The sequence below is a fragment of the Superficieibacter sp. HKU1 genome, from assembly GCF_029319185.1.
In the GTDB taxonomy this organism is placed as follows: Bacteria; Pseudomonadota; Gammaproteobacteria; order Enterobacterales; family Enterobacteriaceae; genus Superficieibacter.
On sequence record NZ_CP119754.1, the window covers coordinates 3,512,466 to 3,743,151 of the forward strand.

Genomic DNA, 230,686 nt, shown 5'->3' on the forward strand with positions numbered 1-230,686 from the left:
GATCACATTCCCTCGCGTGGAGGGCGGCGGGCATAAATCCCCTGACAGGCTATGGTATAGTGGGAAAAAGATCGGATAGCCGATGGCGAAGATGATGAAAAAGAAAGAAAAAATCACCATGAACGATATCGCTCGCGAGGCGGGCGTCTCGCAGGCGACGGTGTCTTTGATCCTCAATAATTCACAAAGCATTAAGCTCAGCGAGGAAACCCGTCAGCGGGTGATCGGCACTGCGCAAAAGCTGGGGTACAAAAAGATCCCGCCACCGCATCAGATGGAGGGACAGGAGGAGATCGCGATCCTGGTTAACGCCATGCCGGGCTACGATCCCTTTGTCGACGCGTTTAATCAGGCCCGGGATGCCGCATGGCGCAACAACGCTCTGCTGACCCTTTACGACTACGGTGATGATGGCGAACTGGCTATCCATATTATCCGTCAGCTTGAACAGCGGCGCTGCGCCGGGATTATCCTTGCGTCACCTGTTACCCGCGCGATTGATTTCTCACCGTTTGACAACTGCACCCGCATCCCGCTGGTGCTGCTAAACGTTTACGATCGAAACTACCCGATGGTGCCGACGTTTTTGCCGAACGATTATGCCAACGCCTTACAGATCGCCCGGCATCTGATTGCCCAGGGCGCGCGGCGCATTGCCCATATTACCGGCGATCGCTGGATGGACGCGTCGCAACATCGTCTGGAAGGGTATAAGGCGGCGCTGGCGCAGGCAGAAATCGAGTTCGATCCTTCGCTTATCATCAGCACCAACTGGCAGCTTAATGAAGCCCGGTGCGCTACCCGCCAGCTGATGCAGGGTTCAACGCCGCCAGACGCCATCTTTTGCGCCAGCGACTGGCTCGCGCTGGGCTGCTACCAGGCGCTGGCCGAATTGCAGATCGATGTTCCTCAGCAGGTCATGGTGGCGGGCTATGACGATCAGCGCTACACCGGTCAGCTCACGCCTGCATTAACCAGCGTTCAGCTTCCCTACGCCGAGCTGGGACGGCTCGCCGTGGAATATCTTTGTGAGGGAGAAGATGCTGCCACCCAGGTCACGATGACCGGAAAACTGAGGGTACGTCAGTCGACCCAGCGTTAGCTATATTCATTATTATTCGTCAGGAAATATCCTCAGTTTCCTGACCGGATATTTCCCAAAGATTGCATATTTATCACACATATATTTCAATTTAGGTTAAGGTTAATAGTACGAAGCGCAATCGTCAGAATCATCCGATTCAGGACGCCCTTCTGCTGTGGCTTTAAAAAAATATCAACTTTATTCGATTCCCGCTCAGCCCTTATATCATGGGAAATGCCGCCGATCCTGGTGCGGCAATATTCGTGCCAACCGGCAGTGTGAGGGTTGCCACAGATTCTCAGTGTGCTAGGGTATACCGCGGTGATTATTTCTTACAGGTAGCAAATCGACAAAAGCAAATAACGGGAATCTTTTTATTGCATGGCAATTAAATTAGAAGTTAAGAATCTATATAAAGTATTTGGCGAGCATCCACAGCGCGCGTTCAAATATATCGAGAAAGGACTTTCGAAAGAGCAAATTCTGGAAAAAACAGGGCTATCGCTTGGCGTTAAAGACGCGAGTCTGGCCATTGAAGAAGGCGAGATATTTGTCATCATGGGATTATCCGGCTCGGGTAAATCCACAATGGTACGCCTTCTCAATCGCCTGATTGAACCCACCCGTGGACAGGTGCTGATTGACGGCGTCGATATCGCCAAAATCTCAGATGCTGAACTCCGCGAGGTGCGCAGGAAGAAAATTGCGATGGTGTTCCAGTCATTTGCGCTGATGCCACATATGACCGTGCTGGACAATACCGCGTTTGGTATGGAGCTGGCGGGCGTTTCTGCGCAGGAGCGACAGGAAAAAGCGCTGGATGCGCTGCGTCAGGTCGGTCTGGAAAATTACGCTCACGGCTACCCGGATGAACTCTCCGGCGGTATGCGTCAGCGTGTCGGTCTGGCCCGCGCCTTAGCCATCAATCCTGATATTCTGTTAATGGACGAAGCGTTCTCCGCTCTCGATCCGTTAATTCGTACCGAAATGCAGGATGAGCTGGTGAAATTGCAGGCGAAGCATCAGCGTACCGTGGTCTTTATTTCTCACGATCTCGATGAAGCAATGCGCATCGGCGACCGCATTGCCATTATGCAAAATGGTGAAGTGGTTCAGGTCGGTACGCCGGATGAAATTCTTAATAATCCAGCGAACGATTATGTGCGCACCTTCTTCCGCGGCGTGGATATTAGTCAGGTCTTCAGTGCCAAAGATATTGCTCGTCGCAGTCCGGTAGGATTGATTCGTAAAACGCCGGGCTTCGGTCCACGTTCAGCGCTTAAATTATTACAGGATGAAGATCGCGAATACGGCTATGTGATTGAACGCGGCAATAAATATGTTGGCATTGTCTCCATCGATTCCCTGAAAGCGGCGCTCAGCCAGCAGCAGGGCATTGAGGCGGCGTTAATCGATTCCCCGCTTGCGGTGGAGGCGCAAACGCCGCTCAGCGAACTGCTTTCCCACGTGGGCCAGGCACCCTGTGCCGTGCCGGTAGTGGATGAAGAGCAGCAATACCTTGGCATCATTTCAAAACGGATGTTGCTACAGTCTTTAGATCGCGAGGGGGCTACCAATGGCTGATCAAAATAACCCGTGGGATACCGCACCTGCCGCTGATAACGCAGCACAATCCGCTGATGCCTGGGGCGCGCCCGCTGCGCCCGCCGACGGTGGTGGAAGCGCCGACTGGCTTAACAGCGCGCCCGCGCCAGCACCAGAACATTTCAACATCATGGATCCGTTCCATAAGACGCTGATCCCACTCGATAGCTGGGTGACGCAGGGGATCGACTGGGTGGTGACCCATTTCCGTCCGGTATTCCAGGGCATTCGCGTGCCGGTGGATTATATCCTCAACGGTTTTCAGCAGCTGCTGCTGGGAATGCCTGCGCCGGTGGCGATTATCGTCTTTACCCTGATTGCCTGGCAGATTTCCGGCCTCGGCATGGGGGTTGCGACGCTGATCTCCCTGATTGCAATTGGCGCCATTGGCGCCTGGTCGCAGGCCATGATCACCCTGGCGCTGGTGCTTACCGCGCTGCTGTTCTGCGTGATACTGGGACTGCCGCTGGGGATCTGGCTGGCGCGAAGTCCGCGCGCGGCGAAAATTATCCGTCCGCTGCTGGATGCGATGCAAACCACGCCTGCGTTCGTTTATCTGGTGCCTATCGTCATGCTGTTCGGAATTGGTAACGTGCCGGGCGTAGTGGTCACCATTATCTTCGCCCTGCCGCCGATTGTGCGCCTGACGATCCTGGGTATTAACCAGGTGCCGGCGGATCTCATTGAGGCATCGCGCTCCTTTGGTGCCAGCCCGCGTCAGATGCTGTTTAAAGTGCAGCTCCCGCTGGCAATGCCCACCATTATGGCAGGCGTGAACCAGACGCTGATGCTGGCCCTCTCCATGGTGGTTATTGCCTCGATGATCGCCGTAGGCGGTCTGGGTCAGATGGTACTGCGCGGCATTGGCCGTCTCGATATGGGTCTGGCGACCGTTGGCGGCGTGGGGATCGTGATCCTCGCCATCATTCTTGACCGCCTTACTCAGGCCGTTGGTCGCGATTCCCGCAGCCGTGGTAACCGCCGCTGGTACGCGACTGGCCCGCTGGGATTAGTGACTCGTCCCTTCATCAAATAATCACCCTTGCCCGGCGGCGTAACGTCTGCCGGGCCTGCCCGACCTCACTCAATTAAAAAGGAACAACGATGCGACATAGCACGATTTTAGCCACTGCCCTGGCCACTCTTGTTTCCACCAGCACCTTTGCAGCCGATTTGCCGGGTAAAGGCGTAACCGTTCAGCCGGTACAGAGCACCATTTCTGAAGAATCCTTCCAGACGCTGCTGGTCAGCCGCGCGCTGGAGAAGCTGGGCTACACCGTGAATAAGCCGAGCGAAGTTGACTATAACGTGGGCTATACCTCTATTGCCTCCGGTGATGCGACCTTTACCGCCGTTAACTGGCAGCCGCTGCACGATGATATGTATGCCGCCGCCGGTGGCGACAAAAAATTCTACCGTGAAGGCGTATTTGTGACCGGCGCGGCGCAGGGATATCTGATCGATAAAAAAACCGCCGAGCAGTATAAGATCACCAATCTCGCCCAGCTGAAAGATCCGAAGATTGCCAAAATCTTTGATACCAACGGCGACGGCAAAGCGGACATGATGGGCTGCTCGCCAGGCTGGGGCTGTGAAGCGGTTATCAACCACCAGAATAAAGCGTTCGATCTGGAAAAAACGGTTGATGTCAGCCACGGTAACTACTCGGCGATGATGGCGGATACCATCACCCGCTTTAAAGAAGGTAAGCCGATCCTGTATTACACCTGGACGCCGTACTGGGTAAGCGACGTGATGAAACCGGGTAAAGATGTGGTCTGGTTACAGGTGCCGTTCTCTTCGCTGCCGGGCGAGCAGAAAGATATCGATACCAAACTGCCGAACGGCGCGAACTATGGTTTCCCGGTGAATACCATGCATATCGTCGCCAACAAAGCCTGGGCAGAGAAAAATCCGGCGGCGGCGAAACTGTTCTCGCTGATGAAACTGCCGCTGGCGGATATCAACGCGCAGAACGCGATGATGCACGAGGGTAAAGCGTCCGAGGCCGATGTTCAGGGCCACGTTGACGGCTGGATCAAAGCCCACCAGCAGCAGTTCGACGGCTGGGTGAAAGACGCGCTGGCCGCACAGAAGTAATCGCTCTGATATCCCCTCCTCCACGGGAGGGGATCGCCCCAACCGCACAATCCAACACGCGCTCCCTCCCCGTTAGCATCAATCATTCGTTATTATGGGTACAACGTAAATAACCATCACTGATAACAATGAACAAATCTACTCAGGCGCTGAGCCCAACGCTTATCGTGCTTATGTCCGTCGCCACCGGCCTTGCCGTGGCCAGCAACTATTATCCGCAACCGCTGCTTGATACCATCGCCAGAGCGTTTTCCCTGACGCCCGGCCAGGCCGGATTTATCGTCACGGTGGCTCAATTAGGCTATGCCGCAGGTCTGCTGTTCCTGGTCCCACTGGGCGATATGTTTGAACGGCGCAAACTGATTGTCTCCATGACGTTACTTTCGGCGATGGGGTTGTTGATCACCGCCAGCAGTCAGTCGCTCGCGGTCATGCTCCTCGGCACCGCGCTGACCGGCCTGTTTTCGGTCGTGGCGCAGATCCTCGTTCCGCTGGCCGCCACCCTCGCCACTCCGGAAAAGCGCGGTAAAGTGGTGGGGACCATTATGAGCGGACTGCTGCTTGGCATTCTGCTGGCGCGAACGGCAGCGGGACTCCTCGCCAGCCTCGGCGGCTGGCGTACCGTTTACTGGGTGGCCGCAGTATTAATGGCATTGATGGCGCTGATTTTGTGGCGCGGCCTCCCCAGCGTCAAACAGGAAAACCATCTTAGTTATCCGCAGATCCTCGGCTCGGTATTTACGCTTTTCTTACGCAACAAACTGTTGCGTACCCGCGCGATCCTCGGCTGTCTGACCTTTGCTAACTTCAGCATTCTGTGGACCTCAATGGCTTTTCTGCTCGCCTCTCCACCGTTTAACTATCCGGAAAGCGTGATTGGTCTGTTTGGTCTGGCAGGTGCCGCAGGCGCGCTGGGCGCACGTCCTGCGGGTGGGCTGGCGGACAGAGGTAAAGCCCATCTGACCACCACCGTCGGCCTGCTGCTGTTGCTGCTGTCGTGGATAGCCATCTGGTTCGGTCACGCTTCCGTACTCGCATTAATTATCGGTATTCTGGTGCTCGACCTCACCGTGCAGGGCGTGCATATCACTAACCAGACGGTGATTTACCGCGTGCAGCCCGATGCGCGTAATCGGCTGACTGCAGGCTACATGACCAGCTACTTTATCGGCGGCGCGGCGGGTTCGCTGATTTCCGCCGCTGCGTGGCAACACGCGGGCTGGGCGGGCGTCTGCGGGGCGGGCGCGATTATCGCGGTACTGAATTTATTGGCCTGGTGGCGCGGTTCAGCTCACTAAACCTGTCCGGCGGTGGGATGTTAACCCATCCCGCCGTCTGGTATGGTGTTATAACCTGTTAATTCACGTGATTATCACCCCGGTTATAAATCAAGCAAACTATGGCAAGCCCCGCTCACACTTCCGCTCGTTTTCCGCTTAATCAGGCGACCCTGTTTGAGGGGATCAAAGACAGTCTGCCCATCGTAATCAGTTATATTTTTCTAACGCTCCTGAGCGCAGCAGCCTACGGATTCGCCTGGAAATGGTGGGTGAATATATAATTGGCAAATATTAATTTAGGTAATTAATGGATTTACTTTATTTGTCACCGTCGTTATTATATCGGCTGAAACTAATGAGGTCATGCCCAAATGGATAGTTCGTTTACGCCCATTGAACAAATGCTAAAATTCCGTGCCAGTCGCTATGAGGAGTTTCCCTTCAAGGAAGTGCTTCTGACTCGCCTGTGTATGCATATGCAGGGCAAATTGCTCGAAAATCGCAATAAGATGTTGAAAGCACAGGGGATCAACGAGACGTTATTTATGGCGCTCATCACGCTTGAGTCTCAGGAAGATCACAGTATTCAGCCTTCAGAACTCAGCTGTGCGTTAGGATCATCGCGTACTAATGCTACCCGTATTGCCGATGAGCTGGAAAAACGTGGCTGGATCGAACGTCGTGAGAGCGATAACGATCGCCGTTGCCTGCATCTGCAACTGACTGAGAAAGGCCATCAATTCTTACGTGAAGTCCTTCCCCCTCAGCATCAGTGCCTGAACAAACTCTGGTCAGCACTGAATACCACTGAACAAGAACAGCTTGAGCAGATCACGCGTAAGCTTCTGACCCGTCTCGATCAGATGGACGAAGAAGGCGCAATCCTCGAGGCGTTGCGCTAACGTTTCGTGTCGCTCGCATATCCTGATTAAAAAGAAATTGACAGGCCAGCAGGCTAAAACTGCTGGCCTTTCTGACAAACTGGTCGGCATAAGCCGATGTGAAATAATAAGATCGTGGAGAATAACATGAGCGAAAATGCGGCGATCCCAACCCCGCAGCAACCGGTTAAAAAGAAGGGTAAGCGCAGACGCCTCCTTCTGCTGTTAACCCTGCTCTTTATTATTATTGCCGTGGCATGGGGAATTTACTGGTTTTTAGTCCTGCGTCATTTTGAAGAGACGGACGATGCTTACGTCGCAGGGAATCAGGTGCAAATCATGGCGCAGGTGTCGGGCAGCGTGACGAAAGTCTGGGCTGATAACACTGACTACGTGCAAAAAGGGGATGTGCTGGTCACGCTTGATGAGACCGATGCGCAGCAGGCGTTTGAAAAAGCGCAGACCGAACTCGCCTCCAGCGTGCGCCAGACTCGCCAGCAAATGATTAACAGCAAGCAGCTTCAGGCGAATATCAACGTGCAGAAAACGGCGCTCTCCCAGGCGCAAACCGACCTTAACCGCCGCGTGCCGCTCGGCTCCGCCAACCTGATTGGCCGGGAAGAGTTGCAACATGCGCGCGATGCCGTTGCCAGCGCCCAGGCGCAGCTTGACGTGGCGATTCAGCAGTACAATGCCAATCAGGCGATGATCCTCGGCACCCGCCTTGAAGATCAGCCAGCGGTGAAGCAGGCCGCGACCGAAGTGCGTAATGCCTGGCTTGCGTTGCAACGTACCAAAATCGTCAGCCCCCTGACCGGCTACGTTTCCCGCCGCTCGGTTCAGCCTGGCGCGCAGATTAGCCCAACCACGCCGCTGATGGCCGTGGTTCCCGCCACTAATCTGTGGGTAGACGCTAACTTTAAAGAAACCCAGCTTGCGCATATGCGTATTGGCCAGTCGGTGACCGTCGTCAGCGATGTCTATGGCGACGATATTAAATACACCGGTAAAGTGGTGGGCCTTGATATGGGCACCGGCAGCGCCTTCTCGCTGCTGCCTGCACAGAACGCCACCGGTAACTGGATCAAAGTGGTTCAGCGTCTGCCCGTGCGTATTGAACTGGATCAGAAGCAGCTTTCTGACCATCCGCTGCGTATTGGTCTGTCTACGCTGGTAACCGTCGATACGACCAATCGCGACGGGCAAATGCTGGCGAATCAGGCGCGTAAAAATCCGGCATACGAAAGTAACGCCCGCGAAATCAGCCTTGAACCTGTTAACAAACTCATTAATGACATTGTGCAGGCTAACGCAGGGTAATTTAAGGTGAGCGTAATGCAACAGCAAAAACCGCTGGAGGGCGCGCAACTGGTCATTATGACCATCGCGCTGTCGCTGGCGACCTTCATGCAGGTGCTGGACTCAACCATTGCTAACGTTGCGATCCCCACTATCGCCGGGAACCTTGGCTCGTCACTGAGCCAGGGAACGTGGGTAATTACCTCCTTCGGCGTGGCGAATGCGATCTCCATTCCGATCACCGGCTGGCTGGCAAAACGTGTCGGGGAAGTAAAACTGTTCCTGTGGTCAACGGTGGCGTTTGCGATTGCCTCCTGGGCCTGCGGCGTGTCCAGCAGCCTGACGATGCTGATTTTCTTCCGCGTCATTCAGGGGATTGTGGCCGGACCGCTGATCCCGCTGTCGCAAAGTCTGCTGCTGAGTAACTACCCGCCCGCCAAACGCTCTATTGCGCTGGCGCTGTGGTCGATGACGGTGATCGTCGCACCGATTTGCGGGCCGATCCTCGGCGGTTATATCAGCGACAACTACCACTGGGGCTGGATCTTCTTCATCAACGTGCCGATCGGCATTGTGGTGGTGCTGCTGACCCTGCAATCGCTGCGCGGACGCGAGACCCGCACCGAGCAACGGCGAATTGACGGCGTCGGGCTGGGGCTACTGGTGCTCGGGATTGGCAGTCTGCAAATCATGCTCGACCGGGGTAAAGAGCTGGACTGGTTCGCGTCCAGCGAAATCATCGTGCTGACGGTGGTCGCCGTGGTGTCGATTGCCTTCCTGATTGTCTGGGAGTTGACCGACGATAACCCGATTGTCGATCTGTCGTTATTTAAGTCGCGCAACTTTACCATCGGCTGCCTGTGTATCAGCCTGGCCTATATGCTCTACTTCGGCGCGATTGTCCTGTTGCCGCAGCTACTGCAGGAGGTCTATGGCTATACCGCTACCTGGGCCGGTCTGGCGTCGGCTCCCGTCGGCGTGATCCCGGTGCTCCTGTCGCCGATTATCGGCCGCTTTGCACATAAACTGGATATGCGCCGTCTGGTGACGTTCAGCTTTATTATGTATGCGGTCTGCTTCTACTGGCGCGCGTATACCTTCGAACCCGGCATGGATTTCGGTGCCTCGGCGTGGCCGCAATTTATCCAGGGCTTTGCCGTCGCCTGCTTCTTTATGCCGCTGACCACGATTACGCTTTCCGGCCTGCCGCCGGAGCGCCTGGCCGCCGCGTCGAGTCTGTCAAACTTTACGCGAACCCTGGCCGGGTCGATTGGCACCTCAATCACCACCACTTTGTGGACCAACCGCGAATCGTTGCATCATGCGCAGCTCACGGAATCGGTTAATCCGTATAATCCCGAGGCCCAGCAGATGTACGATCAGCTTCAGGGTCTGGGGATGACGCAGCAGCAGGCGTCCGGCTGGCTGGCGCAGCAAATTACCAATCAGGGGTTAATCATTTCCGCCAACGAGATTTTCTGGATTTCGGCAGGAATATTTATTCTTCTGCTCGGGCTGGTCTGGTTTGCCAAGCCGCCGTTTGGCGCAGGCGGTGGTGGGGGTGGTGCCCACTAGACAGAATGGGATCTGCGGATCCCATTTTTTTTGCAATCACTTTTTAACCCGCGTATTATCTCTCCGCCCCGCTTTTTCCGTTCACTTTTCAACCGGTGCTGAGCCTTCCGCTCGGTCGTTTTTCCACTGATTGCCCTCCCGCCTGGCCCGATTAACCGCCATGCCGGGGATCGCCACGCTGATTTTCCTCGCGCTGTCAGCTCAACTAAAAAACCGAATAATGGATTATCATGAATACCCAACGAAAATACGGGAGAACCTGGCATTATCCTTTCTCCCCCGGCACCACCAGCGACGATCGCATTAACGCTCACTACTGGCAGGATCTACAGGCGATCGCTTCTCTGGTGCACACCGAAAAACTGGACGGCGAGAATAATTGCCTCAATCGTCACGGCGTTTTCGCCCGTTCGCACGCCGCACCCACAGACTCCGCCTGGACGCATAAAATTCGCCAGCGCTGGCAGTTGCTGAAGCACGATCTGGGCGATCTGGAACTGTTTGGCGAAAATCTGTATGCCGTACATTCCATTGAATATCGCCAGCTTGAACAGGATTTTTACCTGTTTGCCGTGCGCTGCAATGAAACATGGTTGAGCTGGGAAGAGGTGAAGTTCTACGCCGCGCTGTTTGATTTTCCCTGCGTACCGGAAATCACCATTGACCCGCCCGGGAACAGTGAGCCCGCATGGCGGCAACGCTTTCTGGCGCAGACCGACAGTCGTGGCGCATTCGCGCCGTTTGATGTCCATACCGGCCAGCCCTGCACCATGGAAGGGATTGTCAGCCGCAACGCTGACGCCTTCCCGGTGGCGGATTTTGCCCACAACGTTTTTAAATACGTGCGGAAAAACCATGTCAAAACTGACCAGCACTGGAAACGCCACTGGCGGCGTGCGCGAATGGCATGGGAATTTCAGTCAGGAGAAAAAGCATGATCTGGACAATGAGCCAGACGCAAAGCTGGCCTGAGCTTCGCCAACAATTTAGTTGGGTGGACGAGATGCACGACGTGCCGCAGGACGCGCATCATCATGCGGAAGGCAATGTTGGCATTCATACGCAAATGGTGCTTGATGCGCTACGTGCGCAAGCGGGGTATCAGGCGCTGGATTCCCAGCAGCAGGCGCTGTTATGGGCCGCTGCGCTGCTGCACGATGTTGAAAAACGCAGCACCACGCGTATTGATGAAGAGGGACGCATCTCCTCTCCTGGTCACGCGCGCAAAGGAGAACTGACCGCCAGAGAAATTCTCTTTCGTGATATTCCCACGCCTTTTGCGCTGCGTGAACAGATTGCCTCGCTGGTACGCCTGCATGGCCTTCCGCTATGGCTGCTTGAGCGCCCTGCCCCCGAACGGCTACTGCTTAGCGCGGCGATGCGGGTTGATACCCGGCTGCTGGCGATGCTGGCCCGCGCCGATGTCGAAGGCCGGGAGTGCGCTGATAAAAAAGCGATTCTGGACCGCATCGCGTTATTTGAACTGTTTTGTCAGGAGCAGCAGTGCTGGGGTCAGGAACGTCCATTCCCCTCACCCGCAAGCCGCTGGCACTACCTGACTCACCCGGAGAGCATGCCGGGTTTCGAGCCGTGGATTGAGCAGCCTTTTGAGGTGATTTTACTTAGTGCCCTACCGGGGATGGGCAAAGATCGCTATATCGCGGCGCACTGCCACGGGATGCCGGTCATCAGCCTCGATGATATTCGCCGTCGCCTCGGCGTAACGCCGGAAAACCGGGCGGCAACGGGGCGTATCGTACAGCAGGCAAAAGAAGAGGCCCGGGTATTGCTGCGGCAAAAAACACCGTTCGTCTGGAATGCCACTAACATCACCCGCCAGCTACGCACGCAGTTAGTCTCGCTTTTTACCGCCTATGGCGCAGAGGTCAACATTGTCTATCTGGAAGTGCCGTACCAGCAGTGGAAGGAGCAGAACAGGAACCGGCAGCATGCGGTGCCGGAGGCGGTCTTACAACGGATGCTAAAGAAGCTGGAGTTGCCGCAGCCCGATGAGGCGCAGCACGTCGAGTATCGGGTTACCGATCCGTAAAACAAGGCGGGCAGAGATATCCCTGCCCGATGGCCACTAGATATGCAGTTCCTGCAATTTCTCTTTCGGCAGTTTTAACTCTTCGTTACTGTTCACGCGCACATCATGATCGAGGATGTGACGTGCAATCTCCTGCGCTTCCGCCAGGGAGTGCATGTGATACGTACCGCACTGGTAGACGTTCAGCTCAGGGATCTGCTTCTGATCCTGAACTTTTAATACGTCGGCCATTGCCGCTTTCCACGCATCGGCAACGCGCTGCTCATCAGGCGTACCAATCAGGCTCATGTAGAAGCCGGTACGGCAGCCCATTGGCGAAATGTCGATGATCTCAACACCGTTGCCGTTCAGGTGATCGCGCATAAAGCCTGCAAACAGGTGCTCCAGCGTATGAATCCCTTTTTCCGGCATCACTTCTTTGTTCGGAATGCAGAAACGCAGGTCAAACACGGTAATGGCGTCGCCATGCGGCGTGTTCATGGTTTTTGCCACGCGGACCGCAGGCGCTTCCATCCGGGTATGGTCAACAGTAAAGCTATCTAATAGCGGCATTCTATTTCCTCTAGGCTATCTTTATGTCTTTAAATTCAGCTGGTTACAATGAACTCACTGCTCTGAATTTCTCATCACGGTGGATAGCGTAATTTTTTTTAAATTAAAATGAACTCTTTAGAGCCGGGCGAGTCTGAATATATGAAAGACGCGCATTTGTTATCATCATCCCTGATTTCAGAGATGTAAATTTTGGCCACAGTGATGTGGCCTTTTTCTTTTGGATCAGGCATGCCTAGCCAGTACCGCTTCAAAGGATTCAGTATCAGCAGCTTCAGCCTCACGCTGACGTTCCCATGAGGCCTGGCCCTCGGCAATAAAATCATCTTCGCTCAGGATTTCCAGCGACTCTTCCCGAAGGGCGGTACGGTATTCTGCTGCCAGTTGCTTACCCGTCCCGCCAATCCCCTGCTCTTTCATCATGCGCAGAATACGGGCCGAGAAGGTGAGTTCCGGATTATCGAAACAGGCGACCAGTTCATCACAAACTTTCTGATACGCGTCAGACCCTTCAATGCTGTCCAGCGTTTGCGCGACGCGGCGCAGGTCGCGGAACAGATCTTTGCCAACCTGCACCAGCGGGAACTGGGCGCTTTCGCAGCCGATCCCCAGCGTGAGGCCCGGTTTACGCCCTTCAAGGATCACCCGATTCCAGTTGGTACGCGTACACAGCAGCTCATCGCTGCTCATTTCCGGCGCATCTGCCAGCGCGCACCAGACCATAAACAGATCGAGGAAACGTACCTGCTGCTCGTCCACGCCAATCGGCGAGAACGGATTGATATCCAGCGAGCGCACTTCAATATATTCTATACCGCCGCGCAGCAGCGCATCCGACGGCGTTTCTCCGCTACGGGTAACGCGTTTCGGACGGATTGGCGCATACAGCTCATTTTCAATCTGCAAAATATTGCTGTTGATTTGCAGATACTTACCGTCTTTTTGCAGCCCCATTTTGGCATACTCTTCAGAAGGCGTTTTAATCGCCCGCTTCAAGCCTGCCACATAGGTCTGCAAATCGTTAAACGTAATTCCGAGATTGCTTTGCGATTTATTGGTATAGCCAAGATCGCTCAGGCGCAGCGAGGTCGCCCAAGGCAGATAGCACATGCCGCTTTCGGTTTTTTCAAACGGCAGCGTCGTGGGTTTGCCCTGCAAGAAAGAGGAACAGATGGCAGGCGATGCACCAAATAAATAGGGGATCACCCAGCCAAAACGATAGTAGTTGCGAATCGAACGGAAGTAGCCCGCTGAGATTTGCTCTTTACCGCTTTCAGCGTCCGCTACGCCACATTTTGCCTGCCAGAAAGCCATCGGCAGGGAGAAGTTGTAGTGCACGCCGGAGATGGTCTGCATCAGCGCGCCATAGCGATTTTTCAAGCCTTCACGATAAAGCGTTTTCAACCGCCCCATGTTTGAGGTGCCGTACTGGGCAAGCTCGATATCCTGACCATTTTCAATGTAGCACGGCATGCTCAGCGGCCACATCCGCTCCTCGCCAATCTGACGGGCTGTATAGCGATGGACGTCGCGCATAAAGCTCAGCATATGCCGGATATCGCCGTCTACGGGCGTAATAAACTCCAGTAAGGCTTCAGCGAAGTCCGTGGTGATCCATTGATGCGTGAAGGCCGACCCTAAGGCTTCGGGGTGTCCGGTCGTTGCCAGCGTACCGTCTTCATTTACGCGCAGCGTTTCCCGCTCAAGTCCGCGTTGAATGCCTTTTATTGCCTGTGGATTTTTTTCCAGCCAGGCCAGCGCCTGTGATACGTCCGGGATCAAATTGACCTCCCGCCTGTCGAATTCATTGTAATAATCATAGTAGTGCTACCATGCCATGCCTGCGGAAACAAACGCCCAAGAATAACGTTAGTTACCCCTTCAGCGCTATTAGCCATTGTTGCTATTCAAAATAAAAGTCAGGAGTACTTACAACAGCCGAACATCTACTGCGTCCATTCCTGCCATCCGCGCCGCCTGAAGGCCAAAATCAGCATCTTCAAAAACAACGCATTTTTCCGGAGCAACGCCCATACGTTCAGCGCATAAAAGGAAGGTATCCGGAGCGGGTTTGTGATGCTTAACGTGATCGGCAGCCACCACCGCCAAAAAATAGCGGCGGAGGTTCAGATGCGCCAGCAATGCTTCAGCAATGGCGCTTTCGCTGCCGGTGCCCACCGCCATAGGGCGACGTCCGTGCCACGCTTTCACCACGTCAATCAGCGGCAGCGGCTGCACGGTATCCAGCAGCATCGCTTTTACCGCCTCGGTTTTTTCCCGCGCCAGCTGATGAGGATCGAGATCGGCCTGATTGAGTTCGATTATCGCCTGCGCAATACGCCAGGTAGGGGAGCCATTTAGCGCTACCATCGCCGCCATATCAAAACGCAGGCCGTAGCCGCCAAGGACATCATCCCATGCTTTACGGTGTGTCGGTTCGGTATCGAGGATGGTGCCATCCATATCGAAAATCAAACCCTCATAACGCTCGTACATCGTGTTCTCACCAACCAAATGACAGGGTAATACTGTAGCGTACCTGGCGTTTTTTGTCGCTGACGACAGAATGAGGAATTATCAGGATGGGGGGAGACTGTAAACAGGGAGAGATATGGTGCATCCGGGAGGATTCGAACCTCCGACCGCTCGGTTCGTAGCCGAGTACTCTATCCAGCTGAGCTACGGATGCATCGGGATTACTAATTTACTGCTGATACCCTGTACCACGTAAACGCCGTACCAGGTAAGAAGATGGTGCATCCGGGAGGATTCGAACCTCCGACCGCTCGGTTCGTAGCCGAGTACTCTATCCAGCTGAGCTACGGATGCATCGGGATTACTAATTTACTGCTGATACCCTGTACCACGTAAACGCCGTACCAGGTAAGAAGATGGTGCATCCGGGAGGATTCGAACCTCCGACCGCTCGGTTCGTAGCCGAGTACTCTATCCAGCTGAGCTACGGATGCATCGGAATTACTATTTTACTACAAGACTCAATGTCACTCATCATGCCGCAACACTGATGAAGATGGTGCATCCGGGAGGATTCGAACCTCCGACCGCTCGGTTCGTAGCCGAGTACTCTATCCAGCTGAGCTACGGATGCAAATGGCGGTGAGGCGGGGATTCGAACCCCGGATGCAGCTTTTGACCGCATACTCCCTTAGCAGGGGAGCGCCTTCAGCCTCTCGGCCACCTCACCACACGCCTCTTACGAGTGCTTCGAAGAACTTGTTTCTGCTCATCGTCGCTGCGTGGCGCACATATTACTTTCTGGGACTTATAAGTCAAACAATTTTTCCCAAGGTTTTATCGTTTGCACACTTCACACTCAATTAGCCTGCAAAAACGGCAAAGAGAGTGATTTTTCGACGGAAAATTCTGCGGACATAAGCGGTTTACGCCTCATTAAGCGCGACAGAAAAAGAGGATATTCAGAGGGAAGAGATGAAAAAAGAGAAGGAAACCGAAGCGAGAGGGATCCGCGCCTCACTGTACAGCAAGGCGCGAAAACGTTAGTAACTGGACTGCTGGGATTTTTCAGCCTGAATACGCTGATAGATCTCTTCACGGTGAACAGAAACTTCTTTCGGGGCGTTTACGCCAATGCGTACCTGGTTGCCCTTCACCCCTAAAACTGTCACGGTGACCTCATCCCCAATCATGAGGGTTTCACCAACTCGGCGAGTCAGAATCAGCATTCTTTGCTCCTTGAAAGATTATAAGAGTCGGGTCTCTCTGTATCCCGGCATTATCCGTCATATAACGCCAAAAAGTAAGCGATGACAAACACGTAAAGTGTAAGCAGTCACGGCATCACAATCTGTTAAACGTAAGTTTAGCCGATATACAAAACTTCAACCTGACTTTATCGTTATAAAACCATCCCGATAAAGGTCACAGGCACGACGTTAGTACCCGATCCAGAAGCCAGACCAACCCGGCTGCTGAAATTCATTGTATTCTCATCGTACTGCAAACTATTCGGTCTGGATAGTAGTAGTACAGTTGCAGAGCGCCCTTCTCGCGGAAAACGACGCTCGCAACTGCTTATAGTTATTACAGTTTTTTACTTACCCAGCTTTTTACGCTGGCTAATGCGCCGGGTAAAGCTGCAGCGTCAGTACCGCCAGCCTGCGCCATATCCGGACGCCCGCCGCCTTTACCGCCGACTTGTTGAGCAACCATACCCACCAGTTCCCCTGCTTTTACGCGATCGGTGACATCTTTTGATACACCTGCAATCAGAGAAACCTTACCTTCCGCGACGGTTGCCAGAACCACAATTGTCGATCCCAGCTGGTTTTTTAGATCGTCAACCATCGTTCGTAGCATCTTCGGTTCAACGCCAGTCAGTTCACTGACCAGCAGCTTAACACCGTTGATATCTTCCGCTTTGCTGGAAAGACTTGCGCTTTCCTGAGCCGCAGCCTGCGCTTTAAGCTGCTGCAGCTCTTTTTCCAGCTGACGCGACCGCTCCAGCACTGAACGGACTTTGTCACTCAGATTATGACTGTCGCTTTTCAGGAGCTGAGCGATATCGCTCAGTTGGTCGCTTTCCGCGTGCAGTGCCGCAATGGCACCGTCACCCGTCACGGCTTCAATACGACGTACGCCTGCCGCCGTGCCGGATTCCGACACAATACGGAACAGACCAATATCACCGGTACGGCTGGCATGGGTACCGCCACACAGTTCGGTGGAGAAGTCGCCCATGCTCAGCACGCGCACGCGCTCATCGTATTTTTCACCGAACAGCGCCATCGCACCTTTCTCGCGCGCAGCGTCCAGATCCATGATGTTCGTTTCGATCGGCAAATTGCGGCGGATCTGCGCATTCACCAGATCTTCCACCGCCCGGATTTCCGCCGGTTTCATGGCTTCGAAATGCGAGAAGTCGAAGCGCAGCACTTTATCGTTTACCAGCGACCCCTTCTGTGCAACATGGGTCCCCAGTACCTGACGTAATGCCGCATGCATCAGGTGAGTGGCCGAGTGGTTACGGCGAATACGCGCGCGACGTTCTTCATCAACGTCAGCCTGTACGGCGTCGCCCACTTTCAGCGAACCGGTCGTCAGTTTGCCGAGGTGACCAATCGCCTGGCCATACTTCTGCGTATCGTCCACCGCAAAGCTAAAGCCTGCGCCTTTGATTTCGCCTTTATCGCCCACCTGACCGCCGGATTCGCCGTAGAACGGCGTCTCGTCAAGCACGACAACGGCCTGCTGGCCGGCGCTTATCGCGTCAACCGCTTTACCATCAACGAACAGCGCGGTCACGTTGCCGTTCAGTTCGAGGTGGTCGTAACCTTTAAATTCAGACGTCCCGTCAACGCGGATCATCGCATTGTAGTCCGCGCCGAAGCCGCTGGATTCACGCGCGCGGCGGCGCTGCGCTTCCATTGCTGCTTCAAAGCCCTCTTCATCGACTTTGATATTGCGCTCGCGGCAAACGTCCGCCGTCAGGTCAACCGGGAAACCGTAGGTGTCGTACAGGCGGAAGGCCGTTTCACCGTCCAGCGTATCGCCGGTCAGTTTTGTCAGCTCTTCATCGAGCAGCGCCAGGCCACGCTCAAGCGTACGGGCAAACTGCTCTTCTTCGGTTTTCAGCACCTGCTCGACCTGAGCCTGCTGGCGTTTTAATTCTTCACCGGCAGCGCCCATGACCTCAATCAGCGGCCCTACCAGCTTGTAGAAGAAGGTGTCTTTCGCGCCAAGCATATTGCCGTGGCGAATAGCACGGCGAATGATACGACGCAGCACATAGCCACGGTTTTCATTCGACGGGATCACGCCATCGGCAATCAGGAAGGCGCAGGAGCGGATGTGGTCGGCAATCACGCGCAGCGATTTGTTGCTCAGATCGGTAGCACCGGTGACGTTCGCCACCGCATCAATCAGCGTGCGGAACAGGTCAATTTCATAGTTGGAATTAACATGCTGCAGAACCGCAGTAATACGCTCCAGTCCCATCCCGGTATCAACGGAGGGTTTCGGCAGCGGCTCCATCGTGCCGTCAGCCTGGCGATTGAACTGCATGAAGACGATATTCCAGATCTCAATATAGCGATCGCCATCTTCTTCCGGGCTTCCCGGAGGGCCACCCCAGATATGGTCGCCGTGATCGTAGAAAATTTCGGTGCACGGACCACAAGGACCGGTATCGCCCATCTGCCAGAAGTTATCAGAGGCATACGGCGCGCCTTTGTTGTCGCCGATGCGAATAATGCGCTCAGCCGGGATGCCGACTTCTTTTTCCCAGATGGCATAGGCTTCGTCGTCGGTTTCATAGACGGTTACCCACAGACGCTCTTTCGGCAGGGCAAACCAGTTTTCTCCGGTCAGCAGTTCCCACGCATATTGAATAGCGTCGTGTTTGAAATAGTCACCGAAGCTGAAGTTACCCAGCATTTCGAAGAACGTATGGTGGCGCGCAGTGTAACCGACGTTTTCCAGGTCGTTATGTTTACCGCCCGCACGCACGCAACGCTGAGACGTTGTGGCACGAGAGTAGTTACGTTTGTCGAGCCCAAGGAAAACATCCTTGAACTGGTTCATCCCGGCGTTGGTAAACAGCAGCGTCGGGTCGTTGTGAGGGACAAGGGAGCTGCTGGCAACTACCTGATGTCCCTTACCGTGGAAAAAGTCGAGAAACGCCTGACGGATCTCAGCGGTGCTCTTGCTCATAATTATCCTGAAATCAAGCTAACGAATATCGTAGCCAGCGAGCGCCCTGATGCATATCAACGCCCGCTGCCGAAAAAAGTGGGAATAAGATAAGTTTTCTTGACGGGGAAGTAAAATCCCCGATGCGGTCAATCGGAAAAATTTCGCCAGATATCCTGAATATCTTCCATAAGGTAGCCGCGATAGAGCAAAAAGCGCTGGATTTTCACTTTTTGCGCGAACTCAACAGGCAGCGGTTCACCATATTTTCGCACCGCCTGCTCTTTGGCAAGCGCGGCCCACTCAATATCACATTCCCGCATCGCCTTTTCGCCGACCTCGCGGGGAATGCCTTTTTGATTCAGCTCCTGGCGAATGCGCGCCGGACCATACCCTTTACGGCTGCGGCTGGCGATAAACTGCTGCACGAAACGGCTGTCATCAAGATAGTGATTTTCAATGCACCATGCGATGACGCGATCAAAATCTTCCGGCGCAGCGTCTTGCGCTTCAATGCCCTGCTTAGTGACGACAGGCGCGGCCAGCTTACGGCGCAGCTCCTGCTCGCTGTGGTCGCGCATGGCCAGGATGCGAATCGCACGGTCAAGGAGTCGCGAATACGCAGAGCGGCGTGGGGTATTCTCTGTCATAGCAAAACCTGCAAGCGTTGAAATAGCAAAAGGGCCGCATTAAGCAGCCCTTTAGTGACTAACATCTGTCGATGTTACCTGATTTTCTGGAGGATGCCATTCACGCGCCTCCCCCAGTGGTTACCGAAAGATTAAAAATCTTCTTTCGCTTCCGCCGCGTTTTCGTCGTTAGGATCAACCACAAAGTCCGGCTTGTCGTTCGGATTGCTGAGCAGCTGCTCACGCACTTTCTTCTCGATCTCTTTCGCCGCAGCCGGGTTCTCTTTCAGCCAGGTAATCGCATTGGCTTTACCCTGGCCGATTTTGTCGCCGTTGTAGCTATACCATGCGCCCGCTTTCTCGATCAGCTTCTCTTTCACGCCGAGGTCAACCAGCTCGCCGTGGAAGTTAATGCCTTCACCGTAAAGGATCTGGAATTCAGCCTGTTTGAACGGCGCAGCGATTTTGTTTTTCACCACTTTAACGCGGGTTTCGCTACCGACGACGTTCTCACCCTCTTTCACCGCACCGATACGGCGGATATCCAGACGCACGGAGGCGTAGAATTTCAGCGCGTTACCGCCGGTGGTGGTTTCCGGGTTACCGAACATCACACCGATTTTCATACGGATCTGGTTGATGAAGATCAGCAGGGTATTAGACTGCTTCAGGTTACCGGCCAGTTTACGCATCGCCTGGCTCATCATACGTGCCGCAAGGCCCATATGAGAGTCGCCGATTTCGCCTTCGATTTCCGCTTTCGGCGTCAGGGCCGCGACGGAGTCGACGACGATAACGTCGACTGCACCGGAACGCGCCAGCGCGTCACAGATTTCCAGCGCCTGCTCACCGGTATCCGGCTGAGAGCACAGCAGGTTGTCGATATCTACGCCCAGTTTACGCGCGTAAACCGGATCGAGCGCGTGTTCTGCGTCGATGAACGCACAGGTTTTGCCTTCGCGCTGAGCGGCGGCAACAACCTGCAGGGTCAGGGTAGTTTTACCTGAGGATTCCGGCCCGTAAATTTCTACGATACGGCCCATCGGCAAACCGCCTGCACCCAGCGCGATATCCAGCGAAAGCGAGCCAGTAGGGATGGTTTCCACATCCATGGAACGGTCTTCACCCAGGCGCATGATGGAGCCTTTGCCAAATTGTTTTTCAATCTGGCCCAGTGCTGCCGCCAACGCTTTCTGTTTGTTTTCGTCGATAGCCATTATTACTCCTTTCATGCCGGGTGAAGCTGGTTTACACCACTCCGGGGATTACTGTTCTGTTGCGCTAATTATACTGTATAGCTATACAGTATCAAGTGTTTTGTAGAAAATTTTGCCACAGGGTTTGCAGGGCATACGCCGTGGCCTGACGCCGCACCGCCTCACGGTCGCCAGCGAAACATTCACAGCGGGTAATGCCTTCTCCGCGGGCGCTGGCGAAGCCAAACCAGACTGTGCCGACCGGCTTGGTGTCGCTGCCGCCGTCCGGTCCGGCAATGCCGCTGACTGAGACGGCGTAATCGGCACGCGCCGCGCGCAGTGCGCCAATCGCCATCTCAACCACCACGGGTTCGCTCACCGCGCCGTGATGTTCAAGTGTGGCACTTTTTACGCCAATCATTTGCGATTTCGCTTCATTACTGTAGGTGACAAAGCCGCGTTCAAACCAGGCGGAACTGCCCGCGATATCGGTAATGACTTTCGCCACCCAGCCGCCGGTGCAGGATTCCGCCGTCGTCATGGTTGCGCCACGCGCCTTAAGTGCCTGCCCTACCCGCTCACTTAATTGTCGTAATTCACCCTCGGTCATAGGTGCCTCGCGATGCCGAAAAGAATGGACAACAAGATAGCACTTTCCAGCAGGAGATGGGGGCGACGAGTTGATTTTACGAGGAAGATTCAGAAAAAAGGCCAGCCGGGGCTGACCTTCAACGCTTTATTTCATGCTGTTGACGATGGTCTCAACATTATGACGCATCGCTTTCGCATAGGTATCCGCCACGCCGCCGGGTGCGGACAGGGCTTCCGGATAAAGCTCACCGCCCGGCTGCGCGCCGGTGGCGCTGGCAATCTGCCGGACCAGGCGCGGATCGAGCTGATTTTCCATAAACCAGACTTTCACGCCGTCGGCTTTGATCTGCTTAATCATCTGCGCAATCTGCGCCGCACTCGGCTCGCTTTCCGAGGACAGTCCCTGCGGCGCGACGAAGGTCACGCCATAGGCGCGGCCAAAATAGCCGAAGGCGTCGTGGCTGGTGAGCACTTTACGCTTCGCCTGTGGGATAGCGCTGAACTGCGTTTTGGCCCAGCTATCCAGCTGTTGCAGCTGGGTTATGTAGCGGCTGCCCGACGCTTTCAGATCGGCGGCATCTTCTGGATCGGCTTTCTCCAGCGCAGCCAGAATGTTTTGCGCATAATGCGCGCCGTTGGCAATATCATTCCACGCATGCGGATCGGTCACGGTTTTTCCGTCCTCCTCCAGAGTATGCGTTTTGATACCGTCCGAGGCGACAACCAGCGTGCCGTGAAAACCGGAGGCTTTAACCATCCGGTCAAGCCAGCCTTCCAGCCCAAGACCGTTAACCACTACCACGTCGGCTTTGCTCAGCATTGCGCTATCCTGCGGCGACGGTTCAAAGGTATGCGGATCGCCATCCGGTCCTACCAGCGTTCTCACGTTAACGCGATCGCCCCCGACTTGCTGAGTAATATCGCCAAGTATCGAAAAACTGGTAACCACATTCAGCGTTTTCGCCATTGCGTTCTGCGCCATGACGCTAAGCGCCAGTGCAATAATGACCCCTGTACGTTTCATCTTTTCCCCTTGCTATTAAAAAAAGGCGCGAAGGCTGCCTGCCAGCCCGCTGCGTCTGCCAAATAAAACGGATATAAAAAAGAGGGCGCTGGCGGTCAGCACGATGGACGGTCCGGCGGGCAGATTGGCTCCCCAGGACAGACTTAATCCCAGCCAGGCGCTGACAGTGCCGATGGCACCGGCGAGCAGTAACAGACCGGGTAAAGTATTCGCCCAGCAGCGCGCGGCAACCGCGGGTAGCATCATGACGCCTACCGCCATCAGCGTGCCGAGCACCTGAAAACCGGCGACCAAATTCAACACCAGCAGCGCCAGAAACAGACCGTGCAGCAGCGAGGGCAGCCAGCGCACATTAACCTGTAGCCAGGCGCTGTCGAACGCTTCACTCACCAGGCCACGATAAAACAGCGCCAGGCAAAGCAGCGTCACGCCGCTAACGCCGGCGACGAAAATGGCCGAATCGGTATCAACCGCCAGAATCGAGCCGAACAGCAAATGCAGCAGATCGACGCTGGAGCCGCGCAGCGAAACCAGCGTCACCCCCAGCGCCAGCGATCCCAGATAGAAGCCGGCAAAACTGGCGTCCTCTTTAAGCAGCGTGCGGCGACTCACCCATCCGGCGATCAACGCGACCGCGATCCCGGCAATAAACCCGCCGATACTCATCGCCAGAAGCGACATGCCGTTCAGCAGATAGCCCACCGCCACGCCCGGCAAAATCGCATGGGAAAGCGCATCGCCCATCAGGCTCATCCGCCGCAGTAATAAAAAGACGCCCAGCGCCGTGGTGCTCATTGAGAGCGCCAGACAGACCACCAGCGCGCGCCGCATGAAACCAAATTCAATAAAAGGCTGAAAAAAGAGATGCCAGATCATGCAAACGCCGCTCCCTGCGTGCTGCCCCAGTACGCCTGTTCAGCTTTAAGATGGAGGGTTTCAGGGAAATAATCGCTAACGCGCTGGCTGTCGTGCAACACCGCCAGCAGCGTCTGCCCCTGGCGGTTCATTTCTGTCATCAGCGCCATCAGTACCCGCCGGGTTGCTTCATCAACGCCGGTAAAAGATTCGTCAAGCATCACCAGCGGCGCCTGCTGGAGCAGGACGCGGGCAAACAACATACGCTGAAACTGCCCGCCGGAGAGTTGATCGATGGTGACACGAGCCATCGACGAAAGCCCAACGCGTTCCAGCGCGGCCGCAACGCGCATCCGCACGCCGCGATCCAGCGCTTTCAGCAAGGAAATACGCGGCCAGGCACCCATGCTCACCACATCCTGTACGGTCAGGGGAAACTGCGATTCCAGCGCATGACGTTGCGCCAGCCAGCCAATCGTCGGCCGCCCGGCCATCCAGCGTAGCGTGCCGCTGACGGGAGGGATAAAGCCCGCCAGGGTTTTCAACAGCGTCGATTTACCACAGCCGTTAACGCCGACGATGGCGGTCATACTGCCGGTTTCAATTATGCCGCTTAACGAAGGAGTAATAGCCTGACGATGATAACCGGCGACAAGATGGTCGAGCTCGATCATGGCAGCGCCACCGCCCAGCCAACCGCCAGCCACAGTATCAACAACAACAATGCGGCGAACAGCAGACGCGTTACGCCGGAAAGGGAAAAAAGGGTAAAAGGGATCATGCAACACCTCGATACGTTATAACGTAACAATAATGAGTCAGGAGAAGAATGTAAATCGGCTTTTAAAGCAGGAATGCGTCGAAATGTTTCAGAAAAAAAGAGGAAGGCGCTCGTTCGCAGGAAAGATACTAAGCGTTCAGACTTCTCACTTCCCCCCGGCCCTCAGAGAGAGGATTGGGGGGAAGCATAACCTTATCTCACGCGGGCCAGCGCCACCGCTTCACCCAGCTGCCAGACGGCCATCGCATAGTTGGTACTATGGTTGTAGCGGGTGATGGTGTAGAAGTTAGGGAAGCCATACCAGTACTGATAGCTGGTGCCAATATCCAGCCGCAGCAGGCTGGCCTGCTGGTGATTGCCCAGCGGCTGTAACGGCGTCAGCCCGGCAGCAGCAAGCTGCGACACGCTGTATTTGGTATTGAATCCGCTTTCCAGCCCCACGGCCTGACCGCTGGCCTGCACCGCAACCAGGTCGCCCTGCACCCAGCCATGCTCTTTGAAATAGTTAGCGACGCTGCCAATCGCGTCTTCCGGATCCCACAGATTAATTCGTCCATCGCCATTGAAATCAACGGCATACTGTTTATATGAGGACGGCATGAACTGGCCGTATCCCATCGCGCCAGCAAAGGACCCCTGCAAATCCAGCGGATCGTCCTGCTCGTCGCGCGCCATCAGCAGGAAGGTTTCCAGCTCGCCGGAGAAGTATTCGGCGCGGCGCGGATAGTTGAAGGAGAGGGTTGCCAGCGCGTCAAGAATGCGCGTTTTGCCCATCACCCGGCCCCAGCGCGTCTCCACACCGATAATACCGACGATAATTTCCGGCGGCACGCCGTAGACCTGCCACGCGCGGTTCAGCGCATCCTGATACTGATTCCAGAATACAACGCCATTTTGCACGTTGTCCGGGGTGATGAACTGTTGACGATAGCGTAGCCATGCGCCGTTCGGCCCGCTCGGCAACGTCGAGGTGGTCGGTGCCTGGCGGTCCATCAGGCGCAGCACATTATCTTTACGCTTCGCCTGCGACAGGATCTCCTGCAACTGCTGTTTATTAAAGCCATGCTTGCTCACCATCTTATCGATGAACTGCTCCGCCGCCGGGTTATTGGCGAAGTCGCCGCTCAGCATCATGACATTATGCTGCGGTTCCAGCAGGAAACCGCCGGAGGGAGCCACCGTCTCAGGAGGTGCGGCGGGCGTTTTCGGTTTGCTGCTGCAGGCAGCGAGCAAAGCCACTAACGGAAGTAGAGCCAGATAACGACGCTTAAGCATGGGAAGTCCATTCAACAATAATTTTCAGCAAAGGCAAGTATGGTAAAACATCCGCCAGCTCTCAAGGAAGCGGTAGCCTGCGGAGACATAAAAAATATCGTCGCCCTCTCCCTTTTTTCTTTCATCACCCCCTCGCTACTTTCACCTTAAACTTTCAAACTAAAATATTTATCTTTCATTTTGCGATCAAATTAACACTTTTATATCTTTCGATCTGATTAGAATGGACCACCATTTAGCAAGACCGTAGCCCTACAGGAGAAAGAGAACAATGATTGACGCCATTACCCATGGTGCAGAGTGGTTTATCGGACTGTTTCAGAAAGGTGGTGAAGTGTTTACCGGGATGGTAACGGGTATTTTGCCTCTGCTGATTAGTCTGCTGGTAATCATGAATGCGCTGATCAATTTCATCGGCCAGCACCGTATTGAACGCTTCGCCGAACGCTGCGCCGGTAACCCGGTTTCACGCTATCTGCTGCTGCCCTGCATCGGAACCTTTGTGTTTTGTAACCCGATGACCCTGAGCCTCGGGCGTTTTATGCCGGAAAAATACAAGCCGAGCTATTACGCCGCCGCTTCCTATAGCTGCCATTCCATGAACGGTTTATTTCCACACATCAATCCCGGCGAACTGTTTGTTTACCTCGGCATCGCCAACGGCCTGACCACGCTGGGTCTGCCGCTCGGTCCGCTTGCCGTCAGCTATTTGCTGGTCGGGCTGGTGACTAACTTCTTCCGCGGCTGGGTAACCGACCTGACCACTGCGATTTTCGAGAAAAAAATGGGCATCCAACTTGAGCAAAACGTGCGTTTGTCTGGAGCGACATCATGAAGCGTATCCGTATAGAAAAAGGCGCGGGCGGCTGGGGCGGCCCGCTGGAGCTGGACGCCACGCCGGGGAAGAAAATCGTCTACATCACCGCCGGTACGCGTCCCGCCATTATCGACAAGCTCTCGGAGATGACCGGCTGGCAGGCGGTCGACGGCTTTAAAGAGGGTGAGCCGCCGGAGGCCGATATCGGCGTGGCGATCATCGATTGCGGCGGCACCCTGCGCTGCGGGCTGTATCCGAAACGGCGGATCCCGACGATCAATATTCACTCCACCGGTAAATCCGGTCCGATGGCGCAGTACATTCTGGAAGATATCTATGTCTCGGGCGTACGGGAGGAAAATATTACCCGGGCAGACCAGGCCGCGCCTGCCGCCGCGGGACGCGATTACGACAGCAGTAAAAAAATCACCGAACAGAGCGATGGTCTGCTGGCAAAAGTCGGTATGGGTATGGGTTCTGCTGTTGCCGTTCTGTTCCAGGCGGGCCGTGAAACTATTGATACGGTACTGAAAACCATCCTGCCGTTTATGGCCTTCGTCTCGGCGCTGATCGGCATCATTATGGCCTCCGGGCTGGGCGACTGGATTGCGCACGGTCTGGCCCCGCTCGCCAGCAACCCGCTGGGACTGGTAACGCTGGCGCTGATCTGTTCTTTTCCGCTGCTCTCGCCGTTCCTGGGGCCAGGAGCGGTTATCGCTCAGGTTATCGGCGTACTGATCGGCGTGCAGATTGGACAGGGGCACATTCCGCCGTATCTGGCGCTCCCTGCCCTGTTTGCGATTAACGCCCAGGCGTCGTGCGACTTTATTCCGGTGGGGCTGTCGCTGGCCGAAGCGCGTCAGGACACGGTGCGCGTCGGCGTGCCGTCGGTACTGGTCAGCCGTTTTCTTACCGGTGCACCGACTGTCCTGATTGCCTGGTTCGTTTCCGGATTTATCTACCACTAAGGGGCCTGAAGATGACCGTTATTTACCAGACTACCATTACCCAAATTGGCCAGTGCGCCGCTGATGCGCTCACCGATCGCATGCTTATCACCTTTCGTGAGGGCGCACCTGCCGACATCGTGGAGTTCTGTTTTATCCACTGCCACGGCGAGCTGACCGGCGCGCTTAAGCCTGGCGCCCGGTTCGAGCTGGGCGATCTGCACTATGCCGTCACTGCGGTAGGCGAGGTTGCCGAACAGAATTTACGTGAGCTTGGGCATATCACCCTGCGTTTTGACGGTGAGCATGAAGCGGAATATCCCGGCACCGTTCACGTTGCAGGTCCCGTGCCAGAGGCAATTGCCCCCGGCTGTATTTTGAAATTTGTCGCTTAAGGTGTGAGGAGAAAAGTATGAGTCAGGTTGCCGTTGTCATTGGCGGAGGACAGACCCTGGGGGCGTTCCTGAGCCGTGGGCTTGCCGCAGAAGGCTACCGCGTCGCGGTGGTGGATATTCAGAGTGATAAAGCGGCCACGGTCGCCCGGGAAATCAATGCCGAATTTGGCGAAGGAATGGCGTACGGTTTCGGCGCGGACGCCACCAGCGAGCACAGCGTACTGGCGCTGGCGCGCGGCGTGGATGAAATCTTTGGCCGCGCCGACCTGCTGGTTTACAGCGCGGGGATTGCCAAAGCCGCGTTTATCAGCGATTTCGCGCTGGGCGATTTTGACCGCTCATTGCAGGTCAATCTGGTGGGCTACTTCCTTTGCGCCCGTGAATTCTCCCGCCTGATGATCCGCGACGGCATTCAGGGACGGATTATTCAGATTAACTCGAAATCAGGCAAAGTGGGCAGCAAGCACAATTCTGGCTATAGCGCGGCAAAATTCGGCGGCGTCGGGCTGACGCAATCGCTGGCGCTGGATCTGGCGGAGTATGGCATTACCGTCCACTCGCTGATGCTCGGCAACCTGTTGAAGTCACCGATGTTTCAGTCTCTGCTTCCGCAGTACGCCACCAAGCTGGGCATTAAGGCAGACGAGGTCGAGCAGTATTACATCGACAAAGTGCCGCTGAAGCGCGGTTGTGATTATCAGGATGTGCTGAATATGCTGCTGTTTTACGCCAGCCCGAAAGCGTCCTATTGTACCGGGCAGTCGATTAACGTTACCGGTGGTCAGGTGATGTTTTAAAACCGCGCCACGATGCCCGGTGGCGCGGCGCTTACCGGGCCTACAGATTATCGTAAGCGATTGCGTTTTGAACCTTTGTAGGCCGGGCAAGCGCAGCGCCGCCCGGCATGGCTTACCCCCAAGGCCGAAGGCGTTTCATTCGGCCTACCACAAAAGAGGAGTTAACCATGGTTGCCGCCCTGATCACCGTCGCCATCATCGCCTGGCTCAGCCAGCTGGCCCTCGGCGGCTGGCAAATCTGGCGTTTTAACCGCGCCTTCGACAGGCTCTGCCAGCAGGGTCGCGTCGGCGTCGGGCGCTCCGGTGGCCGCTTTAAACCCAGAGTCGTTATCGCCATCGCGCTTAATGAAGACGATCAAGTTTGCGGCTCCCTGATCATGCGCGGCCTCACCGTTTTCGCCCGTCCGGGCAAAATTGCCGCGCTTGAGGGCAAATATCTCCGGCAATTAAAGCCTGATGTGATCTTTCCACAAGATCCGCTCTGTCAGAATGCACTATCATTGGCGCTTAAACTGAAACATGGGTAATTTCGTTGTGAACGCTAATAGCTTGCGAAATTATCACTTCGCAACTTAATTCGGGTATCCACGCCTATGAAACCACGTCAGCGCCAGGCCGCTATCCTTGAACATCTGCAAAAGCAGGGAAAATGCTCGGTGGAGGAACTGGCACAGCACTTTGACACCACCGGCACGACGATCCGCAAAGATCTGGTGATGCTGGAAAATGCGGGAACCGTCATTCGCACCTATGGCGGCGTCGTGCTGAATAAAGATGAAGCCGATCCGCCTATCGATCACAAGACGCTGATCAACACGCATAAAAAAGCGCTGATCGCCGAAAGCGCGGTAACGTTTATCCACGATGGCGACTCCATCATTCTGGACGCGGGCAGTACCGTATTGCAGATGGTACCGCTGCTGAGCCGTTTTAATAACATTACGGTGATGACGAACAGCCTGCATATCGTCAATGCGCTGTCGGAGCTGGATAATGAGCAGACCATCCTGATGCCCGGCGGCACCTTTCGCAAAAAATCCGCCTCTTTTCACGGCCAGCTCGCCGAGAACGCCTTCCAGCATTTCAGTTTTGATAAGCTCTTTATGGGCACCGACGGCATCGATCTGAACGCGGGCGTGACGACGTTTAACGAAGTCTTTAGCGTCAGTAACGCCATGTGCGCCGCCGCGCGTGAAATTATCCTGATGGCGGATTCATCAAAATTTGGCCGCAAAAGCCCTAACATCGTCTGTGGTCTGGAGCGGGTTAATAAACTGATCACCGACGCGGGGATTACCCCGGCGTTTCGTCAGGCGCTGGAAGAAAAAGGCATTGAAGTCATTATTACCGGAGAAGAGCATGAGTGAGTTTCTGTTGGACGCGGGCCGTCAGACGTTACAGCTGGAGCTACAGGAAGCCAGCCGCCTCGCCGACCGGCTGGGCGATAATTTTATTCGCGCCGCCAATACCATTATCCACTGCGGCGGAAAAGTGATTGTCTCCGGAATGGGCAAGTCGGGACATATTGGTAAAAAAATCGCCGCGACGCTTGCCAGCACCGGCACCCCGGCGTTTTTCGTCCATCCGGCGGAGGCGCTGCACGGCGACCTGGGCATGATCGAAAGCCGCGACGTGCTGCTGTTTATCTCCTATTCCGGCAGCGCCAAAGAGCTGGATCTGATTATCCCGCGCTTGCAGGAAAAGGCGGTGACGCTGCTGGCGATGACCGGCAAATCCCGCTCGCCGCTGGCGCTGGCAGCCTCGGCGGTGCTGGATATTTCCGTCGAACGCGAAGCCTGCCCGATGCATCTTGCGCCCACCTCCAGCACGGTCAATACCCTGATGATGGGCGATGCGCTGGCGATGGCGGTGATGCAGGCTCGCGGTTTTAATGAGGAAGATTTTGCCCGTTCGCATCCGGCGGGCGCGCTGGGCGCACGGTTGCTGAATAAGGTTCACCATTTGATGCGCCGCGACGCGGCTATCCCGCATGTAAAACTGACCACCAGCGTGATGGACGCGATGATGGAACTCAGCCGCACCGGGCTTGGGCTGGTGGCGGTCTGCGACGACGACGCACGGGTACAGGGCGTGTTTACCGACGGCGATCTGCGCCGCTGGCTGGTAGGCGGCGGCGCGTTAACCGCTGACGTTGGCGGGGCGATGACCCGGGGCGGCATTACGCTTCAGGCCGACAGCCGCGCCGTTGATGCTAAAGAGATCCTGATGAAGCGCAAAATTACTGCCGCGCCGGTGGTGGACGCTCAGGGTAAACTCACTGGCGCGATTAACCTGCAGGATTTCTACCAGGCCGGTATCCTCTAGGATTTTAACCCCAGACGTTTCGCCAGCCGGTGCAGGTTGGCGACGTCCGTTTCCAGCAGCCTGGCGCTGGCCGCCCAGTTACCCTCGCTTTGCCCCAGCGCGCGGGTAATCAACTCCCGCTGAAAGCGTTCGGTCGCGTCGCGCAGATTGGCGCCCGCGGTCGGGGGCTGAACGCTGGCGGCGGCGGGCGCGGCGGGTTCATCATGCAGCGCAAAATGCTGCGCCTCCAGCACGACCTCTTCATCCGTTGTTGCGGCCCGCGCCAGCACCACCGCCCGGTGGATGGCGTGCTCCAGTTCGCGCACGTTGCCCGGCCAGCCGTAGCTCAGCAGATGCGCCCGCGCGCCGGGGCTTAACACGACCCGCGACAGCCCAAGCCGGGCGCGGCACTGCTCGCAAAAATAGCCCGCCAGCAGGATGACATCCTCCCCTCTTTCGCGTAGCGGCGGCACCGAAAGCGGAAACACGCTCAGCCGATGAAACAGGTCGGCGCGAAAACGTCCGGCCAGCACCTCTTCGCGCAGATCGCGGTTGGTCGCTGCCAGCACGCGCACGTCGACCCGCAGGCTGCGATCGTCTCCGACCCGCTGAATATCGCCATACTGCAATACGCGAAGCAGCTTGGCCTGTAACGCCAGCGACAGCTCGCCTATTTCATCAAGGAACAGCGTGCCGTTATCCGCCATCTCAAATTTACCGCTGCGGTTGCTAATCGCGCCGGTAAACGCCCCCTTAACATGCCCGAATAGCTCGCTCTCCGCCACGCTCTCCGGCAGCGCTGCGCAGTTAAGGTAGACCAGCGGACTGGCCCCGCGCGGCGATCCTTCGTGGATGGCTTTCGCCACCAGCTCTTTACCCGTACCGGTTTCTCCGCCGATCAGCACATTGAGGTCCGAGGCCGCGACGATGGCGATCTCTTTTTTCAGCTGCGTCATATTGTCCGACAGGCCGATCATCTCCTGCCCCGCCGTCTGCCCGTAACCGCGCGTCTCGCCCGGCAACACGTTCTGGCTTTCAAGCTGGGCAATCAGGAGCGCATTATTCAGCGCGCCCGCCACCAGCGCGGCGATCAGCCGCAGTTCTTCATCGCTGAAATTATCAAAGCGGTCGGCGGACATGCCGTCGAGGGTCAGCGCGCCGATCAGATTTTGCCCGGCGAACAGCGGCAGTCCGACGCAGGCGTGTACCTTCAGACTCTCCTGACCGGGGATCAGACCGTCGTAAGGGTCGGGCAAATCGCTGTCTGCCGGGAACCGCACCACGTCACCCGCGCGGGCAATCGCTTCCAGACGCGGATGCCCGGCCAGCGCAAACCGCCGCCCAAGCACATCCTGCGCCAGCCCGTCGATCGCCAGCGGAATAAACTGGTGCGCCTCATAGCGCAGCAGCGCCGAAGCATCGCAGCCCAGCGCCTGTCGCAGCGTGGCGATCAGTCGCGCAAAACGATCCTGATGGCCGATATCGCGCTGCAATTCAATGGCGATCTTCGCCAGTACTTCAACCGAAAAGCCCATCCCACCTCATTGTCTTTTTGACTATTCGCTTTGTCATATTGACCGTCATGATGATAGTCATTTTGACATCACCAATACAAGCGTTAATTATATTATCCAATATAAACATGCGCTTAAAAACTGGCACGCTTATTGATTATAGCTATACATCTTTGATCAATATTCAGCTTACGATAGAGGTTATGATGGCTATTCTGGTAAAAAATAATATTCAGTGGGTGGGGCAACGTGACTGGGAAGTACGTGATTTTCACGGCACCGAATATAAAACGCTGCGCGGCAGCAGCTACAACAGTTATCTGATCCAGGAAGGAAAAAACGTTCTGATCGATACCGTCGATCACAAATTCAGCCGCGAGTTCGTGCAGAACCTGCGCACGAAGATCGATCTGGCGAAAATCGATTACATCGTGATTAACCACGCGGAAGAAGATCACGCCGGTGCGCTGACCGAACTGATGTCTAATATTCCGCATACCCCGATTTACTGTACCGCCAACGCGATTGACTCCATTAACGGCCACCATCATCACCCGGAGTGGAACTTCAACGTGGTGAAAACCGGTGATGCGCTGGATATCGGCAACGGCAAGCAGCTGATCTTCGTTGAAACGCCGATGCTGCACTGGCCGGACAGCATGATGACCTATATGACCGGCGACGCGGTGCTGTTCAGCAACGACGCCTTTGGCCAGCACTACTGCGACGAACGCCTGTTTAATGATGAAGTCGATCAGACCGAGCTGTTCGAACAGTGCCAGCGCTACTACGCCAACATCCTGACGCCGTTCAGCCGTCTGGTGACGCCAAAAATTACTGAAATCCTCGGCTTTAACCTGCCGGTCGATATGATTGCCACCTCGCACGGCGTGGTGTGGCGCGATAATCCGACGCAAATCGTTGAGCTGTACCTAAAATGGGCGGCGGATTATCAGGAAGATCGGATCACCATTTTCTACGACACCATGTCGAACAACACCCGCATGATGGCGGATGCCATCGCCCAGGGTATCAACGAAGTGGACCCGAACGTGGCGGTGAAAATCTTTAACGTTGCCCGCAGCGATAAAAACGAGATCCTGACCAACGTCTTCCGCTCAAAAGGCGTGCTGGTGGGGACCTCCACGATGAACAACGTGATGATGCCGAAAATAGCCGGGCTGGTCGAAGAGATCACCGGGCTGCGTTTTCGCAACAAACGCGCCAGCGCTTTCGGCTCTCACGGCTGGAGCGGCGGCGCGGTGGATCGCCTCTCCACCCGTTTGCAGGATGCCGGTCTGGAAATGTCGCTGAGCCTGAAAGCCAAATGGCGTCCGGACCTTGACGCGCTGGAGGTGTGCCGTCAGCACGGTCGCGATATCGCCCGCCAGTGGGCGCTCGCTCCGCTGCCGGAAGCCAGACCGGCGATGGCTCCGCCGCAGGAGACGTGCGCCAGCGCCGCTACCGACCTGGGTCCGTGCATGCAGTGCAGCGTATGCCAGTGGATTTACGATCCGCAAACCGGCGAACCGATGCAGAACGTCGCGCCAGGCACGCCCTGGAGTGACGTGCCGGAGGATTTCCTGTGCCCGGAATGCTCATTGGGTAAAGATGTCTTTGACGCACTGGCGACGGAGGCGGTATGAACCACGGCATAGTGATTATCGGCTCGGGCTTTGCGGCCCGTCAGCTGGTGAAAAATATCCGCAAGCAGGACACCAGCGTACCGTTAACGCTGATCGCGGCGGACAGCATGGACGAGTACAACAAACCGGATCTCAGCCATGTGATCAGCCGGGGTCTGCATGCCGATGAACTGACGCTGCAAACGGCAGGCGAGTTTGCCGAACAGTACGACCTGCGCCTGTTTCCGCATACCCGCGTTACCGATATCGACGCGGCCAATCGCCGGGTGTTGAGTCAGGATCGCCAGTGGCAGTACGACAAGCTGGTGCTGGCGACCGGGGCGGCGGCCTTCGTGCCGCCGGTGCCCGGCCATGAACTGATGCTGACGCTCAATAGCCAGCAGGAGTACCGCGCGGCACAAACCACGCTGCGCGACGCAAAACGGGTGCTGATCGTCGGCAGCGGACTGATCGGCACCGAGCTGGCAATGGATTTTTGCCGCGCGGGCAAGGCGGTGACGCTGATTGACAGCGCCGCCAGCATTCTGGCCTCGCTGATGCCGCCGGAAGTCAGCAGCCGCCTGCAACATCGTTTGACGGAAAGCGATGTGCATCTGCTGCTGAAGTCGCAGCTGGTCTCGCTGGAACAAACGACCAGCGGCATTCGCGCCACCCTCGACCGCCAGCGGGTGATTGAGGTGGATGCGGTGGTTGCCGCGACGGGCCTGCGCCCGGAAACCACTCTCGCACGGCGCGCTGGCATGGCGGTCAACCGCGGGATCGTGGTCAACAGTTCGCTGCAAACCAACGACGCCACGATCTTTGCGCTGGGAGACTGCGCGGAGATTAACGGCATGGTGCTGCCCTTCCTGCAACCCATTATGCTAAGCGCCATGTGCCTGGCGAAGACCCTGATCGCCACGGGCGGCGAGCTGAAGCTTCCGGCGATGCTGGTGAAGGTGAAGACACCGGATCTGCCGCTGCATCTGGCGGGAGAAACCCGGCGTGAGGATTTGCGCTGGCAAATCGCTGTCGATGCGCAGGGGATGGTGGCAAAAGGTATGGATGCGGATGAGCGGCTGCGCGCGTTTGTGGTTAGCGAAGATCGGATGAAAGAGGCGTTTGCCTTGCTCAAAGCGCTGGCCGCATGAGGCATTTTCCCCGCGTTGCAGACTGACCGGAGCGCGGATGCCGGATGGCGGCTGCGCCTTATCCGGCCTACAAACTGCCCCAGCGATGCCGACCGGAAACTTACCGTGCAAGCTGAAACCGCAGGCCTGATAAGCGCAGCGCCATCAGGCATTCCGGCTCAGGCGCCACCGTTGTTTACATCAACCGTGCCGCGGCAACCAGCGCCTGCCCCAGCGCAATACCGCCGTCGCCGGCCGGAAACTGCTGCGGAAAAAGCAGATCAAAGTCAGCGAGATAAAAACCCAGCCGCTTACGCAACAGACGGTTATGCAGCACGCCGCCGCTGAATACCAGCGTGGAAATCCCCCGCCTTTGCGCCTGCTCGCGCATCAGCGAGGCAAACCCCGCAGCCAGCGCGTCGTGAAACGCCCAGGCGCGTTCGGCGGGCGTGGCCTGCCAGTTAAGCCACTGACGCCAGAAGGTAGCTAAATCGAGCCGATTTTCAGTCACAGGCATTGTGACCGGATGCTGAACCGCATCACAGGTCGCGGCCAGCGCCTCCAGCATGCAGGCCGCCTCCCCTTCGTAGCTTAATGCTGTCGATACCTTGCTCAATGAATTCGACGTGCCGCCCGTCCGCAAAGTCTCGCCATCGGACAACGCCGTTACCTCTCCCAGCGCTGCGGCCACTGCATCAAACAGTCGTCCACACGAAGAGGCCAGCGGCGCGTTAAGCCCGCGCGCAATGGCTCTCGCCAGCAGCGGCCAGTTCTGCGCCCGTACCCCCGCCGTTTCCGGATAACGCTCCCACTCCGGAACAAACGCCAGGCACTGCGCCAGCAGATTACGCCACGGCTGACGTGCCGCCAGATCGCCGCCGGGCAGCGCGACGGCAGGCAAACCGCCGAGATGCTCACATTCCCGATAATTTACCCGCAGGCATTCGCCGCCCCATAATGCACCGTTCTCGCCCATGCCGATGCCGTCCAGCGCCAGCGCTATCACATCGCCGCCGTCCAGCGGCCAGCGGTGCTCGGCCAGACAAGCGGCACTATGGGCGTGGTGATGAAGCACCGTTTGATGAGGAAGATCGTGTGCGGCAGCCCACTGCGAAGAGTGATAGCCCGGATGCGCGTCGGCAACCACCGCCTGCGGGGTGAAATCATAGATGGCCTGCATCAGCTGTAGCGACTGCCGCCACTGCGCCTCAACGCCTTCATCCGTGAGGTCGCCAAAATGCTGGCTGAGCACCGCCTGTTCACCACGCACCAGGCAGAAGGTATTTTTAAGATCCGCGCCGAGGCAAAGCAGCGGCGGAACGTCGTGAAAACCCGGCGGTAACGTCAGCGCATCCGGGACGTAACCGCGCGAACGGCGCAGCATCTCCCCGCTCTGGCGCATTACCGAGTCGTCCATCCGCTGCACGATGTCGCGGTTATGCAGTAAAAACCCGTCGGCGATATCCGCTAGATCCGTCAGTGCCTGCGCATTGCTCAGCGCAGGCGGTTTGCCGCTGACGTTTCCGGATGTCATCACCAGCGGGCGGCCCAGCGCCTGCATTAACAGATGCTGGACCGGGTTAGCAGGCAGCATCACGCCCACTTCAGCAAGCCCCGGCGCGATCCCCTCGCACAGGCCGCTCACGCTGTTTTTCTTCATCAGCACAATCGGGGCGGCGGGAGTATGCAGTAGCCGGCTTGCTTCATCAGGTAAGTGGGGTGTATCGGCAATCATCACCGCCAGCGGTTTGGCCGGGCGATGTTTGCGGGCGCGCAGGGTGGCGATGGCGCGGGCGTTGCCCGCATCGCAGGCCAGGTGAAATCCTCCTGTACCTTTGATCGCCACGATACCGCCCGTCTGAAGCTGTTTAATCGCCGCCTGTAGCGCCGCCTCGCGATGCAGCGTTTCGCCTTTGACGCACCACGACAGCCAGGGACCGCACTCTGCGCACGCCACCGGTTGCGCATGAAAGCGACGATCGTTAGGGTTGCGGTACTCCGCCTCGCACTGTGGGCACAGGGGAAAATTCGCCATTACCGTGAAAGGACGATCGTAGGGCATGGCGTGAATAATGGTGAAACGCGGTCCGCAGTGGGTGCAGTTAATAAACGGATAGCGGTAGCGGCGCTCTCGCGGATCGTTCATTTCCGCCAGACACGCCGGACAGGTGGCGGCATCGGGAACAATCTGCGTGCTCATGCTCCCCGCCGCGCTTTGGCGAATAGTAAAATCTACCGGTATAACGTCCCAATGCATTGCCAGGATGTCGGTCCGATCAATACGCGCCAGCGGCGGGCAGTTCTGGTTGAGCTGCGCAAGAAACGCGTCGGCGCTCCCCAACAGCCGCACCACCACGCCAGCGCCGTCATTGCAGACGTCGCCTTTTAGCTGTAGCCGCTGCGCGACCTGCCAGACAAAGGGGCGGAAACCCACCCCCTGGACTTTACCGCGCACCCGGATTTGCACGCCGCTGTGACTCATCGCGCTATGGTTACTCCGTTATTGCTTCGCACAGCCGCCCTTTCATGTTGCTGTAGGTGGTCTGCACGTACTCTTCCGCCTGCCGCTGATCGGCAATCGCCGTCACTTTTACCGCGCAATACTTGGTTTCCGGCGTTTTGGAGATGGGATCCAGATTATCCTGCGTCAGTTCGTTACAGGCACCAATCCACCACTGGTAGGTCATATAGACGCTGCCCTGGTTGATACGCTCGCTGACGCTGGCGCGGGTGATCACTTTACCACGACGGGATTCGACCCACACCAGCTGTCCATCCCGCACGCCCAGCTGTTCTGCGTTAAGCGGATTGATTTGCACAAAACCCGGCTCGTCAGCCAGCGTTTGCAGGGCGGCGCAGTTGCCGGTCATCGAGCGGCAGGAGTAGTGCCCCACTTCACGCACGGTACACAATACCAGCGGATACGCCTCGTCAGGGCGTTCGGCAGGCGCGCGCCACGGGGCAGCAAACAGATGCCCTTTACCGTCCGGCGTGGAGAATTTATTACCTTCATACAGATACGGCGTACCGGGGTGATCCAGCGTTGGACACGGCCACTGAACGTGCCCCATGTCGCCCATTTTTTCATACGTCACGCCGTAGAACAGCGGGCACAGCTCGCGCATTTCGTCCCAGATTTGCTGGTTATTGTCGTAATGCATCGGGTAGCCCATTTCGCTGGCCAGCAGGCTGACAATTTCCCAGTCGCGCTTGACGTTATACTTCGGCTCAATGGCTTTTTCGAAACGCTGGAAGCCGCGATCGGCGCAGGTAAAGACCCCGCCGTGCTCGCCCCACGAGGTCGCGGGCAGCAGCACATCGGCCTGCTCGGCGGTTTTGGTCATAAAGATATCCTGCACCACCACAAAGTCGAGCGCCTCGAAGCCTTTACGCACTAACCCTAAATCAGCTTCGGTCTGAAGCGGATCTTCCCCCATGATGTAGTAAGCTTTGATCTTGCCTTCCAGCGCCAGATGCGGCACCTCGGTGATCCGCACCCCGACCTTATCATCCATTTGATTAACGTCGATGCCCCAGGCGTTGGCGAATTTCGCCCGCACCGCGGGATCGACCACATCCTGATAGCCGGGGAACTGATTGGGTAGCACGCCCATATCGCACGCGCCCTGCACGTTATTCTGCCCGCGGACCGGACCCACGCCGACTTTTTCACGCCCTAAATTGCCGGTCATTAACGCCAGGCTGGACAACCCTTTCACCACATCCACCGCCTGACCAAACTGCGTTACGCCCATCCCCCACATAATAGTGGCGGACGGCGCGGCGGCGTAAGTGCGCATCGCCTGACGGATCTGCTGCGCTGACACGCCGGTCAGATGCTCTACCGCTTCCGGCGCGTAATCCTGCACCTGCTCGCGGTACGCGTCCAGTCCGGTGGTATGACGCGCCACGTATTCTTTATCGTAGAGTTCTTCTTCCAGCAGCACGTAGGCAAACGCATTGACCAGCGCCATATTGCAGCCGTTGTTAATTTGCAGATATTGATCGGCGATGCGCGCGGTTTCAATACGCCGCGGATCGCAAACGATAATTTTGGCCCCGTTCTGTTTGGCTTTTATCACCCGGCGAGCAACGATCGGATGCGAATCGGCGCAGTTGTAGCCGAAAACCAGCAGACAGCGCGAGTTTTCGATATCGCCAATGGAGTTGCTCATGGCACCGTTACCGAGCGTCTCCTGCAATCCGGCGACCGACGGCCCGTGGCACACGCGGGCACAGCAGTCGACATTATTGGTATGCAGCACGCCACGGGCGAATTTCTGCATCACATAGTTGGTTTCGTTTCCGGTGCCGCGCGATGACCCGGTGGTCATAATGGCGCGCGGACCGTATTTTTGCCTGATATCGCTCAACCGTTTCGCGGTATAGCGAATGGCTTCATCCCAGCTTACTGGCGTAAATTTGCCGCCCTTTTCATAGCGGATCATCGGCTGCTTCAGGCGTGGCGTCAGTAGTTTCGTATCGTTCAGAAAATCCCAACCGTAATAGCCCTTCAGACAAAGTTCATGTTGGTTCGTTTTACCGTCCGCCGCTTCCGCGCGGATAATACGATTATTTTTAACAACCAGCTTCAGTTTGCAGCCAGCGCCGCAGTAAGGACATACGCTCGTAATTTTTTTCATCAGTAACAGACCTGTTAAAAGTGAAACGATTGGGATTTAAAATATCAGGGAGGATGCAGTATCCAGCGCCGTGCGACGACGTTTTTCCGCGCTTAACTGCTCAAGTTTATTGCGGTCAACGCAGACCAGCGCGTGCGTTGGGCAGGCAGCCATACAGGCCGGGCCTTCTTCACGATGGTGGCAAAGATCGCATTTGTTGGCCTCGGCTTTCTCCGCGCGCACGTTCAGCGCACTGCCGCTGTTACGCACCACCGGTCGCAAAACCACTTCCATCGCGCCATAAGGGCAGGCGACAACGCAGGTTTTACAGCCGATGCAGCGCTCCTGCATCACGTGAACGAAGCCCTTGTCCCGGCTAATTGCGCCGTTCGGGCAGACGTTGGCACAGGGCGCATCCTCGCACTGGCGGCACAGGGTGGCCGTGGAAACATTGACCCCTTTAATAACGTGAATACGCGGCAGGAAATTTTGCGGCGTCAGGGCCGCCCAATCCTGATCCTGCTGATGGGATACCACGCAGGCGACTTCGCAGGTGCGACAACCAATGCATTTGCTCGCGTCAGCAATGATGAAACGGTTCATCAAACTCTCCAGTAATGGCTGATAACGCGCTGGAGAATGCATAATTCGCGCCAATTATTAAAACATTGATTTTTATATGTATTTAATTAAGAAGCCGCGTTTGGGCGCTGTCATCGACACAAGTGACGATGACAGCTGACGAGCATCAGGCCCCTGGAGCGGGTACGAGAGAGTCGCGCACGATAAGCTCGCCGGGAAAAGTTTGCTGATAATTAAACTCGCCGCCGTCGAGCATAAAAATCAGGCGGCTGATGGTTTCTTTAATCATCTCCGTCACCGGAATTTTGACGCTGGACAGGGAGGGAATAAGATACGGCGCAAACGCGGTATCATCGAAACCCAGTACCGACACCTGCTCCGGCACGCGGACGCCCTGCTGGTGCAGCTGCTTAATCGCGCCGGTTGCCATATCGTCATTACTGGCAACCAGCGCGGAAAACGGCACCTGGCGTGCAAGCAGCGTTTCCACCCCCGCAGCGCCGGTCGCAGGCGTCCATTTACCTTCGACAATCAGCGCGTTACGAATAGCAATCCCGTTCTGACTGAGCGCCTCTTTATAGCCGGCAAGACGTTCAGTGCCGGTCGGCGAATCCAGCGAACCGGTGATAAACGCGATATCACGGTGGCCGAGCGCAATGATATGGGAGACGGCGTGAAAACTTGACGCTTTTTGATCGGACCAGACGCAATGGCTACGGTGACGGCGCAGGCGGCGGTTAATCACCATAATCGGCTGGCTATGGCTCTGAATAATGTCATCCATCTCATCCACGCTCAGAAAACGTGGATAGATAATAATCGCATCGCAGCGCAGGTCGAGCAGGTACTGAATCGCCTCGCGCTCCTCGTCGGCGCTGTGTTTACCGTCGGCAAGGATTAACCGGCGTCCCTTATCTTCGGTCATTCGCGCGGCGTGAAACAGCAGTTCGCTAAAATAGACGCCGTGATACAGCGTATTGGTCACCACCAGTCCGATGGTCTGCGTGGATTTGGTTGCCAGGCTGCGCGCCAGTAAATTAGGCCGGTAGCCGCTCTCTTTAATGGCCTGGAAAACGCGATCTTTGGTCTCCTGGCTGACATAGCCGTTGCCTGTCAGCACGCGTGAAACCGTCGCTTTCGACACCCCTGCCCGCTTCGCCACTTCCAGCATCGTCGCCATATCGCCCGTCCCTTTTTATAAGATGTGCCGAGTGTACTTCACCCACTGTAAATTTACAGCGATGGCCAGTGAGCGTCATGCAACTCAAAGCGATCTACATCACAATTCTATAACATAAAAAAATTAGATCTTGCCTGAGAAATGCAAACTCATCACCCTGATGTGGAACCGGTTTCCTATACAAAATTTAATCACTCTTCAACGGCGTTTATGCCGTTTAATGAAAAACAGGACAGAGATCCGATGGCTAAGAACTATGCGCCACTGGCCCGCTCGGTGGTCTCCGCGCTGGGCGGAGCAGATAACATTGCGGCAGTCACCCACTGCATGACGCGCCTGCGTTTTGTAGTCAAAGACGAGACACAAATTGATAGCGCCACCCTGAAAAGTATCAGCGGCGTCCTTGGCGTGGTACGTAACGACAATCAGTGTCAGGTGATTATCGGCAACACCGTGTCGCAGGCGTATCGCGAAGTGGTCAGCCTGCTGCCGCAAAATATGCAGCCGATGGAACCGGTGGGGAAACCGCCGCTAACGCTGCGGCGCATCGGCGCGGGGATCCTCGACGCGCTGATCGGCACCATGTCGCCGCTGATCCCGGCGATCATCGGCGGTTCAATGGTCAAACTGCTGGCGATGATCCTTGAGATGACCGGCGTGCTGACAAAAGGCTCGCCGACGTTAACCATCCTGACGGTCATTGGCGACGGCGCATTCTTCTTCCTGCCGTTGATGGTGGCAGCGTCGGCGGCGGTGAAATTCAAAACCAATATGTCGCTGGCGATTGCTATCGCGGGCGTGCTGGTGCACCCGAGCTTTATCGACCTGATGGCAAAAGCCGCGCAGGGGGAACACGTGGAGTTCGCGCTGATCCCGGTGACGGCGGTGAAATACACCTACACGGTGATCCCGGCGCTGGTAATGACCTGGTGCCTGTCGTATATCGAACGCTGGGTAGATCGCATTACCCCGGCGGTGACCAAAAACTTCCTTAAACCGATGCTGATCGTGCTGATTGCCGCGCCGCTGGCGATCCTGCTTATCGGCCCGATCGGTATCTGGATCGGCAGCGCGATTTCCGCGCTGGTGTACACGGTTCACGATTATCTCGGCTGGCTGTCGGTGGCGATCATGGGCGCGCTGTGGCCGTTACTGGTAATGACCGGGATGCACCGCGTCTTTACGCCGACCATTATTCAGACCATTGCCGAAACCGGGAAAGAAGGCATGGTGATGCCGTCAGAAATTGGTGCCAATCTTTCGCTGGGCGGTTCTTCGCTGGCCGTTGCCTGGAAAACCAAAAATCCGGAACTGCGGCAGACGGCGCTGGCCGCGGCGGCATCGGCGATTATGGCGGGCATCTCGGAACCCGCGCTGTACGGCGTGGCGATCCGCCTGAAACGCCCGCTGATTGCCAGCCTGATCAGCGGCTTTATCTGCGGCGCGGTGGCGGGTATCGCCGGGCTGGCCAGTCATTCGATGGCCGCGCCGGGGCTATTTACCAGCGTACAATTTTTCGATCCCGCCAGGCCAATGACAATCTTCTGGGTATTCGGCGTGATGGCGCTGGCAGTGGTACTCTCTTTTATTCTGACCCTGGTGCTGGGCTTCGACGATATTCCGGTCGAAGAAGAGGATCGCCAGAAAGCAGCATCTGAAAAAAATCACATTCACAACATGGATACTGAGCGAGGTAATGCATGACATCTCCCTTCCCACACGATTTTTTATGGGGCGGCGCAATGGCCGCCAACCAGTCTGAAGGCGCGTATCTGGAGGGCGGTAAAGGGTTAACCACCGTCGATATGATCCCGCACGGCAAGAACCGCCTGCCCGTTAAGCTCGGGCAGGAGAAGCGCTTTACCCTGCGCGAGGATGAATATTATCCGAGCCATCAGGCGATTGATTTTTATCACCGCTATAAAGAGGACATCGCGCTGATGGCGGAGATGGGCTTTACCGTCTTCCGCACTTCGATTGCCTGGAGCCGTCTCTACCCTAATGGCGACGAACCGATGCCGAATAAAGAAGGTATTGCCTTTTACCGCGCGGTTTTTGAGGAGTGCAAAAAGTACGGCATTGAACCGCTGGTGACGCTGTGCCATTTCGACGTGCCGATGCATCTGGTGACGGAATACGGATCCTGGCGCAACCGCAAGATGGTCGACTTCTTTGCCCGCTATGCGCGCACCTGTTTTGAAGCCTTTAACGGGCTGGTGAAATACTGGCTGACCTTTAATGAAATCAACATCATGCTGCACAGCCCCTTCTCCGGTGCCGGGCTGGTGTTTGAAGAGGGCGATAATCAGGAGCAGGTGAAATATCAGGCCGCCCATCACGAGCTGGTGGCGAGCGCGCTGGCGACCAAAATCGCCCATGAAATTAATCCGCACAACCAGGTCGGCTGCATGCTGGCGGGCGGTAATTTCTATCCCTACTCCTGCAAGCCGGAAGATGTGTGGATGGCGCTGGAAAAAGACCGGGAAAATCTGTTCTTTATCGACGTGCAGGCGCGCGGTGCTTATCCCGCCTATGCGGCCCGCGTATTCCGGGAGAAAGGGATTGCGATTGTCAAAGAGGTGGGCGACGACGAGATCCTGAAAAACACCGTGGATTTTGTCTCCTTCAGCTATTATGCCTCGCGCTGCGCGTCGGCGGAGATGAACGCGCAGAACACTAATGCGGCAAATATCGTCAAATCGCTGCGCAATCCGCATATTCAGGTGAGCGAATGGGGATGGGGCATCGATCCGCTCGGCCTGCGCATCACCATGAATATGATGTATGACCGTTACCAGAAACCGCTTTTTTTAGTCGAAAACGGCCTTGGCGCGCACGATAAAATCAATGCCGAGGGCGAGATCGAAGATGATTACCGCATCAGCTACCTGCGCGAACACATCCGCGCAATGGGCGAGGCCATTGCAGACGGCGTACCGGTTATCGGCTACACCACCTGGGGCTGTATCGACCTGGTAGCGGCCTCCACCGGCGAAATGAGCAAACGTTACGGCTTCGTTTATGTCGACCGCGACGACGCGGGTCACGGCACGCTGGATCGCAAACGCAAGAAATCGTTCTGGTGGTATAAGAAAGTGATTGCCAGCAACGGGGCGGATTTGGATTGATGGCGTTGCCCGGTGGCGCAATGCTGCCGGGCAGGAAACCCATAGCGGCGTTGTAATGCCGGATGGCGGCTTCGCCTTATCCGGCCTACAAATGATTACATCGACCGTAGGCCCGGTAAGCGCAGCGCCACCGGGCATTATACCGCCGACTCAGAGCTGGGCGAAACCACCCTCACCCTGCCAGTCGGCCAACCGGGCATAAACGGTTTCTACCGCGTCCTTGATCGGCTGGGTCATCGGGTAATAAAACCCAACAATATCCGGCTGAATGCCGAGAAAAATCACCTCGCCCACATCCTCTTTCAGCTGATCGATCAGATAGTTGAGCGGCATATTGTGGGTGGTCATCATAAACATTTCGGCGATGTCGTCCGGGTCGATAATGCGGATTTCACCAGGGTTGAGCCCCATGTCGGTGGCATCGACAATCAGCAGGCGTTGCGGGCGCAGTTCGCGGATGGCGACAATATCATTTTCCGGCGCGCTGCCGCCGTCGATAACAACCCAGTCGCCCTGCGGATTAGCGGCACACATTTCCGCCAGCAGCGGCCCCGCGCCGTCGTCGCCCATCATACTGTTGCCGACACACAATAAAACGTCAGTCACGATGTCTCCTCACCATCAGATAGATGGCGCTTTCCTGATGAATATCATGCAGCATGCTGAGCATCAGTTTGCTCCATTCCTGCTGCTGCGGCGTTTGCATCGCGAGCGCATTGTCGAACGCGTGCGCCAGCATCTGAATATGGTTAAAATCGATGACGATCTCACCGTATTTCGGCACGCCTTCCATTTTGCGCCTCGCCTCGCTGCCCGCTTCCAGGGTGCCGATCCACGCCAGATAATCATTCCACGGGCAGGTCAGGGCCGCCTCCAGACAATCGATCACGCCGAGGTGGTGACCAATCGCCAGGCTGTAATAGACCACCTGCTGCGCCTCGGCGGGCGTTGCATCGTTCTCGTCAATAAATTTACGGCTCAGCTGACTGAACACCACCGTTTCGCTCATCGGATACGCGCCTCTTCAACAACCTGATTCAGTTGGGTAACGATCTCGGTGAGACGAGGATCGTTTTCCACTTCCAGCCAGCGCGATACCTGGTGTTCGCCCTGGCCGACCAGGCGCAGATAATCGTCGGCGATCTGGCGGCCGTAGCGGTAGCCCGCCAGACGACGCGCGGCGCGATCAACCTTGACGCGCAGTGGCTGAACGATATCCGGATGCAAAATTTCAGCAGGCTGCTCATCGAGTTCACCCGGTGCGTGGGCGTGGATTTTTTGCTCCAGCAGGCCGAGCGCCATCGCGAAGCCGTACAGCGTGGCGGCAGGCGTCGGCGGGCAGCCGGGAATATAAACGTCCACCGGCACGATTTTGTCAGTGCCGCCCCAGACGCAGTACAGGTCGTGGAAGATACCGCCGCTGTTGCCGCAGGCCCCGTAGGAAATACAAATTTTCGGGTCCGGCGCGGACTGCCAGGCGCGCAGCGCGGGGGAACGCATGGCGCGGGTCACGGCACCGGTGAACAGCAGGATATCGGCGTGGCGCGGCGAGGGGACCACTTTGATACCAAAGCGTTCGGCATCGAACAGCGGCGAAATAGAGGCGAAAATCTCAATTTCGCAGCCGTTACAGCCGCCGCAGTCCACGCGATAAACGTAGGCTGAACGCTTGATGTTTTTCAGCAGCGAGGTTTTCATGCTGGCGATGGATTCATCTACCGTCATCGGCACAGGAATGCCGTTGGCGTCACGCGGGCCTAATAAATTGCTCATCAGCTGGCCTCTTTCATATGGCGAGTCAGTTCAATACGGTCGGACGGCACCAGACATTTCTGGCGCTTGCATTCCGGGCAGGTCTCAAAGCTGTCGCGGTGTTGTTCCGCGCGGCTGTTACCGTTGTGCGCAAGCAGCGCAATGGCGTAGTCGATCTCTTTCTGAACCGCAAAAGGACGGTTGCAGACGCGGCAGCTGCACAGCGCGAAGCGGGACTGCTGAAGGAAATCGTCTTTTTTCCACACCGCCAGTTCGTACTCCTGGGAGAGGGTGATCGCCGCCGTCGGGCACACTTCTTCACAGCGGGCGCAGAAGATGCAGCGCCCGAGGTTGAATTGCCACGCCAGTTCGCCGGTCGCGAGATCGGTTTCCACCGTCAGCGCATTCGACGGGCAGGCATTAACGCAGGCCGCGCAGCCGATGCACTGCTGCGGATTATGCTCCGGCTTGCCGCGAAAATTAGGATCGACGGCAATCGGCTCCAGCGGATAAGAGGACGTCGCTGTGCCGGTTTTGAGGACTTTTTTGATAAAGGTAAACATGGCGATTCCTTATTTCAGCGGCGAGTTTTTACGCTCAATGCTGTAACGCTCAAGTTCTTTGTACGGCACCACTTTGCTCTTCTTCTTGCGCACGTCGACCACGGTCATGCGGTCGGTACAGGAGTAGCAGGGATCGAGACTGCCGATAATCAGCGGGGCGTCGGAGACGGTGTTGCCGCGCAGCATATAACGCAGGGTCGGCCAGTTAGCATAGGTGGCCGCCCGGCAGCGCCAGCGGTACAGTTTCTGGTTGTCGCCGGTCATGCTCCAGTGGATGTCATCGCCGCGCGGCGCTTCGGCAAAACCGAGGGCAAAGCGGTTGGGAATATAGGTAAAGCCCTCGACCGCCAGCGGACCGCCCGGCAGGTTATCGAGGCCATAGTCGATCATATTCAGCGCGGTAAATACCTCGTTGATACGCACTTTCAGGCGTGAAATAACGTCGCAGCCCTGCTCGCTATGCACTTCCATCGGCAGCAGACCGTAACCGACAAACGGATGATCGGCGCGGGTATCGCGAGCGTGGCCGCTGGCGCGCACCATCGGACCGACGTTGCTGAAATCGCGGGCGATCTCCGGGTCAAGGCGGCCCACGCCAACGGTGCGTTGTTCCATGTTCGGCGTGCTGAGCAGTACATCGACCAGCTCTTTCACCTCACGTCGCATCTGTTGCGCGAGCTGGCGGGTCTGGATCATATCGTCCTTCAGCAGATCGCGACGAATGCCGCCGATCAGGTTCAGGCCGTAGGTTTTACGCGCCCCGGTCAGGATCTCCGCCATTTTCATCGACGCTTCGCGCACGCGGAAGAACTGCATAAAGCCGGAGTCAAAGCCGGTAAAGTGGCAGGCGAGACCGAGGTTCAGCAGATGCGAGTGCAGACGCTCCACTTCTAACAGAATGGCGCGGATCATCTGCGCGCGTTCCGGTACCACGATGCCCATCGCATTCTCAACGGAGGTGGTGTACGCCGTGCTGTGCGCAAAGCCGCAGATGCCGCACACGCGGTCCGACAGGAAAGTGACTTCGTTATAGCCCATCCGGGTTTCCGCCAGCTTTTCCATACCGCGATGGACGTAGAAAAGGCGGTAATCGGCATCAATAATATTTTCACCGTCAACGAACAGGCGGAAGTGACCCGGTTCATCGGAGGTGACGTGCAGCGGGCCAATCGGCACCACGTTGTTTTTCTTGTCGCCCAGCTCGTTGATGAACTGATAGGTTTCGGCATCGGTAGTCGGCGCGGGACGCTGACGATAATCCATGCTGTCTTTACGCAGCGGATAGAGATCGTCCGGCCAGTCGTCCGGCAGCACCAGGCGACGCTCGTCCGGCAGGCCAACCGGGATCAGACCGTACATATCGCGCACTTCACGCTCGCCCCAGACGGCGGCGGGAACGCGCGGCGTGACGGAGGGGAACTCCAGCGTGCTGGCGTCAACGTCAACGCGCACGGTGATCCAGCATTTCGTCCCCTGCTCCATCGACATCACGTAATAGACGGCGTAATTGCCGCACAGCGGACGCTCATCGTTGCCAAACAGCACCGACAGCCAGCCGCCCTGTTTGTAATACAGAAACTCGACCACTTCCGGCAGATAGTTCACCTTCACGGTGACCGTAATTTGGTCTTTGGTCTGCCACGCTTCGTCCAGCACCACGCCGGGAAAAGCCTCGTGCAGCGCGGCGAGATAATGTTGACCGATTTTTTGTTCAGACATAAATAAACTCTCTTAAAACGCCGCCAGCAGGGAGACGAAAGCTAAAAAGGCAAAACCAAACCCGGCCCAGGTAATGCGCCCGGTGATGTCCAGACGCAGACGCGCCATGCTGTTTTCAAAGAGCGCGATAACCAGCACGCCGACGATGACCTTAACCACAGCAACTACAATCGCCAGCAGCAGACCGCCCGCGCTGAAGCTGGTCATTTGTCCCCACGGGATAAACACGCCGACAAACATTTGCAGTACCACCAGCTGTTTCAGGCTAATGGCCCACTTGATCACCCCGAAACCGCTGCCGCTGTACTCCGACAGCGGGCCTTCCTGTAGCTCCTGCTCCGCTTCCGCGAGGTCAAAGGGCAGTTTGCCCATTTCGATAAAGGTGGCGAACGCGCAGGCGCACAGCGCGAGGATCAGCGGAATACTGCGCGCGGCAGGCCAGTGGTAAATGGTGTCGGTGATGCTGCTGATGTGCGTCGAACCTGCCACCTGCGCCGCGACCCACAGACCGAGCAGCAGAATCGGCTCCACCAGCACGCCGAGGATCGCTTCACGGCTCGCGCCGATGGCGGTAAACGGACTGCCGGTATCGAGGCCGGAAATGGCGAAGAAGAAACGCGCCACCGCGAACAGGTAGATAAGGGTGATCAGATCGCCCAGCTGCGGCAGCGGGGAGGCGACCGTCACCACCGGCAGCGCGGCGGCGATGGTCAGCATCACGCCTGCCATCACAAACGGTGTGGCGCGGAATACCCAGCCGGAGGCGGCAGGAGCGACGCTCTGACGGCCCAGCAGTTTGATGATGTCGCGGTACTCCTGAAGCACATCAGGCCCGCGGCGGTTATGCATCCGGGCGCGCGCCACGCGGGTGATGCCGGAGAGCAGCGGCGCGAAGGCGAACAGCGCCAGCGCCTGAAGTAAAGCAAGAACATAGGTCATTTTCAGGCTCCTCGCGTAACCACAACGACGACCAGCACCGCCAGCTCAACCAGCGCAATGCGGCGGAACAGAACAGCGGTGCAGTCGCACTGCCAGCCGGGAATAAAGCGCACCGGATTCAGCCATTTACGCAGCTTAAGCACCGGCGCAAACGCTTCTTTCACCGGCATGGCAAAGCCGTGGGCGGTAATCACCATTGACTGCTCGTGATCGTAACCGCACACCCAGGCCGGACCGCGTGAACGGTTCGCCAGGCGATCGCGTTTGAAAATCAGCATGATGATGAACGGCAGCAGCGGACAGGCGATCAGTAGCAGGGCTATCATCGGCTGTGAAACCACCGAGGTTGCAGGTTCGGCGTTCAACCGGAAGAGATTTCCGATGAGCGGCAGCAGCCACGGCGCGGCTACCCCACCCACAATGCAGCACATCGCCGCCAGCACCACGCTGAGCGTCATCAGCCACGGTGCGGCGGTCGCATTTTCGGCTTCCTTCGTGCGCGGCGCGCCGAGGAAAGTGACGCCGTAAACTTTTGCCATACACATCACGGCTAACGCGCCGGTGATCGCCAGGCCTACCGCCAGCAACGGCCCCAGCAGGCGACCAATAAAGACGTCGCTGCCGCTGAGTTTGAAGAAGGATTGATAAATGACCCATTCGCCGGCAAAGCCGTTCAACGGCGGCAGCGCGGCCATCGCCATCAGTCCCACCAGCATCGCCAGCGAAATCAGCGGCATTTTTTTGCCGATACCGCCAAGTTTTTCGATGTCGCGATGACCGGTGCGGAACCATACCGCGCCCGCGCCGAGGAACAGCGTGGTTTTGAACAGGCTGTGGTTCACCAGGTGATAGAGTCCGCCGGTAAACCCCAGCACCGTCATCAGCGGTGAGCGTAGTGCTATTCCCGTCACGCCAACCCCAAAACCGAGCAGAATAATGCCGATATTTTCCAGGGTATGATATGCCAGCAGGCGCTGGATATTGTGCTCCATCAGCGCATACAGGCCGCCGACAAACGCCGTCAGCATGCCCAGAACAAGCAGCGCGACGCCCCACCACAGCGGTACATTGATTTCCAGCGTTGAAAATACCAGTATCCCGAACAGGCCTACTTTCATCACCACCGTGGAAAACAGAGCCGCCGCGGGTGCGCTGGCATTAGCGTGAGCCTGCGGAACCCAACCGTGTAGCGGGATCACCCCCGCCAGCAGGCCAAATCCAATCACCCCCAGCAGCCAGATATCGCTGCCCAACGGTTGTTGTAAAACGCGCGAGTGAATAAGGCTGAAATTCAGCGAACCATAGCGCTGCCATGCCAGCCAGCAGGCGATCGCCAGCAGGAGAGTACCCAGGCGCCCCAGCACAAACCACAGCTTGCCGGATTGCGTACAGCCAGTAAGAAAGGCGGCGCACAGCGCCATAATTTCTGCCATGACCACCAGCGTCCCCAGATTTTTTGAGGTGACCGCGCATACGGCAGCCGCCATCAGCACATTGATCAGCAAGCCGTTAGATTTCACCTGCGGATGGTGATGCCAGTGAATGTTAAATACGCTGACGAACAGCGCCGATAAGCCAAGCGCCACCAGCCACACGGCGCTTATTCCTGTCAGATGCAGGTTTACGTGGACGACGGGGATGACGATGTCATTCCACACGCCTTCCGCGCCTGCGGATAGCCAGGCGATCAGCGTCATAAACCCGGCCACCGCCGTCATCGCGCTGGCCACCGCGCCGCCGATCCCGGCAATCGCCCCGCTCACCCGTTTCCAGGCGCAAAATACCAGCGCCAGCACCGCGCTGATGACATACCAGAGCACCGCCTGGCTAACTAAAGACGCCGCGTTCATTTCGCCTCCCCGTTCTGCGACTGAAGCAGCGACAGATCGCCGAAGTCGGTATTCATCGTCAGTGCACGCTTACGTTTGCTGGCAAGCGTAATGTCGCGGTTGTTCACCAGCATCAGCGCGTTGGTTGGACAGGTACGTACGCAGGCGGGTCCCTGCTCGTCGAAACTGCACAGATCGCACTTCACGGCAATCGCGCGTACGCCCGGCACCCAGTCCAGCAGCGTACTGACGCGCGCTGGCGCGGGAGGCGCTGGCGGCGCTTTCGACGTATTGGCATTAGCCGGAATATGCAGCGGTCGGCTGCCGGAAAATTCAATCGCGCCAAACGGACAGGCGATGCCGCACAGTTTGCAGCTTACGCACAGGCTCTCATTCAGCTGTACCGCACCGTCGACACGCGTAATAGCGTTGACCGGACAAACTCCGGCGCACGGCGCGTCTTCACAGTGGTGGCACATCTGCGGAGCAGATTCTTTTTCATTACGCATCACTCGCAGGCGCGGCATGGCTTGCAGACCGTGCTGCCGATGCGTTTCTGCACAAGCTGCCTCACAGGTGCGGCAGCCGATGCAGACGGTGGAGTCAGCAATTACAAAACGATTCACCAGGCATTCCTCAGGTGATAGTCATTTTTGACGAAAACATGCCGACAGGTGTCATTCTCGTCACCTGTCGGCATGCGCAACTTCAGGCCAGCGTGGCCTGTCCCTGTTTGCTCACCAGCTGGCGCAAATCAACAGGAAGATCGTTTTCTACCGCAGCGTACAGGCCGTCATAAACAGCGGCGATTTTGTCCAGATAGTGTTCAAGCACTTGCTCACGATCCCGGCTATCAATGCGGCCGTCTACTTTGCCGTCGCTGCTCAATTCAGCCTGTGCAATCAACTGCTTATCATCACCATCCTTCGTTTCAACGTAGTATTCGATGGTGTGACTGTTAAAGCCGGAGGCTAAAGTGACGTAAATCGTGAAGTGCTCGAACAGCACAAAACAGAGATCTTTTTCCGGCGCGCAGCTCATCGCGTGATGCAGGCGGGCTTTGGACAATGTCAGCCCCTGAACCAAAGCGTTGCAGTAGTTACGCCACTGATCCTGCTGGCGGCGGTGTCGATCAGCGATGTAATCGGCCTTCTCGCTAATTTCCCAAATAGTCATGTCAGGTTACCCGGTTAAAAGAGACCAGCCTGATAAGCACTTTCCATGCCAGTTTTTAAGCTAATGATTTATATACTTTTTTATAGATGCCTTCGATATATTGACATGTCATTTCGTCATCTCGACATCGTCACCGACAGAGGGCGGTAATGGATTTTCCGTAACTGGCACTGTTATTGCATTAGCAGGCCATCTTGTACGGGAGGCGCTATGCACGAAATCACCCTCTGCCAGCGGGCGCTGGAAATTATTGAACAGCAGGCCGCGTCGCACGGCGCAAAACGCGTTACCGGCGTCTGGCTCAAAGTAGGCGCATTTTCCTGCGTGGAACCTGCCGCTCTCACCTTTTGTTTTGATCTGGTCTGCCGCGGCACGCTGGCGGAAGGCTGTAAACTGCACGTTGAAGAACAACAGGCGGAATGCTGGTGCGAACGCTGCCAGCAGTATGTACATCTGGTGTCGCAGCACGTTCGCCGCTGCCCGCAGTGTCAGAGCGACACGTTGCGCATCGTTGCCGACGATGGCTTGCAGATCCAGCGCCTCGAAATCGATCAGGAGTAAATTATGTGTACGACATGCGGTTGTGGTGAAGGCAACCTTTATATAGAGGGCGACGAACATAACCCGCACTCTGCGTTTCGCAGCGCGCCCTTTGCGCCCGCGTCTCGCCCGACGTTAACCATTACCGGTATCAAAACGCCGGATTTTCAGCCGCAACGGTCGCCAGGGGGAGATTTACATTACGGCCACGGCGAGGCTGGCACCCACGCGCCCGGTATCAGCCAGCGGCGCATGCTGGAAGTGGAAATTAACGTGCTGGATAAAAATAACCGGCTTGCCGCACGAAACCGCGCCCGCTTTGCCGAACAGCAGCAGCTGGTGCTGAATCTGGTCTCCAGCCCTGGCTCTGGTAAAACGACGCTACTGACCGAAACCCTGCTGCGCCTGAAGGATCGGGTCTCCTGCGCGGTGATCGAAGGCGATCAGCAAACGGTTAACGATGCCGCCCGCATCCGCGCCACTGGCACTCCCGCTATTCAGGTGAATACCGGCAAAGGCTGTCACCTTGACGCGCAGATGATCGCCGACGCCGCGCCGCGCCTGCCGCTGGAGAAAGGCGGCATTCTGTTTATCGAAAACGTCGGCAACCTGGTCTGCCCGGCCAGCTTTGATCTCGGCGAGCGCTGTAAAGTCGCCGTGCTGTCAGTCACCGAAGGTGAAGACAAGCCCCTGAAGTACCCGCATATGTTCGCCGCGGCCTCGTTAATGCTGCTCAACAAGGTGGATTTATTGCCATACCTGAATTTTGACGTCGGGAAATGCATTGCCGCCGCACGTGAAGTGAATCCCGCCATTGAGATTATGCTCATTTCCGCCACCAGCGGCGAAGGCATGGAAAACTGGCTTAACTGGCTGGAGGCGCAGCGATGTGCATAGGCGTTCCCGGACAAATTCGCGCCATTGACGGCAACCAGGCAAAGGTCGAAGTCTGCGGCGTACAGCGCGATGTGGACCTGACGCTGGTAGGCAGCCACGACGAACAGGGCCAGTCGCGTATTGGCCAATGGGTGCTGGTCCACGTCGGCTTTGCGATGAGTATTATTGACGAAGCGGAAGCACGCGACACTCTGGAAGCGCTGCAAAATATGTTTGAGGTCGAGCCGGACGTCGGCGCGCTGCTGTACGGCGAGGAGCAATAATGCGTTTCGTTGATGAATACCGCGCGCCGGAGCAGGTGATGCAGCTTATCGCCCATTTGCGCCTGCGGGCGGCGCATCTTAACTATACCGCCGCGCGGCCGCTGCGCATTATGGAGGTCTGCGGCGGTCATACCCACGCCATTTTTAAATTTGGTCTCGACCAGTTGCTGCCTGAGAATATTGAATTTATCCACGGCCCCGGCTGTCCGGTGTGTGTCCTGCCCATGGGGCGGATTGACAGCTGCATTGAAATCGCCAGCCGTCCGGAGGTCATTTTTTGCACCTTCGGCGACGCCATGCGCGTACCGGGCAAAAACGGTTCGCTGATGCAGGCTAAAGCGCGCGGCGCGGATGTTCGCATTGTCTATTCGCCGATGGATGCGCTGAAACTGGCGCAGGAGAATTCAACTCGCAAGGTGGTCTTCTTCGGGCTGGGATTTGAAACCACCATGCCCGCCACGGCGATTACCCTTCAGCAGGCGCTGGCGCGCAACGTCGAGAATTTTTTCTTTTTCTGCCAGCATATTACGTTGATCCCGACCCTGCGCAGCCTGCTTGAGCAGCCTGATAACGGTATTGACGCGTTTCTCGCTCCCGGCCATGTCAGTATGGTGATAGGTACAGAAGCCTACGGTTTTATCGCCGATCGCTATCAGCGTCCGCTGGTAGTGGCTGGTTTCGAACCTCTTGATCTACTGCAAGGCGTTAACATGCTGGTTGAGCAGAAAATAGCAGCCTGCAGTCAGGTAGAAAATCAGTACCGCCGGGTGGTGCCCGATGCGGGCAATCCTCGTGCGCAGGAAGCGATAGCCGGGGTGTTTACCGTCAACGGCGAAAGCGAGTGGCGCGGTCTGGGATTGATTGCCGACTCCGGCGTTCAGCTCACCGCGCCTTACCAGCGTTTTGACGCCGAAGCGCATTTTCGCCCAGCCCCGCAAAAAACCAGCGATGACCCGCGCGCACGCTGCGGAGAAGTCCTGACGGGACGGTGTAAACCGCACCAGTGTCCGCTGTTTGGCAATACCTGTAATCCTCAAAGTGCCTTTGGCGCGCTGATGGTCTCCTCTGAAGGAGCCTGTGCCGCCTGGTACCAGTACCGAAGCCAGGAATGTGAAGTATGAAAACGATCCAGATAGCCCACGGCAGCGGCGGCCAGGCGATGCAGCAGTTAATCAATGACCTGTTTATGCAGGCCTTCGCGAATCCGTGGCTGACGGAGCAGGAAGATCAGGCGCGGCTTAGTCTTGCCCAGTTTACCGCTCAGGGTGACCGGCTGGCCTTTTCCACCGACAGCTACGTAATTGACCCGCTTTTTTTCCCCGGCGGCAATATTGGCAAGCTCGCCGTTTGCGGCACGGCCAACGATGTCGCGGTGAGCGGCGCGATCCCCCGCTTTCTCTCCTGCGGGTTTATTCTCGAAGAGGGGCTGGAGATGGCGACGCTGGAGGCGGTGGTCGCCAGCATGGCGCAGACGGCAAAGGCGGCGGATATCGCCATCGTCACCGGCGATACCAAAGTGGTGCCGCGCGGCGCGGCGGATAAACTGTTTATTAATACGGCGGGCCTCGGCGCGATCCCGGCAGATATCCACTGGGGCGCGCAGACGCTGACGCCGGGCGATGTGCTGCTGGTTAGCGGCACGCTGGGCGATCACGGCGCGACCATTCTGAATCTGCGCGAACAGCTGGGGCTGGACGGTGCGCTTGCCAGCGACTGTGCGGTACTGACGCCGCTCATCCAGACGCTGCGCCATCTTCCTGGCGTGAAAGCGCTGCGCGATGCTACCCGCGGCGGCGTTAACGCCGTAGCGCATGAGTTTGCGGCGGCCTGCGGCTACGGCATCGAACTGCAGGAACAGCATCTGCCGGTGAAAGACGCCGTGCGCGGCGTATGCGAACTGCTGGGGCTGGATCCGCTTAACTTTGCCAACGAAGGTAAACTGGCGATCGCCGTCAGCCGCGACGCTGCGCCACAGGCGCTTGAGCAACTTCAGTCACACCCTCTGGGGCGTGAGGCTGCTATTATTGGGGAAGTTGTTGAACGTAAAGGCGTGCGCCTGACCGGCTTGTACGGCGTTAAACGTACGCTGGATTTACCTCATGCCGAACCGCTACCGCGGATTTGCTGATGTCGGCTCAGAATCTCATTACACTATTTTTATAATTTCTTTCGCGCCGTTTTACCGGCGCTTTGTGGATAAGAGCAATGTCGTATACTCCGATGGGCGATCTCGGACAGCAGGGGCTGTTTGATATCACCCGGACTCTTTTACAGCAGCCCGATCTCGCCGCGCTGAGTGAAACGCTCGCCCAGTTGGCCCGGCAGTCAGCGCTGGCCGATCGCGCGGCGCTGGTCTTGTGGCGCGACGGTAATCATCGCGCCAGATACTATACGACACGGACGTCAGGCGAGCTTCAGGAATATGAAGATGAAACCGTCCTGGCTCACGGTCCGGTACGGCGGTTATTGTCCCGTCCGGAGGCGCTACACTGCGGCTATCAGGAATTCTGCGAAACCTGGCCACAGCTTGCCAGCAAGCTGTATGCGCCGTTTGGTCACTACTGCCTGCTGCCGCTGGCGGCGGAAGGCCGGATCTTCGGCGGCTGCGAGTTTATCCGCAACGACGACCGTCCGTGGACGGAAAAAGAATATTCACGCCTGCACGCGCTGGCGCAGATTGTCGGCGTGGTCGCGGAACAGATCCAAAACCGGGTCAGCAATAACGTCGACTACGACCTGCTTTGCCGGGAGCGTGATAACTATCGTATCCTGGTGGCGATTACCAACGCGGTGCTTTCCCGGCTGGATATGGACGAGCTGGTCAGCGAAGTGGCGAAAGAGATCCACTACTACTTCCGCATTGACGCCATCAGCATCGTGCTGCGCAGCAACCGCAAGGGCAAGCTGAATATCCACTCGACACACTACCTGGACACCAATAATCCCGTTCACGATCAGAGTGAAGTGGATGAAGCGGGCACCCTCTCCGAACGCGTCTTCAGAAGCAAAGAGATGCTGCTGCTGAACCTGCACGAGCGCGACCCGCTGGCGCCCTATGAGCGGATGCTGTTTGAAATGTGGGATAACCAGCTGCAGACGTTATGCCTGCTGCCGCTGATGTCGGGCGACACCATGCTGGGCGTGCTAAAACTGGCGCAGTGTGACGAAAAAGCGTTTACCACCGCCAACCTGAAGCTGCTGCGGCAAATTGCCGAGCGGGTGGCGATTGCGGTAGATAACGCGCTGGCTTATCAGGAGATCCAGCGTCTCAAGGAGCGTCTGGTCGATGAAAACCTCGCCCTGACCGAACAGCTGAACAACGTCGACAGCGATTTTGGCGAAATCATTGGCCGCAGCGAAGCCATGCATAACGTGCTTCGCCAGGTAGAAATGGTGGCGCAGAGCGACAGCACGGTGCTTATCCTCGGCGAAACCGGGACCGGCAAGGAACTTATCGCGCGCGCCATTCATAATCTCAGCGGGCGCAATGCCCGGCGGATGGTAAAAATGAACTGCGCGGCGATGCCCGCCGGGCTGCTGGAAAGCGATCTGTTTGGCCACGAGCGCGGCGCGTTTACCGGGGCCAGCGCCCAGCGTATTGGCCGCTTTGAGCTGGCCGATAAAAGCTCGCTGTTCCTTGACGAAGTGGGCGATATGCCGCTGGAGCTGCAGCCGAAACTGCTGCGCGTTTTGCAGGAGCAAGAGTTTGAGCGCCTCGGCAGCAATAAACTTATTCGCACCGACGTTCGGCTGATCGCCGCCACCAATCGCGATCTTCAGCAGATGGTAGCCGATCGCGAATTTCGTAACGATCTCTACTATCGCCTGAACGTTTTTCCGATCAACCTGCCACCGCTGCGCGAACGCCCGGAAGATATTCCGCTGCTGGTAAAATCGCTCACCTTTAAGACCGCCCGCCGGATGGGGCGCAATATTGACAGCATCCCGGCTGAAACGCTGCGTCTGCTGACCCAGATGGAATGGCCGGGCAACGTGCGCGAGCTGGAAAACGTGATTGAACGTGCGGTGCTGCTGACCCGCGGAAGCGTGCTGCAACTCTCGCTACCAGAACTGAGCATTGCCTCGCCTGCGCAGCCGGAACCGGTTACGGAGACGGCGCTGAACGGCGAGGATGAGTATCAACTGATCCTGCGCGTTCTGAAAGAAACCAACGGCGTCGTCGCCGGGCCGAAAGGCGCGGCGCAGCGGCTGGGCCTGAAGCGAACCACTCTGCTTTCCCGGATGAAACGCCTGGGTATCGATAAAGACGCGCTGGCGTAACGCCACACGCCGATTGAGCGGTGACAGTCGCCTGGCCGCAGGGAACAGATGCCTGATGGCGCTGCGCTTATCAGGCCTGGGATGTCAGGCTTAACCTGTTGATATATGGCTTTTCTGTAGGCCGGGTAAGGCGAAGCCGCCACCCGGCATTACCGCGACATCCGCGTTAATATCGCGCCGTTTTTATCACCTCGCTGCCGCGACCTTACGGCTACTTTTTCGGCTTAACCTTTTCCGGCAGTTCCGGCACCGGACGACGGTCGTCAATCAAATGACGTACCGTCAGGATCGGATGCCGCCACAGCATTCGCGGTCCGGCCCAGCGCATTATCTGCTTCATCTCGTCACGCTTTGCCGGCTGGTAGCAGTGTACCGGGCACTGCTTGCAGGCCGGTTTCTCTTCGCCAAACACGCACTTATCCAGCCGTTTATCGGCATAGGCGTTCAGCGCCTGATAATGAGCCTCATCAGGCAGCGCATCGGGACAACGACGCTGATACAGCGCAATCATCTTGCGGATAGTCAGTTTTTCACGGTCGATACGTTTACCGGACATGGCGGTTGCCCTCTGAAAGATGCATTCATCATACACCTTCAGGTAAGGCGAACCTACACCCCTTAATCGGTACTTTTCCGCCGTAGACGTCCAGGCCGGATAAGACGAAGCCGCCATCCGGCAAAGCGGCACATAACGCAAAATCTGATTGTCAGCCGATGCCACGCAGGCATCGGCTCTGTTTTCAGTCACTCACTCTCTGACCAGCAGAATACACGCCCCGCCCTCAAATGCCGCGAGGTTGATGCGATCGTTCAGATCAACCTCTTCCCCGCTCAGCAGGTTCCGCCAGCGCTGACCCGTAAGGCGCTCAGGCAGCGTAATCGCGGTATCAGCCCAGCGGGCATGGTGTATCAGGCTGTCATGATGCTCGTCAAAAGCCAGCCGGGGGGCAATCACAATCAGCGCATCGTCGTCATTCGCGCGTGCGAAAGCGAGCACGTTCTCTTCCCGTCGGCCAGAAGCTTCCAGCGGCAGATAATCCCCTTCACGGAACAGCGCCGGTTTTTCCTGACGCAAATGCAGCAGCCGGGCCGTGACGTGCTGTTTCAACTGTCCGCTGCGCCAGCTCTCCTCCGTCGGCGCGGCAAAGGGTTCATCCTCCGCCAGTAAGCGCTCAAGTTCGGCAAAATCAGGCTCGCGGCGGTTATCCGGGTCAACCAGGCTAAAGTTCAGCGTTTCGCTTCCCTGATAAATATCCGGTACGCCCGGCGCAGCCAGCTTAACCACGGCCTGAGTGAGGCTGTTGATCAATCCCGCGCGGATAAACGGCTGTAGCGTTTCGGTAAAGTCCTGCAAAAAGGCCTGATTATCTGGCGAGAGCAGATGGCGGGTATACGCCAGTACTGCGTTTTCATATACCTCGTTGCTGTCGCCCCAGTCGGTACGCAGTTTGGCTTCACGCAGCGCTTTTTCGACAAACACCACAAAGCGTTCCTCCAGCGCCTTCAGCCCGGCCTCATCCTGCGGCTGGAGCGTGGGCGGCCAGACGCCCGCCAGCGCCTGAAACAGCATCCACGCGCCGGTCGCCCGTGGAGCAGGACCGTCGTCCAGCAACGCCACTTTATGCTGATTAATTTCACGCCAGCGTTCCACGCATTCCGCCCACAACGCTGGCGCTTCGGTCAGGGCATAAAGACGCGCACGGGCATCTTCGCCGCGTTTGGTATCGTGGGTGGAGGTCGATGAAATGGCATCCGGCTGTCGTTCGAGCCGGGTCTGCATCTCACTATGAAAGCGATGAATTGAAAAGGTGCGCGGCAGCGGTTCTGCGCCAACTTCATTAAGCGCCAGATCCATGTTCTGGCGGAAGAAAAGCGTATCTTCCACCGATTTTGCCATTAGCGGACCGGTGAGCTGCTGAAAACGGGTCCGAAATGCCGCGGCGTCAGCGGAGGCATCGGGTGACAGATCGCCGCTCAGAATGCGGCGCAGGAAATTCAGCGCCTCCGGATGCGGCGCGTGAGCATCCATTCTGATACGGGCAATCACCCGTTGCAGCAGCGCGTCATCGGCGGGCGTTAACCCCTGCTCTGTGCCATAGGTTCGATAGACCGGGAAGGCCACCAGCAATTCACGCAGCGCACCGCGAATAGCCTCTTCCTCGAGCGGCGCATTTTCGGCCCCGGCAAGGTTTACCGCCAGCGTCAGCAGAGTAGTAAACTCCCCGGCAAAATTTCGGTCCGCCATCAGCAATTTGGCATCGCGCAGCTCGGCTTTGAGATCAACCGGCTCACCGACCACCCGATCATAAGCCTGACGCAGGGCAGCAATGTTGCCATCGTCCACCAGCACGTCAGAAAGCGCCGCGATAAACTCGTACCCGGTCGTGCCGGAAATCGGCCAGTCTTCCGGCAGATACTCTCCTTTCCCGAGGATCTTCTCCACCGTGATGTAACACTCCGGCCCGGCTTCCTCACGCAGACGATCCAGATAAGCTTTCGGATCGGCAAGCCCGTCAACGTGATCGACGCGCAGTCCATCCACGGCACCGGAATGCACCAGATCGAGGATCAGCCGGTGGGTATCGTCAAACACCGTTTTGTCTTCCACCCGCACGCCGACCAGACCGGTGATCTCAAAGAAGCGGCGGTATGAGAGATTACTGGCGGCCTCGCGCCAGCAGGTTAGCTGGTAGTGCTGCTGATCGTGCAGTTTTGCAAGGTCATGCGCCTCGCTGAGCGCCAGGATCGCCTCTTCCCTGCCCTGCCAGCTCTGCGGAGCCAGCGGATAAAAACTGTCGTAATAGGCAAACGACGGCGTCAGGGTTTGCGGATCGCGCTTAACGCTTATCTCGCCTTTTGCCGCCGCGTCTTCAAACGTATCACCAAGGAAAGGCAGGGTCAGACGGCGCGACCAGTCGATATCAAAATGCCGCGCATAGCGGCTGTTTTCGCCGTGTTCCACCACGTCGCGCCACCACGGATTTTCCAGCGAGGCCGCCATATGGTTAGGAACAATATCAAGGATCAAGCCAAGGCCCGCACTTTTCAGCGCGCTCACCATGCGATCAAATCCTTCCCGGCCGCCGATAGAGGGTTCAATCTCGCTGGCGTTAGTGACGTCATAGCCGTGCGTGGAATCAGAGGTCGCCGTAAAGATGGGCGAGGCGTACAGGTGACTGATACCGAAGCGCTGTAGATAAGGCACCAGCGCGGCGGCGCGGTCAAACGTCATGCCGTTACGAAACTGAATACGATACGTCGATGTAGGAATGCTCACTGCGTGTCTCCCTGTGCAAGGCGAACAATAACTGCGTTTTGGATGAGGGTTTCGGCTGCTTCAGGCAGCGCAAAAAGCGTGTTACCGGGCAGGTCAGGCAGCGGCTGCGGATCTTCGCCGATATTCAGCGCGATAGATAACGTCCCGGCCGGGAAGCGCCAGCTTACGGCGAGGAAACCTTCCGCCGTCGCGACGATCTTACCGCTATGTCCGCCAGCGTCCGCCAGCAGCGGCACGATATAATCCCGGCGCAGCGTCAGCAGCGTTTTGCATAACGCCAGCCAGCGTTGTCCTTCCTCAGTGTCCACTTTCTGCCAGTTCAGTTTTGATCGCAGAAAGGTTTTTTCGTCGTTGGGATCGGGGACGCTACCGTCTTCATGCCCGGCATGCCCCTCAAACTCCTGCGCCCGCCCTTCGCGTACCGCGCGGGCCAGATCGCCGTGGAAATCGGTAAAGAACAGGAAAGGGTTCGTTTCGCCGTACTCTTCGCCCATAAACATCAGCGGAATGTGCGGAGACAATAAAAGCGTCGCCAGCAGGGCTTTAGTCCGTTCAGCGCCAGCCAGTGCAATCAGCCTCTCCCCCTGCGCACGGTTGCCGACCTGATCGTGGTTCTGGATAAAGTCCACAAAGGCCATCGGCGGCTGTCCGCGGCTGTCCACGCCGCGCGTTTCACCGGATTGCGCAGAGATCTCGCCCTGATAAGCAAACCCCTCGGCCAGAATGCGGGCCACGTGTTTTTCCGGATGGTCAGCGAAATCCTGATAATAGGCATGCGTTTCACCGGTCGCGAAGACGTGGATGGCATTGTGAAAGTCGTCGTTCCATTCTCCGGTGAACAGCGGTGCCGAACCGTCTGCCTCCCGCGGATGAAGAAAAATCACGTTGCGGCTGTCTTCCGTGGTCAGATGAATGGGCCGCTGAGTAATGTCAGTGCGGATACGCCCGGCAATTTCAAGCAGAATGTGTTGATTCGCGCTGTCTTTAATCTGATCGATAGCGTCAAAGCGCAGGCCGTCGAGGTTGAAGGCGGTTAACCAGTACAGCGGCGCGTCGGTGATATAGCGGCGAACGGCATCAACATCGTAAGCAATGCCCGCGCCCCACGGCGTCATCCGCTCCTTATGGAAAAAATCAGGCGACAGCCGCGGCAGGTAATTGCCCTCCGGGCCAAAATGGTTGAGCACAATATCCAGCACTACCGAAAGGCCGTGCCCGTGCGCCGCGTCGACAAACGCCCGGAAATCATCCGGCGTACCGTAAGCAGAATGCGTCGCATAAAGCAGCACGCCGTCATATCCCCAGCCGCGATTGCCGCCAAACTGCGAGACCGGCATCACTTCAAGCATGGTAATGCCAAGGCTGGCCAGCTCGGGGAGTCTGGCGATGGCGGCCTGGAACGTGCCTTCTGGCGTAAAAGTACCGATATGCAGTTCATAGACCACCGTTTCTTCCCACGGTCGTCCGGCCCACTCGGGGTGTTGCCATGCATAGCCACTGGAATCAACCACCAGCGAAGGACCGTTAACGCCATCCTTCTGCGCCCTGGACGCCGGGTCCGCGATTACGGTGCCGTCACTGAGGACAAATTGATACTCCGCGCCCGGAGCCACGCCGCTCACGTCACAGGTAAACCAGCCGTCGCCAACCGGCGTCATCACCGTATCCTGCCCCGCCAGCCGCAGCGAGATGGTGTCATGCGCAGTAGCCCAGAGGCGAAATCGAACTCTATCCGGAGCGACAAACTCAGCTCCCCAACTTTCAGAAAAAGATCTGGACGCCATTCAAAAGCCTCATTTAATTCGCAGGTGAGCATGGACGATATCGCATCAATCATAGTTCAAATGTGCGCATCGGGCGGGCGGATAGCGTATTCAGGCTGGAGAGGTACCGGGCACTTTTTATCAGGGCGAGAATAGAGAAGTTATGATGAATAACAAAAATACAGGTCTGGCGAAAGATCTGGCACCTGAACCAGGGGAAGCGTGGATAAGGTTATACGATGTGTCAGATAGCGCGCAGGGTTAAATTGCCTCCGCGAGAGCGGAGGCGTTATTCAGCATTTAATGCTTTCGGTCATTTGAGCAACAGGCCAGCCCATTCAGCAACCAGCTTTCGGACGTGGCGGTGGCGGCAAATCTGGCGTCCAAATGTCCCTCGCTGCGTTGAGATGCGATATAGGTTTTCACGTCAGCGATAGCCATATTATATGCCTCCAGTCGCCCCTGATTTTCCGGCCTGTCACGTGCATCGGTTAATGCCTGTAAAAGCGCCACGAAGGTGACTTCCTCATCAGCCTCAAGCAGACTCATTACTGCCTCACCGATAAGCAAGTCTGAAAGCATCTCTTTTTGACTTTTGCTCATGGTTATCTCCTTTTCGCCCGGCGGCGTCTGGAAATCTGTATAAATATACCGATTATAAAAATTGCCATCTTCAATACTGGCAAGCGATAAACAGATTTTAGAGCCAGTGATAATAGCGAAAATTGATATCTAATCAATTCAGTTTTTTTGACAGAATCTTTAACGCCAGTTGATAAGCCGGTTTTTCAGGCGTTTCAGCACGTTCTTCCCAGGACAATACCAGGTTATAAAGCGTTGCTGGCGAGGCGCGTAATCCTTGTTTAAGTACGGATACGGCAGCAACGCCAAGAATTTCCCTGGCAGAATCAAGCAGAACACGGTCATTTTTGTCCAAATTGTCTCCTGAAGGTTAAATAAAGCCTTTCCCCTTTGGATAAAACGCAAAGGGGTAGCCCTCCGTGGTTATCACGGAAAAATAAGTAGCATGTAGAGACGTGCAGAGCCTGCGCTCCGTAGAGTTAATACAGAAGCGTCAACGCGGGTGCCTGACCAGCGCGCACGAGAGCGTTGTTATTGTCGTGACCCAACGGGCCATAACCCTATGGAAGCGATATAAACGGGAGAACTTAGCGCACTAGCGGCAACGGGTGACAAGGATGGCGCATTAACCTTTTGCCCAGGCGCACGCGTCCGCAATGTTTTTTCAATATCAACATTTTGCAATGGGCCTCCGGAAAATTCATTAGCAGCCTGTTCACTGAAGAGGCTAATGACTCTCCAGATCAGTGTGTAGGTTCTGCATTCAGTAACAGACGGAAAATACCTTCATACAGCAGCGTTTCAGAAGGTGCTTCAGTCTCATTCATTAAAAAAGCAATTTTCAAAAAAAGTGACTTACGGCTGACGGGCATCCCGGCGCGCAGCATCTGTATTACGATGCGCCCCAGCAGCTCCTCGTGTGCTGACCCGAGATGTGACAGGGTGCCCTTGCCTTCAGGTGCCACGTCTTCATGTGTTTTTTCCATCGCTGACCCCGCAGAAAAATAGGTTAAGTACAACGCTGGGGACAGTGTATATAGGGCCGATATCAAAGACCAGCAAGCCGAAAAAAATAGTAATCTTTTTAATCAGTAAATCCTGATGTCAGCATTTTTATACTCCCTCCTGTCAGGCTGTAGCATAACTTTTCAGGGCACCCGAAAATGCCCCAGGCCGAGGACAAATCAGCCGTTTTTGGCTTCATCTTGCTCGCCATCTTCTTCCGGCTGAACGTCAGAAGGTGCATGGCTTCCGGCATTGCGTGAAGACGCCAGATTCACGACGCTCCTGCGGTCGGATGTTTCCACCGCCTCCAGTCGCTTAAGGATCTTACGACCCTGCGCGATTTCAGCCAGATGCTCTTCATCTGTTTCCTGCCCGGCTTGCTCATCAAGCCTTAGCATCAAGGATTCTCGCGAAACCTCTTCCCTTTCGAAGATATGGCTTATAACGGCCTCGCCTATGGCGATATAACCTTTTTTATCTTCATCAGAAATTGACACTAATATTCCTCTCCTGTTCTATACGGTTCTCAACTCCCTACGCTAATAACATTTCAATAGTAAAATGTCTTCCTGTGATTATCAGTATAACGTAACCGAACCGGTCAAAAATATTTTAAGAACTATCCGCACCCGTTATATTTTGCGGCCTGGAGCCGTCATTGTGTAAATAAGTTATTGTAATAATGAGTCGTTTTGCAAAATAAAGATAACAGGCAGAGCCAGCAAGTCCACCGCATTATTCTGATGACAGGAAGGCGCGGAAGATAAACAGTAAACGGAAATCATAGTGACGTCATAGCGGCTCACCTCCAGACAAAAATTTTTCTTATCGTTAAATTTCAAACAAAACGTTTGGCTTATAGTGTGATCGTACTCTCCTTTTGCTCATTTTTTGATTGATCAGATGAATGCATTGCCGCTATACAATACAAAAAGTTTGTTTATCTAACTAAATTTCAGGTCGATATGGAAAGCATTCAAGAAAGTCTCGATTTCCTCCTTCCCATGATGGAAGGCATTGCCGGGCAGTTTGGCGACAACTGTGAAGTGGTGTTGCACGACCACTCTCAGGGGCTGGAGAGTAGCATCATCGCCATCATCAACGGTCACGTTACCGGGCGTAAAGTGGGCGATCCGAGCAGTAACCTGGGTCTGGAAGTGCTGCGTGGCAGCGATGTGAATGGCGATCGGCACAACTATTTTACCAAAACACGCGAAGGTAAAACGCTGCGCTCTACCTCGGTGTACCTGCGCAATAACCAGAAACAGGTGATCGGTGCCCTGTGTATCAATCTGGACATTAGCGACATTTTGCAGGCTGAAAAAATGCTCAACAAAATGGCCGGCCGGCCGGATAACGCACCGACCTCGCCGAAGGAAGTGAATGAAGTTTTTGTTAAAGACGTCAGCGAATTGCTCGACTATCTGATTGCTGAATGTATGACCCTGATTGACGTACCCGTAAGCAATATGACCCGGCAGGATAAACTGAACGCCATTAAATTTTTTGACGACAAGGGGGTATTTCTTATTAAAAAATCTGGCGAAAGGATTTGCGAATTTCTCAATATTTCTAAATACACCCTCTATGCCTATCTGGGCGAATTACGAGGAGAGGATCCGTCTATAGACAGCTAACTGTCAGGAGGAAGACATGCAGACCACACCTTATGTTGCACTTGATATGGATATCATGGAAAAAAACATTACCACCATGACATCCGGCCTCGCCCGCAACGGTATACAGCACTGGCCGCATATAAAGACGCATAAATCCGTGCGGCTGGCCAGGCTTGAGCAACAGCTTGGGGCCAGCGGCATCACCTGCGCCAAGCTTTCTGAGGCGGAGGTCATGGCTGCCGGAGGCATTAACGCCATCCTGCTGGCCTACCCGCTTATTGGTGAGGACAAATGTCGACGCTATGCTGAGCTGGCGCGCAAAATCACGGTCCGCACCATCGTCGATAGTCTGGCCGGTGCCGAAGGGCTCTCAAGGGAGGCGGTAAAGAGTGGCCTGATTTTTAATATTGATATCGCCATCGACTTTGGCGCGCACCGGGAAGGCATTCAGCCGGAGGATCTCCTGACATTCGCCCGGCAGGTTGCCGCCCTGCCAGGGTTAAACGTTGATGGTGTATTTACCTATGCCGGTACGATTTATCAGTATCATACCGAGCAGGATATCCGGCGAGCCGCCCATCAGGAAGCCCGCTTATTAATCGATAGCCGGGATCGTCTTAATGCCGACGGATTTGAAATTAGCCATCTATCCGGCGGTTCCACGCTCTCTTCCTGGTATGCTGACGAACTTCGCGGCATTACCGAATCGCGGGCTGGCAATTTTATTTTTGGCGATATGAATGCCATCAACGGTGGAATTTATACAACAGAAAACTGTGCGCTGACGATTTGCGCGACGGTGGTCAGCATTCCGCTTCCCGGCTACGCCACTATTGATGCGGGAACCAAATCACTGACGTCTGATCTCTCGGCAATGCCGGGATCGTATGGGCTGATTCAGGAATACCCGGCTATTGAACTGGTGAAGCTGAATGAGGAACATGGTTATTTGCGCTACGATCCACAAAAATATAACCTGGCGATTGGCGAGCAGATCCACATTATTCCCAATCATTGTTGTGTGGTCGCTAATTTGGTGGATGAAATATATGCCTTCCGTGAAGGTGTGTTAAGCGAAATCATTACTATCGATGCGCGTGGAAAAAGTTTTTAATTAGCCGGGATCATTAATATGACTGACATCTCTTTAACTGCTGAAGAACAGCAGGAGCTGATCACGCTTCTTTGCAGCCTGATACAGCATCCGTCGGAAAATCCGCCGGGAAATGAAAATTCGGTAGCGCGCTATATTGCAGAATTATTACGTCGTGAAGGTATTGAGACCGAGGTACAGGAAGTGGCACCGGGTCGGCCTAATGTGATTGCGCGTCTGAAGGGACAGCAGCCGGGTAAACGGCTTATTTTCAATGGCCACACCGATGTGGTGCCCTGCGGCGAAGGATGGTCGGTTGAGCCTTTCGCGGCGGTCATTGACGGCGAGCGCATTATCGGGCGCGGAGCGGCAGACATGAAGTCTGGCGTGGCGGCGATGATCTATGCCGCCTTGCTGATCAAACGCCGCCAGTATGCTTTTAACGGTGAAATCACCCTGCTGTTTAACGTTGATGAAGAGCGCGTTAATCTTGGCATGGCACATTTTATCGCCCAGGGCGTTGAAGCGGATTACGCCATTATTGGCGAACCCACGTCGCTGGAGGTGTGCATCGCGCATAAGGGCGTCAGCCGTACCCGACTCACCACTCACGGCACGGCGGGCCATGCAGCTAAAACCCGTCATCCAGATAGCGCCATTGACAAAATGGCACAGCTTTTTCCCGGATTGCTGCAGGAGTGTCAACGCGTTAAGCAACTGCAGCATCCGCTTTTGGGCAACGCCTCCATGCTGGTCACCACCATTAACGGCGGCAGCGCGCCAAATATTGTGCCGCAGTCGTGCAGCCTTGAAATCGACCGCCGGGTGCTGCCGGATGAGAAACGCAGCGACATCAATGACAGCGTGTTGAGCGCATTGTCAAAAAGCGGACTAACTAGTGAACTGGATTATTCGCTGGAGAATTATCTTTTTATTCCGGCTTCCGCTATTGATGACGCCCATCCACTTGTTGAGGCGGCATGCGAAGCGGTGACAACGGTAACCGGCTCAGCACGTAAAACTATTTTTGACGCCACCTGTGAGGCCCCGTTTTTCTCGGTCGACTGTCGTATTCCGACCATCATTATGGGTCCTGGCGATTTAGCGCAGGCTCACGTCAAAGATGAATATGTTCGTATTGAGGAGTTACACCACGCCGCACAGATTTACAGCCAACTGGCATTAACCTTATTGAAATAAACTATCAGGAATAGTGGAATGAAAATTGAAGCCCGTCTGGCAGAACTGGGAATTACGCTCAGTGAGCCTGCTACACCCAAATTTTCTTATGTACCGGTGAAACAGGTTGGAAATGTATTATATACCTCCGGCAACGATTGCCGTCGTCATGGTGAGTTGATTTATCATGGTCGCCTGGGTGAGCAATTATCTCTTGAACAAGGTAAAAGCGCGGCGCGCCAGTGTATTATTAACATTCTTTCTTCGCTGAAAGCCTACCTTGGCGACCTCGACCGGATTACCGGCTGTATTAAAATGCTGGCATTTGTGCAAAGTGCGGATGACTTTAAGGATCAGCCCTTTGTTATCAATAGTGCATCCGATCTGCTTATTGAAATATTTGGCGATGCGGGAAAACATGCGCGCTCGGCCATTGGAACCAATGCCTTACCCTTTGATACACCGGTGGAAATTGAATTAATTCTCGAAATTAACGCGTAAGTTTATTTATATCTCCGGTAATAAACCGGGCCCCTGCCACGCCACTATTTCGGTGGAGTAGTGGCGTATATCACATATCAAAAGGATAATATATGGCCAGTCAAGCAAGCTCTCGCCTGAAGCGTTTGCAAATTATGGCATTATTGTTTTTGCTCGTGGCGGGTATTATTAATTTTCTCGACAGAACGTCGCTTTATATTGCTAATACCACTATCCGGGAGGAAATGGGGTTAACGGCAACGGAAATGGGGCTATTACTGTCGGTTTTCTCCTTTGGCTACGCGCTTTGCCAGCTTCCCATCGGGATGGTGATGGAGCGATTCGGGGTGAAAAGAGTCTACGGGTTCGGCATTTTTCTGTGGTCCGTGGCCCAGACCGCACTGGGATTTGTCGGCTCCTTTAGCCAGATGATTGTTGCCCGGGTGGTGCTGGGGATTGGTGAAGCGCCGCATTTGCCTACCGGCGTTAAAGTCGTCAACGACTGGTACAACATTCGCAAACGTGGCGTACCTATGGGTATCGTGAATATGTCTTCGACGCTGGCACAGGCGCTGGCACCGCCGTTGCTGATTGCCTTAATGCTGGCGTTTGGCTGGCGGATGATGTTTATCATCATCGGCGTAAGCGGGATTGTGCTTTCTCTTTTGTGGTTTATTTTCTATCGCAATCGCGAAGACGCGGGGCTGTCGGCGGAGGATATTCAGCATCTTGATGCAGAGACGCCGCCTTCCAGCAAAGAGAAAGTCACCTTACGAGACTGGGCGGGTTTATTTAAACAAAAATCGATGTGGGGCATGATCATCGGCTTTAACGGCGTGGGGTACATGGTCTGGCTGTTCCTCACCTGGCTTCCCTCTTATCTCGAAATGTCCCGTGGGCTTAGCCTGCAAAAAACGGGCTGGGTAGCGGCAATCCCCTTCCTGTTTGGTGCGGCGGGAATGCTGGTCAACGGCGTCGTGGCCGACTGGGTGATGAAGCGCGGCGCAGATAAAATGAAAAGCCGCAAGTGGATGATCTGCCTGGGATTGCTGTGCGCCGCAGGGTTTACGCTGCCAGCGGCCTATACCGAAAGCACTTTCGTCGCCGTTGCCTGCATCAGCATGGCGCTGTTTTCCATCCATTTTGCTGGCACCTCAGCGTGGGGGCTGATCCTGGTGTCGGTGCCTTCCCGGCTCGTGACGTCCGTGAGCGGCATTCAAAACTTTGGCGGTTTTATCGGCGGCTCGTTTGCACCGATTGTCACCGGTATGATCCTCGATCACACGGGTTCCTTCACGCTCGCGCTGGTCGCGTCATCGGTTATCGCCTTTATGGCATCGCTGGTGTACTTCTTTATGGTCAACAAACCGATTATTGATCCTGCGGTATCCCGGTAATAAAAAAGGGGCATTGCCCCCTTTTTTCACGGCAAGGTTGCGCAGGCTGCCCTACAGATCAAGCGGTTACTTTTCGGTTATAGAGTATAATCAAAACAGTTGTTCCAAAACGCGATGGATAATAAGGAGATTTGCAGGCATATGTCCTATCCCGTCCCCGATAATGAGGAAGCGCGCCTGGACGCGCTGGCGACTTATCAACAACTGGATACGTTGCCGGAAGAGAACTTTGACCGTCTGGCAGGACTGGCCGCACGGTTATTTAATGTGCCGATTGTTCTGGTCTCGCTGGTGGCAAGCGACAGACAATTTTTTAAAGCGCAGATCGGCTTCTGCGCCACCGAGACCAGCCGGGAAATCTCATTTTGCGCGCATACCATTATGCAGGACGAGATCCTCGTTATTCTTGATGCGGTAAAAGACCCCCGTTTTGCTACTAATCCTCTGGTGCTGGAATCGCCTTTTATTCGTTTTTACGCGGGCAAACCGCTGGTCACGCCTGCGGGCGAAAAGATTGGCACCGTCTGCCTGATCGACAGCCAGCCCCATGAGACGTTCAGCCAGAGCGATCGCCAGAATCTGACGGATATTACCGCGCTGGTGATGGAGCGGATGGAAATGCGCCGCCTGGAATCGCTGCGCAGCGCCAGCCAGACCCGCTTTAAAAAAATTGCCGAAACCTCGCCTGACGCCATTATTTGCTCCAATGCGGAAGGCAATATCACCTTCTGGAACCGTTCAGCAGAGCGCTTGTTTGGTTATACCGCTGAGGAAGTGCTTAACCGCAGCAGCAGAGTTATTGTCCCGGAAAGCTGGCTGCGCATTTATGAAGATGAAATCGAACGTCTTCGTCACGGCCAGGAACTGGCGCTGGCGGATAAAACGATTGAGCTGTCGGCATTACGAAAGGACGGCACCGAGTTTCCGGCCGAGTTTTCGCTCTCCACCTGGCACGAAGGTCATCTCACCAACGTCGGGGCCATTGTCAGAGATATTACCGAGCGCCAGGAAAATGAAGCCAGGCTATTCAAAATGGCCTCGCTGGATGCCCTGACCGATCTGCCCAATCGCGCCGCCTGGAGGCAGTGCGTCGTCAATTTTATGCAGGAAGCCCGCCCCGGCGCGATGCTCCTGCTCGACCTCGATGGCTTTAAAGAGGTCAACGATACGCAGGGGCACCTGGCTGGCGATGCGGTTCTGAAAGACGTTGGCCTGCGGCTGCGAGGATATTTTGACGAAGCCGTCATCATTGCCCGCCTGGGTGGGGATGAGTTTGTGGTCCTGCTTAACGATAACGATTTGCGGCTGGTGCGGTCTACGGCGGTTCAACTGATCGCCACCCTGTCTGAACCGTATGAGTTTGCCGGGCAGCATATTGAAATAGGGGTCAGCGTGGGCATTGCCCTTACCCCTCAACATGCCGCCAGACCGGAAGAGTTGCTGAGCGCGGCCGACCTTGCGCTCTATCGTGCTAAAGCGGCGGGTAAAGGGCGCTATGCCCTGTTCGAGCCCGCTTTTCGCGATGTCGCCGTAAACAGACGCCGTTTTAAAAGCGAACTTAAACAGGCGTTCGAAAACCATGAATTTGAGCTTTTCTACCAACCGCAGTTCAACACCGCCACCGGGGCGCTGATGGGCGCTGAAGCGCTTTTACGCTGGAATCATCCGCAGCGCGGGCTGCTGACGCCGCCGTCGTTTATTGAGACGCTTAACAATAAACCGTCTGCGCCAGCGATAGGCGAATGGATCCTGCGCACGGCGTGCGCGCAGGCTGCTGAATGGCGCGCTGTCGTGCCTCATTTCAGGATGGGGGTTAACCTTTTTGAAGCACAGTTTCGCTCCAGTAAGCTCGTCGATGTGGTTGGGGATGCCCTGGCACAGCTGGCATTACCACCCGAGGCCATCGAGCTGGAAATCACGGAAAATATTCTGCTGCGTCATGATGCCGCCACCCTCAAACTCTTGCAGGCGCTGAGGCAATCAGGGGTGGGTCTGGCCTTCGACGATTATGGCACCGGCTATGCCTCGCTCAGCTTTCTTAAGCGTTTCCCGATGACCCGGCTGAAAATTGACCGTTCGTTTATTCGCGATGTTCATACCGACCCGGGAAGCGAAGCGGTGGTGCGCGCCATTCTGTATTTAGGGCGAAGCTTTGGCATGGATGTGATTGCCGAAGGTGTGGAGACCGCCGCGCAGTTACAGTTCCTGAAAAGCCACCACTGCCCCGAAGTACAGGGGTATTTGTTAGGCAGACCGCTTCCTGCCGCCGCGTTCCGCGAGACATTCCTCCAGCAGTAATGTTACCTCCCGCCCCTGTTGGGTCCGCCACACAGGCTGTTGATGTCAACTATCCTTAACTCACGTTTCACTTTTACGTTAAGGGCAAGACGATGGCAAAAATGACCAGCGATTTCTTTATTGAACGACTGAAAGCATGGGGCGTCACCCGCATTTACGGCTATCCCGGCGACGGTATTAACGGTGTGCTTGGTGCCCTGCAACGCGCGAATAAGGCAGGTGATGGCATTGAGTTTATTCAGGTGCGCCATGAAGAAATGGCGGCGTTTATGGCGGCAGGCCACGCCAAATTCACCGGCGAACTGGGGGTATGCCTCTCCACCGGCGGACCGGGCGCAACCCACCTGCTGACCGGATTGTATGACGCGAAAATGGATCACGTCCCGGTGCTGGCTATTTCCGGTCAGGCGGAAGCCACCGCGCGCGGAGCAAGCTATCAGCAGGAGCTGAATCTCGATCGCGTCTTCGCCGATGTGGCGAACTTTGTGCAGGAGGTGGCTTCCCCCAGCCAGGTACGGCACCTGGTGGATCGCGGCGTTCGCATTGCGGTGGCCCAAAATGGCGTGACGGTTCTGATATTGCCGAAGGATATCCAGGAAGAACCCTGGCAGGATCTGCCGCATGTCCACGGTTTTACCCACTCAGGCCCGGGCTATCAGCGGCCAAAAGTGGTGCCTTATCAACAGGATCTGCAGCGGGCAGCGGATATCTTAAACGCCGGGAAGAAAGTGGCGATCCTCGTGGGCGCTGGCGCACGCGGTGCGGCGCTGGAGGTGGTGCAACTGGCCAACGTCCTTGGCGCGGGCGTGGCAAAAGCGCTGCTGGGCAAGGATGTGCTGGCGGATGACGCGCCTTTTATTACCGGCTCGATTGGCCTGCTGGGCACCAAACCCTCTTATGACATGATGATGAATTGCGACACGCTACTGATGATCGGCACCGGTTTCCCGTGGACCGAATTTCTGCCGAAAGAGGGACAGGCGCGCGCCGTGCAGGTAGATATCGATCCGGCGATGCTGGGACTGCGCTACCCGGTGGAGGTCAATTTGCACGGAGACTCGGCGGAAACCCTGCGTGAGCTACTGCCGCTGTTACAGCATAAAGACGACAGAAGCTGGCAGGAAGAGATTGCCCGCGGGGTTAAAGAGTGGTGGCAGACGCTGGAGGAACGGGCGATGGCCTCCGCCAGACCGGTTAACCCACAGCGGGTAGTATGGGAAATGTCCCCCCTGCTGCCGGACGACGCTATCGTCACGTCCGACTCCGGCTCCTGCGCCAACTGGTTCGCGCGTGATTACAAAGTGAAACAAGGTCAGCGCGCCTCGCTGTCAGGTGGTCTCGCCTGCATGGGCGCGGCAGTGCCTTACGCTATCGCGGCTAAATTTGCTTACCCGGCCAAAACGGTCGTCGCGCTGGTCGGCGACGGTGCGATGCAGATGAATAACATGGCGGAACTGATCACTATCCAGAAATACTGGCAGGGCTGGAGCGATCCGCGCTTGATTGTTTGCGTATTCAACAATCAGGATCTTAATCAGGTCACCTGGGAGCAGCGCGTGATGGAGGGTAATCCGCGCTTTGAGGCAACTCAGGATATCCCCGACGTCGGCTATGCCCGTTTCGCCGAGTCGCTGGGGTTGAAAGGTATTTTCGTTGACGATCCAGAGCGGTTGCAGAGCGCCTGGCAGGAAGCGTTAGCCGCCGATCGTCCGGTGGTGCTGGAGGTGAAAACCGATCCGGAAGTGGCCCCGCTGCCGCCGCATATCACCCTCAAGCAGGCGAAAGCCTTTATGGCGTCGATGGCTAAAGGGGATCGCTCTGCCGGGAAGGTGTTGGCCGATACCGCCAGTCAGCTCATTAATGAGATATTGCCCGGCAAAAAATCCTGACGCTCATGCGCGAGGCGACATAAAAGCCCCGGCGCAGTCGGAAGCGCGGCTATATGACCGGTCCAGGCGCGTGAACGGGCCGGTCATATCCCATCGTTAAACATTGTCGGGCGGCTACGCAGGATCCCTGCGTCAATCGACGCAACACGGGTTTTACCGCAAAACGCCATCGACAAATCGAATTCATTACGGATGATATTGAGCGCCAGGGTTACCCCCTCCTCGCCCAGCGCTCCCAGGCCATACAGCATGCTGCGCCCGATATAGGTTCCCTTCGCCCCCAGCGCAACCGCTTTCAGCACATCCTGTCCGGAACGAATACCGCCGTCGAAATGAACTTCGATTTGCCTGCCGACTGCCGCGGCAATCTCCGGCAACAGGGCAATCGATGACGACACGCCATCCAGCTGACGCCCGCCATGATTGGAGACAATCAGCGCATCGGCACCTGCCGCCACCGCCAGACGCGCATCCTCCACATCCATAATGCCCTTAACGATCAACGTGCCGCCCCAGCGCCGTTTGATCCACTCGATATCCTGCCAGGAGAGGCCCGGATCGAACTGCTGCGCGGTCCACTCCACCATTGCATCGATGTTATCAATACCGCGGGCATGACCAATGATATTGCCAAAATTACGATGCCGGGTGGCGAGCATCTTGCGGCACCAGCGCGGTTTACCGGCAATGTTCAGCAGATTACGCAGCGTCATTTTTGGCGGCGTCGACAGGCCATTTTTGATGTCTTTATGGCGCTGACCAAACACCTGAAGATCCATAGTCACGACCAGCGCGGTGCAGTTCGCGGCTTTCGCGCGGTCGATAAGACTGGCGACAAACTGGCGATCGCGCATGACGTAGAGCTGGAACCAGAACGGATGGTAATCCGTCGCCTGCGCCACGGTTTCAAGCGAACAAATACTCATGGTCGACAGCGTAAAGGGGATGCCAAATCTTTTCGCCGCACGCGCCGCAAGAATTTCACCATCGGGATGGATCATGCCGGTTAAGCCGGTGGGCGCAATCGCCACTGGCATCGCCACCTTTTGTCCAGCCATCACGCTGGCCGTGCTGCGCCCGGCAATATCCACCGCCACCCGCTGACGAAACTCCAGGCGACGTAAATCGGCTTCGTTGGCGCGATAGCTGTATTCAGTCCACGAGCCGGCATCCACATAGTCATAAAACATTTTTGGCACCCGCTTACGCGCCAGCTGCCGTAATTCCTCAATACAGGTAATGGTCACATCCGTTATCCAGTAAAAGAGGGCTAAATAACGAAGATTTAGCCATGCCAGTAATAAAAAGAAATCAGGACTTAACGTAATCGGTATAGGCGTTCTGCAAAACAATATGATCGGCAATATATTTAGCATCGTGCCATACGCCGTAAATAAAGGAGGAGGCGCGATTTACCAGATTTGGCAGGCCAAGGAAATAAATACCGCGCTCGGCGGAAATACCGCGTTTGTGAAACGGTAACCCGTTTTCGTCGAAGGCATCCACCTGCAACCAGCTAAAATCAAATTTAAAGCCGGTCGCCCAGATAATCGTGGTAATACCCGCCGCGGCAATATCCAGCTGCATCAGCGGGTTGATCAGGCATTCCGGGTCCGGCAGCAGTTCCCACGCCTGCGGCTCCGGCGGCAAATCCAGCCCGTTGCGTTCAATATAAGCATCCGCATCGCGCAGCACGTCAAAGTAGGCTTTATCGCCCGCAGCGATATTCTCCGCCAGCCCCCCGGCAAAGCTCAGCACGCCGTTATCCCAGTTTTTGGTGATGCCCACTAGCGTAATGCCCATATGCGCCAGGCGGCGGAAATCCACGGTTTTGCCCCCTTCATAACCGCTCACCGCAAAGGCCACGTGCTCTTTCTTCGGCTTGATTTTCACTTCATCCCACAGGCCGAGCGCACCCAGCCACCAGCAGTAATCACGGTTGCGGTAAGCGCGCGGCGGACGATAATGCTCGCCGACCGACAGATACACGTCCCGGCCCGATTGACGCAGTTCTTCGGCAATTTGCGTTCCCGACGCGCCCGCACCTACCACCAGCACGCCGCCGGCGGGCAGCTGCTGCGGATTTTTGTAGACGGAAGAGTGGATCTGCTGCACCCCGGCGGTTGGCGGCACGATCTGCGGGAATGACGGTTTCTGGAACGGGCCGGTCGCGGCCACCACATTGTCAGCCTCAAATTCACCGGCAGAGGTCACCACCCTGAATCCGCTGCGTCCTGCCAGGCGCGTCACCTGATGCACGTCAACGCCGGTGCGTACTGGCGCATCCAGCATCCTGGCATAGTCTTCGAAATACTGCGCCATGCGCTCTTTCGGCGGGAAGGCTTCCTGAGAAATATTGTCGAATTTCAGCGACGGGAAGCGATCGTGCCAGGCCGGACCATTCGCCACCAGCGAATCCCAGCGTTCAGAGCGCCAGCGCTCCGCGATACGGCTGCGCTCAAGTACCACGTGCGGCACGCCCATCAGCGCCAGATGTTCACTCATGGCAATCCCCGCCTGACCTGCGCCAACAATAACGGTATTCATTTTTTCTACTGACATATTGAATTCCTAAATATGATCGCCGCACTCTTTTCAGCAGGTGGCGTATTAATGACAATCAGGTTTTTTAATGCCGCGCGTCGGCAAATCCAAAGAGCATTGAGTTCCTGTTTATTAATGTCTGACTTCAACGTTTAATACTTTCCCCAGACCTAAAAATTTATTGGCAATAACTAACATGGTCGCGGTGACGGCAATATAAATAACCGACAGGGCTGCCAGCGTCGGGTCAGCAAATTCACGCACGTAGTTATACATCGCCACCGGTAACGTCTGTGTTGCCTGGGTGGTAATAAACAACGAGGCGGTAAATTCGTTAAAGGAGAGGATCGCGGCAAACAGCCAGCCGCCAAACAGCCCCGGCAAAATCAGCGGCACGGTAATGGTCCACACCACGCGTAGCGGCGAGGCACCAAGACTGGCCGCCGCCAGTTCAATACGCTGTTCAAGGTTTTTCAGCGATACATACACGCTGCGCAGCACAAACGGCAGTACCAGCACGATGTGGCAGAAAATCACCAGCGGATAGCCGCGTCCGAGGTTGAGCTGCGATACCAGCATCAGCAGGCCCAGACCAATGGTGAAGTGCGGGATAAACAGCGGCGACAGCAGGATCCCTTCCAGTACCTGTTTGCACGGGAACGAATAGCGTTCAATGGCAATCGCCAGCGTGGCACCGATGATCACCGCCAGCGACGATGCCCAGGCGGTGACAATCAGCCCGGAAAAGAAGCCGTGACGAAAATCATCGTAGCTCACCGCCCGCTCGAACCAGCGCAGCGACCATCCCTTTGGCGGGAAGAACAACACGGAGGTGCTGCTGAACGAGGAGATGAATACCACGATCGTCGGCAGCATCACAAAGATCAGAATAGCGGCGACCAGCAGGCGGCCCGCCAGCGTCGTCAGTTTATCGCTCATCGAACGGGTCATATCAGTGCTCCCCCATCGCGTTCAGGAATCGGGTCATGCGTTTCAGCGCCAGCAGCAGCAGAACGGTCAGGATTAATCCGGCGATGCTGAGCGCGGCGGCAAACGGGAAATTCATCGACGAGAAACCCAGTTGATAAACCATGGTTGCCACGGTGCTGACGCGTCCGCCGCCAATAAGTTGCGGGGTGGCGAAGGCGCTGAAGGTCCAGGCAAAAGCGGTCGTCAGGCTGGCGATAATGCCGGGAACCGACAGAGGGATCGTCACGGTCAGCAAGGTGCGGATCGGGCCTGCGCCGAGGCTGGCGGCGGCTTTCTCGTAATCCGGGTTGATGTGTGACAACGCGGTCGCCAGCATAAGTACCATGATTGGCATGGTGACGTGTACCAGCGCCAGCACCACGCCCGTTTGGGTAAACATAAACTGAACGGGCGTTGAGATAATGCCTGTCGCCAGCAGCAGGCTATTCAGGAAGCCGCTGTTACCCAGCACGATAATCCATGAATAGGTGCGCACCACTTCGCCGAGAAACAGTGGCGTAATCGCGATAATCAAAATCGTCGATTTGATCCACGTCGTGCGGGTACGCACCAGCGCATACGCCAGGGGATAGCTCATCAGCAGACCAAAGATAGCGGTTTTGGCGCTCAGCATGACCGTGTTAATAAAGGCATCGGCATAGATGCTTTTGAACAGGGCAGTAAAGTTCGCCAGGGTAAATCCGCCCACGTCGAGCGAACCGGGGATATAGGCGCGCACGCTAAACTGCATGACCGCAAACATCGCGATAACCAGTCCGATGGCGGTAAGCGTGGCGGGAATAATGAACCAGGGTAAAAATGTCGGTTTTCTCGTCATAGACGTTGCTGCCTGCGTAAAGGGTTGGGGCGACTCGTAAGCCGCCCGGTAGATCAATGAGACATGATGTTTTCAGAGAACCACTGGCGCCACTCCGCGGTTTTCTCGGCACGCAGTTGCGGATCGGTGTTGATAGTGGCGTTCCACTGTTCAGGGGTGGTCAACATGCCCGGCAGTTTCGCCAGCTCAGGATCGATATGGGCATTGGTGACCGTTGGACTGCCGTGGTAGATCTTTGCCACCTGCTCCTGAATTTCAGGCTTCAGGGCGATATTCATAAACTTATACGCAAGATCGGCGTGTTTGGTGCCTTTGTTGATCCCCAGGGTATCGACGCCCAAAATCGCCCCCTCTTTCGGTATCACCAGTTTGACGTCCACCCCTTCGGCCATCATGTTGTAGGCGTTCATCGACAGCATGACCTGTACTGGCGTTTCGCCGGTGGAGATCAGCTGCTGGCTGTTAGCATCGTCGGTATAGAAGGATTTGATATTCGGGATCAGCGCTTTCATCTTCGCCTGTCCCTGCTGCCAGTGCGCCGCATCGGTGCCGGAAAGTTTGGCGGAAACCGCGATGATATGGCTCGGGTCCCAGTCCGGCAGCGCCAGCGTGCCCTTCAGCTCTGGTTTCCACAGATCGTTCCAGCTTTCAAAGGTGGTGCCCTTCGGCACCAGGTCCGGACGATAGCCGATGGTGTAAACGTAGCCCCATACGCCAAGGTGATAAGGGCTGACTTTCGCCTGCTCCACCAGATTCGCGGCATTCGGCAGTTTGCTCATATCGAGTTTTTCAAACAGGCCCGAGTTGGCATACAGATAGCCCACGTGCGCCGTGGTAAAGGTCACGTCGGTTTCAGGTGAACCGCCTGCCAGCTTCGCTTTGTTGAGACGATCGATGGTGCCGCCCGTGACAAACTGCACTTCTACGCCGGTTTCTTTGGTGAACTCTTTGGCAATGGTTTGATCAATCAGATCTTTAAAGCCGCCGCCCCAGGTGCTGACAACCAGCTTGTCAGCCGCCAGCGCATTGCCTGCGCCGAGTACACTCGTGGTCAACAACGTTAAGGCACAAATCTTACGCAACATATTCTCATCCCCATGCATGAAATGGCTGTTGTAGCAATCTGAAACCCGGCGCGCCCAAACGGTGCAAACGGTGTTCCCTGGTGTGAAATCGATAATGCCGTGGTCGGGTGATGACGTAAAACAGGCTTTTCCTCGTCGTTGCATCAGGATTTCTGATGCTAAAAAAGGCGCTGCTTTGCAACGGATTTTCTTAACCCGTGGTAAGGCATAAACAAAGAGAAACCACACTCCAGGCAGGGGATTATGCTGTTATTTGGCTTTTGGCATGATAAATGCAGGATAATTCGCACTATTAGAATGACTGGCGCGACATGATTGCGTCAGCGATCTCGGGAGAACCTGCATGCTCAGTCGCATCACCCAGCGTCAGCTGGAATATTTTGTCGCCTCCGGGGAGGCTGGCAGCATTATTGGCGCATCGGAACGTATCCACGTTTCCTCGCCGTCGATTTCTGCGGCCATCACCCATATCGAATCTGAACTGGGCGTGCAGCTCTTTGTACGTCATCACGCCCAGGGCGTGTCGCTGACCGCCATCGGTCATCAGGTTCTGAAGGAGGCAAAGCTCATCCTGGAGCAGATGTTGAACCTTTATACGATTGCGTCGGAATCGATGAACAATGTGCGCGGCCCGCTGCGCGTGGGCTGTCTGGATACGCTGGCCCCGATGCTGACGCCGGAACTGGTGTTCGGCTTTGGCCGCGCGTTTCCCGGCGTGCGCATCACGCTGGTGGAGGGCAACCATGAACAGTTGCTGAAACAGTTGCGCACCGCCGATATCGACATCGCCCTGACCTATGATTTAGTTCCCGCCAGTGATATCACGTTCACTTCACTGGCGCAGCTGCCGCCGTACGTGATGGTGGGAGAGCATCATCCGCTGGCGACGCACCCGGCGGTGTCGATTCAGGATCTGGCGGCGATGCCGATGGTATTGCTCGATATGCCGTGGAGCCGGGAATATTTCCTTGGACTGTTTAGCGAGGCGGGCGTCACGCCGAATGTAGTGATGCGCTCCGGCAATATGGAAGTGGTACGGGCGATGGTGGCAAACGGCGTGGGGTTCGGTATCGCTAACGTGCGGCCAAAAGCGCATCTGTCCCAGGACGGTAAACGTCTGATCCGCGTCCGGCTGGCGGGGGTCAACCGGCCCATGCAGCTCGGTTACGCGACCGTCGCCCACACCCAGCACTCAATGGTGGTGAACGCCTTCGCCGAGCGCTGCCGTATGTTTATCTCCGACCAGTATATTCCCGGCATGGCCGCCCCGAGCTATTTCGATCCGCAGGTGGTGCGGGTGGCGTAACCCAGGCACGCGTTAATACCCCCGCGCCGGGAACACCTGGTGGGTCACCGGCTCCCCGCGTGCGGCGCGCTGGATATTTTCAGCGACCTGCTGCGCGGCGCTGGCAGGCAGGGCAACCGACGCCAGATGCGGGGTGATCAGCACGTTATCCAGTTGCCACAGCGGATCGTGCGGCGGCAGCGGTTCGCGGTCAAAGACATCCAGGGTTGCCTCAGCAATCTGTCCCGAACGCAGGGCTGCCGTCAGCGCCGACTGATCGACAATCGCCCCGCGCGACACATTAATGAACGCGGCGCCCGGCGGGAGGTGCGCCAGCCGCTCTGCGCTGAGCAGGCCGCTGGTCTGCGCCGTCAGAGGCAGCATTACCACCAGAATATCGCTCTGGCTGAGAAAATCATTCAGCGATCCCAGCCCGCTGTGACAGCGAATACCTGCAATTTCTTTTTGCGAACGCGACCAGCCGCGCACGTCAAAACCCTGCCGCGCCAGTTCCCGCGCCGCATACGCGCCCAGCTCCCCCAGACCCAGTACCCCGACACGAATGCCAGAGGGTGCACGCGGATGCAGGTAATGCCAGCGCTGCTCACGCTGCGCGCGCTCGAATGCCGGGATATCCCGCGCATAGCGCAGTACGGCAAACAGCACATAGCTGGCCATCATACGGGCCATATCCGGATCGGACAGGCGAACTATCGGGATCTCCGGCAGATCGTCGCGTCCCACCAGTGAATCAACGCCCGCGCCAAGATTTACCAGTAGCCTGAGATGACGGTACGGAGCAAAGAAACCCTGCGGCGGCTTCCATGCCAGCGCATAGTGCACGTCGTCAGGGTTTTGCACCGTTTCGGCGCGGCAAATCGTCACGCCGGGCAGATGCGGTGCAAGTAAAGCCGACCACTCTTCGAAGCTGTCAAATTCGCTGTAAAACACTAATGTACTCATACGTCGCGGGCTCCCAGCAGGTTAACTACCGCATCGATCGCCAGTTCATAGCCGAGCGCGCCCAGTCCGGCAATCACCCCGGTGGCCGCTTTCGATACCATAGAGTGATGACGAAACGACTCGCGCTTCCAGATATTGCTCATATGCGCTTCAATGATCGGGCCATCAAACATCAGCAATGCATCCAGAATGGGTACTGAACTGTAGGTCAGGCCCGCCGCGTTGATAATCAATCCCGCAGCGTTCTGACGCGCCTCCTGGATCCAGTCGACCAGTACGCCTTCGTGGTTGCTCTGGCGAAACTGCAATATCATCCCGTGCGATTGCGCACGTTGCTGACAGCGCTCGCCAATGCTGGCAAAACTGTCGCTGCCGTAGGTGCCGTTTTTATCCAGCCCGTATAAATTGGCGTTCGGCCCGTTGAGAAAATAGATCTGCTGTGACATATATCCTCCAGATTAAAGGTGCGGACGGGTCGCAGCCATGGCCGGATGCGCATCGAAGACGGCGAACCAGGCGGCGGTCAGCGGATGGCCGGTGCGCCAGTTGAGTCCGGCAAAGCGGAAGTCGAGATAGCCGAGCGCGCAACCGATAGCAATGAGGCCAATATCCACGGGCCGATCGCTAAAATCGCTGACCTGACTTTCAATGGCCGCCAGCGCGGCGGCAACTTTTTTCAGCTGCGCGTCCGCCCAGTCCTGCCACTGCTTTTCAGGCGGCCGGGCGCTGAACTCGTAGCGTGCCAGCAATGCCGCATCAATTAACCCATCGCCCAGCGCCTGCCGTGCCAGGCTTTGCCAGCGCGCCTCCCCTTTTTGCGGGAATAAATCGCCCTGTGCACGCGCGTTGAGGTATTCGCAAATCACCCGGCTGTCATAAAGACAGATGCCGTCTTCGGTGCGCAGCGCCGGTACTTTTGCCAGCGGATTAAACGCGGCGATACGGTCGTCGCGCACCACAGGATGCGCGGCGGAATCCAGCCGTTCTATTTCATCAGCCAGTCCCAGCACTGTCGCGCACACCATGACTTTGCGCACATACGCAGAGGTGGAAGCAAAAAAGAGCTGCATCATGAGGCCACCTGCAACAGCACTTTGCCAATGTTGGCGTTGGCTTCGAGGATACGATGCGCGTCTGCGGCCTGCGCTAACGGTAGCGTTTGATGCAAAGTCGGGGCGATTTTACCGGCGGCGATCAGCGGCAAAAGATGTTTGCTGATGCACTGCGCCAGTCGCGTTTTCTCGCTTGCGCTTTTCGGGCGCAGCGTGGAGGAGGTCAGGCTCAGCCCCTTACGCATTACCAGTTGCAGATCGAGCTCAATCTTCGCCCCCTGCATAAAGGAAAGACTGACATGCCGACCACCCGGCGCTAACACGCTCAGATTGCGCGCCACGTAATCGCCGCCGACGTTATCCAGCACCACATCCACGCCGTGTCCCCCGGTTTCATCAACAATAACCGCAACGAAATCTTCGCTATGGCGGTTGATGGCGCGCCAGACGCCGAGCTGACGCAGCGCCGCCACCTTCTCCGCGCCGCCCGCCGTCGCCACCACCCGCGCCCCGCACGCCTGCGCGCATTGAAGGGCAAAGGTGCCCACGCCGCTGGCAGCACCGTGGATCAGTACGGTTTCCCCCGGCTGCAAACGCCCCAGTTCAAACAGGTTATGCCACACAGTAAATGCCGCTTCCGGCACGCCTGCCGCCTGCGCGAGCGGCAGGTTTTGCGGCACGGTTAAACAGAGGTCGGCGCGGGCCACGCAGTAGTCGGCATAACCGCCGCCGTTGAGCAGCGCCATCACCGGGGTGCCGACGGCGGGATAGTCAACACCTGCGCCCAGCGCCGCCACGGTGCCGGAAACCTCCAGCCCGAGCACATCGGTTACCCCCGGCGGCAACGGCATGCCGTTGCGCTGGAGGAGATCGGGACGGTTCACGCCCGCGCTGGCGACGCGGATCAGCACCTCACCCGCGCCAGGCTGCGGCACCTTCCGCTGTACGAGTTCTAACACCTCAGGACCGCCCGGCTGGCGCGCAATTATTGCGTTCATCATTTCAGGTATCATTGGCGCTTATTCCTGTTTCGCGGTGCTAAACGCACACACGCCTTCGTCATCAACATTGACGCCGACCAGGCTGCCGACGGGCCAGCGGGTCAGCGAATTCAGGCCGGACTGGCGGGCAAACAGCGCGGCGCTGCCAAGCGCGGGGGCATCAAGATGCACATCGACATGATCGCCCTGAAAGACGTGAGCGATCACCGTGGCGCTGAACAGCGAGTGCGGACTAAGCTGTGCCAGCTGAATATTTTCCGGACGCACGTAGACGTCAAGGCGCTCGTCAATGGTGGCCTGTACGCGTTCCGCCGGCAGACGCAGCACATTGCCACCCACCTCAAGTATCGCCGCGCCATCGCGTCCGGCGTAGCGCCCCGGCAGAATGTTCACATCCCCCACAAAGCCCGCGACAAACGGGTCCTGCGGATGACGATAAATCGCATCCGGCGTACCGATCTGCCGGACATGCCCTGCCGACATCACCACTACGCGATCGCTCATGCTCAGCGCTTCCCCCTGATCGTGCGTCACGAATACGGTAGTGACGCCAAGCTTGCGCTGGATCGCTTTCAGCTCAACCTGCATCGACAGGCGCAGATTTTTATCCAGCGCAGAGAACGGTTCATCCAGCAGCAGCACTTTGGGGCGGATCACCAGCGCACGCGCCAGCGCCACGCGCTGTTGCTGGCCTCCCGACAGTTCGCGCGGCTTGCGATGGCCGTAACCGGCAAGCTTCACCAGCGCCAGCGCCTGCTCAACGCGTTCGGCGATCTCGGCTTTTGGCACGCCGCGCATTCGCAGGCCGTAGCCCACGTTTTTCTCGACCGTCATATGCGGGAACAGAGCGTAGTTCTGAAATACGATACCGATTTCACGCTGCCAGGGCGGGATATCCGTCACCAGATCGCCATCAATGAAGATCTCGCCGCCGTCCGCTTCAGCGAAGCCCGCCATCAGGTTCAGCAGCGTGGTCTTGCCGCAGCCTGAGGGGCCGAGCAGCGTAATAAATTCTCCTTCCGCAATGGTCAGGGAAATTTTGTGTAAGGCGATGGCGTCGCCAAAGCGTTTCAGTACGCCATCAAGCCGTACGGCAACGTTCGCGTTGTTCACGACCGGGTGCAGCGTTTCGGGCTGCGGGAATGTGGTGACTTCTGCACTTACCATGGGCTCTCCAGAACGGGCTATCAAATGCTTGCCACCAGCATACGGCCTAAGTGCGCATCACGCGGTTAGTGCTTCCTGAAGCTGGCGTTTGGAAAAGGTAAAGCAGAGCGAAAAGGTGATGTCTTGCGGACGGAGGGCGGCCCTGGGCGCGCCCTGTGGTGATTTCTGTTGCGATCGTTTCACGCTTTTTGACACATCCACGCGGCGAGCCGGCGCAGAAGGGCATCGCAGGCGTCCAACTGTTTGACACTAATAAACTCATCGGGTTTGTGGCCCTGCGCCATACTGCCCGGCCCACATATCACGCTGGGGATGCCGGCATGATGGAATAACCCGCCTTCCGTCCCGAATGCAACGGTGCTGTAGTCCTCAGAACCGGTAAGGTGGGCAAGCAGCCGCGCGGCGGCGCTGTGTGCCGCAGTGTATAACGCGGGGTAACCGCTGATGGGAGAAAAGCGGATCGCGGTATCGCGATTGACGGCGTGCATCTGCGGCAGTAGCTCGCGTTGCGCGTAATGTTCCAGCTCCCGGGCCACCGCCTGCGCATCATCCTTCGGCAGCGTGCGCACTTCGAAGTCAAAAACACAGTCGGCTGGCACGATATTCAGCGCCCGACCGCCCTGGATCACGCCGGTTTGCACGGTGGTAAAGGGCGGGTCAAAACGCGCATCCTGCCGTTCCGGCGCCGCCAGCCGCTGCCCCATCAGCGTCAGATGGTGGATAAGCTTCGCAGCATATTCGATGGCATTAACCCCCTGCGGCGCATAGGCTGAATGGCAGGCCGCGCCCTGCACTTCGCAGCGAACGGCAAGCTTACCCTTGTGACCAGTCACCGGCTGTAATTCGGTGGGCTCACCAATCAGGCAGATATCAGGCTTATCCGGGCGCCGGGACAGCACGTCCAGCAAGGTACGCACGCCAAGGCACCCCACTTCCTCATCATACGAAATCGCCAGGTGTAGCGGTTGCGCCAGCGGCTGGGCAAGAAAATGCGGCACCGCCGCCAGTACGCAGGCGATAAACCCTTTCATGTCCGCCGTGCCGCGGCCATAGAGTTTGCCGTCGTGCTCAGTCAGGGCAAAGGGGGGCACGCTCCAGTTCTGCCCGTCAACCGGCACTACATCGCTGTGGCCGGACAGCATAACGCCGCCGCTCCCTGCCGGGCCGAGCCGCGCATAAAGATTGGCTTTGCTGCGCTCGTCGTTATGAATAAGCTCACAGTTGACGCCGAGTTCGGTTAAGTAGCCCCGGACAAAATCAATCAGCGCCAGGTTAGATTCGCGGCTGGTGGTATCAAACGCCACCAGCTGCTGCAGCAGTTCGCGACTGGTCATTATCAGCTCTCCTTGCGGTTATTCGTCGCCCGGCACGCCGTAACCCGGCGCGCTGCGGGGATCGAGCGCACGGGTTATATAGTCCTGCATCTGCGGTTTATAGGCTTGCCAGAGCTGGTTGAGTTCATCAATGGGATCGGCGTCAGTCCAGTCGACGCGCAAATCAACCACCGGCCAGACCGGAGAATCCACGATGGATAGCGCCGCCGAATGCACCGGGCCAGCCTCCCCGCCAACGTTCAGGCCCGCCTGCATCGCGGCAATGAGTCTGTCAGCAAGATGCCCTGAATGCTCTTCGAAGGCGTTCACCATCGCGGTAATGACCTGCGGACTCGCCAGCATATTGCCTGCCGCCACGCAGTTTTCCCCGGACAGCGCGTGGTGGACGCCCAGCGTCTTTTCACCGCTGTAGAACGCGCTTTGGCCGTCGGGCGTCATCACGGTGACCTGCCGGTATGTGAAATAGTCATCCGTATCCAGCCCGCCCTTCAACGCGGTTTCGGCACGGTCGCCCTGCTGCAAGCGATCAAGAATGCGTGACCCCAGCGCCGGTAAGGTGATGTTTTGGGTTGATACCGCGCCAACTTCGCTGCGCAGCCAGGGACAGCGCGCACCTACCGCGATGCTGGAAGAGCTGATAGCGATCCCCATCTGCCCGGTGCGCGCGCAGCGCCCGATAATCGAAAACGTCATGATTTATACTCCTGCTGGCGGCTGCCATTCGTCGGGGATCACAGCGATAACATCAATTTCCATCAGCCACTGCGGCTGTCCCAGCCCGGAGATGACCAGCCCGGTGGAGATCGGAAACACGCCTTTCAGCCACTTGCCAACGACCTGATAAACCGGCTCGCGGTAGCGGGGATCGATGATATAGGTGGTGGTTTTAACGATGTGTGACAGATCGCTGCCTGCCTCTTCCAGCAGCTGTTTAACGTTTTTCATCGCCTGCTCCGCCTGCGCAGCCGGATCGCCAAGCCCCACCAGGTTGCCGTCGAAGTCGGTGCCAATCTGACCACGAACGTAAACGGTATTGCCTGCACGAACCGCCTGGCAAAGATCGTTATCCAGCGACTGATTCGGGTAGGTTTCTTTGGTATTAAATTTGCGAATGCGGGTATGTGTGCTCATGTCTGCCTGCCAGGATAATGGATTCCCCGCCAGGTATACCTTCTCAGGCGCGACAAACAAAACAGCATAATCTGAGGCGTTAGTTTAGAAAATGCGAATACCTGCAGCTGCGCTCTGAACACGCCAGAGGAACATTAGCCTGCCTTTCGTACTTATAATCACCGATACGAGCAATAAGATGAAGCACCACCTGCTCCATTTATTAGCTTGCGTCACCCTTTTTACCGCCTCAAACAATAAAGGCTTTGCCTCTTGTTTTCCTGCCAGAGAGACTTCGTTATTATGCTCCCAGCGTATTTATAGAAAACCAATGAGACAACGTGAGACTTAATGAGAACAATAAACATCACTACCTCATTAAAATTTAAGAAAATGGACATCATAAGCCGATGAGTACACCAGAGAATTTCGACGCTCACACCCCGATGATGCAGCAGTATCTGAAGCTGAAAGCTCAGCATCCGGATATCCTGCTGTTTTACCGGATGGGTGACTTTTACGAACTGTTTTATGACGACGCGAAACGTGCTTCGCAGCTCATGGATATCTCGCTGACCAAACGCGGAGCTTCCGCCGGGGAACCTATTCCGATGGCGGGCGTACCGCACCACGCGGTTGAAAACTATCTGGCGAAGCTGGTCAATCTTGGCGAGTCGGTGGCGATTTGCGAACAGATCGGCGATCCGGCGACCAGTAAAGGGCCGGTGGAACGCAAGGTTGTGCGCATCGTTACCCCTGGCACGATCAGCGATGAAGCCCTGTTACAGGAGCGTCAGGATAACCTGCTGGCCGCTATCTGGCAGGACAGCAAAGGCTTTGGCTATGCCACCATGGATATCAGTTCCGGACGTTTTCGCCTCAGCGAGCCGATGGATCGGGAGACGATGGCCGCTGAGCTTCAGCGCACCAATCCTGCGGAGCTGCTGTATGCCGAGGATTTTGCCGAGCTGTCGCTGATTGAAGGGCGTCGTGGTTTGCGTCGTCGTCCGCTGTGGGAGTTTGAAATTGATACCGCTCGCCAGCAGCTTAATTTGCAGTTTGGCACCCGCGATCTGATTGGTTTCGGCGTCGAGAATGCGCCGCGTGGCCTGTGTGCCGCAGGTTGCCTGCTGCAATATGTAAAAGACACTCAGCGCACCGCCCTGCCGCATATTCGTTCGATCACTATGGAGCGCCAGCAGGACAGCATCATTATGGATGCCGCCACGCGCCGCAATCTGGAGATCACCCAGAATCTTGCCGGTGGCGTGGATAATACCCTGGCGTCGGTGCTTGACCGTACCGTCACCCCGATGGGCAGCCGCATGCTGAAACGCTGGCTGCATATGCCGGTGCGCGATACCCGCACGTTAACCGACCGCCAGCAGACTATCGGCGCGCTTCAACCCTATACCGGCGAACTGCAACCGGTGCTGCGTCAGGTGGGCGATCTGGAACGTATTCTGGCGCGTCTGGCGCTGCGCACCGCCCGTCCACGTGATTTAGCGCGGATGCGCTACGCTTTTCAGCAGCTGCCGGAACTGCGCAGTCAGCTTGAAAGCGTTGACAGCGCCCCGGTGCAGGTTCTGCGAGAAAAAATGGGCGAGTTTAGCGGACTGCGCGACTTGCTGGAGCGGGCGATCATTGAAGCACCGCCGGTACTGGTGCGCGATGGCGGTGTGATTGCGCCAGGCTACAACGCTGAGCTGGACGAGTGGCGTGCGCTGGCCGACGGGGCGACCGATTATCTGGATCGGCTGGAGATCCGCGAACGCGAACGTACCGGCCTTGATACGTTAAAAGTCGGGTTCAACGCCGTCCACGGTTACTACATTCAAATCAGCCGTGGGCAGAGTCATCTGGCTCCCATCAACTATGTTCGCCGTCAGACGCTGAAAAATGCTGAGCGCTATATCATCCCCGAGCTGAAAGAGTACGAAGACAAGGTTCTCACCTCCAAAGGCAAAGCGCTGGCGCTGGAAAAACAGCTTTATGATGAGCTGTTCGACCTGCTGCTCCCGCATCTGGCCGATTTACAGCAAAGCGCTACCGCACTGGCCGAACTGGACGTTCTGATCAACCTGGCCGAACGTGCTGAGACGTTGAACTACTGCTGTCCGACGTTCAGTGACAAGCCGGGCGTGCGCATTGAAGAAGGGCGTCATCCGGTGGTTGAACAGGTGCTGAATACGCCTTTTATCGCCAACCCGCTGAACCTGTCTGCACAGCGCCGGATGCTGATCATCACCGGCCCGAACATGGGCGGTAAAAGTACCTACATGCGTCAAACGGCGCTGATTGCGTTACTGGCCTATATCGGCAGCTATGTGCCAGCGCAAAAGGTAGAGATCGGTCCGATAGACCGTATCTTCACCCGCGTGGGGGCAGCGGACGATCTGGCGTCTGGCCGCTCGACCTTTATGGTCGAGATGACCGAAACGGCCAATATCCTGCATAACGCGACCGAAAACAGTCTGGTCCTGATGGATGAAATTGGCCGCGGCACCTCAACCTATGACGGACTGTCGCTGGCGTGGGCCTGCGCTGAGAATCTGGCAAACCGCATTAAATCCCTGACCTTATTTGCTACCCACTATTTCGAGCTGACGCAGCTTCCGGAAAAAATGGAAGGCGTCGCCAACGTCCATCTGGATGCGCTGGAGCACGGCGACACCATCGCCTTTATGCACAGCGTGCAGGACGGCGCGGCAAGCAAAAGTTACGGTCTGGCGGTAGCCGCCCTGGCGGGGGTACCAAAAGAGGTGATTAAGCGCGCGCGGCAAAAACTGCGCGAACTGGAGAGCCTCTCTCCAAATGCTGCGGCCACCCAGGTTGACGGCACGCAGATGTCGCTGCTGGCTCCCGCCGAGGAGACCAGTCCGGCGGTAGAGGCTCTGGAAAACCTCGATCCGGATACACTGACGCCGCGTCAGGCGCTGGAATGGATTTATCGGCTGAAGAGTCTGGTATAAACGACAGCCCGGTGGTTGAGGCCATCGGGCTGGCTATAGCTGATAAGTGGATGCAGGAAATGTTATAATACCAGCCTGTTTCACCTCCATCGGAAATTCCATGTCCTCTGTACGCTACCATAAAATAAATTCATCAGCCTGGCAGCACATCTGGGTCGTGGGTGATATTCACGGCTGCTATTCACTATTACAATCGCGCCTTGCCGACATTGGTTTTTGCCGGGAAAAAGATTTATTAATTTCCGTTGGCGATAATATCGATCGTGGTTCGGAAAATATGGAGGTTTTGCGACTGCTTAACGAACCCTGGTTTATCTCAGTGATGGGTAATCATGAGGCGATGGCGCTGGAGGCCTTTGCCACCCAGGACGGCAATATGTGGCTGGGTAATGGTGGAGCATGGTTTTTCGATCTGACGCAAGAAGAACAGCAAGAAGCGATAACGTTGCTTTTAACGTTTCACCAGCGACCTCACATTATTGAAGCCGAAAATGAAAGCGGCTTATATGTTATTGCTCATGCAGACTATCCGGCAACGCATTACCAATTTGGCAAGACGGTGGATCTTAACGGTGTTTTATGGTCAGTAGAGCGCGTTCTTAGATCGCTGGAAGGAAAGAGTGAAATAATAGGTGGGGCAGACCATTTTATTTTCGGCCATATGATCTTCGACCATATTCAACTATTTGCTAATCAACACTATATTGATACTGGCTCGGCAACATCAGGTAAGCTTGCCTTCTATCAGTTGCAATAGATAATAAAAAAAGGCCACTCATCAGAGTGACCTTTTTAAAATAGCATTATTTACTCGCGGAACAGCGCTTCGATATTCAGCCCCTGCGCCTGAAGGATTTCACGCAGACGGCGCAGACCTTCAACCTGGATCTGACGAACGCGTTCACGTGTCAGGCCGATTTCGCGGCCCACATCTTCAAGCGTTGCAGCTTCATAACCCAGCAGACCGAAACGACGCGCCAGCACTTCACGCTGTTTGGCGTTCAGTTCGAACAGCCATTTAACGATGCTTTGTTTCATGTCATCGTCTTGCGTGGTGTCTTCCGGGCCGTTGTCTTTTTCATCGGCCAGAATGTCCAGCAGCGCTTTTTCGGAATCGCCACCCAGCGGGGTGTCTACCGAGGTGATGCGCTCGTTAAGACGCAGCATACGGCTTACGTCATCAACCGGTTTGTCCAGCTGTTCAGCAATCTCTTCCGCACTCGGCTCGTGGTCCAGTTTGTGGGACAGTTCACGCGCGGTACGCAGATAAACGTTCAGCTCTTTGACAATATGGATCGGCAGACGAATCGTACGGGTTTGATTCATGATCGCCCGTTCAATGGTCTGACGGATCCACCACGTCGCGTAAGTTGAGAAGCGGAAACCACGTTCCGGATCAAATTTCTCAACCGCACGAATCAGCCCCAGATTGCCCTCTTCAATCAGATCCAGCAGCGCCAGACCACGATTACCATAACGACGGGCAATTTTCACGACCAGACGCAGGTTACTTTCAATCATGCGACGACGTGAGGCGACATCTCCGCGCAATGCGCGACGGGCGAAGTAAACTTCTTCTTCCGCTGTTAATAATGGAGAATAACCAATTTCTCCGAGGTAAAGCTGTGTCGCGTCAAGTACACGTTGTGTAGCGCCTTGCGATAACAGTTCTTCCTCTGCCAGGTCGTTATCACTAGGTTCCTCAACAACTAAGGCTTTTTCATCAAAAGCCTCTACTCCATTCTCATCAAATTGCGCGTCTTCATTTAAATCATGAACTTTCAGCGTATTCTGACTCATAAGGTGGCTCCTACCCGTGATCCCTGGACGACACACACTGGTGAGTGCATCCCGCCTGATTATCGCTGCGGTAAGTAACGCAGCGGGTTTACGGATTTCCCCTTGTAACGAATTTCAAAATGTAAACGTGTAGAGCTGGTTCCAGTGCTACCCATGGTAGCTATTTTCTGCCCCGCCTTGACCTCTTGTTGCTCCCGGACCAGCATTGTATCGTTATGGGCGTAGGCACTCAGGTAATCATCGTTATGTTTGATGATGATTAGATTACCGTAACCGCGCAGGGCATTCCCGGCATATACAACCCGACCGTCTGCGGTCGCGATGATAGCCTGACCTTTGCTACCTGCAATATCGATCCCTTTATTGCCGTTTTCGGTGGCAGAGAAGTTTTCGATAATGTTGCCATCAGTCGGCCAGCGCCAGGTAGAGATAGGCGAGCTGGTGGTCGTGCTGCTGGCTGTCGGTTCAGTTGTGCTGACGGTAGATGGCGCCGTAACAGGTGCCGTGACGGGTGTACTCGTCGTCGGGCGGTTGTTAGGCAACATTTTGTTAGCACTTTGTTCACCTGAGTCCTCAGAATATGTAATTGTTGGCTGGGATGCAACAGGCACGGTTGAATTCTGTGCAGGTTTTAAGACAATTCCTTGTGCATTTGCATCCGCTTGCGTCACCGCGTTGCCGCCGGTGATTGGCGTACCGGATGCATTGCCCACCTGAAGCACCTGTCCGACGTTCAAAGCATAGGGTGCCGCCACGTTATTACGCTGCGCCAGATCGCGGAAATCGTTCCCGGTCACCCACGCAATATAGAACAGCGTGTCGCCACGCTTAACGGTATAGGTGCTGCCGCCGGTATAGCTGCCTTTAGGGATATTGCCGTATTTACGGTTGTAAACAATACGACCGTTTTCAACCTGCACATTTTGCTGGGCAACAGGTTGCGTCGGCATGGTTTGCGGCTGCACGGGTTGTACTGGCTGAACAGGCTGGATCTGCGGCGTTTGCGGTGCCGGCGTTGAATTGCCCATTTTAGAAGGCGGCGTGATGAGCATCCCGGAATCTGCACTGGACGTGCCGGATGCGTTGCCGTTAACAGAGCTTACGGGTGCCGGGGTACTGTCCGAGTTACCGCAGCCTGCCAGACAAAGTGAAATCAGTGATAATGCCGCCACGCGGCTTACGGTGAATTTAGGGCTTCCCGTGCTCATTTATCCCCCAGGAATAGGTTAACTACCAGTGACTTAAAACCGTGCAAGGCAGCGGTGCGAACACTGAAAACAGGTTCACCATACGCTGAAATTTCATGAAATAACCAGGATAAATCCGGGTCTCAGGCCAGCTCCCCTTTGACCAGAGGAACAAAGCGCACTGCCTCAACGGTATCAATAATAAATTCATCTCCCCGTCGGCACACCCGCTTAAGATACTGGTGTTCATCGCCAACGGGCAATACAAGGACGCCGCCATCAGCCAACTGCGACATCAGTGCCGCCGGAATTTCAGGCGGTGCGGCCGTCACGATGATGGCGTCAAAAGGCGCACGCGCGTGCCAGCCCTGCCAGCCATCGCCATGACGGGTGGAAACATTATGCAGATCGAGTTGTTTCAGGCGACGCCGTGCGTGCCACTGCAGGCTTTTAATCCGTTCAACGGAACAGACGTGGTGAACAAGATGCGCCAGAATCGCCGTCTGATACCCGGACCCGGTGCCGACTTCCAGCACCCGGCATTCGGGCGTCAGTTCCAGCAGCTCGGTCATTCTCGCCACCATATAAGGCTGAGAAATGGTCTGCCCCTGGCCGATAGGGAGCGCGACGTTCTCCCATGCCTGATGTTCAAACGCTTCATCGATAAACTTTTCACGCGGAACCAGAGCGATGGCCTCAAGCACATGCTCATCTTTTATTCCCTGAGTACGTAGTTGATCGAGAAGGCTCTGAACGCGTTTGCTTATCATGACGTGCCTGCTCCTGCTCGCGTTAGCCAGTCAGAAACGACGTCACGCGCGCTGTGCGCGGTTAAATCCACGTGCAGCGGCGTAACCGAAACATAGCCTTCGTCTACCGCAGCGAAGTCCGTCTCCGGACCCGCATCGAATTTTTCACCGGGCGGGCCGATCCAGTACAGGACGTTGCCGCGCGGATCTTCCTGCGGGATCACCTGATCGGCCGGATGGCGGCTGCCGCAGCGGGTCACGCGAAAGCCTTTAATTTGATCTAAAGGCAGATCCGGCACGTTGATATTGAGAATGCGCCCGGTGCGCAGCGGCTCACGGCTGAGCGCGCGCAGCAGCGTACAGGTGACCGCCGCCGCGGTATCGTAGTGTTTATGGCCGTTCAGTGAGACGGCGAGCGCGGGAAAGCCAAGGTGACGCCCTTCCATCGCCGCTGCCACGGTGCCGGAGTAGATCACATCGTCGCCAAGATTTGGCCCGGCGTTAATCCCCGAGACGACGACGTCCGGACGCGGGCGCATCAGCGCATTAACGCCCAGATAAACGCAGTCCGTCGGCGTGCCCATCTGGACCGCAATATCACCGTTTTCATACTCAAAGGTACGCAGCGAGGATTCCAGCGTCAGCGAGTTTGATGCGCCGCTGCGATTACGATCGGGGGCCACCACCTGCACCTCGGCAAATTCACGCAGCGCTTTCGCCAGCGTCTGAATGCCTGGTGCGTGGATGCCGTCATCGTTACTCAGCAATATTCGCATAATCACCTGAAGTGTTAATAAGTTCTCTGACCACGCTGGTGGCAAAGCTGCCCGCCGGAAGCCAGAAGCGTAACTCCACGGTCACGTCATCCCACCAGTTCCAGTTCATTTGCTGCGGATAAAGCAGCATAGCACGGCGTGAAGCCTCGACTTTTTCACGCAACAGCAGCTGCTGTAATAGCGTTTCTTCTGCAATAGCGGCCTGCTCAAAGGCCAGCGCCTCGCGCTGCGTGCCCCATTCGCCGCTACCGGGAAGGGACGCCGTGATCATCAGCTCGTGGTTATCAACGCGGGATTGTAGTTCGGCCTGTTCTTCAGAAGCGGCCACGAACCAGCTCCCGCGCCCCGCTAATTGTAGCGCATCGCCGTCAACAACTTGATTAAAGTCTGGTTTTTTCAAACGCGTGCTGACTATCTGATTAAACAACGCGCTACGGGCTGCCGACAACCAAAAACTGCGTTTATTCCGATCGCGGACCGGGCCGCCGCTTTGTGCCCAGCGTAACGCCCCCTGAAGATTGCTGCCGCCGATGCCAAAGCGCTGCACGCCAAAGTAGTTCGGCACGCCCGCGGCCTGAATGGCCTGTAAACGCTGTTCGACGCTGTCGCGCTGCGAGACTTCACGCAGGATCAGCGTAAAATAATTGCCCTTTAACGCCCCGGGACGCAGCTTACGTTTATGGCGGGCGTATTCCAGTACCTGACAGCCCTCGAGCTGAAAGGCGCTGAGATCCGGCATCTCTTTGCCAGGCACGCGGGCGCACAGCCATTGTTCCGTCACTGCCTGCTTATCTTTTTGCCCGGCAAAGCTGACCTCACGCGCCGGAACGTTAAGAAATTTCGCCAGCGCATCGGCGACAAAACGCGTATTGCAGCCGTTTTTCAGGATCCGCACGAGGACGTGCTCGCCCTCACCGTCAGGTGCAAAACCGAGATCTTCGACGACCAGAAAATCCTCCGGGCTGGCTTTCAGCAGTCCCTGCCCCTGCGGCTTGCCGTGCAGGTACGTCAGATTTTCGACGTCGATCATTTGGCCGCCTTATGCAGCAGGGCTACCGCTTCACAGGCAATACCTTCCCCACGGCCGGTGAAGCCCAGTTTTTCCGTGGTGGTGGCTTTGACGTTAACATCATCCATATGGCAGCCGAGATCTTCAGCGATGAAAATGCGCATTTGCGGGATATGCGGCAGCATTTTGGGGGCCTGGGCAATAATCGTGACATCAACGTTGCCAAGGGTATAGCCTTTCGCCTGGATGCGTCGCCACGCCTCGCGCAGCAGTTCACGGCTGTCGGCGCCTTTGAATGCCGGATCGGTATCCGGGAACAGTTTGCCGATATCGCCCAGCGCCGCCGCGCCGAGCAGCGCATCGGTCAGGGCATGGAGTGCAACATCACCATCAGAGTGGGCCAGCAGCCCTTTTTCGTAAGGGACGCGCACGCCGCCAATGATAATCGGGCCTGCGCCGCCGAAAGCGTGCACATCAAAACCGTGTCCAATTCGCATTATGTCTGCTCCTGGTGGTGAAATCGGGTGAGATAAAATTCGGCAAGCGCCAGATCTTCCGGACGCGTCACTTTGATATTATCCGCGCGACCGGGGATCAGTTCGGGATGGAAACCACAGTATTCCAGCGCAGAGGCTTCATCTGTGATAATCGCGCCCTCATTAAGGGCGCGCGTCAGGCAGTCGGTAAGCAGTTCCCGCGGGAAGAATTGTGGCGTCAGCGCGTGCCAGAGATCGTTGCGATCGACGGTATGGGCGATGGCCGGTTTCCCTGGCTCGCCGCGCTTCATGGTATCGCGGACCGGGGCAGCCAGAATACCGCCCACGCGGCTGGTTTCACTGAGCGCGAGCAGACGATTCAGATCGTCCTGACACAGGCAGGGGCGCGCGGCGTCATGCACCAGCACCCAGCTGGCGTCGCCTGCGGCCTTCAGGCCAGCCAGTACGGAATCGGCGCGTTCGCTGCCGCCGTCGACGACGGTAACCTGTGGATGGTTCGCCAGCGGCAACTGCTGAAAGCGCACATCACCCGGCGTAATGGCGATGATCACCCGCTGTACGCGAGGGTGCGCCAGAAGCGCTGCCACCGCGTGTTCGAGAATCGTTTTGTTACCAATTGAGAGGTATTGTTTCGGGCACTCCGTCTGCATGCGGCGGCCAAAACCGGCTGCCGGAACCACGGCGCAAACGCCTGGAAAAGTTGCTGCCATCTTGCGTTCCTGGGCCTGTTATCGATTATTTTGCCCTGCACTCAGATTGCGTTTAGACGCATCCGGCACCAGACGATAAAAGGTTTCGCCCGGTCGGGTCATACTCAGTTCATTACGCGCGCGTTCTTCGATCGCTTCCTGACCACCGTTAAGATCGTCAATTTCCGCAAAGAGTTGATCGTTGCGCGCTTTTAATTTTGCGTTTGTGGTTTGCTGGACCTGGACATCATCGCTGACGCGGCTGTAATCATGTAATCCATTTTTGCCAAACCACAGCGAATACTGTAGCCAGACCAGTAAAGCCAGCAATATCAGCGTTAGTTTACCCATCCTGCCCCCTGAAAAACGGCATCATCATCCCATAACTCGCCCGAGGACTCTACCCCGGCGGCGGGCGACACCGCGTGAACGCGCCAAATGTACCATATTTTGCCCACAGGTAAGTATGCCACGTAATAATGAGGCCAGATGCGTTGTTCAATCATAATTCAGCGTCAGGAAGAATCTACCCCATCAGCCACATAAACAGAATGCCAAACATCGCAATAACGGTTAGCGCCGTGGCGACAGAGGTATAAAGAAATTTGCCATTCAGCAGAGAATAAAGCGCGATGCCGACCACGACGGCGACCGGCATCAGCGCCAGAAAGAAAGGCCAGGTATAGAGAAAGAAAAACAGCGTATTGGGGCCATAGATGAGAAAGGGAATACCCGCCGCCAGCAGCCATGAGATAAACCCCACCACGGCACCGGGAAAAGACCAGGTGGTCTCTTCATCGGCCGTTAGCGACTCAGTCGTGGTGATGCTTAAATTTTGGCTATTGCGCATATCTAATCCTGTTGCCTGGCCAACCGGACGATGGCTTCGCCCGGTTGCGTATCAGGATCTGATAATATCGCTCTGTCTGAGCAGATCTAATAATCGGTTAACCAAATTTGTTACTAATTGTTCACCATCAAGATGCATTTCCGCGCTTTCCGGCGCTTCGTAGACGGAATCAATGCCGGTAAAATGGGGTAATTCTCCTGCCCGCGCTTTTTTGTATAACCCTTTCGGATCGCGCGTTTCACAGATCGCCAGCGGCGTATCCACAAAGATTTCGAAGAAACGCCCCTCCCCCACCTGCTCGCGCACCATTTGCCGTTCAGCACGGTGCGGCGAGATAAAGGCCGTCAACACCACCAGACCCGCATCGACCATCAGCCGCGCGACCTCTCCCACGCGGCGGATATTTTCTTTCCGATCTTCATCGCTGAAGCCGAGATCGCGGCATAGCCCGTGGCGGACGTTGTCGCCGTCCAGCAGATAGGTGCTGACGCCCAGACGATGCAGCGCCTCTTCCAGCGCCCCCGCGACGGTGGATTTACCCGAGCCTGAAAGCCCGGTAAACCACAGCACTACGCCACGGTGACCGTGGAGCTGCTCGCGCTGCGCCGCAGTCACCGGATGAGCGTGCCAGACGACATTGTCATCGTGCTGCGCCATTATTTGCCTCCCAGCAAATCACGCGCGCCCCAGTGCGGGAAGTGCTTACGCACCAGCGCGTTCATTTCCAGTTCGAAGGCGCTGTACTCAGACGGCACGGCGGTCTCCTGCGCATACGCTTCCTGCACCAGTCCGGCCCCGACCGTAACGTTGGTGAGGCGATCAATAAAGATCATCCCGCCGGTCACCGGGTTGTCCTGGTATTTATCGAGCACCAGCGGCTCGTCAAAGGTGAGATCCACCAGACCGATACCGTTCAGCGGCAGATCCTCCGCGGCGTGCTGGGTCAGGTTATTGATATCAAACTGATGGCGAATCGCATCCACCCGCGCACGCGTTTTCTTGCCGGCAATTTTAATATCCAGACTTTGCCCCGCCGTCAGCGGCTGCTCGGTCATCCACACCACGTTGACCGAGGCGCGTTGTACCGCAGGCAGTGATTCGCTGGCATCCAGCAACAGATCGCCGCGGCTGATGTCAATTTCATCTTTCAGCACCAGCGTAATGGCTTCCCCCGCTGCCGCGGCCTCTAAATCTCCGTCAAAGGTAACGATACGCGCCACGGTGGATTCCACGCCGGACGGCAGGACTTTGATCCGCTGGCCGACGTTGACGGTCCCGGAAGCGACCGTACCGGAATAACCCCGGAAATCGAGGTTTGGACGGTTAACGTACTGCACCGGGAAGCGCATCGGCTGCCGATCGACCACGCGCTGGATCTCAACGGTTTCCAGCACTTCCAGCAGCGTCGGGCCGCTATACCACGGCATCTTACCGCTGGCACCGGCAACATTATCGCCTTCCAGCGCCGACAGCGGCACAAAACGGATATCCAGATTGCCCGGCAGCTGCGCCGCGAAGGTCAGATAATCTTCACGAATGCGGTTAAAGGTCTCTTCGCTAAAGTCGACGAGATCCATTTTATTGATCGCCACCACCAGATGCTTGATCCCCAGCAGCGTGGAGATAAAGCTGTGACGACGGGTCTGATCCAGTACGCCTTTACGCGCGTCGATCAGCAGGATCGCCAGATCGCAGGTGGATGCCCCGGTCGCCATATTGCGCGTGTACTGCTCGTGCCCCGGCGTATCGGCGATGATAAATTTACGCTTTTCCGTGGAGAAATAGCGGTAGGCCACGTCAATGGTGATGCCCTGCTCGCGTTCGGCCTGCAGGCCGTCTACCAGCAGCGCCAGATCCAGCTTCTCACCCTGGGTGCCGTGACGTTTGCTGTCGTTATGCAGCGAGGAAAGCTGATCTTCATAAATCTGCCGCGTGTCGTGCAGCAGGCGGCCAATTAGCGTGCTTTTACCGTCGTCCACGCTGCCGCAGGTCAGGAAACGCAGCAGGCTTTTATACTGCTGAGCGTGCATCCAGGCCTCTACGCCGCCTTCGTTGGCAATTTGTTGCGCAATTGTCGTATTCATGGCGGCTCCTTAAAAGTATCCCTGACGTTTCTTCAGCTCCATCGAGCCGGCCTGGTCGCGGTCAATCACGCGCCCCTGACGTTCACTGGTGGTGGAAACCAGCATCTCTTCAATGATTTCCGGCAGCGTTTGCGCCTGCGACTCGACCGCGCCGGTCAGCGGCCAGCAGCCAAGGGTGCGAAAACGCACCATCCGCTGCTGGATCACTTCGCCCGGTTGCAAATCAATGCGTCCGTCGTCAATCATCATCAACATGCCATCACGCTCCAGCACCGGACGCTCAGCGGCTAAATAAAGCGGCACGATGTCGATATTTTCCAGCCAGATATACTGCCAGATATCCTGTTCGGTCCAGTTGGACAGCGGGAAGACGCGGATGCTTTCGCCCTTATTCACCTGGCCGTTATAGTTGTGCCACAGTTCCGGACGCTGGTTTTTCGGGTCCCAGCGATGGAAACGGTCGCGGAAAGAGTAAATACGCTCTTTGGCGCGCGATTTTTCTTCATCGCGACGCGCGCCGCCAAATGCCGCGTCAAAACCGTATTTATTCAGCGCCTGCTTCAGCCCCTCGGTTTTCATAATATCGGTATGTTTTGCGCTGCCGTGCACAAATGGGTTGATCCCCATTGCCACCCCTTCCGGGTTCTTATGCACCAGCAGCTCGCAGCCATAGGCTTTAGCGGTACGGTCGCGGAACTCGTACATTTCACGGAACTTCCAGCCGGTATCGACGTGCAGCAGCGGAAACGGCAGCGTCCCCGGATAGAACGCTTTACGCGCCAGGTGCAGCATGACGCTGGAGTCTTTACCAATTGAGTAAAGCATCACCGGATTAGAAAACTCGGCGGCAACTTCACGGATAATATGGATGCTTTCCGCCTCCAGTTGCCGCAGGTGAGTCAGTCGTTTTTGATCCATAACCGTTCCTTAAGCCAGATTAACCACGGATGCGCTGAACGCTTCCGCACCTGTTGTGTGTTGAAACCAGGCCAGCTCGTGATGCAGATTCACCACCTCGCCGATCACCAGCAGAGCAGGCATCGGCGCATCTTTAGCCAGGTTTTCGAGTTGTTGTAATGTGCCCGTGCTGACCGTCTGGTCAGCACGCGTGCCGCGCGAAATCACCGCCACCGGCGTATGTTCATGTCGGCCATGCTGAATAAGCTGCGCGCTGATTTCCGCGGCTTTCATGGTGCCCATGTAAATCGCCAGCGTCTGACGGCTCTGCGCCAGCTGCGCCCAGTCAAACGGGGCGCTGTCGGGCTTATAATGTCCGGTCACAAAAGTGACGCTTTGCGCATGTTCGCGGTGGGTCAGCGGAATGCCCGCATACGCCGTCGCGCCGGAAGCGGCCGTCACGCCAGGCACCACCTGAAACGGAATGCCGGCTGCGGCGGCGGCCTGCAGTTCTTCTCCGCCGCGCCCGAAAATAAACGGATCGCCGCCTTTCAGGCGCACCACGGTTTTACCCTCCCGCGCTGCCTCAATCAGCATCTGATTGGTTTCATGCTGCGGCACCGCGTGTTTACCGGCGCGTTTCCCCACGCAGATCAGCTCCGCATCGCGGCGCACCAGTTCGCGAATTTCCTCAGTCACCAGATGATCGTAAAACACCACGTCGGCCTGCTGGAGCACCTGCAAGCCCCGCAGGGTCAGCAGTCCGGCATCGCCCGGCCCCGCGCCGACCAGAATAATTTCACCCTGCACGCGCGCCGGCTGGCGTAATGTCTCTTCCAGCACCTGTTCGGCAGCCTGCTGATTTCCCGCTGCCATCAGGCTGGCGAAGCGCCCGCGAAAGGCGCGCTCCCAGAACCGTCGACGTTCCGCCGTAGAGTGAAGATGCGTTTTAATACGCTCCCGCCAGCGGCCAGCTACCTCCGCCATCTTCCCCAGATCTTTCGGCAGCAGCGCCTCAATTTTTTCCCGCAGCAGGCGCGCCAGTACCGGCGCATTACCGCCGGAAGAGATCGCCACCAGCAGCGGCGAACGATCGACAATCGACGGAAAGATAAACGAGCACAGCGGCTGGTTATCGACAACGTTAACCAGCCGGTGACGGGCGTTTGCCGCCGCGAATACGCGCTGATTCAGTTCACCGTCATCGGTGGCGGCAATCACCAGAAAAACCTCGTCGATTTGCGGTTCAGCAAATTCCGTCGCCCGCCAGTGGATCTGCTGCTGTTCAGCCAGGCTGGCCAGTTCTGCATTAAGACGCGCGGCCACCACCTGCACTCTGGCTCCTGCCCGGCGCAGGAACGCAATTTTACGGCTGGCAATTTCGCCGCCGCCAATAACCAGTACGGGGCGATCTTTCAGGGCAGCAAACAGGGGCAGGTATTCCACAGCGTAACGACTCACAAACATCAGGTATTAGGGGGACTATAGGGCCCGCCTTAGATCAAATGAAATTACGAAATGGAATGAGTAGTTCCTCAAAGGAATAACATCCGGGGAAAGCTAATATCAAAAAGTGCTTAACCCACGTATTTTCTGGACTTTAGGAGGATTTCAAATTGTGTAACGTCGATCACAGTTTCATACTGTGAGCGTCGAGTTTTTGTATTTCTTTAAGGATATTTTATGTTGTCCGCATCGCGCCGCAGCCTGGCTGCCCTGGCGTTCAGCGTATGCTTTGCCCTTCCCGCTCTGGCGAAATCGACACCTCCAGGAGAGTTTGCCAGTACTCAGGCTCGCTATATTGCCACCTATTTTCCCGGCCGCATGACCGGCACGCCCGCAGAGATGCTGGCAGCGGATTATCTGCGCCAGCAGTTTGCCACCATGGGCTACCAAAGTGATATACGGACGTTCCACGGTCGCTACCTTTATACCTCCGCAGATAAACAGCAGAACTGGCATAACGTTACGGGCAGCACGGTCATTGCCGCCCATGAAGGCCGTGCCAAACAGCAGATCGTGATTATGGCGCACCTGGACACGTATGCGCCGCACAGCGATGCGGATGTGGCGCATAATCTGGGCGGGCTGACGCTACAGGGCATTGACGACAACGCCGCCGGGCTGGGGGTGATGCTCGAACTCGCCGCCGCCCTGAAAAATATTCCGACGCAGTACGGCATTCGCTTTATTGCTACCAGCGGCGAGGAAGAAGGCAAGCTCGGTGCAGAGAGTTTGCTCTCTCGCATGAGCGACGCCGAGAAGAAAAATACCCTGCTGGTCATTAATCTCGATAATCTTATTGTCGGTGACAAACTCTATTTTAACAGCGGTAAAAGCACGCCCGCGGCCGTACGCACACTTACCCGCGATCGGGCGCTGGTGATTGCCAGAAATCATGGCATCGCGGCTACCATTAATCCCGGCCTAAATTCCGCTTATCCTGAAGGCACCAGCTGCTGCAATGACGCCGAACCTTTCGATAAGGCCGGCATTCCGGTGCTGTCGGTTGAAGCAACCAACTGGTCGCTGGGGAATAAAGACGGCTATCAGCAGCGCAAAAAATCGCGCGATTTCCCGGCGGGAAAAAGCTGGCATGACGTGCGTATTGATAATCAGCAGTATATCGATAAGGCGCTGCCGGGCCGGATTGCGCACCGTAGCCGGGATGTGGTGAACGTGATGCTGCCGCTGGTGAAGGAGCTGGCGAAGGCGGGAAAAAAATAGCGTTTTTGCCGATAGCGAAAACATACCTTATCGGGTCTGAACCGGTCCGGTCATTTCCAGACCCGATAAGCGTCATGTCGCTGGATAAAGCATTACCCCTCGTGCAGCCCGCACTCTCTTTTCAGCCCAAAGAACCGCGTCTCCTCTTCCGCCATTCCCGGCTCCCATTTGCGGGTAGTATGGGTATCCCCCACGGACAAATAACCTTCATCCCACAGCGGATGGTATTTCAGGCCGTGCTTTTGCAAATACTGATAGACCGTGCGGTTATCCCAGTCGATGATCGGCAGTACCTTAAACACGCCGCGCTGTATGCCGAGCACCGGAAGATGAGCGCGGCTGCCGGACTGTTCCCGGCGCAGACCGGCGAACCAGGTTTGGGCGTTAAGATCGGTCAGCGCCCGGTTCATCGGCTCGACTTTATTGATCTCATTGTATTTCTCAATGCCTTCAACGCCCTGCTCCCACAGTTTGCCATAGCGGGCTTCCTGCCAGGCAGGGCTTTCATTTGCCCGGTAGACGTTGAGGTTTAGCTTGAGTTTGTCCGTTAACTCATCAATAAACCGGTAGGTTTCCGGGAACAGATAACCGGTATCGGTCAGGATCACCGGGATGTCCGGGCTGATCTGATTGACCAGATGCAGACTGACCGCCGCCTGAATGCCAAAGCTTGAGGAGAGGACGTATTCACCGGGCAGATTTTCCAGCGCCCAGGCTACGCGATCTTCTGCGGTGAGCGTTTCCAGCCGGGTATTAGTCTCCGCAAGCGCCTGCTCGCGCTCCGCTTTCGGGAGTTCATTGAGGGCTTTTAGATCGAGTATGGACATAGGTTCCTCACTTTTGGCGTTCTGCCGGGTGGCGCTGCGCTTACCCGGCCTACATTTTACGGTAGCCGCCTCTTCAGGCGAAGCTGCCCTCTGGCGCAGTTCCGGTTACTCCCAGAGATCCCTTGCGGGATCGAGCACCGGGCGAATGATGCCCGCACGCACCGTAAAGTCGCCGAAGCCTTCACCCGCTTCGCGCTCTTTCGCCCAGCGCCCGACTAACTCGTCAATCGTGTCGAGAATTTCAGGTTCGGTAATATTTTCACGATACATCCGCGGGATCCGTGTCCCGATGCGGTTGCCGCCAAGGTGCAGGTTGTAGCGTCCCGGTGCTTTGCCTACCAGCCCCAGTTCGGCCAGCATTGCTCGCCCACAGCCGTTTGGACAGCCGGTAACGCGCATCACGATATGCTCATCCGGGATACTGTGCTTCTCCAGTACGGCTTCCACTTTATCCGTGAACGACGGCAGAAAGCGCTCGGCTTCGGCCATCGCCAGTGGGCAGGTCGGGAACGACACGCAGGCCATGGAGTTCTCGCGCTGCGGCTTCACGGCATTCATCAGGCCATGTTCGCGGGCCAGCTTCTCGATTTTTGCCTTCTGGCTATCCGGCACACCGGCAATAATCAGGTTCTGATTAGCGGTAATGCGGAATTCGCCTTTATGGATCTTCGCGATCTCCAGCAGCCCGGTTTTCAGCGGACGTCCCGGATAATCAAGAATACGTCCGTTCTCAATAAACAGCGTCAGATGCCATTTATTGTCGATGCCTTTTACCCAGCCGATGCGATCGCCGCGACCAGTGAATTCGTACGGACGGATCGGCTCAAATGTAATGCCCGCCCGGCGTTCCACTTCCGCTTTAAAGGTCTCGACGCCGACGCGCTCCAGGGTATATTTGGTTTTCGCGTTTTTACGATCGGTACGGTTGCCCCAGTCGCGCTGGGTTGTCACCACGGCTTCCGCCACCGCCAGGGTATGCTCCAGCGGCAGGTAGCCAAACTCGCTCGCGGTACGAGCATAGGTTTTTTTATTACCGTGCTCAATGGACAAACCGCCGCCGACCAGCAGGTTGAAGCCCACCAGTTTGCCGTTCTCTGCAACCGCGACGAAGTTCATGTCGTTGGCGTGCAGATCGATATCGTTCTGCGGCGGGATCACGACCGTGGTTTTGAACTTACGCGGCAGATAGGTCTGGCCGAGGATCGGTTCCTCATCGGTCGTAGCGACTTTCTCCTGATCGAGCCAGATCTCCGCATAGGCACGGGTGCGCGGCAGCAGATGTTCGGAGATCTTCTTCGCCCACTCGTAGGCTTCGGCATGAAGCTGAGATTCATACGGGTTCGACGTACACAGCACGTTACGGTTCATGTCGTTGGCGGTCGCCAGCGCGTCCAGCCCAACTGAATGCAGCATCTGGTGTACCGGCTTCACGTTCTTTTTCAGGATGCCGTGGAACTGGAACGTCTGACGGTTCGTCAGGCGGATACTGCCGTAAATCGTATTCTCGCCCGCAAACTTATCTATCGCCTGCCACTGTTGAGTGGTGATCACCCCACCCGGCAGACGGCAGCGCAGCAGCATCGCATGACGCGGCTCCAGCTTCTGCTCCGCACGCTCGGCGCGGATATCACGATCGTCCTGCTGATACATGCCGTGAAAGCGGATCAGCAGGAAGTTGTCGCCTTTAAAGCCGCCGGTCAGACCATCATTTAAATCTTCGGCAATGGTGCCGCGCAGGTAGTTGCTTTCGAGCTTCATGCGCTCGGCATCAACCAGTTTACCTTCGACCACCAGTGGGCCTGGATGTTTTTCGCTCATTAGTAGACATCTCGCTGATAACGGCGCTCAACGCGCAGCTCACTTAAATATTCGTCCGCCGATTCGAGGTCCATGCCGCCGAATTCAGCTATCACTTCCAGCAAAGCCTGCTCAACGTCTTTCGCCATACGATTGGCGTCGCCGCAGACATAAATATGGGCACCATCGTTTATCCAGCGCCACAGCTCTGCGCCCTGTTCGCGCAGTTTATCTTGTACGTATATTTTTTCTTTTTGGTCACGAGACCAGGCCAGATCGATACGGCTCAGCACGCCCTCTTTAACGTAGCGCTGCCATTCCACCTGATAGAGAAAATCTTCGGTGAAATGGGGATTACCAAAAAACAGCCAGTTTTTACCCGGCGCTTCATCGGCGGCGCGCTGCTGCATAAAGGCGCGGAACGGCGCGATACCGGTACCGGGGCCAATCATGATCACCGGCGTTTCAGGATTTGCAGGCAGGCGGAAGTTATCGTTATGCTCGATAAAGATCCGCACTTCGCCCTCGTCTTCAACACGATCGGCGAGGAAACTGGAAGCGCCACCCGCACGGGCACGGCCTTCCACTTCGTAGCGCACGACGCCAACGGTAACGTGAACTTCGTTTTCAGCTTCCGCCTGAGCAGAAGCGATGGAATACAGGCGCGGCGTCAGCGGACGCAGCAGATCGATCAGGGTCTGGGCATCCAGTTGCGCAGGGGAAAAACGCACCATATCGACAATCGGCGTGATAGCCGCGTAGTGCTGAAGCTGCGCTTTGTCGCCGGCCAGCGGCAGCAATGCCTCACTGCGTGAAAGCGTCGCGTAGTTCTCAACGATATTGGCCGTGTTAACCGTCAGTTCAAAATGCCACTGCAATGCTTCGGCCAGCGGCAGCGTTTTACCGTCCACCGTGACCGGCTCATCGCCCTTCAGCCACAGCAGTTCGATCAGTTCATTGACCAGCGCAGGATCGTTTTGATACCAGACGCCGAGCGCGTCGCCCGGCTGATAGCGCAGACCAGAATCCCCGAGGTCGATTTCAATATGGCGAACGTCTTTTTCCGAGTTGCGCCCGGTGATTTTTTGATTCACCGAGAGCGCCGCCGCCAGCGGCGCTTCTTTAGTATAGGGGCTGGAGTGAACCTCATTCACCGCGCCGGCTGCCGTGGCGGCGGCCTGTGCTGGCGTCTCTTTCGGTACGCGGGCTTTCAGGATCTCAACCACCCGCGCGCGCCATTCGGCGGCGGCATTTTGGTACTCGACGTCAGCATCAACGCGGTCCAGCAGACGTTCACCGCCCAGTTCCGCCAGCCTTCCGTCAAAATCTTTCCCGCACTGACAAAAGAATTCATAAGAGGTGTCGCCAAGACCAAAGACCGCAAAGGCGGTATTCTCCAGCTTCGGCGCTTTTTTGGAGGTCAGGAATTTATGCAGAGCTACCGCTTCCTCCGGCGGCTCCCCTTCCCCCTGCGTGGAGGCAACGACAACCAGCAGTTTTTCATTGACGATTTGTTTGAATTTATAGTCGCCCGCGTTGACCAGGTTAACGTTAAGTTTGGCTGCCAGCAGATCGTCACGCAGTGCTTCCGCTACGCGGCGGGCATTGCCGGTCTGCGACGCTGAGAGCAGGGTAATGGTGGTGGTTTCTGCGACCGGAGCAGGTGCCGCGACGGCAGCGCCGGGCTGCTGATTTAGCACGCCCCAAAAATAGCCGGACACCCAGGCAAGCTGGGTCGGGGTTAAATCGGTCGTGGCCGCCTGGAGGCGCGCCAGTTGCTCCGGGTTTAGCGGAAGCAAAGCGGAAGGTGGGGCCTGTGTCGTCATGCGTCGTCATGTTCCAGTAGCAAAGCTGTTTTCAATTAAAAAACAGAAGAGAATGTAAGGTTAACGACCAGGATAATAACAATTAAAGAAGGGATGGAAATAATAAATAACCAAATCGACTAACCTGATTTTCAGATAGTTATTAGCGGGAAATCAGATTAATTAACTCCTTGATTGAATTAATAAAAATATAACCTTACGCTTTAGCGCAGTTGCTTCACCCGCTGTAGCGGTTTTAAAAGGTGATAAAAATTGTGCTTTCCGGTACTATGCGGCGGTTTTTTGTAAGACTGAGAATTCACCATGTCCACCACGTTGTTTAAAGATTTCACCTTTGAAGCCGCTCACCATCTGCCGCACGTTCCGCAAGGCCATAAATGCGGCCGCCTGCACGGACACTCCTTTATGGTGCGTCTTGAAATCACCGGTGAAGTCGATCCGCATACCGGCTGGATTATCGATTTCGCCGAACTGAAAGCGGCATTTAAGCCGACTTACGATCGTCTGGATCACTACTATCTGAATGATATTCCAGGGCTGGAGAATCCCACCAGTGAAGTGCTGGCGAAGTGGATTTGGGATCAGGTTAAACCGGCGCTTCCACTGCTGAGCGCGGTGATGGTGAAGGAAACCTGCACCGCGGGCTGCGTGTATCGCGGTGAGTGATTCACCCTCTCCCGACCGGGAGAGGGAAAACCATCAGGCAATATTCAAATACTTATGCGTTTGCATTGAAAGCCGCCAGTTGCGGGCAATACAGGTCTCAATACACAAGCGCGTAGCATCTTCTTTCTGGCTGATCGGCTGAAGCGCAATCACACGCGGTTTATCATCCTGCAGAACGGCAAGCAGTTCATCCAGCGCTTCGATATCCCGCACGCGGCCGACCGGGTGTTTAATTTCGTCCGCGCGCTGGAGCGCCTGCTCCAGGACATCGTAACCACCGCGCATGTTTACCTTCGGTGATACCGTCACCCAGGTATTCGGCGTACAGCGGATTTCATGGGTGCCGCTGGTTTCAATCTGGCAGCTAAAGCCGTTTTTCTCCAGCAGCATCGTCAGGGGAAGCAGGTCGTGGATGCACGGCTCACCGCCAGTGATCACCACGTGACGAGCGGTATAGCCCTGGCGTTCAATGATGGCCAGCAGATCTTCACTGCTGGCCGCGCCCCACTTGTCGCTCTCTTTGGTTTTCGCCAGGATGCTGTAAAGCGAGACTTCCCGATCCGCAAGCTTATCCCAGGTGTGTTTCGTGTCGCACCAGGCGCAGCCTACCGGGCATCCCTGTAATCGAATAAAAATGGCGGGAACGCCGGTAAAGTAACCTTCGCCCTGGAGGGTCTGGAACATCTCATTTATCGGGTACTGCATAATCATCTCGGTTTCGCGTCTAAACCGTAATTATCGCAGATCCTGACTCAACGATCATGTACGATTCGCGCCCTGTTGCACTATCGCCGCTGCAAAACGCGCGGCGATCTGCTGCGGACGCGTGATTGCCCCGCCGACCACTACCGCATGTGCACCAAGTTGCAGGCAACGCGCGGCCAGTTCCGGGGTATCAACATTGCCTTCTGCAATAACCGGAACGGAAACGGCATTGAGCACCGCCCGCAAAAATGCACAGTCGTTTTCCGCCAGCTTATGTCCGGTGGATCCAGCCGTATAACCATATAGCGTGGTGCCAATACAATCGAAGCCAAGCTCTGCGGCGATGGCAGCTTCTTCAACGCTTGCGATATCCGCCATCAGTTGAACCCGCGGATAACGTTCACGGATTTGCGTCACCAGTCCGGCCAGCGTTGCGTCAGCCGGACGTGGACGTTGCGTGGCGTCGAGCGCAATCATCTGCGGAGCCACCGTCATCAATTCGTCGATTTCACGTAGCGTTGCGGTGATGAAAACCTCACTGTCGGCATAGTCGCGCTTGATAATGCCAATGATCGGCAAATCGACCTGCGCGCTGATCGCCTCAATATCCGCCACACTATTGGCACGAATGCCCGCCGCCCCGCCTTGCTGCGCCGCCAGCGCCATGCGCGACATGATAAACGGACTGTGCAGCGGCTCGTTATCCAGCGCCTGACAGGAAACCACCAGTTTGCCTTTGATTTGCTCTAACATCGTTTTCATCCCACCAGCATCTCTTCAATTTCGTTTTTAATAATCGTTACGTGCGGACCGTAAATGACCTGCACGCCATTACCGCGCAGGATCACACCGCGTGCGCCCGTGGCTTTGAGCGCAGCCTCATCGACTTTTCCACTCTCTTTCACCGTGATCCGCAGGCGCGTCGCGCAGCAATCCACCTCTTCCAGATTCCCCTGTCCGCCCAGCGCGGCCACAATCGCCTGAGCACGTTCACTGCCACTGACGCTTACCGTTTCGGTCTCCTGTTTTTCACGTCCTGGCGTCAGGAAATTAAAACGGGTAATCAAAAAGCGGAAGGTGAAGTAGTAGAGGAAGAACCACGGGATCCCCACCATCGGCACATACAGCCAGTGGGTTTTCGCTTCGCCCTGCAAAATGCCGAACAGGATGAAGTCGATAAATCCGCCGGAGAAGGTTTGCCCGATAGTGATGTGCAGAATATGCGCCAGCATAAACGCCAGCCCGTCAAAAAAGGCGTGAATGACGTACAGCACCGGGGCGACAAACAGGAACGAAAACTCGATAGGCTCCGTAATGCCGGTCAGGAACGAGGTCAGCGCCGCCGACAGCAGCAGCCCGGCCACGCGCTTTTTATTTTCAGGCTTCGCAGTGTGGTACATCGCCAGGCAGGCACCGATCAGGCCAAACATCATGGTGATAAAGCGGCCGGACATAAAGCGCGACGTACCAACGTAAAACTGCTGCGTATGTGGATCGGCAAGCTGGGCAAAGAAAATCCGCTGGGTGCCTTCGACCAGCTGGCCATTGACGATTTCGCTGCCGCCGAGGGCTGTGGTCCAGAATGGCAGATAGAAGATATGATGCAGGCCGAACGGGCCAAGCATGCGCAGGATAAAGCCATACAGCAGCGTGCCCAGATACCCCGTGGCATCCACCAACCCGCCGAGACCAAAAATCAGTTTCTGAAAGTGCGGCCAGACCACTGTCATGATCGCTCCGACGACAATCGCCGCCAGCGAACTAATGATCGGCACAAATCGCGAGCCACCGAAGAAACCGAGAAACTGCGGCAGAGCGATTTTATTAAACCGATGGTGCAGAGCGCAGGTCACCAGACCAATGACCACGCCGCCAAAAACGCCGGTCTCCAGGGTCTGAATTCCCAGTACCATGCCCTGCCCGACCGCGCCGGGATTGGCTTGCGCCAGGTCTCCCGTCAGCGTCAACAGCGCGTTAATGGTGGCATTCATCACCAGAAAAGCCAGCAAAGCCGCCAGCCCTGCCGTGCCCTTATCCGTTTTTGCCAGACCGACTGCGACCCCAACCGCAAACAAGACCGATAAGTTGGCAAAGACAATCGCGCCAGCGCTGCTCATGATGGTGAAAATGGCCTGTAGCCAGCCCACGTCAAGGAAAGGATAAGCCGTCAGGGTATTCGGGTTCGACAGCGCGCCGCCGATACCGAGCAGCAGCCCCGCCGCGGGTAATACCGCAATCGGCAGCATAAAGGATTTACCAAACCGCTGCGCTTTTTCAAACCAGCCTCCGGAAGAGGCTCCGCTAAAAAGGGTCATCATTTTTCTCCGCCTGACGTTTTGTTGAAAATTTTTACCACACAAAAACTTAATACTGAAAATTATCATCAATAAAGCGGAGGTTGATCATACTTTTTTAAAATGACTGGCGTCCTGCCCCCGCTTTCCGCCACACTTAACGGCAGGAAAGCATCAAGGAATACAGGCATGGCTGAAAATGAAAATGTGCTGCTCAGGCTTCGGCAAAGCGTATCGGGCTACAGTCCGACGCAGCAAAAACTGGGAGAGTACGTTCTGACCGATCCGTCACGGGTGCTCTATCTGACGATCACCGAACTGGCGCGGGAGAGTGAAACCAGCGAGGCGAGCGTTACCCGGCTGTGCCGTGCGTTGGGCTGCAAGGGATACACTGAATTTAAAATGGCGCTGGCGCTGGATGTGCAGCGCTCGCAGGCTCCCCGCTCGCAGGGCGATGAAATCGATAATCTGGTTGATGAGTCAGTGCAGGCGTTACGCGACACGGCAAAATTACTGGATCGCAGCGTGCTGGAACAGGCGGCGCTGGCGCTGCACGAGGCACGCTCGGTTCAGATCTACGGCGTCGCCGCGAGCGCGATTATTGGCGACTATCTGCATTATAAGCTGCTGCGCCTCGGGAAATCAGGCCAGCTATTCAGCGACATGCACCGTGCGGCAATGAGCGCCACCGCGCTCGGCGGTGAGGATGTCGTCGTCGCGATCTCCAGTTCTGGCTCGACGCGTGACCTGTTGCATGTCGTGAAGCTGGCGCGTAAACGCGGGGCCAAAGTGCTGACGATCAGCAACACGCCGCGTAGCCCGCTGGCATCACTCAGCGATATTTTGCTGGTGGCAGCAAAACCGGAAGGACCGTTAAGCGCGGGCGCGCTCAACGCCAAAGTAGGAGCGATGCTGCTGGTAGAGCTGGCCATCACGTCATTAATGTCGCTTGATACGCGCTACGGTGACAGCAGCCAGCAAACGGCCAGCGCGACGCTACCGCTGCTTTTATAGGTATAAAAAAACCCGCCGAAGCGGGTTTTTCTTAAGTGCAAAGGTACAGGATTACGCCTGGCCTTTGATCTCTTTACGACCGTTGTACGGTGCTTTTTCGCCCAGCGCTTCTTCGATACGAATCAGCTGGTTGTATTTAGCAACGCGGTCAGAACGGCTCATAGAACCGGTTTTGATCTGGCCTGCAGCGGTACCCACAGCCAGGTCAGCGATGGTAGCGTCTTCAGTTTCGCCAGAACGGTGAGAGATGACAGCGGTATAGCCAGCGTCTTTCGCCATTTTGATCGCAGCCAGAGTTTCGGTCAGAGAACCGATCTGGTTGAATTTGATCAGGATGGAGTTAACGATGCCTTTTTCGATGCCTTCTTTCAGGATCTTGGTGTTGGTTACGAACAGATCGTCACCAACCAGCTGGATTTTGTCGCCCAGCACTTTGGTCTGGTATGCGAAGCCAGTCCAGTCAGATTCGTCCAGACCGTCTTCGATAGAAACGATCGGATACTGTTTGGTCAGCTCTTCCAGGAAGTGAGTGAATTCTTCGGAGGTGAACGCTTTGTTGCCTTCGCCAGCCAGAACGTATTTACCGTCTTTGTAGAATTCAGATGCTGCACAGTCCATCGCAAGGGTGATGTCTTTACCCAGCTCGTAGCCAGCCGCTTTAACTGCTTCAGCGATAACTGCCAGTGCTTCTGCGTTAGAACCCAGGTTCGGCGCATAGCCGCCTTCGTCACCAACAGCCGTGTTCATGCCTTTCGCTTTCAGCACTTTAGCCAGGTTGTGGAACACTTCAGAACCCATACGTACGGCTTCTTTCAGGGATTTAGCGCCAACTGGCTGAATCATAAATTCCTGGATGTCGACGTTGTTATCAGCGTGCTCACCACCGTTGATGATGTTCATCATGGGAACCGGCATAGAGTATTTGCCCGGGGTGCCGTTCAGTTCAGCGATGTGCGCGTACAGCGGCAGGCCTTTCGCGGCAGCAGCAGCTTTGGCGTTAGCCAGAGACACCGCCAGGATGGCGTTTGCACCGAAGTTAGATTTGTTTTCAGTACCGTCCAGATCGATCATGATCTTGTCGATGCCTGCCTGATCTTTGGCATCTTTGCCAAGAACAGCCTGAGCGATCGGGCCGTTAACCGCAGCAACCGCTTTGGTTACGCCTTTACCCATGAAACGGGATTTGTCGCCATCACGCAGTTCCAGCGCTTCGCGGGAACCAGTAGAAGCACCTGACGGCGCAGCTGCCATACCAACGAAACCACCTTCCAGGTGTACTTCGGCTTCAACAGTCGGGTTACCACGGGAGTCGATGATTTCACGACCGATGACTTTAACGATTTTGGACATTAGGTTTTCCTCAGTACAAGTTAAACTAAAACTCCAGACAAACAACGCCCCTCCTGGGGCGTTGCCGTTCTAACTTTTTTACTTCACCTGACGCTTCTGGTATTCGCTGGCGGCTTTCACAAACCCCGAAAACAGCGGATGCCCATCACGCGGCGTTGAAGTAAATTCCGGATGGAACTGGCCAGCGACAAACCACGGATGGTTCGGCACCTCAATGATCTCGACTAACTGATCATCACCGGAACGGCCCGCAATGCGCAGGCCCGCAGCTTCAATAGGTTTCAACAGCATGTTGTTGACTTCGTAACGGTGACGATGGCGTTCAGTAATGGTCGATGCGCCGTACAGCTTGCGCACCAGGCTGTCATCCGTAAGCTGGCAAGCCTGCGCGCCCACGCGCATAGTGCCACCCAGATCGCTCTTTTCAGAACGAACTTCAACGTTACCATCTTCATCACGCCACTCGGTGATCAGCGCCACGACCGGGTACTTACAGTCTGGCACAAATTCCGTTGAGTTGGCGTTGTCCATGCCTGCCACGTTACGCGCAAATTCAATCAGCGCAACCTGCATACCCAGGCAAATGCCAAGATAAGGGATATTGTTCTCACGCGCATAACCTGCGGTGGTAATCATTCCTTCTACGCCACGGTAGCCGAAGCCGCCGGGGATCAGGATCGCATCAAGCCCTTTCAGGATCTCAACACCACGCGTTTCAACATCCTGCGAATCAATCAGCTTGATGTTAACGGAGACGCGATTCTTCAGGCCACCGTGCTTCAGCGCTTCGATCACCGACTTATAGGCATCCGGCAGTTCAATGTACTTGCCGACCATACCAATGGTGACTTCGCCTGCCGGGTTGGACTCTTCATAGAGAACCTGTTCCCACTCAGACAAGTTTGCTTCCGGACAGTTCAGGCTGAATCGTTTACAAATATAATCGTCCAGCCCCTGTGATTTCAACAGGCCCGGGATTTTATAAATGGAATCGACATCTTTCAGGGAAATAACGGCCTTTTCAGCGACGTTACAGAACAAAGCAATTTTTGCACGTTCGTTGGCCGGGACGGCGCGATCGGAGCGGCAAATCAGGATATCCGGCTGAATACCGATAGAGAGCAGTTCTTTAACGGAGTGCTGCGTCGGTTTGGTTTTGACTTCCCCGGCGGCGGCCATATACGGCACCAGCGTCAGGTGCATAAACAGCGCGTGTTCACGACCAATATCAACCGCCAGCTGACGAATCGCTTCGAGGAACGGCAGCGATTCGATATCGCCCACCGTACCGCCGATTTCAACCAGCACCACGTCATGCCCTTCGCCGCCTTCCAGCACGCGTTCTTTAATGGCATTGGTGATGTGCGGGATAACCTGAACGGTTGCGCCGAGGTAGTCGCCACGGCGTTCTTTACGCAGAACGTCGGAGTAAATACGGCCGGTAGTGAAGTTATTGCGGCGGCTCATCTTGGTACGGATGAAACGCTCATAGTGGCCAAGGTCCAGATCGGTTTCAGCGCCGTCTTCGGTAACGAACACTTCCCCGTGCTGGATAGGACTCATGGTACCCGGATCGACGTTGATGTACGGATCCAGTTTCATCATGGTCACGTTAAGGCCACGGGCTTCTAAGATGGCTGCGAGGGAGGCTGCGGCAATGCCTTTACCCAGAGAGGAAACGACCCCGCCGGTCACAAAAATATAGTTCGTTGTCATGCTGAACCTGAGAAGTTAGGTTTAAAAGACGATGGAATAACCAGGACGGGACAGTAGTATACCCGAACATGGCGAGCGCCACAAACTTTCATTTCCCCTCCTCTTCTGCCATGCCCAACGATATGAGGAGTGAGAAAATAGCCATTTTTAGGGAAATGTTTTTGACGCAAATCAAGCGCTTGTTATTTAAAAAATCACACAACTCGCGCTCGATCGCGAAAATCGTTAGAGATCATATTCCTGGCGTTTTACTTCCTGCCAGACCTCTTCCATCGTTTGCAGGTCAACCCCGGTCATTTCCAGGCCACGCGCGGCCACAATACGCTCAACTTCGCGGAAACGGCGTTCAAATTTGAGGTTGGCTTTTTGCAGCGCCACTTCCGCTTTGACGCCAAGATGGCGGGAAAGATTGACCGTCGCAAACAGCAAGTCGCCCATTTCTTCTTCCACTCTCGCCTGATCGACGACGGCCTGCTGCGCTTCCTGCATCACCTCGTCGATCTCTTCGTGGACTTTATCCAGAACCGGACCGAGCGAGGTCCAGTCGAAGCCTACCGTCGAGCAGCGCTTCTGGATTTTGTGCGCCCGCATCAGGGCCGGAAAGGTATGGGGAATATCATCCAGCGCCGAGTGCTGCGCTTTTTGCGCCCGTTCGTCGCTTTTGATTTGTTCCCAGCGCGCCAGCACTTCACTGCTGTTTCCCGCCGCGGCATCGCCAAAAATATGCGGATGGCGGCGCTCCAGTTTGTCGCTAATGGCCGCGCAGATATCGTTGAAATCAAAACGTCCTTCTTCCTGCGCCATCTGGGCGTAAAACACCACCTGAAACAGCAGATCGCCCAGCTCGCCGCGCAGATCGTCAAAATCTTCGCGGGCAATGGCGTCCAGCACTTCGTAGGTTTCTTCCAGGGTATAAGGGGCGATGGTGGCGAAGGTCTGTTCTTTATCCCACGGGCAACCGTTTTCCGGGTCGCGCAGGCGTTGCATGATGGAGAGCAGGCGGTCTATTTGCGTCATTGTTGTCATCATTCTTAATCGGTTATGCACAATGGAGGTGATTGTAACGTATCCACCTGACGCATTCGCTATGAATCATCCGATCGCTTTTATTTTACTCCCGCCAGACCGGAGGCTTGCGCTGTGGTAAGCCTCCGTTCAACACAAATACAATAGATACATAAAACCTTAACCAATATCACCCAGGGTATAACTTATTTTCTAAATAAAAGGCTATAACCAATTTACATGCTTACCAGCATCCTGGTTCTGACTCAGAATACGTATCACGGTAATTTGCGTAACTGATTGTATAAAATAGACAATATGCCTTTCAAACGGTAAGGCATAAATGTATTCACCCAATTCAGGTCGGGGCGTGCCAATGTTATTGGCACTCATAATGCTGAATATTTCTGACAGATGATTAATATATCGATCGGCTTGTACTTCGCCAAAATGCTGCCAGCCTTAATGCCAGATATTTTCCAGATCGTCACTGGCCTTTGGTGTTAATTTTACCGTTCTCATCGGGTTTGCTCATCCCTGTTTTGACCTTCCGTAAAAAGGCATCCTTTTCCCAGGCCTGCGGCTCTCCGCTGTTCAAACCTTCAGCCAGAAGTTCACGTAATGCCTGAAGTCGTGATTCGGCCTGTTTCTCCCTCAACAGGCGAAGAGACTCTCTGATCACTTCACTTTGCGTTCTGTAATCACCTGATTCTATGAGCGATTCAATAAACTCGCGCAGTTCATCACCAAGATCAACGGTCATTGTTCTGGCCATAACAGCCTCCACTGTAAGTATAAATCTTACATAAGAGTACACCGGAAATGGAATGTACGTCAAAATGTATCCGCCGGTGTTATTACACCGGGAATAACATTGGTCTGTAGCGACTCTAATGAAATAGTAAAGCCGCTACGTTAGTGCAGCCACCTTCGCGCGGATATTACCCACCATGCAACCGGTGCGCATCAATCACGTCCGGTACCTGGTTCAGCTTGCTGAGCACCCGGCCCAATACCTGAAGGTTATAGATCTCAATCGTCATATCAATGCTGGCAAGCTGCTGTTTGGTATCGCTGCGGCTGGCAACGCCCAGCACGTTCACTTTCTCGTTTGCCAGAATGGTGGTGATATCACGCAGCAGGCCGCTTCGGTCGTTTGCAGTAACCCGCACCACCAGCGAATAGCCTGCCGAGTAGCTTTCGCCCCAGACGGCATCCACGATACGTTCCGGCGCGTGCGAGCGCAGTTCCGCCAGCTGATCGCAATCCGCACGATGCACGGAGATGCCGCGTCCTTGGGTAATAAAGCCGACGATCTCATCGCCGGGGATCGGCTGGCAGCAGCGGGCGATGTGGTGCATCAGATTACCGACGCCTTCCACCACCACGCGGCCATCGTCTTTGCCGCTACGGTTCTGCGGCGCGTAGGTTTTCTGCTGCAACTGCTTGAGCGCCGCCGCATCCTGCTCCGCCGCGCTCGGTTTGTTGAACTGCGCCTGCAGATAATTAACCATCTGGTTGAGGCGAATGTCCCCGCCGCCAATGGCTGCCAGCAGCTCCTCAATCTCGTTAAAGTTGTAGCGTGGCAGCAGGAACTTCTCGGCCTCTTTCAGGCTGATACCCAAATGCGCCAGCTCCTCGTCGAGGATCTGGCGTCCGGCAAGAATATTTTTGTCCCGGTCCTGCTTGCGGAACCAGTTGTGGATTTTGGCGCGGCCCCGGCTGGTCGTGACGTAGCCGAGGTTCGGGTTCAGCCAGTCGCGGCTTGGGTTCGGCTGCTTCTGGGTGATAATTTCAATCTGATCCCCCATCTGCAACTGATAGGTAAAGGGCACAATACGCCCGCTGATTTTTGCGCCGATGCAGCGATGCCCCACATCGCTGTGAATGTGGTAGGCGAAATCGAGCGGCGTAGAGCCTGCGGGGAGATCCACCACGTCGCCTTTCGGCGTAAAGACATACACGCGATCGTCAAAGACCTGACTGCGTACTTCGTCGAGCATCTCGCCGGAATCAGCCATCTCTTCCTGCCAGGCGATCAGCTTGCGCAGCCAGGCGATGCGATCTTCATGCCCGGTACGCGCGCCGCCTGCGACCGTGCCTTCTTTGTATTTCCAGTGCGCGGCGACGCCCAGTTCGGCGTCTTCATGCATCTGTTTGGTACGGATCTGAATTTCGACGGTTTTCCCGCCCGGCCCCAGCACCACGGTATGAATGGACTGATAGCCGTTAGGTTTTGGGTTAGCTACGTAGTCGTCGAACTCATCAGGCAGGTGGCGATAGTGAGTATGTACTATCCCCAGCGCGGCGTAGCAGTCCTGTAGCCGCTCGGCCACGATGCGCACCGCGCGCACGTCAAACAGCTCGTCAAAGGCAAGATGCTTCTTCTGCATTTTGCGCCAGATGCTGTAAATGTGCTTAGGTCGACCGTACACCTCCGCCTTCACGCCTTCGGTTTTGATCTCGGCGCGCAGGTGGCCGACAAACTCATCAATGTACTGCTCGCGGTCGAGACGGCGCTCGTGCAGCAGCTTAGCGATGCGTTTGTACTCCGCCGGATGCAGATAGCGGAAGCAGTAGTCCTCCAGCTCCCATTTCAGCTGGCCGATGCCCAGACGGTTCGCCAGCGGCGCGTAAATGTTGGTGCACTCTTTGGCGGCCAGCACGCGCTCATCTTCCGGCGCGTCTTTCACATCGCGCAGGTGCGCCACCCGCTCGGCGAGCTTGATGACCACGCAGCGGAAGTCATCTACCATCGCCAGTAGCATCCGCCGCACGTTGTCCACCTGTTCGGAGGAGACGGAATCGGTATGGGTGGCCTTGAGCTGACGGATTGCCGCCATATCGCGCACGCCGTGGATCAGCAACACCACCGGCTTGCCCACGGCCTCCTGCAACGCTTCCTCGCTGACGACGTTGTTGTCCGCCAGCGGGAACAGCAGCGCCGCACGCAGGGTGTCTATGTCCATGCTCAACATAGAGAGGATTTCGACCATCTCCACGCCGCGCCAGAGAAGGAGATCGGCGTCAGGATGTCCCTGGGTTTGCTCACGACAGTAGGCCCAGGTCTCGGCTAAGCGTTCACACGACTGCTGGCTGGATAACCCCAGACTGGCGATCCATTTTTTCGGGTCGAACTCGCCCTCTTTATTCCTATGTGAACTTCTTACCGCAACCATCGTCCTCTCCTTTCAGGGACCGGGCCTGCCGGATTCGGCAAGCCAACGCTATTTATTGATGCTCAAATAACACCATTGATTCCAGATGCCCAGTGTGCGGGAACATATCCAGCATTGCCAGTCGCCGGAGGTGATAACCTCCGGCAAGCAGCGCCTCGCTGTCTCGTGCCAGCGTCGCGGGATTGCAGGAAACATAGACCACGCGGCGCGGCGCTAATTTTATAATATGCTGCATGACGCCGGGCGCACCTGCGCGCGCCGGGTCGAGCAGTATTTTATCAAAACCGCGTTGTGCCCACGGCTGTTGCGTAACATCTTTTTCAAGATTTTCATGAAAAAACGTCACATTATGCAATTCATTTTGTGCGGCGTTCTGCTGAGCTTTCGCCACCAGCGCCGCCACGCCTTCTACGCCAACGACGCTTGCCGCACGCTGCGCCAGCGGCAGCGTAAAGTTGCCCATGCCGCAGAACAGATCCAACACGCGGTCGGTGGGCTGAACATCCAGCCAGTCCAGCGCGGTGGCCACCATCTGTTGGTTAACGCCGTCGTTGACCTGAATAAAATCCCGCGGGCTAAACGTTAAGCGTAGCCCTTCTGACTGATACCACGGTTCTTTATCTGTCAACGGCTCCAGTATCTCGCTTTGCGGCGCAAGGTACAGCGCAAGGTCCTGAGCATGCGAAAAGCGTTCCAGTTTTTCGATATCGGCAGCGCTAAGTGGCGCGATATGGCGCAATACCATCAGCGGACCGTTATCGGCCAGCACCAGCTCGACATGGCCGAGGTGACGCGCCGACGTCAGGCTGGTCAGACATTCGCGCACCAAAGGAAGTAGCGCCTCAAGACGGGGCACCAGGACGGGGCATTGCGTAATATCCACGATGTCGCTGGCGTTAGCTTTACGAAACCCCATTTGCAGGCGCTGCGTTTTCGGCTGCCAGTTCAGGCTAAGCCGCGCACGCCGCCGGTATCCCCACGGTGCGCCAGCGACGATCTCATCGACCTCACGTTTCATCAGCCGGGCGAGCGCCGCCCGTTTGCTGCGCTGTTGCAGCTCAACGCTCGCATGCTGTTGCTGGCAGCCGCCGCACACGCCGAAATGCGGGCAGCGGGGCGTAACCCGCTCGGCGCTCTCGTTCAGCCGTCGTTTTACCTGCGCGAGGGCATACTGTTTTTTATCGTCGGTAATAACGACTTCCGCACTTTCCTGGGGCAGTAAGCCCGCAATAAATAAGGCTTTACCGTTGTGGCGCGCGACGCCCTGGCCGAAAGGATCCAGGTCATTTACCGTCACAGTTATGATCTGACGCGTCGTCACGCGCCGTTTTGCAGAGTAGAATTGCGCCATCGTAGAGATTTTTCTCAATCAAACATAATGACGCTAATTGTCCCATAACGGAACTCCATGACCAACTACAGCCTGCGCGCTCGCATGATGATTTTGATCCTGGCCCCTACCGTCCTGATCGGTTTGCTGCTGAGTATCTTTTTTGTCGTGCACCGCTACAACGACCTGCAGCGTCAGCTTGAAGACGCCGGTGCCAATATTATTGAACCTCTGGCGGTCTCCAGCGAATACGGAATGAATCTGCAAAACCGCGAATCGATTGGCCAGCTTATTAGCGTGTTGCATCGTCGCCATTCGGATATTGTACGGGCGATTTCCGTTTATGATGAGCATAACCAGCTGTTTGTCACCTCCAATTCTCATCTCGATCCTGCGGTACTTCAGTTGCCGAAAGGTGACGCCTTGCCGCGTCGCCTTAGCGTGCTGCGCCAGGGCGATACGATGATCTTACGCACGCCGATTCTTTCTGAGAGCTACTCGCCCGATGAGTCACCCATTTCAGACGCTAAAACGGCGAATAATATGCTTGGCTATGTGGCGCTGGAGCTGGATCTCAAATCGGTACGGCTACAGCAATATAAAGAGATTTTTATCTCCAGCATGATGATGCTGTTTTGTATCGGGATCGCGCTGGTGTTTGGCTGGCGGTTAATGCGCGACGTGACCGGCCCCATTCGCAATATGGTGAATACCGTAGACCGCATTCGCCGCGGCCAGCTGGACAGTCGCGTCGAAGGTTTTATGCTGGGCGAACTGGATATGCTGAAGAACGGCATCAACTCCATGGCGATGTCGCTGGCGGCCTACCATGAAGAGATGCAGCATAACGTCGATCAGGCGACGTCCGATTTGCGTGAAACGCTGGAACAGATGGAGATCCAGAACGTTGAACTGGGCCTTGCAAAAAAACGCGCCCAGGAAGCGGCACGCATCAAATCCGAGTTTTTAGCCAATATGTCGCACGAGCTGCGCACGCCGCTGAACGGCGTTATCGGCTTTACCCGCCTGACGCTGAAAACCGAACTGAATCCAACCCAGCGCGATCACCTCAATACCATTGAGCGTTCAGCGAATAACCTGCTGACCATCATTAATGACGTGCTCGATTTCTCCAAGCTGGAAGCCGGAAAGCTGCTGCTGGAGAGTATTCCCTTCCCGCTGCGCAACCTGCTGGATGAAGTGGTGACGCTGCTGGCGCACTCGGCGCATGATAAGGGGCTGGAGCTGACGTTAAGTATTAAAAATGACGTACCGGATAACGTCATCGGCGATCCGCTACGCCTGCAACAGGTGATCACCAACCTGCTGGGCAACGCCATTAAGTTCACCGAGCACGGCAATATTGACGTCATCGTGGATAAACGGGCGGTGAGTAACACCAATGTTCAGTTAGAGATCCAGATCCGCGATACCGGTATAGGCATTCCGGAAGCCGATCAATCCCGTCTGTTCCAGGCGTTTCGGCAGGCCGATGCCAGCATTTCTCGTCGTCACGGCGGCACCGGGCTGGGTCTGGCGATCACTCAGCGGCTGGTCAACGAGATGGGCGGCGATATCTCTTTTCACAGCCAGCCAAATCGCGGGTCGACGTTCTGGTTCCACGTTAGTCTGGATCTGAACCCTAATGTGATTTCTGAACCTCCAGTGACGCACTGCCTGGTGGGAAAACGCCTTGCCTATATTGAGGCCAATACCACCGCCGCACAGTCGACGATGGACTTGCTGGCCGCCACGCCGCTGGAAGTGATCTACAGCCCAACCTTCGCCGCGCTGCCGGAAGATCACTACGATATCCTGCTGGCCGGGGTGCCGGTCTCAATTCGCGAATTGAGTATGCACCATGACAAGCTGACTCATGCCCGCAGGATGACCGATTACCTGCTGCTGGCGCTACCCTGTCATGCACAGGTCAATGCCGAAGCGCTGAAGCAGGACGGCGCGGCAGCCTGCCTGCTGAAGCCCCTGACCTCGGTGCGCCTGCTCCCCGCGCTGATGGAGTATTGCCGTATTAATCAGGTACCGACGCCAGCCGCCGAAGATAACAAAATGGCGATGTCGGTGATGGCGGTGGACGATAATCCCGCCAACCTCAAGCTGATTGGCGCGTTGCTGGACGATCTGGTGCTGCACGTTGAGCTTTGCGACAGCGGTCAGCAGGCGGTCAATCGGGCAAAAGAGAGGCCGTACGATGTGATCCTGATGGATATTCAGATGCCGGAAATGGACGGCATACGCGCCTGTGAACTTATCCGCCAGCTGCCTCATCAACAGCAGACGCCGATCATCGCTGTTACCGCTCATGCAATGGCAGGTCAACGCGAAAAGCTGTTGAGCGCCGGGATGAACGACTATCTGGCGAAGCCGATTGAGGAAGGGAAGCTGCATCAGCTACTGCTGCGCTATAAGCCTGGTCCGCATATTGCCGTTAAGACATTGGAGACGGTGGAAACACCCGTTAATCAGAACGTTACCCTGGACTGGCAGCTGGCGCTAAGGCAGGCGGCGGGTAAAGCCGATCTCGCCCGTGAAATGCTACAGATGCTGGTCCAGTTCCTGCAGGAAGTTCGCCAGAGTATTCATCGCCAGCTCGCGGGCGAGGAGATGCATCTGGTGGATATCATTCATAAATTGCACGGCAGCTGCGGCTACAGCGGCGTTCCACGCCTGAAAAACCTGTGCCAGCTGATTGAACACCAGTTGCGCAGCGGAACGCCGGCTGCGGAGCTGGAGCCTGAACTGCTGGAGCTGCTGGATGAAATGGAAAACGTCACGCGGGAAGCGGAAAAGGTGCTCGCGTCAGGTTAAGACCCGCGATACGGGCCGGAAGAATGCCGGCCCGTTGACGTTATGCCAGGCTCTGCCCGGCCTTGAGGGTGGCGGCAATATTTCGCGCGCTCATCCGTACATTCTCCGCCGCGTTTTCCAGCGCATCTTCCAGCGTGCAGATGGTATAAATAACGCTGAATACTGCATCCAGGCCGTGTTCATGGACCACGCCGACATCGGCGGTGAGGCTACCGGCAATACCAATCACCGATTTGTTATGGCGTTTGGCAATGCGGGCGATACCCACCGGCACTTTGCCATGGATGGTCTGGCTATCAATGCGCCCTTCGCCGGTGATCACCAGGTCGGCATCGGCGATCTGCTCATCCAGTTTCAGCGCGTCGGTAACAATTTCGATCCCCTGACGCAGCTGGGCGCCGCAAAACGCATACAGGCCCGCGCCCATACCGCCCGCCGCGCCGCCGCCTGCCAGTTCAAGCACCTGAATATCCAGATCGCGGGCAATGCGCTGAGCATAGTGCTCCAGCCCGCTATCCAGCCGCGCGATCATCTCCTTTGTCGCCCCTTTCTGTGGGCCAAACACCGCCGATGCCCCCTTGTCGCCGATCAGCGTATTGCAGACGTCGCAGGCGACGTCAATCTGACAGTCGGCCAGACGGCCGTCCAGTTCACTGATATCAATGCGCGCCAGCGACTCCAGCGCACCGCCGCCGGGCGCAATGGGATTATTGTCGCAGTCGAGAAGCTTAGCGCCCAGCGCCTGAACCATACCGGCCCCGCCATCGTTGGTGGCGCTGCCGCCGATACCAATGATAATGTGCCGCACGCCGTTATCCAGCGCATGACGGATCAGCTCGCCGGTTCCCCAGGAGGTCGTTTTTAGCGGATTACGCTGTGCGGGCGGGACCAGCTCAAGCCCGCTCGCCGCAGCCATCTCAATGAAAGCGCACTGCTCGTCGCCGGAAATGCCATAGAACGCATTAACCGGCTCTCCCAGCGGGCCGGTAACCTCAACATGGATCAGACGTCCCTGTGTAGCGGCAATCATGGCATCAACGGTGCCTTCGCCGCCGTCTGCAACCGGGAGTTTTACGTAATCGGCATCAGGCCAGATTTCACGAAAACCACGCTCAATGGCGGTCGCCACCTCAAGCGCGCTCAAACTTTCCTTATACGAGTCCGGTGCAATCACTATTTTCATAAAGCATCCTTTTGCATGTTGACGTTGTTACGCGTAAGCCGGGAGAAAGACCGTTACCGTGGGACCGGTCCCGCAACGATTAGCGTACCATGCAGGGGCGCTTATTATCAAATGTCCAGTTGGGGATCAGATACTGCATTCCCATCGCATCATCGCGGGCGCCCAGACCGTGTTTTTGATACAGCTCGTTCGCCTTCATCACCTGATCCATATCGATCTCCACGCCAAGGCCCGGTTTCGCCGGCACCTGCACCATTCCGCCTTTGATCTGGAACGGTTCCCTGGTCAGCCGCTGGTTACCTTCCTGCCAGATCCAGTGGGTATCGATGGCGGTGATTTTGCCTGGCGCAGCCGCAGCGACATGGGTAAACATCGCCAGTGAAATATCAAAGTGGTTATTGGAGTGCGAGCCCCAGGTCAGGCCAAACTCATGGCACATCTGCGCCACGCGAACCGAGCCCTGCATGGTCCAGAAATGCGGGTCCGCCAGCGGGATGTCCACCGATTGCAGGGATAGCGTATGCCCCATCTGCCGCCAGTCGGTCGCGATCATATTGGTCGCCGTTGGCAGGCCGGTGGCGCGACGGAATTCCGCCATCACTTCACGTCCGGAGAAACCCTGCTCCGCGCCGCACGGATCTTCCGCGTAGGCCAGCGATCCCTTCAGGTATTTGCCGATCTTAATTGCTTCATTGAGCGACCACGCACCGTTCGGATCGAGGGTGATACGCGCTTCGGGGAAACGTTTTGCCAGCGCCACGATAGATTCGGCCTCTTCGTCACCTGCCAGCACGCCGCCTTTAAGTTTAAAATCGTTAAAACCGTATTTTTCATACGCCGCTTCCGCCAGGCGCACCACCGCATCCGGGGTCATGGCCTCATCATGACGCAGACGATACCAGTCGCATTTTTCATCCGGCTGGCTCTGATAGGGCAGCGGCGTCGCTTTACGGTTGCCGACGAAGAACAGGTAGCCCAGCATTTCAACTTCGTTACGCTGTTGACCTTCGCCTAATAGCGACGCGACGTTAACGCCCAGATGCTGACCCAGCAGATCCAGCAGCGCGGCTTCGATACCCGTGACCACGTGGATCGTGGTGCGCAAATCGAAGGTCTGTAATCCGCGGCCACCGGCATCGCGATCGGCGAAGTTATTGCGTACCGCCGTTAAAATATTTTTGTATTCGCCCAGCGTTTTACCGGTGACCAGTTGGGAAGCTTCTTCCAGGGTCTGACGGATTTTTTCGCCGCCGGGAATTTCACCCACCCCGGTGTGACCAGAGTTGTCTTTAATGATGACAATATTGCGGGTGAAGAACGGGGCGTGCGCGCCGCTCAGGTTCATGAGCATACTGTCGTGCCCGGCCACCGGGATAACCTGCATGGAAGTGACGACAGGAGTAGAAGTTTGCGAAGTCATTGTTTCATCCTTTTTAATCAGTGACGGCCGAAAACAGGACGTTTACGGTCAAATGTCCAGCCGGGGATCAGATACTGCATCGGGCCCGCATCATTACGCGCGCCGCCGGGAAGCTTCTTATAAGCCTCATGCGCTTTCTGTACCTGCTCCCAGTCAAGCTCCACGCCAAGCCCAGGCGCGTCCGGGACGGCAATATTGCCGTCTTTTATTTCCAGCGGATTTTTGGTCAGGCGGCAATCGCCCTCCTGCCAAATCCAGTGCGTATCAATGGCGGTTGGCGTACCCGGCGCGGCCGCGCCAACGTGGGTAAACATCGCCAGTGAAATATCAAAATGGTTGTTGGAGTGGCAGCCCCAGGTTAATCCCCAGTCATCGCACAGTTGCGCCACGCGTACCGCGCCGGAGAGGGTCCAGAAGTGCGGGTCGGCCAGCGGAATGTCGACGGCGTTGAGCATTACCGCGTGCCCCATTTCGCGCCAGTTAGTCGCGATCATATTGGTGGCGACGGGCAGTCCGGTGGCGCGGCGGAACTCGGCCATCACTTCACGCCCGGAAAAGCCCTGCTCTGCGCCGCACGGATCTTCGGCGTAGGTCAGTACATCGTTCAGCCCTTTACACAAGGCAATGGCTTCATCCAGCAGCCATGCACCATTGGGGTCTACAGTAATGCGCGCCTGCGGGAAGCGTTTTTTCAGCGCGCGCACGGTATCTATTTCCTGCTCGCCCGGCAGCACGCCGCCTTTAAGCTTAAAGTCTTTAAAACCGTAGCGATCCTGCGACGCCTCTGCCAGACGCACCACCGCCTCGCTGTTCAGCGCCTCCTGATGGCGCAGGCGATACCAGTCATGATTGCCCGGTGTGCTTTCCAGATAGGGCAGATCGGTTTTGGTCCGATCGCCGACGTAAAACAAATAACCAAGCACGGTTACCGCATCGCGCTGTTTTCCCGGCCCGAGCAGTTCGCATACCGGCACGTTGAGGGTTTTTCCCAGCAGGTCGAGCAGCGCCGCTTCAAGCGCGGCAACCGCATTCACCCGCAGTTCGAAAGTCCACGCGCCTTTACCAAAGGTATCAAAATCCGCCGCCTGGTTACCTTTATGGACGCGCTGGACCACCTGGTTCAGACGCGCCACTTCCTGACCCACCACCATTGGAATGGCATCGGTCAGCGTTTTCAGGATCACCTCCCCGCCGGGCGCTTCGCCTACGCCGGTGTTCCCGGCGTTATCCGTCAGCACCACGATATTACGGGTGAAGTACGCATTATGCGCGCCGCCAATGTTCAGCAGCATACTGTCATGACCGGCCACCGGGATGACCTTCATATCCGTTACAACAGGACTTGATTGCGTTGTCATGGTTACCTCTCCACTACGGGTTTCAGTTCGACACGTTTGATATCACCGACCAGTACCAGGTAGCTGAGTACTGCGACCAGCGCATGAATACCGACATAAATCAGCGCGCCGTTGAAGGAGCCGGTGGTGCCGACGATGTAACCGATAGCGATAGGCGTCACGATACCGGAGATGTTGCCGAACATATTGAACAGGCCGCCGGAAAGACCGCTGATCTCTTTCGGCGCGGTATCCGCCATGACGGCCCAGCCCAGCGCGCCGATACCTTTACCGAAGAATGCCATCGCCATAAAGCCGATAATCATCCATTCAGTTTCGACGTAGTTACAGAACACCATCACCATTGAGAGCAGCATACCGAGCACAATAGGCGTTTTACGGGCAATATTCAGCGAGCCGGTACGGCGCATCAGCCAGTCGGAAATAATCCCGCCGAGGACGCCGCCGACAAAGCCGCAGATTGCCGGAACCGACGCTACAAAGCCCGCTTTCAGGATCGACATCCCGCGCGCCTGCACCAGATACACCGGGAACCAGGTGATGAAGAAGTAGGTTAAGGCGTTAATACAGTATTGACCAAGGTAAATACCAATCATCATGCGTGAACCGACCAGTTGTTTGATCTGCCCCAGTTTGACGCTCATCGGTACTTTTTGTTTATTGCTCTTCTGATCCATATTGATCAGCGCGCCGCCTTCAGCGATATACTCCAGCTCTTTTTTGTTCACGCCCGGATGCTGATTCGGCTCGTGGATCACTTTTAGCCAGATAAAACTGAGGATGATGCCCAGCCCGCCCATAAAGAAGAAGACGTGCGACCAGCCCACTTCATGCGTTAACCAGCCCATGATCGGGGCGAAGATGACGGTGGCAAAATATTGCGCGGAGTTAAAAATAGCGACCGCCGTTCCCCTTTCCTGCGCCGGAAACCAGGCCGCCACGATGCGACTGTTGCCGGGGAAGGAAGGCGACTCAGCCAGGCCTACCAGGAAGCGCAGGGTAAACAGCGCAACGATAATGCCGAAACCGCTGAAGATATCGACGAAGCCCTGCAACAGGGTAAACATCGACCAGATAAAGATGGACCAGAAATAAACGCGTTTTGAGCCAAAACGGTCGAGCAGCCAGCCGCCCGGTATTTGACCGATAACATATGCCCAGGAAAAGGCGGAGAAAACGTATCCCATGCCGACCGGATCGAGCCCGATATCTTTCGCCATCTCGGAGCCAGCGATAGAGAGGGTGGCGCGGTCGCCATAGTTAAACGAGGTGACGATAAACAGCATCACCACTATCCAGTAGCGAGCATTGGTCCGCTTTTCAGCGGCGCTCGCCGTATTGCTTAATGAACTCATTGTTGTACTCCTGAATCATAGCCTGTAGCTACGCTCATTCTGAACAGCACAACCGTAGGGTAATCAGAATGACGTGTTAGTGTTTTCGCAGTTTTTTAACTAAGGGTCGTTATCGCCCGTTTTACTGCTCTTTTTTGACTAGCCAGAAAAGTGTATGACGAGAGTGGTGGGGCCTCACCGTGCATGCGCACAGCATTCATCAGGGCTTAAACGGGGATTTATGGCTTTAGCCCAATGCAGTGGGCGGTACTTCACGGAAATGAAAATCAGGCGCGTATTACCGCCAGGTAAGGAAATGGGATGTGCAGGAGTGTGAAATAGCTCGCTTGACGTGGGGTAATTGCCCGTTCAAAACCCTTCATTACAAAGGGTTTTACTGGCATTTGCCTGACGCTAATTTGATTAAGCATGGAGACAGGATCGCGGGTTCATTCTAACGGCTGACCGGCCTATCAAGAAGACGCTCTCTGGCAGGGAGAGCGCGCATGTTCTATTTTACCATTGCGCCCCACTGTTCCACCCAGGGGCTGGAAACCGTTTCAGGTTCGGGGTCTTCACTGGCGTCAATCATCAGCACCTCGCCGATGCGCTGGGCACCCTGCTCCTGAAGCAGCTGGTCGAACTTTTTACCACCGCCGCAAAAGTGCGAATAGGTGCTGTCGCCCAGCGCGATAATGCCATAGCGCAGGTTCGGCTGATGGCCGAGTTTATCGTGGATCCCCTGATACAGCGGCACAATGCTGTCCGGCAGATCGCCCTGTCCGGTAGTAGACGTCACCACCAGGGCATAGCCTTCATGATAAGGCTGCCAGTCCGCCAGCTGTGGATCCTCAAACACCCGGGCGCGGTGCCCCTGCTCATTAAGGATAGCCTCAGCCTCTTCCGCCACCAGCAGCGCATTGCCGTACATGGTGCCGACAAAAATCCCAATCTCCGCCATTTGTTAACTCCCTGATTATGCGTCTGCACTATCCTGGTAGGTATCTGGCGGAAACTCAACCCTTTCGTTATCGGGGAGAAGCGTGCGCCAGCCGAAATGCGTAAGCGCGTCCATCCACACCGGGTCCAGCCCGGCACGCAGGATCAGCGGCTCGCCGGTAAACGGATGCGTCAGCGTAAGCTGGCTGGCATGCAGCATCAAACGCTGACAGCCAAAATGCGCCGCCGCGCTGCGGTTCTGACGCAAATCGCCATGTTTACTGTCGCCGATGATTGGATGGCGCAGATGCGCAAGATGGCGACGCAACTGATGTTTACGCCCGGTTTCCGGTTCCAGTTCGACCAGCGAATAGCGGGTCGTCGGGTAGCGTCCGGTGGCAACGGGCACTTCAACGGTTGCCAGTCCGCGATAGTGCGTTACCGCAGGCTGCGGCTCGCGGTTCTCACGCGCGAACTTATCGGCGATTTTATCCAGTTCTTCGACCAGCGGATAATCCAGCACCGCGTCATCGGTCAGCCAGCCGCGCACAATAGCATGGTAGCGCTTCTGGATTTGATGCTGCTCGAACTGCTGAGCCAGCCGCCGCCCGGCCTCGCTTGATAGCCCCATCAGCAGCACGCCGGAGGTGGGGCGATCCAGCCGATGCGCGGTAAAAACATGCTGACCAATCTGGTCGCGAACCGTCTGCATCACCACCACTTTTTCGTCGCGATCCAGCCAGCTGCGATGCACCAGCCAGCCGGAGGGTTTATTGACCGCCACCAGCCACTCGTCCTGCCAGAGGATTTCCAGCATCAGGCGTTATCGTCCGTAAAAAAGGCGTCCAGCTGCTGAAGTTCGAAAACCACCTCATCGCGCAGCGGATGGCTGGCGTCGAGAGCAATCTCATAATAAGGCGCGACGGCAAAGCTTTGCGGCAGCGGCTGGCCGCTTTCCAGCAGCGCATGCATCCGCGGGATAAGCACCCACTGTAGCCATTCAAGTGGCTCCAGCGTATCCATAAAAAACGGTTGAGTGCTTTCAAATACGCTGGCGTCCGGCACGCTGGTCTGCCAGTGGTCGTGTTTACGCAGCAGCGCTTCAATGGTATGCAACTGCTCACGCACGCTATCGTGGAGTGTCATGGAAACCTCACAGGCTCTGAATATCTGGCGCGAAGGATAGCATTAGTCAGGCAGAAACAAAAAAAGGGGGCACTGTTAAACAGTGCCCCCCGGTTCGTTTCGCAGCTATCCCGCTACTTTTTATGATGCTCCCTGCTCATCCATGACAACTTTTCCTGTTGGTCTCCTGACCTGTTCATCCGTAAACAATGCGTCCTGCTCACACCACCCCGATGCGATAACACTTTTCCTTAAGCGCATCCCTGGCCATCCTGACCCACCGAGCATCCTGTTCGGTTCACTTTCTCCTTCCTGGAGGTGTCCTTGCTATGCGTCCTGCATATCCCTTAACTTCATCCTGAAGCCTTCCCTGAAGCACCGTCCTGGTGTGTCCCTGTGAAGCGTCATCATCCTGATGTTCGCTTCGTTTGCCACTCCCTGTCGGCGGACATAGAATCGTCTATTCCTTAGCGTCTTACAACTAGTCTTAAGCAAATGCCTTAAGAAAAGTTTTACTTAAAACCCATAATGGAAAAGTTATCTCTATGATTAATATTGTATTAATCATGATATGAACAAATTATGGAAGAGCACAGTCTCTGCGATCTCTCACAGGCAGTGTGAGAGATCTCTTACAAATGACCCTGGGCAATGGATTACAACGCAGGCTCAAGTTGGCTAAGAAAATCCGCAAGCGAAGGGGCAAGAACGCGACGTTTAGCGGTTCCCAGCGTCTCCTGCACCACCTCACCACGCAGATTACACACCGAAATGACCTCCAGTTCGCTATCCAGTGTCGCAATAAAGAGCGTGGGTGAAAGCTTGAGGCGCTTCTGGGTAACCAGGTGGCCGATGAGATTCTCCTGAACGCGACGGAAATCCTCCGCACTCCACGTTTGCAGCAGCGTGAATGTTTGCTCGCCGTGACGCGCCTGCATATCACCGGCATATTGCGTCGTATAAAAAGCCTGCGCAGAGGGCTGAATCACAATATCCATCGCCCGTTCAACCGCGTGGAGGTGAGGTTCGCCGTCAAAAGGCTGTGGTTGCCAGAGCACCACATGGTCGGTGGAGGAAACAATGCAGGGCGAAGGCACGCCGTGAAGCTCCTCGCTCTGCGGCCAGCTGGTATGCTCATGCCGCCATACATCACAATAACGTTGGGTAAACGCCTTCAGCGCCTGTGCAGTTTGTGGGTCCACTGATTTCTCTCTTTACGTCGGCCAGGATACACTTGTGCGATAGTGTACCTGCTTTATAACGGTGAAACATGTCTTCCTATGAAAACCATCAGGCGCTTTCCGGCCTGACCCTCGGTAAAACAACCCGTTACCGTGACACCTACGACGCCACGTTACTACAGGGCGTACCGAGAAGCCTGAATCGCGATCCGCTGGGTCTGCACGCGGACCATCTGCCCTTTCACGGCGGAGATATCTGGACGCTGTATGAGCTCTCATGGCTGAATGCGAAAGGCGTGCCGCAGGTCGCGGTCGGCCAGGTGCAACTCGACTACGCCAGCCTCAATCTGGTGGAATCGAAAAGTTTTAAGCTCTATCTGAACAGCTTCAACCAGACGCGTTTTGCCAGCTGGAATGACGTTCAGGCCACGCTGGTGCGCGATTTGAGCTCCTGCGCACAGGGCAACGTCCAGGTCACGCTGTATCATCTTGATGACCTGGAAGGCCAGCCCATCGCGCCTTTCAGCGGTGTGTGCATTGACGATCAGGATATCGAGATTGAGAGCTATGAATTTAACGCCGATTTTCTCAAAAATGCGGCTGGCGGCGAGGTGGTGGAAGAATCACTGGTCAGCCATTTGCTGAAATCCAACTGCCTGATCACCCATCAGCCGGACTGGGGCTCGGTACAGATCCAGTATCGCGGTCCGGCTATCGATCGGGAAAAACTGCTGCGCTATCTGGTCTCATTCCGCCATCACAATGAGTTTCATGAGCAGTGCGTGGAGCGCATTTTTAACGATATTCAGCGTTTCTGCCAGCCAGAGACGCTCAGCGTTTATGCGCGATATACGCGCCGGGGTGGGCTGGACATCAATCCGTGGCGTACGAATAGCGACTTCTTACCTGCCACTGGCAGACTGGTACGTCAGTAGGCGATTATTTTGTTCATAACTGCGATCTTGTCCCGATCGCGGGTTGTGAAAACCGGGCTGCGGGGGCTATTGTAATCACAGGGAGCGGCGATTTTCGCCCCATAAGGAGTTCACTTGATTACACATGTAAGCCCTCTTGGCTCAATGGATATGTTATCGCAGCTGGAAGTTGACATGCTTAAACGCACGGCCAGCAGCGATATTTATCAACTGTTTCGTAACTGTTCACTTGCCGTTCTTAACTCAGGGAGTCTCACCGATAACAGTAAAGAGTTGCTGTCGCGTTTTGAGAATTTCGATATCAACATCCTGCGCCGCGAGCGCGGCGTCAAACTTGAGTTAATTAATCCACCGGAAGAGGCGTTTGTTGACGGGCAAATTATCCGCTCGTTACAGGCCAACCTGTTCGCCGTCCTGCGCGATATCCTTTTCGTCTACGGCCAGATCCACAACACGGTCCGCTATCCCGATCTGGATCTCGAAAGCTCGGCCCACATTACTAACCTGGTATTCTCAATCCTGCGTAACGCCCGCGCGCTGCACGTTGGCGAAGCGCCGAGCATGGTCGTGTGCTGGGGCGGTCACTCGATCAACGAAAAAGAGTACCTGTATGCCCGCCGCGTCGGCACCCAGCTGGGTCTGCGCGAACTGAATATTTGTACCGGCTGCGGACCGGGCGCGATGGAAGCGCCGATGAAAGGCGCGGCGGTCGGCCATGCCCAGCAGCGCTACAAAGACGGGCGGTTTATCGGTATGACCGAACCGTCGATTATTGCCGCTGAACCGCCGAATCCGCTGGTCAACGAACTGATCATCATGCCCGATATCGAAAAACGCCTTGAAGCGTTTGTGCGTATAGGGCATGGGATCATTATCTTCCCCGGCGGCGTGGGGACGGCGGAAGAACTGCTCTATCTGCTGGGCATTCTGATGAATCCGGCCAACAAAGATCAGGTTCTGCCACTGATCCTCACCGGGCCGAAAGAGAGCGCCGACTACTTCCGCGTGCTGGATGAGTTTATCGTCAGTACGCTGGGCGAGGCGGCCCGCCATCATTACCAAATCATTATTGATGATGCCGCCGAAGTGGCGCGGCAGATGAAAAAAGCGATGCCGCTGGTGAAAGAGTGCCGCCGTGAAACCGGCGACGCCTACAGCTTTAACTGGTCAATCCGTATTGCGCCGGATCTTCAGCTGCCGTTCGAGCCGTCGCATGAAAACATGGCGAACCTGAAACTGTACCCGGACCAGCCGGTCGAGGTGCTGGCGGCGGACCTGCGTCGCGCCTTCTCCGGCATCGTCGCGGGCAACGTGAAAGAGGTCGGGATTCGGGCGATTGAGAAATACGGCCCTTATAAAATTCACGGCGACAGCGAGATGATGCGCCGTATGGACGACCTGCTTCAGGGCTTTGTCGCGCAGCATCGTATGAAGCTCCCCGGCTCCGCCTACATCCCCTGCTACGAAATCTGCAAATAATCCTCCAGGGCGACCCATAAGTCGCCCTTATTCCTTGTCGCTTTATTAAGCTTCTTTAACCGGCTACGCCTGGATAAACGGCGGTGATTTATTTGATTTAATTATATTAAAGCCAGCCAAAACGCCATTAAAAGCGCCTTTTACAGTGCAAATATCGTTACTTCTCTCAATGCCTTCCAAAAACCATCCTGCGAATGCTAGCCTTTGCGCCCGTAAACTCTATACGGGTAAAAAATGACAGATAAATGGTCTAAATAACCACACATACGAAGTAGATTATTGTAATTGCGATCGGGATCACTGATGCATTGATAACATAAATGTATCTTTCGCCGCGAAAATAGTTACGGCAAAAAATTATAAAAAATCGCTTACCTGACGAATTTCATACTACACATACCCAATTTTGCATTGAATTTGACCAGTAAATTGAATTTTAGCTTCCTCAGGAGAAACAGATGGAAACCACTCAAACCAGCACCATTACCTCTGCCAAAGCGCAGAGTACATGGCGTAAAACAGACACCATGTGGATGCTGGGCCTTTACGGCACGGCGATTGGCGCGGGCGTATTGTTCCTGCCAATCAACGCAGGCGTTGGCGGTATGATCCCGCTGATTATTATGGCGATCCTTGCCTTCCCTATGACCTTCTTTGCGCACCGTGGCCTGACCCGCTTCGTGCTGTCCGGTAAAAATCCGGGTGAAGATATTACCGAAGTCGTGGAAGAACACTTTGGTATCGGCGCAGGTAAACTGATCACCCTGCTCTACTTCTTTGCCATTTACCCGATCCTGCTGGTATACAGCGTGGCTATCACCAATACCGTTGAAAGCTTCATGACCCACCAGCTGATGATGACCCCGCCACCGCGGGCGATCCTGTCGCTGATCCTGATTGTCGGCATGATGACCATCGTGCGCTTCGGCGAGCAGATGATTGTTAAGGCAATGAGCATCCTGGTATTCCCGTTTGTTTTCGCCCTGATGTTGCTGGCGCTGTATCTGATCCCACAGTGGAGCGGCGCGGCGTTCGAAACGCTTTCATTTACTACGGCGGCTCCCACCGGTCACGGCCTGTGGATGACGCTGTGGCTGGCGATCCCGGTGATGGTTTTCTCCTTCAACCACTCGCCGATCATCTCCTCCTTTGCCGTGGCAAAACGTGAAGAATACGGCGTGGACGCAGAGAAAAAATGCTCCCGCATTCTGGCTTTCGCCCACATCATGATGGTGCTGACGGTAATGTTCTTCGTCTTCAGCTGCGTGCTGAGCCTCTCCCCGGCCGATCTGGCAGAAGCTAAAGCGCAGAACATCTCCATTCTGTCCTATCTGGCGAACCACTTTAACGCGCCGCTGATTGCCTGGATGGCCCCGATCATTGCGATGATTGCCATCACTAAATCCTTCCTCGGCCATTATCTTGGCGCACGCGAAGGCTTTAACGGCATGGTTATCAAAACCCTGCGTGGTAAAGGTAAATCTATTGAAATCAACAAGCTGAACCGCCTGACCGCGTTGTTTATGCTGGTGACGACCTGGATTGTCGCCACGCTGAACCCAAGCATCCTCGGCATGATCGAAACGCTGGGTGGACCGATTATCGCGATGATCCTGTTCCTGATGCCGATGTACGCGATTCAGAAAGTCCCGGCCATGCGTAAATACAGCGGCCACATCAGCAATGCCTTTGTGGTGCTGATGGGTCTTATCGCCATGTCTGCCATTTTCTACTCCCTGTTCAGTTAACTCCCCCGCGCCATCTTCGGGTGGCGCGCTTCATTACCTCAGTGGACGCATTATGATTAGCGTTTTCGATATTTTTAAAATCGGCATTGGCCCCTCCAGTTCGCATACCGTCGGCCCGATGAAAGCGGGTAAACAGTTTACCGACGACCTGATTGCTCAGGGTCTGCTGTTCGATGTCACCCGCGTGGTGGTGGATGTTTACGGCTCACTTTCCCTCACCGGTAAAGGCCACCATACTGATATCGCCATTATTATGGGGCTGGCGGGAAATCTGCCGGACAGCGTGGACATTGCGGCGATCCCGGCGTTTATCCAGGATGTGAATACCCACGGGCGTTTGCTGCTGGCCAACGGCGAGCATGAAGTGGAATTCCCGGTCGACCAGTGTATGAATTTCCATGCCGATAACCTGTCGCTGCATGAAAACGGGATGCGTATTACCGCGCTGGCCGGAGAAAAAGCGGTGTACAGCCAGACCTATTATTCCATCGGCGGCGGCTTTATCGTCGATGAAGCACACTTCGGCCAGTCTGCCGATGCGCCGGTCAGCGTGCCGTATCCGTACAAAACCGCCGCGGATCTTCAGCAGCACTGCCGTGACAGCGGTTTGTCCCTTTCCGGCCTGATGATGCAGAACGAACTTGCCCTACACAGTAAAGAAGAGCTGGAACAGCACTTCACTAACGTATGGGACGTGATGCGCGGCGGAATCGAGCATGGCAGCGTTACCGAAGGCGTTCTGCCGGGGAAATTACGGGTGCCGCGTCGCGCCGCCGCCCTGCGCCGGATGCTGGTTAGCCAGGATAAGACCACCAGCGATCCGATGGCGGTGGTGGACTGGATTAACATGTTCGCGCTGGCCGTCAACGAAGAAAACGCCGCCGGGGGCCGGGTAGTCACCGCGCCGACCAATGGCGCGTGCGGCATCGTTCCGGCCGTGCTGGCCTATTACGATAAATTTATCCGCGAAGTGAACGCCAACTCGCTGGCCCGCTATCTGCTGGTTACCAGCGCGATCGGCTCACTGTATAAGATGAACGCGTCCATTTCCGGCGCGGAAGTCGGCTGTCAGGGTGAGGTCGGCGTGGCGTGCTCAATGGCAGCGGCGGGTCTGACGGAGTTGCTGGGCGGTAGCCCCGGTCAGGTATGCATCGCGGCTGAGATTGGTATGGAGCACAACCTCGGTCTGACCTGCGACCCGGTGGCCGGTCAGGTACAGGTGCCGTGCATTGAGCGTAACGCGATTGCCGCCGTTAAAGCGGTCAACGCCGCCCGCATGGCGCTGCGTCGCACCAGCGAGCCGCGCGTCTGCCTCGATAAAGTCATTGAGACGATGTACGAGACCGGTAAGGATATGAACGCCAAATACCGTGAAACCTCGCGCGGCGGGCTGGCGATGAAGATTGTGACCTGCGATTAACCGTGGCAATGGCGCTTTTCGTGGGTAACGGGATGCCATCTCGCCGTTTCCCCTGAGAAGCTGCGTTGCCCGCACTCTGATGCCTCGTTTTGCGAGGCATCTTCCTGATTTGCCCTCGCTTTATAGCCTCTCCTGCTTCACGGTGGTACCCTGACGCCAGGTTTAAAGGAGGATACCCGTGGCCGTTCATTTACTTATTGTCGATGCGCTGAATTTGATTCGCCGTATTCATGCGGTACAGGGATCGCCGTGCGTGGATGCCTGCCAGCATGCCCTTGACCAGCTTATTGTTCATAGCCAGCCGACGCACGCGGTGGCGGTGTTCGATGACGAAGCACGCAATATCAGCTGGCGGCATCAAAAGCTGCCTGACTACAAGGCTGGCCGCGCACCGATGCCGGACGATTTGCATCGTGAAATGCCGCAGCTTCGCGCGGCCTTTGCCCGCAGCGGCGTGCGCAGTTGGGAGAGTGCCGGCAACGAGGCCGACGATCTGGCCGCTACGCTCGCCGTCAAAGTGGCGCAGGCCGGGCATGAAGCGACTATCGTTTCGACCGATAAAGGTTATTGCCAGCTTCTTTCGCCGACCATTCGCATTCGTGACTATTTCCAGAAACGCTGGCTGGATGCGCCCTTTATCGCTGCCGAATTTGGCGTGACGCCGGAGCAACTGCCCGACTACTGGGGGCTTGCCGGTATCAGCAGTTCGAAGGTGCCGGGCGTGGCAGGCATTGGCGCGAAAAGCGCCACGCAGCTACTGACGGAATTTACAACCCTGGAAGAGATATACGCCCGCCTCGACGAGGTGCCGCAGAAGTGGCGTAAAAAACTGGAGGACAACCGCGAAATGGCCTTTATTTGCCGGGACATCGCGCGGCTGCGTTCAGATTTACAGATTGACGGCAATTTGCAGCAGCTTCGGCTGCGCACGTAATTTTATCGTCGCCCTGACGTTTCGGGAAAGGGCGACGAGAACCTTACCGCTCGTCGCGACGACCACCCACTGCCGCCCACATACGGCGCACGTGCACGGTCACCTCTTCCCTGTCGTGGTAAAGCTGACGCGCCTGGATCTGAGCGTTAATACCGTTCTCGCTCAGTTTTCCCTCGATGTATGCCAGGTTATGCGATACCTCTTCATAGCGCTTTTTCATCGGCAGCTTAAGGTTAAAAATGGTTTCCCGGCACCAGCCGTTCACCAGCCACTGCGCCATCAGCGCGGCGACTTTTGCGGGCTTCTCAACCATATCGCAAACCATCCACGAAATATTATTACGCGTCGGTTTATACCTGAAGCCGTCTTCGCGCAGCCAGGTCACCTGACCGGTATCCATCAGACTCTGCGCCATCGGACCGTTATCGACTGAATAAACCCACATATTGCGTTTAACCAGCTGATACGTCCAGCCGCCGGGGCATGCCCCGAGGTCAACCGCATACATGCCGTTCGCCAGCCGTTCATCCCATTCATCGGCAGGGATGAACACGTGCAGCGCCTCTTCCAGTTTAAGCGTGGAGCGACTCGGCGCATCGGCCGGAAACTTAAGACGCGGAATGCCCATATAAAACGGGGAGTTGTTATTGCTGTAAGAATAGCCCGTATAGCAGCAGCCCGGCGCAATAAAGAAAACGTGTACCACCGGGCGTTTGGCTGATTCATAGCTGGTCAGCACTTTCGCCTCACGCAGCGCAGCACGCAGCGGTACGGTAAACTTGCGGCAGAACTTCATCAGCTCTTTGCTTTCATTGGTATCCGCGACTTCAACCCGCAGATCGCCGCCCTTCTCTACCACGCCCTGCAACATACCAACAATCGGCGTAATACGATCCTCTGGCGGCAGATTTTGCAGCAGTTCACCGGCGACAAACATCTGGCGGGCAAAAATCAGCGAACTAAAAGGTAATTCCGCCGCCAGTTTGTCAGCTTCATTCGCCTGATAACATTCAAAAATGACGTAACCTGAATTTTCTTTTACTCGCGCGAAGCCGTAGATTTCACGGCGGCCCGCTTTATCGGTGATTTCTGCTGCACACTCTTTCTCAAACCCGGAGCGACACAATAAAATCAGCTTATTCATGAACAATGCCCTTACGCTTCAGGCGAATCGCACCGACTAACATCAGCGCCCAGCCAGCCAGAAAACAGACGCCGCCAACCGGCGTCACAAACGCCCACAGACGCAAATGCGAGAGCGCCAGACAGTAAAGGCTGCCGCTAAACAAGACGGTTCCCAGCGCCAGAAATACGCTGCTCCAGTAAAACCAGATGCTGATACGACGCTGCATCGCCACCGCCAGCGCGAAAATCGCCAGCGTATGAAATGCCTGATATTCAAGGCCGGTGTGGATCCAGCCCATTTCTACAGCGCCCATTGATTTACTTAACACGTGTGCGCCAAACGCGCCCAGCGCCACAAAAATAAAACCGCTAATGGCGGCAAAAATCAGCATAAAACGGCTGGTCATGTTATTACCCTACAGTTATTTATTGTTCGTAACGGAAGCGGAATTTTTCTTGCTCACTGGCCGCTTTTGCCAGGATCCACTGACGAAAGGCGGCTATTTTACCCAGTTCTGCCTGGCTGTCATGACAAACCAGATAAAACGCATTCTTACTCACCAGAACATCATTAAAAGGGCACACCAGACGGCCCGCTTCGATTTCTGACTGCGCCATCACATTGTTTGCTAAAGCCACGCCCTGCCCGTGAATTGCCGCCTGTAACACCATGGCGCTGTGGCTGAAAATAGGCCCCTGCTGCACATTAATATGATTAAGCCCGAGCTGCCGGGTATAGGTTTGCCAGTCGCGGCGAGAGGCATCGTGCAATAACGTATGTTGCGCTAAATCTGCCGGCGTTTTCAACGCTTTATCCCCGGTTAGTAGCACCGGTGCGCAAATCGGGAGTAAATATTCGGCATACAGTTTTTCGACGCGCAGGCCGGGCCAGTTGCCGCGCCCATAAAAAATCGCCACGTCCACATCGTCCGCCAGTTTATCTTCTTCGCGGTCCACCGCCTGGATTCTGACGTCAATTCCCGGATAAGCTGAGTTAAAGCTGGAGAGCCGGGGCACCAGCCAGTGAATGGCGAAACTGGGCAATAAACTCACCGTCAGCGCCCCTTTCGCACTGCGCGATTGCAGTTTACGGGTTGCGTCGGTTAATTGCGAAAATATCTCTTTTATATCCTGGAAATAGCTCTGACCTTCCTCGGTCAACAAAAGCGATCGATTGCGTCGGCGAAAGAGCTTTAACCCCAGGAAATCCTCAAGAGACTTGATTTGATGGCTCACCGCAGCCTGGGTCACAAAGAGCTCGTCGGCGGCGCGCGTGAAGCTCAAATGACGCGCGGCAGCATCAAATACACGTAATGCGTTGAGAGGGGGTAATCGCTTTGACATAGTGATTCTGGCTCAAATGTTAATGCAAATTAACAAACAGGAAACAGGACGCTACCTATTAGTTTTTTTTATCTGAGCCATTATAATTTGTCCGTTGAGCTTCTACCAGCAAATACCTATAGTGGCCGCACTTCCTGAGCCGGAACGAAGAGTTTTATTGGAATGCGTGTTCTGATGAACTTTTGGCTTACGGTTGTGATGTTGTGTTGTTGTGTTTGCATTTGGTCTGCTCTTCAGACCACGGTAGCCAGGCTACCCTTTTCACTTCCTGTACATTTACCCTGTCTGTCCATAGTGATTAATGTAGCACCGCAAATTGCGGTGCTTTTTTTTACCTGAAATCTGGCTTATTTCTCCAGAGCAACCATCTCTTTCACGTCAGAACGGTTGATTTGCTGTTTGTTACCGTTGGCATCTTTATAGGAGATCATCCCGGTATCATTATCGGTGACAGGTTTCCCGTCAGAAACGATAGTCCGGCCATCATTAGTATGCATTACATAGTTCGGGCCAGAACAGGCGCTCAGGGCAAACGTCAGCATACAGGCGGAAATAATTGCGGCAGTCTTTTTCATCTTCTTCTCCTTTTAGCAATTCATGCTATAGAACCATCATTTAGTAACAGGCTAAAACATTCACCTAACAGTTATCAGCATAACCCACCATAGAAAACCTGCCAGGATTACAGGACAATTCTGATGGTTTTCAACATGCTTGCGCCGGGAAGTGAATTGCGCGACGATCCCGGTCTTACGATGAGGAATGCCATGAATACGTTCAATCCTGCGCAATTTCGCGCGCAATTTCCGGCGCTGGCCGATGCTGGCGTGTACCTTGATAGCGCGGCCACCGCGCTAAAACCGCAGGCGGTTATTGATGCCACGCAGCAGTTTTATAGTCTGAGCGCAGGGAACGTGCATCGCAGTCAGTTTGCTGAAGCCCAGCGTCTAACTGAACGTTATGAGGCCGCGCGCGAACGGGTCGCACGCCTGCTTAATGCGCCGTCAGGCAAAGATATTGTCTGGACCCGTGGAACAACAGAAGCCATTAATATGGTGGCCCAGTGTTATGCCCGCCCACGCCTGCAGCCCGGTGATGAAATCATTGTCAGCGAAGCAGAGCATCATGCCAATTTCGTTCCCTGGCTGATGGTTGCAGAGCAGACCGGGGCGAAAGTGGTGAGATTGCCGCTTGGCGCGGACTACCTGCCTGACGTGGCGCGCTTAGCGGAAATCATTACTCCACGCAGCCGTATTCTGGCGCTGGGACAGATGTCGAACGTCACCGGCGGCTGTCCGGATCTGGCGAAAGCCATTGGCATTGCGCACGGCGCAGGCATGGTGGTGATGGTTGACGGCGCGCAGGGCGCGGTTCATTTTCCGGCTGACGTACAGAAGCTGGATATCGATTTTTACGCCTTCTCCGGGCATAAACTCTATGGACCTAACGGGATAGGCGCACTGTATGGCAAAAGTGAACTGCTGGAGAGCATGTCGCCGTGGCTAGGCGGCGGCAAGATGATCGTCGAGGTCAGTTTTGCCGGGTATAAAACCCAGCCGGTACCCTATCGCCTTGAAGCCGGCACCCCCAACGTGGCAGGTGTCATCGGACTAAGCGCCGCGCTGGAATGGCTGGAAGGAACGGATATCGCCCAGGCAGAAAGCTGGAGTCGTGGACTGGCAACGCTTGCCGAAGATGCGCTGGCGAAACGGCCGGGCTTTACCTCCTTCCGGGTGCAGGACTCCAGCCTGCTGGCCTTTAACTTTGCTGGCGTTCATCATAGCGATATGGTGACCCTGCTGGCCGGATACGGTATTGCGCTGCGCGCCGGTCAACACTGCGCCCAGCCGCTGCTGGCGGCACTCGGCGTCGACGGTACCCTGCGGGTCTCCTTTGCGCCCTATAATACGCAACATGATGTTACTGCACTGGTTAACGCCGTTGACCGTGCGCTTGAAATCCTGGGGGATTAATGACTAGCCCTGCTTTTGCCGGACACCCTTTTGGCATCACGATAACCGAAGAAACGTTGAAAAAAACCTTCGCTCCGCTGATGCAGTGGGAAGAGAAATACCGGCAGTTAATTCTGCTGGGAAAACAACTGCCCGCGCTGCCGGACGATCTTAAAGCGCAGGCGCGGGAAATTCCCGGCTGTGAGAATCGCGTCTGGCTGGGTTACACCGTATCGCCGGAAGGGAAAGTGCATTTCTTCGGTGACAGTGAAGGCCGCATTGTGCGCGGGCTGCTGGCGGTGTTGCTGACCGCCTGCGAAGGAAAACGCGCGGCTGAACTGCTGGCGGGGGATCCGCTGGCGCTGTTTGATGAACTGGGCTTACGCAGCCAGCTTAGCGCCTCGCGCAATCAGGGATTGAATGCGCTCAGCGAAGCGGTGCGCGCTGCTGCACTGAACGTTGAGTAACATTACGCTACCAATGGCGTAATGCCTGCCCGGCGGCGCTGCGCTTGCCGGGCCTACAAGTACCCATCTCGTTGATATTGAAGTATTGCCCGGAACGGGCAAGGCGCAGCCGCTATCCGGCAAGGCGTGCGGCTTTCGCCATCATCTTCTTCAACGCGTGAGACACGGCGATAAAGCCAAACGTTGCCGTCACCATCGTTGCGGCACCAAAACCTGAGGCGCAATCCATCCGCTTTGGTCCTTCTGCCGTGCTTTTCATGGCGCAGACTGAGCCATCCGACTGAGGATACACCAGCGCCTCGGTAGAAAATACGCAGTCCACGCCCAGTTTACCCTTGCTGTTTTTGACTACGCCAAAATCGCTTTTCAGCCGCTCGCGCAATTTTGCCGCCAGCGGATCCTGAATGGTTTTCGCCAGATCGCTGACCTGAATTTGCGTCGGATCGATCTGCCCCCCCGCGCCGCCGGTGGTGACCAGCGGGATTTTATTGCGTCGACAAAAGGCAATTAGCGCGGCTTTTGGCCGCACGCTGTCGATGGCATCAATCACATAGCTATGGCCCTGATTCATATAGCCTGCGACGTTGTCCGCCGTCACAAAATCATCAATGACGGTTACCCGGCACTCCGGGTTAATCTGTCGAATTCGCTCAGCCATCACCTCGGCTTTTGCCACGCCCACCGTTTCCCGCAGCGCATGGATTTGCCGGTTGGTGTTGGTGACGCAGACGTCATCCATATCAATCAGGGTGATCGCGCCGATGCCGGTGCGTGCCAGCGCCTCAGCCACCCAGGAGCCAACGCCGCCAATGCCCACCACGCAAAAATGCGCGTCCGCAAAAAGCTGAAGCGCCTGCTCACCATATAAACGTGCGGTGCCGCCAAAACGTTGACGCCAGGCATCGCTGATTACTACAGACATAAAACCTCGGAATGTAAAAACATAAACTGCGGAGTCATGATCCGCCCTCTCCCCACCGGGAGAGGGCGAGAAGGGTTAACCACTAAATACGTTACCTGATGTCAGGCCACCGCCCGCGCCCGGCGCATTTTTCAGCACCCAAACGCGGCCATAGTGATTATACCAGCCCGCGCGGTGCCCGGCATCGGCGCCAATACCCTGGTAAATATCAAAGTGCTGACCTTTAATGGCGCCACCGACATCCAGTGCCACCATCAGACGCAACTCATACTGACCGTTAAACTTGCCGTTGTTATCCAGCAGCGGCACTTCCGCCAGCAGCGTGGTCCCCGCCGGGATAATGCTGCGGTCGGAGGCAACAGAAGCGCGACCAATCAGCGGCACCGCGCTGGCCCCTTTCACCGGCGCATACGACTGCGGTTTAAAGAAGACGAACGACGGGTTCTGCTCAAGCAGCTCCTGCACTTCAGCCTCGCTGTGGGTTTCTCCCCAGTGGCGGATGGCCTGCATCGACATGTCTTCGCGCTTCACTTCACCACGGTCAATCAGCACTTTGCCGATGCTGCGATAAGGCCAGCCGTTTTTACCGGCATAGCTAAAGAAATTGAGCGGCGAACCGTCGCCGAAATCAATATAACCGCTGCCCTGCACGTCCATGATGAAGTTATCCATCAGCGAGTTGCTGTAGGCCAGAACGTAGCTGTCACTCAGGCCGCCTGCATAAATGCTCGCGCGCGACGGCAGTTTTCCGCGCTTCGGCGGCATACGGTAGATAGGATACTGAAACTCGCCCTGGCGCGTATGCCGCGCCTGCACCACCGGCGTGTAGTAGCCGGTAAACTGCACGTTGCCGTAGTGATCGGCCCCTTCCATCTGCCAGGCATCAATCCCAAACTGGCGCATGGTGCGGGTATCGCCGCCGGAACGTAACCAGTCCTGCACGGCGTTATAAATATTGCTCTGGGAACCATAGAGACGCGGCGAGGCGCTGCGGATCTGGCTAACCTGCTCGGAAAAGTCGCCCGCGTTAATTGGCGCGCCTACCGCGTCAGGCTGGTTTACCAGAGAGAACGGCTGGGTAAATTTCCCGTCTTCATACTGTTGACCGCGATCGGTGGGTTTTGAAGAACACGCGGCTAGCATGGTTACCACCGCCCCCGTCAGAAGATATTTTGCCCAACGTCCTTTCATTGTTCTCATCTTTTAGTTGCCTGAATGCCGAATGAAGATAACAAACCCCTGAACCTATTGAAATGCGCATACGCACCCTGATACAAATTCCGTGCAAAAAACGAACCGCTTTGTGCTGTTTTTATCCACATACTCATCAAATTTATGATCTGGTTAAAAAAAGGGTTGCATGAAAATGGCAGCAGAGTATAGTGCGCTTCCACGGACGCGGGGTGGAGCAGCCTGGTAGCTCGTCGGGCTCATAACCCGAAGGTCGTCAGTTCAAATCTGGCCCCCGCAACCAATACAATGTGAAGAAAGACGTTACTCGATGGAAGAGTAACAGACGGACGCGGGGTGGAGCAGCCTGGTAGCTCGTCGGGCTCATAACCCGAAGGTCGTCAGTTCAAATCTGGCCCCCGCAACCAACACATTGTGCAGTAAAACGTTACTTAATTGATAAGTAACAGACGGACGCGGGGTGGAGCAGCCTGGTAGCTCGTCGGGCTCATAACCCGAAGGTCGTCGGTTCAAATCCGGCCCCCGCAACCAATATTTACGCGTCCGACAATGTGAAGATAATGAAGCCGCAACGCTGATTCAGCCTGCGGTTTTTTTACGTCTGTCGTTTATGAACAGCAGTATTGCCCTCTCTTTGCCGGGTGGCGGCTTCGCCTTACCCGGCCTACAATATCTGTTCTATCAATGGCTTAGGCGGTGATGAATACTGCCAGACGTTTATCCTCTCCTCGCCAGCGTCGCCCCGTCCGCAAAATAAGCTTTAATCCCGGCCAGAATTGATTCAGCCACTTCCTGCTGGAAGGCCGCCGTTTTCAGCTTGCGCTCTTCTTCGATATTACTGATAAACGCGGTCTCCACCAGAATCGACGGAATATCCGGCGCTTTAAGCACCGCAAAGCCCGCCTGTTCGACGCTGTTCTTATGCAGGTTATTAACCTTGCCAAGCTTATTCAGCACCTCTTTACCAAACTTGAGGCTGTCGTTAATGGTCAGGGACTGCACCATATCGAACATGGTGTGGTCAAGATAGCGGTCGCCGCTTTTGCTTACGCCACCGATTAAGTCGGCGGCGTTCTGCGTCCGGGCGAGGTATTTGGCGGCGGTACTGGTTGCGCCTTTCGTTGACAGCGCAAACACCGAGGAGCCGCTCGGCTGGCGGCTGGTGAAAGCGTCGGCGTGGATAGAGACAAAAAGGTCAGCGCGCTGCTTCTGGGCTTTTGCCACACGCACTTTCAGCGGAATAAAGACGTCTTCGTTGCGCGTCATAAAGGCTCTCATATTGCCTTCTTTCTCGATCAGCGCCCGCAGGCGACGGGCGATTTGCAGCACCACGTCTTTTTCCCGGGTGCGGTATTTCCCTACCGCGCCGGAGTCTTCGCCACCGTGTCCGGGATCGAGCATAATTACAATCGGCCTGTCCTGCCCGGCCTTACCCGGTTGCGGACCGCTTTGCGCAGGCGGCACCTGCTTCTCCAGATCGCCCTTATTATAATCTTCCAGCAGCGCCAGCAGTGGATCCTGAATGTCCTGCGCGTTTGCCGGATAGAGATCCAACACCAGACGCTCTTTAAAACCGGCCACCGGCGCCAGCGCGAAAAGCTGCGGCTTAATGTTTTGCTTGAGTTCAAACACCATTCGCACGGTTTGCGGATCAAATTGCCCTACGCGTGCAGACTGAATAAACGGATCGTTACTGCTGATCTGGGCGCCCATGCCCTTCAGCACTGAATTCAAATTCACGCCTTCCAGATCGACCACCAGCCTTTCGGGATTGCTGAGCGCAAACTGGCGGTACTTTAGCATCTTATTGGATTCGATCGTCACGCGCGTATAGGTTGACGCAGGCCAGACGCGCACCGCCACAACCTGACTCACGGCAGCGAAACTGGTCTGACTGACGCTTAACAACCACATCGCCCCTGCGCCCTGCAGTAAACGGCGGCGGCTTAGTGCTGATTTGCTTCCCGACATGCAATTCCCAGGCAAAATTATCGTAACTGTTTATAAAAACATCCAAATTGACCGGAAACTTTAACCAATGGCGCATACGCTGTCACCCCTAAAAGGGTAAACATTCTTTTTCGGATCGCCTTTCCCTTGAGAAATTTCTAACCCACAGGCTTAATTTTGACTTGCGCCGAAGGGAAAAACAGAATAAAAATACACTAATTTCGAATAATAATTCATTGAGGAAGTTGCCGTGGTGAAGGAGCGTAGAACCGAACTGGTCGAGGGATTTCGCCATTCAGTGCCCTATATTAACGCGCATCGGGGCAAGACGTTCGTCATCATGCTGGGCGGCGAAGCTATCGAGCACGAGAACTTTTCCAGCATTGTTAATGACATCGGCCTGCTGCACAGTCTCGGTATTCGCCTGGTGCTGGTCTACGGTGCGCGTCCGCAAATTGATGCAAACCTGGCCGCGCATCATCATGAGCCGGTATACCATAAGCACACCAGAGTGACCGATGCGAAAACGCTGGAACTGGTCAAGCAGGCGGCGGGGCTGTTGCAACTGGATATCACTGCGCGCCTTTCCATGAGCCTTAACAATACGCCGCTTCAGGGCGCGCATATCAATGTGGTCAGCGGTAACTTCATTATTGCTCAGCCGCTGGGCGTGGATGACGGCGTGGATTATTGCCACAGCGGTCGCATCCGCCGTATTGATGAAGAAGCGATTCATCGCCAGCTGGACAGCGGTGCCATCGTGCTGATGGGACCGGTCGCCGTCTCCGTCACCGGGGAGAGTTTTAACCTGACCTCGGAAGAGATCGCCACTCAACTGGCGATCAAACTGAAGGCCGAAAAGATGATCGGCTTTTGTTCCTCTCAGGGGGTATACAACGAGGCGGGAGAGATTATCTCTGAACTGTTCCCCAACGAAGCGCAGGCGCGGGTGGAAACGCTGGAAGCCGAAGGGGATTACTACTCCGGCACCGTGCGCTTCCTGCGTGGGGCGCTGAAAGCCTGCCGCAGCGGCGTGCGCCGCAGTCATCTGATCAGCTACCAGGAAAACGGCGCGCTGTTGCAGGAGCTGTTCTCCCGCGACGGTATCGGTACCCAAATCGTGATGGAGAGCGCCGAGCAGATCCGCCGCGCCACCATTAACGACATCGGCGGCATTCTGGAGTTAATTCGTCCGCTGGAGCAACAGGGCATTCTGGTGCGCCGCTCCCGTGAACAGCTGGAAATGGAGATCGACAAATTTACGATTATCCAGCGCGATAACCTGACCATCGCCTGTGCCGCTCTCTACCCGTTCCCGGAAGAAAGGATCGGCGAGATGGCGTGCGTGGCGGTGCATCCGGACTACCGTAGCTCCTCGCGCGGCGAAGTGCTGCTCGACAGAGTCGCCTCTCAGGCCAGGCAAATGGGCCTTGATAAGCTGTTTGTGTTAACCACCCGCAGTATCCACTGGTTCCAGGAGCGTGGCTTTACGCCAGTGGATATCGATCTGCTGCCGGAGAGCAAGAAAGAGCTGTACAACTATCAGCGCCGCTCAAAAGTGCTGATGGCCGATCTCGCCTGATCCAGAAGATTAACGTATCGCCTCAAAGAAGGCCGTTAGCCCGCTGCGCCGTTCGGTGCGGGTAACGACGGCCTGCGCCAGCAGCTTGTCGTCGGCGTACAGCGACAGACGCTGGCGGGCGCGGGTAATGGCCGTGTAAACCAGTTCGCGGGTGACTAACGGGACGCTTTGCGCGGGCAGGATCAACGCCGCGTGGTCGAATTCCGATCCCTGAGATTTATGCACGGTCATCGCCCAGGCGGTATCGTGTTCCGGCAGGCGGCCCGGATGGAAGGATTTGACCGTGCCATCGGGCATCGGGAACCAGACGCGCATCCCCTGCTCACCCTCCAGCGCCACGCCGATATCGCCGTTAAACAGCCCCAGCGCGCTGTCGTTGCGTGCAATCATCACCGGACGTCCCTGATACCAGCGGGAGTGACGTGGTAAAGACACATGGCGCTTACGTGCCAGCGTCTGTTCAAGCTGTACATTGAGACCGCTTACGCCATATGGCCCTTCACGCAACGCGCAAAGCAGCTGGAATTCGCTAAATGCCGCCAGCACCGCGTCGGGTTCAGCATTTTCACGCAGCAGCTTCAGATAGTGTGCATAGCCGCTGAGCGCATCCTCCAGCATGGCCTGATATTCTTCCTGGGTGCGCAATGGCTTAAGGGCGATATCCTCAAAGCCATGGGTGCAGACGCTTTTCAACGAGCGTTTATCGCCGCAGTTAACCGCGCTCGCCAGTTGACCAATACCGGAATGACTGCCAAAACGGTAGCTTTTTTGCAGCAGGCATAAGCTGTCGCGCAGCGCGCCCGCGCCGTTCTGTTCTCCTGCCGGCACCGTTGCGCCCGTCAGCCGCGACAGTTCAGCCGCGCGGGTGGGCGTGTAGCCGCCATTAACCCAGGCGCAGATATCCCCCAGCACTGCGCCCGCCTCGACCGAGGCCAGCTGATCGCGATCGCCGAGGAAAATAATCCGTCCATGTGCGGGTAATGCGTCAATCAGGCGCGACATCATCGGCAGATCAATCATTGAGGCTTCATCCACTACCAGCACGTCCAGATGCAGCGGGTTGCCCGCGTGATACCGCATCCGCTGACTGCCAGGCTGTGCGCCGAGTAAGCGATGCAGCGTGCTGGCCTCGGTGGGCAGCATGGCTTTTTGCGAGTCGGTCAGCGGCAGGCGACGCAGTGCCGAGCCGAGAGATTCGGTGAGCCGGGCCGCCGCTTTACCGGTTGGAGCCGCGAGGCGGATGCGGCATTTAGCGTCGGGCGACATCTGTACCAGCGCCGCCAGCAGTTTTGCCACCGTAGTGGTTTTACCGGTACCGGGACCGCCGGAAATCACGGAGATACGCCGGGTCAGTGCCACTGCCGCCGCGACTTTTTGCCAGTCCACCTCGTCAGAAGGCGGAAACAGCGCGTTGAGGATCTCTGCCAGCTGTGCTTCATCCACCGCCATCGGCTGATTTTGTTCGCTAAAAAAGCGGGCAACGCTGAGCTCATTACGCCACATACGGTTAAGGTACAGCCGCTCGCCGCGAAGGATCATCGGCGCCGGATCGTCGCCCGTACTGACCGCCACCGACGTTGCTAACAGCGCGGCCCAGTCTTCGGGGACGTCGGCACAGGCGAAAAGCTGCGTCCACAGCTCGTGGGCTTTGCCGGACAAACGCTCATCCGGTACAAGCCGTGACAGCGGCAGGCAAACGTGTCCCTCGCCCGCGTCACGGCTGAGGATAGCGGCCGCCAGCATGACCGCCGGATGCTCGCGCTCCGCCACCATAATGGCAAACTGCACGTCCAGCGGACGCAGGAGTTTATGCGTGACGGCATCCAGTAAAAGTTTCTGTAAATGCATTACGCCATCTCCTCTTTTTCTCCGGCGAACAGGTCATCAAGCGCGTTGATAAGATGCAGATCGGGCCGGGTGGTAAAAATACCCTGCTGCGGATCCTGACCATCAATACCGCGTAAAAAGAGATAAATCACGCCGCCAAAATGGCGTTCATAATCATAATCAGCCAGGCGGTGACGCAGGAAGCGGTGCAGCGCCAGGCTATAAAGCTGATATTGCAGATCGTAGCGATGCGCCTGCATCGCCTGCGCCATCGCCGCCTGCGTATAAGCTTCACTGCTTTCGCCAAGCCAGTTGGATTTGTAATCCAGCAGGTAGTAACGCCCGTTGTGGCGAAACACTAAATCGATAAATCCTTTGAGCATACCGCGCACCTGGCGGAAATCCAGCGGTGGACAGCCTGCGGAGAGCGGATCAAAACGCCGCATCTGCGCATCCAGCGTCGGCGCGTCGAGCATTTGATTGATGGGCAGATAAAACTCCAGCTCCACCTGTTTCTCTTTTGCCGTGAGCTGGCTGAGTGAAATGCCCTCTGGCGTTAACGGCGCAGCGAGAATGGTCGCAATCCACGCCGTCAGCACCGGCTCCCACTGCTCATCAAACCCCGCCAGCTGGAGTTTTTCCCGCACCCATTCACTCTCTACGGGACGGGTAAAATCGAGATCCTCAAACAGGCTGTGCAGAAAGGTGCCCGGCGATGCGCCGCGTGGAAACTGGTGCGGCGTCAGCGCCGGTTCGTCAATAATGTCGCCCGGCCCCGCCGCGTCAATATCCAGACGCGGCATAAGATCCTGCGCCACGCTGTGCCCGCGCTGTTGCAGGCCGGAGTAGCTGGTCACGCGCCACTCGTCCGCCATTCTGCGGCGAACAAGACGTGCGGCAAGCGCATCCTGCGGGGGTTGCGGAGCCTGCCAGCGGCTGTTATCCGGCGCATCGGGCGAACGAAGCGCAATATCCTCATTGCAAAGCTCATGCAGGCAGGCACTCAGCCCGGCCGCATCCCTGGCCTCACCTTTCTGGATCAGACGGCCCAGCGCGCTGTGATGAAGATCGGTTTCACCGGGTTTATCACTCCGCCGACTGGTTAACGGCGCAATACCCAGGCTGCAATGCCAGATTGCGCGGGTGAGCGCCACATACAGCAGGCGCAGATCCTCCGCCAGACGTTCAGCCTCCGCCAGCTCCAGACTCTCATCGCTGTGATTAAGATCGAGCACCGCCTCAAATGAGGTGCGATCGTGATAAAAAGCCTGTTCCTGCTTGCGATAGCGCGCGATAAACGGCAGCCACACCAGCGGATACTCCAGCCCTTTTGACTTATGGATTGTCACGATCTGCACCAGATGCTTATCGCTTTCCAGACGCATCTGCTGGCTGGAGGCATTGGTGTCTGGCTCGGCAATATGCTGTGCCAGCCAGCGCACCAGGGCATATTCGCTTTCGAGCTGCGTCCCCGCCTCCTGCAACAGTTCACTGATGTGCAGGATGTCGGTCAGGCGCCGCTCGCCGCCGGGGGTTGCCAGCAGGTTTTCCGCAATATTGCGCTGAGACATCAATGTGCGCAGCATCGGCATCACGCCGCGCAATTGCCATTGCTGGCGGTAGGCGGTAAATTCTTCGACGACCGCATCCCAGGCGTGTTCATCCAGATTCAGCCGCTCGATATCCTGCGCGTTCAGCCCCAGCATAGCGGTCGCCAGCGCGCTGCGCAGGGCATTTTCCCGCTCGGGCGCCAGCACCGCCTGGAGCAGCCACAGCAGCTCCTGCGCCTCCGGAGTTTCAAATACGCTGTCGCGGTTGGAGAGATAGACCGAAGGGATCGCCAGCACGTTAAGCGCATCGCGGATCAGCGCTGCTTCCTGGCGGCTGCGCACCAGCACGGTAATGTCCGAGGCGCGCACCGGACGCGAGCTCTCGCCACGCCACAACAGCGCACGCGATTGCTGGCCCGCACTCAGCCAGTCGCGGATTTGCGCCGCACAGAGTTGCGCCATGGTAGTCTGATAATCCCCCGCGCCAACGCCTTCGCCCGGCATCAGCCAGAGGTTCATCGCGGGCTGTGTTTCACCGTTCAGTTCAAAACGCAGGCCCTGATTTTTCGCGGCGGCGTTCACCGGCTTAAACGGGATATCGCGGAACATAAACGGATTTTCGGTCAGGCTGAAAAGCCGGTTAACGCTTCCGACCATTCCCGGCGCGGACCGCCAGTTGGTGCCGAGCGTATAGTGGGCGCTGACGTCGCCTCTGGCTTTCATGTAGGTGAAAATATCCGCGCCACGGAACGCGTAAATCGCCTGTTTCGGATCGCCAATCAGCAACAGGGCCGTGTCAGGCTGCTGTCGCCAGATGCGGCGAAAAATACGGTACTGCTGCGGATCGGTGTCCTGGAATTCGTCGATCATGGCGACCGGAAAACGCTGGCGGATCGCAGTGGCCAGCGCCTCGCCGCTTTCGCTGTACAGCGCTGTCGCCAGCCGTCCGATCATGTCGTCAAAACCCAGCTCGCCCCGGCGGCGTTTTTCCCGCGCCACCGTCTCGCGGATCTCCACCATCGCCTGGGCAATCACCAGATCGTCAAGCGTTAGCGTGCCGCCGAGTACTGTTTCAATAGCCTCAAACAGCGGATGTTCGGGCACCACGCCGTCCGGTTTGGTACGCTCACGCAAAAACGACTGGGTGAATTTTTCCAGCGCGTCCGGCAACTGATAGGTAACGGTCTCTTCCTCCGCCCAGGCGGTGATCTTATCGATCCATTTCCCCTGGTTGCCACGGTTGAATTTGCGCCTGTCGATGCCGGAGTTTTCCAGAATGCCTTCCAGCTCTGCCACCGTTTCGCGCCACTGCGTTTTAATCGCCGCGATCCGCTCAAGGATCTGCTGATGGCGAACGAGGAGCGTTTCCTCCGGGCCTGGCGGGGTTTTAATTTTCGGCGCTTCGCCCTGAAGGTAACGATCGATGGATGCCAGCAGTTCGCGCGGGCCTTTCCATGAGGCGTGGATCACCTGGGCAATATCGCGCGTCAGCGGGTAGCAATGGCGCCGCCAGAAATCGGCACAGGCCTGGTAGCGCAGCAACGATTCATCTTCGATCAGTTGCTGTTCGAAAAGCATCCCGGATTCAAAAGCGTTGAGGCTGAGCATCCGCTGGCAAAAGCCGTGAATGGTAAATACCGCCGCCTCGTCCATCTGCCGTTCTGCCAGTAACAGGACGTCAGCCGCCTGCTGCTTATCGGCAATTTCTGCCAGCAGGCTGGCGTAAAGCGGGTTATCGGTGGTTTCACGCAGGCAGGCGATGCGCAATTCGTGAATATTGCTGCGAATACGTCCGCGAAGTTCTTCGGTGGCGGCTTCGGTGAAGGTAACCACCAGCAGTTCTTCGACGTTAACTGGCCGGGGAAAAGCGGATTCGCCGCCCAGCCCCAGCAGGAGTCGCAGGTACAGAGCGGCGATAGTGAAAGTTTTACCGGTACCCGCTGAGGCTTCAATCAGGCGCTCGCCGATAAGCGGCAGGCGCAGTGGATCAAGGGTCTCAGCGGTGTCGGTCATTCATTCTCTCTCAATAAAGGCAGGGATTGCTGTAGCGCACTGACGCTCTCCCAGGTTTTCCAGCCGTCGGGACGGGCATATTCCGCTTTCCCGCTTTGGCTACCCGAAACCTGAGATAATATCGCCATACCCTGCGGCTTCACCACCGTTTGATGAAAGAAATCGGCTAATTTTTGCGGCGTCAGCATGTTGACCTGAGCAATAATTTTTTCCCGCGAGTCAAAACTGAGGTTGCCGCGATCGAAATCTTTGCTGAGCTTCGAGGCTTCTTCATCCAGCGTTTGCGGTGCTTCACGCATCTGCGCCACCACCGCCTGCTGGATCTGCGCAAACTCTTCCGGCTTCATGGCCCGCAGTTTTTCTTCTGCGGTCGGGAAGAAAGCTTTGTAACGATCCCACAGGTACGAAGGCTGCTTGTCGTTGCTTTGCAGCAGGAATCCCATCCCCCACTGGCGTCCGACGCTCATCGGGAAGGCAAACACCGCGTAGCCCAGCTGTTCTTCGGTACGCAGCTGGCTGTAGAACCACGGTTGCACGATTTGCCCTAACAATGCGCTGGCGGCAGCGCTGCTGTATTCGTCAACGTTCGCCGGAACAAACACCGCGCCCAGCGCAGAGTCGGTGCTGCTGCCCGCTTTTTCGAACATCACCGACTGCGCTTTATCGACCACCACTTCTTTGTTGCGGCACCATTCGTTACCCTGAGTGCCGAGCTGTGTCTGCACCTGATGCGCCAGCGTTTTTGCCTGCTCAACGGACAGATTGCCGAGGATCAGAAATTCCGGACGCGCGCCTTTTTTCAGTTTTTCACGGTAGTCCATGACCTCTTTCAAGGTGATGGACGGCAGCAGCGCGCGCCGCTCCTCACGCTGGAAGTACGGCACCTGCGACAGCATCTGTACCGGCATGATCGCCTGTTCATACGCCTTACCTTTCTCAGCCGAATCCAGCATTTGCGTATACCAGGATTTCGCCTGCTCAAGCTGCTCCTCAGTAGGCGTGAAGCTAAAATAGCCGTCGAGCAGGGTTTCAAAGAGCTTCGGCAACCGCTGTGTATAACCGTCAGCATTCACCATCAGACCATTATTGGCATTGGTGGAAAAACTAATGCCGCCGACCGACGCCTGATTGCTTAGCTGATCCAGTGCGATGCCTGCCAGATAGTCGTTCAGGGCGAACATTACCTGATTGCGGGCGCTGTCCATGGCCTGAGGATTACGCAGCACCACCGACACGTCGGCTTTCGGCTCGCTGGCAAAGTAGCGGCTCGGCATGTACAGCACGCGCAGGCCCGGCTCATCGACGATAAGCTCCGGATGTTTGTACTGCTTATCCGGCTTGATCAGGGTGAAATCATCAGGGATGTAGGGGTTCAGTTCCGGTAGCTTAAGCGCAATGGCGCTGGCTTTTTGCTGCCAGTCAGCGAAAGTCTTGTCACCGATTTTATCGACCTGATAAGGGGCATTAACGAAGTAGGCCGTTTTATTATGCGGTTCGTTCGGGCTGATGTACCAGATACGCGCATTTTGCGGCGTCATCATCGCCAGGCGCGCTTTTACCGCGTCAGGATCGTACTTATCAGCAATGTTTACCGCATCGAGGGTATGTTGAACCGGCACGCGGATCATGGTGTCGGCCAGCCATTCCACGTAGCTCATATCGCGGGTGATCGACGGATAGCGGAAATCGAGATCCAGCACGTGCGCCAGCTCATCGAAATAGCGTTTATCCACGCCTTTATCACGCAGCAGGTTGAGATAGCTGAAAATGGCGGCAACGACGTCATCACGGTGCGCCAGGCCCTTATCCGTCAGCGTAGCGGAAATAGCCAGCACGCCGCTGTTACCGTTAACGATGGGGTCAGAATCCGCGCGAATACTTTCGACCAGCCCCTTCTGCTGTAGCCAGTCGGAGAGCGTGCCCGGGCTACGGTTGCCAATCAGATACGTCACCAGCTCATCGGTTTTGCTGCGGAACTGGGCGGTGTTGTTATCAATACGAAACTCCACGCGCAGCACTTTACGCGGCAGCGCGGGAACATAATGAATGATCAACCCTTTTTGCGCATCGGTCACCACCGGGACGGTGACTTCCGGGCGGGTAATGTTTTTATTCGGCACCCGGCCATAGGTTTCGGCAGCAATCCGCGCCAGCTCCGGCAACGGCTTGTTACTGTAGACCACGGCTTTCATCAGGTTGGACGAGTAATAGCGATCGCGAAACTCCACCAGCGCTTTGTGCACCGGATTGCCGGGTTTGTCGCTCAGCGTTTCCAGGTTGCCGCCGGAAAAACGTGAACCGGGGTGCGCCGGGTTAATGGTTTCCGCGCTCACCTGTGCCATGCGCATCCCGTCGCGGGAACGCGCCATGGTCAGTTCGGCATTCACGGCATTGCGCTCGCGGCTGGCATATTTCTCCGCCAGCAGCGGGGCGGCGATAGCGTCCGCCAGGCGATCGACAGCCCCTTCCAGCGCATCGTTTTCCACCTCAAGGTAGTACGCGGTGCGATACGGCGCGGTGCTGGCATTATGGCTGCCGCCATGCATTTTCAAAAATTCTGCGAGACTGTCCGGCTGCGGGTATTTTTTGGAGCCCATCAGCGTCATATGTTCGAGATAGTGAGCAAGTCCCTGATGCGAATCTGGATCGGAAAGTGAGCCGACCGGCAGCACCAGCGCCGAGAGCGACTTAACCGCCTGCGCATCAGAAACCAACAGAACCACCATACCGTTATCAAGGCGGATAGCCTGATACTGGCGGGGATCTTTTTCACTTTTACGGATGGTTTCCTGTACCGGCTGCCATCCTGTGTCTGCCTGACCGACATTTACCCAAAGGGCAAGTAACACAACCAATGCTTTTAACCAGGTGCTGCTAATAGGCATTCACGGACCTCATCATTATGACTGATTAAAGCGAAATATCGGCAGCAGGTAACGCTCGGCCTGCGCAATAATCGCTTCGTAATACTCCGGCTCCAGGGTGCGCCACAGGCGCTGATACCAGATATCGGCGCCCTCGCCGCTTACGACCATATTCCCTTCATACGCCTGAAGAAACTTACTGCGCGCTTTTAACTGCGTCTCGTCGTCTCTTAAAATGGCATCATTTGCCGCGTCGTAACAGGCTTTTATCCACGCGCCCCCACTTTCCGGTAGCAGCAGCAGCGGTTCGGTCATTCCTTTAAGGTAGCCTGCAACCAGGTCGTCAAGGAAAGCGCGCGCCTGCTCAGCCGGAAGCGGCGGAAAGCGCCACTCACCCTCTTTGCGCACCAGCAACCGACTTTCACCTGTCCCACCGCTGGCACAGTAGACAAGGTGTTCCAGCCAAAGTTGCATCCCTTGTGAAACGCTGAGCAGTGAAGGACGCCAGCGCAGCAGGCCGTCAGGCTGCACATGCTGTAGCCAGCCGGTAATGATAATTCCGCCACATTGCAGATCGATTTCACTACTCTGGCTGGGCTGTCGGTGCTCAATAACGCGGTCGGCCAGCGTTTGCATCTCCTGAAGCTGCGTGTCCCAGACAATTTCACCAAACGCACCGTAAGGTAGCTGTCCTGCCGCACGATAGCGGCGGAACATTTTATCCGCATCCTCTTCTTCGACCAGGGTATTCAGCAACTGTTGATTAAGCTGGTAGCGGGTCAATCCCTCCAGGGTGAAAGGCTCTGCATCCGGAATTTCGCTCTCTTCCTCACGAAAATTAACCCGCAGCCGCTGCTGAAAGAACGCACGGACCGGATGCGCCCAGAAGCGCTGTAGCTGGTCAAAAGGCAACGTATCAATGCTCAGCGGCGGCAGTGGCTGAATAAACGCCGAATGCGCCTCGCCCTGCTGACTGGCGGCCGCCAGCCACTCCCGGGCGTAACTTTGTCGTTCGTCGGTTTTGAAATTTTCGGCATCAAACGGCATTCGCGTATGCAGATGCATGATGTGGGCTTTTACCCGCTGTTCACTCTCGTCGCAGTTGCGGTCCTCGTCTCCCGCTAAATAGTGGCTCTGGCCAATATAATCCACCAGCTCCTGTACCAGCACCGACGGATAACGCTCGCTGTTGTCCTGGATCGAGCGACCGATATAGCTGATATACAGTTTTTGCTCTGCCGACATTAACGCCTCAAGGAACAGATAGCGGTCATCGTCGCGACGGCTGCGGTCGCCGCGTAGCGGTTTCTGGCTCATCAGATCAAAACCAAGCGGTGAAAGTGTGCGCGGATAGACCCCGTCGTTCATCCCCAGCAAACAGACCACTTTGAAGGGAATCGAGCGCATTGGCATCAGGGTACAGATATTGACCGGCCCGGCGAGGAAGCGCTGGCTGATGCGCTCCTGATCCAGCCGCTGTGCCAGCTCGTCGCGCAGTAGCGAAAGCGGCACAGGCTCGGCGTAATGCGAACCGGTGCCCTGCTCAATGATCGCCTGCCACTGCTGCTCAATCAGCGCCAGCGCGGCTTCGGTATCCTGATCCGGCAGGAAAAAGTCGTTGAGCATTTCACGGCACACGGGAAGCCATTCCGTCAGCGGACGATCCTGCGCCAGCCCACGTCGCCAGATATTCAGTTGCATGAGCAAGGATGCCAGATGCCCTACCAGCTCGGCGATCAGCCCGCTGGACTCATCGTAAGGCAGCACCGAGCGCCACTCGCCTTCATGACTCTCCATGGCGTAGCCGAGCAGCATACGCGTCAGGCCAAACTGCCAGGTGTGCTGGCCGGTAGCGGGAAGCTCCAGCTCGCGCACGTTGTCATCGTCCATTCCCCAGCGCACGCCGGACTCATTTACCCACTGGCGCAGGTAGCGCAGCCCCTCTTCATTGATATTGAAGCGTGCCGCCAGTACCGGGACGTCCAGCAACGCCAGCACGTCTTCCGACACAAAGCGGCTGTCCGGCAGAGAGAGCAGACTGATAAAGGCCTGCAATGCCGGATGTGACTGGCGGGCACGGCGGTCGGAGATGGCGTAAGGCAGATAACGGTCGCCCGTCGCGCTGCCAAATACCGCCTGGATAAACGGGCTATAGCTGTCGATGTCCGCCACCATCACGATGATGTCGCGCGGCGTCAGGGTTGGGTCGTCCTCCAGCATCGCCAGCAGGCGATCGTGCAGCACTTCCACTTCCCGCTGCGGGCTGTGGCAGACGTGGATCGTCAGGCTGCGGTCGTCGGGCTCCAGCCGGCGTTTACTGTCGCTGCGCACAAACTCTTCTGCCGTCCTGCCCGGCACGGCCGCATTCTGTAATTCCAGCACGTCGTATTGCAGGTTATGCAGCAGGTTATCCGGCGCGATATCGACAAACGCATCCAGCTCATCGTAGCGCTCCAGTCCGGCCAGCAGATACATATAGTCGCGCCCGAGCTTGCCCCACGAAGCCAACAGCGGATTGCCGACGTCCTGCTCGCCGTCATCATTAAATAGTCCCGCCGCCTGCTGCGTATCACGAAACAGCGGCAGTTCACGCTGCTCACGATGATGCTTGCGCTGGCGCGCCACCAGCCTCGCCAGGAAGGCCGGGTCTTTGATATCGCCCCAGTAGTAGCGGCACGGGTTGGTGAACAGAATAAACACGTCGACGTGTTTGCCGAGGGCCTGCAACGCCTGCAAATAGACCGGCGGTAAGGCGGAGATACCGCAGATAAATACCCGCGACGGCAGGCCCGCCGGTGGCTCGCTGGCCTGTTCAAGCGTACGGATAAAACGCTGATACAAATTAGCACGATGCCACAGCGGCTGGCCCAGCGCGGCCGTGTGTTCTACCAGCGCTTTCCACAGCGGAGCCTGCCAGCGCTGACTCTCTTCAAGACCGTCAACCAGCTCTCCCGCTTCCCAGCGGGTCAGCCATTCCGGGCGGTAGACCAGATACTGATCGTAGAGATCGGCCACCCGCGAGGCGAGCTGAAACAGTTTACGTTTGTCGGTGTCGTCGCTGAGATAGTGGCGCAGCATCACAAACTCATCACCGTCGATGAGTTCCGGCAGCAGCGTCATCAGCTTCCAGCTCATGCTTTGTTTATTAAACGCGCTTTCCCCCGGAATGTCCGGCAGGATGCGAACGAACATATCCCAGATAAAGCTCGCCGGGAGGGGAAAGTCGATATTCGCCGCAATACCAAAACGCCGGGAAAGGGACATTTGCAGCCATTGCGCCATGCCGGTACTCTGAACCAGCACGACTTCAGGCTCGAAAGGATCGTCAAGACGCTCACGCTCGACAATGAACTCCATCAACGCTTCCAGCACATCCAGACGATTGGAGTGGTAGACCCTTAACATAGTTGCTCCCGACTACTGACTGACCGGACAATGTAATCGCGTCATTTGCCCCTGTTTACCCACCGGTGTGGTGAGTGTGACGCTGATGCTGACACATCTTTGCCGTGTTGTCTTCACGCGGTTGACCTGCCAGCCCTCTTCCGTCGGTCCATCCTGAAGCCGGGTATGTTGCCAGGCACTGCGCCAGAGCTGGCGATACTGGTTCAGCGCAGCCGAACCGTTAGCCAGCGCACGGTGATAACCGGCCAGTGCGGTGACGACCAGAACCATCAATGCCATCGCCAGCAAGACTTCCGGCAGACTAAACCCTTGCTGCCTGTTCAGGGAATGCGACATAGGGCGCTCTCCATCAGGGGACAAAAATCACTCCAGCCATGCGCCGAAAAGCGCACTTCATCGTGGTTTACCACACCAGATTGCCAGAGTGTCATAGAGCCGCTGGCGGCAATGAGCAGCAGCGAGTCATCGCTCAACCTGCGCAAACATACCTGCCACGACTGTGCGGGTTGCTGCACGCATTGCAGCGGCAGGTTTACCTGCCAGGGCTGCATCTTGCCCCATTGCAATGCAGAGTGAACGCTGGCCTGCTCACGTAATGCTCGCGTTTCCACCGCCACGCGGGTGGACAATGCTCGCTGCTGTTGATTCAGCCCCTGAAGCAGCAGACTGCCCAGCATTAGCAGGAGCAATACCAGCGCCAGCGATGACATCCCGCGCTGGCGATTCACAGGTTATACCCCGTCACGCTATACGCCGCCGTCGCCGTCTGTAGAGGAAGACGGGTCGATTGCCCGGCCAGGGTTACGGTCAGCTCCGGCGCAAAACCGGGGCTGTTGTGGCGGACCACCTCAAAGCGCGTTATGCGCAGCGTCTGCGGATCGGTCATTTTGTCCCAGCCTTTATCGTCGCAGGAAGAGGCGCCGCGAAGCGTCTCCAGTGCCCCATTTTGCAGACGAAAGCCAGTAAAGTCTGAAGTGGCAGCAAGCGCGTTATCCCACGTCCCGTTACTGTTAGCGTCCCATTTCACCAGCACGCAGGCACCCTGCCAGTTAATCATTAACGGCTCTCCTGCACACTCGCCACGGCAGTAGCCTGCGCGCTGAAGGTGTTTTGCCACCGTGTAGACACGCTGCCACAGTTCATCCTCCAGCATTTGATGACGGGTCTGCAATAGCACGGCACGCTGTAACCCTGGTAAAAAGCGCGATGCACCGAGCAGTAGCAGACTGCTGATAGCCATGGCGATCAGCGTTTCGGGAAGCGAAAATCCCTTCTGCGTTACAGGCATGTGTGTTCCTCAGCAGGCTGACATAAGCGGATCCGGCCCCAGCCGGAGACCACAACCATCCAGCTCCCGGCCGGGCTTTGCAGTCGAACATGTCCGGCCCAGGCGGTATTACGCAGGCCAAAAAAGGCCAGCCCGGGCGTGATGTCAGATAGCCGAACCTCGGGCCATTGTGGATGCAGGGTCCATGGATCGCCGGGTGGACAGCCTTCGGCATCGGCGCTGACCAGGCACTCGTGGTCGCCTTGCTGATGTATGGCAAGCGGGCGGTCGCGGTTATGCCAGTTCGCGTCGTCGCGCAGTAACACCAGATATTCGCGCACCTGGACTGCGGTTTGCCATAATCGTTGTTGCTGTTGCCAGCTGCGCCAGCCGTACAGCCCCGCGGCGCTCAGGATCGCAACGATGGCGATCACTATCATGGTTTCAATGAGCGTATAGCCCTGTTCTCGTTTCATGGCGCCAGTGTGCGGCCGCAGAGACAAAGTGGCGAGGCGAGGTTTTTCGTTTTACGAGACGGTACGAGAGATTTTTACGCTGTTGCAGCGGGTTGCAAAAAAACGGGAAAGCCGCTTCAGAAATAAAAAACGGCACCGCGAGGTGCCGTTCAGACCGTTGACAAAGTGGGTGGTCGCCCCGTGTTCCACGGACGGTTTGCCACCCGTAGGCCTGTGCAAGCGTAGCGCCGCCAGGCATTGTCAATCAGATAGCGACCGGCGCTTTAATTCCCGGATGCGGGTCGTAACCTTCAATCTCAAAATCATCAAAGTGATAATCAAAGATAGAGTCCGGTTTGCGCTTGATGACCAGTTTTGGCAGCGCACGCGGCTCGCGGCTAAGCTGGAGATGCGTCTGTTCCATATGGTTGCTGTAAAGATGGGTATCACCACCGGTCCAGACAAAATCCCCGACCTCAAGATCGCACTGCTGCGCCATCATATGCACCAGCAGCGCATAGCTGGCAATATTAAACGGCAGGCCGAGGAACACGTCGCACGAACGCTGGTAAAGCTGGCAGGAGAGTTTGCCGTCCGCTACGTAGAACTGGAAGAAAGCGTGGCATGGTGCCAGCGCCATTTTATCCAGCTCGCCGACGTTCCAGGCCGAAACGATAATGCGGCGTGAGTCCGGATCGTTTTTCAACTGGTTGATAACGGTAGTGATCTGATCAATGTGACGGCCATCCGGCGTCGGCCAGGCGCGCCATTGCTTACCGTAGACCGGCCCCAGATTGCCCTCGTCATCCGCCCACTCGTCCCAGATGGAGACCTTGTTTTCACGCAGATAAGCGACGTTGGTATCACCCTGCAAAAACCACAGTAGCTCATGAATAATCGAGCGCAGGTGGCAGCGTTTGGTGGTAACCAGCGGGAAGCCTTCACGCAGATTAAAGCGCATCTGGTGACCAAAAATGGAGATCGTCCCGGTACCGGTACGGTCATTTTTCGGGGTGCCCTCATCGAGCACCTTCTGCATTAAATCAAGATACTGTTTCATGCTGCCTCAGGAAAGTTGTTGCTGCGGTCGGCGATACGCCCAGACCATCATCGCGATACCGGCAATAATCATTGGCACGGAGAGGATTTGCCCCATGCTGATGTACTGCACCCACGCGCCGGTAAACTGCGCGTCCGGCTGGCGGAAAAATTCAACGATGATGCGGAATGCACCGTAGCCAATCAGGAACAAACCCGATACCGAGCCGGTAGGACGCGGCTTGCGGATAAACAGGTTCAAAATGATAAAGAGCACAACGCCTTCCAGCGCCAGTTCATACAACTGCGACGGATGACGCGGCAGCACGCCATAGGTATCAAAAATGGACTGCCATTCCGGATGCGCAGGTAACAGGCCGAGATCTTCCCCACGCGAGCCGGGGAACAGCATGGCAAACGGCGAGGACGGGTCCACGCGGCCCCACAATTCGCCGTTAATAAAGTTGCCCAGACGCCCGGCACCCAGGCCAAATGGGATCAGCGGCGCGATGAAATCGGCCACCTGGAAGAAACTGCGCTTCGTACGGCGAGCGAAAATCAGCATCACCACGATCACGCCAATCAGACCGCCGTGGAACGACATTCCCCCGTCCCAGACGCGGAACAGATACAGCGGGTTGTCGAGAAACAGCGGCATATTATAAAACAGCACATAGCCAATGCGACCGCCCAGAAAAACGCCGAGGAAGCCCGCGTACAGCAGGTTTTCAACCTCGTTTTTATTCCAGCCGCTGCCGGGACGACTGGCGCGGCGGGTTGCCAGCCACATCGCAAACACAAATCCCACCAGGTACATTAAGCCGTACCAGTGCAGGGAGACCGGTCCAATGGAAAAAATCACCGGATCAAAATCCGGAAAACGCAGATACCCGCTATTCATCTGTCACCACAAGTGATTGTTATTCCGCCGAAAGTGGACAGCGGTAATGATACATGCCTGTCGATAGCAGGCGCTCCAAAGGAGCGAATCATAGCACAGGCGTATAAGGGAGATGACCGCGAAGTTGTAAAAGATCTGTATAGCGAACTTATCGCCCGCCGCGGATCAACCCGCCCATCCCGCGCCGTTCCATAAACGCGGCAACCTGATGACGGACTTCTGTCGCCAGTTGCGCTTCCAGGCTTCGGTTCGCCAGCGTCTGCGCCTCGTCGAAATCAATATGCCGCAGTAAATACTTCACCCGCGCTACTGAACGACCGTTCATGGAAAGATGGCGATAGCCGAGGCCAATAAGGATAGCCACGCACATGGTGTCACCCGCCATCTCGCCGCACAAGCGCAGGTCAATGCCGTATTGCTCAGCATCGCGGGCAATCATCGCCAGCGCGCGCAGCATCGCCGGATGCAGGCTGTCATAAATATTCGCTACCCGGGTATTATTGCGATCGACCGCCAGAATGTACTGGGTCAAATCGTTGGTGCCGACGGAGATAAAATCCACGCGATTCGCCAGCTGCGGCAGCATAAAGACCATCGACGGTACTTCCAGCATCACGCCGATGCGCGGTTTAGGGATCGCATAACCGATCATCTCTTCGACTTCGCGCCCGGCGCGCTCAATCAGCCGCCGCGCTTCGTCAACTTCGTCGATGCTGGTGATCATCGGCAGCAGGATGCTGAGATTACCGGTTGCGGCATTGGCACGCAGCATCGCGCGAACCTGCACGAGGAAGATCTCCGGCTGGTCGAGGGTGATGCGGATCCCGCGCCAGCCGAGGCACGGGTTTTCTTCGCTAATAGGCATATACGGAAGCTGCTTATCCGCGCCGATATCCAGGGTACGCAGCGTGACCGGCTTGTCGTTAAACATTTGCAGCATGCCCTGATATTGCGCCACCTGCTCCTCTTCCGAAGGGAATCCGCTTTGCAGCATAAACGGTATTTCAGTGCGGTAGAGGCCAATGCCGTCAACGCGGCGGCCCAGCTTCTGCTCGTGTTCGGGACTGAGGCCCGCGTTGAGCATCACCTTCACCCTTTCACCGCTTTTCAGTTCGGCGGGGCGCTCAACGTCATCTTCCGCAATGCGGCTTAGCTCATTTTCTTCATTGATGAGGCGCTGATACTCTTTCAGCAGCACCGGCTCAGGATCGACCAGCAGCTCGCCACGATAGCCGTCGACAATCAGCGTGCGGCGATGCAGCACCGACGGCTGGATATCCGCCCCCATCACCGTAGGGATGCCCAGCGCACGCACGATAATCGCCGCATGAGAGTTGGACGCACCGTCGCGCACCACCACCCCGGCAAGGCGATCCTGCGGCAGTTCAGCCAGAGTTGCGGCCGACAGTTCATCCGCCACCAGCACAAAGCGTTCAGGCCAGGTGTTCGGCCCCTGAACATTATCGTCAAGATGGAACAGCAGACGCTGCCCCAGCGTGCGCAAATCGCCGGCGCGCTCTTTCAGATAACCATCGGTGAGGGCAGCAAACTGCTCGGCAAATTTTTCGACGATCTTTTTGACCGCCCATTCGGCCACGGCACCGCGGTCGACTTCATCAAACAGTTCGCGGCGCAGACGCGCATCGGAAAGCAGATGTGAGTAAAGATCGAAAATCGCCGCCGTCTCTTTCTGCGCACCGGCAGAAAAACGTTTGCTGTAGCGACGAAACTCGTTGGCAGCCTCTTCCAGCGCGCCGGTTAATCGCTCACGCTCGGAAGCGGTATCGAGCGTCGAGGCTTCGTACACCTGCTCCATCAGCGGCAGCGTGGTATCCATCCATGCTTCAGCCACCGCAACGCCCGGCGATGCCGGGAGCGCCCGGATACGCGTCTGACGATACTGCCCAAACAGCGCCGTCAGTTGAGATTGCGACAGGATCGCAGCGATCTGGGTGGCTAGCGTAACAAGGAAAGATTCTTCGCTTTCGTCATACTGGCGCAGCTCACGCTGCTGGACCACCAGTACGCCAAGCAGCTGGCGCCGTTGAATGATCGGCACCCCGAGAAAGGCACGGAAGCGTTCTTCTTTTACCGAAGGAATATATTTAAAGCTGGGGTGTTTTTGCGCATCGGCAAGGTTGATAGGTTCGGCCAGACGCCCAACCAGACCCACGACACCTTCATCAAAGGCAAGCGTAACGGTGCGACCGCGCGGTTTTTTTAAACCGCGCGTCGCCATCAGATAATAACAACGCCGGTCATGATCGGCCAGGTAGACCGAACAGACTTCCGTCTCCATCGCCAGGCAGATATCGGTTACCAGAATATCCAGCGCCTCGCTCAGGCGCGGAGCGCTGGCAACTTTCTCAACGATTTCTCGTAATCGGGTGAGCATAATAAGCGTGGCTTAACCTCTTTTACGTCGCCATGCCGGCGCGGGCTGCGGCTTAGGAGCACTCTCCTGAAGCGACATCACCATGACGGCAAATTCTTTCATCACCCGACGATAGACGTCGCGTTTAAACGAGACTACCTGACGTACCGGATACCAGTAACTGACCCAGCGCCAGCCATCAAACTCTGGCGTGCTGCTGGTGTCCATATTGATATCCGCATCGTTGCCGATTAACTGCAACAGAAACCACTTCTGTTTTTGGCCGATACAAACCGGCTTTGTGTCCCAACGCACCAAACGTTTCGGTAACTTGTAACGCAACCAGTTGCGGGTTGATGCCAGGATCCGCACATCTTTGCGGCTTAGCCCAACCTCTTCAAACAGCTCCCGGTACATCGCCTGCTCGGCTGTCTCTCCTGGGTTAATTCCCCCCTGAGGGAATTGCCAGGAGTGTTGACCAAACCGCCGTGCCCACATGACCTGACCCTGGCGGTTACAGATTACAATACCCACATTCGGGCGGTAGCCATCGTCATCAATCACCGGACTACCTCAAACTCATCTTCAATGTGAATGATTGTTTCACACTCGCCGGAAACGGTAAACCACTCTCTTACAGGAGAATAATCGGATAACGACTGAATAACTCACAAAAATTCTTGAAGTTATAAACAACCGGAAGGTGCAAACGGCCATTTTATTCACTTTTTCTGTGGATAGAGTTGTGAAGAAGTATGGAATTAACGTGGGAAAACCCAGACTACTCCGAATACCGCGATTTTAGCCTGTGGCATTAACTCGCTTATATTCAACAGATTAACCAGCTAACCTGGCATGAGAAAAGCAAAAGTGTGATGTATATCACGCGGACGATCGGCACGCTGATGAAAGATCGAACAGCGTGGGTTTTATCCACAGATTGTGCCAATAAGTTAGTCACTTTTTGTGTAAAAATTCGATTTTCGTCATACGTCAAGGCTGTAAATGGAAACAGTAGTGCGGGTTTTTAACAGTTATCCCATTTTTCTGTGGATAACATGGTGTAAGATCCTGTTCATTGCCAGTGACCAGATTTGGAAAACCTTTTTCTGGAAGCCGTCACCAGAAAAGAGGCGTAAAAAAAACGTCCAGAAATCATAGAGCTGTTGTCGCAAAAAAGAAAAAGCTAAACTCTGTGCACAGTGGGTAACATCACTGTTCATTTTTTAACCAAGGGTGTGATTATGTTTTCTCTCTCGCCGCTGATCGCTCCACCGCAAACGCAAGCGCAGTTATTAACGCAGGCGCAGCGGCTTGCCGGATACTCGCTGGGCGAACTGGCGGCACTGGCGGGGTTGCCTGTTCCGCAGGATCTCAAACGGGATAAAGGCTGGATTGGCGTACTGCTGGAAGTCTGGCTGGGTGCGAGCGCCGGGAGCAAACCGGAACAGGATTTTGCCGCGCTGGGCGTGGAGCTGAAAACCATCCCGATAGACCGTCGCGGGCGTCCACTGGAGACCACCTTTGTTTGTGTCGCCCCTCTGACCGGCAATAGCGGCGTAAGCTGGGAAACCAGCCACGTTCGCCACAAGCTGCAGCGGGTTCTGTGGATCCCGGTTGAAGGTGAGCGCACCATTCCGCTGGCCGAGCGTCGCGTCGGTTCGCCGCTGTTGTGGACGCCAAATGAAGAGGAAGACAGCCAGCTACGAATGGACTGGGAAGAACTGATGGATTTGATCGTGCTCGGCCAGGTAGAGCGCATTACCGCCCGTCACGGCGAGGTGCTACAGCTGCGCCCGAAAGCCGCTAATAGCCGGGCGCTGACGGAAGCCATTGGCGCACGCGGAGAACCGATACTCACTCTGCCACGCGGCTTTTATCTGAAGAAAAATTTTACTGCCGCTCTGCTGGCACGTCATTTTTTACTGACCCGCCAGTGAGGCATAACGATCTGATTTTCTTGATCGGCGTCCATATCCTTATGATTTAAGATTTTACTGCTTTTTTTCTGCCGACCTTTTGCGTTATTACTAGACTGATAACAGTCCTGAACAGATGAGGGGAAAAAAGGTGAAAAAATGGGGAGTATTGATTTCAGCTGTAGGATTAGCCTGCGTGGTATCAGGCTGTAGCAGCGACTATGTCATGGCAACCAAAGATGGTCGAATGATCCTTACCGACGGCAAGCCGGAAGTTGATAATGATACCGGGCTGGTGAGCTACCACGATCAGCAGGGTAATTCGGTACAAATTAACCGCGATGAAATTTCACAAATTATTGAACGTTAATTGCTGAAGGTCAGCCATCCGCTGACCTTTATGATTTTTTACTTTCCCTTTCTCTTTGCCTCTGCCATTTTTATATTCCTTCGTCGGGAAGCACCTGACGTGACTTAAAAAAGGAATTCGGCTATGCACTATCACCGTATCCCCCACAGTTCGCTTGAGATTAGCACCCTGGGGCTGGGCACCATGACGTTTGGTGAACAAAACAGCGAAGCCGACGCCCATGCACAGCTTGATTATGCCGTGAGTCAGGGTATTAACCTGATTGACGTCGCTGAGATGTATCCTGTCCCGCCGCGTCCGGAAACGCAGGGACTGACGGAAACCTACGTCGGCAACTGGCTGGCGAAGCATGGCAGCCGTGAAAAACTGGTTATCGCCTCAAAGGTGAGCGGTCCGAGTCGCAATAGCGACAGCGGTATTCGCCCGAATCAGGCCCTGGATCGTAAAAATATCCGTGAAGCGCTTGATCAGAGCCTGAAGCGCCTGCAAACCGATTATCTCGATTTGTATCAGGTTCACTGGCCGCAGCGCGCCACTAACTGTTTTGGCAAACTCGGCTATAGCTGGACGGATTCCGCGCCGGTGGTTTCCCTGCTGGAGACGCTGGAAGCGCTGACCGAATATCAGCGTGCCGGGAAAATTCGCTACATTGGGGTGTCGAATGAAACCGCGTTTGGCGTAATGCGCTATCTGCATCTGGCCGACAAGCACGATTTGCCACGCATTGTGACCATCCAGAATCCGTATAGCCTGCTGAACCGCAGTTATGAAGTGGGTCTGGCCGAGGTAAGCCAGTTTGAAGGCGTCGAACTGCTGGCCTATTCCTGCCTGGCATTCGGCACGCTGAGCGGCAAGTACCTTAACGGCGCGAAACCTGCGGGCGCGCGGAATACCTTGTTTAGCCGCTTTACCCGCTACAGTGGCGAACAGGCGCAGAAAGCGGTTGCCGCTTATGTGGATATTGCCAGACGCCACGGTCTCGACCCGTCGCAAATGGCACTGGCGTTTGTTCGCCGCCAGCCGTTCGTCGCCAGCACGCTGCTGGGAGCGACGACGATGGAACAGCTCAGGGCCAATGTGGAAAGCCTGCATCTTGAGTTAAGCGAAGACGTACTGGCGGAGATTGAGGCAGTGCATCAGGTGTATACCTATCCGGCACCGTAAGCGTGATATGCCCGGCGGCGCTGCGCTTGCCGGGCCTACAACTGCCTGATAACGCGGCATTACAACCCACTCGCCAGGTCTGAAGAGGTAATATTCCCGGGCCGGATAAGCGCAGCGCCATCCGGCATTGCGCCCACCCTAAGCGTACGCGCCAGTTCACCCTTTGCGGCGTCGCCCCCAAATCCACAGCGCGCTAATCGCCAGCGCAAAGATGGCACCGAACCCAACGCCCACGCCGACAATCGGCACACCCACTTTGACCGCCAGCGAATACAGCCCCAGCATCAACAGCATGGCGCTGTTTTCACCGAGGTTCTGCACCGCGATAGCATTCCCCGCGCCGACGGTTTTCTTGCCGCGCTCCTGCAACAGCGCATTCAGCGGCACCACAAAGAAGCCGCCCATGACACCGATTAACAGCAGCAGCCCATAAGCGGGCAACTGGCTATGCTGAAGAGCAAAAAAGACCACGCCCACGCCAATCAAAATGCCGGCAGGCATACAGCGCGCCACGGTTTCCAGCGTGATCAGCTTCGCCGCCGCGCCAGCGCCAACGACAATACCGACCGCTACCATCGCGTTCAGATAGGTTGGCGTGGCGTTATCCACGATGCCCAGCGCGACCGGCACCCACAGCACCAGCAGGAAACGCAGCGTTACGCCAGCGCCCCAGAACAGGCTGGTACCAACCAGTGAAAAACGCGTTTCCGGGTTAGTCCACAGTACCTGGCAGGCGTTAAAGAAGCTACGGGTCATGGGGGTAAAGCGCCACGACTGACCGGGGCGCGCTGCGGGGAGTTTCGGGATCATCACATTGGCGACAATCGCCCCGGCATAGGCCACGGCGCAGACGCCAAGTGCCGCCATCACGTGCCAGTCCGCCAGCACACCGCCCGCAACCGATCCCAGCAGAATGGAGGCAATGGTGGAGGACTCCATCAGACCATTCGCTTTCACCAGCTTGTCGCCGGTGGTCAGTTCGCCGAGGATGCCATATTTGGCCGGTGAGTAAGCGGCCGCTCCCACGCCAACCAGCGTGTATCCGATAAACGGGTTGATGCCAAAGCAGATGCTGCCCGCGCCAATCAGTTTCAGGACATTGGCAAACATCATCACCCGTCCTTTGGCAAAACTGTCGGCAATCTGCCCCACAAAAGGGGCAAAAAGTATGTAAGCGCCTACAAACACCATTTGCAGAACGGGCTGGCTCCAGTCCGGATAAAACAGCTCCTTCATTAACGCCAGGGTGGCAAAAAGCAGCGCATTATCTGCGAATGCCGAGAGAAACTGGGCGCTGATCACCGCCTTCATCCCTTTCGACCACAGTGAAGTGTTAGTGTGTACGGACTCACTCATCGGCGTGCTCCACCTCATCAACCATGCTTTTTAAGGTGACGAAATCCGGCTTACCGCTGCCCAGCAGCGGCATCTGCTTAATAAAGCGGATATCGCGTGGAACGGCCAGTTCGGGAACGCCATTCGCTCTGGCATGCTGTTGCAGTTTATCGCGTGCCAGCTCACTGTCGGTGGTAAAGAGCACCAGCGCCTCACCTTTATTGGCATCCTGCTTGATGGCCGTAGCGTGCATTTTGTCAGGCGATACCGCCAGCGCCAGTTGTTCAACCATCTCCAGCGACACCATTTCGCCCGCTATTTTGGCAAAGCGTTTAGCCCGGCCCTGAATACGCACAAAACCCTGCTCGTCGAAAGCGACAATATCACCGGTGTCATACCAGCCAGTTTCAACGTCACCATTGTGGTTTTCCGCCGTCGGCGCTTCCAGCACGCCAGGGTTTTCCACCCGCAGGTAGCCGCTCATAATGTTCGGCCCTTTAAGTTGCAGCTTTCCACCCTCGTCAATACCCGGCACCGCCAGCAGACGCGCGTCCATACCCGGCAGAATACGCCCGACGGTGCCGGGTTTCGCCGCCATCGGCACGTTAATTGAAACCACCGGCGCACATTCGGTAACGCCGTAGCCTTCCAGCACGCGCAGGCCAAATTTATCCTGCCAGAGCTGACGCGTGCTCTCCTGCAATTTTTCCGCGCCCGCCACCACATAGCGCAGGCGGAAGAAATCATACGGATGGGCGAAGCGGGCATAGTTGCCGAGAAAAGTTGAGGTACCAAACAGCACGGTGCAGTTGCGGTCGTAAACCAGCTCCGGCACGATGCGATAATGCAACGGACTCGGATACAGGAATACTTCTGCGCCCGTCAGCAGCGGCGTGAACAGCCCTACGGTCAGGCCGAAGGAGTGAAACAGCGGCAGCGCCGACATAAAACGGTCGTTGGCGGTAAAGTCAGCAATCGTTTTGATCTGCTCAACGTTGGCCAGAATACTTTTATGGCTGTGAACGACGCCTTTCGGATTGCCTTCTGAACCTGAAGTGAAGAGGATCACCGCCGCATCTTCCGGCTGCTGCGCTACCTGCGCCAGCCGCGGCATCAGCAAATGCGAAAAAATCCACAGCTTGTCGGCCGTCGTGACCTCGCTTTTTAAATCTTCAAGAAAAACCCAGCGGACCTGCTTAAGCTGCTCCGGCAGGTGCCACAGTTTGCCCTTATCGAGAAACTGACGCGAGGTGAAGACCGTTTTGATTTCTGCGGCAACGATCGCGCTGGTCAGCCCTTTGACGCCAGCCGTATAGTTCATCATCGCCGGTACGCGGCCACGCGATATCGCGCCGAAGATTACCGCCGCACTGATACCCGCGTTAGGCAGCATCAAGCCGATTCTCTCGCCCTGCACGCTGTATTTTTCCAGGATACGCCCCACAAACAGCGTTTTGGTCAGCAGCTTACGGTAGCTGTCCGGCTGGAAGTTAATATCCTCCACGCAGTGCTTACCCGCGCCAAAGCGGTACTGCGCGGAAAGCAACGCTTCAAACAGCGTTTCGCGTGGACGCACTGCCATGCGCGCTTCCATCATAATTTGATGCAGCATTTCGCCCGCCATTTTGCGGCGGTCGCGGGCGCGCGGCGCGTCTGGCATCGGGATGTGAGTCGGCGGCAGGATGTGGATAGCGATACGCGGGAACAGGCGCTGTTTGACCAGCCCTTTCAGACGGCTAAAGAAGGTGAGCTCGGCTCCTTCAATACGCACCGGTACAATTGTTGCGCCCGCTTTCGCGGCGACAAACGCGGCGCCGTCGTAAATCTTCATCAACGATCCGGAAACGGAAATACGCCCCTCAGGAAAAATGACGACCGGCTTTCCTTGCTCAATCAGTCGTACCAGATGCTTGATGGACATCGGTTTGGTCGGGTCGAGCGGCACGATATCAATCAGTGGCTTTAGCCAGCGCATATACCACTGCTGACTAATAGAGGAATAGACCGCGAAAGTAGGACGAATGGGAAGAAACAGCGCCAGTAAAATACCGTCAATAAAGGAGACGTGATTAGGGGTAATCAGTATTTTTTGCTGATGTAGCGCACGCGCGTCCCCGGTGACTTTTACCCGGAACAAGATTTGAAACAGCTGGCGAAAAAAGCCCAAAAGCATATCAACTCCCTTTGCATGATAATGAAGGTGTGCAAGCTAAAGGAATAGCATAACAGGCGCGCCAGCAAAATGGAGGCGAAAAAAAACCTGCGCATCTGCGCAGGTCGGTGTAAGAGTTAAGTACGAAGGTCGTACCGAAAAATCTCACCAATCAATACCTCTGGGATAATCAGAGTAGCAACCCTCAACGTGAGCCGACCAGCGGTCAATCGCAACATCCTTGCGCAAAGTGTAACCAAAGGTATTAATTAGCTTTTTCTCGTTTCATCATCAAAATGAATGACAGTAACGCTAACATTACTGACGGCGATCACAGGCCGCTGCGGTCGGGCATGTTAAGTTAATCCTCTTGAAGAAGCGCCGTTTTTCCGTAAAACTTATTGTGATGTAAACGTTTACCCACTAAGGCAAAGTATGGCGACCATAAAAGATGTAGCCCGACTCGCAGGCGTTTCTGTCGCCACCGTTTCACGCGTTATTAATAATTCGCCTAAAGCCAGCGATACCTCTCGTCAGGCGGTGCTGGCAGCAATGGAATCTCTGTCTTATCATCCGAATGCCAATGCACGCGCGCTGGCACAGCAGGCAACGGAAACCATTGGTCTGGTCGTCGGAGACGTATCCGATCCTTTTTTTGGTGCCATGGTGAAGGCCGTCGAACAGGTGGCCTACCATACCGGTAATTTTTTACTGATCGGCAATGGCTATCACGACGAGCATAAAGAACGTCAGGCTATTGAACAGTTAATGCGCCATCGCTGCGCGGCGCTGGTGGTTCATGCCAAAATGATCCCCGATGCCGAGCTGGTGGGACTGATGAAGCAGATCCCCGGCATGGTGTTGATCAACCGTATTCTGCCGGATTATAAAGATCGCTGCGTCGCACTGGACGATCGTTATGGTGCCTGGCTTGCCACCCGCCATCTGATCCAGCAGGGCCATACCCGTATCGGCTACCTGTGCTCGAATCACGCGATTTCCGATGCAGAAGATCGCCTTCAGGGCTACTACGACGCGCTGAAAGAGAGCGGTCTGCCCGCCAACGATCGGCTGGTCACGTTCGGCGAGCCGGACGAGAGCGGCGGCGAACAGGCGATGACGGAATTGCTGGGCCGTGGCAAAAATTTCACCGCGATTGCCTGCTATAACGATTCGATGGCCGCCGGTGCAATGGGCGTGCTCAATGACAACGGCATCGACGTCCCGCGCGAAATATCGCTGATTGGTTTTGATGACGTGCTGATCTCTCGCTACGTGCGTCCCCGCCTGACTACCGTGCGCTACCCTATTGTAACGATGGCGACCCAGGCCGCAGAGCTGGCGCTGGCGCTGTCTGAAAACCGACCATTGCCGGAAATTACGCATTTATTTAATCCGACGCTGGTACGTCGGCAATCGGTGAGTACGCTGAACGACAATTAATCCCTGCCCGGCAATGACAAGTTCATTGCCGCTATTTATTAATGAAACCATTAATATTACTCCTTAAACAATCTTCTTAAATAACCATTCTGCGTACCAGTAATCGCACAATCTGCCTGTTTTTAATTTCTAAAAGAATGCAAAATTAATACATCCTTATAAATAACACCGATAACCAATAAAGATAATCAATAAATCCAAGGAATATATATGGCGAACATTGCATATATTTCAATAAATGGAAAATCACAGGGTCTGATTTCTGCTGGCTGTTGTTCTCTGGACTCCATTGGCAATAAAGGGCAGCCCTCCCATATCGATCAGATCATGGTATACGCCATTACTCATAATATCTCCAGAGATATGAATGTGAACCATCATGAGATAGTGGTTGTTAAACCCGTCGATAAGTCTTCACCGTTATTAGGAAAAGCCATATCAGAAAATGAGGAGTTGACCTGCGTCATAGAGGTCTACCGCACCAATAGGTCAGGAATGAATGAGCTGTTTTACAAGCTCACGTTAAGCCAGGCACGGATAATGGATATTGATTTTGTTCTGCCTCATACGATGCTGGAGCCCGGCGGAGAGATTCAGGAAAAAGTTGCCTTCAGTTATGAATCCATCGGCTGGGAGCACTGTACTGCAAAAACCAGTGCGTTTAGCTTCTGGAGCGATCGGATTCAGTAATGTTCTCATGGAGTGACGTCAATGGCGGGATTAAGAAACAATAATGACCGTTCCTGGGCCGACTATATGGGCGGTATACTTAACGGAAGCGAGCGAATAAACCAGCCGGTGCCCACTCATCCTTACCTGGAAGATATCCCGGTACTGGAGCAGATGCTGCGCGATAATACGCACTATTTTATGCTACTGACGCTGGAGGAAGCACACCAGATCCTCAGCGATCTGATCGGTAAGGTAGACTTTTTCTTCAGTTATCGACTGGGACCAGGCAACATAAAGGATTTATGGGATGGCTCACGCAATATCAGTAAATTAAGCACCTGGTATAATGAGGCCGACCGCCTGGTACTGAACTACAAATGCCTGAGTATTAACGCAAAAGTCTATAAACTTCACGGCGTCACCTATATTAAAATTACTGGCTATCCTGGTTTACGGCGCATACTGAAAGGCACGCGCTATGGCACCATGCACCCGCAGATGGTGGAGTTAGCTATTGGTACTCGCGGCCGGTTTTATAATCTCATCAAGGGTGCACGATTTTGTATTCTTTTCTCTCTTGCCTGGCGAGGTATCGAGCTGATCTTTAAAGAGGATTATACCCTGGTAGATTTTCTGGTGGATATTCCGATGGATGCGGCAAAAGCGCTGGTGTCAGCAGGGATCGCTTTTGTGGCGGGCGGGATTGCAGTATTACTTGGCGCTACCGTCATCGTTGCAGCAGGAGTAGTCATTATTATAGGCGCCATTCTCAATGTTGGATTAAATGTTCTCGATGATAATTATGGCGTTTCAGCATCATTAAAACTAAAAATTCACGAGGCCCTGGAAGAGGAATTTAAAATCCGCGAATGGCATCGGCAACATCTGCCCCATGAATTGTATCTGTATTACAATGCGAGGAACTAGCCGCAATGACCAGGGAATCGCTGGATATTTATTGGCACAAATTCATATTCTTTTGCGCGAGAATACTTTCCCTGGCAATGTCTATGGGTGTCATTTGGTTTGCACTTGCCATGCCTCATGGTGATATGCTTTCCATCTTCAAACATGGTGATATTATCTGGTTTGATGGAAATTATTTCTGTATTTTATTTGGCAGCAGTCTGTTCTACTGGCTATTTATTTATGCTTTGGTAAAAAATGAAGCGCCGAATAATAAAAAGAAAAAAAAGAAAAACACCAAACTTAAGTTATATGAGCGCGTAGAAAAGCTTACATGGTTCCCTGTGATAATAACCGCTTTGGGGCTACTCATCTACGCATTACAGCTACCCATTATTTTTATCATACTGGTTTTCACATCCTATACGCCCTGTGATAAAGAAAACATATACCTCAAATATTATTTTGTTAAGGACACATCAATTTGCCAGACTATAAAAGAACCAAAATGGCAGTTACCTGATTTTCTTCACGCTCCGTTGCAGAAGCTTTCTGACAAGGTACTTAAGTGATAGCCGAACGGTTTACTGTCCAGCCTCACATCATCTTCCCCTGAAAAATCGGTACCGACTCAAAAAGATAGCCGTCAAAATCCGGCGCATCCTCGTCGGACAATTCCAGCAGGCTGTTTTTGACGTTTTCGAGATGCTGCCACATAGCCTGCCAGGCTCCCATCACATCGCGGCGGCGCAAGGCGGCAAGAATAGTCTGGCGGTCGCCCAGCCATTTCAGACGATAGGCGCGGCTGGCAATATGGGCGTTAAACTGCTGCCACAGCGGGTTACCGTCCATCTGGTGCCAGATGTTTTCCACCGTCATCAGCAGCATTTGGTTTTGTGACGCGCCGGCCAGCACCAGATGAAACATCTTACTGTTGTCCTGGCTGGTATCGTTGGTGGCGATCGCTCGCTGTTCCTGCTCGATGATCCGCCGCAGATTATCGATATCGGCGCGGGTAGCCATGCGGGCGGCGAAGGCGGCGATGTTGCTTTCCAGCAGCTGTCGGGCCTGGAGGATTTCAAACGGCCCGGCGTCGCTGTCAAGCAGGCGTTCTTCCTCATTTTGCTCTTCACAGGGCACGCGCATGACGTAAACGCCGGAGCCCTGGCGGATGTCAACCGTGCCCTGAAGCTCCAGCATCAGCAGCGCCTCACGCACGATAGTTCGGCTGACGCCATAGGTTTCGGCGATATTACGCTCAGGCGGCAGCCGCGAACCGGGAGGGTAGCACCCCTGCACGATTTGTGCGCGTAAATCTTCACCAATTTCCTGGTAAGGTTTCTTTTCCGGCGGGACGAGGGCCTTCTCCACACTATCACCTGTGCATACGTTGACGTTAACGTCCGGGAAGGCCCGGACGCGGACAAGTTTACCAAATTTCACGCCGTTTCGGGGTTTTCACTTCTGCGATGAGGCTACTTATCCTCATCATCAATGGTCAGCGTAAGCTGGCGACCCTCGCGCAGCTGGCGGAACCACGAAGCGGATTTTTTGGCCCGCCGGGCGCGGTGGTTATCAAGATCGATTTCAATCAGTCCGTAGCGGTTTTTAAACGCGTTCATCGGCGAGACGTTGTCGGTAAAGGCCCACAGCATATAGCCCTGACAGTTTGCCCCGTCCCCGCACGCCAGCAGCGTCTGATACAGATGCTCGCTGATAAAACGGATGCGGTAATCATCGTCAATGATTCCCTGCGCATTACGGTACTGCGCTTCATTCTCCACGCCCATCCCGCTTTCGGCCACGAACCACGGTATATTGCGGTACTCATTTTTAATGCGCATCGCCATGTCATAAATAATGCGCGGATAAATCTCCCAGCCGCGCGAGGTGTTCATCCGTCGACCGGGCAGGTCAAAAGGCTCGTAATAATACGCCGGATGGAACGGCGTCTGTGGATGCCAGGCACGGGACGGCGCTTTCACGCGGTGTGGGTAGTAAAGATTAATACCCAGCTCATCCACGGTGTTGTCACGAATAATCGCCAGCTCGTCCGCGGTGTAATCCCACGCGACATTATGCTGCTCCAGTAGCCTGAACAGCTCGCGGGGATATTCGCCGTGAACCAGCGGGTCGAGAAACACCCGGTTATAAAACAGATCGTAAACCTCGGCGGCCCGCACGTCATGCGCTGCCCGCGAGCGCGGATACGTCACTTCCGGATTGAGAATGCAGCCTACCGTGCCGCGATACCCTTTCTCATGAAACAGCTTCACCACTTTTGCCGTCGCCAGCGTTTTATGATGATTCCACTGCATCCAGGTGCCGGTGTTTTGTTCATACGGCCAGCGCAGCGCGTCAAGATAAACCCGCGTCTGCACCACGATCGGCTCGTTGAAGGTGAACCAGCGCGTCACTTTTTGATGATAGCGTTCGAATACGTTTTGCGCGTACAACACGTACAGCTCGACCACTTTTTTCGACGCCCAGCCGCCGTAAGTTTCCAGCAGATAGCCCGGCAGCTCATAGTGTTCCAGACAAATCATCGGCTCGATGCCGTAATGCTGCATCTCATCAAACAACCGGTCGTAATACGCGGCGTACTCTTCGTCTACGATGCCGTTTTCGTAATCGGTGAAAAAGCGCGACCAGTTAATCGAGGTGCGATAGTGAGTCAGACCCGCTTCCTTCATTAGCGCGACATCTTCGCGGAAACGGTTGATAAAATCGGTCGCCACCGCCGGACCGTAGCCGTTATGCCAGACGTGGCGATCGTTCTTGTACCAGAGATCGGGCCAGGAGTCCTGCCCTTCCTTTTTGCCGCTCCAGCCTTCGGTCTGCCAGGCAGAAGCCGCCGCGCCCAGAATAAAATCCTCAGGAATGGTTAACGTTTTCGTACTCATAAGATCCTCATTTAGTAGCGGCAGCCTGCTGTTCGCTCAGCAACTGCGCCTGCTCCGCGCGGCGGGAAGCGATTTTGACAAACGGCAGGTAGATAATCACCGCCGTAATAATGCAGATAAGCTGAGTGACCACTGCGCCCATTGAACCCGCGGTAGAAAGCCAGGCGTTAATCAGTGGCGGCGTGGTCCACGGCACCATCACCACGGCTTTTCCGGCAAACCCGGTGACGGTGGCGAAATAGCCGATAGATCCGGTGACCAGCGGCGTGATAATAAAAGGGATCGCCAGAATCGGGTTGAGCATGATCGGCATGCCGAAAATCACCGGTTCGTTGATATTAAAGAGGCCAGGGCCAATAGAAAGTTTGGCGATCTCACGCATTTCTTTGCGTTTAGTCGCAATCATCACCGCGATCAGCAGGCCGATGGTCAGGCCGGAACCCCCAATGCTCATATACACATCCCAGAACGGCATGGTGATGATATTCGGCACCTCTTTGCCCTGTTCAAAGGCGCTCATATTGACGGTGATCGCCCCCAGCAGCAGCGGCTCGCGGATCGGTTTGATCATCTGGTTGCCGTGAATGCCAATCACCCAGAACAACTGGGCGACAAACATCAGCAGCAGGATCCCCGGCAGGCTTTGCACTACCCGCTCCAGCGGTTGCTGCACGACCTGGTATACCGCATCGTACAGGTACATACCGGTGATCTGATGGAACACAAAGCCGAAGGTGGCAATCACGGTGGTAGTGATGATCGCCGGGATCAGCGCCGAAAACGAGGCGGAGACGTTTGGCGGCACGGTGTCCGGCATTTTGATCTTCAGCCCCGGACGCCCTTCCAGCCAGCAGTAGATTTCAACCGACAGAATGGCGATAAACATGCCGAGGAACAGACTGCGGGTGTCGGAGAACTGGCGCAGCAGCACGTCTTTGACTTCGTGCATCTGTCCGTCAACCATCATCTCCACAGTGGTCGGCGTGACGCAGATAAAGCAGATCACCGCCAGCAGGCCGGGAAAGAGCGTTTTAATACCGTTAATTCGGCCCAGCTCAATACCGATCAAAAACACCGCGCCGATATTGAGGAAGTTCAGCGTGGCATAGTTAATGGCGCTGGTAATAGGTTTGAGCGCGGCAAGGAAAGAGAGCGACTGGAAGCTGGCCAGACCGTTTTTAGGATCCAGCACCATGTTGGAAATTAACACCGAAAATGCGCCAACGATGATCACCGGCATCAGCGTGATGAAGGAGGATTTGATCGCCATGATGTAGCGATAACTGTTGAATTTAGTCGCAAAACTGCCCAGCGAGTCGATCATTTTTTCCTGAAATGCCATCGGGTATTACCTCAGAATTTTAGGGACCTGTTATCGAAATGGGGACAGCTCGCGCCCATTTGGCATACCAAAAATAGTCATGTGCAGGAAAAAGTTCTGTGATTGTGGTCGCAATGTGAATAGAGGCATTCCAGATAAGCCAGTTATTTTTATATTGGCATACCAAATTTTTCTCAGTCGGGCATACGTTTATTTCCGCCCGGGGTGAATGTTGATCAAAGTACAATCCTGAAGCACGCGTCCTTTTTCCCCACAATGTCTATGTTAAACTGCGGCTATCATGTGGCATCAGGAACAAATAATGGCAACAATGCTGGATGTCTCACTACGCGCCGGGGTGTCGAAAGCGACGGTTTCCCGCGTACTGAACGGCACAGGTCAGGTTAAAGAGAGCACCCGTCAGCAGGTTTTTAAGGCCATGGAAGAGCTGGGCTATCGCCCCAACTTTCTCGCCCGTTCGCTGGCCAACCGCACCAGCAACAGTATTGGTCTGGTGGTCTCAACTTTTGATGGCTTCTATTTTGGCCGTCTGCTGCAACAGGCGGCGCGCCAGACGGAATCGTATGGTAAGCAGTTGATTGTGACCGACGGTCACGACACGCCGGAGTGCGAAGAACAGGCGGTGCAGATGCTGGCCGATCGCCACTGCGACGCTATCGTCCTCTATACGCGTTTTATGAGCGAAAAGACGATGACCTCGCTAATCACCTCGCTGCCGATGCCGCTGATCATCATCAATCGCGACGTCAGTTCCGCGCGCGAACGCTGTGTATTCTTTGAGCAGCAGGACGCCGCGTTTCAGGCGGTAGAGTATCTGATTTCTCAGGGTCACCGTGACATCGCCTGCATCACCGTCCCGATCCATACCCCAACCGGCAAGGCGCGCCTGATGGGCTATCGCCAGGCGCTGGAAAAACACGGTATTGCCCAGGATGAACGTAAGGTCAAATACGGCGATGCCAGTATGACGCGGGGCTACGAGCTCTGTCAGGAACTGCTGGCGGAAGAGGTGAAATTCAGCGCGCTGTTTGCCTGCAACGATGATATGGCGCTGGGCGCGTCAAAAGCGCTGCACCAGGCGGAGTTGCATATTCCGCAGGATATTTCACTGTTCGGCTTTGACGATGCCCCCAGCGCCCGCTGGCTGGAACCGGGGTTGTCAACGGTTTACCTGCCCATCGACACCATGATTATCACGGCGATCGATCAGGCGATCAAGCTGGTGGGCGGGCAGCCGCTGGAGCCAATCCCGCCGTTCACCGGTAAACTGGTGTTACGTGATTCCGTCACGACGGGCCCCTATTTCAATCAGAACAGTTCCAGCGCCAGCAGCTCGTCAATGGTCTGACGGCGGCGGATCAAACGCGCTTTTCCACCGTCAAACAGCACTTCCGGCAGCAGCGGGCGGCTGTTGTAGTTCGACGACATCGACGCGCCATAAGCCCCGGTATCGTGCAGGACCAGATAATCGCCCGGCGCGACCGCTGGCAGCGCGCGGGTTTCAACTTTGCCGCCCTCCTGCTGGGTAAATACATCGCCCGATTCACACAGCGGCCCGGCAACCACCGTCTCCAGCCGCGGGGCTGCGTCCAAATTCCGGCCATCGGCCGCCAGCGCGCTAATATGATGATAGCTGCCGTACATGGACGGACGCATCAGGTCGTTAAAGCCGGCGTCAATTAACACAAAATGACGGCTGCCCATCGCTTTAACGCTCCGCACCTGAGACACCAGTACTCCGGATTCAGCCACCAGAAAACGTCCCGGTTCAATTTCCAGTTTAATCGCATGGCCCAGATGGCGGGCAATCTGCTCCCGGGCGGCGTTCCACAGGCCAAAATAGTGATCGGTATTGATCGACTCATCGCCCTCGCGGTAAGGGATCGACAGCCCGCCGCCTGCTGAGATCGCCTCCAGATCCTGACCGCAATCAATTACCTGCTGTACCATCGCACCACAGACCTGTTCAAGATGGCCGTAATCCACGCCCGAACCGATATGCATGTGGATACCGATAAGATGCAGTCCGTACTGGCGGATCGTTGCCAGCGCCGCCGGAAGATCGCCGTACCAGATCCCGTGTTTGCTGTTTTCGCCGCCGGTATTGGTTTTCTGGCTGTGTCCGTGACCGAATCCCGGATTGACCCGCAGCCAGACGCGATGGCCCGGCGAGACCTGCCCGAGCTGCTCGAGCATATCAATCGACCCGGCATTAACCGGGATCTGCAACTCATGCACCCGCGCCAGGGTAGCGCTGTCGATAAGATCGGCGGTAAATACGATATCGTCCGGATGGGTCTGCGGATCGTAGCCCGCCGCCAGCGCGCGTTCGATTTCCCCCAGCGATACCGAATCTACCTTGACCCCCTGCTCGCGCATCAGGCGCAGAATATGAATATTCGAGCAGGCTTTTTGCGCAAAACGCACCACGTCAAAACGGCTCAGCAGGGCAATCTGGCGGCGGATAATTTGCGCATCGTAGACCCAGACCGGGCAGCCGAATTCAGCGGGTAAGCGTAACAGGTTTTCAGCGTTCAAATCGCTGTCGGTGGTGTGCAGAGCGCGCGGCATGGTTGACTCCATTCGGGGATTTTTTCCATTACGCCACAGGCAGAAAGGAATAAAAAATATCGTTTTGTCGTCAGTCTATGCAAAAATGATATGGCTTATTGTTCAGGAGCCACCATGCCCGCCGTCAATTTACGTCACATAGAGATTTTTCACGCGGTGATGACCACCGGAAATCTTACCGAGGCCGCCCGGATGCTGCACACCTCGCAGCCGACCGTCAGCCGCGAACTGGCGCGCTTTGAGAAGGTGCTGGGGCTAACGCTATTTACGCGCTCGCGCGGCAGGCTGCATCCGACGGTGCAGGGATTACGGCTGTTTGAAGAGGTGCAGCGCTCGTGGTACGGGCTGGATCGCATTGTCAGCGCCGCGGAAAGTTTGCGCGAGTTTCGCCAGGGCGAACTGTCCGTTGCCTGCCTGCCAGTGTTTTCGCAGTCTTTTTTGCCTGTGCTGATCCCGCCTTTTCTGGCGCGTTATCCGGAGGTAAGCCTGAATATTGTGCCGCAGGAATCGCCGCTGCTGGAAGAGTGGCTCTCGGCGCAGCGCCACGATCTCGGGCTGACCGAAACGCTGCATACGCCAGCCGGCACCGAACGCACGCCGCTGCTGACGCTTAACGAAGTCTGCGTATTGCCGCAGGATCATCCCTTAACCGCCCGCGACATACTGACGCCTGCCGATTTTCACGGTGAAAATTACATCAGCCTGTCGCGCACCGACAGCTATCGCCAGCTACTGGATACCTTATTCAGCGACCATCAGGTGAAACGGCGGATGGTGGTGGAGACGCACAACGCCGCGTCAATTTGCGCGCTGGTGCGAGCGGGCGCGGGGATCTCGGTCGTCAACCCGCTGACCGCGCTGGACTATGCGGCAACCGGCGTGGCGGTGCGGGCCTTTAGCATTGACGTGCCGTTCACCGTCAGCCTGATCCGCCCGCTGCATCGTCCGGCCTCGGCGCTGGTGGACGCCTTTACCGACCATCTGCAAGCCAGTCTGCCACGGATTACCGCACCGCTGGCGGCAATGCTTAAGAGAGCATGAAATCAACTGCATCCGCCGCATGGATAGCGGCAGTATCAAACACCGGAAGGGGGCTGAGTTCGGCGGGAACCAGCAGACCAATTTCGGTGCAGCCGAAAATCACCCCTTCCGCGCCCTGCTCTGCCAGACGCTGAATCACCTGAAGATAGTAATCGCGCGAGGCATCGGTAAAGGTACCGAGGCATAACTCATCAAAGATAATCTGGTTGATACGCAGGCGATCTTCCGCTTCCGGGATTGGGGTTTCAATCGCAAACTGCTGCGCCAGCCGTCCGCGATAAAAATCCTGCTCCATAGTATAGCGGGTGCCGAGTAGCGCCACCCGCCGCAGATCCTGTTTCGCAATCGCCCGCCCGGTGGCCTCGGCGATATGCAAAAACGGCAGCGAACAGCGATCTTCAATCTGCTCTGCCACTTTGTGCATAGTATTGGTACACAGTACGATCCCCTCAGCTCCGGCGCGTTGTAATCCCACCGCCGCCTGCGCCAGGATATCCCCGGCCTTTTCCCACTCGCCACTGGCCTGACACGCTTCGATCTCATGGAAATCGACGCTGTGCAGTAACAGGCTGGCAGAGTGCAGTCCGCCAAGACGCTGCTTAATACCTTCGTTGATTAAACGATAATAGGGGATCGTTGATTCCCAGCTCATGCCGCCCAGCAGGCCAATGGTTTTCATCTCACTTATCCTTTCACGCGCACCAAAACGACAGTGAAGCAAAGTTGCCATCGACTTACCAGCCTTTTGGCGCGCGCTCCCGCAACGAACAGGATCAGTTGCCGATATTGCGTAGTTTTTTACCCGCCATCAGGTTGCGTTCGATATGTTCGAGGGTGACGTTTTTGGTCTCCGGGATCAGCCAGAACGTGATGCCGACAAAGGCAATATTCAGCGCCGTGTAGAGCCAGAAGGTTCCGGCCGCGCCGATACTGTCGAGCAGCGTCAGGAAGGTAGCCCCGATGATCATGTTCGATACCCAGTTGGTCGTCGTTGAACAGGTAATGCCGAAGTCGCGACATTTGAGCGGCTGAATTTCAGAGCACAGGATCCATACTACCGGCGCGGCACTCATTGCATAGCCCGCGATACACATCATGGTCATCCCTACGGAGAGCCACGACAGGCCCGGCGAGGCGGTGCCCTGATCGAACTGCATCAGGCAGTAGCCCAGCACCAGCGTTCCCAGCGCCATCACGCTAAAGCCAATCTTCAGCGCCGGTTTACGCCCGGATTTATCGACCATAAAAATAGCGATAAAGGTGGCGAACATAAAGGTCAGCCCGACAACCAGCGTGGCGATCATTTGCTGCTCGGTGGTGGTAAACCCGGCCATTTTAAAAATACGCGGCGCGTAGTACATGATGATATTCATGCCGGTGAACTGCTGCATCGCCTGAAGCAGCATGCCCAGAAACACCGCGCGACGCACGTTGCGGTTAACCTTAAACAGCCTCCAGCCGCCCTGCTTCAGTTTCAGGCTTTCACGGATTTCATTGAGTTCTTCGCGTGCCTTTTCTGAGGTGTCGCGCAGCATCCGCAGCACCTCTTCGGCTTCAATATGCCGACCTTTTTCTGCCAGCCAGCGCGGGCTGTTAGGCAGGAAGATCACCAGGATCATCAACAGAATCGCCGGAAGCGCCAGCACGCCCAGCATCGCACGCCAGTTACCGCTGTAGCTGAAGGCCGTATCGGACAAAAAGGCCAGCACGATGCCCAGAGTGACCATCAATTGATACATGCTGATCATCTTACCGCGCACGTTTTCGCTGGCCATTTCCGACAGGTACAGTGGCGCAGTATAGGAGGCAATGCCTACCGCCACCCCGAGCACAATGCGCGCTGCGATCAGCACTTCCACGCCCGGCGCAAATGCTGAGCCGAGCGATCCGGCGATAAACAGAATCGCTCCCGCCATCAGGCTGTATTTACGCCCCAGCCGGAAGGAGAGCCAGCCGTTGAACAGCGCGCCCAGTGCAGCACCCAGCATCATGCTGCTCACCACCCATTCCTGAAGCCGGCTGGTGAGAACAAAGTGATCGGTAATAAACGGTAGCGCCCCGGCAATCACGCCGATATCCAGACCGAACAGCAGTCCGGCCACTGCTGCCGACACCGAAACAAATATATTCATTCGGCGCGTATCGCGTAATGCGCGCGGTACCGCCGTTGATTCGTGGCTGAGTGAAGTCATTTTTTCCTGCCTGAACCGAGAGAAGATGAAATCAATTTACGAGATGAATCAATTGAGCTGTCAGGTAAGAAAAAGCGTATATATGGATTAAATGGCTATGAGGCGAGGTTATGTGATGGACATTACAATTTTAAAAAAGAGTTATCTTTAATAAACTATTTTTAATTTTATGATTTATATTAATTTAAATAACAATACAGAAATAGCTGCTGGAAAACGCATGGATATTACGCTAACTGGTATATGGACTTTGATTATATAAGAAACAAAAAACCCCGCCGGTGGGGCGAGGTTTAAACATATTGGCTGCGAGGGTTAACGCGCCAGCCAGCCGCCGTCTACGGCAATGGTATAACCGTTGATGTAATCAGAGGCACTGGAGGCAAGGAACACCACCGGCCCCATCAGATCGCCCGGCAGGCCCCAGCGGCCCGCCGGGATACGGTCGAGGATCTCCGCGCTACGTTGCTCATCGGCACGCAGCTGCTGCGTATTGTTGGTCGCCATATAGCCCGGCGCAATCGCGTTGACGTTGACATTGTGCTGCGCCCACTCGTTCGCCATCAGGCGGGTAATGCCCATCACGCCGCTTTTTGATGCGGTATAGGACGGAACGCGAATGCCGCCCTGAAACGACAGCATGGAGGCGATGTTAATGATTTTGCCGCCCTTGCCCTGGGCGATAAAATGCTTCGCTGCCGCCTGAGACATAAAGAACACGCTCTTGATGTTCAGGTTCATCACGTCGTCCCAGTCTTTTTCGCTAAAGTCGATCGCGTCTTCACGGCGGATCAGGCCCGCGTTATTCACCAGAATATCAATATGACCAAACTCGGCCACGGCGCGCTCCAGCAGTGCCGGAATGCCGTCAATCTGGCGCAGATCGGCGGTCAGACTGAGGAAGCGGCGGCCCAACGCAGTTACCCGCTCAATGGTTTCTGTCGGTTCAACGATGTTGATACCCACAATGTCACAGCCGGCTTCGGCCAGACCCAGCGCCATACCTTGTCCCAGACCGGTATCGCATCCGGAGACCACCGCGACTTTACCTTGCAGAGAAAATGCTTCCAGAATCATTTTTCGTTCCTTATCTTTCAGAGCCTGTCACAACAGGCAAATAGACTGATGCCAGCGCGACTAGCGCAAATCTTTTACTGCTACGTGGTCCATATCATCAAAGACCTGGTTCTCACCGACCATACCCCAGATGAAGGTATAAGCTTTGGTGCCAACGCCGGAATGAATTGACCAGCTTGGAGAAATCACCGCCTGCTCATTTTGCATCACGATGTGCCGCGTTTGCTGCGGCTGTCCCATCATGTGGAACACGCAGGTGTCTTCATCCATATTGAAGTAGAAATAAACTTCCATGCGGCGCTCATGGGTATGGCACGGCATGGTGTTCCACAGGTTGCCAGGAGCCAGTTCGGTCAGGCCCATGCTGAGCTGACAGGTTTCCAGCACATCCGGAATAAAGTATTTGTTGATGGTGCGGCGGTTGCTGGTGAGGTTATCCCCCAGCGTGATCGGCGCGACATCCGCAGGCGTCACTTTTTTGGTGGGATAAGTGGTGTGGGCCGGGGCGCAGTTGTAGTAAAACTTCGCCGGTTTTGCCGCATCGATGCTGGCGAAAACCACTTCTTTCGCGCCTTTGCCGACGTACAGCGCATCGCGATGACCGATTTCGTGGCAGACGCCATCGACGGTAATCGTGCCTGGGCCGCCAATATTAATTACGCCCAGCTCGCGGCGTTCCAGAAAATAGCTGACGCCAAGCTGTTTACCCACTTCGCCACCCACGGATACCGTCTTCGCCACCGGCATAATGCCGCCAACGATAATTCGGTCGATGTGACTGTACACCATGGTGTATTCATCGGCTTCAAACACGTTTTCGACTAAAAATTCTTTGCGCAATCCCTGAGTATCAAGGGTTTTTGCATGTTCGCTGTGGATGCTTTGTCTGATGTCCACGTTACCTCCAGAAGAGAACCGGTGAGCCAACTGGCCCGCGAAGCGAAAGGCTCTTTCGCTTTGTTGATGTCACCATCTTAGCCCTCCTGAAACGTCTTTTCAATTATAAATAAAACGACGTTTCAATTTTTTGCAAATAAAGTTCGAAAATGTCGCCACGATCGCAAAAATGGGCGATCCAGCCCTGAGAATGAGAAGGTAAAATCATAAATTACAATCAGTTAAATAACCTTCACAAAAAAGCGGCAGAGCCTTAAAACGTGGCAAAGAAATAAAGACAGGTTGGCTACACGTCACAGAAACGGCAGGCACGGGGGCTGTTATAGGGAAATTCTTGCAAAATGCGTTAAGCGTCACAGATTATGAAACGATGTTTCGATAAATTAACACTCAGCTTTTAAATACGGCAATTGCTACCTGTCAGTGGCAACGTATGAGTGAAAATGAGAACTTCTGTAACTGGCCTTTGCCCTCATGATGACTGAGGGCTTTTTTTTGGCCGGGGGAAGGGAAAATTAATCGCGTTCAATAGCCAGGGCAACACCCTGACCACCGCCGATACAAAGCGTGGCCACGCCGCGCCGCGACTGACGCTTGATCATTTCATGCACCAGCGATACCAGGATACGGCATCCCGAGGCACCAATCGGATGGCCCAGGGCAATAGCGCCGCCGTTAACATTGACCCGGCTGGCATCCCACTCCAGCATTTTACCGACCGAAATGGCCTGTGCGGCAAAGGCTTCATTCACTTCCAGTAAATCCACTTCGCCCAGCGCCCAGCCGGCTCTTTCCAGGCAGCGGCGGGTAGCGTAAACCGGTGCAATCCCCATTAAGGCAGGATCCACCCCGACGCTGGCAAAGGCCCGGATACGCGCCAGCACCGGCAGATTAAGTTCCTGCGCTTTTGCTTCACTCATCATCATCACGGCCGCTGCGCCGTCATTAATGGAAGAGGCATTCCCCGCCGTCACCGAACCAGTACGATCGAAGGCCGGAATCAGCCGGGCCAGCCCTTCGGCGCTGGCATCGGTGCGCGGTTGTTCGTCGGTGTCCACCAGCACGCTCGTGCCGTCGGCGCGCACGGTGGCAACCGGCACGATCTCATCTTTAAAACGTCCGGAATCAATAGCCAGACGCGCTTTGTGCTGAGATCGTAGCGCCCAGTCATCCTGTAACTCGCGGCTGATACCATATTCGCGCGCCAGATTTTCTGCCGTCACACCCATGTGATAATCATTGAAGGCGTCCCACAGGCCATCGTGGACCAGACTGTCAATAAGCTGGCTGTTTCCAAGCTGTGCGCCGGTGCGGCTGTCGGTCAGGACATGCGGCGCGCGGCTCATGTTTTCCTGCCCCCCGGCTATGACGACATCCGCTTCCCCGCACTGGATTGCCTGGGTTGCCAGATGCAGCGCCTTCAGCCCGGACCCGCACACGTCGTTAATGGTTATAGCCGAAATGGTATTGGGTAGTCCGCCGTTCAGCGCTGACTGGCGGGCCGGGTTTTGCCCTGCCCCTGCCGTCAATACCTGGCCGAGGATCACTTCATCCACATTTTGCGCCGCAATGCCGCTGCGCGCGATCAGCGCCCGGATGACCGTGCTGCCAAGATCGACGGCCGAAAGGCGCGACAGCGTGCCCTGGAAACAACCAATGGGCGTGCGAACCGCCCCTACGATAACCACCTCTTTCATGTCGACCTCAGCGAATAACCCCCCGCCATAGTAGTGCATTGTTAATATCTCTTATTTTAATTGTTTTAAATAAGTGAGATTTATCACAATAGATTGTTAATTTAATTTGCACGCAGCCTCGGCCTTTCCTGACAAGATGCCACTTAGCCGCAGAATTATGGTAAGTTGCGCTTCTTTTTATCACTTGCATGCTATTAAAAACTAACTAATGTCGAAATTTTGGTCAAAAGAAGAGACTCTGTGGAGTTTCGCGCTGTATGGAACGGCTGTGGGTGCAGGGACGCTATTTCTCCCGATTCAACTGGGATCTGCCGGTGCCGTAGTGCTGTTTATTACCGCCATGGTGGCCTATCCATTAACTTACTGGCCGCATAAAGCGCTATGTCAGTTTATCCTCTCTGCGCCGACCCCGGCGGGTGAAGGCATCACCGGCGCGGTAACGCACTATTACGGCAAAAAAATCGGTAATGCGATCACCGCCCTCTATTTTGTCGCCTTTTTTGTAGTCGTCCTGATCTATGCCGTTGCCATTACTAACTCGCTGTGCGAGCAGGTCGCCAGACACCGGGAAGTAACGACCAGCGTGCGAATGCTGGTGAGCCTGGGCGTTGTGCTGGTGCTGAACGCTATCTTTTTGATGGGGCGTCGCACCACCATTCGGGTGATGGGACTTCTGGTTTTCCCGCTCATCGCGTACTTCCTGTTCCTGTCGGTCTATCTGACCGGTCGCTGGGAGCCCTCTCTACTCACCAGTCAAATCACCTTTGATAGCCATACGTTGCACCAGGTATGGCTCTCTATCCCCGTAATGGTTTTCGCTTTTAGTCATACGCCGATTATTTCCACGTTTGCTATCGACAGACAGGAAAAATATCGTGAGAACGCTATGGATAAATGCAAAAAAATTATGAAGGTGGCTTACCTGATAATCTGCCTGAGCGTACTGTTTTTTGTTTTTAGCTGCCTGCTGTCAATTCCGTCTTCTTATATTAATGCCGCCAGAGAGGAAGGCGTGACTATTTTATCAGCCCTCTCAGCGATGCCTGATTCGCCGGGCTGGCTGGCCATTTCCGGCATTGTGGTGGCGGTGATAGCGATGTCTAAATCCTTCCTTGGCACCTATTTTGGCGTTATCGAAGGCGCGACCGAAATCGTAAAATCTGCTCTGGACTATAAGGGGATTAAAAAAAGCCGGGCATTTCATCGGGCGATGTCGGTGATCCTCATTTCACTGACAATGTTCGTCGTGTGCTGTATTAACCCGAATGCGATTTCCATGATTTACGCTATCAGCGGGCCGCTGATAGCGGTGATCCTGTTCATCATGCCAACGCTTTCCACTTACCTGATTGCATCACTAAAACCTTACCGTTCACTGGCTAATCTCATTACTCTTAGTGTTGGTTTACTCTGCGTTTCGGTGATGTTTTTCAGCTAATTTAGCTGCTGCCCGACGAGTTGGATTGTCGGGCAACGGCCTGCGTAATGTAATACTCTTCTGTTTAATAAATTTTTTAAATTTTTATTAAAACGTCATATTTATCTGCTTGTTGATGCGGGCAGCGCAAAAAAACACGTGAAGTTTTGTAATCAGCATAATCCACTGTATTAATTTTGGACAGGCAGGTTCATAATAGCCGTTCAGCTGTTAGCATCCTCTGACGGCATCCCTTTAAGGGGGCTTAGTATGAAATACCATTCTACCGATAACGTCTGCATCATCACCGGCATTCATCCTTCCAACCTGCGACGCTGGTATCGTTACGGGCTGATTAGCGCTGGTGAATTTTCAGAAAGCTGGAATGAACAGCAGCTTGAGGAAATTCGTACGTTAAAAACACAGACGGCGAGTGGCGCGACGCTTCGTCAAATTCGCCAAAGCCATCGTTCAGGTATTCCGCTGCGCTCTCATGGCTGGGCAGCGTTAAAGGGTGAATTACTCTGGCAGCTTGAATTTGGCTCCAATCGGACGCTATCACGTTATTTCCGCACTATTGTGAACGATTACAGTAGCGATGATGCGAATCATTTTTTACTGCGTCCGCTAAACCGCTGGCTTCAGGAAGATACCCGAACAGGCTCCTGCCGTCGTCTGCAACGTTTTCACCAGTGCATCGTTCAACGCGCAGGCTCGCTGACGCGTACCTCCAGCCGTGAAGGTGACACGCCTCTGTTTCTGGAAGCGATTAGCGTGAAAGACGATAACGAAATCTGGCTGGAAGCGATTCGGTTATACGGTCAGGGTTTTAGCGTCGAGGTGTCCTCCACTGTCAGCGACGTTCCTGTCGCCATCAGTAGCCGCCACGAGCATCATTTAATGTGGTGTGGTGCGGGCATCAGCGTTGGTAAGCAGCAGCATTTCAAGGACAGTATGGACGAGGGAAAATGCGTCATGCTTTGTGGACCCGACCGCGCCGTAAAAGCATGCATTAATTAATCGTTGATCGCTGCAAAAGATGGGAAGAATGTATTTCTGCGTCTTCTACGCACTTGCGTTCTTCCGTCCTCCCGCTGTATTTTTTTGTCAATCCTTGCCAATAACAGCAACATAATCCTGACGTAGCACAAGCAGAGCCAGCGTCTTCTTTTATCTTCCATGACAATATGCAATCTCTTTCCAGACCCGGTGTCCGTCAGCGGGTTATTATTTGAGGATAGGGTTGTTAACCAATGGCGAGTTACTTTTTTTCCATCCCTGACGTCTATTTCGGTGAAGACGCGATTGGCACGTTGCGCCGGCTGAATCATAAAAAAGTCGCTATCGTGACCGACAATTTTATGGCGACGTCAGGTAAGACGCGCTATTTGATCAATGAGATGCCACAGGCTTCAGTTTCTATTTTCAGCGACGTCACGCCCGATCCCAGCATTGATATTTTGCACGCGGGAGCATCACAGTTTAAAAGCATGAAGCCGGACGCGATCATTGCGCTGGGCGGCGGTTCATCACTGGATGCTGCCAAAGGCATTAAGGTTACCCTCGAAGAATATTACCCTCAGCATGCCATTGAGCTTATCGCCATCCCCACCACCAGCGGTTCCGGCTCAGAAGTCACCTCGTATGCCATTATTTCCGATCCCGATAATGGCCGAAAATATCCCCTTATTGACGATAAACTGGTACCGGACTGCGCCATTCTCGACCCTCATCTGGTGTTATCGGTTCCCCGACAGGTGGCGGTCGATACCGGGATGGATGTATTGACCCATGCGATTGAGGCGCTGGTCTCTGACGGGGCGAATGATTTCAGTGATGCGCTGGCGGAAAAAGCCATTGCTCTGGTCTGGCAACATCTACCCACCGTTTTCGATGACGACAAAAATCTCGATGCCCGCACGCATATGCATAACGCCTCCTGTATGGCCGGAATGGCCTTTAATTCCGCCGGTCTGGGCCTGGTACATGGGATGGCCCATGCCATAGGCGGCATGCTGCATATTCCTCACGGCAAAATTAACGCAATGCTGCTGCCGCTCATTATTGAGTTTAACGCGGCGCGCTCGCCCGGTGCCGTCGAACGTTATCTGCAATGTGCGGCGATAATGGGCATCCACGCAGATACACCGCAGCAAACCTTGAATGATCTTGTCGCCGGTCTTCATGCAATGAACCGTCATTTTGGTATTCCGGCAACGCTCGCCGGGTTGTCTGTCACGATGCAGACCGTTGAGTCGTTTCGCCCGGCGCTGATTGCCGCAGCGCTGGCAGATGGCTGTACCGCAAGTAATCCCTGTAAACCCACAGCGGTGGATATTGATCGGTTACTCACGCGTATTGCCCGCTAACTCCGGACAGGATTGCCTTCATCTTGCAGACGGTAAACAGCAAAACGCAGAAAGGCCTGGTCTCAGGCTCACGCTATTACACACTTTCAGGTTATTGACGTTATGAATTACAACCAGCAACAAGCCGAATGGATCACCCAGCAAATTCTTCAGGAACTGGCCGCGTCGACAAAACCCGCGCACGCGCTGACGATCCCCGTCGGCATTTCTAATCGCCACGTGCATTTAAGCCGTGAAGATATGGATGTCCTGTTTGGCTACGGATCAACATTGACCCGGATGAAAGCCGTAAAACAGCCCGGTCAGTATGCTGCGGAAGAAACGGTGACGCTGCGAGGCCCCAAAGGTGAACTGCATAAAGTGCGGGTGCTGGGACCGTTACGCAGCGCCACACAAATTGAAATCTCCGTTTCTGACGGTTTCGTTCTCGGCGTAAAAGCCCCGGTGCGAATGTCCGGCGATCTGCAGGATTCGCCAGGCATTGAAATTATTGGTCCCAATGGACGGGTAATGAAAACGGACGGTGCCATTGTCGCCTGGCGGCATATCCATATTTCTCCACAGGACGCCGAAGCACATGCGCTGCGTGACGGCATGGAGATCGACGTCCGCATTGACGGTCATCGCGGGGGCGTCCTGAGTCACGTCGTGGTCCGCGTCAGCGCCGATGCCGTCCTGGAAATGCACATTGATGTTGAAGAGGCCAACGGCTTCGGTTTGCGTAACGGCGATTGCGTCACGCGGGTATCGCCCCCTGGTCCGCAGAGCCATTAAGGAAGAAAGCCATGGATCAGCATCACCTGTCGCCACTGCTGGATACCATTATCGACGACCTGTTAATGCGTCGAAAAAAGCGATTGCAGGCTAATAGCAAAATCATGCAGGTGGTCATAAGCGGTGACGATCTGACAACGCTGCCCGCCACCCTGGATTGTCTGATGGCGCTGACCCATAGCGGCTATTTTTTACGGCTGGCTTTTTCCTGTAGCGCCTCCCACTCTGCGCTACAGGCAGACTGTCTCAAGGCGCTGACACAACGTGGCATTGACGTGCTTTGCGATACGTGCGAACCCGGCGCTGTCACCGACAATGACTGGGGGCTTTACCTGCCAGCGCTCTCTACCAACAGCATGAGCAAAATAGCTCTCGGCATTCGCGATAACCTGGTGTGCCGCTGGGCCTTTTACGCACTTGCACAAAATAAGCCGGTTATTGTCACGCTGAATGCTGAATGCCGCCACGACTCAACCACGCATTTTGCCCCTGCCCTGCGGGCGCGACTGGCAAATTATGCCGCCATCCTGATGGAATACGGCTGCACGATTATCGGTCAACCTGCGCCCGTCAGCCCGGAGAAACGACTGCTTACTCTGAGCGATGTGCGACAGCATCCCAGCGGTGATGCGCTTCATATTGGTGACAACACGTTAATTACTCCCGCCGCCCGCGATGAAATCCGGGATCGGGGCATTGCCATCGTTCAACGTCTCAAGGAGTAAGTATGTATCTGGCAAAAGTGACCGGAGCGCTCGTTTCCACCACCAAACATGCCTCGCTTAATGGCGCAAAGTTGCTGATTGTCGCGCGTCTCGACGAGCGTTATCAGCCCACCGGCACCGCTCAGGTGGCCGTGGATTTTGTCGGTGCCGGCAATGGTGAAATCGTGATTGTTACCACCGGCAGTTCGGCACGCATGAGTAACAGTAAAGAACATTCTGTCATTGATGCCTCGATCGTTGGCATCGTTGATTCTGTCGATTTGAATGACCAGTAACGGGCAGACAGGAGAAAATATCATGCTCCGTGAATCAAATGCCGAACTCGATCAACGTATTCGTGATGCTATCGCCCGCCATCTCTCGCCGCGCCAGCTTTCGCTGAGTCTGGCGGAGGCTGCCGCCCTGGCAAAATGTGCCCAGGATGTGGCTGAAGCGTGGGAGGTGCCTATTGTGTTTAGCCTTGTCGATGCGACAGGTCATCAGCGTTATTTTTTCAGCATGGACAATGCGTTACTCATCAGCCACACGCTCGCCGCGCAAAAAGCATGGACCGCCGTGGCCCTTAAAATGCCGACGCACGTCCTGGCGGCAGAAGTACAGCCGGGCTCCAGCCTGTACGGACTCCAGCACGAGGCGGGGCTTTGTTGCTTCGGCGGCGGCTTACCCTGCTGGTCTGAGGGGGTTCTGTTAGGCGGCATCGGTATCAGTGGCGGCAGCGTCGAGCAAGATATTGCTATCGCCAGTGCCACATTACAGCGCTTTAGTCAGCAGCACTTTTCCCTTACATCCTCTCATTAATGGCGCTTACTACGCGCTGAGGTCGTTATGTCGTTAGCATCACTGGTTCTGGTTATCAACTGCGGTTCATCTTCACTGAAATTTTCGGTGCTCTCTCCCGATGAAGATGCTCCTCTCCTTTCCGGTCTGGCCGAGAAGCTGGGACTGGCAGACGCCTGTATCACTTTTAAGAGCGGCGCGGATCACAAAACCACGCAGTCGCTGAGTGAGGCCAGCCATCATCAGGCGCTCAGGGCGTTATTCGCCAGGCTGGATGACATGGCGCTGCTGCCGCGCCTTTATGCCATCGGTCATCGGGTTGCCCATGGCGGCCGCGATTTTCAACAGTCGGTTCTCATTGATGCACAGGTTATCGCCCGCATCCGCGAACTGTCAGCCCTGGCTCCGCTGCATAATCCGGCAAACCTGATCGGCATAGATGCGGCTATGGCGCTGCTTCCCACCCTGCCGCAGGTGGCCGTCTTTGATACTGCCTTTCACCAGACGCTGTCGCCCGCCGCTTATACCTATGCGATCCCGCTGGAATATCAGCACAATCACCAGGTCAGGCGCTATGGTTTTCACGGTACCTCACACCGGTTTATCGCGGCAGAAGCGGTGAAACGTCTCGATCTCGATCCTGACGATCACGGTATTCTTATTGCGCACCTCGGCAATGGTTCATCCGTCTGCGCGGTGAAGAACGGTATCAGCGTAGATACTTCCATGGGCATGACGCCGCTGGAGGGACTGGTTATGGGAACGCGCTGCGGCGATCTCGATTTTGGCGCGGCAGCCTATATTGCCCGCTGTAGCGGACAATCTTTCGAGGCCGTCTATGAGATGGTGAATAACGAATCCGGGCTGCTGGGGATCTCCGGCCTTTCCAGTGACTGCCGCGCGCTACAGGAAGCACGACGTCAGGGCGATGAGCGCGCGGCGCTGGCCATTGAGGTGATGGTGCATCGTCTGGCCCGTCACCTGGGTGCTCATCTCGCCTCGCTACACCGCTTTGATGCGCTGATATTTACCGGCGGCATCGGAGAAAACTCTGCGCTGGTGCGGGAGTTAACCGCGCAAAAGCTGGCCATATTTGGTATTGCGCTGGACAGCAAAAAGAATGAATACCTGTATGGCGGTCGTGATGGTGTGATTTCCCTGCCCGGCTCTCCGCTTGTCGCGGTGATCCCTACCAATGAAGAAAAGATGATCGCCCAGGACGCCGCCGCCATCGCATCGACCCTGTGTGCTGCGGTTAGCGGATGATGCAGCAAAGAGGATTTTATTGTCCGCAAGAATAATGAAAAACAAGAAAATCTCTCTGGCGGGCAAAACATTTTGTCCATAACGCAATATTATCGTAGTGCATGAATTAATGATGTATATGAACTAAACCTTCACCGGTTATTTCATTACTTGCCTTTACTCTTACCTGGAAATATTGAGGTTGATATGCAACAAGAAGCATTAGGTATGGTTGAAACAAAAGGTCTGGTCTCCGCCATTGAAGCTGCAGATACCATGGTTAAATCCGCAAACGTCATGCTCGTCGGATACGAAAAAATCGGCTCTGGCCTGGTTACCGTCATGGTCCGTGGCGATGTTGGTGCGGTAAAGGCAGCAACCGATGCAGGCTCTGCCGCAGCCACTAAAGTCGGTGAACTGGTCTCCGTACATGTTATTCCACGCCCACATATCGAAGTGGAAAAAATCCTGCCGAAAGCTGTCAGTTAATAAAAACTGAGGATACTGACCATGAGAGATAATCTTGTTGAACAGATTATATCTGAAGTAATGAATAAGCAGACCGGCAGCACCACAAATAATAAAACCGCCGCCAGCATTACCGGTTGTGGTTTAACAGAATTTGTCGGCACCGCCCTCGGTCATACTATTGGGCTGGTGATTGCCAACGTCGATCATCAATTACATGAAGTGATGAATATCGACAAGAAATATCGCTCAATCGGTATTCTTGGTGCCCGTACGGGCGCTGGCCCGCATATTTTTGCCGCAGACGAAGCGATCAAAGCGACCAATAGCGAGATCCTCGCCATCGAGCTTGCCCGCGACACCGAAGGCGGCGGCGGACACGGATGTATGATCGTGTTCGGCGCTGCTGATGTCTCTGATGTTCGCCGTGCTATTGAAGTCGCCTTAGCGGAAATAGAACGGACAATGGGTGACGTCTACGGCTCACCGGCGGGGCATCTGGAGTTTCAGTACACCGCCCGCGCCAGCTATGCGCTGAACAAAGCTTTCGATGCCCCGCTGGGTAAAGCGTTCGGGATGACCTGCGCCTGTCCGGCCGCAATTGGTATCGTCGTTGCGGATGCGGCAGCGAAAGCCGCAGTGGTTGATCCGGTCGGCTATGCCAGTCCTGGTAAAGGTACCAGCTTCAGCAATGAAGTGATCTTTACCTTCGCAGGCGATTCCGGCGCGGTGCGCCAGGCCGTGATTGCGGCAAGAGAGGTCGGGTTGCAACTTCTGTCTACCTTAGATCCTGCGCCGATTAAATCGACGACCACGCCCTATATTTGAGGCGTGTTGCCCTGCGCCTGACGCGATGTGAAGTAAGGAATAAATTGCATGAACGACATTGAAATTACTCAGGCTGTCTCTCGCGTACTGAGTAAATACACGAAAACCACGCCAGAGACCGTCACCAGCAGCGCGTCGGCTCCGACAACTCCGCCCGACCGCGACAGTATTGAGGCGATTGTTGCCAGCGTGCTGGCCAGCCGTCAACACGGTGATGCCGGTACGTCATCGGATACGGGCGATGGCGCATTTGCCACGATGGACGAGGCGATTGCCGCTGCCAGACAGGCACAAATCCAGTACCGCCACTGCACCATGCAGGATCGGGCTAACTTTATTGACGGCATCCGCGCTGTTTTCCTGCAGGACGATGTATTGCAGACGATATCGCGCATGGCGGTAGACGAAACCGGAATGGGTAATTATGCCGATAAACTGGTGAAAAACCGGGTTGCCGCGCAAAAAACACCGGGAATTGAAGACCTGGCAACCTGTGCGCAGAGCGGCGATAACGGCCTGACGTTAACGGAATATTCAGCTTTTGGTGTGATCGGCTCCATTACGCCAACGACGAATCCGACGGAAACCATTATCAATAATTCCATCGGTATGCTGGCAGCAGGCAACACGGTCATTTTCAGTCCCCATCCGCGCTCGCGCAACGTTTCTCTGCACTGCGTAGCGCTGATCAATCAGCGGCTGGCACAGCTCGGTGCCCCGGCCAACCTGGTGGTCACGGTGAGCAAACCGTCGATCGAAAACACCACGGCGTTAATCAACGATCCTCGTGTTAATATGCTGGTTGCCACCGGCGGTCCGGCAATCGTCAAAACGGTGATGTCGTCAGGCAAAAAGGCCGTTGGCGCAGGGGCAGGTAATCCGCCCGCCGTGGTGGATGAAACGGCAAATATTGAGAAAGCGGCCAGAGATATTATTAACGGCTGTAGTTTTGACAATAACCTGCCGTGCGTCGCTGAAAAAGAGGTCATCGTCGTTAATGAAGTGGCGGATTATCTCATCCACTGCATGAAGAAAAGTGGCGCACTCTTGCTGTGCGACAAGCAGCATATCCAGCAATTACAGTCGCTGGTCCTGAACGAAAAAGGCACCGGGCCGAATACCGCTTTCGTCGGCAAAGATGCCCGCTACATCCTGCAGAAAATCGGTATTGATGCGCCGGAAGAGGTGAAAGTTATCCTGATCGAGACAGAACGCGATCATCCTTTCGTGGTGCATGAATTAATGATGCCGATTCTCCCGGTGGTTCGGGTTGAGAACGTCGATGAAGCCATCGATCTGGCGGTCAAAGTGGAGCATGGCAATCGCCACACCGCCATGATGCATTCAACCAACGTCGAAAAACTCACCCGCATGGCGCGCCTGATCCAGACCACTATTTTTGTCAAAAACGGTCCGTCCTATGCCGGGATTGGCGTTAGCGGCGAAGGACATGCCACGTTCACTATCGCCGGGCCGACCGGTGAAGGGCTCACCTCGGCACGCACCTTCGCCAGACACCGCCGCTGCGTCATGGTGGAAGCGTTAAATATTCGCTGACGTCAGCGGAACGGGTAACCAAAGATGAAAACACGCATTATCAATGCTCCAACCCCGGAAACGCTGGCCATGCTGAAACGGCGGATGCCTTCGGAGTCCCGTAACCGGCTGGACAGGTTTCGCATCGATGCCATCGGGTTGATTATGCTGCCCGTTCCCGATCTCTACTTTTTCGCCGATCGGGCCAGTAAAAGCGCCAACGTTGCGGTGTCGGAAATCTTTGGTAGCTGTCCGCAGCATATTACGACCCTGGCAATATTTGGTGAAGTCGCCGCAGTCAACGAAGCAATACGCATTATTGAGGATGACAGCAATATATTCTAAGAGTGTCTGTTAATAATCCAAAGTTGTAATAGCAGAGTTATTAATAGTTCAGCACCAGATCGTCTCGTCATTTTGCGAACGTATTCCGGCACTGCCGTCAGGTAAAAAATTCCGGCGTGATAAACGCATCACGCCAATATCATTTCGGGAGTTATTGTATGTTAGAGAAAGGCTTTAATAATCCGACTGAACGTGTTGTAAGACTGAAAAACATGATCCTGCATGCTAAACCCTACGTAGAATCTGAGCGTGCAGTGCTGGCAACCGAAGCATATAAAGAGAATGAACATCTTCCTGCCATTATGCGCCGGGCAAAAGTGGTCGAGAAAATATTCAATGAACTGCCGGTGACGATCCGCCCGGATGAATTGATTGTTGGCGCGGTCACTATTAATCCGCGCTCAACTGAAATTTGCCCGGAGTTCTCCTATGATTGGGTAGAAAAAGAATTTGAGACGATGGAACATCGTATCGCTGACCCCTTCATTATTCCGAAAAAAACCGCAGAAGACCTGCATCAGGCATTTAAATACTGGCCGGGAAAAACGACCAGCTCGCTGGCCGCGTCCTATATGTCTGAGGCGACCAAAGAGAGCATGGGTAATGGCGTATTTACCGTCGGTAACTATTTTTACGGCGGTGTGGGTCACGTTAGCGTCGATTACGGTAAGATACTGAAAATCGGCTTTCGTGGCATTATTGATGAAGTGACCCGCGCGCTGGAAAATCTGGACCGCAGCGCGCCGGACTACATCAAGAAAGAGCAGTTTTATCATGCGGTGATCCTCAGTTATCAGGCGGCGATTACCTTTGCCCACCGCTACGCTCAGGAGGCAACCCGTCTGGCACGCGAAGAACGCGATCCGACCCGTCAACGCGAGCTGGAGCAGATTGCGAAAAACTGTACCCGCGTGCCGGAAAACGGTGCCACTACCTTCTGGGAAGCCTGTCAGACCTTCTGGTTTATTCAGAGCATGCTGCAAATTGAATCCAGCGGCCATTCTATTTCCCCCGGACGCTTCGACCAGTATATGTATCCTTACCTGGCGGCAGACAACGCCATCAGCCAGGAGTTCGCGCAGGAACTGGTGGACTGCTGCTGGATCAAACTCAATGATATCAACAAAACGCGTGACGAAGTCTCTGCTCAGGCTTTCGCAGGCTACGCCGTGTTCCAGAACCTGTGTGTAGGCGGCCAGACAGAAGATGGTCGTGATGCCACCAACCCACTGACCTATATGTGCATGGAAGCGACGGCACATGTGCGTCTGCCTCAGCCCTCTTTCTCCATTCGTGTCTGGCAAGGCACGCCGGATGAGTTCCTGTTCCGCGCCTGTGAACTGGTACGTCTCGGCCTCGGCGTCCCGGCCATGTATAACGACGAAGTGATTATTCCGGCGCTCCAGAACCGGGGCGTCTCGCTGCGGGACGCACGCGACTACTGCATCATCGGTTGTGTCGAGCCGCAGGCTCCCCATCGTACTGAGGGATGGCACGATGCGGCATTCTTCAACGTGGCGAAGGTACTGGAAATCACGCTGAATAATGGACGCTCAGGCACGAAACAACTCGGCCCGGCCACCGGTGAACTGACGCAGTACGCCAGTCTCGATGACTTCTACCGCGCGTTTAAACAACAGATGGCGCACTTTGTTCATCAGCTGGTTGAAGCCTGTAACAGCGTGGATATCGCCCACGGAGAACGCTGTCCGCTGCCTTTCCTGTCTGCGATGGTGGATGATTGTATCGGACGCGGGAAATCACTTCAGGAAGGGGGCGCGATCTATAACTTTACCGGCCCGCAGGCGTTTGGCATCGCTGATACCGGCGACTCGGTTTATGCCATTCAGAAACAGGTTTTTGAAGACCGCAGATTGACGTTGCAGGAACTGAAAAGTGCGCTGGATGCCAACTTTGGCTATCCGACTGGAGGCAGCCCGCAGAGCGCCCCGGCGAAGTCTTCGCTGGGCGAGCAGGAAATTTATGCCATTGTGAAAGGGATTATTGAGCGTGATGGCTCGCTCGATCCGGCAACGATTAAAAACGAAGTCTACCGTCAGCTTTCCGGTACCAGCGCCGCACCGTCAGGCAAGCACTCACGTTTCGAAGAGATCCGCCATATTCTGGAGAATACGCCGTGTTTTGGTAACGATATCGATGAAGTGGATCTCGTCGCCCGCCAGTGTGCGCTGATTTACTGTCAGGAAGTGGAGAAATACACCAACCCACGTGGTGGACGCTTCCAGGCCGGGATCTATCCGGTTTCCGCAAACGTGCTGTTTGGCAAGGATGTCAGTGCGCTGCCGGATGGTCGTCTGGCGAAAGAGCCGTTGGCCGATGGCGTTTCGCCTCGCCAGGGTAAGGATACCCAGGGTCCGACGGCTGCCGCCAACTCGGTTGCCAAACTGGATCACTTTATCGCCTCTAATGGCACGCTATACAACCAGAAGTTCCTGCCGTCTTCACTGGCAGGTGAGAAAGGTCTGCATCACTTCGGCGGGCTGGTACGTAACTATTTCGACAAGAAAGGGATGCACGTTCAGTTCAACGTTATCGATCGCAACACGCTACTGGAAGCGCAGAAAAATCCGCAGCAGCACCAGGATCTGGTGGTGCGCGTGGCGGGTTACAGCGCTCAGTTTGTAGTGCTGGCGAAAGAAGTTCAGGACGACATTATCAGCCGTACCGAACAGCAGTTCTGATCAATCCTGCCCGGAGGCCATGGTTTTGCCATGGCCTTTTTTAAAGCCGATTTTCGGCGGCTGCCCTGATGTTGCTACGCCGCCTTTATGACGAGTGATGTTATGAATAGAGTCGAATACGATACGGAAGGCGTTTTATTCAACATTCAGCGCTATTCCCTGCACGACGGTCCCGGCATTCGCACGATCCCTTTTTTTAAAGGATGTCCTCTGGCCTGCAAATGGTGCAGTAATCCGGAGTCGCAGCGCCCACAGCCTGAATTACTTTTTAAAAAGAACGACTGTATTCGCTGTGGAAAATGTATTGAGGTCTGTCCTCAAAATGCCCTCTCCCCGTCCAGTCCGTCTTTTGTCGATCGTGAACGTTGTGTGCAATGTGGTGAATGCACAAAGGTCTGCCCGACGCAGGCACTGGAAATGAAAGGCAAGCGCATGACCGTTAATGAGGTTATTCGTGAACTGCAAAAAGAGGAGAGTCTGTTTCGCCGATCCGGTGGTGGCGTTACGCTATCCGGCGGAGAGCCGCTTGCGCAGCCTGAATTTGCCCGTGAATTGCTGAAAGCCTGTAAAGCAAAAGGCTGGCATACCGCCATTGAAACGACCGGATTGACCACCAAAGAGGTGGTAGAGGATGTTTTTCCGTGGATAGACCTGGCGTTAACGGATATCAAAGCGATTAACCCTGCGGTTCATCAACACAATACTGGCGTCAATAACAGCCAGATCCTGGAAAACCTTCTGCGCATCTCCTTTATTACCAAAGTCATTGTCCGCATTCCGCTGGTGCCGGGCGTTAACGATAATGAAGAAGAAATACGCAGCATCGCAGAGTTTGCCAAATTAATGTCTGGCGTCGATACCATTCATTTACTGCCTTATCATACATTTGGCGAAAATAAATATACGCTGTTAGGCAGAATTTATCCGATGGGCGACACGCCGTCATTAGCTGAACATAATGTTGAACGTCTGAAAAAGCTTATTGAATCGATGGGTTTTCACTGCCACATTGGCGGCTAAGAATCTCCCGGAATAATATTATTCCGGGCAAAAATAAAAAAACATACATCTATTAAAAGCCCTCCTGAATCTTACTTACCCTATATATTAACGAGGTTATTATTAATGAATGCTTTAGATATTTTAATTGCCTTTGGCGGCGGCATTTTTGGCGCAGCTATTGGCGCACTGGCGGCATTTGAATTTGTCGGATTACTGGTTATTGCCATGACCATCGCACAAATTACCACTGGCACAGCAACCCATTTCATCGACTTTCCTTTTGGGATGTTTGGTCCGCATACCGGAGGCTTCGCCGCCGGGGTCGCCGCGACCGCCTGGGCCGCGAAGCGGGGAAAACTGGCTTCAGGACGCGATATTACTGCCGGTCTTAGCGGACTGGGCGCGTATGACGTCCTGCTGGTCGGCGGTATTTTTGGCGCGCTGGGCTACGTTATTGCATGGGGACTGAATCAGTTTGCCCTCCCCTCGGGCAGCGCATGGACCGATACCGTCGCATTAACGGTCGTGATTTCTGGAATAATTACGCGTCTGGTATTCGGCAAAACGGGTCTGATGGGCAAACCCGATGCCGGTATTCGCCGCTGCTATCCCCCGCAGGATAAATGCTGGATGCCCTATCACAGCCGTATTCCTCAGCTGTCGGTGCTCGGTCTGGGAATGGGCTTGCTGGCCGGCTATCTGGGAATAAAATTTGGCGCGAACGGTGCATTACTGGCTTTCGGGATTTCCGCAACGTCGCTAATCTTTCTGCACTTTAATACTCAGGTTCCGGTCTCTCATCACATCGCGCTACCGGCAGCGCTCGCTGCCGTTGCCTCGCACAGTGTGCTATGGGCTGCGCTGACAGGTATTATCTGCGCTCTGATGGGAGAGCTGGTGTCGCGCCTGTTTCTGATCCACGGCGATACGCATATCGATCCTCCGGCAATGACTATTGCCCTGATGACCAGCGTGATTAATATTCTCGCCATGATCGGTTTCTTCGCCATGGTGCCGCTGTTCTGATGCCCGGGCCAGTGGCTATCCCACTGGCTTTCTGGCCAACCGCAAAAAAAACCGCCCTCGGGCGGTGTCCTGAAAGCGTCGATTTAGCGCCGCGTATTCTTGACTCGCGGGCGCGCAGGCTGACTTTCTTTTTTGCCGTTATCCTCGTTAACGTTGGCGGTTATCTCTTCTTCAGCAGCAGAAATATGTTCTTGTTTTGTATCAGTCATTTCTGCACAGGAAGAGGATCCCTCCGTTGCGTCCAGATTCCATACCGGAATGGTGTGTTGATGACCGTCAGACGCGACGGTGGAGTCCTGTGATTCCAGGCCGCAGGTTTCATCTGATTCCAGCATGTTTTGAATACCCGCTGCCGTGCGGGCGATGACTTTCCACGCAAACACGCTACCGATTTTACTGGCAGAGGCGACACCCGCCGCGACGGCTGCATTAATCGCCCCCACTTCGCCTGTGAGCTTTACGGTAACTAATCCGCCGCCTTTACTTAATTCATATCCCATCAACTCAACATTGGCGGATTTCATGGCGGCATCAGCCGCTTCTACCGCCACCGCCAGACCGACGGTTTCAATTAAGCCTAAACTCTGCCCGGACATACTTTTCTCCTGTGATACCTTAAACATAATTGGTGAGATGACGAATGCGATGGCCGCCCGCCGCATCCAGTAACAGCGGCGCTTTATCAATGCGTTCCCAGGGGAAAATATCGCGACCAAAATGGCCATAACAGGCCGTCTGCCGATAGCGTGGTGCCAGCAAATCAAGCTGTTTGATAATGCCGTAGACGCTCAAATCAAAATGGCGTAGCACCAGCGCAACCAGCTGTTGTTGATCGAGCCGGGCAGTACCGAACGTATTGATACGAAGTGATACGGGTGTCGTAACGCCGATCGCCCAGGCGAGCTGTACTTCACAGCGCGCCGCAAGCCCGGCAGCAACAATATTTTTTGCCACATAGCGTGCCGCGTAGGCCGCAGAACGATCGACTTTAGAGGGATCTTTTCCGGAGAAAGCACCGCCGCCATGACAGGCCGCGCCGCCGTAAGTGTCGACAATAATCTTGCGCCCGGTCAGACCACAATCCGCCGCGGGTCCACCGTGAACGAACGGCCCGGCAGGATTAATCAAAAAGCGTGTGGCACCCGTCAGCCAGCGCGCGGGAAGCACGGGCTTAACGATCTCCTCAATAACGGCTTCGCGTAGCTGCGCAAGCGCAATATCAGGACGATGCTGCGTGGACACCACCACGGTATCCACGTCAAGGATCTGGCCCTCATGATAACGCAACGTAAGCTGGCTCTTGGCATCCGGCAACAGCCAGCTAAGGCGGCCGGTTTTACGCAAGAGCGCCTGGCGCTCCATCAACCGGTGGGCATACAACAACGCCGCAGGCATCAGTTGGGGTGTTTCATTGCAGGCATAGCCAAAGGTGATCCCCTGATCGCCCGCGCCAATAAGCTCAGGATCGCGCGCGTGAATGCCGCTGGCGATATCCGGTGATTGTTTGCCGAGCATGCTGATAACGGCACAGGTCGAGGCATCGAATCCTTTTGCGCAGTGGTCATAACCGATGGATTTAACGGTGGCACGGATCACGCTTTCTATATCAATATTCACGTCTGACGAGATTTCTCCTGCCACGACGACGGCGCCCGTTTTGAGTAAACATTCACACGCTACTTTGGCCGTGGGATCTTTTAACAGATACGCATCCAGAATGGCGTCTGAAATCTGATCGGCCATTTTATCTGGATGCCCTTCGGCAACGGATTCGGAGGTAAAAAGAAAATCTTCCACGGCTGGGCCACTGTATTAAGAGAGTATTTCATCTTAGCGGCCCCACCTTAGCGTGGGAGGACACAATCTTGCCGGTATAGCGGATTTTCTTGCGCGGCGACAGAAAGTAGTGCAAAAAAGTTCTTACTGGCTTAACAGGCTTCACCGGAAACAGCCCGGCGATAGTCTGACGGCGCGATCCCGGTCTCTTTTTTGAAAATACGACAAAAGTAATTCGCATCCTGCCAGGAGAGTTCGAGCGCAATGGTGTTGACCTTCAAATCACTAAATTGCAGCAACGACTTTGCGAGCATAATTTTGCGCATTGTAATATAGTTAGAAAACCCTGCGCCGGTGCTCTTTTTAAATGCCCGACTTAAATAGCAGGGACTGACAAATGCTTTAGCCGCGATATCATCAAGTGTAATGTTATTGAGAATACTTCTCTCAATATGAAACTTCGCGCGGGCAACAAAATCCATATTGCTATTAACGCTTTTAAATAGTAAATCGAAAATAGTTCCACTGACATCAAGAAGCTGATTCATTAGCTGCCAGTAATGTTGAGTTGTCACTCCCTGATGATGAATAGTTTGCGCAATACCAGTAAGTTTATTGCGGCATTGTACGAATTTTTCACCCAGACTGGCGAGATGTTGCTGAGTTAACTCCAGGATATTGATGATTGTTTTTGATTGCTCATCACCGAGCGCACGACCAGACCAGGCGGCATCCAGAATACTGAATAAAAACGTGTGCCAGCCAGGATAATCACAGTGGTTAATCAGGTCACTGATATTTTGTCTTAATGCACGTGTCTCCGATGCCCTGGCCTCATCTATCTGAAGCGTTTTCAGTATGGTCTCAGTCAGCGTACTTTGCTTAACCGGTTTTAACAAATAATCATCAACCTTAAGGCTGAGCATATTTCGCACAATGTCAAAATCATCATTTGCCGTCGTCACGATGACTTTGGTATCGGTATTCTTCTGTTTGAGATACTCAATAACCTGATTACCGTTTGGCAGTGGGATATTAATATCCACAAACATCATGTCTATCTTGCTCATGTTATCTATGAGTTGGATAGCCTTATTCCCCGTTGAGGCTTCATGAATAATCGCGTTGTCAACGCACCGGGAAACAATCCGTTTCAACGACTCCAGTTCAATCGACTCATCTTCCACAATAACAATATTATACATTCTTACGCTCCGGTCTCAGGCGGGTAACAGAGGAAATCGCATTTTTATCGTTGTGCCCAGCGCTGGCTTATGCGGACTGGTAATTTGCAGACCATAGCTTTCACCAAAAAGAAGCTGCAGGCGGTTTTTAATATTATGAATACCAATCCCTCCTTTCTGTCGGTTCTGATTGCCCGAGAGGATATGCTGTATACCTTCTGCAGATATACCATCACCGTTATCAATAACCTCTATAATAACATCCTTACCATCGTCAGTCGCACGCAGCATAATCTGGCTTTTGGTTTCCCGCGGCTCCACGACATAGTTAAAGAAATTCTCCATTAGCGGCTGGAGGATCAAAAAAGGACAAATGACATTATTATATTTCTCAGGAATCTGGCAGATATAATCGAAGCGGTCATTCATTCTGACTTTTTGGATAGCCATATAGCAATTAACGTAGTTCATTTCCTGACCAAGGGTGATTAAACCATTATTATTTTTGCGCAATAAATAACGCATCATGTCAGAAAAATCATGCACCATGGTTTCCGTCCGGCTGGCATCTTCGAGAAAGGCCAGACGACCAATCGTATTCAGAACGTTAAACAGAAAGTGCGGGCTGATTTGATAAGATAATGCTTTAAATTCCGCCTCATGTAATGAGCGCTCAATCTCAACGCGTTTACGTAGTTCATGGGTTAATTCCAGATCTTTTTGCCGCAGTTCACGCTGAATATTATTGGTATGCGCCTGCTCAACGAGGTAGGAGGCCACATGAAGCAGCGTTGTCGCTGTTGATTCAAATCGCTCATAAGGCATTCGCTGCGACTGGTGATGTAAATCGGTAAGCCACGGGTTTTCCTGCCACAACCGATTGTTATCCAGGATATAAGGAATTGATTGTTCTTTTTCTTCTTCGACTTTTACCTGCCCTGAAATAAATGCGCCAAGGTAATGATCGTTAATCATGATAGGGACAGCAAATTCAACGAAACCACAGTAGCAGCGATAAACCACGGGTTTCCCTGCCTTCATGGCCGCCTCTCCCCCGGCACTGTCACTGTCGTAACAATGGCGCGCCAGTGACGTATTCATTCTGGAGCGGGCACAAAAATCTGAAAATCCACTCGGACGGGTGACCGGTACGCCTTCCTGATCGACAACCACCAGCGCAATCATCATTGATTTACTGAAATTATCCTGCAGGGTTTGCAGACGATCGACATCAAGAAACTCATGCAATTTATAGTTTGTATTCATGATGCCCACCTTTTCGCCAACCATGTAAAAAATGATACCCGACCTGATAAGGGAAATTTATGAAACTGCTCACAAAGCCAAATTTAATTGTTATTATTTTGTAAATGCCAATCATCATATGTTTTATATTTGTTTAAAAAAACATAACAAAAATAGCACTGGCGTCTTGTCGTTATGCATGCAGAATTAAAAGGTGTGATTTTTATCTCCCACTTTATTTGGCTATTATTTTTAACCTGGTTAACATATTAATATTAAGTCTGGTTATTATTTGCCGCCTTTGTAAGGGCGGTTATTATTTATCATTAACGTTGTGGAAGCCTGTTCACTTCAGCATGTCGGGCAACTTGTCAAAAACTGCTATGGCGCTTGTTCAATTAACGTACACTGTACTAAGCTCTTTCTCATATGAAAAAGAATAAGTACAAACAATCGTTAAGGCCTATTGGCGACCACGGGATTATTGGTGATTTACGCACCTGCGCGTTAATCACTTCCGACGGCGCTATCGACTTCCTTTGCTGGCCTAATCTGGACAGCCCCTCTCTATTTGTCTCGTTGCTGGATGACGAACGGGCGGGCGTTTTCACGCTATCGCCGGACGGCGACCAGTGGCGATCTCTTCAGTCTTATCTGCCTGACAGCAACGTGCTGCAGACGCGATGGCTTACCGAAGGCGCTATCGTCGAATTAACCGACTTTATGCCGATCAGAGAGAGTCACGATGCACTGCCCTGCATCATTCGCCGTCTGCGGGTCGATCAGGGAGAAGCCAGCATCACCCTGCGCTGTCGGGTGAACTTCGACTATGCCAGACATGCCCCCTCTCCACAGGTTAACAAGACATTCGTGGTCTGGCAGGGTGAGAACGACGACAAAATCACCCTGAAAACCTCCGTCCCGCTAGAAGAAAAAGAAGGCTTCCTGCACAGCACGTTTACCCTGCGTGCGGGCGAAGAGGCGTTTTTCATTCTCGGCGGAGACGAAGTGAAGCGCTGGAAAAAACAGGATGTCATACAGCGTCAGCAGGAGACGCTGGCCTACTGGCAGCAGTGGGTGGATAAAAATAAATACAAAGGGCGCTGGCATGAAATCCTCATCCGCTCGGCGCTGGTGCTTAAATTGCTCAGTTCAAAAGCACAGGGTTCCATTGCCGCGGCGGCTACGTTCGGTCTGCCTGAACTGCTCGGCGGGGAACGTAACTGGGATTATCGCGCCGCGTGGATCCGTGACTCTTCCTTTAGCTGCTATGCCCTGATCCGGCTGGGTTATGTCGATGAGGCCGCCGACTTTGGCCGCTGGGTGGGTCGCTGTATGGAAGCCAGCCGGTTCGATCCTGAAAAATTACAGGTGATGTATCGTATGGACTGTAGCACCGAGCTTAATGAGGAAGAACTTTCTCATTTGAAAGGCTACTGTGCGTCGGTGCCGGTCCGTATCGGTAATGATGCGTATAAACAGCGGCAGCTGGATATTTATGGCGAGCTGCTGGATACCCTCTACCTGGCGACCAAATATGGCGATGGTATTCCCCACCGGGCGTGGGAGCACGTCATCAAACTGGTCGATCATGTCTGCGATATCTGGCATACCGCCGATGCCGGGATTTGGGAGATGCGCGGTGAAGCCGAGCATTTTCTCTACTCACGGCTGATGTGCTGGGTGGCCCTGGACCGCGCGCTGCGCCTTGGGGCAAAGCGATCGCTCTCGATGCCGTATCAGCGCTGGGAAAGCGCGCGCCAGGCCATCCGGGAAGATATCTGGGAAAATTTCTGGAACGAGAAACTGGGCCATTTTACCTCCACCCGCCACGGCACCGATCTGGACGCCTCAATGCTCCTGATGCCGCTACTGCGTTTCGTCAGCGCCAAAGATCCCGACTGGCTTGCCACCCTCGACGCGATTAAACGCAAGCTGGTGCGCGATGGCATGGTGCGTCGCTATATTGCCAGTGAGACGCCTGCGGATTCCCTCCACGGCGAGGAAGGCTATTTTGTTGCCTGCTCATTCTGGTATATCGAGTGTCTTGCCAGGGCGGACAGGCTGGGGGAGGCGCGGGAAGAGTTCGAAAAAGCGCTCAAATATGCCAACCACCTCGGGCTGTATGCGGAAGAATTTGATGCATGGGGACATGCGCTGGGCAATTTTCCACAGGCATTATCTCATCTGGCGCTGATCAGCGCGGCGTATTACCTGAATAAAAAGCTGTCCGGAAAGGAGCAGTTATGGCAGCCGTAAGTAACGGCCTCACCACCAGGATTAATCCTAAAACCCTGCGCTTTGTAATGTAAATTTTGGTAAAGCATCCGCCGCTGAACAGAACTGACTAAGCTCATTCAGACCAATGTCGCACCCGCGCCGCCGATCGTGGCGCGGCTTACGGAGGTCTGAAATGCCCGGCGGTACTCCCTGCACGATCTACTGGAACGGCGAAAAACTGAGCGGCATGGCCGACGAGCCGCTGATTGATTTTCTGGCTAAGCATGAGAAGACGCTGCCGCACGTTTGCTATCACCCGGCCCTGACGCCGTTACAAACCTGCGATGTCTGCTGGGTGGAATATCAGGGCGAGCTGACCCGCGGCTGTACCTTACGCACCCACGACGGCATGGAGATCCATTCGCAGCCCGCCGACGCGCTGGCGGCGCAGCAGGAAGGGATGGATCGGCTGCTCAACCGCCACGAGCTGTACTGTACCGTCTGCGAACACAACACCGGCGACTGTACGCTGCACAATACCGTCGCCGATATGCATATGCCGATTCAGTTTTACCCCTATCAGCCTAAACCCGCCGATAAAGACCACTCTAATCCGTTTTACACCTACGATCCGGACCAGTGCATTCTCTGCGGACGCTGTGTGGAAGCGTGCCAGAACGTTGAGGTCAATGAAACCCTGAGCATTGATTTTAACCAGCCGCATCCACGCGTGCTGTGGGATGGCGGGGAGCGCATCGCCGGATCGAGTTGCGTCAGCTGCGGGCACTGCGTCTCGGTCTGTCCGTGTAACGCGCTGCTGGAAAAAACCATGCAGCCTGATGCCGGGCCGTTCACCAGCATGCCGCCGGACCTGAAACGCCCGTTAATCGATTTTGTAAAATCGCTGGAAAACAGTATCGGGATGGAGCCAATTACCGGCGTCTCGCTGATCGACGTCGCGCTACGCCAGCAGGAGATTAAAAAAACCAAAACCGTCTGCACTTACTGCGGTGTGGGATGCAGTTTCGAGATGTGGACTCGCGATCGCCACATTCTGAAAGTGCAGCCGGTGGCGGATGCGCCGGTCAATAGCATCTCGACCTGCGTAAAAGGCAAATTTGGCTGGGATTTTGTCAATAGCGAACAACGTCTGACCACGCCGCTTATCCGCGAAAATGGCCGCTTTCGGCCGGCCAGCTGGGATGAGGCGCTGGATCTGGTGGCGCGCAAACTCAGCGGGATTGCCCGCGAGCACGGCGGCGACAGCATCGGCTTTATCGGCTCCAGTAAAGCCAGCAACGAGGAAGCCTACCTGACGCAAAAAATCGCCCGCCTGATTTTCGGCACCAACAATGTCGATAACTCGTCGCGCTACTGCCAGAACCCGGCGACCGAAGGGCTGTTCCGTACCGTTGGCTACGGCGGCGATGCGGGCAGCATTACCGATTTACAGCAGGCGGATTTGATTGTGCTGGTGGGCAGTAACCTGGCGGAAAACCATCCGGTGATCGCCTCGCGCATTAAACATGCGCACAAACACAACGGGCAAAAACTGCTGGTGGTCGATCCGCGCCGACATGAGATGGCCGAGCGCGCCGACCTCTATTTGCGTATCCGCCCGGGAACCGATCTGGCCTGGGCGTCAGGCATGTCGCGCTATATGTTCGATCACGGTTACGCCGATGACGCCTTCCTGCGCGAGCAGGTCAACGGCACAGAGGAATATCAGGAGAGTTTACAGCCCTTCACGCTGGAGTTCGTCAGCCAGCTAACGGGTCTGGAGCCGCAGGCGCTGCGTGAGGCGGCGGAAATGATCGGCCAGGCGAAGCGGGTCTGTATTTTGTGGGCGATGGGTATAACCCAGCACAGCCACGGCGCGGACACCAGCACCGCGCTGTCAAATCTGCTGCTGGTGACCGGCAATTACGGTCGCCCCGGCACCGGCGGCTACCCGATGCGCGGCCATAACAACGTGCAGGGAGCCAGCGATTTTGGCTGTCTGAGCAACGTTTATCCAGGCTATGAGAAAGTCACCGATCCGCAGATGCGCGAAAAATGGGCCAACGCCTGGGGCGTCTCGCCGCAGGCGCTGTCGGATAAAGCAGGCGCGGATAACTTTCTGATGGTGCAGCAGGCCCATGAAGGTAAGATTAAAGCCATGTATATCATCGGCGAGGAGACCGCCTTCTCTGACGCCGACTCGCATAACGTTCATGACGCCTTTACCCGCCTGGAGTTTATGGTCGTACAGGATATTTTCATGAGCCGCACGGCGGAATTCGCTGACGTGGTGCTTCCCGGTTGCCCGTCGGTAGAGAAAGAGGGCACCTTTGTGAATACCGAGCGCCGTATTCAACGCTTCTATGAGGTGCTACCGCCGCTGGGCGAGTCTCGTCCCGACTGGAAAATCCTCACCGATCTGGCCTCACGGCTGGGGCACCCCTGGTACTACCAGCATCCAAAAGAGATTATGCGGGAGGCGGCAAGCATCGCTACCGCTTTCGCAGGGGTCAGCTATGACAAGCTCAGCGGCTGGCAGTCCCAGCAGTGGCCCGTCAGGCCGGACGGCACCAGCACACCGCTGCTGTACACCGACGGTTTCAAATTTCCGGATAAAAAAGCCCGCCTTTATCCTCTTGAGTGGCAGTTACCGCAGGAAACCGCGGATGCGCAGTACGATCTGCTGCTGAATAACGGGCGCATGCTGGAGCATTTCCAGTCGATGAACCAGACCGGGCGCGGCGGTCGTCTGCTGTCGCTGTCACCGGAATGGTTTGTCGAGGTCAGCCCCGCGCTTGCCGCCGAGCGGCAATTGCAGGAAGGAGACTGGGTGCGCCTGACCTCCCGGCGCGGCGCGCTGGAAGTGCGGGTGCTGATCACCGACCGCACCGGCGGCAACGTGCTGTTCATACCCATTCACTACGGACAGCCCGGCGTGAACGGGCTAACCGGCGAGCATCACGATCCGCACGTTAATACCCCTGCCTATAAAGAAATTGCGATCTCAATGCAGAAAATCGATCGCCCGGTTCAGGGCTCGCCGCTAACCAAAGATAACTTCCGCTACGGCCAGCGTACTCCGCTGGATCACCTTCCTGTTGAAGTGAAATGGCAGCAGCCAACCTACACCCTTCCCCCACAACACACGTCACATCCGGAGAAAAGCTGATGGCAGAACGCATGAATTACGAGGTTCCCCCGGCGCAGACGCAACCCTCTGCAGGCGACGCGCTGAGCGATTTACTGGAAAACCTGCACCACCACGGTTTTTTACGCCTTGCCAACGACATGGTGAAAGCCAATACGCAAATCGCCAAAATCGTGGTGGACGGTCTGAACCAGCCCGGCACGCAGACCGGTGTACAGAACCTGTCGCTGCTGCTGGTCGCCTTGTCCAAAATTCCGCCGGAACAGTTTAACCATCTGCTGATGGCGCTGACCCGTGGCGTGCAGGCGATGACGGAGAAACGCGACGCGCCGGAGAAAAAATCGGCGGCGCCCGGCGTAACCGGCTTTATCAAAATGCTTGGCGACGAGGACACCTGGCAAAAAGCAGCGCCGTTCTTTAACGCCGTTCAGGCGTTTTCCAGCGCGTTACAGGAGGAGCCGGACAAGCCCATCACGCGCTATTCCGGTAAAAGCAGCAATGCCTGATCAGGATCTGGTCCTGCTGCTCTCCCGCGGGCAATTTGCCCTGACTATCGGGATGCATATTGTGCTGGCAGCGTTCACCCTCGGCCTTTCTCACTGGCTGGTATGGGCCGAGGGAATGTGGCTGTGGAAGCGCGAACCGCGCTATATGTCGCTGTACCGCTTCTGGCTGAAAATCTTTATTCTCACGGTCGCCGTCGGCGCGGTAACGGGCGTGGTAATGGAATTTCAGTTCGGCACCAACTGGGGGCCGTTTTCCCGGCAGGTGGGTGGGATCATCGGCCCGCTGATGTTCTACGAGGTGCTGATCGCGTTTTTTCTCGAATCCGCGTTGGCTGGGGCGATGTATTTCGGCATCGACCGTATCGGGCCGCGTCTTCACTTCGCGATAACCTGCATGGTCGCAGTGGGCGCGGAGATCAGCGCGTTCTGGATCCTCGCCGCTAACTCATGGATGCATACGCCGACGGGCTATTTCATTGAGCACGGTATTTATCATCCGCAGAGCTGGATAAGCATTCTGCTGGCCCCTTCGTTTCCCTGGCGGCTCAGCCATATGGTGCTTGCCGCGCTGCTGGGCACGGCATTCCTGATGGCCGGTACCGGGGCCTGGCGACTCAGGCATAAACGCGATACCACCTCGGCCAGGCTGATGATTTCCTCTGCCATGTGGGCAGCGCTGGTACTGATGCCGGTACAGATCGTCGTGGGTGATTTGCACGGTGAAAATACGCTGGCGTATCAGCCGCAGAAGGTAGCGGCGATGGAAGGCGCATGGCAACCGCCGCCGCCGGGCAGGGGTGAACCGATGCGGCTGTTTGCCCTGCCCTTGCAGGATGAGCAGCGCAACGTGCTCGAGCTGGCAGTTCCTGATATCGCCTCGCTCTATCTGCGGCATAATCTCAGCGGCCATATCCGCAGCCTGAGCGAATTCCCGGCACAGGATTTACCCCCCGTCGCGATTGTTTTTTTCGCGTTCCGGATCATGGTGGGGCTGGGTCTGATGATGCTGCTCACCGCGATCATTGCGCTGGTCCTGCGCCTGCGCCGACGTCTGTTTCACGCCCCGCGGTTTATGCTATGGCTACAGCTCACCACGCCTTCCGGCTTTATCGCCATGCTGGCAGGCTGGGTGGTCACCGAGACGGGACGCCAGCCGTGGCTCGTCTGGGAGCGGGTGCGTACCGCTGCGGGCTTTTCCGCGATACCGCTGGAGTGGATGATCGCCTCGGCGGCGGGGATCGTGGTGCTGTATAGCGCGGTCTTTGCGTTTGGCCTGGGTTATTTCTTCCACTATGCGACGCATTACGATGCCTCGTCGCACGGGCCAGGAGAAGACGCATGATGTCGGCTGAGTTGCTCAGCGCCAGCCTGCTGGCCTTCACGCTGTTAATGTATGTGGCGCTGGACGGCACCGATCTCGGCACCGGTATGCTGTTTGCCCTGTTCCACGATGACGACGATCGGCGGCGGATGGCGGCATCTATTCTCCCTCTCTGGGATGCCAACGAGACCTGGCTGGTGCTGTTCGCCGCCGGACTCATTGCGCTTTTCCCCGCCGTTTACGCCGTCATTTTTAGCGCGTTATATCTTCCGGTTTTTATCATGGTGCTGGCGTTATTGGTTCGCGCCGTGGCGCTGGAGTATCGCAGCCATGCCAGCGCCTCCATGCGTCGGCGTCTCGACAGGGTGCATATTATTGCTTCTACGTTGGCTGCGTTTACCCAGGGTGCGATGGCGGGCTGCCTGCTGGATCCGAACGCGCGAGCCACTACGTTTACCTGGCTGCATCCGATCCCGCTACTCGGCGGATGTCTCTTTATCGGGGGATACTGCCTGGCGGGCTGCCTGTGGTTGCGCTGGCGGCTTGGCGGCAGGGCTGGCAATCAGTGCATAACACTGTTTTGGATCGGGCTGCCGCTATGGCTGCTGATGATTGCCGGGCTTTACTGCCTGTTGCCGGAAAATATATCAGACAGAGTGACAGCCCTGTTTATACAGCTTCTAAACGCCTCCGCCCCGGCGCAAAGCCAGCGCTTCGTGCTGTGGGGAAGCGCGTTTGTGATCCCGATGGTGGTGTTGTATCACAGCCTGGTGTTCTGGATGTTCAGAGGAAAGGTGAAATAAAGATCAAAAATGATGATAGCTATGAGAAATACTTTCCGGGCGTCGTCCCCGTCATGGTACGGAAAAAACTGACAAAGGCGCTGTCGCTGGCAAACCCCAGCGCCTGCGCAGTATCGGTGATGCGATGATCGGTTGAGAGCAGTTCCACCGCTTTCATCAGCCGCCACTGTTGCCGCCACTGCTGAAAAGACATGCCGGTTTCCCGGCGGAAAATCCGGCTAATCGTTTTTTCGCTGGCCCCGCAGCGGGTCGCCAGATGCTGCAAGGTTGGCGGCAATACGTTGCCGGAAAGGTGCGCCAGACGCTTATCCTTAGGCAGTGCAAGCATCATTGGTTCATGAGCAGCCGCACCCATTTCACCGCAGCACAATGCGGCAAGATGACAAAAAGGCGCCTCGTCCCAGCGGGTATCCCACGGCTGTTCGGAAATGCGCTCAAGCAGCTCGCGCAGTAAGGGCGATACGTTAAGAATGGCAGGTTGGCTCGGGAGTGAAGGAAAACAATGCGGTTGAAACCAGACGGAACGGTAGGCGACGCTATTTTTCATTTCCGCACGATGGCTGACGCCTGCCGGTATCCATGCTGCGCGCGTGGGCGGCAGCAGGCACAGCCACTCACCGTTATTGAGCGTGAGCCGTATACAGCCCTGACGCGTGAAAAGCATTTGTGCCATCGCATGCTGGTGCAATCCTGAATCATGGTCGCCCAGTTCAGCATAAATCCCGATCACCGAATTATTCAGGGTATCCGGGTTAAATACCGCGTCGCTGCTCAGCCAGGCCATGTTGTCCGATTTCCGCTATTTTTTGTCAGTATGTTTATGATGTGCGAAAAACGGTTTACCTACAATAGCGCCTCTTTTCTTGAGGAGGTGTTTATGTTCAGCCGTTCGGCGACGGTGATGCTCACCGCACTCTTAATGTTCCCGCAAATCGCGGAAACCATATACAGCCCGGCGCTGACCAGCATCAGCGCGGGTTTTTCGGTCGATGCTGAGCACGCGGCACAAACGCTGTCGGTCTACTTCGTCGGCTTTGCCGTCGGCGTGTTGTTCTGGGGTCGTCTCTGCGATCTGTGCGGGCGCAGACCGGCTCTGCTGGCAGGACTAAGCGTGTATATCTGCGGCAGCGTGATGGCGTTAATGGTCAGTGATTTCAGCCTGTTGCTCATCGCCAGAGTGATTTCCGCCTTTGGGGCCGCAACGGGTTCAGTGGTCACACAAACCCTGCTGCGCGACCGTTTTCAGGGACACCAGCTTGCGCGTATTTTTTCGTTTATCGGTATCGCTCTGGCCATCAGCCCTGCAACAGGCGTCGCTGTTGGCGGCGAACTGGCATCCCGCTGGGGGTTCCACGGCGTTTTTCTCGCGCTGGTACTGCTGGCTCTCTTGCTGCTGGCCGGTAGTCTTTGGCTCGTTGCGGAAACGCGTCCGGCGCAGCGCGTTGAGGTTTCACTTTGTTCTGTCGGCCGTCGAATGGTCCGGGATAAAAAAATCTGGCTGGCGGCCCTGATCGTCGCCGCTTTTAATATCAGCCTGTTCAGCTACTACAGCCTGGCACCGTTTATCTTTGCGCAGCTGCATCTTAACGCGCAGACCTTTGGCTATAGCGGTATCGCGCTCGCCACCGGTTCGGTCATTGGCTCGCTGATAAACCGATCCTTACTCAGCCAGGGTGAGCGCCTGCCTCTGATCCTCATCGTTGCCTGTCTTTTAAATATCGCAGGCAGCGCCGGGGTTCTTTTGCTCAGCCATACTCTTCTTTTTCTGCTGCCGATGGCGCTGGTGACGATGGCGTTTGCCATGGCGATCCCGGTGGTGCTCGGCTCGGCGCTGAGCGCGTACGCGGATTGCCGCGGCTCGGCGGGGGCCTTGTTCGGCCTGCTTTATTATGTATTGATTGCGTCGGGTCTGGGACTTTCCGGCTGGGGACAAGCGCTGGGGGCTACCCTGACGATCAGCGCCGTGTTATGCGCTATCGTTACCTGGCTTTATTTACCCTATCTCACTGAGAAGTAATATTTATATGCTAAGAAAAACGTTGTTAGTGTCTGCATTGTTGGGCAGTTCTGTGGGATGGGCCGCCGCCCCGCCGTCACAGCCTGCGGACTGGACGGAGGCTGTGGCGCCCTTTCCTGTCACCGACAATATCTTTTATATTGGCACTCACGGTTTAACGACCTGGCTGATTGTATCAGGCCAGCAGGCCATTGTGCTCGATCCGGGGCTTGCGCAGAATGTCCCGCTGATTGAGAAGAATATCCGCTCGCTCGGCTTTTCCTTGCAGGACGTTAACATGTTAATCAACAGCCACGCCCATTTTGACCATGCGGCGGGACTCGCAGCGCTTAAACGCGATACCGGCGCAACCTTCTACGCGATGGATGCCGACGTATCCGCGCTGGAAAAAGGCCAGCATGAAGGGGATAACCTCTACGGTAATGCCTTTTTCCCGCCGGTAAACGTCGACCACACGCTGCATGATGGTGAAGTTATCCGTCTGGGGAACGTCAGCCTGAAAGCCATCCTGACGCCGGGTCACTCAAAGGGCTGCACGACCTGGACCATGCGCTCAACGCTTGATGGAAAACCCGTCAGCGTGGTTTTTCCCTGTAGTATCAGCGTGGCGGGCAATACCTTAATCGGCAACCTTAGCTATCCGGGAATTGTTGCTGATTATCAGCGTAGCTTTGCCCGCCTGCGCGCTCTGAACGCAGACATCGTGTTGCCAAATCATCCGGAAGTCACTCAGGTCATGCAGCGTGAGGAACGGGTGCAAAAAGGGGATAAGCAGGCATTTGTCGATCCCGGCTTACTGACGCGCGTCGTGGATGACGCAGAGAAAAAATTTACCGCGGCGCTGAGTGCGGCATCAGCCCCAAAACCCTGAAGGTAACCATAATGAAAAAAGACGTTCAGTATCAGTTCCACCATTTCGGTATTCCCGTCCAGGACGGGGATACTACCGGTGTACACAGTGAAAAAGCCGGGATGTATACCACCGACAATCCAGGTAAATTTCGCGTGCAGTGGCACCGGTTTACCGATGATTCCCCCCTGCATCCGCTGATTAAAACCGTGCCGCACGTGGCATTTAAGGTCAACGATTTAGCGCGGGCCATTGAAGGTGAAGAGGTGATCCTCGGTCCTTACGAGCCGATTGATGATTACCTTGTCGCCATGATTAATGATGCCGGGGCCCCCATTGAGCTTATTCAGACCTCGCTGGATGACGACGAGTTGTGGGCGCGGGCGCGGCGTGGTCAGGGGGCCTTATATCGCAGCAACGATTAACGGTGAGGGTTATAACGCGAAGTGCCTTTATACTCTGGCTTGCTGCTGGCCGCTCTCCACAGGACAAAAATGAAACGTATCGCTAATGTCGTCATTCTGATGCTGTTCGCCCTGGCCCCCTGTACGCAGGCAGCCACGCTTTCTTCAGGCATGACCGATGCACTTAAACAACAGGAGACGCGCCTGAACGCTCGCATCGGTATGGCCGTCGTGGATGCCAAGGGCACGCCCATTTTTACCTGGCGTCAGGACGAGCGCTTTCCGCTGACCAGCACCTTTAAAGTGCTGGCCTGCGCTGCTCTGCTCGATAAGCTACATAACAGTGGCGGCTCGCTGGAGGAAAAGGTTTCCCTGCAAGCCGATGAACTGCTGGCGTATTCCCCGATCACCAAAAACTATCTGCCGCCCTCCACTCCTTCCCTGCGTTTGCTGTGTTCAGCGGCGGTGAGCTATAGCGATAACACCGCCGCCAATCGCCTGCTCAGGTATCTCGGTGGTCCGGCGGCGGTCACGCAGTTTATGCGCAGCATTGGCGATCAAGTCACCCGTCTGGATCGTACTGAACCCACGCTGAATGAAGCGACGCCCGGCGATGCGCGAGATACCTCTACCCCCAAAAGTATGGCGCTGGCATTACACAAACTTTTAGCCTCAGACGCTCTGGCTCAGGCTGACCGTACCACGCTGGATAGCTGGATGCGGGAAGATAAAGTCGCTGACGCACTGTTACGCGCCGCCCTGCCGCCAGGCTGGGCCATCGCCGATAAAACCGGAGCCGGTGGTTACGGCTCCCGTGCGATTATTGCCGCCGTTTATCCGCCGGAGAAACCGCCGTTTTACGTAGCGATTTATATTACGCAAACCAGTACGTCGATGAAGGCGGCGGATGCAGCGATTGCCGATATTGGCAGACAGCTTTTTAGCGCCGTCATTACCACCCTATATCCGCCCGCTTAACGATACGTAACACCTCATAATACAGATAAAAACTATTGACTTTGGCAGTTGTAATGTCAATGGCATCCTGTAATCTGTCAGGGGAATAGCCTAATTAAGACAAGGGGCAGCGTATGTCTGTCGAGGGAAAATCAGTCTGGGGAATTACCGGTCATCGGCGCATACCGCATCCTGATAATCTGTTTCAAACGATATTACGCCAGGGCGAGATATTACTTAACAGCGGCAAGCCGATATGCGGTTTAACACCCCTGGCGGAAGGCGCAGACCGTATATTTGCCCGGGCGTTAATACAGCTAGGTATTCCTTATAGCGTGCCGCTTCCCCTTGAGCAAAAAAATTACGAACGTGACTTTCCAGATACCCTGGGGGAATTTCATACGCTGCTGGAAAAGGCACAAACGGTTTTTATTCTACCGCGCTGTCCCTGGCTCACGGAGAGTGAAGTACAACCTGATACTGCTGGCCGTAATTTTCAATACCTTAGCGTGGGTGTGTACATCGCCAATCAGTCCGACGTACTTTTTTCCGCCTGGAACGGTAACCCGGCACAGGGGATGGGCGGCACTGCGCAGATTACTCAGCTTTTTCAGGATTTTACTGTGTTGAAAGCCTCAGTTAATGAAACGCAATATCGTTATTTTCAGGCTTTAGGCAAAAGAAAAACAGCGACTAAACGCAAATTAATACCTTTGGACGTGGTACAGGATAAATGAACCCTTTACATTTTACGCTTAAACAGATTTCAATTTGGCATAACGCTTATTTAAAGAAACACAACCAACCACAGACAAATCATAGCGAAGAAGCTCCCTCGACTCTTTATACGGATGAATGGCATGATTTGAACTGGCATGAAGAACAATCGCATCACTACAGCTGCTTATTTCGTGGCGGCGTTCTGCTGAGTTACACTCTTGGATTTCTTGCCGTGGTGTTCGCCGTCATTCCTATTTCTGGAATGCTCGGGGAAGAAACGCTCCATCATTATGGCTTTATATTCGTACTACTGGAGTTGATTGCGATTGCGTTAATCGTCGCCATTTATGTCTCCGGCATGTCGAATAAAGATAACGGGTCTGGCCGTGTCCTGTTTCAGAACTGGCGGGGCAACTGGCAACGGCATCGCACCCTAAGTGAAATATTACGTTATCAGGACGCGATTGCCTGGCTTAAGCCTGATAATGTGATTCGTAAGTATCAAATTCCTGAGGCCGTGCTGGCAACCTCCATTCCTTCTGCCGAAGCCATGTTGCACCGTTTACAGATACTGCTGGCCGGGCAACAGGCTTATAATGCGCAGAAAACAAGCGAATATCATTTTATCCAGCACCGTCTACACGTCATTGCCAAATGGAGTTTTATTCTGACGCTGGTCTGTTGTCTGGCGCACTTTTTTGTCCACTCTGCTGCCCTCTCTGCGCTTTCCGCCATTCTTCCCGCGCTGGGCTCATGCTGTCACGGCATTGCCTCAACGGCTGAATATGAAAAATTAGCGCAGCAGTGCCACCAGACAAAACTCTTACTGGATAACTTCGCGCAAGGACTGGTTGTTAACGAGCAGCGTTTACTGGCCGATGAGGCCGCCCTGCGCAAAGAAGTTAAGCAGTTCCTCGAGATAGTGTTGGACGACAGGGATAAGTGGTACATCTTCACCAGCTCCAGCAAATTACCGTTATGACTTTATTTTGATTTCAGGAAAGAGATAGACATGTCATCACCTATTTTTATTAGCCACTCTTCCCGCGACCGGGACTGGGCATACCGACTGATTGCCGACCTGGAAAAACGCGGCGTCCCCTGCTGGATCAGCTCTCGTGACATTGAGCCTGGTGCGGATTATCAGAAATCTATCGTCGATGCCCTTGAAGCCGCGCCAGCGATGGTGCTGTTATTTAGCGATCACGCCAATAACTCCAAAGAAATTCCGCGTGAAATGGCGATTGCCAGCGGCAAAAGCAAACCGATGATACCGGTGCGAATTGAGGATGTTGTTCCACGTAATGCGCTGGAATATAGCCTGACTAATGCCCAGTTCCTTGATTTATTTGCTAACTATGAAGGGACCATGACCCGACTGACGGAGTCTCTTCTCCGCCAGATTGCCGCCAGCGAACTGAATGTGTCCAGTGCGAAACCTGCGGTGGTAGTCGATAAACCGGCACCGACAAAAAGCGCCCAACCCTGGGACGTTAAAAAATCGCCAAAACAACCTGTTGAGAAGACTCCCACACAGAAGCCGAAATCCAGTAACAAAGTCTATATGGGCGTCGGTGCGGTGGCGCTGTTAGCGATTGCGGGCGTTGTCACCCTGACCTCGCAGGATGATGCGCCTCAGACGCAGACCGTTCAGTCAGCCCCGGCCCCGCAAGCTGCGCCTCCTGCCGCGAAACCAACGCCAGCTATAGCCGAACAACCGCCGCGTAGCGAAGTAAAAGCGGTGACTCCATCATCCACACCCACTGTCTCCGCCGCACCTGAAGAAGATGCCACACCTGGCGACATCGGTGCGCTGGTGACCAGTACGAAACAACTGCGTGCAAGTGACCGCGTTGAGGCATTACAAAAAAGTCCGCTAATGGAAAGCCAGAAGCTTAACGCCGGACAGATGTTGTCGCTGCTGAGCGGCACCAGCAACAGCCAGCGTAGCAACCTGATTGAGAAACTACTGCCTTTTACTGAACAACCTATTACCGTTACTGATGCGCTGAAATCACTCAATTTAACCGGCGATAGCTGGGCTTCCACGGTCACTACGCTAAACCCAGCGTTACCTGACAATCTGAAAGATGAAGAGATTTTGGCACTGCTGGGAACGACATCGTCTTCAAGCCGTGCACGAGTGCTTGAGAGTCTGGCCCCGAAAGGCGTTGCGCCATTTGACCTGGCCGTTGTCGAGAAAATCCTCAGGCCAATGAATGACAGCCGCAGCGGAGCTATTCGCACGCTGGTGAATTTGCTGCCGCAACCGCTCCCGGAAGACAGTTTCGGTATGCTGCTGACCTCTATTAATAATAGCCAGCGCAACAATACCATTGAAGCGATGCAGCCCGCGCTCGCGAATACGCTGACGCTTTCCGGTACGCTGAAACTGCTCGAAAATACTAATGATAGCTGGACCTCCACGCTTTATACGCTTTCGCCAAGGCTGCCGGAAAATCTTACGGCGGCTGAAGGCGCGCAATTGCTGGGCCGTACACAAAACAGCTCACGCTCACGCGGTCTGGAAGCGGTGGCACCGCATTTAGCTGCTGGCCTGAAAGGAAGCGATACGGAAGCCATGTTAAAAAGCATGAATGATTCGTGGTACAACGGTGTTTATTTGCTGGTTCCGCGCCTTGCTAAAGATCAGGATAGCGCCTCGATTTTGACGCTTTTAGGCCCGACCAAGAACAGTACCCGTCGTCGCACGATAGAAGCACTGGGCAGCGTCTTGCCCGCTAAAATCAGCGTCGATGACGCCGTTAATATGCTTGACGGGACGGGCGACAGCCGGTTATCAGCAGCGATCTTTTTGCTGCCCTATTTGCCACAGCAGCTAAGTCAGCAAGATCTGGATAATCTGGCGGGGAATTTAAGCAAATCCGACCGACAGAGGCTGGTTGAGGCGATGAAAAGGTAACAACGGTTTATTGGCAGAGTAGAGGAAGGTCCAGGGAGGGATGTTCTGAGGCTAAGAGGTGATTTAGAAAGCTGGAGCGGGCGAAGGGAATCGAACCCTCGTATAGAGCTTGGGAAGCTCTCGTTCTACCATTGAACTACGCCCGCTTTGAGGTGCGTAAGGCATTATAAACCTTACGCTCTTGTTAGCAAGGGACCGCTTGTCTGACTGGCGATTAATTCACCGTCAGCATTTCGGTTTACTGCCCTGCGGCGGCAGATAACGAAGCGGATCGATGGCCGTGGCTTTATAGCGGATCTGGAAATGCAGCCGCACGGAATCTGTATCCGTACTGCCCATCGTGGCAATCTGCTGGCCGATTTTCACGCTCTGCCCGTTATTCACCATCAGCGTATCGTTATGCGCATAGGCGGTGATGTAATTCTCGCCGTGCTTAATCATGATCAGATTGCCGTAGCCGCGGAGCTGATTGCCGACGTACACTACCTTGCCCGAGCCCGCAGCATAAATCGGTTGTCCGCGCGGCGCGGTAATATCGATACCTTTGTTGCCGCCATCCGCCGACGAGTAAGGCAAAATCACTTTCCCGCTGGTCGGCCAGCGCCAGCAGCGGTCGCCCACCGGCGGCCAGGAGACAGGCGGCAGCGTGGGACGGGAGGCGGTCTTCGTACTTCTGGAAGACTTCTTGCCAGCAGTCGCGGTGCCGTTCACCTTCAGGCGCTGCCCAATTTCAATGGTATAAGGCGGAGAGATATTGTTCATCCGCGCCAGTTCCTGCACGCTGGTGCCGGTCAGACGTGAGATACGAGAAAGCGTATCGCCGCGCTTGACGGTATAAACGTTGCCGTCGGAGTCAGAGCTACCCGAGCAGCCAGCCAGAAACAGCGCCACCGCGAGGCAGCACATTGGGCGAAAAGAACGAGTCATCAGGCTTCCTGCGCGCAAAACGGATCCTCAATACGGTGTGAGTCAGGGTGCTTATGATAGCAGCCTGTGAAAAGATGCCAATGGTTAGCGACGTTAAACCGTCTTAATCGGCTGAAAAGGATAGCCGCGCGTGATGATTTCCATTATTTGCGGCAGCCATGGCATCCCCGGTATTTTCACCAACGCCGGATAGAAAATTTGCGGCGAGGGGAAGAGATCGACAACGTGGCAGCGCGATAATTTATCAGCGTCGACTTCTGATGACGGCAGCAACGTCGCGGCGGCCAGCCCGGATTCCAGCCAGTCGAGGATCACCCCCGGCTGGGTGATATGCATAATGACATCGGGGGTGACACCGCCTTTACGAAACAGATCGAGCAGTATCTCGTAAGTACCGGAGTCTTTTGCCCGATGCAGCAATACCAGCGGAAAGGCAGCCAGCGCATGATAGTCGAAAGGTTGCTGCGGTTTTTCCGCCAGGCACTGCTTGCTGATTACCGCCACCAGCCTGACGGGATCGAAAGAGACAAAATCGTAACCTTCGCTACGATAAGGCCGCTGAATAAGTGCAATGTCAACCGTCCCTTCATTCAGCATGGTTTCCAGATGGCTGGAATCGGTAACGGAAATATTGATCTCAGCGTGAGGATTTCGCTTATATAATTCGAGAAGGAGGGGCTTAAAATAGGATTGATACAGATGCGTTAAGCCTATCCGCAGGCGAAATTTATCCTGATGAGCTATTTCCACCGTTTCACGCGCGGTATCTTCAACCTGACGTAATATTTCACAGGCTTTACGATAGAGAAAGTATCCCGCTTCCGTTGGCTCAATACGATTTCCCCGCCGAATAAACAGAGCAACATTAAGTTCCTCTTCCAGTTCCTGAATACGTTTACTCAGCGGCGGCTGAGCCATATTAAGCGCTTTTGCCGCCTGGCTTACCGAACCCTGCTCTACTACCCGACAGAAATAACGTAGCCTTTTAAGATCCATAATTCCTCTCTTTGCTGCGAATCAGTATCCCACTTCCCCGAAAAAAGTAAACGGCCTCTCTGAATGAGCAAAAACATGCAGCTAATTAATAAAAAATTAACATTCCGGCAAAGTTAACTTTTTTGATCTATGTAGCCTCCGGTAAACGGTATTTGTTTTAGTCCCCGCAAAAAAATAGTGTACCCACAGCCATTTTTCTTTTACGGATGGAACAACAATGCCAAATTCAGATAATAATCACGTTCATGATTTACGTTCCGCGCTCGCGTTACTAAAAACGCTGCCCGGCGAGTATGTAGAAACCGATACCGAAGTCGATCCAAACGCAGAGCTTTCCGGCGTATACCGTTACGTCGGCGCAGGCGGCACCTGTCAGCGCCCTACCCGCAAAAACGGCCCGGTAATGATGTTTAATAAAATCAAAGGATTTGACAACATCAGCGTTGCCATCGGCCTGAACGGCTCGCGTAAACGCGTCAGCCATTTTTTGAACTGCGCGCCGGAAAAGCTGGGACACTTACTGAAGGACTCAGTACAACACGCCATCGCTCCGGTGACGGTGCAGGATGAGGCGGTATGCCAGCAGGTAGTGCATCTGGCAAGCGATGCGGATTTCGACCTGCGTAAACTGCTGCCCGCCCCCACCAATACCGAGGAGGATGCAGGCCCTTACATCACCATGGGGCTATGCTACGCCTCCGATCCCGATACGCATGAATCCGACATTACCATTCACCGGCTGTGCGTACAGAGCCGCGACGAGCTTTCGATGTGGCTGACGCCGGGGCGTCATATTGATGCTTTCCGTATGAAAGCGGAGGCGGCGGGCAAACCGCTACCGATTTCCATCAGCATCGGCGTCGATCCCGCTATTGAAGTCGCCGCCTGTTTTGAACCGCCGACGACCCCGCTGGGTTTTAATGAGTTAAGCATTGCCGGTGCGCTCCGTGGCCAGGCGGTAGAGATGGTGCAATGTCTTACCATCAACGAAAAAGCGATTGCGCATGCCGAGATCGTTATAGAAGGCGAATTGCTACCTAATGTGCGCGTGCGGGAAGATCAAAATACCAATACGGGCAGAGCGATGCCGGAGTTTCCTGGCTATACCGGCGAAGCCAAAGAGGCGATTCCGGTGATTAAGGTGAAAGCCGTCACCCATCGTAAAAATCCGGTCTGGCGCACCACCGTCGGGCCAGGCGAGGAGCACGTCAATATGGCGGGCATCCCGACCGAAGCCAGCATTCTCGATATGGTTGAACGTGCGATGCCGGGTAAACTGCTCAATGTTTTCGCTCATTCTGCGGGTGGCGGTAAGCTGCTGGCCGTGCTGCAATTTAAAAAATCGTCTCCCGCGGATGAAGGT

General features: G+C 55.5%; 201 protein-coding genes, 9 tRNA genes and 2 pseudogenes (1 of these 212 running past the window's edge). 89 read left to right on the top strand and 123 right to left on the bottom strand.

Annotated elements, in window-relative coordinates:
* Positions 1-94 precede the first annotated feature (94 nt).
* The 10 genes from P0H77_RS16665 (at position 95) to P0H77_RS16710 (ending at position 11,874) form a co-directional block, all read left to right on the top strand.
* On the top strand, positions 95-1,102 hold the full coding sequence (locus P0H77_RS16665) for a LacI family DNA-binding transcriptional regulator (RefSeq protein ID WP_276165163.1): 1,008 nt from the start codon (positions 95-97) through the stop codon (positions 1,100-1,102).
* Positions 1,103-1,465: 363 nt separating this feature from the next.
* Complete coding sequence (gene proV, locus P0H77_RS16670; protein WP_276158308.1) at positions 1,466-2,668, top strand: glycine betaine/L-proline ABC transporter ATP-binding protein ProV; 1,203 nt, start codon at positions 1,466-1,468, stop codon at positions 2,666-2,668.
* Complete coding sequence (gene proW / locus P0H77_RS16675; RefSeq protein ID WP_276158310.1) at positions 2,661-3,725, top strand: glycine betaine/L-proline ABC transporter permease ProW; 1,065 nt, start codon at positions 2,661-2,663, stop codon at positions 3,723-3,725. The genes proV and proW overlap by 8 nt, the downstream gene beginning before the upstream one ends.
* 68 nt (positions 3,726-3,793) lie before the next feature.
* Positions 3,794-4,789, top strand: coding sequence for a glycine betaine/L-proline ABC transporter substrate-binding protein ProX (gene proX / locus P0H77_RS16680; RefSeq protein ID WP_176919555.1), 996 nt, complete (start codon positions 3,794-3,796; stop codon positions 4,787-4,789).
* Positions 4,790-4,917: 128 nt separating this feature from the next.
* Entirely contained in the window at positions 4,918-6,087 is a 1,170-nt protein-coding gene (locus P0H77_RS16685; protein ID WP_276158312.1) for an MFS transporter, read from the top strand.
* A 353-nt stretch (positions 6,088-6,440) separates the two neighbouring features.
* Positions 6,441-6,971: a transcriptional repressor MprA gene (gene mprA, locus P0H77_RS16690; RefSeq protein ID WP_176919982.1), complete on the top strand. Its 531-nt coding sequence runs from the start codon at positions 6,441-6,443 to the stop codon at positions 6,969-6,971.
* A gap of 126 nt (positions 6,972-7,097) precedes the next feature.
* On the top strand, positions 7,098-8,270 hold the full coding sequence (emrA, locus tag P0H77_RS16695; protein ID WP_276158315.1) for a multidrug efflux MFS transporter periplasmic adaptor subunit EmrA: 1,173 nt from the start codon (positions 7,098-7,100) through the stop codon (positions 8,268-8,270).
* Positions 8,271-8,285: 15 nt separating this feature from the next.
* Positions 8,286-9,824, top strand: a complete 1,539-nt coding sequence (gene emrB, locus P0H77_RS16700; RefSeq protein ID WP_276158317.1) for a multidrug efflux MFS transporter permease subunit EmrB — start codon at positions 8,286-8,288, stop codon at positions 9,822-9,824.
* Positions 9,825-10,054: 230 nt separating this feature from the next.
* Positions 10,055-10,762 (top strand): RNA ligase family protein, encoded by a 708-nt coding sequence (locus P0H77_RS16705; RefSeq protein ID WP_276158319.1) that lies wholly within the window; start codon positions 10,055-10,057, stop codon positions 10,760-10,762.
* Complete coding sequence (locus P0H77_RS16710; protein ID WP_276158321.1) at positions 10,759-11,874, top strand: ATP-binding protein; 1,116 nt, start codon at positions 10,759-10,761, stop codon at positions 11,872-11,874. The genes P0H77_RS16705 and P0H77_RS16710 overlap by 4 nt, the downstream gene beginning before the upstream one ends.
* Positions 11,875-11,910: 36 nt before the next feature.
* On the opposite strand, the gene luxS is transcribed toward P0H77_RS16710, so the two are convergent.
* From luxS to mltB, 17 genes are all read right to left on the bottom strand, one after another.
* Positions 11,911-12,426, bottom strand: coding sequence for an S-ribosylhomocysteine lyase (luxS, locus tag P0H77_RS16715; protein WP_276158322.1), 516 nt, complete (start codon positions 12,424-12,426; stop codon positions 11,911-11,913).
* A 225-nt stretch (positions 12,427-12,651) separates the two neighbouring features.
* Complete coding sequence (gene gshA / locus P0H77_RS16720) at positions 12,652-14,208, bottom strand: glutamate--cysteine ligase (protein WP_276158324.1); 1,557 nt, start codon at positions 14,206-14,208, stop codon at positions 12,652-12,654.
* Between the two features lie 147 nt (positions 14,209-14,355).
* Positions 14,356-14,922: a fructose-1-phosphate/6-phosphogluconate phosphatase gene (yqaB, locus tag P0H77_RS16725; protein ID WP_276158326.1), complete on the bottom strand. Its 567-nt coding sequence runs from the start codon at positions 14,920-14,922 to the stop codon at positions 14,356-14,358.
* A gap of 116 nt (positions 14,923-15,038) precedes the next feature.
* Positions 15,039-15,115: transfer RNA gene (locus P0H77_RS16730), tRNA-Arg, on the bottom strand.
* 63 nt (positions 15,116-15,178) lie between these two features.
* Positions 15,179-15,255: transfer RNA gene (locus P0H77_RS16735), tRNA-Arg, on the bottom strand.
* 63 nt (positions 15,256-15,318) lie between these two features.
* Positions 15,319-15,395: transfer RNA gene (locus P0H77_RS16740), tRNA-Arg, on the bottom strand.
* A gap of 63 nt (positions 15,396-15,458) precedes the next feature.
* Positions 15,459-15,535 (bottom strand) — tRNA-Arg (locus P0H77_RS16745).
* A 3-nt stretch (positions 15,536-15,538) separates the two neighbouring features.
* Positions 15,539-15,631: transfer RNA gene (locus tag P0H77_RS16750), tRNA-Ser, on the bottom strand.
* Positions 15,632-15,944: 313 nt separating this feature from the next.
* The gene (gene csrA / locus P0H77_RS16755) at positions 15,945-16,130 is read right to left on the bottom strand and encodes a carbon storage regulator CsrA (RefSeq protein WP_000906486.1); all 186 of its coding nucleotides are present in this window, start codon (positions 16,128-16,130) and stop codon (positions 15,945-15,947) included.
* Positions 16,131-16,488: 358 nt separating this feature from the next.
* Positions 16,489-19,116, bottom strand: coding sequence for an alanine--tRNA ligase (gene alaS, locus P0H77_RS16760; RefSeq protein ID WP_276158433.1), 2,628 nt, complete (start codon positions 19,114-19,116; stop codon positions 16,489-16,491).
* 128 nt (positions 19,117-19,244) lie between these two features.
* Positions 19,245-19,745, bottom strand: coding sequence for a recombination regulator RecX (gene recX, locus P0H77_RS16765; RefSeq protein ID WP_276158434.1), 501 nt, complete (start codon positions 19,743-19,745; stop codon positions 19,245-19,247).
* A gap of 131 nt (positions 19,746-19,876) precedes the next feature.
* Entirely contained in the window at positions 19,877-20,941 is a 1,065-nt protein-coding gene (recA, locus tag P0H77_RS16770; RefSeq protein WP_276158435.1) for a recombinase RecA, read from the bottom strand.
* Positions 20,942-21,032: 91 nt separating this feature from the next.
* Positions 21,033-21,530: a nicotinamide-nucleotide amidase gene (gene pncC, locus P0H77_RS16775; protein ID WP_276158436.1), complete on the bottom strand. Its 498-nt coding sequence runs from the start codon at positions 21,528-21,530 to the stop codon at positions 21,033-21,035.
* Between the two features lie 126 nt (positions 21,531-21,656).
* The gene (locus P0H77_RS16780) at positions 21,657-22,535 is read right to left on the bottom strand and encodes a metal ABC transporter substrate-binding protein (RefSeq protein WP_276158437.1); all 879 of its coding nucleotides are present in this window, start codon (positions 22,533-22,535) and stop codon (positions 21,657-21,659) included.
* Positions 22,536-22,550: 15 nt separating this feature from the next.
* The gene (locus tag P0H77_RS16785; RefSeq protein ID WP_276158438.1) at positions 22,551-23,411 is read right to left on the bottom strand and encodes a metal ABC transporter permease; all 861 of its coding nucleotides are present in this window, start codon (positions 23,409-23,411) and stop codon (positions 22,551-22,553) included.
* Complete coding sequence (locus P0H77_RS16790) at positions 23,408-24,064, bottom strand: ATP-binding cassette domain-containing protein (protein WP_276158439.1); 657 nt, start codon at positions 24,062-24,064, stop codon at positions 23,408-23,410. The genes P0H77_RS16785 and P0H77_RS16790 overlap by 4 nt, the downstream gene beginning before the upstream one ends.
* Before the next feature lie 299 nt (positions 24,065-24,363).
* Complete coding sequence (gene mltB / locus P0H77_RS16795) at positions 24,364-25,446, bottom strand: lytic murein transglycosylase B (protein ID WP_276158440.1); 1,083 nt, start codon at positions 25,444-25,446, stop codon at positions 24,364-24,366.
* 271 nt (positions 25,447-25,717) lie between these two features.
* Between mltB and srlA the strand changes: the two genes are divergently transcribed.
* The 7 genes from srlA (at position 25,718) to gutQ (ending at position 30,727) form a co-directional block, all read left to right on the top strand.
* On the top strand, positions 25,718-26,281 hold the full coding sequence (gene srlA, locus P0H77_RS16800) for a PTS glucitol/sorbitol transporter subunit IIC (RefSeq protein WP_276158441.1): 564 nt from the start codon (positions 25,718-25,720) through the stop codon (positions 26,279-26,281).
* Positions 26,278-27,231 carry a PTS glucitol/sorbitol transporter subunit IIB gene (locus P0H77_RS16805; RefSeq protein ID WP_276158442.1) on the top strand — a complete coding sequence of 318 codons (954 nt, stop codon included), beginning with the start codon at positions 26,278-26,280 and terminating at the stop codon, positions 27,229-27,231. Before srlA ends, P0H77_RS16805 begins: the two co-directional genes overlap by 4 nt.
* Before the next feature lie 11 nt (positions 27,232-27,242).
* On the top strand, positions 27,243-27,605 hold the full coding sequence (gene srlB, locus P0H77_RS16810; protein ID WP_276158443.1) for a PTS glucitol/sorbitol transporter subunit IIA: 363 nt from the start codon (positions 27,243-27,245) through the stop codon (positions 27,603-27,605).
* Between the two features lie 17 nt (positions 27,606-27,622).
* Positions 27,623-28,402 (top strand): sorbitol-6-phosphate dehydrogenase, encoded by a 780-nt coding sequence (gene srlD / locus P0H77_RS16815; protein WP_276158444.1) that lies wholly within the window; start codon positions 27,623-27,625, stop codon positions 28,400-28,402.
* A 167-nt stretch (positions 28,403-28,569) separates the two neighbouring features.
* Positions 28,570-28,929, top strand: coding sequence for a transcriptional regulator GutM (gutM, locus tag P0H77_RS16820; protein WP_276158445.1), 360 nt, complete (start codon positions 28,570-28,572; stop codon positions 28,927-28,929).
* A 66-nt stretch (positions 28,930-28,995) separates the two neighbouring features.
* Positions 28,996-29,769: a DNA-binding transcriptional repressor gene (locus P0H77_RS16825; RefSeq protein WP_276158446.1), complete on the top strand. Its 774-nt coding sequence runs from the start codon at positions 28,996-28,998 to the stop codon at positions 29,767-29,769.
* Positions 29,762-30,727, top strand: a complete 966-nt coding sequence (gene gutQ / locus P0H77_RS16830; RefSeq protein WP_276158447.1) for an arabinose-5-phosphate isomerase GutQ — start codon at positions 29,762-29,764, stop codon at positions 30,725-30,727. The genes P0H77_RS16825 and gutQ overlap by 8 nt, the downstream gene beginning before the upstream one ends.
* Here gutQ and norR read toward each other — a convergent pair.
* On the bottom strand, positions 30,724-32,241 hold the full coding sequence (norR, locus tag P0H77_RS16835; RefSeq protein ID WP_276158448.1) for a nitric oxide reductase transcriptional regulator NorR: 1,518 nt from the start codon (positions 32,239-32,241) through the stop codon (positions 30,724-30,726). The two genes, gutQ and norR, sit on opposite strands and share 4 nt — an antisense overlap.
* Positions 32,242-32,426: 185 nt before the next feature.
* On the opposite strand from norR, the gene norV reads away from it, so the two are divergent.
* Both norV and norW read left to right on the top strand, forming a co-directional pair.
* On the top strand, positions 32,427-33,866 hold the full coding sequence (gene norV / locus P0H77_RS16840; protein WP_276165164.1) for an anaerobic nitric oxide reductase flavorubredoxin: 1,440 nt from the start codon (positions 32,427-32,429) through the stop codon (positions 33,864-33,866).
* Positions 33,863-34,996, top strand: a complete 1,134-nt coding sequence (gene norW, locus P0H77_RS16845; protein ID WP_276158449.1) for an NADH:flavorubredoxin reductase NorW — start codon at positions 33,863-33,865, stop codon at positions 34,994-34,996. Before norV ends, norW begins: the two co-directional genes overlap by 4 nt.
* A 175-nt stretch (positions 34,997-35,171) precedes the next feature.
* Here norW and hypF read toward each other — a convergent pair whose 3' ends face one another.
* From hypF to P0H77_RS16865, 4 genes are all read right to left on the bottom strand, one after another.
* Positions 35,172-37,457 (bottom strand): carbamoyltransferase HypF, encoded by a 2,286-nt coding sequence (gene hypF / locus P0H77_RS16850; RefSeq protein ID WP_276158450.1) that lies wholly within the window; start codon positions 37,455-37,457, stop codon positions 35,172-35,174.
* Between the two features lie 10 nt (positions 37,458-37,467).
* Positions 37,468-39,618: a formate dehydrogenase subunit alpha gene (gene fdhF, locus P0H77_RS16855; protein WP_276158451.1), complete on the bottom strand. Its 2,151-nt coding sequence runs from the start codon at positions 39,616-39,618 to the stop codon at positions 37,468-37,470.
* 36 nt (positions 39,619-39,654) lie between these two features.
* Positions 39,655-40,200 carry an electron transport protein HydN gene (gene hydN / locus P0H77_RS16860; RefSeq protein WP_276158452.1) on the bottom strand — a complete coding sequence of 182 codons (546 nt, stop codon included), beginning with the start codon at positions 40,198-40,200 and terminating at the stop codon, positions 39,655-39,657.
* 145 nt (positions 40,201-40,345) lie between these two features.
* Entirely contained in the window at positions 40,346-41,359 is a 1,014-nt protein-coding gene (locus tag P0H77_RS16865; RefSeq protein ID WP_276158453.1) for a LacI family DNA-binding transcriptional regulator, read from the bottom strand.
* A gap of 243 nt (positions 41,360-41,602) precedes the next feature.
* Between P0H77_RS16865 and ascF the strand changes: the two genes are divergently transcribed.
* Together ascF and P0H77_RS16875 are read left to right on the top strand one after the other, a co-directional pair.
* Positions 41,603-43,063 (top strand): PTS cellobiose/arbutin/salicin transporter subunit IIBC, encoded by a 1,461-nt coding sequence (gene ascF, locus P0H77_RS16870; protein ID WP_276158454.1) that lies wholly within the window; start codon positions 41,603-41,605, stop codon positions 43,061-43,063.
* Positions 43,060-44,487 carry a 6-phospho-beta-glucosidase gene (locus P0H77_RS16875; RefSeq protein ID WP_276158455.1) on the top strand — a complete coding sequence of 476 codons (1,428 nt, stop codon included), beginning with the start codon at positions 43,060-43,062 and terminating at the stop codon, positions 44,485-44,487. Before ascF ends, P0H77_RS16875 begins: the two co-directional genes overlap by 4 nt.
* A gap of 150 nt (positions 44,488-44,637) precedes the next feature.
* Here P0H77_RS16875 and hycI read toward each other — a convergent pair whose 3' ends face one another.
* From hycI to hycA, 9 genes are all read right to left on the bottom strand, one after another.
* Positions 44,638-45,093 carry a hydrogenase maturation peptidase HycI gene (gene hycI / locus P0H77_RS16880; RefSeq protein ID WP_276158456.1) on the bottom strand — a complete coding sequence of 152 codons (456 nt, stop codon included), beginning with the start codon at positions 45,091-45,093 and terminating at the stop codon, positions 44,638-44,640.
* Complete coding sequence (locus P0H77_RS16885) at positions 45,086-45,496, bottom strand: formate hydrogenlyase maturation HycH family protein (RefSeq protein ID WP_276158457.1); 411 nt, start codon at positions 45,494-45,496, stop codon at positions 45,086-45,088. Before P0H77_RS16885 ends, hycI begins: the two co-directional genes overlap by 8 nt.
* Positions 45,493-46,260, bottom strand: coding sequence for an NADH-quinone oxidoreductase subunit B family protein (locus P0H77_RS16890; RefSeq protein WP_276158458.1), 768 nt, complete (start codon positions 46,258-46,260; stop codon positions 45,493-45,495). Before P0H77_RS16890 ends, P0H77_RS16885 begins: the two co-directional genes overlap by 4 nt.
* Positions 46,260-46,802 carry a formate hydrogenlyase complex iron-sulfur subunit gene (locus tag P0H77_RS16895; RefSeq protein ID WP_276158459.1) on the bottom strand — a complete coding sequence of 181 codons (543 nt, stop codon included), beginning with the start codon at positions 46,800-46,802 and terminating at the stop codon, positions 46,260-46,262. The genes P0H77_RS16890 and P0H77_RS16895 overlap by 1 nt, the downstream gene beginning before the upstream one ends.
* A gap of 9 nt (positions 46,803-46,811) precedes the next feature.
* Positions 46,812-48,521, bottom strand: coding sequence for a formate hydrogenlyase subunit HycE (gene hycE / locus P0H77_RS16900; RefSeq protein WP_276158460.1), 1,710 nt, complete (start codon positions 48,519-48,521; stop codon positions 46,812-46,814).
* 12 nt (positions 48,522-48,533) lie between these two features.
* Positions 48,534-49,460: a respiratory chain complex I subunit 1 family protein gene (locus P0H77_RS16905; RefSeq protein WP_176919301.1), complete on the bottom strand. Its 927-nt coding sequence runs from the start codon at positions 49,458-49,460 to the stop codon at positions 48,534-48,536.
* Positions 49,461-49,462: 2 nt separating this feature from the next.
* Positions 49,463-51,310 carry a formate hydrogenlyase subunit 3 gene (hycC, locus tag P0H77_RS16910; RefSeq protein ID WP_276158461.1) on the bottom strand — a complete coding sequence of 616 codons (1,848 nt, stop codon included), beginning with the start codon at positions 51,308-51,310 and terminating at the stop codon, positions 49,463-49,465.
* On the bottom strand, positions 51,307-51,915 hold the full coding sequence (locus P0H77_RS16915; protein ID WP_276158462.1) for a 4Fe-4S dicluster domain-containing protein: 609 nt from the start codon (positions 51,913-51,915) through the stop codon (positions 51,307-51,309). The genes hycC and P0H77_RS16915 overlap by 4 nt, the downstream gene beginning before the upstream one ends.
* Positions 51,916-51,997: 82 nt before the next feature.
* Positions 51,998-52,465 (bottom strand): formate hydrogenlyase regulator HycA, encoded by a 468-nt coding sequence (gene hycA / locus P0H77_RS16920; RefSeq protein ID WP_276158463.1) that lies wholly within the window; start codon positions 52,463-52,465, stop codon positions 51,998-52,000.
* 210 nt (positions 52,466-52,675) lie between these two features.
* Between hycA and hypA the strand changes: the two genes are divergently transcribed.
* From hypA to flhA, 6 genes are all read left to right on the top strand, one after another.
* The gene (gene hypA, locus P0H77_RS16925; RefSeq protein WP_276158464.1) at positions 52,676-53,026 is read left to right on the top strand and encodes a hydrogenase maturation nickel metallochaperone HypA; all 351 of its coding nucleotides are present in this window, start codon (positions 52,676-52,678) and stop codon (positions 53,024-53,026) included.
* 3 nt (positions 53,027-53,029) lie between these two features.
* Entirely contained in the window at positions 53,030-53,902 is an 873-nt protein-coding gene (gene hypB, locus P0H77_RS16930) for a hydrogenase nickel incorporation protein HypB (RefSeq protein ID WP_276158465.1), read from the top strand.
* Positions 53,893-54,165, top strand: coding sequence for a HypC/HybG/HupF family hydrogenase formation chaperone (locus P0H77_RS16935; RefSeq protein WP_276158466.1), 273 nt, complete (start codon positions 53,893-53,895; stop codon positions 54,163-54,165). The genes hypB and P0H77_RS16935 overlap by 10 nt, the downstream gene beginning before the upstream one ends.
* Positions 54,165-55,286, top strand: a complete 1,122-nt coding sequence (hypD, locus tag P0H77_RS16940; protein ID WP_276158467.1) for a hydrogenase formation protein HypD — start codon at positions 54,165-54,167, stop codon at positions 55,284-55,286. The genes P0H77_RS16935 and hypD overlap by 1 nt, the downstream gene beginning before the upstream one ends.
* A complete protein-coding gene (gene hypE, locus P0H77_RS16945; protein ID WP_276158468.1) occupies positions 55,283-56,293 on the top strand; it encodes a hydrogenase expression/formation protein HypE in 1,011 nt (336 codons plus the stop codon). The genes hypD and hypE overlap by 4 nt, the downstream gene beginning before the upstream one ends.
* A 77-nt stretch (positions 56,294-56,370) precedes the next feature.
* On the top strand, positions 56,371-58,446 hold the full coding sequence (flhA, locus tag P0H77_RS16950) for a formate hydrogenlyase transcriptional activator FlhA (RefSeq protein ID WP_276158469.1): 2,076 nt from the start codon (positions 56,371-56,373) through the stop codon (positions 58,444-58,446).
* A gap of 211 nt (positions 58,447-58,657) precedes the next feature.
* Here the strand turns inward: flhA and P0H77_RS16955 are convergent, their stop codons facing one another.
* The 7 genes from P0H77_RS16955 to P0H77_RS16985 form a co-directional block, all read right to left on the bottom strand.
* Positions 58,658-59,002: a nitrous oxide-stimulated promoter family protein gene (locus P0H77_RS16955; RefSeq protein ID WP_276165165.1), complete on the bottom strand. Its 345-nt coding sequence runs from the start codon at positions 59,000-59,002 to the stop codon at positions 58,658-58,660.
* 192 nt (positions 59,003-59,194) lie between these two features.
* A complete protein-coding gene (gene treY, locus P0H77_RS16960; protein WP_276165166.1) occupies positions 59,195-61,678 on the bottom strand; it encodes a malto-oligosyltrehalose synthase in 2,484 nt (827 codons plus the stop codon).
* A 41-nt stretch (positions 61,679-61,719) separates the two neighbouring features.
* Positions 61,720-63,507 (bottom strand): malto-oligosyltrehalose trehalohydrolase, encoded by a 1,788-nt coding sequence (treZ, locus tag P0H77_RS16965; protein WP_276158470.1) that lies wholly within the window; start codon positions 63,505-63,507, stop codon positions 61,720-61,722.
* A gap of 279 nt (positions 63,508-63,786) precedes the next feature.
* A complete protein-coding gene (locus P0H77_RS16970) occupies positions 63,787-64,089 on the bottom strand; it encodes a hypothetical protein (protein WP_276158471.1) in 303 nt (100 codons plus the stop codon).
* A gap of 133 nt (positions 64,090-64,222) precedes the next feature.
* A complete protein-coding gene (locus tag P0H77_RS16975; protein WP_276158472.1) occupies positions 64,223-64,423 on the bottom strand; it encodes a hypothetical protein in 201 nt (66 codons plus the stop codon).
* Positions 64,424-64,811: 388 nt separating this feature from the next.
* A complete protein-coding gene (locus P0H77_RS16980) occupies positions 64,812-65,054 on the bottom strand; it encodes a hypothetical protein (RefSeq protein ID WP_276158473.1) in 243 nt (80 codons plus the stop codon).
* Positions 65,055-65,252: 198 nt separating this feature from the next.
* Positions 65,253-65,570, bottom strand: coding sequence for a hypothetical protein (locus P0H77_RS16985; protein ID WP_276158474.1), 318 nt, complete (start codon positions 65,568-65,570; stop codon positions 65,253-65,255).
* A 468-nt stretch (positions 65,571-66,038) separates the two neighbouring features.
* On the opposite strand from P0H77_RS16985, the gene P0H77_RS16990 reads away from it, so the two are divergent.
* The 7 genes from P0H77_RS16990 to P0H77_RS17020 all read left to right on the top strand — a co-directional run bounded on the left by P0H77_RS16990 (position 66,039) and on the right by P0H77_RS17020 (position 75,028).
* Positions 66,039-66,710 (top strand): helix-turn-helix transcriptional regulator, encoded by a 672-nt coding sequence (locus tag P0H77_RS16990; RefSeq protein WP_276158475.1) that lies wholly within the window; start codon positions 66,039-66,041, stop codon positions 66,708-66,710.
* A gap of 16 nt (positions 66,711-66,726) precedes the next feature.
* Positions 66,727-67,806 (top strand): alanine racemase, encoded by a 1,080-nt coding sequence (locus tag P0H77_RS16995; RefSeq protein WP_276158476.1) that lies wholly within the window; start codon positions 66,727-66,729, stop codon positions 67,804-67,806.
* A gap of 18 nt (positions 67,807-67,824) precedes the next feature.
* Positions 67,825-68,985, top strand: a complete 1,161-nt coding sequence (locus P0H77_RS17000) for a M20 family metallopeptidase (RefSeq protein WP_276158477.1) — start codon at positions 67,825-67,827, stop codon at positions 68,983-68,985.
* A gap of 18 nt (positions 68,986-69,003) precedes the next feature.
* Positions 69,004-69,465, top strand: coding sequence for a RidA family protein (locus tag P0H77_RS17005; RefSeq protein WP_276158478.1), 462 nt, complete (start codon positions 69,004-69,006; stop codon positions 69,463-69,465).
* A 92-nt stretch (positions 69,466-69,557) separates the two neighbouring features.
* A complete protein-coding gene (locus P0H77_RS17010) occupies positions 69,558-70,841 on the top strand; it encodes an MFS transporter (RefSeq protein WP_276158479.1) in 1,284 nt (427 codons plus the stop codon).
* 141 nt (positions 70,842-70,982) lie between these two features.
* The gene (locus P0H77_RS17015) at positions 70,983-73,139 is read left to right on the top strand and encodes an EAL domain-containing protein (RefSeq protein ID WP_276158480.1); all 2,157 of its coding nucleotides are present in this window, start codon (positions 70,983-70,985) and stop codon (positions 73,137-73,139) included.
* A gap of 92 nt (positions 73,140-73,231) precedes the next feature.
* Positions 73,232-75,028 (top strand): thiamine pyrophosphate-requiring protein, encoded by a 1,797-nt coding sequence (locus P0H77_RS17020; RefSeq protein WP_276158481.1) that lies wholly within the window; start codon positions 73,232-73,234, stop codon positions 75,026-75,028.
* Between the two features lie 83 nt (positions 75,029-75,111).
* Here the strand turns inward: P0H77_RS17020 and P0H77_RS17025 are convergent, their stop codons facing one another.
* The 5 genes from P0H77_RS17025 to P0H77_RS17045 form a co-directional block, all read right to left on the bottom strand.
* Positions 75,112-76,275 carry an alpha-hydroxy acid oxidase gene (locus tag P0H77_RS17025; protein ID WP_276158482.1) on the bottom strand — a complete coding sequence of 388 codons (1,164 nt, stop codon included), beginning with the start codon at positions 76,273-76,275 and terminating at the stop codon, positions 75,112-75,114.
* Positions 76,276-76,339: 64 nt separating this feature from the next.
* The gene (locus P0H77_RS17030) at positions 76,340-77,590 is read right to left on the bottom strand and encodes an NAD(P)/FAD-dependent oxidoreductase (protein ID WP_276158483.1); all 1,251 of its coding nucleotides are present in this window, start codon (positions 77,588-77,590) and stop codon (positions 76,340-76,342) included.
* Positions 77,591-77,704: 114 nt separating this feature from the next.
* Positions 77,705-78,523, bottom strand: a complete 819-nt coding sequence (locus P0H77_RS17035; protein WP_176919330.1) for an ABC transporter permease — start codon at positions 78,521-78,523, stop codon at positions 77,705-77,707.
* Between the two features lies 1 nt (position 78,524).
* Positions 78,525-79,379 (bottom strand): ABC transporter permease, encoded by an 855-nt coding sequence (locus tag P0H77_RS17040; protein WP_276158484.1) that lies wholly within the window; start codon positions 79,377-79,379, stop codon positions 78,525-78,527.
* 53 nt (positions 79,380-79,432) lie between these two features.
* Positions 79,433-80,464, bottom strand: a complete 1,032-nt coding sequence (locus P0H77_RS17045) for an ABC transporter substrate-binding protein (protein ID WP_276158485.1) — start codon at positions 80,462-80,464, stop codon at positions 79,433-79,435.
* Between the two features lie 343 nt (positions 80,465-80,807).
* Between P0H77_RS17045 and P0H77_RS17050 the strand changes: the two genes are divergently transcribed.
* Entirely contained in the window at positions 80,808-81,770 is a 963-nt protein-coding gene (locus tag P0H77_RS17050; protein WP_276158486.1) for a LysR substrate-binding domain-containing protein, read from the top strand.
* Positions 81,771-81,782: 12 nt separating this feature from the next.
* Here P0H77_RS17050 and P0H77_RS17055 read toward each other — a convergent pair whose 3' ends face one another.
* From P0H77_RS17055 to P0H77_RS17090, 8 genes are all read right to left on the bottom strand, one after another.
* Positions 81,783-82,712 carry a glyoxylate/hydroxypyruvate reductase A gene (locus P0H77_RS17055; protein ID WP_276158487.1) on the bottom strand — a complete coding sequence of 310 codons (930 nt, stop codon included), beginning with the start codon at positions 82,710-82,712 and terminating at the stop codon, positions 81,783-81,785.
* On the bottom strand, positions 82,709-83,158 hold the full coding sequence (locus P0H77_RS17060; RefSeq protein WP_276158488.1) for a type II 3-dehydroquinate dehydratase: 450 nt from the start codon (positions 83,156-83,158) through the stop codon (positions 82,709-82,711). Before P0H77_RS17060 ends, P0H77_RS17055 begins: the two co-directional genes overlap by 4 nt.
* Before the next feature lie 12 nt (positions 83,159-83,170).
* Positions 83,171-83,785 (bottom strand): glutathione S-transferase N-terminal domain-containing protein, encoded by a 615-nt coding sequence (locus P0H77_RS17065; protein ID WP_276158489.1) that lies wholly within the window; start codon positions 83,783-83,785, stop codon positions 83,171-83,173.
* Positions 83,782-84,765, bottom strand: coding sequence for an NAD(P)H-quinone oxidoreductase (locus tag P0H77_RS17070; RefSeq protein ID WP_276158490.1), 984 nt, complete (start codon positions 84,763-84,765; stop codon positions 83,782-83,784). Before P0H77_RS17070 ends, P0H77_RS17065 begins: the two co-directional genes overlap by 4 nt.
* A gap of 18 nt (positions 84,766-84,783) precedes the next feature.
* On the bottom strand, positions 84,784-85,932 hold the full coding sequence (locus P0H77_RS17075) for an ABC transporter ATP-binding protein (protein WP_276158491.1): 1,149 nt from the start codon (positions 85,930-85,932) through the stop codon (positions 84,784-84,786).
* A 179-nt stretch (positions 85,933-86,111) separates the two neighbouring features.
* The gene (argE, locus tag P0H77_RS17080; RefSeq protein ID WP_276158492.1) at positions 86,112-87,266 is read right to left on the bottom strand and encodes an acetylornithine deacetylase; all 1,155 of its coding nucleotides are present in this window, start codon (positions 87,264-87,266) and stop codon (positions 86,112-86,114) included.
* Between the two features lie 18 nt (positions 87,267-87,284).
* A complete protein-coding gene (locus tag P0H77_RS17085; protein ID WP_276158493.1) occupies positions 87,285-87,959 on the bottom strand; it encodes a DUF1028 domain-containing protein in 675 nt (224 codons plus the stop codon).
* Between the two features lie 3 nt (positions 87,960-87,962).
* Positions 87,963-88,397 (bottom strand): RidA family protein, encoded by a 435-nt coding sequence (locus P0H77_RS17090; protein WP_276158494.1) that lies wholly within the window; start codon positions 88,395-88,397, stop codon positions 87,963-87,965.
* A gap of 389 nt (positions 88,398-88,786) precedes the next feature.
* Here P0H77_RS17090 and mutS point away from each other — a divergent pair, with 389 nt between their 5' ends.
* Positions 88,787-91,348, top strand: coding sequence for a DNA mismatch repair protein MutS (mutS, locus tag P0H77_RS17095; RefSeq protein ID WP_276158495.1), 2,562 nt, complete (start codon positions 88,787-88,789; stop codon positions 91,346-91,348).
* 100 nt (positions 91,349-91,448) lie between these two features.
* Positions 91,449-92,105: a protein-serine/threonine phosphatase gene (gene pphB / locus P0H77_RS17100; RefSeq protein WP_276158496.1), complete on the top strand. Its 657-nt coding sequence runs from the start codon at positions 91,449-91,451 to the stop codon at positions 92,103-92,105.
* Positions 92,106-92,155: 50 nt separating this feature from the next.
* On the opposite strand, the gene rpoS is transcribed toward pphB, so the two are convergent.
* The 13 genes from rpoS to cysG all read right to left on the bottom strand — a co-directional run bounded on the left by rpoS (position 92,156) and on the right by cysG (position 103,323).
* Positions 92,156-93,148, bottom strand: coding sequence for an RNA polymerase sigma factor RpoS (rpoS, locus tag P0H77_RS17105; protein WP_103675254.1), 993 nt, complete (start codon positions 93,146-93,148; stop codon positions 92,156-92,158).
* A 59-nt stretch (positions 93,149-93,207) separates the two neighbouring features.
* Positions 93,208-94,302, bottom strand: a complete 1,095-nt coding sequence (nlpD, locus tag P0H77_RS17110; protein ID WP_276165167.1) for a murein hydrolase activator NlpD — start codon at positions 94,300-94,302, stop codon at positions 93,208-93,210.
* Between the two features lie 176 nt (positions 94,303-94,478).
* Positions 94,479-95,105: a protein-L-isoaspartate(D-aspartate) O-methyltransferase gene (locus P0H77_RS17115; protein ID WP_176919345.1), complete on the bottom strand. Its 627-nt coding sequence runs from the start codon at positions 95,103-95,105 to the stop codon at positions 94,479-94,481.
* A complete protein-coding gene (surE, locus tag P0H77_RS17120; protein ID WP_276158497.1) occupies positions 95,102-95,860 on the bottom strand; it encodes a 5'/3'-nucleotidase SurE in 759 nt (252 codons plus the stop codon). The genes P0H77_RS17115 and surE overlap by 4 nt, the downstream gene beginning before the upstream one ends.
* Positions 95,841-96,890 carry a tRNA pseudouridine(13) synthase TruD gene (gene truD, locus P0H77_RS17125; protein ID WP_276158498.1) on the bottom strand — a complete coding sequence of 350 codons (1,050 nt, stop codon included), beginning with the start codon at positions 96,888-96,890 and terminating at the stop codon, positions 95,841-95,843. Before truD ends, surE begins: the two co-directional genes overlap by 20 nt.
* Positions 96,887-97,366 carry a 2-C-methyl-D-erythritol 2,4-cyclodiphosphate synthase gene (gene ispF, locus P0H77_RS17130; protein ID WP_176919348.1) on the bottom strand — a complete coding sequence of 160 codons (480 nt, stop codon included), beginning with the start codon at positions 97,364-97,366 and terminating at the stop codon, positions 96,887-96,889. Before ispF ends, truD begins: the two co-directional genes overlap by 4 nt.
* Positions 97,366-98,076 (bottom strand): 2-C-methyl-D-erythritol 4-phosphate cytidylyltransferase, encoded by a 711-nt coding sequence (ispD, locus tag P0H77_RS17135; RefSeq protein WP_276158499.1) that lies wholly within the window; start codon positions 98,074-98,076, stop codon positions 97,366-97,368. The genes ispF and ispD overlap by 1 nt, the downstream gene beginning before the upstream one ends.
* Positions 98,077-98,094: 18 nt before the next feature.
* Entirely contained in the window at positions 98,095-98,406 is a 312-nt protein-coding gene (ftsB, locus tag P0H77_RS17140; RefSeq protein ID WP_176919350.1) for a cell division protein FtsB, read from the bottom strand.
* A gap of 175 nt (positions 98,407-98,581) precedes the next feature.
* Positions 98,582-98,905, bottom strand: coding sequence for a DUF3561 family protein (locus P0H77_RS17145; protein WP_176919351.1), 324 nt, complete (start codon positions 98,903-98,905; stop codon positions 98,582-98,584).
* Positions 98,906-98,956: 51 nt separating this feature from the next.
* Complete coding sequence (gene cysC / locus P0H77_RS17150) at positions 98,957-99,562, bottom strand: adenylyl-sulfate kinase (RefSeq protein ID WP_276158500.1); 606 nt, start codon at positions 99,560-99,562, stop codon at positions 98,957-98,959.
* The gene (cysN, locus tag P0H77_RS17155; RefSeq protein ID WP_276158501.1) at positions 99,562-100,989 is read right to left on the bottom strand and encodes a sulfate adenylyltransferase subunit CysN; all 1,428 of its coding nucleotides are present in this window, start codon (positions 100,987-100,989) and stop codon (positions 99,562-99,564) included. Before cysN ends, cysC begins: the two co-directional genes overlap by 1 nt.
* A gap of 9 nt (positions 100,990-100,998) precedes the next feature.
* On the bottom strand, positions 100,999-101,907 hold the full coding sequence (gene cysD / locus P0H77_RS17160) for a sulfate adenylyltransferase subunit CysD (RefSeq protein WP_176919354.1): 909 nt from the start codon (positions 101,905-101,907) through the stop codon (positions 100,999-101,001).
* Positions 101,908-101,916: 9 nt separating this feature from the next.
* Entirely contained in the window at positions 101,917-103,323 is a 1,407-nt protein-coding gene (gene cysG / locus P0H77_RS17165) for a siroheme synthase CysG (RefSeq protein ID WP_276165168.1), read from the bottom strand.
* A gap of 246 nt (positions 103,324-103,569) precedes the next feature.
* Between cysG and P0H77_RS17170 the strand changes: the two genes are divergently transcribed.
* Positions 103,570-104,613 (top strand): aminopeptidase, encoded by a 1,044-nt coding sequence (locus P0H77_RS17170; RefSeq protein ID WP_276158502.1) that lies wholly within the window; start codon positions 103,570-103,572, stop codon positions 104,611-104,613.
* A 92-nt stretch (positions 104,614-104,705) separates the two neighbouring features.
* On the opposite strand, the gene cysH is transcribed toward P0H77_RS17170, so the two are convergent.
* The 3 genes from cysH to cysJ all read right to left on the bottom strand — a co-directional run bounded on the left by cysH (position 104,706) and on the right by cysJ (position 109,063).
* Positions 104,706-105,440, bottom strand: coding sequence for a phosphoadenosine phosphosulfate reductase (gene cysH / locus P0H77_RS17175; protein WP_276158503.1), 735 nt, complete (start codon positions 105,438-105,440; stop codon positions 104,706-104,708).
* A gap of 105 nt (positions 105,441-105,545) precedes the next feature.
* Complete coding sequence (cysI, locus tag P0H77_RS17180; protein ID WP_276158504.1) at positions 105,546-107,258, bottom strand: assimilatory sulfite reductase (NADPH) hemoprotein subunit; 1,713 nt, start codon at positions 107,256-107,258, stop codon at positions 105,546-105,548.
* The gene (cysJ, locus tag P0H77_RS17185) at positions 107,258-109,063 is read right to left on the bottom strand and encodes an NADPH-dependent assimilatory sulfite reductase flavoprotein subunit (protein WP_276158505.1); all 1,806 of its coding nucleotides are present in this window, start codon (positions 109,061-109,063) and stop codon (positions 107,258-107,260) included. Before cysJ ends, cysI begins: the two co-directional genes overlap by 1 nt.
* Before the next feature lie 303 nt (positions 109,064-109,366).
* On the opposite strand from cysJ, the gene queD reads away from it, so the two are divergent.
* Positions 109,367-109,729 carry a 6-carboxytetrahydropterin synthase QueD gene (gene queD, locus P0H77_RS17190; RefSeq protein WP_276158506.1) on the top strand — a complete coding sequence of 121 codons (363 nt, stop codon included), beginning with the start codon at positions 109,367-109,369 and terminating at the stop codon, positions 109,727-109,729.
* Positions 109,730-109,762: 33 nt separating this feature from the next.
* Here the strand turns inward: queD and queE are convergent, their stop codons facing one another.
* The 3 genes from queE to P0H77_RS17205 are packed head-to-tail and all read right to left on the bottom strand — an operon-like array spanning position 109,763 to position 112,752.
* The gene (gene queE, locus P0H77_RS17195) at positions 109,763-110,434 is read right to left on the bottom strand and encodes a 7-carboxy-7-deazaguanine synthase QueE (RefSeq protein WP_276158507.1); all 672 of its coding nucleotides are present in this window, start codon (positions 110,432-110,434) and stop codon (positions 109,763-109,765) included.
* Positions 110,435-110,488: 54 nt separating this feature from the next.
* Entirely contained in the window at positions 110,489-111,196 is a 708-nt protein-coding gene (locus P0H77_RS17200) for an N-acetylmannosamine-6-phosphate 2-epimerase (protein WP_276158508.1), read from the bottom strand.
* On the bottom strand, positions 111,193-112,752 hold the full coding sequence (locus tag P0H77_RS17205) for a PTS transporter subunit EIIC (RefSeq protein WP_276158509.1): 1,560 nt from the start codon (positions 112,750-112,752) through the stop codon (positions 111,193-111,195). The genes P0H77_RS17200 and P0H77_RS17205 overlap by 4 nt, the downstream gene beginning before the upstream one ends.
* A 165-nt stretch (positions 112,753-112,917) precedes the next feature.
* Between P0H77_RS17205 and P0H77_RS17210 the strand changes: the two genes are divergently transcribed.
* Positions 112,918-113,742 (top strand): MurR/RpiR family transcriptional regulator, encoded by an 825-nt coding sequence (locus tag P0H77_RS17210; protein WP_276158510.1) that lies wholly within the window; start codon positions 112,918-112,920, stop codon positions 113,740-113,742.
* 51 nt (positions 113,743-113,793) lie between these two features.
* On the opposite strand, the gene eno is transcribed toward P0H77_RS17210, so the two are convergent.
* From eno to rlmD, 7 genes and pseudogenes are all read right to left on the bottom strand, one after another.
* Positions 113,794-115,092: a phosphopyruvate hydratase gene (gene eno, locus P0H77_RS17215; RefSeq protein WP_276158511.1), complete on the bottom strand. Its 1,299-nt coding sequence runs from the start codon at positions 115,090-115,092 to the stop codon at positions 113,794-113,796.
* 78 nt (positions 115,093-115,170) lie between these two features.
* Complete coding sequence (gene pyrG, locus P0H77_RS17220) at positions 115,171-116,808, bottom strand: CTP synthase (glutamine hydrolyzing) (RefSeq protein ID WP_276158512.1); 1,638 nt, start codon at positions 116,806-116,808, stop codon at positions 115,171-115,173.
* Positions 116,809-117,033: 225 nt separating this feature from the next.
* Complete coding sequence (gene mazG / locus P0H77_RS17225; RefSeq protein ID WP_276158513.1) at positions 117,034-117,825, bottom strand: nucleoside triphosphate pyrophosphohydrolase; 792 nt, start codon at positions 117,823-117,825, stop codon at positions 117,034-117,036.
* A 213-nt stretch (positions 117,826-118,038) separates the two neighbouring features.
* Positions 118,039-118,335 (bottom strand): annotated as a pseudogene (locus P0H77_RS17230) (type II toxin-antitoxin system RelE/ParE family toxin).
* Entirely contained in the window at positions 118,301-118,588 is a 288-nt protein-coding gene (locus P0H77_RS17235) for a type II toxin-antitoxin system ParD family antitoxin (RefSeq protein ID WP_276158514.1), read from the bottom strand. Before P0H77_RS17235 ends, P0H77_RS17230 begins: the two are co-directional and overlap by 35 nt.
* 166 nt (positions 118,589-118,754) lie before the next feature.
* The gene (gene relA / locus P0H77_RS17240; protein ID WP_276158515.1) at positions 118,755-120,992 is read right to left on the bottom strand and encodes a GTP diphosphokinase; all 2,238 of its coding nucleotides are present in this window, start codon (positions 120,990-120,992) and stop codon (positions 118,755-118,757) included.
* A 52-nt stretch (positions 120,993-121,044) separates the two neighbouring features.
* Positions 121,045-122,343, bottom strand: a complete 1,299-nt coding sequence (rlmD, locus tag P0H77_RS17245) for a 23S rRNA (uracil(1939)-C(5))-methyltransferase RlmD (RefSeq protein ID WP_276158516.1) — start codon at positions 122,341-122,343, stop codon at positions 121,045-121,047.
* Between the two features lie 57 nt (positions 122,344-122,400).
* On the opposite strand from rlmD, the gene barA reads away from it, so the two are divergent.
* Complete coding sequence (gene barA / locus P0H77_RS17250) at positions 122,401-125,148, top strand: two-component sensor histidine kinase BarA (RefSeq protein ID WP_276158517.1); 2,748 nt, start codon at positions 122,401-122,403, stop codon at positions 125,146-125,148.
* Between the two features lie 40 nt (positions 125,149-125,188).
* On the opposite strand, the gene P0H77_RS17255 is transcribed toward barA, so the two are convergent.
* The 8 genes from P0H77_RS17255 to syd all read right to left on the bottom strand — a co-directional run bounded on the left by P0H77_RS17255 (position 125,189) and on the right by syd (position 133,709).
* Positions 125,189-126,331 (bottom strand): glycerate kinase, encoded by a 1,143-nt coding sequence (locus P0H77_RS17255; protein ID WP_276158518.1) that lies wholly within the window; start codon positions 126,329-126,331, stop codon positions 125,189-125,191.
* A 79-nt stretch (positions 126,332-126,410) separates the two neighbouring features.
* Complete coding sequence (gene gudD, locus P0H77_RS17260) at positions 126,411-127,751, bottom strand: glucarate dehydratase (protein WP_276158519.1); 1,341 nt, start codon at positions 127,749-127,751, stop codon at positions 126,411-126,413.
* Positions 127,752-127,768: 17 nt separating this feature from the next.
* Positions 127,769-129,109 carry an enolase C-terminal domain-like protein gene (locus tag P0H77_RS17265; RefSeq protein ID WP_276158520.1) on the bottom strand — a complete coding sequence of 447 codons (1,341 nt, stop codon included), beginning with the start codon at positions 129,107-129,109 and terminating at the stop codon, positions 127,769-127,771.
* 2 nt (positions 129,110-129,111) lie between these two features.
* The gene (locus P0H77_RS17270) at positions 129,112-130,464 is read right to left on the bottom strand and encodes an MFS transporter (protein ID WP_276158521.1); all 1,353 of its coding nucleotides are present in this window, start codon (positions 130,462-130,464) and stop codon (positions 129,112-129,114) included.
* A 490-nt stretch (positions 130,465-130,954) separates the two neighbouring features.
* Positions 130,955-131,404, bottom strand: coding sequence for a flavodoxin (locus P0H77_RS17275; RefSeq protein WP_276158522.1), 450 nt, complete (start codon positions 131,402-131,404; stop codon positions 130,955-130,957).
* A 15-nt stretch (positions 131,405-131,419) separates the two neighbouring features.
* Entirely contained in the window at positions 131,420-132,199 is a 780-nt protein-coding gene (truC, locus tag P0H77_RS17280) for a tRNA pseudouridine(65) synthase TruC (RefSeq protein ID WP_276158523.1), read from the bottom strand.
* On the bottom strand, positions 132,199-132,528 hold the full coding sequence (locus P0H77_RS17285) for a YqcC family protein (protein WP_276158524.1): 330 nt from the start codon (positions 132,526-132,528) through the stop codon (positions 132,199-132,201). Before P0H77_RS17285 ends, truC begins: the two co-directional genes overlap by 1 nt.
* 635 nt (positions 132,529-133,163) lie before the next feature.
* The gene (syd, locus tag P0H77_RS17290; RefSeq protein WP_276158525.1) at positions 133,164-133,709 is read right to left on the bottom strand and encodes a SecY-interacting protein; all 546 of its coding nucleotides are present in this window, start codon (positions 133,707-133,709) and stop codon (positions 133,164-133,166) included.
* Between the two features lie 68 nt (positions 133,710-133,777).
* Between syd and queF the strand changes: the two genes are divergently transcribed.
* The 5 genes from queF (at position 133,778) to xni (ending at position 140,204) form a co-directional block, all read left to right on the top strand.
* Entirely contained in the window at positions 133,778-134,623 is an 846-nt protein-coding gene (gene queF / locus P0H77_RS17295; RefSeq protein WP_276158526.1) for an NADPH-dependent 7-cyano-7-deazaguanine reductase QueF, read from the top strand.
* A 114-nt stretch (positions 134,624-134,737) separates the two neighbouring features.
* Positions 134,738-136,102, top strand: a complete 1,365-nt coding sequence (gene ppnN, locus P0H77_RS17300; RefSeq protein ID WP_276158527.1) for a nucleotide 5'-monophosphate nucleosidase PpnN — start codon at positions 134,738-134,740, stop codon at positions 136,100-136,102.
* Positions 136,103-136,560: 458 nt separating this feature from the next.
* Positions 136,561-137,850: an HAAAP family serine/threonine permease gene (locus P0H77_RS17305; protein ID WP_276158528.1), complete on the top strand. Its 1,290-nt coding sequence runs from the start codon at positions 136,561-136,563 to the stop codon at positions 137,848-137,850.
* Between the two features lie 52 nt (positions 137,851-137,902).
* The gene (locus tag P0H77_RS17310; RefSeq protein WP_276158529.1) at positions 137,903-139,270 is read left to right on the top strand and encodes an L-serine ammonia-lyase; all 1,368 of its coding nucleotides are present in this window, start codon (positions 137,903-137,905) and stop codon (positions 139,268-139,270) included.
* Positions 139,271-139,448: 178 nt separating this feature from the next.
* A complete protein-coding gene (gene xni, locus P0H77_RS17315; RefSeq protein WP_276158530.1) occupies positions 139,449-140,204 on the top strand; it encodes a flap endonuclease Xni in 756 nt (251 codons plus the stop codon).
* 43 nt (positions 140,205-140,247) lie between these two features.
* Here the strand turns inward: xni and rlmM are convergent, their stop codons facing one another.
* The 4 genes from rlmM to P0H77_RS17335 form a co-directional block, all read right to left on the bottom strand.
* Positions 140,248-141,348 (bottom strand): 23S rRNA (cytidine(2498)-2'-O)-methyltransferase RlmM, encoded by a 1,101-nt coding sequence (rlmM, locus tag P0H77_RS17320; RefSeq protein ID WP_276158531.1) that lies wholly within the window; start codon positions 141,346-141,348, stop codon positions 140,248-140,250.
* On the bottom strand, positions 141,341-141,736 hold the full coding sequence (locus P0H77_RS17325) for a DUF423 domain-containing protein (RefSeq protein ID WP_176920916.1): 396 nt from the start codon (positions 141,734-141,736) through the stop codon (positions 141,341-141,343). Before P0H77_RS17325 ends, rlmM begins: the two co-directional genes overlap by 8 nt.
* 19 nt (positions 141,737-141,755) lie before the next feature.
* Positions 141,756-142,673, bottom strand: a complete 918-nt coding sequence (gcvA, locus tag P0H77_RS17330; RefSeq protein ID WP_276158532.1) for a glycine cleavage system transcriptional regulator GcvA — start codon at positions 142,671-142,673, stop codon at positions 141,756-141,758.
* A gap of 347 nt (positions 142,674-143,020) precedes the next feature.
* Positions 143,021-143,248 carry a YgdI/YgdR family lipoprotein gene (locus P0H77_RS17335; RefSeq protein WP_103675203.1) on the bottom strand — a complete coding sequence of 76 codons (228 nt, stop codon included), beginning with the start codon at positions 143,246-143,248 and terminating at the stop codon, positions 143,021-143,023.
* A gap of 192 nt (positions 143,249-143,440) precedes the next feature.
* Between P0H77_RS17335 and csdA the strand changes: the two genes are divergently transcribed.
* Both csdA and csdE read left to right on the top strand, forming a co-directional pair.
* On the top strand, positions 143,441-144,646 hold the full coding sequence (gene csdA, locus P0H77_RS17340) for a cysteine desulfurase CsdA (protein WP_276165169.1): 1,206 nt from the start codon (positions 143,441-143,443) through the stop codon (positions 144,644-144,646).
* Positions 144,646-145,092 carry a cysteine desulfurase sulfur acceptor subunit CsdE gene (csdE, locus tag P0H77_RS17345; protein ID WP_276158533.1) on the top strand — a complete coding sequence of 149 codons (447 nt, stop codon included), beginning with the start codon at positions 144,646-144,648 and terminating at the stop codon, positions 145,090-145,092. Before csdA ends, csdE begins: the two co-directional genes overlap by 1 nt.
* 112 nt (positions 145,093-145,204) lie before the next feature.
* Here the strand turns inward: csdE and tcdA are convergent, their stop codons facing one another.
* A complete protein-coding gene (gene tcdA, locus P0H77_RS17350) occupies positions 145,205-146,014 on the bottom strand; it encodes a tRNA cyclic N6-threonylcarbamoyladenosine(37) synthase TcdA (RefSeq protein ID WP_276158534.1) in 810 nt (269 codons plus the stop codon).
* Between the two features lie 75 nt (positions 146,015-146,089).
* Positions 146,090-147,205, bottom strand: a complete 1,116-nt coding sequence (gene mltA / locus P0H77_RS17355) for a murein transglycosylase A (RefSeq protein ID WP_276165170.1) — start codon at positions 147,203-147,205, stop codon at positions 146,090-146,092.
* Between the two features lie 206 nt (positions 147,206-147,411).
* On the opposite strand from mltA, the gene P0H77_RS17360 reads away from it, so the two are divergent.
* The 3 genes from P0H77_RS17360 to P0H77_RS17370 all read left to right on the top strand — a co-directional run bounded on the left by P0H77_RS17360 (position 147,412) and on the right by P0H77_RS17370 (position 147,736).
* Positions 147,412-147,488 (top strand) — tRNA-Met (locus P0H77_RS17360).
* 47 nt (positions 147,489-147,535) lie between these two features.
* A tRNA-Met gene (locus P0H77_RS17365) sits at positions 147,536-147,612 on the top strand.
* Between the two features lie 47 nt (positions 147,613-147,659).
* Positions 147,660-147,736 (top strand) — tRNA-Met (locus tag P0H77_RS17370).
* Between the two features lie 186 nt (positions 147,737-147,922).
* Here the strand turns inward: P0H77_RS17370 and amiC are convergent.
* On the bottom strand, positions 147,923-149,176 hold the full coding sequence (gene amiC, locus P0H77_RS17375; protein ID WP_276158535.1) for an N-acetylmuramoyl-L-alanine amidase AmiC: 1,254 nt from the start codon (positions 149,174-149,176) through the stop codon (positions 147,923-147,925).
* A gap of 229 nt (positions 149,177-149,405) precedes the next feature.
* On the opposite strand from amiC, the gene argA reads away from it, so the two are divergent.
* Positions 149,406-150,737, top strand: a complete 1,332-nt coding sequence (argA, locus tag P0H77_RS17380; protein ID WP_276158536.1) for an amino-acid N-acetyltransferase — start codon at positions 149,406-149,408, stop codon at positions 150,735-150,737.
* Positions 150,738-150,746: 9 nt separating this feature from the next.
* Here the strand turns inward: argA and recD are convergent, their stop codons facing one another.
* From recD to rppH, 12 genes are all read right to left on the bottom strand, one after another.
* Positions 150,747-152,585, bottom strand: a complete 1,839-nt coding sequence (gene recD / locus P0H77_RS17385; protein ID WP_276158537.1) for an exodeoxyribonuclease V subunit alpha — start codon at positions 152,583-152,585, stop codon at positions 150,747-150,749.
* The gene (gene recB / locus P0H77_RS17390; protein ID WP_276158538.1) at positions 152,585-156,127 is read right to left on the bottom strand and encodes an exodeoxyribonuclease V subunit beta; all 3,543 of its coding nucleotides are present in this window, start codon (positions 156,125-156,127) and stop codon (positions 152,585-152,587) included. Before recB ends, recD begins: the two co-directional genes overlap by 1 nt.
* Complete coding sequence (gene ptrA, locus P0H77_RS17395; RefSeq protein WP_276158539.1) at positions 156,124-159,012, bottom strand: pitrilysin; 2,889 nt, start codon at positions 159,010-159,012, stop codon at positions 156,124-156,126. The genes recB and ptrA overlap by 4 nt, the downstream gene beginning before the upstream one ends.
* Before the next feature lie 15 nt (positions 159,013-159,027).
* On the bottom strand, positions 159,028-162,396 hold the full coding sequence (recC, locus tag P0H77_RS17400; protein ID WP_276158540.1) for an exodeoxyribonuclease V subunit gamma: 3,369 nt from the start codon (positions 162,394-162,396) through the stop codon (positions 159,028-159,030).
* A 12-nt stretch (positions 162,397-162,408) separates the two neighbouring features.
* A complete protein-coding gene (locus P0H77_RS17405) occupies positions 162,409-162,732 on the bottom strand; it encodes a prepilin-type N-terminal cleavage/methylation domain-containing protein (protein ID WP_276158541.1) in 324 nt (107 codons plus the stop codon).
* Positions 162,717-163,124 carry a DUF2509 family protein gene (locus P0H77_RS17410; protein WP_276158542.1) on the bottom strand — a complete coding sequence of 136 codons (408 nt, stop codon included), beginning with the start codon at positions 163,122-163,124 and terminating at the stop codon, positions 162,717-162,719. The genes P0H77_RS17405 and P0H77_RS17410 overlap by 16 nt, the downstream gene beginning before the upstream one ends.
* Entirely contained in the window at positions 163,121-163,684 is a 564-nt protein-coding gene (locus tag P0H77_RS17415) for a prepilin peptidase-dependent protein (RefSeq protein ID WP_276158543.1), read from the bottom strand. The genes P0H77_RS17410 and P0H77_RS17415 overlap by 4 nt, the downstream gene beginning before the upstream one ends.
* Positions 163,675-164,139, bottom strand: a complete 465-nt coding sequence (locus tag P0H77_RS17420) for a prepilin peptidase-dependent protein (protein ID WP_276158544.1) — start codon at positions 164,137-164,139, stop codon at positions 163,675-163,677. Before P0H77_RS17420 ends, P0H77_RS17415 begins: the two co-directional genes overlap by 10 nt.
* 244 nt (positions 164,140-164,383) lie before the next feature.
* Positions 164,384-165,178 (bottom strand): thymidylate synthase, encoded by a 795-nt coding sequence (thyA, locus tag P0H77_RS17425; RefSeq protein ID WP_276158545.1) that lies wholly within the window; start codon positions 165,176-165,178, stop codon positions 164,384-164,386.
* Positions 165,179-165,184: 6 nt separating this feature from the next.
* The gene (gene lgt / locus P0H77_RS17430; RefSeq protein ID WP_276158546.1) at positions 165,185-166,057 is read right to left on the bottom strand and encodes a prolipoprotein diacylglyceryl transferase; all 873 of its coding nucleotides are present in this window, start codon (positions 166,055-166,057) and stop codon (positions 165,185-165,187) included.
* 148 nt (positions 166,058-166,205) lie between these two features.
* Entirely contained in the window at positions 166,206-168,452 is a 2,247-nt protein-coding gene (gene ptsP / locus P0H77_RS17435; protein WP_276158547.1) for a phosphoenolpyruvate--protein phosphotransferase, read from the bottom strand.
* 12 nt (positions 168,453-168,464) lie between these two features.
* The gene (rppH, locus tag P0H77_RS17440) at positions 168,465-168,995 is read right to left on the bottom strand and encodes an RNA pyrophosphohydrolase (protein ID WP_276158548.1); all 531 of its coding nucleotides are present in this window, start codon (positions 168,993-168,995) and stop codon (positions 168,465-168,467) included.
* A 680-nt stretch (positions 168,996-169,675) separates the two neighbouring features.
* Between rppH and mutH the strand changes: the two genes are divergently transcribed.
* The 3 genes from mutH (at position 169,676) to P0H77_RS17455 (ending at position 171,884) form a co-directional block, all read left to right on the top strand.
* Positions 169,676-170,371 carry a DNA mismatch repair endonuclease MutH gene (mutH, locus tag P0H77_RS17445; RefSeq protein ID WP_276158549.1) on the top strand — a complete coding sequence of 232 codons (696 nt, stop codon included), beginning with the start codon at positions 169,676-169,678 and terminating at the stop codon, positions 170,369-170,371.
* A 130-nt stretch (positions 170,372-170,501) separates the two neighbouring features.
* A complete protein-coding gene (locus P0H77_RS17450; RefSeq protein ID WP_049838639.1) occupies positions 170,502-170,720 on the top strand; it encodes a YgdI/YgdR family lipoprotein in 219 nt (72 codons plus the stop codon).
* A gap of 123 nt (positions 170,721-170,843) precedes the next feature.
* The gene (locus P0H77_RS17455; RefSeq protein WP_276158550.1) at positions 170,844-171,884 is read left to right on the top strand and encodes an NADP(H)-dependent aldo-keto reductase; all 1,041 of its coding nucleotides are present in this window, start codon (positions 170,844-170,846) and stop codon (positions 171,882-171,884) included.
* A gap of 156 nt (positions 171,885-172,040) precedes the next feature.
* On the opposite strand, the gene lplT is transcribed toward P0H77_RS17455, so the two are convergent.
* Together lplT and aas are read right to left on the bottom strand one after the other, a co-directional pair.
* Positions 172,041-173,240: a lysophospholipid transporter LplT gene (gene lplT / locus P0H77_RS17460; RefSeq protein ID WP_276158551.1), complete on the bottom strand. Its 1,200-nt coding sequence runs from the start codon at positions 173,238-173,240 to the stop codon at positions 172,041-172,043.
* On the bottom strand, positions 173,233-175,392 hold the full coding sequence (aas, locus tag P0H77_RS17465; protein WP_276158552.1) for a bifunctional acyl-ACP--phospholipid O-acyltransferase/long-chain-fatty-acid--ACP ligase: 2,160 nt from the start codon (positions 175,390-175,392) through the stop codon (positions 173,233-173,235). The genes lplT and aas overlap by 8 nt, the downstream gene beginning before the upstream one ends.
* A gap of 414 nt (positions 175,393-175,806) precedes the next feature.
* Here aas and galR point away from each other — a divergent pair, with 414 nt between their 5' ends.
* The 4 genes from galR to P0H77_RS17485 all read left to right on the top strand — a co-directional run bounded on the left by galR (position 175,807) and on the right by P0H77_RS17485 (position 178,964).
* Positions 175,807-176,814, top strand: coding sequence for an HTH-type transcriptional regulator GalR (gene galR / locus P0H77_RS17470; protein WP_276158553.1), 1,008 nt, complete (start codon positions 175,807-175,809; stop codon positions 176,812-176,814).
* 210 nt (positions 176,815-177,024) lie between these two features.
* Positions 177,025-177,504 (top strand): Hcp family type VI secretion system effector, encoded by a 480-nt coding sequence (locus P0H77_RS17475; RefSeq protein WP_276158554.1) that lies wholly within the window; start codon positions 177,025-177,027, stop codon positions 177,502-177,504.
* 153 nt (positions 177,505-177,657) lie between these two features.
* The gene (locus P0H77_RS17480) at positions 177,658-178,413 is read left to right on the top strand and encodes a hypothetical protein (protein WP_276158555.1); all 756 of its coding nucleotides are present in this window, start codon (positions 177,658-177,660) and stop codon (positions 178,411-178,413) included.
* Between the two features lie 5 nt (positions 178,414-178,418).
* Positions 178,419-178,964 carry a hypothetical protein gene (locus tag P0H77_RS17485; RefSeq protein ID WP_276158556.1) on the top strand — a complete coding sequence of 182 codons (546 nt, stop codon included), beginning with the start codon at positions 178,419-178,421 and terminating at the stop codon, positions 178,962-178,964.
* Between the two features lie 25 nt (positions 178,965-178,989).
* On the opposite strand, the gene P0H77_RS17490 is transcribed toward P0H77_RS17485, so the two are convergent.
* From P0H77_RS17490 to P0H77_RS17500, 3 genes are all read right to left on the bottom strand, one after another.
* Positions 178,990-179,763, bottom strand: a complete 774-nt coding sequence (locus P0H77_RS17490) for an FCD domain-containing protein (RefSeq protein WP_276158557.1) — start codon at positions 179,761-179,763, stop codon at positions 178,990-178,992.
* Between the two features lie 104 nt (positions 179,764-179,867).
* A complete protein-coding gene (locus tag P0H77_RS17495; RefSeq protein WP_276158558.1) occupies positions 179,868-181,295 on the bottom strand; it encodes a glycoside hydrolase family 1 protein in 1,428 nt (475 codons plus the stop codon).
* 7 nt (positions 181,296-181,302) lie between these two features.
* Positions 181,303-182,637, bottom strand: coding sequence for a PTS transporter subunit EIIC (locus tag P0H77_RS17500; protein WP_276158559.1), 1,335 nt, complete (start codon positions 182,635-182,637; stop codon positions 181,303-181,305).
* A 301-nt stretch (positions 182,638-182,938) separates the two neighbouring features.
* Between P0H77_RS17500 and P0H77_RS17505 the strand changes: the two genes are divergently transcribed.
* Positions 182,939-183,985, top strand: a complete 1,047-nt coding sequence (locus P0H77_RS17505) for a LacI family DNA-binding transcriptional regulator (RefSeq protein WP_276158560.1) — start codon at positions 182,939-182,941, stop codon at positions 183,983-183,985.
* Here the strand turns inward: P0H77_RS17505 and lysA are convergent.
* Complete coding sequence (gene lysA / locus P0H77_RS17510; RefSeq protein ID WP_276158561.1) at positions 183,946-185,208, bottom strand: diaminopimelate decarboxylase; 1,263 nt, start codon at positions 185,206-185,208, stop codon at positions 183,946-183,948. The two genes, P0H77_RS17505 and lysA, sit on opposite strands and share 40 nt — an antisense overlap.
* A 114-nt stretch (positions 185,209-185,322) precedes the next feature.
* On the opposite strand from lysA, the gene P0H77_RS17515 reads away from it, so the two are divergent.
* On the top strand, positions 185,323-186,249 hold the full coding sequence (locus tag P0H77_RS17515; RefSeq protein WP_276158562.1) for a LysR family transcriptional regulator: 927 nt from the start codon (positions 185,323-185,325) through the stop codon (positions 186,247-186,249).
* Here P0H77_RS17515 and P0H77_RS17520 read toward each other — a convergent pair.
* The 5 genes from P0H77_RS17520 to P0H77_RS17540 form a co-directional block, all read right to left on the bottom strand.
* Positions 186,236-186,928 carry an aspartate/glutamate racemase gene (locus tag P0H77_RS17520; RefSeq protein WP_276158563.1) on the bottom strand — a complete coding sequence of 231 codons (693 nt, stop codon included), beginning with the start codon at positions 186,926-186,928 and terminating at the stop codon, positions 186,236-186,238. The genes P0H77_RS17515 and P0H77_RS17520 overlap by 14 nt on opposite strands.
* Before the next feature lie 94 nt (positions 186,929-187,022).
* Positions 187,023-188,441, bottom strand: coding sequence for a sugar porter family MFS transporter (locus P0H77_RS17525; protein WP_276158564.1), 1,419 nt, complete (start codon positions 188,439-188,441; stop codon positions 187,023-187,025).
* Positions 188,442-188,756: 315 nt separating this feature from the next.
* Positions 188,757-189,518 carry a 2-dehydro-3-deoxy-D-gluconate 5-dehydrogenase KduD gene (gene kduD / locus P0H77_RS17530; protein ID WP_276158565.1) on the bottom strand — a complete coding sequence of 254 codons (762 nt, stop codon included), beginning with the start codon at positions 189,516-189,518 and terminating at the stop codon, positions 188,757-188,759.
* Between the two features lie 60 nt (positions 189,519-189,578).
* Positions 189,579-190,415: a 5-dehydro-4-deoxy-D-glucuronate isomerase gene (kduI, locus tag P0H77_RS17535; protein ID WP_276158566.1), complete on the bottom strand. Its 837-nt coding sequence runs from the start codon at positions 190,413-190,415 to the stop codon at positions 189,579-189,581.
* 515 nt (positions 190,416-190,930) lie between these two features.
* Positions 190,931-192,112, bottom strand: a complete 1,182-nt coding sequence (locus P0H77_RS17540; RefSeq protein ID WP_276165171.1) for an acetyl-CoA C-acetyltransferase — start codon at positions 192,110-192,112, stop codon at positions 190,931-190,933.
* 208 nt (positions 192,113-192,320) lie between these two features.
* Here P0H77_RS17540 and P0H77_RS17545 point away from each other — a divergent pair, with 208 nt between their 5' ends.
* The 15 genes from P0H77_RS17545 to P0H77_RS17615 all read left to right on the top strand — a co-directional run bounded on the left by P0H77_RS17545 (position 192,321) and on the right by P0H77_RS17615 (position 207,326).
* Positions 192,321-193,550 carry an amino acid permease gene (locus tag P0H77_RS17545; protein WP_276158567.1) on the top strand — a complete coding sequence of 410 codons (1,230 nt, stop codon included), beginning with the start codon at positions 192,321-192,323 and terminating at the stop codon, positions 193,548-193,550.
* 249 nt (positions 193,551-193,799) lie between these two features.
* Entirely contained in the window at positions 193,800-194,549 is a 750-nt protein-coding gene (locus P0H77_RS17550; RefSeq protein WP_276158568.1) for a hypothetical protein, read from the top strand.
* A gap of 233 nt (positions 194,550-194,782) precedes the next feature.
* Positions 194,783-195,898: a 1-propanol dehydrogenase PduQ gene (locus P0H77_RS17555; RefSeq protein ID WP_276158569.1), complete on the top strand. Its 1,116-nt coding sequence runs from the start codon at positions 194,783-194,785 to the stop codon at positions 195,896-195,898.
* A 102-nt stretch (positions 195,899-196,000) separates the two neighbouring features.
* Positions 196,001-196,672, top strand: a complete 672-nt coding sequence (locus P0H77_RS17560) for a phosphate propanoyltransferase (protein ID WP_276158570.1) — start codon at positions 196,001-196,003, stop codon at positions 196,670-196,672.
* 11 nt (positions 196,673-196,683) lie between these two features.
* On the top strand, positions 196,684-197,397 hold the full coding sequence (locus P0H77_RS17565) for a flavoprotein (protein ID WP_276158571.1): 714 nt from the start codon (positions 196,684-196,686) through the stop codon (positions 197,395-197,397).
* A gap of 2 nt (positions 197,398-197,399) precedes the next feature.
* Positions 197,400-197,672, top strand: a complete 273-nt coding sequence (locus P0H77_RS17570) for a EutN/CcmL family microcompartment protein (RefSeq protein ID WP_276158572.1) — start codon at positions 197,400-197,402, stop codon at positions 197,670-197,672.
* Positions 197,673-197,694: 22 nt separating this feature from the next.
* Entirely contained in the window at positions 197,695-198,195 is a 501-nt protein-coding gene (locus P0H77_RS17575; protein WP_276158573.1) for a heme-binding protein, read from the top strand.
* Positions 198,196-198,222: 27 nt separating this feature from the next.
* Complete coding sequence (gene tdcD, locus P0H77_RS17580) at positions 198,223-199,440, top strand: propionate kinase (protein WP_276158574.1); 1,218 nt, start codon at positions 198,223-198,225, stop codon at positions 199,438-199,440.
* 186 nt (positions 199,441-199,626) lie between these two features.
* Positions 199,627-199,908 carry a propanediol utilization system shell hexameric protein GrpH gene (gene grpH, locus P0H77_RS17585; protein ID WP_103675147.1) on the top strand — a complete coding sequence of 94 codons (282 nt, stop codon included), beginning with the start codon at positions 199,627-199,629 and terminating at the stop codon, positions 199,906-199,908.
* A gap of 21 nt (positions 199,909-199,929) precedes the next feature.
* Complete coding sequence (pduB, locus tag P0H77_RS17590) at positions 199,930-200,715, top strand: propanediol utilization microcompartment protein PduB (RefSeq protein ID WP_276158575.1); 786 nt, start codon at positions 199,930-199,932, stop codon at positions 200,713-200,715.
* Between the two features lie 48 nt (positions 200,716-200,763).
* Positions 200,764-202,272 carry an aldehyde dehydrogenase family protein gene (locus P0H77_RS17595; RefSeq protein WP_276158576.1) on the top strand — a complete coding sequence of 503 codons (1,509 nt, stop codon included), beginning with the start codon at positions 200,764-200,766 and terminating at the stop codon, positions 202,270-202,272.
* Between the two features lie 24 nt (positions 202,273-202,296).
* A complete protein-coding gene (locus tag P0H77_RS17600) occupies positions 202,297-202,596 on the top strand; it encodes a BMC domain-containing protein (protein ID WP_276158577.1) in 300 nt (99 codons plus the stop codon).
* 158 nt (positions 202,597-202,754) lie between these two features.
* A complete protein-coding gene (grpM, locus tag P0H77_RS17605; RefSeq protein ID WP_276158578.1) occupies positions 202,755-205,298 on the top strand; it encodes a glycyl radical diol dehydratase GrpM in 2,544 nt (847 codons plus the stop codon).
* 102 nt (positions 205,299-205,400) lie between these two features.
* A complete protein-coding gene (locus P0H77_RS17610; protein WP_276158579.1) occupies positions 205,401-206,318 on the top strand; it encodes a glycyl-radical enzyme activating protein in 918 nt (305 codons plus the stop codon).
* A 105-nt stretch (positions 206,319-206,423) separates the two neighbouring features.
* Entirely contained in the window at positions 206,424-207,326 is a 903-nt protein-coding gene (locus P0H77_RS17615) for a permease (RefSeq protein WP_276158580.1), read from the top strand.
* Positions 207,327-207,682: 356 nt separating this feature from the next.
* Here P0H77_RS17615 and P0H77_RS23205 read toward each other — a convergent pair.
* From P0H77_RS23205 to P0H77_RS17635, 4 genes and pseudogenes are all read right to left on the bottom strand, one after another.
* A pseudogene (locus P0H77_RS23205) lies at positions 207,683-207,922 on the bottom strand (BMC domain-containing protein); the annotation flags it as partial.
* A 19-nt stretch (positions 207,923-207,941) separates the two neighbouring features.
* Complete coding sequence (gene metK / locus P0H77_RS17625) at positions 207,942-209,123, bottom strand: methionine adenosyltransferase (RefSeq protein WP_276158582.1); 1,182 nt, start codon at positions 209,121-209,123, stop codon at positions 207,942-207,944.
* 131 nt (positions 209,124-209,254) lie between these two features.
* Positions 209,255-210,307: a response regulator gene (locus tag P0H77_RS17630; RefSeq protein WP_276158583.1), complete on the bottom strand. Its 1,053-nt coding sequence runs from the start codon at positions 210,305-210,307 to the stop codon at positions 209,255-209,257.
* Between the two features lie 15 nt (positions 210,308-210,322).
* Complete coding sequence (locus P0H77_RS17635; RefSeq protein WP_276158584.1) at positions 210,323-211,552, bottom strand: PocR ligand-binding domain-containing protein; 1,230 nt, start codon at positions 211,550-211,552, stop codon at positions 210,323-210,325.
* A gap of 408 nt (positions 211,553-211,960) precedes the next feature.
* Here P0H77_RS17635 and P0H77_RS17640 point away from each other — a divergent pair, with 408 nt between their 5' ends.
* From P0H77_RS17640 to P0H77_RS17660, 5 genes are all read left to right on the top strand, one after another.
* The gene (locus P0H77_RS17640) at positions 211,961-213,790 is read left to right on the top strand and encodes a glycoside hydrolase family 15 protein (protein ID WP_276158585.1); all 1,830 of its coding nucleotides are present in this window, start codon (positions 211,961-211,963) and stop codon (positions 213,788-213,790) included.
* 154 nt (positions 213,791-213,944) lie between these two features.
* A complete protein-coding gene (gene fdhF, locus P0H77_RS17645; protein WP_276158586.1) occupies positions 213,945-216,920 on the top strand; it encodes a formate dehydrogenase subunit alpha in 2,976 nt (991 codons plus the stop codon).
* Positions 216,920-217,405 carry a DUF1641 domain-containing protein gene (locus P0H77_RS17650; protein ID WP_276158587.1) on the top strand — a complete coding sequence of 162 codons (486 nt, stop codon included), beginning with the start codon at positions 216,920-216,922 and terminating at the stop codon, positions 217,403-217,405. The genes fdhF (P0H77_RS17645) and P0H77_RS17650 overlap by 1 nt, the downstream gene beginning before the upstream one ends.
* A complete protein-coding gene (locus P0H77_RS17655; RefSeq protein ID WP_276158588.1) occupies positions 217,398-218,747 on the top strand; it encodes a cytochrome ubiquinol oxidase subunit I in 1,350 nt (449 codons plus the stop codon). The genes P0H77_RS17650 and P0H77_RS17655 overlap by 8 nt, the downstream gene beginning before the upstream one ends.
* Complete coding sequence (locus tag P0H77_RS17660; RefSeq protein ID WP_276158589.1) at positions 218,744-219,529, top strand: cytochrome d ubiquinol oxidase subunit II; 786 nt, start codon at positions 218,744-218,746, stop codon at positions 219,527-219,529. Before P0H77_RS17655 ends, P0H77_RS17660 begins: the two co-directional genes overlap by 4 nt.
* 19 nt (positions 219,530-219,548) lie before the next feature.
* Here the strand turns inward: P0H77_RS17660 and P0H77_RS17665 are convergent, their stop codons facing one another.
* Positions 219,549-220,313, bottom strand: coding sequence for a helix-turn-helix transcriptional regulator (locus P0H77_RS17665; RefSeq protein WP_276158590.1), 765 nt, complete (start codon positions 220,311-220,313; stop codon positions 219,549-219,551).
* A gap of 93 nt (positions 220,314-220,406) precedes the next feature.
* On the opposite strand from P0H77_RS17665, the gene P0H77_RS17670 reads away from it, so the two are divergent.
* The 7 genes from P0H77_RS17670 to P0H77_RS17700 all read left to right on the top strand — a co-directional run bounded on the left by P0H77_RS17670 (position 220,407) and on the right by P0H77_RS17700 (position 227,400).
* Positions 220,407-221,546: a Bcr/CflA family efflux MFS transporter gene (locus P0H77_RS17670; protein WP_276158591.1), complete on the top strand. Its 1,140-nt coding sequence runs from the start codon at positions 220,407-220,409 to the stop codon at positions 221,544-221,546.
* Between the two features lie 103 nt (positions 221,547-221,649).
* Positions 221,650-222,417, top strand: coding sequence for a subclass B3 metallo-beta-lactamase (gene bla / locus P0H77_RS17675; RefSeq protein ID WP_276158592.1), 768 nt, complete (start codon positions 221,650-221,652; stop codon positions 222,415-222,417).
* An 11-nt stretch (positions 222,418-222,428) separates the two neighbouring features.
* Positions 222,429-222,821 carry a hypothetical protein gene (locus tag P0H77_RS17680; protein ID WP_276158593.1) on the top strand — a complete coding sequence of 131 codons (393 nt, stop codon included), beginning with the start codon at positions 222,429-222,431 and terminating at the stop codon, positions 222,819-222,821.
* A gap of 69 nt (positions 222,822-222,890) precedes the next feature.
* Positions 222,891-223,778: a class A beta-lactamase gene (bla, locus tag P0H77_RS17685; RefSeq protein WP_346429439.1), complete on the top strand. Its 888-nt coding sequence runs from the start codon at positions 222,891-222,893 to the stop codon at positions 223,776-223,778.
* A 113-nt stretch (positions 223,779-223,891) separates the two neighbouring features.
* Positions 223,892-224,494 (top strand): hypothetical protein, encoded by a 603-nt coding sequence (locus P0H77_RS17690; protein WP_276158594.1) that lies wholly within the window; start codon positions 223,892-223,894, stop codon positions 224,492-224,494.
* Positions 224,495-224,622: 128 nt separating this feature from the next.
* On the top strand, positions 224,623-225,459 hold the full coding sequence (locus P0H77_RS17695; protein ID WP_276158595.1) for a hypothetical protein: 837 nt from the start codon (positions 224,623-224,625) through the stop codon (positions 225,457-225,459).
* Positions 225,460-225,489: 30 nt separating this feature from the next.
* Positions 225,490-227,400: a toll/interleukin-1 receptor domain-containing protein gene (locus P0H77_RS17700; RefSeq protein ID WP_276158596.1), complete on the top strand. Its 1,911-nt coding sequence runs from the start codon at positions 225,490-225,492 to the stop codon at positions 227,398-227,400.
* 72 nt (positions 227,401-227,472) lie between these two features.
* Here the strand turns inward: P0H77_RS17700 and P0H77_RS17705 are convergent.
* The 3 genes from P0H77_RS17705 to P0H77_RS17715 all read right to left on the bottom strand — a co-directional run bounded on the left by P0H77_RS17705 (position 227,473) and on the right by P0H77_RS17715 (position 229,323).
* Positions 227,473-227,546, bottom strand: a tRNA-Gly gene (locus P0H77_RS17705).
* A gap of 79 nt (positions 227,547-227,625) precedes the next feature.
* On the bottom strand, positions 227,626-228,327 hold the full coding sequence (gene actS / locus P0H77_RS17710; RefSeq protein WP_276158597.1) for an amidase activator ActS: 702 nt from the start codon (positions 228,325-228,327) through the stop codon (positions 227,626-227,628).
* Between the two features lie 93 nt (positions 228,328-228,420).
* Entirely contained in the window at positions 228,421-229,323 is a 903-nt protein-coding gene (locus tag P0H77_RS17715; RefSeq protein WP_276158598.1) for a LysR family transcriptional regulator, read from the bottom strand.
* A gap of 217 nt (positions 229,324-229,540) precedes the next feature.
* Between P0H77_RS17715 and P0H77_RS17720 the strand changes: the two genes are divergently transcribed.
* On the top strand, positions 229,541-230,686 hold the 5' portion of the coding sequence (locus tag P0H77_RS17720) for a UbiD family decarboxylase (RefSeq protein ID WP_276158599.1). 339 nt of this gene lie beyond the right edge of the window; only the first 1,146 of its 1,485 coding nucleotides appear in the window; the start codon lies at positions 229,541-229,543; the stop codon falls past the right edge of the window.

Coding starts and splice junctions, on each gene's coding strand:
- cysC (WP_276158500.1), bottom strand. CDS start 99,562: ATGGCGCAGCACGATGACAATGTCGTCTGGCACGCTCATCCGGTGACT.
- truD (WP_276158498.1), bottom strand. CDS start 96,890: ATGATCGACGTCGAAAATCTGACGTACCTGCACGGCAAGCCGCAGGGG.
- cysD (WP_176919354.1), bottom strand. CDS start 101,907: ATGGATCAAAAACGACTGACTCACCTGCGGCAACTGGAGGCGGAAAGC.
- P0H77_RS16865 (WP_276158453.1), bottom strand. CDS start 41,359: ATGGCGACGATGCTGGAAGTGGCGAAGCGGGCAGGGGTGTCGAAAGCG.
- pphB (WP_276158496.1), top strand. CDS start 91,449: ATGTCCTCTGTACGCTACCATAAAATAAATTCATCAGCCTGGCAGCAC.
- P0H77_RS17545 (WP_276158567.1), top strand. CDS start 192,321: ATGTCGAAATTTTGGTCAAAAGAAGAGACTCTGTGGAGTTTCGCGCTG.
- eno (WP_276158511.1), bottom strand. CDS start 115,092: ATGTCCAAAATCGTTAAAGTCATCGGTCGTGAAATCATCGACTCCCGT.
- gudD (WP_276158519.1), bottom strand. CDS start 127,751: ATGACTTCGCAAACTTCTACTCCTGTCGTCACTTCCATGCAGGTTATC.
- mutS (WP_276158495.1), top strand. CDS start 88,787: ATGAGTACACCAGAGAATTTCGACGCTCACACCCCGATGATGCAGCAG.
- P0H77_RS16905 (WP_176919301.1), bottom strand. CDS start 49,460: ATGACCTATGTTCTTGCTTTACTTCAGGCGCTGGCGCTGTTCGCCTTC.
- queF (WP_276158526.1), top strand. CDS start 133,778: ATGTCTTCCTATGAAAACCATCAGGCGCTTTCCGGCCTGACCCTCGGT.
- treZ (WP_276158470.1), bottom strand. CDS start 63,507: ATGGCGTCCAGATCTTTTTCTGAAAGTTGGGGAGCTGAGTTTGTCGCT.
- fdhF (WP_276158586.1), top strand. CDS start 213,945: ATGCCCGGCGGTACTCCCTGCACGATCTACTGGAACGGCGAAAAACTG.
- flhA (WP_276158469.1), top strand. CDS start 56,371: ATGTCGTATACTCCGATGGGCGATCTCGGACAGCAGGGGCTGTTTGAT.
- hypB (WP_276158465.1), top strand. CDS start 53,030: ATGTGTACGACATGCGGTTGTGGTGAAGGCAACCTTTATATAGAGGGC.
- P0H77_RS17200 (WP_276158508.1), bottom strand. CDS start 111,196: ATGAAAACGATGTTAGAGCAAATCAAAGGCAAACTGGTGGTTTCCTGT.
- rlmD (WP_276158516.1), bottom strand. CDS start 122,343: ATGGCGCAATTCTACTCTGCAAAACGGCGCGTGACGACGCGTCAGATC.
- thyA (WP_276158545.1), bottom strand. CDS start 165,178: ATGAAACAGTATCTTGATTTAATGCAGAAGGTGCTCGATGAGGGCACC.
- P0H77_RS17285 (WP_276158524.1), bottom strand. CDS start 132,528: ATGACACTCCACGATAGCGTGCGTGAGCAGTTGCATACCATTGAAGCG.
- proW (WP_276158310.1), top strand. CDS start 2,661: ATGGCTGATCAAAATAACCCGTGGGATACCGCACCTGCCGCTGATAAC.
- P0H77_RS16970 (WP_276158471.1), bottom strand. CDS start 64,089: ATGAGCAAAAGTCAAAAAGAGATGCTTTCAGACTTGCTTATCGGTGAG.
- P0H77_RS16790 (WP_276158439.1), bottom strand. CDS start 24,064: ATGATCGAGCTCGACCATCTTGTCGCCGGTTATCATCGTCAGGCTATT.
- hypE (WP_276158468.1), top strand. CDS start 55,283: ATGAAAACGATCCAGATAGCCCACGGCAGCGGCGGCCAGGCGATGCAG.
- ispD (WP_276158499.1), bottom strand. CDS start 98,076: ATGGCAGCAACTTTTCCAGGCGTTTGCGCCGTGGTTCCGGCAGCCGGT.
- truC (WP_276158523.1), bottom strand. CDS start 132,199: ATGCTGGAAATCCTCTGGCAGGACGAGTGGCTGGTGGCGGTCAATAAA.
- treY (WP_276165166.1), bottom strand. CDS start 61,678: ATGACGTTTGACCGCGCCGCCGCGCTGGTGCCTTATCTACAGCGCTTC.
- P0H77_RS17670 (WP_276158591.1), top strand. CDS start 220,407: ATGTTCAGCCGTTCGGCGACGGTGATGCTCACCGCACTCTTAATGTTC.
- norR (WP_276158448.1), bottom strand. CDS start 32,241: ATGGGCTTTTCGGTTGAAGTACTGGCGAAGATCGCCATTGAATTGCAG.
- P0H77_RS17560 (WP_276158570.1), top strand. CDS start 196,001: ATGAATTACAACCAGCAACAAGCCGAATGGATCACCCAGCAAATTCTT.
- recX (WP_276158434.1), bottom strand. CDS start 19,745: ATGACAGAGAATACCCCACGCCGCTCTGCGTATTCGCGACTCCTTGAC.
- P0H77_RS16685 (WP_276158312.1), top strand. CDS start 4,918: ATGAACAAATCTACTCAGGCGCTGAGCCCAACGCTTATCGTGCTTATG.
- P0H77_RS17010 (WP_276158479.1), top strand. CDS start 69,558: ATGGCCAGTCAAGCAAGCTCTCGCCTGAAGCGTTTGCAAATTATGGCA.
- relA (WP_276158515.1), bottom strand. CDS start 120,992: ATGGTTGCGGTAAGAAGTTCACATAGGAATAAAGAGGGCGAGTTCGAC.
- P0H77_RS17085 (WP_276158493.1), bottom strand. CDS start 87,959: ATGACGTTTTCGATTATCGGGCGCTGCGCGCGCACCGGGCAGATGGGG.
- argE (WP_276158492.1), bottom strand. CDS start 87,266: ATGACCAGTCGCGAACTGCTGCAGCAGCTGGTGGCGTTTGATACCACC.
- fdhF (WP_276158451.1), bottom strand. CDS start 39,618: ATGAAAAAAATTACGAGCGTATGTCCTTACTGCGGCGCTGGCTGCAAA.
- P0H77_RS17650 (WP_276158587.1), top strand. CDS start 216,920: ATGGCAGAACGCATGAATTACGAGGTTCCCCCGGCGCAGACGCAACCC.
- lgt (WP_276158546.1), bottom strand. CDS start 166,057: ATGAATAGCGGGTATCTGCGTTTTCCGGATTTTGATCCGGTGATTTTT.
- P0H77_RS17515 (WP_276158562.1), top strand. CDS start 185,323: ATGCCCGCCGTCAATTTACGTCACATAGAGATTTTTCACGCGGTGATG.
- ispF (WP_176919348.1), bottom strand. CDS start 97,366: ATGCGAATTGGACACGGTTTTGATGTGCACGCTTTCGGCGGCGCAGGC.
- queE (WP_276158507.1), bottom strand. CDS start 110,434: ATGCAGTACCCGATAAATGAGATGTTCCAGACCCTCCAGGGCGAAGGT.
- tdcD (WP_276158574.1), top strand. CDS start 198,223: ATGTCGTTAGCATCACTGGTTCTGGTTATCAACTGCGGTTCATCTTCA.
- actS (WP_276158597.1), bottom strand. CDS start 228,327: ATGACTCGTTCTTTTCGCCCAATGTGCTGCCTCGCGGTGGCGCTGTTT.
- bla (WP_346429439.1), top strand. CDS start 222,891: ATGAAACGTATCGCTAATGTCGTCATTCTGATGCTGTTCGCCCTGGCC.
- P0H77_RS17015 (WP_276158480.1), top strand. CDS start 70,983: ATGTCCTATCCCGTCCCCGATAATGAGGAAGCGCGCCTGGACGCGCTG.
- P0H77_RS16875 (WP_276158455.1), top strand. CDS start 43,060: ATGACATCTCCCTTCCCACACGATTTTTTATGGGGCGGCGCAATGGCC.
- P0H77_RS16710 (WP_276158321.1), top strand. CDS start 10,759: ATGATCTGGACAATGAGCCAGACGCAAAGCTGGCCTGAGCTTCGCCAA.
- P0H77_RS17500 (WP_276158559.1), bottom strand. CDS start 182,637: ATGGCATTTCAGGAAAAAATGATCGACTCGCTGGGCAGTTTTGCGACT.
- P0H77_RS17700 (WP_276158596.1), top strand. CDS start 225,490: ATGTCATCACCTATTTTTATTAGCCACTCTTCCCGCGACCGGGACTGG.
- queD (WP_276158506.1), top strand. CDS start 109,367: ATGTCCACCACGTTGTTTAAAGATTTCACCTTTGAAGCCGCTCACCAT.
- P0H77_RS17615 (WP_276158580.1), top strand. CDS start 206,424: ATGAATGCTTTAGATATTTTAATTGCCTTTGGCGGCGGCATTTTTGGC.
- galR (WP_276158553.1), top strand. CDS start 175,807: ATGGCGACCATAAAAGATGTAGCCCGACTCGCAGGCGTTTCTGTCGCC.
- srlB (WP_276158443.1), top strand. CDS start 27,243: ATGACCGTTATTTACCAGACTACCATTACCCAAATTGGCCAGTGCGCC.
- P0H77_RS17635 (WP_276158584.1), bottom strand. CDS start 211,552: ATGAATACAAACTATAAATTGCATGAGTTTCTTGATGTCGATCGTCTG.
- P0H77_RS16785 (WP_276158438.1), bottom strand. CDS start 23,411: ATGATCTGGCATCTCTTTTTTCAGCCTTTTATTGAATTTGGTTTCATG.
- ptsP (WP_276158547.1), bottom strand. CDS start 168,452: ATGCTCACCCGATTACGAGAAATCGTTGAGAAAGTTGCCAGCGCTCCG.
- P0H77_RS17540 (WP_276165171.1), bottom strand. CDS start 192,112: ATGAAAGAGGTGGTTATCGTAGGGGCGGTTCGCACGCCCATTGGTTGT.
- P0H77_RS16990 (WP_276158475.1), top strand. CDS start 66,039: ATGGAAAGCATTCAAGAAAGTCTCGATTTCCTCCTTCCCATGATGGAA.
- alaS (WP_276158433.1), bottom strand. CDS start 19,116: ATGAGCAAGAGCACCGCTGAGATCCGTCAGGCGTTTCTCGACTTTTTC.
- aas (WP_276158552.1), bottom strand. CDS start 175,392: ATGCTTTTGGGCTTTTTTCGCCAGCTGTTTCAAATCTTGTTCCGGGTA.
- mprA (WP_176919982.1), top strand. CDS start 6,441: ATGGATAGTTCGTTTACGCCCATTGAACAAATGCTAAAATTCCGTGCC.
- ftsB (WP_176919350.1), bottom strand. CDS start 98,406: ATGGGTAAACTAACGCTGATATTGCTGGCTTTACTGGTCTGGCTACAG.
- rpoS (WP_103675254.1), bottom strand. CDS start 93,148: ATGAGTCAGAATACGCTGAAAGTTCATGATTTAAATGAAGACGCGCAA.
- mazG (WP_276158513.1), bottom strand. CDS start 117,825: ATGACGCAAATAGACCGCCTGCTCTCCATCATGCAACGCCTGCGCGAC.
- P0H77_RS17680 (WP_276158593.1), top strand. CDS start 222,429: ATGAAAAAAGACGTTCAGTATCAGTTCCACCATTTCGGTATTCCCGTC.
- P0H77_RS17455 (WP_276158550.1), top strand. CDS start 170,844: ATGCACTATCACCGTATCCCCCACAGTTCGCTTGAGATTAGCACCCTG.
- P0H77_RS17610 (WP_276158579.1), top strand. CDS start 205,401: ATGAATAGAGTCGAATACGATACGGAAGGCGTTTTATTCAACATTCAG.
- P0H77_RS17035 (WP_176919330.1), bottom strand. CDS start 78,523: ATGACCCGTTCGATGAGCGATAAACTGACGACGCTGGCGGGCCGCCTG.
- barA (WP_276158517.1), top strand. CDS start 122,401: ATGACCAACTACAGCCTGCGCGCTCGCATGATGATTTTGATCCTGGCC.
- ptrA (WP_276158539.1), bottom strand. CDS start 159,012: ATGCCTATTAGCAGCACCTGGTTAAAAGCATTGGTTGTGTTACTTGCC.
- luxS (WP_276158322.1), bottom strand. CDS start 12,426: ATGCCGCTATTAGATAGCTTTACTGTTGACCATACCCGGATGGAAGCG.
- P0H77_RS17325 (WP_176920916.1), bottom strand. CDS start 141,736: ATGACCAGCCGTTTTATGCTGATTTTTGCCGCCATTAGCGGTTTTATT.
- gcvA (WP_276158532.1), bottom strand. CDS start 142,673: ATGTCAAAGCGATTACCCCCTCTCAACGCATTACGTGTATTTGATGCT.
- P0H77_RS17055 (WP_276158487.1), bottom strand. CDS start 82,712: ATGAGTACATTAGTGTTTTACAGCGAATTTGACAGCTTCGAAGAGTGG.
- hypA (WP_276158464.1), top strand. CDS start 52,676: ATGCACGAAATCACCCTCTGCCAGCGGGCGCTGGAAATTATTGAACAG.
- P0H77_RS16995 (WP_276158476.1), top strand. CDS start 66,727: ATGCAGACCACACCTTATGTTGCACTTGATATGGATATCATGGAAAAA.
- pduB (WP_276158575.1), top strand. CDS start 199,930: ATGAGAGATAATCTTGTTGAACAGATTATATCTGAAGTAATGAATAAG.
- P0H77_RS17495 (WP_276158558.1), bottom strand. CDS start 181,295: ATGAGTACGAAAACGTTAACCATTCCTGAGGATTTTATTCTGGGCGCG.
- P0H77_RS16890 (WP_276158458.1), bottom strand. CDS start 46,260: ATGAGCAATTTATTAGGCCCGCGTGACGCCAACGGCATTCCTGTGCCG.
- P0H77_RS17305 (WP_276158528.1), top strand. CDS start 136,561: ATGGAAACCACTCAAACCAGCACCATTACCTCTGCCAAAGCGCAGAGT.
- P0H77_RS17525 (WP_276158564.1), bottom strand. CDS start 188,441: ATGACTTCACTCAGCCACGAATCAACGGCGGTACCGCGCGCATTACGC.
- gutQ (WP_276158447.1), top strand. CDS start 29,762: ATGAGTGAGTTTCTGTTGGACGCGGGCCGTCAGACGTTACAGCTGGAG.
- ascF (WP_276158454.1), top strand. CDS start 41,603: ATGGCTAAGAACTATGCGCCACTGGCCCGCTCGGTGGTCTCCGCGCTG.
- P0H77_RS16805 (WP_276158442.1), top strand. CDS start 26,278: ATGAAGCGTATCCGTATAGAAAAAGGCGCGGGCGGCTGGGGCGGCCCG.
- P0H77_RS17020 (WP_276158481.1), top strand. CDS start 73,232: ATGGCAAAAATGACCAGCGATTTCTTTATTGAACGACTGAAAGCATGG.
- P0H77_RS17565 (WP_276158571.1), top strand. CDS start 196,684: ATGGATCAGCATCACCTGTCGCCACTGCTGGATACCATTATCGACGAC.
- cysI (WP_276158504.1), bottom strand. CDS start 107,258: ATGAGCGAAAAACATCCAGGCCCACTGGTGGTCGAAGGTAAACTGGTT.
- P0H77_RS17655 (WP_276158588.1), top strand. CDS start 217,398: ATGCCTGATCAGGATCTGGTCCTGCTGCTCTCCCGCGGGCAATTTGCC.
- P0H77_RS17415 (WP_276158543.1), bottom strand. CDS start 163,684: ATGCCTGTAACGCAGAAGGGATTTTCGCTTCCCGAAACGCTGATCGCC.
- P0H77_RS17575 (WP_276158573.1), top strand. CDS start 197,695: ATGCTCCGTGAATCAAATGCCGAACTCGATCAACGTATTCGTGATGCT.
- srlD (WP_276158444.1), top strand. CDS start 27,623: ATGAGTCAGGTTGCCGTTGTCATTGGCGGAGGACAGACCCTGGGGGCG.
- P0H77_RS16825 (WP_276158446.1), top strand. CDS start 28,996: ATGAAACCACGTCAGCGCCAGGCCGCTATCCTTGAACATCTGCAAAAG.
- P0H77_RS17000 (WP_276158477.1), top strand. CDS start 67,825: ATGACTGACATCTCTTTAACTGCTGAAGAACAGCAGGAGCTGATCACG.
- P0H77_RS17075 (WP_276158491.1), bottom strand. CDS start 85,932: ATGGTAAGTGCAGAAGTCACCACATTCCCGCAGCCCGAAACGCTGCAC.
- P0H77_RS16895 (WP_276158459.1), bottom strand. CDS start 46,802: ATGTTTACCTTTATCAAAAAAGTCCTCAAAACCGGCACAGCGACGTCC.
- norV (WP_276165164.1), top strand. CDS start 32,427: ATGGCTATTCTGGTAAAAAATAATATTCAGTGGGTGGGGCAACGTGAC.
- cysJ (WP_276158505.1), bottom strand. CDS start 109,063: ATGACGACACAGGCCCCACCTTCCGCTTTGCTTCCGCTAAACCCGGAG.
- grpM (WP_276158578.1), top strand. CDS start 202,755: ATGTTAGAGAAAGGCTTTAATAATCCGACTGAACGTGTTGTAAGACTG.
- yqaB (WP_276158326.1), bottom strand. CDS start 14,922: ATGTACGAGCGTTATGAGGGTTTGATTTTCGATATGGATGGCACCATC.
- lysA (WP_276158561.1), bottom strand. CDS start 185,208: ATGCCGCGCGCTCTGCACACCACCGACAGCGATTTGAACGCTGAAAAC.
- P0H77_RS16705 (WP_276158319.1), top strand. CDS start 10,055: ATGAATACCCAACGAAAATACGGGAGAACCTGGCATTATCCTTTCTCC.
- P0H77_RS17310 (WP_276158529.1), top strand. CDS start 137,903: ATGATTAGCGTTTTCGATATTTTTAAAATCGGCATTGGCCCCTCCAGT.
- recA (WP_276158435.1), bottom strand. CDS start 20,941: ATGGCTATCGACGAAAACAAACAGAAAGCGTTGGCGGCAGCACTGGGC.
- P0H77_RS17045 (WP_276158485.1), bottom strand. CDS start 80,464: ATGTTGCGTAAGATTTGTGCCTTAACGTTGTTGACCACGAGTGTACTC.
- emrA (WP_276158315.1), top strand. CDS start 7,098: ATGAGCGAAAATGCGGCGATCCCAACCCCGCAGCAACCGGTTAAAAAG.
- P0H77_RS17420 (WP_276158544.1), bottom strand. CDS start 164,139: ATGAAACGAGAACAGGGCTATACGCTCATTGAAACCATGATAGTGATC.
- P0H77_RS17005 (WP_276158478.1), top strand. CDS start 69,004: ATGAAAATTGAAGCCCGTCTGGCAGAACTGGGAATTACGCTCAGTGAG.
- P0H77_RS17665 (WP_276158590.1), bottom strand. CDS start 220,313: ATGGCCTGGCTGAGCAGCGACGCGGTATTTAACCCGGATACCCTGAAT.
- P0H77_RS16935 (WP_276158466.1), top strand. CDS start 53,893: ATGTGCATAGGCGTTCCCGGACAAATTCGCGCCATTGACGGCAACCAG.
- P0H77_RS17485 (WP_276158556.1), top strand. CDS start 178,419: ATGACCAGGGAATCGCTGGATATTTATTGGCACAAATTCATATTCTTT.
- kduD (WP_276158565.1), bottom strand. CDS start 189,518: ATGATTCTGGAAGCATTTTCTCTGCAAGGTAAAGTCGCGGTGGTCTCC.
- P0H77_RS17115 (WP_176919345.1), bottom strand. CDS start 95,105: ATGATAAGCAAACGCGTTCAGAGCCTTCTCGATCAACTACGTACTCAG.
- P0H77_RS17090 (WP_276158494.1), bottom strand. CDS start 88,397: ATGAGCACACATACCCGCATTCGCAAATTTAATACCAAAGAAACCTAC.
- hypD (WP_276158467.1), top strand. CDS start 54,165: ATGCGTTTCGTTGATGAATACCGCGCGCCGGAGCAGGTGATGCAGCTT.
- P0H77_RS17640 (WP_276158585.1), top strand. CDS start 211,961: ATGAAAAAGAATAAGTACAAACAATCGTTAAGGCCTATTGGCGACCAC.
- P0H77_RS17170 (WP_276158502.1), top strand. CDS start 103,570: ATGTTGTCCGCATCGCGCCGCAGCCTGGCTGCCCTGGCGTTCAGCGTA.
- recD (WP_276158537.1), bottom strand. CDS start 152,585: ATGCATTTACAGAAACTTTTACTGGATGCCGTCACGCATAAACTCCTG.
- pyrG (WP_276158512.1), bottom strand. CDS start 116,808: ATGACAACGAACTATATTTTTGTGACCGGCGGGGTCGTTTCCTCTCTG.
- P0H77_RS17405 (WP_276158541.1), bottom strand. CDS start 162,732: ATGTCGCATTCCCTGAACAGGCAGCAAGGGTTTAGTCTGCCGGAAGTC.
- amiC (WP_276158535.1), bottom strand. CDS start 149,176: ATGTCGGGAAGCAAATCAGCACTAAGCCGCCGCCGTTTACTGCAGGGC.
- P0H77_RS17030 (WP_276158483.1), bottom strand. CDS start 77,590: ATGTCAGTAGAAAAAATGAATACCGTTATTGTTGGCGCAGGTCAGGCG.
- P0H77_RS16955 (WP_276165165.1), bottom strand. CDS start 59,002: ATGTCCGGTAAACGTATCGACCGTGAAAAACTGACTATCCGCAAGATG.
- cysH (WP_276158503.1), bottom strand. CDS start 105,440: ATGTCCATACTCGATCTAAAAGCCCTCAATGAACTCCCGAAAGCGGAG.
- P0H77_RS16780 (WP_276158437.1), bottom strand. CDS start 22,535: ATGAAACGTACAGGGGTCATTATTGCACTGGCGCTTAGCGTCATGGCG.
- hycE (WP_276158460.1), bottom strand. CDS start 48,521: ATGTCTGAACAAAAAATCGGTCAACATTATCTCGCCGCGCTGCACGAG.
- P0H77_RS17065 (WP_276158489.1), bottom strand. CDS start 83,785: ATGATGCAGCTCTTTTTTGCTTCCACCTCTGCGTATGTGCGCAAAGTC.
- P0H77_RS17595 (WP_276158576.1), top strand. CDS start 200,764: ATGAACGACATTGAAATTACTCAGGCTGTCTCTCGCGTACTGAGTAAA.
- P0H77_RS16980 (WP_276158473.1), bottom strand. CDS start 65,054: ATGGAAAAAACACATGAAGACGTGGCACCTGAAGGCAAGGGCACCCTG.
- P0H77_RS17210 (WP_276158510.1), top strand. CDS start 112,918: ATGGCTGAAAATGAAAATGTGCTGCTCAGGCTTCGGCAAAGCGTATCG.
- P0H77_RS17040 (WP_276158484.1), bottom strand. CDS start 79,379: ATGACGAGAAAACCGACATTTTTACCCTGGTTCATTATTCCCGCCACG.
- P0H77_RS17255 (WP_276158518.1), bottom strand. CDS start 126,331: ATGAAAATAGTGATTGCACCGGACTCGTATAAGGAAAGTTTGAGCGCG.
- P0H77_RS17270 (WP_276158521.1), bottom strand. CDS start 130,464: ATGAGTTCATTAAGCAATACGGCGAGCGCCGCTGAAAAGCGGACCAAT.
- gutM (WP_276158445.1), top strand. CDS start 28,570: ATGGTTGCCGCCCTGATCACCGTCGCCATCATCGCCTGGCTCAGCCAG.
- pncC (WP_276158436.1), bottom strand. CDS start 21,530: ATGACCGAGGGTGAATTACGACAATTAAGTGAGCGGGTAGGGCAGGCA.
- csdE (WP_276158533.1), top strand. CDS start 144,646: ATGACTAGCCCTGCTTTTGCCGGACACCCTTTTGGCATCACGATAACC.
- P0H77_RS17550 (WP_276158568.1), top strand. CDS start 193,800: ATGAAATACCATTCTACCGATAACGTCTGCATCATCACCGGCATTCAT.
- emrB (WP_276158317.1), top strand. CDS start 8,286: ATGCAACAGCAAAAACCGCTGGAGGGCGCGCAACTGGTCATTATGACC.
- lplT (WP_276158551.1), bottom strand. CDS start 173,240: ATGAGTGAGTCCGTACACACTAACACTTCACTGTGGTCGAAAGGGATG.
- P0H77_RS17570 (WP_276158572.1), top strand. CDS start 197,400: ATGTATCTGGCAAAAGTGACCGGAGCGCTCGTTTCCACCACCAAACAT.
- P0H77_RS17265 (WP_276158520.1), bottom strand. CDS start 129,109: ATGACAACGCAATCAAGTCCTGTTGTAACGGATATGAAGGTCATCCCG.
- csrA (WP_000906486.1), bottom strand. CDS start 16,130: ATGCTGATTCTGACTCGCCGAGTTGGTGAAACCCTCATGATTGGGGAT.
- P0H77_RS17555 (WP_276158569.1), top strand. CDS start 194,783: ATGGCGAGTTACTTTTTTTCCATCCCTGACGTCTATTTCGGTGAAGAC.
- P0H77_RS17715 (WP_276158598.1), bottom strand. CDS start 229,323: ATGGATCTTAAAAGGCTACGTTATTTCTGTCGGGTAGTAGAGCAGGGT.
- P0H77_RS17660 (WP_276158589.1), top strand. CDS start 218,744: ATGATGTCGGCTGAGTTGCTCAGCGCCAGCCTGCTGGCCTTCACGCTG.
- tcdA (WP_276158534.1), bottom strand. CDS start 146,014: ATGTCTGTAGTAATCAGCGATGCCTGGCGTCAACGTTTTGGCGGCACC.
- P0H77_RS17505 (WP_276158560.1), top strand. CDS start 182,939: ATGGCAACAATGCTGGATGTCTCACTACGCGCCGGGGTGTCGAAAGCG.
- P0H77_RS17480 (WP_276158555.1), top strand. CDS start 177,658: ATGCTGCGCGATAATACGCACTATTTTATGCTACTGACGCTGGAGGAA.
- P0H77_RS17275 (WP_276158522.1), bottom strand. CDS start 131,404: ATGGCGGAGATTGGGATTTTTGTCGGCACCATGTACGGCAATGCGCTG.
- hydN (WP_276158452.1), bottom strand. CDS start 40,200: ATGAACCGTTTCATCATTGCTGACGCGAGCAAATGCATTGGTTGTCGC.
- hycC (WP_276158461.1), bottom strand. CDS start 51,310: ATGAACGCGGCGTCTTTAGTTAGCCAGGCGGTGCTCTGGTATGTCATC.
- P0H77_RS17520 (WP_276158563.1), bottom strand. CDS start 186,928: ATGAAAACCATTGGCCTGCTGGGCGGCATGAGCTGGGAATCAACGATC.
- P0H77_RS17235 (WP_276158514.1), bottom strand. CDS start 118,588: ATGGCCAGAACAATGACCGTTGATCTTGGTGATGAACTGCGCGAGTTT.
- hycA (WP_276158463.1), bottom strand. CDS start 52,465: ATGACTATTTGGGAAATTAGCGAGAAGGCCGATTACATCGCTGATCGA.
- P0H77_RS17335 (WP_103675203.1), bottom strand. CDS start 143,248: ATGAAAAAGACTGCCGCAATTATTTCCGCCTGTATGCTGACGTTTGCC.
- P0H77_RS17070 (WP_276158490.1), bottom strand. CDS start 84,765: ATGATGAACGCAATAATTGCGCGCCAGCCGGGCGGTCCTGAGGTGTTA.
- csdA (WP_276165169.1), top strand. CDS start 143,441: ATGAATACGTTCAATCCTGCGCAATTTCGCGCGCAATTTCCGGCGCTG.
- P0H77_RS17690 (WP_276158594.1), top strand. CDS start 223,892: ATGTCTGTCGAGGGAAAATCAGTCTGGGGAATTACCGGTCATCGGCGC.
- P0H77_RS16665 (WP_276165163.1), top strand. CDS start 95: ATGAAAAAGAAAGAAAAAATCACCATGAACGATATCGCTCGCGAGGCG.
- norW (WP_276158449.1), top strand. CDS start 33,863: ATGAACCACGGCATAGTGATTATCGGCTCGGGCTTTGCGGCCCGTCAG.
- cysN (WP_276158501.1), bottom strand. CDS start 100,989: ATGAATACGACAATTGCGCAACAAATTGCCAACGAAGGCGGCGTAGAG.
- grpH (WP_103675147.1), top strand. CDS start 199,627: ATGCAACAAGAAGCATTAGGTATGGTTGAAACAAAAGGTCTGGTCTCC.
- P0H77_RS17060 (WP_276158488.1), bottom strand. CDS start 83,158: ATGTCACAGCAGATCTATTTTCTCAACGGGCCGAACGCCAATTTATAC.
- P0H77_RS17145 (WP_176919351.1), bottom strand. CDS start 98,905: ATGCGCAATAGCCAAAATTTAAGCATCACCACGACTGAGTCGCTAACG.
- rlmM (WP_276158531.1), bottom strand. CDS start 141,348: ATGAATAAGCTGATTTTATTGTGTCGCTCCGGGTTTGAGAAAGAGTGT.
- P0H77_RS17475 (WP_276158554.1), top strand. CDS start 177,025: ATGGCGAACATTGCATATATTTCAATAAATGGAAAATCACAGGGTCTG.
- P0H77_RS17050 (WP_276158486.1), top strand. CDS start 80,808: ATGCTCAGTCGCATCACCCAGCGTCAGCTGGAATATTTTGTCGCCTCC.
- hypF (WP_276158450.1), bottom strand. CDS start 37,457: ATGAGTCACAGCGGCGTGCAAATCCGGGTGCGCGGTAAAGTCCAGGGG.
- surE (WP_276158497.1), bottom strand. CDS start 95,860: ATGCGAATATTGCTGAGTAACGATGACGGCATCCACGCACCAGGCATT.
- P0H77_RS17630 (WP_276158583.1), bottom strand. CDS start 210,307: ATGTATAATATTGTTATTGTGGAAGATGAGTCGATTGAACTGGAGTCG.
- P0H77_RS17205 (WP_276158509.1), bottom strand. CDS start 112,752: ATGATGACCCTTTTTAGCGGAGCCTCTTCCGGAGGCTGGTTTGAAAAA.
- mltA (WP_276165170.1), bottom strand. CDS start 147,205: ATGAAAGGACGTTGGGCAAAATATCTTCTGACGGGGGCGGTGGTAACC.
- mltB (WP_276158440.1), bottom strand. CDS start 25,446: ATGCTTAAGCGTCGTTATCTGGCTCTACTTCCGTTAGTGGCTTTGCTC.
- recB (WP_276158538.1), bottom strand. CDS start 156,127: ATGACCGACACCGCTGAGACCCTTGATCCACTGCGCCTGCCGCTTATC.
- proX (WP_176919555.1), top strand. CDS start 3,794: ATGCGACATAGCACGATTTTAGCCACTGCCCTGGCCACTCTTGTTTCC.
- proV (WP_276158308.1), top strand. CDS start 1,466: ATGGCAATTAAATTAGAAGTTAAGAATCTATATAAAGTATTTGGCGAG.
- P0H77_RS17600 (WP_276158577.1), top strand. CDS start 202,297: ATGAAAACACGCATTATCAATGCTCCAACCCCGGAAACGCTGGCCATG.
- P0H77_RS16885 (WP_276158457.1), bottom strand. CDS start 45,496: ATGAGCGAAACGGTGGTGTTCAGTCAGCTGAGCCGTAAATTTATTGAC.
- recC (WP_276158540.1), bottom strand. CDS start 162,396: ATGTTAAGGGTCTACCACTCCAATCGTCTGGATGTGCTGGAAGCGTTG.
- srlA (WP_276158441.1), top strand. CDS start 25,718: ATGATTGACGCCATTACCCATGGTGCAGAGTGGTTTATCGGACTGTTT.
- mutH (WP_276158549.1), top strand. CDS start 169,676: ATGTTTTCTCTCTCGCCGCTGATCGCTCCACCGCAAACGCAAGCGCAG.